Annotated in this window: 208 protein-coding genes, 3 rRNA genes, 1 other RNA gene and 12 pseudogenes (2 of these 224 cut by a window edge); 118 read left to right on the top strand and 106 right to left on the bottom strand. The window is 24.5% G+C overall.

Annotated features, from left to right (window positions below):
* The 7 genes from AACK94_RS06100 to AACK94_RS06070 form a co-directional block, all read right to left on the bottom strand.
* Nucleotides 1-37, bottom strand: the 5' portion of a protein-coding gene (locus AACK94_RS06100) for a hypothetical protein (protein WP_338975534.1). 587 nt of this gene lie to the left of the window's left edge; 37 of the gene's 624 nt are visible here — the first part of the coding sequence; its start codon is at nucleotides 35-37; the stop codon falls past the left edge of the window.
* A 141-nt stretch (nucleotides 38-178) separates the two neighbouring features.
* The gene (locus AACK94_RS06095) at nucleotides 179-598 is read right to left on the bottom strand and encodes a hypothetical protein (protein ID WP_338975533.1); all 420 of its coding nucleotides are present in this window, start codon (nucleotides 596-598) and stop codon (nucleotides 179-181) included.
* 207 nt (nucleotides 599-805) lie between these two features.
* Nucleotides 806-2,338 (bottom strand): ankyrin repeat domain-containing protein, encoded by a 1,533-nt coding sequence (locus AACK94_RS06090; RefSeq protein ID WP_338975531.1) that lies wholly within the window; start codon nucleotides 2,336-2,338, stop codon nucleotides 806-808.
* 147 nt (nucleotides 2,339-2,485) lie between these two features.
* Nucleotides 2,486-5,209 carry a magnesium-translocating P-type ATPase gene (mgtA, locus tag AACK94_RS06085; RefSeq protein WP_338975530.1) on the bottom strand — a complete coding sequence of 908 codons (2,724 nt, stop codon included), beginning with the start codon at nucleotides 5,207-5,209 and terminating at the stop codon, nucleotides 2,486-2,488.
* 647 nt (nucleotides 5,210-5,856) lie between these two features.
* Nucleotides 5,857-6,780 carry a hypothetical protein gene (locus AACK94_RS06080; protein WP_338975529.1) on the bottom strand — a complete coding sequence of 308 codons (924 nt, stop codon included), beginning with the start codon at nucleotides 6,778-6,780 and terminating at the stop codon, nucleotides 5,857-5,859.
* A gap of 11 nt (nucleotides 6,781-6,791) precedes the next feature.
* A complete protein-coding gene (locus AACK94_RS06075; RefSeq protein ID WP_338975528.1) occupies nucleotides 6,792-7,844 on the bottom strand; it encodes a hypothetical protein in 1,053 nt (350 codons plus the stop codon).
* Nucleotides 7,845-8,180: 336 nt separating this feature from the next.
* Nucleotides 8,181-9,298 (bottom strand): IS3 family transposase gene (locus AACK94_RS06070; RefSeq protein WP_338975527.1). Its coding sequence is split into 2 segments (ribosomal slippage): nucleotides 8,181-9,028 and nucleotides 9,028-9,298, totalling 1,119 coding nucleotides; the frame shifts between segments, so codons are not numbered across the junction.
* Nucleotides 9,299-9,718: 420 nt separating this feature from the next.
* Here AACK94_RS06070 and AACK94_RS06065 point away from each other — a divergent pair.
* Both AACK94_RS06065 and AACK94_RS06060 read left to right on the top strand, forming a co-directional pair.
* Nucleotides 9,719-10,827 (top strand): IS3 family transposase gene (locus tag AACK94_RS06065; protein ID WP_338975526.1). Its coding sequence is split into 2 segments (ribosomal slippage): nucleotides 9,719-9,989 and nucleotides 9,989-10,827, totalling 1,110 coding nucleotides; the frame shifts between segments, so codons are not numbered across the junction.
* 39 nt (nucleotides 10,828-10,866) lie between these two features.
* A protein-coding gene (locus AACK94_RS06060) for an IS3 family transposase (protein WP_338975525.1) occupies nucleotides 10,867-11,984 on the top strand; the annotation gives its coding sequence in 2 pieces (ribosomal slippage) (nucleotides 10,867-11,137 and nucleotides 11,137-11,984; 1,119 coding nt in all).
* 217 nt (nucleotides 11,985-12,201) lie between these two features.
* Here AACK94_RS06060 and AACK94_RS06055 read toward each other — a convergent pair.
* The 4 genes from AACK94_RS06055 to AACK94_RS06040 are packed head-to-tail and all read right to left on the bottom strand — an operon-like array spanning nucleotide 12,202 to nucleotide 17,140.
* A complete protein-coding gene (locus tag AACK94_RS06055) occupies nucleotides 12,202-13,116 on the bottom strand; it encodes an ABC transporter permease subunit (protein WP_338975524.1) in 915 nt (304 codons plus the stop codon).
* Nucleotides 13,117-13,118: 2 nt separating this feature from the next.
* Nucleotides 13,119-14,321: an ABC transporter permease gene (locus AACK94_RS06050; RefSeq protein WP_338975523.1), complete on the bottom strand. Its 1,203-nt coding sequence runs from the start codon at nucleotides 14,319-14,321 to the stop codon at nucleotides 13,119-13,121.
* 3 nt (nucleotides 14,322-14,324) lie between these two features.
* On the bottom strand, nucleotides 14,325-16,019 hold the full coding sequence (locus AACK94_RS06045) for an ATP-binding cassette domain-containing protein (protein WP_338975522.1): 1,695 nt from the start codon (nucleotides 16,017-16,019) through the stop codon (nucleotides 14,325-14,327).
* A 2-nt stretch (nucleotides 16,020-16,021) separates the two neighbouring features.
* The gene (locus AACK94_RS06040) at nucleotides 16,022-17,140 is read right to left on the bottom strand and encodes a hypothetical protein (protein ID WP_338975520.1); all 1,119 of its coding nucleotides are present in this window, start codon (nucleotides 17,138-17,140) and stop codon (nucleotides 16,022-16,024) included.
* A 520-nt stretch (nucleotides 17,141-17,660) separates the two neighbouring features.
* On the opposite strand from AACK94_RS06040, the gene AACK94_RS06035 reads away from it, so the two are divergent.
* The 4 genes from AACK94_RS06035 to AACK94_RS06020 all read left to right on the top strand — a co-directional run bounded on the left by AACK94_RS06035 (nucleotide 17,661) and on the right by AACK94_RS06020 (nucleotide 21,645).
* Nucleotides 17,661-17,822 (top strand): hypothetical protein, encoded by a 162-nt coding sequence (locus AACK94_RS06035; protein WP_338974482.1) that lies wholly within the window; start codon nucleotides 17,661-17,663, stop codon nucleotides 17,820-17,822.
* 760 nt (nucleotides 17,823-18,582) lie between these two features.
* Nucleotides 18,583-19,821, top strand: coding sequence for an IS256 family transposase (locus AACK94_RS06030; protein WP_338975518.1), 1,239 nt, complete (start codon nucleotides 18,583-18,585; stop codon nucleotides 19,819-19,821).
* 225 nt (nucleotides 19,822-20,046) lie between these two features.
* Entirely contained in the window at nucleotides 20,047-20,256 is a 210-nt protein-coding gene (gene rpmF, locus AACK94_RS06025; protein WP_281747878.1) for a 50S ribosomal protein L32, read from the top strand.
* Between the two features lie 150 nt (nucleotides 20,257-20,406).
* On the top strand, nucleotides 20,407-21,645 hold the full coding sequence (locus tag AACK94_RS06020) for an IS256 family transposase (protein WP_338975571.1): 1,239 nt from the start codon (nucleotides 20,407-20,409) through the stop codon (nucleotides 21,643-21,645).
* A gap of 39 nt (nucleotides 21,646-21,684) precedes the next feature.
* On the opposite strand, the pseudogene AACK94_RS07475 reads toward AACK94_RS06020, so the two are convergent.
* From AACK94_RS07475 to AACK94_RS06000, 3 genes and pseudogenes are all read right to left on the bottom strand, one after another.
* Nucleotides 21,685-21,981 (bottom strand): annotated as a pseudogene (locus AACK94_RS07475) (transposase); the annotation flags it as partial.
* An 82-nt stretch (nucleotides 21,982-22,063) separates the two neighbouring features.
* Nucleotides 22,064-23,485 carry a hypothetical protein gene (locus tag AACK94_RS06005; RefSeq protein WP_338975516.1) on the bottom strand — a complete coding sequence of 474 codons (1,422 nt, stop codon included), beginning with the start codon at nucleotides 23,483-23,485 and terminating at the stop codon, nucleotides 22,064-22,066.
* A gap of 259 nt (nucleotides 23,486-23,744) precedes the next feature.
* Nucleotides 23,745-24,302: a hypothetical protein gene (locus tag AACK94_RS06000; RefSeq protein ID WP_338975515.1), complete on the bottom strand. Its 558-nt coding sequence runs from the start codon at nucleotides 24,300-24,302 to the stop codon at nucleotides 23,745-23,747.
* Nucleotides 24,303-24,675: 373 nt separating this feature from the next.
* Between AACK94_RS06000 and rsmG the strand changes: the two genes are divergently transcribed.
* The 3 genes from rsmG to AACK94_RS05985 all read left to right on the top strand — a co-directional run bounded on the left by rsmG (nucleotide 24,676) and on the right by AACK94_RS05985 (nucleotide 27,094).
* Entirely contained in the window at nucleotides 24,676-25,371 is a 696-nt protein-coding gene (rsmG, locus tag AACK94_RS05995) for a 16S rRNA (guanine(527)-N(7))-methyltransferase RsmG (protein ID WP_338975514.1), read from the top strand.
* Nucleotides 25,372-25,449: 78 nt separating this feature from the next.
* Nucleotides 25,450-26,214 carry a ParA family protein gene (locus AACK94_RS05990; RefSeq protein ID WP_174480209.1) on the top strand — a complete coding sequence of 255 codons (765 nt, stop codon included), beginning with the start codon at nucleotides 25,450-25,452 and terminating at the stop codon, nucleotides 26,212-26,214.
* Nucleotides 26,207-27,094, top strand: coding sequence for a ParB/RepB/Spo0J family partition protein (locus AACK94_RS05985; protein WP_281749040.1), 888 nt, complete (start codon nucleotides 26,207-26,209; stop codon nucleotides 27,092-27,094). Before AACK94_RS05990 ends, AACK94_RS05985 begins: the two co-directional genes overlap by 8 nt.
* A gap of 62 nt (nucleotides 27,095-27,156) precedes the next feature.
* On the opposite strand, the gene AACK94_RS05980 is transcribed toward AACK94_RS05985, so the two are convergent.
* Entirely contained in the window at nucleotides 27,157-27,324 is a 168-nt protein-coding gene (locus tag AACK94_RS05980) for a hypothetical protein (protein ID WP_281749041.1), read from the bottom strand.
* Nucleotides 27,325-27,453: 129 nt separating this feature from the next.
* Between AACK94_RS05980 and AACK94_RS05975 the strand changes: the two genes are divergently transcribed.
* Nucleotides 27,454-27,657 carry a hypothetical protein gene (locus AACK94_RS05975; protein WP_338975513.1) on the top strand — a complete coding sequence of 68 codons (204 nt, stop codon included), beginning with the start codon at nucleotides 27,454-27,456 and terminating at the stop codon, nucleotides 27,655-27,657.
* A 272-nt stretch (nucleotides 27,658-27,929) separates the two neighbouring features.
* On the opposite strand, the gene AACK94_RS05970 is transcribed toward AACK94_RS05975, so the two are convergent.
* A protein-coding gene (locus tag AACK94_RS05970) for an IS3 family transposase (protein WP_338975281.1) occupies nucleotides 27,930-29,047 on the bottom strand; the annotation gives its coding sequence in 2 pieces (ribosomal slippage) (nucleotides 27,930-28,777 and nucleotides 28,777-29,047; 1,119 coding nt in all).
* A gap of 76 nt (nucleotides 29,048-29,123) precedes the next feature.
* Between AACK94_RS05970 and AACK94_RS05965 the strand changes: the two genes are divergently transcribed.
* From AACK94_RS05965 to AACK94_RS05945, 5 genes are all read left to right on the top strand, one after another.
* Nucleotides 29,124-30,896: a DEAD/DEAH box helicase gene (locus AACK94_RS05965; protein ID WP_338976369.1), complete on the top strand. Its 1,773-nt coding sequence runs from the start codon at nucleotides 29,124-29,126 to the stop codon at nucleotides 30,894-30,896.
* Nucleotides 30,897-31,141: 245 nt separating this feature from the next.
* Nucleotides 31,142-32,663: ribosomal RNA gene (locus tag AACK94_RS05960) — 16S ribosomal RNA — on the top strand.
* Nucleotides 32,664-32,854: 191 nt separating this feature from the next.
* A 23S ribosomal RNA gene (locus tag AACK94_RS05955) occupies nucleotides 32,855-35,792 on the top strand.
* An 82-nt stretch (nucleotides 35,793-35,874) separates the two neighbouring features.
* Nucleotides 35,875-35,981, top strand: a 5S ribosomal RNA gene (gene rrf / locus AACK94_RS05950).
* The 16S, 23S and 5S rRNA genes sit together here, the layout of an rRNA operon.
* Before the next feature lie 103 nt (nucleotides 35,982-36,084).
* Entirely contained in the window at nucleotides 36,085-36,573 is a 489-nt protein-coding gene (locus AACK94_RS05945; RefSeq protein ID WP_338975512.1) for a hypothetical protein, read from the top strand.
* A 62-nt stretch (nucleotides 36,574-36,635) separates the two neighbouring features.
* Here the strand turns inward: AACK94_RS05945 and AACK94_RS05940 are convergent, their stop codons facing one another.
* Nucleotides 36,636-37,433, bottom strand: coding sequence for a Pr6Pr family membrane protein (locus tag AACK94_RS05940; RefSeq protein WP_338975511.1), 798 nt, complete (start codon nucleotides 37,431-37,433; stop codon nucleotides 36,636-36,638).
* A gap of 414 nt (nucleotides 37,434-37,847) precedes the next feature.
* Between AACK94_RS05940 and AACK94_RS05935 the strand changes: the two genes are divergently transcribed.
* Nucleotides 37,848-39,473: a hypothetical protein gene (locus tag AACK94_RS05935; protein WP_338975510.1), complete on the top strand. Its 1,626-nt coding sequence runs from the start codon at nucleotides 37,848-37,850 to the stop codon at nucleotides 39,471-39,473.
* A 427-nt stretch (nucleotides 39,474-39,900) separates the two neighbouring features.
* Here the strand turns inward: AACK94_RS05935 and AACK94_RS05930 are convergent, their stop codons facing one another.
* A complete protein-coding gene (locus tag AACK94_RS05930; protein WP_338975509.1) occupies nucleotides 39,901-40,614 on the bottom strand; it encodes a hypothetical protein in 714 nt (237 codons plus the stop codon).
* Between the two features lie 212 nt (nucleotides 40,615-40,826).
* Here AACK94_RS05930 and tsaB point away from each other — a divergent pair, with 212 nt between their 5' ends.
* The 4 genes from tsaB to AACK94_RS05910 all read left to right on the top strand — a co-directional run bounded on the left by tsaB (nucleotide 40,827) and on the right by AACK94_RS05910 (nucleotide 45,470).
* On the top strand, nucleotides 40,827-41,408 hold the full coding sequence (gene tsaB / locus AACK94_RS05925; protein WP_338960461.1) for a tRNA (adenosine(37)-N6)-threonylcarbamoyltransferase complex dimerization subunit type 1 TsaB: 582 nt from the start codon (nucleotides 40,827-40,829) through the stop codon (nucleotides 41,406-41,408).
* A gap of 50 nt (nucleotides 41,409-41,458) precedes the next feature.
* Nucleotides 41,459-42,301, top strand: a complete 843-nt coding sequence (locus tag AACK94_RS05920) for a MurR/RpiR family transcriptional regulator (RefSeq protein WP_338975508.1) — start codon at nucleotides 41,459-41,461, stop codon at nucleotides 42,299-42,301.
* An 82-nt stretch (nucleotides 42,302-42,383) separates the two neighbouring features.
* Nucleotides 42,384-44,489, top strand: coding sequence for a fructose-specific PTS transporter subunit EIIC (locus AACK94_RS05915; protein ID WP_338975507.1), 2,106 nt, complete (start codon nucleotides 42,384-42,386; stop codon nucleotides 44,487-44,489).
* Between the two features lie 33 nt (nucleotides 44,490-44,522).
* Complete coding sequence (locus tag AACK94_RS05910; RefSeq protein WP_281749621.1) at nucleotides 44,523-45,470, top strand: type I phosphomannose isomerase catalytic subunit; 948 nt, start codon at nucleotides 44,523-44,525, stop codon at nucleotides 45,468-45,470.
* 30 nt (nucleotides 45,471-45,500) lie between these two features.
* Here AACK94_RS05910 and AACK94_RS05905 read toward each other — a convergent pair whose 3' ends face one another.
* Nucleotides 45,501-45,902 carry a PLP-dependent transferase gene (locus AACK94_RS05905; protein WP_338976368.1) on the bottom strand — a complete coding sequence of 134 codons (402 nt, stop codon included), beginning with the start codon at nucleotides 45,900-45,902 and terminating at the stop codon, nucleotides 45,501-45,503.
* Nucleotides 45,903-46,212: 310 nt separating this feature from the next.
* On the opposite strand from AACK94_RS05905, the gene AACK94_RS05900 reads away from it, so the two are divergent.
* Nucleotides 46,213-46,515, top strand: a complete 303-nt coding sequence (locus AACK94_RS05900; protein ID WP_338975506.1) for a transposase — start codon at nucleotides 46,213-46,215, stop codon at nucleotides 46,513-46,515.
* Here AACK94_RS05900 and AACK94_RS05895 read toward each other — a convergent pair.
* Nucleotides 46,502-47,619 (bottom strand): IS3 family transposase gene (locus AACK94_RS05895; RefSeq protein ID WP_338975505.1). Its coding sequence is split into 2 segments (ribosomal slippage): nucleotides 46,502-47,349 and nucleotides 47,349-47,619, totalling 1,119 coding nucleotides; the frame shifts between segments, so codons are not numbered across the junction. The genes AACK94_RS05900 and AACK94_RS05895 overlap by 14 nt on opposite strands.
* An 88-nt stretch (nucleotides 47,620-47,707) precedes the next feature.
* On the opposite strand from AACK94_RS05895, the pseudogene AACK94_RS05890 reads away from it, so the two are divergent.
* Both AACK94_RS05890 and AACK94_RS05885 read left to right on the top strand, forming a co-directional pair.
* Nucleotides 47,708-48,550 (top strand): annotated as a pseudogene (locus AACK94_RS05890) (IS3 family transposase); the annotation flags it as partial.
* A 167-nt stretch (nucleotides 48,551-48,717) separates the two neighbouring features.
* Nucleotides 48,718-50,418, top strand: a complete 1,701-nt coding sequence (locus AACK94_RS05885; protein WP_338975504.1) for a hypothetical protein — start codon at nucleotides 48,718-48,720, stop codon at nucleotides 50,416-50,418.
* Here AACK94_RS05885 and AACK94_RS05880 read toward each other — a convergent pair.
* Both AACK94_RS05880 and AACK94_RS05875 read right to left on the bottom strand, forming a co-directional pair.
* Nucleotides 50,407-51,273, bottom strand: a complete 867-nt coding sequence (locus AACK94_RS05880; protein ID WP_281748376.1) for a hypothetical protein — start codon at nucleotides 51,271-51,273, stop codon at nucleotides 50,407-50,409. The genes AACK94_RS05885 and AACK94_RS05880 overlap by 12 nt on opposite strands.
* Before the next feature lie 118 nt (nucleotides 51,274-51,391).
* Nucleotides 51,392-51,592 carry a hypothetical protein gene (locus tag AACK94_RS05875; protein ID WP_338975502.1) on the bottom strand — a complete coding sequence of 67 codons (201 nt, stop codon included), beginning with the start codon at nucleotides 51,590-51,592 and terminating at the stop codon, nucleotides 51,392-51,394.
* A gap of 345 nt (nucleotides 51,593-51,937) precedes the next feature.
* Between AACK94_RS05875 and AACK94_RS05870 the strand changes: the two genes are divergently transcribed.
* Together AACK94_RS05870 and AACK94_RS05865 are read left to right on the top strand one after the other, a co-directional pair.
* Nucleotides 51,938-53,055 (top strand): IS3 family transposase gene (locus AACK94_RS05870; RefSeq protein ID WP_338975221.1). Its coding sequence is split into 2 segments (ribosomal slippage): nucleotides 51,938-52,208 and nucleotides 52,208-53,055, totalling 1,119 coding nucleotides; the frame shifts between segments, so codons are not numbered across the junction.
* 12 nt (nucleotides 53,056-53,067) lie between these two features.
* The gene (locus AACK94_RS05865) at nucleotides 53,068-53,307 is read left to right on the top strand and encodes a hypothetical protein (RefSeq protein WP_338975501.1); all 240 of its coding nucleotides are present in this window, start codon (nucleotides 53,068-53,070) and stop codon (nucleotides 53,305-53,307) included.
* 255 nt (nucleotides 53,308-53,562) lie between these two features.
* Here AACK94_RS05865 and AACK94_RS07470 read toward each other — a convergent pair.
* Nucleotides 53,563-53,889, bottom strand: a pseudogene (locus tag AACK94_RS07470) (PLP-dependent transferase); the annotation flags it as partial.
* Between the two features lie 34 nt (nucleotides 53,890-53,923).
* On the opposite strand from AACK94_RS07470, the gene AACK94_RS05860 reads away from it, so the two are divergent.
* Nucleotides 53,924-55,162, top strand: coding sequence for an IS256 family transposase (locus AACK94_RS05860; RefSeq protein ID WP_338976366.1), 1,239 nt, complete (start codon nucleotides 53,924-53,926; stop codon nucleotides 55,160-55,162).
* Here the strand turns inward: AACK94_RS05860 and AACK94_RS05855 are convergent.
* Nucleotides 55,159-55,290 carry a hypothetical protein gene (locus AACK94_RS05855; RefSeq protein ID WP_338975500.1) on the bottom strand — a complete coding sequence of 44 codons (132 nt, stop codon included), beginning with the start codon at nucleotides 55,288-55,290 and terminating at the stop codon, nucleotides 55,159-55,161. The genes AACK94_RS05860 and AACK94_RS05855 overlap by 4 nt on opposite strands.
* A gap of 1,053 nt (nucleotides 55,291-56,343) precedes the next feature.
* A complete protein-coding gene (locus AACK94_RS05850; RefSeq protein WP_338975499.1) occupies nucleotides 56,344-56,724 on the bottom strand; it encodes a RidA family protein in 381 nt (126 codons plus the stop codon).
* A 518-nt stretch (nucleotides 56,725-57,242) separates the two neighbouring features.
* Here AACK94_RS05850 and AACK94_RS05845 point away from each other — a divergent pair.
* Nucleotides 57,243-57,557, top strand: a complete 315-nt coding sequence (locus AACK94_RS05845; RefSeq protein ID WP_281749389.1) for an HU family DNA-binding protein — start codon at nucleotides 57,243-57,245, stop codon at nucleotides 57,555-57,557.
* Here the strand turns inward: AACK94_RS05845 and AACK94_RS05840 are convergent.
* A complete protein-coding gene (locus tag AACK94_RS05840) occupies nucleotides 57,554-58,015 on the bottom strand; it encodes a Holliday junction resolvase RecU (protein ID WP_338975498.1) in 462 nt (153 codons plus the stop codon). The genes AACK94_RS05845 and AACK94_RS05840 overlap by 4 nt on opposite strands.
* A 76-nt stretch (nucleotides 58,016-58,091) precedes the next feature.
* On the opposite strand from AACK94_RS05840, the gene AACK94_RS05835 reads away from it, so the two are divergent.
* From AACK94_RS05835 to AACK94_RS05765, 15 genes are all read left to right on the top strand, one after another.
* Complete coding sequence (locus AACK94_RS05835) at nucleotides 58,092-58,409, top strand: DivIVA domain-containing protein (protein WP_281749393.1); 318 nt, start codon at nucleotides 58,092-58,094, stop codon at nucleotides 58,407-58,409.
* Nucleotides 58,410-58,438: 29 nt separating this feature from the next.
* An RNA gene (rnpB, locus tag AACK94_RS05830) (RNase P RNA component class B) lies at nucleotides 58,439-58,788 on the top strand.
* Nucleotides 58,789-58,836: 48 nt separating this feature from the next.
* A complete protein-coding gene (locus AACK94_RS05825; RefSeq protein WP_338959371.1) occupies nucleotides 58,837-59,298 on the top strand; it encodes a CinA family protein in 462 nt (153 codons plus the stop codon).
* A gap of 53 nt (nucleotides 59,299-59,351) precedes the next feature.
* Nucleotides 59,352-60,335 carry a recombinase RecA gene (recA, locus tag AACK94_RS05820; protein WP_338975497.1) on the top strand — a complete coding sequence of 328 codons (984 nt, stop codon included), beginning with the start codon at nucleotides 59,352-59,354 and terminating at the stop codon, nucleotides 60,333-60,335.
* 163 nt (nucleotides 60,336-60,498) lie between these two features.
* Nucleotides 60,499-62,073, top strand: coding sequence for a ribonuclease Y (gene rny, locus AACK94_RS05815; protein ID WP_338975496.1), 1,575 nt, complete (start codon nucleotides 60,499-60,501; stop codon nucleotides 62,071-62,073).
* Nucleotides 62,074-62,236: 163 nt separating this feature from the next.
* Nucleotides 62,237-63,592 (top strand): signal recognition particle protein, encoded by a 1,356-nt coding sequence (gene ffh, locus AACK94_RS05810; RefSeq protein ID WP_338975495.1) that lies wholly within the window; start codon nucleotides 62,237-62,239, stop codon nucleotides 63,590-63,592.
* Between the two features lie 331 nt (nucleotides 63,593-63,923).
* Nucleotides 63,924-64,175, top strand: coding sequence for a hypothetical protein (locus tag AACK94_RS05805; RefSeq protein ID WP_174480064.1), 252 nt, complete (start codon nucleotides 63,924-63,926; stop codon nucleotides 64,173-64,175).
* Nucleotides 64,156-66,843 carry an Mbov_0397 family ICE element conjugal transfer ATPase gene (locus AACK94_RS05800; RefSeq protein WP_338975493.1) on the top strand — a complete coding sequence of 896 codons (2,688 nt, stop codon included), beginning with the start codon at nucleotides 64,156-64,158 and terminating at the stop codon, nucleotides 66,841-66,843. The genes AACK94_RS05805 and AACK94_RS05800 overlap by 20 nt, the downstream gene beginning before the upstream one ends.
* A 365-nt stretch (nucleotides 66,844-67,208) precedes the next feature.
* On the top strand, nucleotides 67,209-67,511 hold the full coding sequence (locus AACK94_RS05795; protein WP_338975491.1) for a hypothetical protein: 303 nt from the start codon (nucleotides 67,209-67,211) through the stop codon (nucleotides 67,509-67,511).
* A gap of 54 nt (nucleotides 67,512-67,565) precedes the next feature.
* Nucleotides 67,566-68,924 (top strand): Mbov_0396 family ICE element transmembrane protein, encoded by a 1,359-nt coding sequence (locus AACK94_RS05790; protein ID WP_338975490.1) that lies wholly within the window; start codon nucleotides 67,566-67,568, stop codon nucleotides 68,922-68,924.
* 34 nt (nucleotides 68,925-68,958) lie between these two features.
* Nucleotides 68,959-69,087, top strand: a complete 129-nt coding sequence (locus AACK94_RS05785; RefSeq protein WP_255495888.1) for a hypothetical protein — start codon at nucleotides 68,959-68,961, stop codon at nucleotides 69,085-69,087.
* Nucleotides 69,088-69,132: 45 nt separating this feature from the next.
* Nucleotides 69,133-71,016 (top strand): VirD4-like conjugal transfer protein, CD1115 family, encoded by a 1,884-nt coding sequence (locus AACK94_RS05780; RefSeq protein ID WP_281749401.1) that lies wholly within the window; start codon nucleotides 69,133-69,135, stop codon nucleotides 71,014-71,016.
* Between the two features lie 210 nt (nucleotides 71,017-71,226).
* Nucleotides 71,227-71,868, top strand: coding sequence for a CDP-diacylglycerol--glycerol-3-phosphate 3-phosphatidyltransferase (gene pgsA, locus AACK94_RS05775; protein ID WP_338975488.1), 642 nt, complete (start codon nucleotides 71,227-71,229; stop codon nucleotides 71,866-71,868).
* A 23-nt stretch (nucleotides 71,869-71,891) separates the two neighbouring features.
* Nucleotides 71,892-72,698, top strand: a complete 807-nt coding sequence (locus AACK94_RS05770; protein WP_338975487.1) for an SDR family NAD(P)-dependent oxidoreductase — start codon at nucleotides 71,892-71,894, stop codon at nucleotides 72,696-72,698.
* 146 nt (nucleotides 72,699-72,844) lie between these two features.
* Nucleotides 72,845-73,396 (top strand): hypothetical protein, encoded by a 552-nt coding sequence (locus AACK94_RS05765; protein ID WP_338975486.1) that lies wholly within the window; start codon nucleotides 72,845-72,847, stop codon nucleotides 73,394-73,396.
* A gap of 474 nt (nucleotides 73,397-73,870) precedes the next feature.
* Here the strand turns inward: AACK94_RS05765 and AACK94_RS05760 are convergent.
* Nucleotides 73,871-74,988 (bottom strand): IS3 family transposase gene (locus AACK94_RS05760; protein WP_338975485.1). Its coding sequence is split into 2 segments (ribosomal slippage): nucleotides 73,871-74,718 and nucleotides 74,718-74,988, totalling 1,119 coding nucleotides; the frame shifts between segments, so codons are not numbered across the junction.
* A gap of 299 nt (nucleotides 74,989-75,287) precedes the next feature.
* Here AACK94_RS05760 and AACK94_RS05755 point away from each other — a divergent pair.
* Nucleotides 75,288-75,824, top strand: coding sequence for a hypothetical protein (locus AACK94_RS05755; RefSeq protein WP_338975484.1), 537 nt, complete (start codon nucleotides 75,288-75,290; stop codon nucleotides 75,822-75,824).
* Between the two features lie 136 nt (nucleotides 75,825-75,960).
* On the opposite strand, the gene AACK94_RS05750 is transcribed toward AACK94_RS05755, so the two are convergent.
* On the bottom strand, nucleotides 75,961-76,701 hold the full coding sequence (locus AACK94_RS05750) for an SDR family oxidoreductase (RefSeq protein ID WP_338975483.1): 741 nt from the start codon (nucleotides 76,699-76,701) through the stop codon (nucleotides 75,961-75,963).
* 206 nt (nucleotides 76,702-76,907) lie between these two features.
* Between AACK94_RS05750 and AACK94_RS05745 the strand changes: the two genes are divergently transcribed.
* On the top strand, nucleotides 76,908-77,249 hold the full coding sequence (locus AACK94_RS05745; RefSeq protein WP_338973668.1) for a hypothetical protein: 342 nt from the start codon (nucleotides 76,908-76,910) through the stop codon (nucleotides 77,247-77,249).
* A 71-nt stretch (nucleotides 77,250-77,320) separates the two neighbouring features.
* On the opposite strand, the gene AACK94_RS05740 is transcribed toward AACK94_RS05745, so the two are convergent.
* The 3 genes from AACK94_RS05740 to AACK94_RS05730 all read right to left on the bottom strand — a co-directional run bounded on the left by AACK94_RS05740 (nucleotide 77,321) and on the right by AACK94_RS05730 (nucleotide 78,627).
* Entirely contained in the window at nucleotides 77,321-77,611 is a 291-nt protein-coding gene (locus tag AACK94_RS05740; RefSeq protein ID WP_338975482.1) for a hypothetical protein, read from the bottom strand.
* Between the two features lie 11 nt (nucleotides 77,612-77,622).
* A complete protein-coding gene (locus AACK94_RS05735; protein ID WP_338975481.1) occupies nucleotides 77,623-77,949 on the bottom strand; it encodes a hypothetical protein in 327 nt (108 codons plus the stop codon).
* A 117-nt stretch (nucleotides 77,950-78,066) separates the two neighbouring features.
* The gene (locus tag AACK94_RS05730; RefSeq protein ID WP_338975480.1) at nucleotides 78,067-78,627 is read right to left on the bottom strand and encodes a hypothetical protein; all 561 of its coding nucleotides are present in this window, start codon (nucleotides 78,625-78,627) and stop codon (nucleotides 78,067-78,069) included.
* 456 nt (nucleotides 78,628-79,083) lie between these two features.
* Here AACK94_RS05730 and AACK94_RS05725 point away from each other — a divergent pair, with 456 nt between their 5' ends.
* The 7 genes from AACK94_RS05725 (at nucleotide 79,084) to AACK94_RS05695 (ending at nucleotide 86,140) form a co-directional block, all read left to right on the top strand.
* Nucleotides 79,084-79,731 (top strand): hypothetical protein, encoded by a 648-nt coding sequence (locus tag AACK94_RS05725; protein ID WP_338960413.1) that lies wholly within the window; start codon nucleotides 79,084-79,086, stop codon nucleotides 79,729-79,731.
* A 16-nt stretch (nucleotides 79,732-79,747) separates the two neighbouring features.
* Complete coding sequence (cmk, locus tag AACK94_RS05720) at nucleotides 79,748-80,419, top strand: (d)CMP kinase (RefSeq protein ID WP_338975479.1); 672 nt, start codon at nucleotides 79,748-79,750, stop codon at nucleotides 80,417-80,419.
* Nucleotides 80,420-80,446: 27 nt separating this feature from the next.
* Nucleotides 80,447-81,778 (top strand): ribosome biogenesis GTPase Der, encoded by a 1,332-nt coding sequence (gene der / locus AACK94_RS05715; RefSeq protein WP_338975478.1) that lies wholly within the window; start codon nucleotides 80,447-80,449, stop codon nucleotides 81,776-81,778.
* A gap of 438 nt (nucleotides 81,779-82,216) precedes the next feature.
* The gene (locus AACK94_RS05710) at nucleotides 82,217-84,028 is read left to right on the top strand and encodes a PTS transporter subunit EIIC (RefSeq protein ID WP_338975477.1); all 1,812 of its coding nucleotides are present in this window, start codon (nucleotides 82,217-82,219) and stop codon (nucleotides 84,026-84,028) included.
* Between the two features lie 105 nt (nucleotides 84,029-84,133).
* Nucleotides 84,134-84,304 carry a hypothetical protein gene (locus AACK94_RS05705; RefSeq protein WP_338975476.1) on the top strand — a complete coding sequence of 57 codons (171 nt, stop codon included), beginning with the start codon at nucleotides 84,134-84,136 and terminating at the stop codon, nucleotides 84,302-84,304.
* A gap of 84 nt (nucleotides 84,305-84,388) precedes the next feature.
* Entirely contained in the window at nucleotides 84,389-84,754 is a 366-nt protein-coding gene (locus AACK94_RS05700; protein WP_338975474.1) for a hypothetical protein, read from the top strand.
* A 21-nt stretch (nucleotides 84,755-84,775) separates the two neighbouring features.
* The gene (locus AACK94_RS05695; RefSeq protein ID WP_338975473.1) at nucleotides 84,776-86,140 is read left to right on the top strand and encodes a hypothetical protein; all 1,365 of its coding nucleotides are present in this window, start codon (nucleotides 84,776-84,778) and stop codon (nucleotides 86,138-86,140) included.
* A 131-nt stretch (nucleotides 86,141-86,271) separates the two neighbouring features.
* Here the strand turns inward: AACK94_RS05695 and AACK94_RS05690 are convergent, their stop codons facing one another.
* The 7 genes and pseudogenes from AACK94_RS05690 to AACK94_RS05660 form a co-directional block, all read right to left on the bottom strand.
* Nucleotides 86,272-87,510: an IS256 family transposase gene (locus AACK94_RS05690; RefSeq protein WP_338976364.1), complete on the bottom strand. Its 1,239-nt coding sequence runs from the start codon at nucleotides 87,508-87,510 to the stop codon at nucleotides 86,272-86,274.
* 56 nt (nucleotides 87,511-87,566) lie between these two features.
* Nucleotides 87,567-88,684 (bottom strand): annotated as a pseudogene (locus AACK94_RS05685) (IS3 family transposase).
* A 22-nt stretch (nucleotides 88,685-88,706) separates the two neighbouring features.
* The gene (locus AACK94_RS05680) at nucleotides 88,707-88,973 is read right to left on the bottom strand and encodes a hypothetical protein (protein ID WP_338975471.1); all 267 of its coding nucleotides are present in this window, start codon (nucleotides 88,971-88,973) and stop codon (nucleotides 88,707-88,709) included.
* A 535-nt stretch (nucleotides 88,974-89,508) separates the two neighbouring features.
* Nucleotides 89,509-90,204, bottom strand: coding sequence for an Abi family protein (locus AACK94_RS05675; protein ID WP_338975470.1), 696 nt, complete (start codon nucleotides 90,202-90,204; stop codon nucleotides 89,509-89,511).
* A gap of 21 nt (nucleotides 90,205-90,225) precedes the next feature.
* Nucleotides 90,226-92,139, bottom strand: a complete 1,914-nt coding sequence (locus AACK94_RS05670; RefSeq protein ID WP_338975469.1) for a hypothetical protein — start codon at nucleotides 92,137-92,139, stop codon at nucleotides 90,226-90,228.
* A 155-nt stretch (nucleotides 92,140-92,294) separates the two neighbouring features.
* On the bottom strand, nucleotides 92,295-93,224 hold the full coding sequence (locus AACK94_RS05665) for an RluA family pseudouridine synthase (RefSeq protein WP_338975468.1): 930 nt from the start codon (nucleotides 93,222-93,224) through the stop codon (nucleotides 92,295-92,297).
* An 11-nt stretch (nucleotides 93,225-93,235) separates the two neighbouring features.
* Complete coding sequence (locus tag AACK94_RS05660; protein WP_338975467.1) at nucleotides 93,236-94,312, bottom strand: type II CAAX endopeptidase family protein; 1,077 nt, start codon at nucleotides 94,310-94,312, stop codon at nucleotides 93,236-93,238.
* 185 nt (nucleotides 94,313-94,497) lie between these two features.
* Between AACK94_RS05660 and AACK94_RS05655 the strand changes: the two genes are divergently transcribed.
* Nucleotides 94,498-95,190, top strand: coding sequence for a superoxide dismutase (locus tag AACK94_RS05655; RefSeq protein ID WP_338975466.1), 693 nt, complete (start codon nucleotides 94,498-94,500; stop codon nucleotides 95,188-95,190).
* A gap of 62 nt (nucleotides 95,191-95,252) precedes the next feature.
* On the opposite strand, the gene AACK94_RS05650 is transcribed toward AACK94_RS05655, so the two are convergent.
* The gene (locus AACK94_RS05650) at nucleotides 95,253-95,489 is read right to left on the bottom strand and encodes a hypothetical protein (RefSeq protein ID WP_281748081.1); all 237 of its coding nucleotides are present in this window, start codon (nucleotides 95,487-95,489) and stop codon (nucleotides 95,253-95,255) included.
* A 345-nt stretch (nucleotides 95,490-95,834) separates the two neighbouring features.
* Here AACK94_RS05650 and ligA point away from each other — a divergent pair, with 345 nt between their 5' ends.
* Genes ligA through gatB form a run of 4 tightly spaced genes read left to right on the top strand, consistent with a single transcriptional unit; the run spans nucleotide 95,835 to nucleotide 101,048 of the window.
* On the top strand, nucleotides 95,835-97,847 hold the full coding sequence (ligA, locus tag AACK94_RS05645) for an NAD-dependent DNA ligase LigA (RefSeq protein ID WP_338975465.1): 2,013 nt from the start codon (nucleotides 95,835-95,837) through the stop codon (nucleotides 97,845-97,847).
* Nucleotides 97,840-98,154: an Asp-tRNA(Asn)/Glu-tRNA(Gln) amidotransferase subunit GatC gene (gene gatC, locus AACK94_RS05640; protein WP_286640705.1), complete on the top strand. Its 315-nt coding sequence runs from the start codon at nucleotides 97,840-97,842 to the stop codon at nucleotides 98,152-98,154. The genes ligA and gatC overlap by 8 nt, the downstream gene beginning before the upstream one ends.
* A complete protein-coding gene (locus tag AACK94_RS05635) occupies nucleotides 98,144-99,616 on the top strand; it encodes an amidase family protein (RefSeq protein WP_338975464.1) in 1,473 nt (490 codons plus the stop codon). The genes gatC and AACK94_RS05635 overlap by 11 nt, the downstream gene beginning before the upstream one ends.
* Nucleotides 99,609-101,048, top strand: a complete 1,440-nt coding sequence (gene gatB, locus AACK94_RS05630) for an Asp-tRNA(Asn)/Glu-tRNA(Gln) amidotransferase subunit GatB (protein ID WP_338975463.1) — start codon at nucleotides 99,609-99,611, stop codon at nucleotides 101,046-101,048. Before AACK94_RS05635 ends, gatB begins: the two co-directional genes overlap by 8 nt.
* Before the next feature lie 206 nt (nucleotides 101,049-101,254).
* Here the strand turns inward: gatB and AACK94_RS05625 are convergent, their stop codons facing one another.
* On the bottom strand, nucleotides 101,255-102,493 hold the full coding sequence (locus tag AACK94_RS05625; protein WP_338976362.1) for an IS256 family transposase: 1,239 nt from the start codon (nucleotides 102,491-102,493) through the stop codon (nucleotides 101,255-101,257).
* A 57-nt stretch (nucleotides 102,494-102,550) separates the two neighbouring features.
* Nucleotides 102,551-103,411 (bottom strand): ABC transporter ATP-binding protein, encoded by an 861-nt coding sequence (locus tag AACK94_RS05620; protein WP_338975462.1) that lies wholly within the window; start codon nucleotides 103,409-103,411, stop codon nucleotides 102,551-102,553.
* A 334-nt stretch (nucleotides 103,412-103,745) separates the two neighbouring features.
* On the opposite strand from AACK94_RS05620, the gene AACK94_RS05615 reads away from it, so the two are divergent.
* From AACK94_RS05615 to AACK94_RS05605, 3 genes are all read left to right on the top strand, one after another.
* Nucleotides 103,746-105,932, top strand: a complete 2,187-nt coding sequence (locus tag AACK94_RS05615) for a hypothetical protein (protein ID WP_338975460.1) — start codon at nucleotides 103,746-103,748, stop codon at nucleotides 105,930-105,932.
* Between the two features lie 142 nt (nucleotides 105,933-106,074).
* Nucleotides 106,075-106,617: an amino acid permease gene (locus AACK94_RS05610; RefSeq protein WP_338975452.1), complete on the top strand. Its 543-nt coding sequence runs from the start codon at nucleotides 106,075-106,077 to the stop codon at nucleotides 106,615-106,617.
* Nucleotides 106,584-107,648, top strand: coding sequence for a hypothetical protein (locus AACK94_RS05605; protein WP_338975459.1), 1,065 nt, complete (start codon nucleotides 106,584-106,586; stop codon nucleotides 107,646-107,648). The genes AACK94_RS05610 and AACK94_RS05605 overlap by 34 nt, the downstream gene beginning before the upstream one ends.
* 29 nt (nucleotides 107,649-107,677) lie before the next feature.
* Here AACK94_RS05605 and AACK94_RS05600 read toward each other — a convergent pair whose 3' ends face one another.
* From AACK94_RS05600 to AACK94_RS05590, 3 genes are all read right to left on the bottom strand, one after another.
* Entirely contained in the window at nucleotides 107,678-107,845 is a 168-nt protein-coding gene (locus tag AACK94_RS05600; RefSeq protein WP_338975458.1) for a hypothetical protein, read from the bottom strand.
* A gap of 128 nt (nucleotides 107,846-107,973) precedes the next feature.
* Nucleotides 107,974-108,879 carry an ABC transporter ATP-binding protein gene (locus AACK94_RS05595; protein ID WP_338975457.1) on the bottom strand — a complete coding sequence of 302 codons (906 nt, stop codon included), beginning with the start codon at nucleotides 108,877-108,879 and terminating at the stop codon, nucleotides 107,974-107,976.
* A gap of 13 nt (nucleotides 108,880-108,892) precedes the next feature.
* The gene (locus tag AACK94_RS05590; protein ID WP_338975456.1) at nucleotides 108,893-110,614 is read right to left on the bottom strand and encodes a hypothetical protein; all 1,722 of its coding nucleotides are present in this window, start codon (nucleotides 110,612-110,614) and stop codon (nucleotides 108,893-108,895) included.
* A gap of 355 nt (nucleotides 110,615-110,969) precedes the next feature.
* On the opposite strand from AACK94_RS05590, the gene AACK94_RS05585 reads away from it, so the two are divergent.
* Together AACK94_RS05585 and AACK94_RS05580 are read left to right on the top strand one after the other, a co-directional pair.
* Nucleotides 110,970-112,577, top strand: coding sequence for a hypothetical protein (locus AACK94_RS05585; protein WP_338975447.1), 1,608 nt, complete (start codon nucleotides 110,970-110,972; stop codon nucleotides 112,575-112,577).
* A gap of 458 nt (nucleotides 112,578-113,035) precedes the next feature.
* Complete coding sequence (locus tag AACK94_RS05580) at nucleotides 113,036-114,277, top strand: DEAD/DEAH box helicase (protein ID WP_338975454.1); 1,242 nt, start codon at nucleotides 113,036-113,038, stop codon at nucleotides 114,275-114,277.
* A 90-nt stretch (nucleotides 114,278-114,367) separates the two neighbouring features.
* Here the strand turns inward: AACK94_RS05580 and AACK94_RS05575 are convergent, their stop codons facing one another.
* Nucleotides 114,368-115,606: an IS256 family transposase gene (locus AACK94_RS05575; RefSeq protein WP_281749630.1), complete on the bottom strand. Its 1,239-nt coding sequence runs from the start codon at nucleotides 115,604-115,606 to the stop codon at nucleotides 114,368-114,370.
* 121 nt (nucleotides 115,607-115,727) lie between these two features.
* Here AACK94_RS05575 and AACK94_RS05570 point away from each other — a divergent pair, with 121 nt between their 5' ends.
* The 3 genes from AACK94_RS05570 (at nucleotide 115,728) to AACK94_RS05560 (ending at nucleotide 117,773) form a co-directional block, all read left to right on the top strand.
* A complete protein-coding gene (locus AACK94_RS05570) occupies nucleotides 115,728-116,057 on the top strand; it encodes a hypothetical protein (protein WP_338975453.1) in 330 nt (109 codons plus the stop codon).
* A 142-nt stretch (nucleotides 116,058-116,199) separates the two neighbouring features.
* On the top strand, nucleotides 116,200-116,742 hold the full coding sequence (locus AACK94_RS05565; protein WP_338975452.1) for an amino acid permease: 543 nt from the start codon (nucleotides 116,200-116,202) through the stop codon (nucleotides 116,740-116,742).
* Nucleotides 116,709-117,773, top strand: coding sequence for a hypothetical protein (locus AACK94_RS05560; protein ID WP_338975451.1), 1,065 nt, complete (start codon nucleotides 116,709-116,711; stop codon nucleotides 117,771-117,773). Before AACK94_RS05565 ends, AACK94_RS05560 begins: the two co-directional genes overlap by 34 nt.
* A gap of 29 nt (nucleotides 117,774-117,802) precedes the next feature.
* Here the strand turns inward: AACK94_RS05560 and AACK94_RS05555 are convergent, their stop codons facing one another.
* The 3 genes from AACK94_RS05555 to AACK94_RS05545 all read right to left on the bottom strand — a co-directional run bounded on the left by AACK94_RS05555 (nucleotide 117,803) and on the right by AACK94_RS05545 (nucleotide 120,514).
* A complete protein-coding gene (locus tag AACK94_RS05555) occupies nucleotides 117,803-117,970 on the bottom strand; it encodes a hypothetical protein (RefSeq protein WP_338973776.1) in 168 nt (55 codons plus the stop codon).
* A 128-nt stretch (nucleotides 117,971-118,098) separates the two neighbouring features.
* A complete protein-coding gene (locus AACK94_RS05550) occupies nucleotides 118,099-119,004 on the bottom strand; it encodes an ABC transporter ATP-binding protein (protein WP_338975450.1) in 906 nt (301 codons plus the stop codon).
* A gap of 13 nt (nucleotides 119,005-119,017) precedes the next feature.
* Nucleotides 119,018-120,514 carry a hypothetical protein gene (locus tag AACK94_RS05545; protein WP_338975449.1) on the bottom strand — a complete coding sequence of 499 codons (1,497 nt, stop codon included), beginning with the start codon at nucleotides 120,512-120,514 and terminating at the stop codon, nucleotides 119,018-119,020.
* Between the two features lie 581 nt (nucleotides 120,515-121,095).
* Here AACK94_RS05545 and AACK94_RS05540 point away from each other — a divergent pair.
* From AACK94_RS05540 to AACK94_RS05530, 3 genes are all read left to right on the top strand, one after another.
* The gene (locus AACK94_RS05540; protein WP_338975447.1) at nucleotides 121,096-122,703 is read left to right on the top strand and encodes a hypothetical protein; all 1,608 of its coding nucleotides are present in this window, start codon (nucleotides 121,096-121,098) and stop codon (nucleotides 122,701-122,703) included.
* A gap of 458 nt (nucleotides 122,704-123,161) precedes the next feature.
* Nucleotides 123,162-124,046: a DEAD/DEAH box helicase gene (locus AACK94_RS05535; protein WP_338975446.1), complete on the top strand. Its 885-nt coding sequence runs from the start codon at nucleotides 123,162-123,164 to the stop codon at nucleotides 124,044-124,046.
* On the top strand, nucleotides 124,001-124,402 hold the full coding sequence (locus tag AACK94_RS05530) for a helicase C-terminal domain-containing protein (RefSeq protein WP_338975445.1): 402 nt from the start codon (nucleotides 124,001-124,003) through the stop codon (nucleotides 124,400-124,402). Before AACK94_RS05535 ends, AACK94_RS05530 begins: the two co-directional genes overlap by 46 nt.
* 63 nt (nucleotides 124,403-124,465) lie before the next feature.
* Here the strand turns inward: AACK94_RS05530 and AACK94_RS05525 are convergent, their stop codons facing one another.
* From AACK94_RS05525 to AACK94_RS05510, 4 genes are all read right to left on the bottom strand, one after another.
* Complete coding sequence (locus tag AACK94_RS05525; protein ID WP_174479916.1) at nucleotides 124,466-124,621, bottom strand: hypothetical protein; 156 nt, start codon at nucleotides 124,619-124,621, stop codon at nucleotides 124,466-124,468.
* A gap of 158 nt (nucleotides 124,622-124,779) precedes the next feature.
* Complete coding sequence (locus AACK94_RS05520; protein ID WP_338975444.1) at nucleotides 124,780-126,093, bottom strand: hypothetical protein; 1,314 nt, start codon at nucleotides 126,091-126,093, stop codon at nucleotides 124,780-124,782.
* Between the two features lie 590 nt (nucleotides 126,094-126,683).
* Nucleotides 126,684-126,950 (bottom strand): hypothetical protein, encoded by a 267-nt coding sequence (locus tag AACK94_RS05515; protein ID WP_338975443.1) that lies wholly within the window; start codon nucleotides 126,948-126,950, stop codon nucleotides 126,684-126,686.
* A 168-nt stretch (nucleotides 126,951-127,118) separates the two neighbouring features.
* Nucleotides 127,119-127,979 (bottom strand): ribonuclease HIII, encoded by an 861-nt coding sequence (locus AACK94_RS05510; RefSeq protein WP_281748449.1) that lies wholly within the window; start codon nucleotides 127,977-127,979, stop codon nucleotides 127,119-127,121.
* 131 nt (nucleotides 127,980-128,110) lie between these two features.
* Here AACK94_RS05510 and acpS (AACK94_RS05505) point away from each other — a divergent pair, with 131 nt between their 5' ends.
* The 4 genes and pseudogenes from acpS (AACK94_RS05505) (at nucleotide 128,111) to AACK94_RS05490 (ending at nucleotide 131,912) form a co-directional block, all read left to right on the top strand.
* Nucleotides 128,111-128,431 (top strand): holo-ACP synthase, encoded by a 321-nt coding sequence (gene acpS, locus AACK94_RS05505; RefSeq protein ID WP_338973757.1) that lies wholly within the window; start codon nucleotides 128,111-128,113, stop codon nucleotides 128,429-128,431.
* Nucleotides 128,432-128,459: 28 nt separating this feature from the next.
* Nucleotides 128,460-129,767, top strand: a complete 1,308-nt coding sequence (locus AACK94_RS05500; protein WP_338975442.1) for a thymidine phosphorylase — start codon at nucleotides 128,460-128,462, stop codon at nucleotides 129,765-129,767.
* A 74-nt stretch (nucleotides 129,768-129,841) separates the two neighbouring features.
* Nucleotides 129,842-131,170: a hypothetical protein gene (locus AACK94_RS05495; RefSeq protein WP_338975441.1), complete on the top strand. Its 1,329-nt coding sequence runs from the start codon at nucleotides 129,842-129,844 to the stop codon at nucleotides 131,168-131,170.
* Between the two features lie 154 nt (nucleotides 131,171-131,324).
* A pseudogene (locus AACK94_RS05490) lies at nucleotides 131,325-131,912 on the top strand (segregation/condensation protein A).
* Here the strand turns inward: AACK94_RS05490 and AACK94_RS05485 are convergent.
* Together AACK94_RS05485 and AACK94_RS05480 are read right to left on the bottom strand one after the other, a co-directional pair.
* Entirely contained in the window at nucleotides 131,909-133,147 is a 1,239-nt protein-coding gene (locus tag AACK94_RS05485) for an IS256 family transposase (RefSeq protein ID WP_338975571.1), read from the bottom strand. The pseudogene AACK94_RS05490 and the gene AACK94_RS05485 sit on opposite strands and share 4 nt — an antisense overlap.
* 482 nt (nucleotides 133,148-133,629) lie before the next feature.
* The gene (locus tag AACK94_RS05480) at nucleotides 133,630-134,028 is read right to left on the bottom strand and encodes a hypothetical protein (RefSeq protein WP_338975440.1); all 399 of its coding nucleotides are present in this window, start codon (nucleotides 134,026-134,028) and stop codon (nucleotides 133,630-133,632) included.
* A gap of 85 nt (nucleotides 134,029-134,113) precedes the next feature.
* Here AACK94_RS05480 and AACK94_RS05475 point away from each other — a divergent pair.
* The 3 genes from AACK94_RS05475 (at nucleotide 134,114) to AACK94_RS05465 (ending at nucleotide 136,711) form a co-directional block, all read left to right on the top strand.
* Nucleotides 134,114-135,231, top strand: a protein-coding gene (locus AACK94_RS05475; protein WP_338975281.1) for an IS3 family transposase whose coding sequence is annotated in 2 segments (ribosomal slippage) — nucleotides 134,114-134,384 and nucleotides 134,384-135,231 — 1,119 coding nt in all. Because the reading frame shifts where the segments join, the coding sequence is not laid out codon by codon here.
* A gap of 12 nt (nucleotides 135,232-135,243) precedes the next feature.
* Nucleotides 135,244-135,657, top strand: coding sequence for a hypothetical protein (locus AACK94_RS05470; protein WP_338975438.1), 414 nt, complete (start codon nucleotides 135,244-135,246; stop codon nucleotides 135,655-135,657).
* 202 nt (nucleotides 135,658-135,859) lie between these two features.
* On the top strand, nucleotides 135,860-136,711 hold the full coding sequence (locus tag AACK94_RS05465; RefSeq protein WP_338975436.1) for a hypothetical protein: 852 nt from the start codon (nucleotides 135,860-135,862) through the stop codon (nucleotides 136,709-136,711).
* Between the two features lie 161 nt (nucleotides 136,712-136,872).
* Here the strand turns inward: AACK94_RS05465 and AACK94_RS05460 are convergent, their stop codons facing one another.
* The 3 genes from AACK94_RS05460 to AACK94_RS05450 form a co-directional block, all read right to left on the bottom strand.
* Nucleotides 136,873-137,367 carry a hypothetical protein gene (locus tag AACK94_RS05460; RefSeq protein WP_338973740.1) on the bottom strand — a complete coding sequence of 165 codons (495 nt, stop codon included), beginning with the start codon at nucleotides 137,365-137,367 and terminating at the stop codon, nucleotides 136,873-136,875.
* A gap of 253 nt (nucleotides 137,368-137,620) precedes the next feature.
* Nucleotides 137,621-139,555: a hypothetical protein gene (locus AACK94_RS05455; protein WP_338975435.1), complete on the bottom strand. Its 1,935-nt coding sequence runs from the start codon at nucleotides 139,553-139,555 to the stop codon at nucleotides 137,621-137,623.
* Nucleotides 139,556-139,680: 125 nt separating this feature from the next.
* Nucleotides 139,681-140,178 carry a hypothetical protein gene (locus tag AACK94_RS05450; protein WP_281748442.1) on the bottom strand — a complete coding sequence of 166 codons (498 nt, stop codon included), beginning with the start codon at nucleotides 140,176-140,178 and terminating at the stop codon, nucleotides 139,681-139,683.
* A 280-nt stretch (nucleotides 140,179-140,458) separates the two neighbouring features.
* Here AACK94_RS05450 and AACK94_RS05445 point away from each other — a divergent pair, with 280 nt between their 5' ends.
* A complete protein-coding gene (locus tag AACK94_RS05445) occupies nucleotides 140,459-141,007 on the top strand; it encodes a hypothetical protein (protein ID WP_338975434.1) in 549 nt (182 codons plus the stop codon).
* A gap of 82 nt (nucleotides 141,008-141,089) precedes the next feature.
* Nucleotides 141,090-141,320: a hypothetical protein gene (locus tag AACK94_RS05440; RefSeq protein WP_338975433.1), complete on the top strand. Its 231-nt coding sequence runs from the start codon at nucleotides 141,090-141,092 to the stop codon at nucleotides 141,318-141,320.
* Between the two features lie 72 nt (nucleotides 141,321-141,392).
* Here the strand turns inward: AACK94_RS05440 and AACK94_RS05435 are convergent, their stop codons facing one another.
* From AACK94_RS05435 to glpO, 4 genes are all read right to left on the bottom strand, one after another.
* A complete protein-coding gene (locus tag AACK94_RS05435) occupies nucleotides 141,393-142,631 on the bottom strand; it encodes an IS256 family transposase (RefSeq protein ID WP_338976315.1) in 1,239 nt (412 codons plus the stop codon).
* Between the two features lie 119 nt (nucleotides 142,632-142,750).
* Nucleotides 142,751-144,319, bottom strand: coding sequence for a glycerol kinase GlpK (gene glpK / locus AACK94_RS05430; RefSeq protein ID WP_338975430.1), 1,569 nt, complete (start codon nucleotides 144,317-144,319; stop codon nucleotides 142,751-142,753).
* Nucleotides 144,320-144,344: 25 nt separating this feature from the next.
* On the bottom strand, nucleotides 144,345-145,118 hold the full coding sequence (locus tag AACK94_RS05425; RefSeq protein WP_338975066.1) for an MIP/aquaporin family protein: 774 nt from the start codon (nucleotides 145,116-145,118) through the stop codon (nucleotides 144,345-144,347).
* Between the two features lie 18 nt (nucleotides 145,119-145,136).
* Nucleotides 145,137-146,249 carry a type 2 glycerol-3-phosphate oxidase gene (glpO, locus tag AACK94_RS05420; RefSeq protein ID WP_338975429.1) on the bottom strand — a complete coding sequence of 371 codons (1,113 nt, stop codon included), beginning with the start codon at nucleotides 146,247-146,249 and terminating at the stop codon, nucleotides 145,137-145,139.
* A gap of 268 nt (nucleotides 146,250-146,517) precedes the next feature.
* On the opposite strand from glpO, the gene AACK94_RS05415 reads away from it, so the two are divergent.
* Nucleotides 146,518-147,813 (top strand): hypothetical protein, encoded by a 1,296-nt coding sequence (locus tag AACK94_RS05415; protein ID WP_338975428.1) that lies wholly within the window; start codon nucleotides 146,518-146,520, stop codon nucleotides 147,811-147,813.
* A 162-nt stretch (nucleotides 147,814-147,975) separates the two neighbouring features.
* On the opposite strand, the gene AACK94_RS05410 is transcribed toward AACK94_RS05415, so the two are convergent.
* Both AACK94_RS05410 and trxA read right to left on the bottom strand, forming a co-directional pair.
* Nucleotides 147,976-148,800, bottom strand: a complete 825-nt coding sequence (locus tag AACK94_RS05410) for an HAD family hydrolase (protein ID WP_338975427.1) — start codon at nucleotides 148,798-148,800, stop codon at nucleotides 147,976-147,978.
* Nucleotides 148,801-148,810: 10 nt separating this feature from the next.
* Nucleotides 148,811-149,152, bottom strand: a complete 342-nt coding sequence (gene trxA, locus AACK94_RS05405; protein WP_338962978.1) for a thioredoxin — start codon at nucleotides 149,150-149,152, stop codon at nucleotides 148,811-148,813.
* A 522-nt stretch (nucleotides 149,153-149,674) separates the two neighbouring features.
* On the opposite strand from trxA, the gene AACK94_RS05400 reads away from it, so the two are divergent.
* Together AACK94_RS05400 and AACK94_RS05395 are read left to right on the top strand one after the other, a co-directional pair.
* On the top strand, nucleotides 149,675-151,057 hold the full coding sequence (locus tag AACK94_RS05400) for an MFS transporter (RefSeq protein WP_338975426.1): 1,383 nt from the start codon (nucleotides 149,675-149,677) through the stop codon (nucleotides 151,055-151,057).
* Between the two features lie 654 nt (nucleotides 151,058-151,711).
* A complete protein-coding gene (locus AACK94_RS05395; RefSeq protein WP_338975425.1) occupies nucleotides 151,712-151,849 on the top strand; it encodes a hypothetical protein in 138 nt (45 codons plus the stop codon).
* A 7-nt stretch (nucleotides 151,850-151,856) separates the two neighbouring features.
* Here the strand turns inward: AACK94_RS05395 and AACK94_RS05390 are convergent, their stop codons facing one another.
* On the bottom strand, nucleotides 151,857-152,066 hold the full coding sequence (locus AACK94_RS05390; RefSeq protein ID WP_338975424.1) for a hypothetical protein: 210 nt from the start codon (nucleotides 152,064-152,066) through the stop codon (nucleotides 151,857-151,859).
* 4 nt (nucleotides 152,067-152,070) lie between these two features.
* Between AACK94_RS05390 and AACK94_RS05385 the strand changes: the two genes are divergently transcribed.
* The 7 genes and pseudogenes from AACK94_RS05385 (at nucleotide 152,071) to AACK94_RS05355 (ending at nucleotide 158,989) form a co-directional block, all read left to right on the top strand.
* Nucleotides 152,071-152,217 carry a hypothetical protein gene (locus AACK94_RS05385; RefSeq protein WP_338975423.1) on the top strand — a complete coding sequence of 49 codons (147 nt, stop codon included), beginning with the start codon at nucleotides 152,071-152,073 and terminating at the stop codon, nucleotides 152,215-152,217.
* Entirely contained in the window at nucleotides 152,218-153,336 is a 1,119-nt protein-coding gene (locus AACK94_RS05380) for a hypothetical protein (protein WP_338975422.1), read from the top strand. It abuts the gene before it with no gap.
* 202 nt (nucleotides 153,337-153,538) lie between these two features.
* A complete protein-coding gene (gene ptsP / locus AACK94_RS05375) occupies nucleotides 153,539-155,263 on the top strand; it encodes a phosphoenolpyruvate--protein phosphotransferase (RefSeq protein WP_422397408.1) in 1,725 nt (574 codons plus the stop codon).
* 84 nt (nucleotides 155,264-155,347) lie between these two features.
* On the top strand, nucleotides 155,348-155,857 hold the full coding sequence (locus AACK94_RS05370; protein WP_338975419.1) for a PTS glucose transporter subunit IIA: 510 nt from the start codon (nucleotides 155,348-155,350) through the stop codon (nucleotides 155,855-155,857).
* A gap of 108 nt (nucleotides 155,858-155,965) precedes the next feature.
* Nucleotides 155,966-156,928, top strand: a complete 963-nt coding sequence (locus tag AACK94_RS05365; RefSeq protein ID WP_338975418.1) for an alpha/beta hydrolase — start codon at nucleotides 155,966-155,968, stop codon at nucleotides 156,926-156,928.
* A 351-nt stretch (nucleotides 156,929-157,279) separates the two neighbouring features.
* A pseudogene (locus AACK94_RS05360) lies at nucleotides 157,280-158,518 on the top strand (IS256 family transposase).
* A gap of 138 nt (nucleotides 158,519-158,656) precedes the next feature.
* Entirely contained in the window at nucleotides 158,657-158,989 is a 333-nt protein-coding gene (locus AACK94_RS05355; protein WP_338975417.1) for a hypothetical protein, read from the top strand.
* Nucleotides 158,990-159,035: 46 nt separating this feature from the next.
* On the opposite strand, the gene AACK94_RS05350 is transcribed toward AACK94_RS05355, so the two are convergent.
* From AACK94_RS05350 to AACK94_RS05340, 3 genes are all read right to left on the bottom strand, one after another.
* Nucleotides 159,036-160,343 (bottom strand): hypothetical protein, encoded by a 1,308-nt coding sequence (locus AACK94_RS05350; protein ID WP_338975415.1) that lies wholly within the window; start codon nucleotides 160,341-160,343, stop codon nucleotides 159,036-159,038.
* 139 nt (nucleotides 160,344-160,482) lie between these two features.
* Nucleotides 160,483-160,926, bottom strand: a complete 444-nt coding sequence (locus tag AACK94_RS05345) for a hypothetical protein (RefSeq protein ID WP_338975413.1) — start codon at nucleotides 160,924-160,926, stop codon at nucleotides 160,483-160,485.
* A gap of 30 nt (nucleotides 160,927-160,956) precedes the next feature.
* A complete protein-coding gene (locus AACK94_RS05340; protein WP_338975411.1) occupies nucleotides 160,957-161,448 on the bottom strand; it encodes a hypothetical protein in 492 nt (163 codons plus the stop codon).
* Nucleotides 161,449-161,598: 150 nt separating this feature from the next.
* Between AACK94_RS05340 and AACK94_RS05335 the strand changes: the two are divergent.
* Nucleotides 161,599-162,716, top strand: a pseudogene (locus AACK94_RS05335) (IS3 family transposase).
* A gap of 36 nt (nucleotides 162,717-162,752) precedes the next feature.
* Here the strand turns inward: AACK94_RS05335 and AACK94_RS05330 are convergent.
* The 4 genes from AACK94_RS05330 to AACK94_RS05315 all read right to left on the bottom strand — a co-directional run bounded on the left by AACK94_RS05330 (nucleotide 162,753) and on the right by AACK94_RS05315 (nucleotide 168,248).
* The gene (locus AACK94_RS05330) at nucleotides 162,753-164,588 is read right to left on the bottom strand and encodes an ABC transporter ATP-binding protein (protein ID WP_338975409.1); all 1,836 of its coding nucleotides are present in this window, start codon (nucleotides 164,586-164,588) and stop codon (nucleotides 162,753-162,755) included.
* Between the two features lie 333 nt (nucleotides 164,589-164,921).
* Nucleotides 164,922-165,971 carry a nicotinate-nucleotide adenylyltransferase gene (locus AACK94_RS05325; RefSeq protein ID WP_338975407.1) on the bottom strand — a complete coding sequence of 350 codons (1,050 nt, stop codon included), beginning with the start codon at nucleotides 165,969-165,971 and terminating at the stop codon, nucleotides 164,922-164,924.
* On the bottom strand, nucleotides 165,971-166,870 hold the full coding sequence (locus tag AACK94_RS05320) for a deoxyribonuclease IV (protein ID WP_338975406.1): 900 nt from the start codon (nucleotides 166,868-166,870) through the stop codon (nucleotides 165,971-165,973). Before AACK94_RS05320 ends, AACK94_RS05325 begins: the two co-directional genes overlap by 1 nt.
* 19 nt (nucleotides 166,871-166,889) lie before the next feature.
* Nucleotides 166,890-168,248, bottom strand: a complete 1,359-nt coding sequence (locus tag AACK94_RS05315) for a DEAD/DEAH box helicase (RefSeq protein ID WP_338975404.1) — start codon at nucleotides 168,246-168,248, stop codon at nucleotides 166,890-166,892.
* A 282-nt stretch (nucleotides 168,249-168,530) separates the two neighbouring features.
* On the opposite strand from AACK94_RS05315, the gene AACK94_RS05310 reads away from it, so the two are divergent.
* From AACK94_RS05310 to AACK94_RS05300, 3 genes are all read left to right on the top strand, one after another.
* On the top strand, nucleotides 168,531-169,025 hold the full coding sequence (locus AACK94_RS05310; protein ID WP_338975403.1) for a hypothetical protein: 495 nt from the start codon (nucleotides 168,531-168,533) through the stop codon (nucleotides 169,023-169,025).
* A 69-nt stretch (nucleotides 169,026-169,094) separates the two neighbouring features.
* The gene (locus tag AACK94_RS05305) at nucleotides 169,095-169,610 is read left to right on the top strand and encodes a hypothetical protein (protein ID WP_252320024.1); all 516 of its coding nucleotides are present in this window, start codon (nucleotides 169,095-169,097) and stop codon (nucleotides 169,608-169,610) included.
* Between the two features lie 192 nt (nucleotides 169,611-169,802).
* Nucleotides 169,803-170,183, top strand: a complete 381-nt coding sequence (locus AACK94_RS05300) for a hypothetical protein (RefSeq protein ID WP_338975402.1) — start codon at nucleotides 169,803-169,805, stop codon at nucleotides 170,181-170,183.
* 14 nt (nucleotides 170,184-170,197) lie between these two features.
* Here the strand turns inward: AACK94_RS05300 and AACK94_RS05295 are convergent, their stop codons facing one another.
* The 7 genes from AACK94_RS05295 to acpS (AACK94_RS05265) all read right to left on the bottom strand — a co-directional run bounded on the left by AACK94_RS05295 (nucleotide 170,198) and on the right by acpS (AACK94_RS05265) (nucleotide 175,467).
* Complete coding sequence (locus AACK94_RS05295; RefSeq protein ID WP_281748443.1) at nucleotides 170,198-170,935, bottom strand: pseudouridine synthase; 738 nt, start codon at nucleotides 170,933-170,935, stop codon at nucleotides 170,198-170,200.
* Entirely contained in the window at nucleotides 170,928-171,509 is a 582-nt protein-coding gene (gene scpB, locus AACK94_RS05290; protein ID WP_338975400.1) for an SMC-Scp complex subunit ScpB, read from the bottom strand. Before scpB ends, AACK94_RS05295 begins: the two co-directional genes overlap by 8 nt.
* Nucleotides 171,502-172,254 (bottom strand): segregation/condensation protein A, encoded by a 753-nt coding sequence (locus AACK94_RS05285; protein ID WP_338975399.1) that lies wholly within the window; start codon nucleotides 172,252-172,254, stop codon nucleotides 171,502-171,504. Before AACK94_RS05285 ends, scpB begins: the two co-directional genes overlap by 8 nt.
* Before the next feature lie 154 nt (nucleotides 172,255-172,408).
* Entirely contained in the window at nucleotides 172,409-173,737 is a 1,329-nt protein-coding gene (locus AACK94_RS05280) for a hypothetical protein (RefSeq protein WP_338975397.1), read from the bottom strand.
* 74 nt (nucleotides 173,738-173,811) lie between these two features.
* Nucleotides 173,812-174,549: a hypothetical protein gene (locus AACK94_RS05275; protein WP_338975396.1), complete on the bottom strand. Its 738-nt coding sequence runs from the start codon at nucleotides 174,547-174,549 to the stop codon at nucleotides 173,812-173,814.
* Between the two features lie 2 nt (nucleotides 174,550-174,551).
* Nucleotides 174,552-175,118 (bottom strand): thymidine phosphorylase, encoded by a 567-nt coding sequence (locus tag AACK94_RS05270; protein ID WP_338975395.1) that lies wholly within the window; start codon nucleotides 175,116-175,118, stop codon nucleotides 174,552-174,554.
* Between the two features lie 28 nt (nucleotides 175,119-175,146).
* Complete coding sequence (gene acpS / locus AACK94_RS05265) at nucleotides 175,147-175,467, bottom strand: holo-ACP synthase (RefSeq protein WP_338973757.1); 321 nt, start codon at nucleotides 175,465-175,467, stop codon at nucleotides 175,147-175,149.
* 131 nt (nucleotides 175,468-175,598) lie between these two features.
* Between acpS (AACK94_RS05265) and AACK94_RS05260 the strand changes: the two genes are divergently transcribed.
* The 4 genes from AACK94_RS05260 (at nucleotide 175,599) to AACK94_RS05245 (ending at nucleotide 180,466) form a co-directional block, all read left to right on the top strand.
* The gene (locus tag AACK94_RS05260; protein ID WP_338975394.1) at nucleotides 175,599-176,459 is read left to right on the top strand and encodes a ribonuclease HIII; all 861 of its coding nucleotides are present in this window, start codon (nucleotides 175,599-175,601) and stop codon (nucleotides 176,457-176,459) included.
* 168 nt (nucleotides 176,460-176,627) lie between these two features.
* On the top strand, nucleotides 176,628-178,796 hold the full coding sequence (locus AACK94_RS05255; RefSeq protein WP_338975393.1) for a hypothetical protein: 2,169 nt from the start codon (nucleotides 176,628-176,630) through the stop codon (nucleotides 178,794-178,796).
* Nucleotides 178,797-178,906: 110 nt separating this feature from the next.
* Nucleotides 178,907-179,119: a hypothetical protein gene (locus AACK94_RS05250; RefSeq protein ID WP_338975392.1), complete on the top strand. Its 213-nt coding sequence runs from the start codon at nucleotides 178,907-178,909 to the stop codon at nucleotides 179,117-179,119.
* Between the two features lie 108 nt (nucleotides 179,120-179,227).
* Nucleotides 179,228-180,466 (top strand): IS256 family transposase, encoded by a 1,239-nt coding sequence (locus AACK94_RS05245; RefSeq protein WP_338976361.1) that lies wholly within the window; start codon nucleotides 179,228-179,230, stop codon nucleotides 180,464-180,466.
* Nucleotides 180,467-180,507: 41 nt separating this feature from the next.
* Here AACK94_RS05245 and AACK94_RS05240 read toward each other — a convergent pair whose 3' ends face one another.
* A complete protein-coding gene (locus AACK94_RS05240) occupies nucleotides 180,508-181,746 on the bottom strand; it encodes a DEAD/DEAH box helicase (RefSeq protein ID WP_338975383.1) in 1,239 nt (412 codons plus the stop codon).
* A gap of 458 nt (nucleotides 181,747-182,204) precedes the next feature.
* Nucleotides 182,205-183,812: a hypothetical protein gene (locus tag AACK94_RS05235; RefSeq protein WP_338975384.1), complete on the bottom strand. Its 1,608-nt coding sequence runs from the start codon at nucleotides 183,810-183,812 to the stop codon at nucleotides 182,205-182,207.
* 356 nt (nucleotides 183,813-184,168) lie between these two features.
* On the opposite strand from AACK94_RS05235, the gene AACK94_RS05230 reads away from it, so the two are divergent.
* The 3 genes from AACK94_RS05230 (at nucleotide 184,169) to AACK94_RS05220 (ending at nucleotide 187,087) form a co-directional block, all read left to right on the top strand.
* Nucleotides 184,169-185,890, top strand: coding sequence for a hypothetical protein (locus tag AACK94_RS05230; protein ID WP_338975385.1), 1,722 nt, complete (start codon nucleotides 184,169-184,171; stop codon nucleotides 185,888-185,890).
* A 13-nt stretch (nucleotides 185,891-185,903) separates the two neighbouring features.
* Nucleotides 185,904-186,812, top strand: a complete 909-nt coding sequence (locus AACK94_RS05225) for an ABC transporter ATP-binding protein (RefSeq protein WP_338975391.1) — start codon at nucleotides 185,904-185,906, stop codon at nucleotides 186,810-186,812.
* 128 nt (nucleotides 186,813-186,940) lie between these two features.
* Nucleotides 186,941-187,087 (top strand): hypothetical protein, encoded by a 147-nt coding sequence (locus AACK94_RS05220; RefSeq protein WP_338975390.1) that lies wholly within the window; start codon nucleotides 186,941-186,943, stop codon nucleotides 187,085-187,087.
* Here AACK94_RS05220 and AACK94_RS05215 read toward each other — a convergent pair.
* A complete protein-coding gene (locus AACK94_RS05215; protein WP_338975388.1) occupies nucleotides 187,084-187,278 on the bottom strand; it encodes a hypothetical protein in 195 nt (64 codons plus the stop codon). The genes AACK94_RS05220 and AACK94_RS05215 overlap by 4 nt on opposite strands.
* Nucleotides 187,279-187,348: 70 nt before the next feature.
* Between AACK94_RS05215 and AACK94_RS05210 the strand changes: the two are divergent.
* Nucleotides 187,349-187,840: pseudogene (locus AACK94_RS05210) on the top strand (transposase); the annotation flags it as partial.
* A gap of 49 nt (nucleotides 187,841-187,889) precedes the next feature.
* On the opposite strand, the pseudogene AACK94_RS05205 reads toward AACK94_RS05210, so the two are convergent.
* A pseudogene (locus AACK94_RS05205) lies at nucleotides 187,890-188,831 on the bottom strand (IS256 family transposase); the annotation flags it as partial.
* A 94-nt stretch (nucleotides 188,832-188,925) separates the two neighbouring features.
* On the opposite strand from AACK94_RS05205, the gene AACK94_RS05200 reads away from it, so the two are divergent.
* The 3 genes from AACK94_RS05200 to AACK94_RS05190 all read left to right on the top strand — a co-directional run bounded on the left by AACK94_RS05200 (nucleotide 188,926) and on the right by AACK94_RS05190 (nucleotide 191,588).
* Nucleotides 188,926-189,120, top strand: a complete 195-nt coding sequence (locus tag AACK94_RS05200) for a hypothetical protein (protein WP_338975388.1) — start codon at nucleotides 188,926-188,928, stop codon at nucleotides 189,118-189,120.
* A gap of 47 nt (nucleotides 189,121-189,167) precedes the next feature.
* A protein-coding gene (locus AACK94_RS05195; protein WP_338975387.1) for an IS3 family transposase occupies nucleotides 189,168-190,285 on the top strand; the annotation gives its coding sequence in 2 pieces (ribosomal slippage) (nucleotides 189,168-189,438 and nucleotides 189,438-190,285; 1,119 coding nt in all).
* A 64-nt stretch (nucleotides 190,286-190,349) separates the two neighbouring features.
* The gene (locus AACK94_RS05190; protein WP_281749630.1) at nucleotides 190,350-191,588 is read left to right on the top strand and encodes an IS256 family transposase; all 1,239 of its coding nucleotides are present in this window, start codon (nucleotides 190,350-190,352) and stop codon (nucleotides 191,586-191,588) included.
* Nucleotides 191,589-191,677: 89 nt separating this feature from the next.
* On the opposite strand, the gene AACK94_RS05185 is transcribed toward AACK94_RS05190, so the two are convergent.
* The 4 genes from AACK94_RS05185 to AACK94_RS05170 form a co-directional block, all read right to left on the bottom strand.
* Complete coding sequence (locus AACK94_RS05185; RefSeq protein ID WP_338973776.1) at nucleotides 191,678-191,845, bottom strand: hypothetical protein; 168 nt, start codon at nucleotides 191,843-191,845, stop codon at nucleotides 191,678-191,680.
* Between the two features lie 128 nt (nucleotides 191,846-191,973).
* On the bottom strand, nucleotides 191,974-192,516 hold the full coding sequence (locus AACK94_RS05180) for an ATP-binding cassette domain-containing protein (RefSeq protein ID WP_422397407.1): 543 nt from the start codon (nucleotides 192,514-192,516) through the stop codon (nucleotides 191,974-191,976).
* Between the two features lie 62 nt (nucleotides 192,517-192,578).
* A complete protein-coding gene (locus AACK94_RS05175; RefSeq protein WP_338975386.1) occupies nucleotides 192,579-192,776 on the bottom strand; it encodes an ATP-binding cassette domain-containing protein in 198 nt (65 codons plus the stop codon).
* 13 nt (nucleotides 192,777-192,789) lie between these two features.
* Nucleotides 192,790-194,511: a hypothetical protein gene (locus AACK94_RS05170; protein ID WP_338975385.1), complete on the bottom strand. Its 1,722-nt coding sequence runs from the start codon at nucleotides 194,509-194,511 to the stop codon at nucleotides 192,790-192,792.
* Between the two features lie 356 nt (nucleotides 194,512-194,867).
* Between AACK94_RS05170 and AACK94_RS05165 the strand changes: the two genes are divergently transcribed.
* Nucleotides 194,868-196,475, top strand: a complete 1,608-nt coding sequence (locus AACK94_RS05165; protein WP_338975384.1) for a hypothetical protein — start codon at nucleotides 194,868-194,870, stop codon at nucleotides 196,473-196,475.
* Between the two features lie 458 nt (nucleotides 196,476-196,933).
* Complete coding sequence (locus tag AACK94_RS05160; RefSeq protein ID WP_338975383.1) at nucleotides 196,934-198,172, top strand: DEAD/DEAH box helicase; 1,239 nt, start codon at nucleotides 196,934-196,936, stop codon at nucleotides 198,170-198,172.
* A 41-nt stretch (nucleotides 198,173-198,213) separates the two neighbouring features.
* On the opposite strand, the gene AACK94_RS05155 is transcribed toward AACK94_RS05160, so the two are convergent.
* On the bottom strand, nucleotides 198,214-199,452 hold the full coding sequence (locus tag AACK94_RS05155) for an IS256 family transposase (protein ID WP_338976357.1): 1,239 nt from the start codon (nucleotides 199,450-199,452) through the stop codon (nucleotides 198,214-198,216).
* 136 nt (nucleotides 199,453-199,588) lie between these two features.
* Here AACK94_RS05155 and AACK94_RS05150 point away from each other — a divergent pair, with 136 nt between their 5' ends.
* Together AACK94_RS05150 and AACK94_RS05145 are read left to right on the top strand one after the other, a co-directional pair.
* Nucleotides 199,589-199,816, top strand: coding sequence for an IS3 family transposase (locus tag AACK94_RS05150; protein ID WP_338975382.1), 228 nt, complete (start codon nucleotides 199,589-199,591; stop codon nucleotides 199,814-199,816).
* 6 nt (nucleotides 199,817-199,822) lie between these two features.
* Complete coding sequence (locus AACK94_RS05145; protein ID WP_338976355.1) at nucleotides 199,823-200,386, top strand: IS3 family transposase; 564 nt, start codon at nucleotides 199,823-199,825, stop codon at nucleotides 200,384-200,386.
* On the opposite strand, the gene AACK94_RS05140 is transcribed toward AACK94_RS05145, so the two are convergent.
* The 3 genes from AACK94_RS05140 to AACK94_RS05130 all read right to left on the bottom strand — a co-directional run bounded on the left by AACK94_RS05140 (nucleotide 200,373) and on the right by AACK94_RS05130 (nucleotide 203,661).
* A complete protein-coding gene (locus tag AACK94_RS05140) occupies nucleotides 200,373-201,014 on the bottom strand; it encodes a hypothetical protein (protein ID WP_338975381.1) in 642 nt (213 codons plus the stop codon). The genes AACK94_RS05145 and AACK94_RS05140 overlap by 14 nt on opposite strands.
* Nucleotides 201,015-201,159: 145 nt before the next feature.
* Complete coding sequence (locus AACK94_RS05135; protein ID WP_338962903.1) at nucleotides 201,160-201,498, bottom strand: hypothetical protein; 339 nt, start codon at nucleotides 201,496-201,498, stop codon at nucleotides 201,160-201,162.
* 9 nt (nucleotides 201,499-201,507) lie between these two features.
* Nucleotides 201,508-203,661, bottom strand: coding sequence for a fructose-specific PTS transporter subunit EIIC (locus AACK94_RS05130; RefSeq protein ID WP_338975380.1), 2,154 nt, complete (start codon nucleotides 203,659-203,661; stop codon nucleotides 201,508-201,510).
* 297 nt (nucleotides 203,662-203,958) lie between these two features.
* On the opposite strand from AACK94_RS05130, the gene AACK94_RS05125 reads away from it, so the two are divergent.
* Entirely contained in the window at nucleotides 203,959-205,224 is a 1,266-nt protein-coding gene (locus AACK94_RS05125; RefSeq protein ID WP_338975379.1) for a rod shape-determining protein, read from the top strand.
* A 78-nt stretch (nucleotides 205,225-205,302) separates the two neighbouring features.
* Here AACK94_RS05125 and AACK94_RS05120 read toward each other — a convergent pair whose 3' ends face one another.
* The gene (locus AACK94_RS05120; protein WP_338975378.1) at nucleotides 205,303-205,830 is read right to left on the bottom strand and encodes a BspA family leucine-rich repeat surface protein; all 528 of its coding nucleotides are present in this window, start codon (nucleotides 205,828-205,830) and stop codon (nucleotides 205,303-205,305) included.
* Nucleotides 205,831-205,928: 98 nt separating this feature from the next.
* Nucleotides 205,929-206,591 (bottom strand): FMN-dependent NADH-azoreductase, encoded by a 663-nt coding sequence (locus tag AACK94_RS05115; RefSeq protein ID WP_338962913.1) that lies wholly within the window; start codon nucleotides 206,589-206,591, stop codon nucleotides 205,929-205,931.
* 337 nt (nucleotides 206,592-206,928) lie between these two features.
* On the opposite strand from AACK94_RS05115, the gene AACK94_RS05110 reads away from it, so the two are divergent.
* The gene (locus tag AACK94_RS05110) at nucleotides 206,929-207,183 is read left to right on the top strand and encodes a hypothetical protein (protein WP_338975377.1); all 255 of its coding nucleotides are present in this window, start codon (nucleotides 206,929-206,931) and stop codon (nucleotides 207,181-207,183) included.
* Nucleotides 207,184-207,227: 44 nt separating this feature from the next.
* Here the strand turns inward: AACK94_RS05110 and AACK94_RS05105 are convergent.
* Nucleotides 207,228-207,803: pseudogene (locus AACK94_RS05105) on the bottom strand (IS256 family transposase); the annotation flags it as partial.
* Between the two features lie 773 nt (nucleotides 207,804-208,576).
* On the opposite strand from AACK94_RS05105, the gene typA reads away from it, so the two are divergent.
* Nucleotides 208,577-210,421 carry a translational GTPase TypA gene (typA, locus tag AACK94_RS05095; protein WP_338956865.1) on the top strand — a complete coding sequence of 615 codons (1,845 nt, stop codon included), beginning with the start codon at nucleotides 208,577-208,579 and terminating at the stop codon, nucleotides 210,419-210,421.
* A 64-nt stretch (nucleotides 210,422-210,485) separates the two neighbouring features.
* Here typA and AACK94_RS05090 read toward each other — a convergent pair.
* Nucleotides 210,486-210,656, bottom strand: a pseudogene (locus tag AACK94_RS05090) (IS256 family transposase); the annotation flags it as partial.
* A gap of 131 nt (nucleotides 210,657-210,787) precedes the next feature.
* Here AACK94_RS05090 and AACK94_RS05085 point away from each other — a divergent pair.
* The 4 genes from AACK94_RS05085 (at nucleotide 210,788) to AACK94_RS05070 (ending at nucleotide 213,669) form a co-directional block, all read left to right on the top strand.
* Complete coding sequence (locus AACK94_RS05085) at nucleotides 210,788-211,510, top strand: RsmE family RNA methyltransferase (RefSeq protein ID WP_281747884.1); 723 nt, start codon at nucleotides 210,788-210,790, stop codon at nucleotides 211,508-211,510.
* A gap of 11 nt (nucleotides 211,511-211,521) precedes the next feature.
* Nucleotides 211,522-212,505 (top strand): Gfo/Idh/MocA family oxidoreductase, encoded by a 984-nt coding sequence (locus AACK94_RS05080; protein ID WP_338975373.1) that lies wholly within the window; start codon nucleotides 211,522-211,524, stop codon nucleotides 212,503-212,505.
* Nucleotides 212,495-213,172, top strand: a complete 678-nt coding sequence (deoC, locus tag AACK94_RS05075; RefSeq protein WP_338975372.1) for a deoxyribose-phosphate aldolase — start codon at nucleotides 212,495-212,497, stop codon at nucleotides 213,170-213,172. Before AACK94_RS05080 ends, deoC begins: the two co-directional genes overlap by 11 nt.
* 272 nt (nucleotides 213,173-213,444) lie before the next feature.
* Nucleotides 213,445-213,669 (top strand): DUF3800 domain-containing protein, encoded by a 225-nt coding sequence (locus AACK94_RS05070; RefSeq protein WP_338975371.1) that lies wholly within the window; start codon nucleotides 213,445-213,447, stop codon nucleotides 213,667-213,669.
* Nucleotides 213,670-213,824: 155 nt separating this feature from the next.
* On the opposite strand, the gene AACK94_RS05065 is transcribed toward AACK94_RS05070, so the two are convergent.
* The 5 genes and pseudogenes from AACK94_RS05065 to AACK94_RS05045 all read right to left on the bottom strand — a co-directional run bounded on the left by AACK94_RS05065 (nucleotide 213,825) and on the right by AACK94_RS05045 (nucleotide 219,126).
* Nucleotides 213,825-215,063, bottom strand: coding sequence for an IS256 family transposase (locus AACK94_RS05065; protein ID WP_338976353.1), 1,239 nt, complete (start codon nucleotides 215,061-215,063; stop codon nucleotides 213,825-213,827).
* 228 nt (nucleotides 215,064-215,291) lie between these two features.
* Nucleotides 215,292-215,828 (bottom strand): annotated as a pseudogene (locus AACK94_RS05060) (IS256 family transposase); the annotation flags it as partial.
* A 19-nt stretch (nucleotides 215,829-215,847) separates the two neighbouring features.
* Nucleotides 215,848-216,672 carry an IS3 family transposase gene (locus AACK94_RS05055; RefSeq protein WP_338976350.1) on the bottom strand — a complete coding sequence of 275 codons (825 nt, stop codon included), beginning with the start codon at nucleotides 216,670-216,672 and terminating at the stop codon, nucleotides 215,848-215,850.
* Between the two features lie 30 nt (nucleotides 216,673-216,702).
* Complete coding sequence (locus AACK94_RS05050; RefSeq protein WP_338976319.1) at nucleotides 216,703-217,941, bottom strand: IS256 family transposase; 1,239 nt, start codon at nucleotides 217,939-217,941, stop codon at nucleotides 216,703-216,705.
* A 666-nt stretch (nucleotides 217,942-218,607) separates the two neighbouring features.
* Complete coding sequence (locus tag AACK94_RS05045; protein WP_338975370.1) at nucleotides 218,608-219,126, bottom strand: hypothetical protein; 519 nt, start codon at nucleotides 219,124-219,126, stop codon at nucleotides 218,608-218,610.
* 679 nt (nucleotides 219,127-219,805) lie between these two features.
* On the opposite strand from AACK94_RS05045, the gene AACK94_RS05040 reads away from it, so the two are divergent.
* Nucleotides 219,806-219,997 (top strand): hypothetical protein, encoded by a 192-nt coding sequence (locus AACK94_RS05040; protein WP_338973909.1) that lies wholly within the window; start codon nucleotides 219,806-219,808, stop codon nucleotides 219,995-219,997.
* A gap of 146 nt (nucleotides 219,998-220,143) precedes the next feature.
* Here the strand turns inward: AACK94_RS05040 and lepA are convergent, their stop codons facing one another.
* Nucleotides 220,144-221,952, bottom strand: coding sequence for a translation elongation factor 4 (lepA, locus tag AACK94_RS05035; protein WP_422397406.1), 1,809 nt, complete (start codon nucleotides 221,950-221,952; stop codon nucleotides 220,144-220,146).
* Nucleotides 221,953-222,176: 224 nt separating this feature from the next.
* Here lepA and AACK94_RS05030 point away from each other — a divergent pair, with 224 nt between their 5' ends.
* Both AACK94_RS05030 and AACK94_RS05025 read left to right on the top strand, forming a co-directional pair.
* The gene (locus AACK94_RS05030) at nucleotides 222,177-222,794 is read left to right on the top strand and encodes a BspA family leucine-rich repeat surface protein (protein ID WP_338975368.1); all 618 of its coding nucleotides are present in this window, start codon (nucleotides 222,177-222,179) and stop codon (nucleotides 222,792-222,794) included.
* Between the two features lie 95 nt (nucleotides 222,795-222,889).
* Nucleotides 222,890-223,534, top strand: a complete 645-nt coding sequence (locus tag AACK94_RS05025) for a hypothetical protein (RefSeq protein WP_338975367.1) — start codon at nucleotides 222,890-222,892, stop codon at nucleotides 223,532-223,534.
* Between the two features lie 54 nt (nucleotides 223,535-223,588).
* Here the strand turns inward: AACK94_RS05025 and AACK94_RS05020 are convergent, their stop codons facing one another.
* Together AACK94_RS05020 and AACK94_RS05015 are read right to left on the bottom strand one after the other, a co-directional pair.
* On the bottom strand, nucleotides 223,589-223,954 hold the full coding sequence (locus AACK94_RS05020) for a hypothetical protein (protein ID WP_338975366.1): 366 nt from the start codon (nucleotides 223,952-223,954) through the stop codon (nucleotides 223,589-223,591).
* A 34-nt stretch (nucleotides 223,955-223,988) separates the two neighbouring features.
* A complete protein-coding gene (locus tag AACK94_RS05015) occupies nucleotides 223,989-224,579 on the bottom strand; it encodes a hypothetical protein (protein WP_338975365.1) in 591 nt (196 codons plus the stop codon).
* A gap of 320 nt (nucleotides 224,580-224,899) precedes the next feature.
* Here AACK94_RS05015 and AACK94_RS05010 point away from each other — a divergent pair, with 320 nt between their 5' ends.
* Together AACK94_RS05010 and AACK94_RS05005 are read left to right on the top strand one after the other, a co-directional pair.
* A complete protein-coding gene (locus AACK94_RS05010) occupies nucleotides 224,900-225,100 on the top strand; it encodes a hypothetical protein (RefSeq protein ID WP_338975364.1) in 201 nt (66 codons plus the stop codon).
* Nucleotides 225,101-225,408: 308 nt separating this feature from the next.
* Complete coding sequence (locus AACK94_RS05005) at nucleotides 225,409-225,774, top strand: hypothetical protein (protein WP_338975363.1); 366 nt, start codon at nucleotides 225,409-225,411, stop codon at nucleotides 225,772-225,774.
* 104 nt (nucleotides 225,775-225,878) lie between these two features.
* Here the strand turns inward: AACK94_RS05005 and AACK94_RS05000 are convergent, their stop codons facing one another.
* Nucleotides 225,879-227,498 (bottom strand): MATE family efflux transporter, encoded by a 1,620-nt coding sequence (locus AACK94_RS05000; RefSeq protein ID WP_338975362.1) that lies wholly within the window; start codon nucleotides 227,496-227,498, stop codon nucleotides 225,879-225,881.
* A 106-nt stretch (nucleotides 227,499-227,604) separates the two neighbouring features.
* Here AACK94_RS05000 and AACK94_RS04995 point away from each other — a divergent pair, with 106 nt between their 5' ends.
* Entirely contained in the window at nucleotides 227,605-228,843 is a 1,239-nt protein-coding gene (locus AACK94_RS04995) for an IS256 family transposase (protein WP_338976314.1), read from the top strand.
* Here AACK94_RS04995 and AACK94_RS04990 read toward each other — a convergent pair.
* The 3 genes from AACK94_RS04990 to AACK94_RS04980 all read right to left on the bottom strand — a co-directional run.
* Nucleotides 228,840-229,085: a hypothetical protein gene (locus AACK94_RS04990; protein WP_338975360.1), complete on the bottom strand. Its 246-nt coding sequence runs from the start codon at nucleotides 229,083-229,085 to the stop codon at nucleotides 228,840-228,842. The two genes, AACK94_RS04995 and AACK94_RS04990, sit on opposite strands and share 4 nt — an antisense overlap.
* A gap of 134 nt (nucleotides 229,086-229,219) precedes the next feature.
* Nucleotides 229,220-230,632 (bottom strand): ABC transporter permease, encoded by a 1,413-nt coding sequence (locus AACK94_RS04985; protein WP_338975359.1) that lies wholly within the window; start codon nucleotides 230,630-230,632, stop codon nucleotides 229,220-229,222.
* Nucleotides 230,632-230,686 carry the 3' portion of an ABC transporter ATP-binding protein gene (locus tag AACK94_RS04980; protein ID WP_338975358.1) on the bottom strand. Its footprint extends 1,034 nt past the window's final position, so the window shows 55 of its 1,089 coding nt (coding positions 1,035-1,089); its start codon lies off the right edge, out of view; the stop codon is at nucleotides 230,632-230,634. The genes AACK94_RS04985 and AACK94_RS04980 overlap by 1 nt, the downstream gene beginning before the upstream one ends.

Below are 230,686 nucleotides of genomic sequence, written 5' to 3'. Positions count from 1 at the left end.
CATTAAAAGGACCAATATTTTTTATTTTTAATTTCATTTATATCACCTATATATCATTTTAAACTATATAAATATAATAACATTTAACATTATTGAAATGTAGAAAAATAATAATAGTAAAAAATAATATATTATTGTTAGTATTGAAATATTAATAATAAATATAAATTATTAAATTTTAATGAATATAGTAATTGTTAATTATTTCACAATTTTTTATTGCATCTCAAAAATTATTATTTTTTAAATTTATTTTTAAACCAATAATTAAAAAAAATAAAGATATAGTTAGGAACATTAAAATTGGAGTTATAATTACACAAAAAATAATTCCAATTTGTAATTCTATTCAATTATAATAATTTCCAATATTTTGACTTATATAACATACGTATTTTGGTGAATATTCTAAAATATGATATATGCTAGTTATAGCTAATATTTGAAATCCATTTCTTTCTATATTTTCAAACTTTAACGTTGTTTGATTACGAATATGAGAATGATAATCACAAAAATCTATGAGAATTAAACCAGAAATTATAAATAAAATAGTTAAAATAAATAATAATATTGTTATTATTTGTATTTTTTTCATTTATTTTTGCTCCCTTAAATCTAATATAATAAAGAAAATTAATATATATTTTGAAAAATAAAAATATTTTTATTTATACAACGTAACAATATTAACAAATTTAATTAACTTTACAATAATGTTTATCTATTTTTATAAATAATATGGAAACTATTTATTATTATTTTACAGTTTTTTTTATTAAAATATTAATTTTTAAGAAAAGTTTTAGTAGTAGTTATCCAATTGATAACTTTCTTCTTTTGTTAATCATTCTTTTACTTTATTAAAATCTGTTTTCTTTTCTTCTGATCAATTTGTATCATCTTCATCTAATATTGCATCTAGGTATATCTTAAAAATTGCTTTTTCATTATCAGATAAATTTTGATCAGTTTGATATTTTTTGAAATTATGAAAAGCAGTTACTCGTTGTTCTAAAACATCTTTTTGTAATTCATTAAAATTAGGACAATTTGGAAGTTTTTTAATAAATGTTATAATTTTTGAATCAACATATGATAAATCATCTAACATACTATCTACTTCTTCTTTTATCTCATTATCAAGAAGATAATTTTTATTTTTAAAAGGATTACTATCTATTTTGTTAATATCAGTTAATACACTATTAACCAAATAATTAGTAACTTCTTTTAAGTTATATTTAATAGCTAAAGTTCATCAAGTTAATCCTTCTCTAGTTATATAATTATTATAATTACATTCATTTGTTATTAAAAAATCAATAATCATCATTTCAATTTGATTTTGATTTCTTGGTAATTGATGTAATCAATCAATTATCATATCTTCAAATTTAAAAGGTTTTTCATTATTTTTATTTTTAATATCAAAATTAATTTCTAAATCACCATTTTCATTTTTTAATAATAGTGTTCTTATAATTTTTTTATTATTACTTCTAATTGCTCTATGTAATATAGTGTTATTAAACTCATCAATAGGTGTATTAATATCAAAATATTTGCAATTTTCTATTATTTCTAACATATCAAAATTGTTGTTTAGGATTGCTATTTCATAAGGTATATTACCATTATCATCTATTTGATAAAAATTAGTTTTTTTAGTGATGGCAAAATTAATTCTAAAATCAGTTTTATTACCTTCTTTAGCAATAATATGTAAAAGATTTTGATTTTTAATATTAACACTATTAATATTAAAATGAGAATTATTTTGAAAATCATTAACTAATTCACGAATTTCTTTATTTGTCGGATATGCATCAGCTTTATTAATTTCTTGTATTAATAATTTGCAAAATGGAGTTTCATTTTGCAAATTTACTAAATTGGGATTAACTTGTGAATTATTAATTAGTTGCTTTGCTATATTTTTAAACTCTCCTCCAAGTTTTCAGTCTACAATATATTGTTTCATAATTGCTAAATGTAAAGGTGAATTTCCTTCAATATCTTGTTGATTTAAAAAATTTTTATCATTTTTTTTAAAATTTATTAATCAATTAATAAGTTTTATTTTATTAGTTGTAAATTCTATTAATTCACTTGAAGTTTCTCAACCTTCCTCGTGTGGATCATAGTTATATTCATCTTCTATTTCTGCTCCTTCATCTAAATCTAATAAAAAACTATTATGAAGGGCATTTCTATTATTATCTAAACCAATAACTTCCTCATCACTAATGTTTGGATTATTCATAAAATCTTCAATAATAGAAAATTGAATTTTTTTATTTTGAAATTGATCAATAAGGTAATTTAATGTTAGCATACTTTTATCTGTTCCTATCTATAATATGAAATTCCTGTTACTTTTAATAAAGTAACAGGAATACAAAAACTTTCTTTAGTTTTACACTTATTTATATCATAATTTTTAAAAAAATCGAATACATTTATCTTAAAATTAAAATTTAGTTTACAATCAGCGTTTATTAACCTTTATATATATCATTTTTAATAATTGACTAGCAATGAAATAAACAATGACAACGCCAGCTAAATAAGCATAAAAAATTAAAGGAATTGGTGTTAAACCAATAGTAGCTCCTAATTGTGTATATGGAATACTAATGCCAATAATAGTAATTATAATTGTTGTTAAAAATAGCTGATGAGATGGCATACTTTGAATAAAAGGTACCTTAGAAGTTCGTAATAATTGTACAATTAATGTTTGTGAAGTAACTCCTAAAATAAATCATCCAGTATGAAATAATGATTGTTGATATATGCCAGCAGCACTATTAGGATCTACATTAGCAAAGTTGGCAAATATATGTAAACCGTATCCTAAAAATAAAAAGGTGGTTATATCAAATATTGAACTTAGCGGTCCATTCCAGAATGCAAAAGGTAAAATGCTTTTTGCATTTCATTTTTGTGGTTTTTTAATAAAGTCTTCATCAACCCTATCTCAAGGAATTGCTAATTGAGAAATATCATATAATAAATTTTGTAGTAAAATTTGAATTGCCATCATTGGTAAAAAAGGTAATCAAATTGAAGCAATTAAAATACTTAATGAATTACCAAAATTAGAGGAAATAGTAATTTTAATATATTTTAAAATATTACCAAAAGTATTTCTACCACTGATCACTCCTTGCTCTAAAACATCTAAATCTTTTTCTAATAAAATAATATCAGATGCTTCTTTGGCAATATCAGTAGCACTATTAACAGATATTCCAACATCAGCGTGATGCAAAGCAACAGCATCATTAATACCATCACCTAAAAAGCCAACAGTGTGACCATTTAACTTTAAAATATCAATAATTCTTGATTTTTGTAATGGGTCCATTTTCGCAAAAATAGTAGTTTTATTTACTAATGCTTGTAAATGTTGATCATCCATATCTTCAATGTCACTACCTAATAAAGGAATTCCTGGTTCTAACCCCACCTTTTTACAAATTGCTTTAGTAACAATTTCATTATCACCAGTCAAAATTTTAACATCAATTCCGTGTTGATTAAGAGTTGTTATTGCTTTAATAGCACTAGGTTTAGGTACATCTAAAAAACCTATATATCCTAATAAAACTAAATTAGATTCATCTTCTATTTTAAAAATTGTTTTGTCACTAGCAAAGTCTTGATAACCAATTGCAATTACTCGTAAACCATCATTATTTAATTCCGTACTTAATTTTAAAACATTTTCTTTAATTTTATCAGTTAAGGCAATTACTTTCCCTCCAATTTCAAATTTAGTACAAATTTTTAATATTTCTTCTACTGCTCCTTTGCAAATTAAAGTATTATTAATTTTATCTTTTGAAACTACTATTGACATTCGTCTTCTTATAAAATCAAAAGGTATTTCATCAATTTTACGATAGGGCATTTCAACTATTTTATTATGATGAGCTTTAATGTGTTGGACAATTGTTTTATCAATATTATTTTTTAATCCAGTTTGTAAAGAACTATTTAAATATGCCATTCCTAAAACTTTGTTTGATTCAACACCTTCTGGATCTAAGTGTTTAACCAACTCAATTCTATCCTCAGTTAAAGTACCAGTTTTATCAGTGCATAAAACATCCATTGCACCAAAACTTTGAATACTAGTTAAATTTTTAACAATTACTTTTTTATGTGATAATCTAATTGCACCTTTTGCTAAGTTAGCACTAACAATCATTGGTAGCATTTCGGGGGTAATACCAACAGCAACTGATATTGAAAATATTAACGCTGTTAAAATATTATTTTTAGTAATTACATTAACAATAAATATTAATGGTACCATTACACACATAAAACCAATAAGAATGTAAGTAACTTTTTTAATACCTTTACTAAAACTAGTAATAGGACGTTTACTAGTTACTGCACTAGCAATTGATCCAAAATAAGTATTAACACCTGATGCAATAACAATAGCAATAGCACCACCTGAAACAATACTAGTACCCATAAAACATATGTTTTCTAATTCTAGGATACTACTTTTTTTATTATCATCTTTAGTATGAATAGCGTGTTTTTCAACAGGAAATGTTTCACCAGTTAGTGCCGATTGATTAATAAATAGATCGGTTGAAACTAAAATTCGAACGTCAGTAGGAATCATATCACCAGAAGATAAGAAAATAATATCACCTGGTACTAAATTTTCAATTAATACTTCTTTTGTAAAATTGGCAACACTATTTAAAGCATTAAAATCAATTTTTTTATTTTTATTACTAAATCTAAAAACACTGGCTGTTGTTTCAATTAATTGTCGTAATTTTTCTGAAGATTTATAGGAACGATAATCTTGAAAGTAAGATATAAAAACACTCAAAATAATCATTACTAAAACAATAATAGCACTGTACAAATCAACATTTTTATCAGTATTAGTATCAATAATACTGTAACTAATAAAATTATAGATAACTATTATCATTAAAACAATAATAAAAGGATTAAAAATATTGTGCATTAATTTTTTGTATCAAACAAATCGTTTATGAGAAAAAACATTTTTACCATATTTTTTAAGTCTGTCTTCTACTTCTTCCTTTTTTAATCCGTACATACTACCATCTAATTGTTGGATAACTTCTTCTTTCGATAGTTGCGAAAATTGTTTAAACATGGTTGTTGTTTTTTGTTCTATATGCTTCTTTTTAAAAAATTGCATTATCAACCAACCTTTCTTCAAACGTATAATTTAATTGTATACTAAAATCAAAAGAACTTTATTTTAGTGAATAAAGTTCTTAAAACTACCAAATATTTAAGAATAATATTCTTCTATTTTCAATAAAAATTTGTATTATTTTAAATACAAATTATTTATATCAAAAATAGGAGTAAACATCAATGATTTAAAAGGAGTTGAAATATAATTATAAATCTTCTAATCAATTTTCTATATTTATTAATCAAATATGATAGTATTTAGTTAAACTTGATATGAGTTTTTAAGCTATTATTTTTAAATAAGAATAATAGTTTTTTATTTAGAAAAATGAAAGGAAATATAAATTAATTATTTAAAAAATAATTAATTTATAAAAGGTAGTTAAAATGACTGAAAAACAGAAAATAGAAATTAATCAACTAAATTTAGAAATAAAAAAATATCATGAATCAATATGAATTCTTATCGACAAATTTAATGAATTAAATAATCTTTATAAACAACAAAAAATAAAAATATCAAATACTAAAAAAGAACAAGTATATAGGGGCGTTGCCCCTAGTTGCTTCGCAACTTACCCCAGTGGCGTAAACGCCACGGCCAACCAACCAAGGTTCTGGTTGGCTTCGACCAATAATATAGGTTTACTCTATTTTAACATCTTTCTTATTTTTCTTAGAATATTTATTTCTATAATAACAAGCACGGCATACATTATTTTCAGTTTCTTTCTTTTCAGTTTGTAATATATTATCCAACTTATCTAATCCTACTACTCTAATATCATCAACAGTAAAATCTAATGCTTGTGATTGTTCATAGTCTTTAACAGTACTTAATTCACTCTTTAAAGAATGAATATAATTTAAAGCACGACTATTATATATTTGTAAATAAGACCTAGGAAATCATAAACTAAAAGTCATAGTTTCACCACTATAACTTGGTGGTAAACCACCACGTTTAATTATTCGCTTTGTTTGTCTTTTAGATAATACAACTTTATTATAATCATCAATATTAGTGTAAATATTTAGTTTAAACTTAACTAAAAATAACAAAATACGCATTCTTTTAACTTGCACAATATATTCCACTTTTTCACGTGCTTGTTTTGGTATTCTATCGGGGTGTTGTTCAATCATATACATAATTCCATTAAAATTATGACCTATTAATTTACAAAACATTCCCAAACTTTCTTGTGTTTCTTTAAATTCGGGTGACAAATCATTACTATTAATTTTCAAACCTAACTCATCTAAAACAACCATATCACACTCTTTAAAAGCATAATTACTATTTAATTGATTAAATTTAAAAACATCATCATAAGAACAACGATAACTATATTCATTACGTACTTTAATAGGAATAGGACTTACTACTTTACCTTTATGTTTTTGTGCTAAACAACAAGCAAGAGCAGATTTACCAGTTCTTGGAGGTGCAGAAATAATATAACTACCTACACGTTGTAATATCTTTATATTTTTTCTAGTTATTAAAAATGGATACAATATTATTAATAATAAAAGTCCTAAAAGAACATAACCATATCAAGGCATTATTTCAACTCCTAACCAACTAAAAACCCAACTGCTTTTAAAAATACTCACAATGTTAAAACTTGTTCTAAACCACTAGTAAAATCAACATTTAAAACAGAACTAATAGTATCATCAAAAATACGTCTCAATAATCCGTCAAGTTTAGTAAAAAACTCTCTTAATGGTTCTACTGGTAAAACTTTACCAACAACGCCATAAAGTACTCACCTAAAAGAATTACGCAAATGACCAAAAACATCATATCAACTAACACGCTCATACTCAAGATTAAAAGGACTACTTGGTGGTACTGGGGTTACTTTCTCACTTGAAAAAATATTAATTTGACCAAAATTTAACCGTGGTGACATATGTGAAAATGAATCACCATGAACATCAAAAAATACTGTTAAATGTCTTAAATTTGGAACACGAATAGGCATAGTAACAAAATTATATAAATCTTGCTGATAAATATCATTATCAACCTTACCTTTAAAAACATACTTTGTATCACCAACATTATCTAAAAAACTAAAAACAAAATTAGCAGTAAAAGTTTTAAAATATTCATATTCAAAATAAAACATAAAACCTTGAATATAAAAACTTAAAGGTTTATCAATTTCAAAATTTAACTGTGTTTGAAAATTTATAACTCTCCTATCAGCATTAACAAAATTCAAACGATTAGTATTCTTTTCTGCAACATAATTATGATTAAACATAATACGTGAAAATTCATCCAATTGTTTTCTATTAAAAGTATAAACACCAGACCCCATATTTATCTCTTGTGACGGAACACCAACTGTATCACTATAATAAGAACATATATAAGTACCCTGATTACCAATAAATTCACCACTTACTAATTTTAAATCCGGTTGGTCAACATCAAAATAAGCAGAATTTCATGGAATTGTTGCTCAATCATCAAAACTATGGTATTTAACATGTTTAACCATTTCTTTTGTAATATCATAATTAACAATATTAGGGTCATTTGAAGCAATTAAACTAGTTGGTGCTTGAACAGAAGTATTTACAACAAAAAATAATTTTGCAAACTTAAATCACATAATTATTTACCAAATAAACATTTTAAAATTCACCATGAACCATAAAACAAAACAAATCCAATAAAAAACTGAGTTCCATAAATTACTAAATTTCATAAAATAGTAGTAAAATCATCAACTGGATTACCTATAAACATAGTTCAATAGTCAACTATACATTGATGTATTTTATTGTAAATTTCTAAAACACTCATACTTAACACCTACCCAAACAATGACCTAAAAACAAATTTAATAGCACGATAAATAAAATTAAAAAATACACCCAATACCAATCAAAAAGTCAAATTAAACAAAATATAAACTTCATTAGTGGAATGGCAACCCTTTTTAGGACTATTTTTTGGTAGACATTTGTTTTTGATAACTAACTGGAGTTAGGTATTTTAGAGTACTGTGAATTCTTATGTTGTTATATCAATTGATGTAATCAAATAATTCTAATTTTAATTGGATTAATGATGTAAAATTTTTATCATTAATAAATTCAATTTTGAAAGTTTTAAAAGTTGCTTCAGCAACAGCATTGTCATAAGGACATCCTTTTTTGCTTAAAGATCGAGTTATGTTGAAAGCTAATAAAAGTTTATCAATAGTTTTATTATTGAATTCATTACCGCGATCAGTATGAAATATTTCAATATCTTTTAAACAGTGATTTGATTGCATAAATGCTTGATATACTAATGATGCATCTTTTTTAACTCCAACACTATGTCCAATAATTTCGCGGTTAAATAGGTCGATTAATAGGCAAATATAGTTTCATTTACCATTAACTTGAACATAAGTTAAATCACTAACAATAACTTCATTTTTAATTCTATTATTAAAGTTTCTATTAACAAGATTGGTTATTTGACTATCATTGACTTTATTATGATAATTTTTGAATGATAATTTAGTGTATTTTGATATTAAATTATGCTTATTCATAATTTCTTTAATTTTTCTGCGTGATAAATAAATTTCTTGGTTTGCTAGTATGACTTTTAATCTTCTAGTACCATAAACTTCTTTATTTTCTTTAAAAGCACTAATAACAGCTTGTTCATAAATATTATTTTGAATTTTATTTTTTTTCTTTAAATTAAAATAATATGTTGATTTAGAGAGTTTTAAAAAATGACACATTGTGCGAATTTTATATTTAGATTTATTATTTGCAATAATCTCTACTTTCTGCCTATTATTAGTGCTGCTTGCTTTAAAATATCAATTTCCATTCGTAACTGTTTTAATTCTTTATTTGCTTGAATTAATTGTTTTTCTAAATCTGAAAGATTATCTTTAGTTTTAAAACTACCTGAATTAGTAAATTGCTTAATTCAATTGTAAGTAGCTGCTCTTGTAACATTGTATTCTTTAACAAGGCAAGATACTGATTTGCCACTTTGATATAAAGCTACTATTTGTTTTTTAAATTCATCTGAATATGAGTTAATAGTGACCATAATTATAATTCCTTTCTTTTAACTAATTTGTTCACTTGTCTATGTAATTAGTGTCCAATAAAGTGTAACCCATCCATTAGTAATATTTGGTTGATTTAAAAATATTTGAATATCTTTACTAGAAAATATAAAAATAAAATGCAATATACTAAAAACAAAATTAGACATAATTAATCACCAATACCAAAGTCACGAGTTGAACTACCAGTAAACTTGGAAATGTTTAGTAATCTGTGTAACTTACACAGATTACTAAACATTTCCTTAATAGAAATTTTATTAATTATTTTCTTCTCATTATTTTTAAATGTTTTTATTTTTTTAATATTTTTTTCTAAACTCTCTGGATGGGTTACACTTTATTGGACACTAATTACATAGACAAGTGAACAAATTAGTTAAAAGAAAGGAATTATAATTATGGTCACTATTAACTCATATTCAGATGAATTTAAAAAACAAATAGTAGCTTTATATCAAAGTGGCAAATCAGTATCTTGCCTTGTTAAAGAATACAATGTTACAAGAGCAGCTACTTACAATTGAATTAAGCAATTTACTAATTCAGGTAGTTTTAAAACTAAAGATAATCTTTCAGATTTAGAAAAACAATTAATTCAAGCAAATAAAGAATTAAAACAGTTACGAATGGAAATTGATATTTTAAAGCAAGCAGCACTAATAATAGGCAGAAAGTAGAGATTATTGCAAATAATAAATCTAAATATAAAATTCGCACAATGTGTCATTTTTTAAAACTCTCTAAATCAACATATTATTTTAATTTAAAGAAAAAAAATAAAATTCAAAATAATATTTATGAACAAGCTGTTATTAGTGCTTTTAAAGAAAATAAAGAAGTTTATGGTACTAGAAGATTAAAAGTCATACTAGCAAACCAAGAAATTTATTTATCACGCAGAAAAATTAAAGAAATTATGAATAAGCATAATTTAATATCAAAATACACTAAATTATCATTCAAAAATTATCATAATAAAGTCAATGATAGTCAAATAACCAATCTTGTTAATAGAAACTTTAATAATAGAATTAAAAATGAAGTTATTGTTAGTGATTTAACTTATGTTCAAGTTAATGGTAAATGAAACTATATTTGCCTATTAATCGACCTATTTAACCGCGAAATTATTGGACATAGTGTTGGAGTTAAAAAAGATGCATCATTAGTATATCAAGCATTTATGCAATCAAATCACTGTTTAAAAGATATTGAAATATTTCATACTGATCGCGGTAATGAATTCAATAATAAAACTATTGATAAACTTTTATTAGCTTTCAACATAACTCGATCTTTAAGCAAAAAAGGATGTCCTTATGACAATGCTGTTGCTGAAGCAACTTTTAAAACTTTCAAAATTGAATTTATTAATGATAAAAATTTTACATCATTAATCCAATTAAAATTAGAATTATTTGATTACATCAATTGATATAACAACATAAGAATTCACAGTACTCTAAACTATGGATGGGTTACACTTTATTGGACACTAATTACATAGACAAGTGAACAAATTAGTTAAAAGAAAGGAATTATAATTATGGTCACTATTAACTCATATTCAGATGAATTTAAAAAACAAATAGTAGCTTTATATCAAAGTGGCAAATCAGTATCTTGCCTTGTTAAAGAATACAATGTTACAAGAGCAGCTACTTACAATTGAATTAAGCAATTTACTAATTCAGGTAGTTTTAAAACTAAAGATAATCTTTCAGATTTAGAAAAACAATTAATTCAAGCAAATAAAGAATTAAAACACTTACGAATGGAAATTGATATTTTAAAGCAAGCAGCACTAATAATAGGCAGAAAGTAGAGATTATTGCAAATAATAAATCTAAATATAAAATTCGCACAATGTGTCATTTTTTAAAACTCTCTAAATCAACATATTATTTTAATTTAAAGAAAAAAAATAAAATTCAAAATAATATTTATGAACAAACTGTTATTATTGCTTTTAAAGAAAATAAAGAAGTTTATGGTACTAGAAGATTAAAAGTCATACTAGCAAACCAAGAAATTTATTTATCACGCAGAAAAATTAAAGAAATTATGAATAAGCATAATTTAATATCAAAATACACTAAATTATCATTCAAAAATTATCATAATAAAGTCAATGATAGTCAAATAACCAATCTTGTTAATAGAAACTTTAATAATAGAATTAAAAATGAAGTTATTGTTAGTGATTTAACTTATGTTCAAGTTAATGGTAAATGAAACTATATTTGCCTATTAATCGACCTATTTAACCGCGAAATTATTGGACATAGTGTTGGAGTTAAAAAAGATGCATCATTAGTATATCAAGCATTTATGCAATCAAATCACTGTTTAAAAGATATTGAAATATTTCATACTGATCGCGGTAATGAATTCAATAATAAAACTATTGATAAACTTTTATTAGCTTTCAACATAACTCGATCTTTAAGCAAAAAAGGATGTCCTTATGACAATGCTGTTGCTGAAGCAACTTTTAAAACTTTCAAAATTGAATTTATTAATGATAAAAATTTTACATCATTAATCCAATTAAAATTAGAATTATTTGATTACATCAATTGATATAACAACATAAGAATTCACAGTACTCTAAACTACCTAACTCCAATTAGTTATCAAAAACAAATGTCTACCAAAAAATAGTCCTAAAAAGGGTTGCCATTCCACTCATTGTTCTGTTCAGCCAATTTCTCAAAACTGTCATTTAAGTTTTTTACCATAATTTAAATTTCCCCTTTTTTCATTGTTTAATAAATTTATTATACACAATAAAAATAAAAACTTAATTTATTAAAAAACATTTAAAACATTATATTTATTAAACTTGATAAAGGTTTTAAAATATTGCTAGCATATAATTTTATTGTCATTTTCTACCTGCTTTAACATAAGGTTGCGCTCAACTTTTTACCAATTCTGTATTAGGACGAAAAATCATTAATGATACTAATGCTATTAAATATGGAAACATACCCCATAATCAACTTGGAATATTATTACTAATAACTATAAATGTTTGTGAAGCATTTATATACTGATATAAAAAAGAAAAAATAAAACAAATAATAGAAGTTAAAAAAAATCTACTGTGTGCCATCATTCATAAAGCAATTGCCAAAAAACCAATACCAGCAAAATTATTACTATAAATAAAAGTACTTGGAAGTACATAAACAAATAAAGCACCTGAAAAACAAGCTAAAGAACTAGAAAATAGCGAAATATAAAATCGAGAACGACGAACATGAATATAATTTAAAGCTACTGCGGTTGGATTCTCACCAATTCCTCTAATGTATAATCCAAGCTTAGTCAAAAATAAAATAGCTGCAAAAATATAAATTGCTAAAAAGGTTACCAAAATTGCAATTCAAGAAAATTGATAAATATAAATACTTGCTAATGAATAATTTATTTCTCCAGTAAATGTTAATGGTAAAATTACTGCTAATCCATAACCAAAGTAATTAATAACCATTGATACTAAAAATTGATTAGTTCTAAACAATAAGGTTGCTAAACTATGAATTAAGCCAAATACAATTCCAATGATAATAGTGATAAAAAATGCCAAAATTGCAACTCCACCACCCAAATTATTTTTTAATTGTGAAACAATTATACAATATGTGGCAGCACCAGTACACATAATACCATCAAAACCAAAATTAACAATTCCTGCTCTAGTATTTAAAATTCCACCTATACATAACAACAATAATGGACAAGCAAATAATAATGTATTAACTAAAATTGTTGAAAATGAGAGTAACATAATTATTTTTTTCTCCTTTTCCTTTTAAATATTTTATTTTTTTTAAAAATTTTTGAAGATTTTGATTCAACATTAACAATTTTAACATTTTGTTGTTCATCCTTAATTAATTCTTTTTTTCATATTAACTTCTTTTTTAGTCTTATTAAATATTCTTTAATAGCAATAGAATGAGTTAAGTAATGCCAAATAAAAGGATAAATACCAATAATGTAAATGGTTATTGATAATACTATTATTGCAATTTCTGGATTTTTCAAATACATAAAAGCATTATTTTCAATAGGACTAATAAATAAACTCATAAAAAATGATGAAAATAAAATAACTCCTGGCGTATATCCCGCTAAAGCAGCTACTACTACCCCATAAAATCCTTCTTGAATTGGAGCAGAAAGCGAAGGTAAATTATTATTAACTCCTAAAAAATAAAGATAACCAGCAATTCCTGCTATCGCTCCTGAAATTGGTAAAATTATTAAACCCTGATATTGGGGATTTAATCTGGCATATTTTGCAGCAACGGGGTTTTTAGCAATTGCATTTAATTTAAAACCAAGAGTGCGATTATTAAAAATAATAATTGCGATTAATAAGACAATAATAGCAATAATAATACAAGCAGAAAATAAATTACTAATGCTAAAAGGTCCACTAATTAATGAAAATCTAAGATTAGTAATTTGTGTTGGAATTTTTAAGTTATGATAAACATTACTGGCTATTAAACCTTTATATCCTTCTCAAGCAATAAAATTAAATAAAATAGTGCTAATAATTTCATGAATTTTAAAATAAGTTTTTAAAATTGCAATAATTAAACCAGCTAAAGCACCAATTAAAACTGCAATTAATAAAAGAAAAGGAGTAATTCATTGACTATAACCACCACTTTTATAAATAGCTACTGCCAATACATATGTTATCATAGCACTAAATAACATTTGACCACTAACTCCAAAGTTATAAATACGATACTTAAAAGTAATAGCTACTGCTAATCCTGTTAATATTAATACACTATATGTTTCAATTAAATTACTAAAACTTACTAAATTAGTTAAAGGATTAATAAAAATAGTTTTCCAAAATGATAATGGATTAACTTGTAAACATAACATTAATAAACTAACAAAAAATAGAGTTATTAGTAATAATAATGCACCCACTAATCAAAAATTTCATTTTTTAATATTTTCCAACATCTTTTAATCCAACCTTGACCTAATATTTTCCATTTTTTTATTAATTCAACTAGTAATTTTGACAAATGGTCTTTTCAAATAATTAATTGTTCTAATTATTTTTTTCTTTTTCAAACTTCACTTTGTTTGTGGCAATTGATACATTTTATCAGTTTTAACAATTATTTCATTTGTAATAGGATAATCATTCCATAGTGCTGGATTGTTCATTATTTCAACTTTAACATTTTTATTTTCCAATTTACAAACAAATTGTTTGTGATAAATAACTGCTACTCGTTGACACAATAATTGTAATAAGTACGGATCAGTATCAATAATTAAAATACTTGAACCACTTTCGCGTAACTCTATTATCTTTTTAATAATTAATAACGAAGAATTTTCATCTAAATCAGAAAATGGATTAGATAAAATTAATAATTGTGGTTGCTCTTCAATACTTCTTGCTAATACAAATTTCTGCATTTCTCCTTTTGATAATTTATTAATTTTAATAAAAATATTATTATCGTTAAATATTTGATATTTTTTAATAATTTCTCGTACCTTTTTATTAACAACGGCTGTTTTGACAACTCCGGATTTAGTTACATATTTTTCTTTATTATAATTTCAAAAGGTAAAATTTTCAAATAAAGTGGCATCAGGAATTATAGCAGTATTACTATAATGTCCAGATATTCAATCAATTCCTAAATTACTAATTTCTTGCGGTTTAAAATAAGTTACTTCTTGTTCTTGAAAAAAAATGCGTCCTGTTTGCGTTTTAATCATACGTACTATACTTTCAAGTAAAACCTCGCTATAAAGGTTTTCATAATCATAAATACCATATATTTCACCAGGGCGAATTGCAAATTCAATTTTATGAAAATTTGAAATATTGGGTTTATTCAAAGAAAGATTATCAATATAAAGCATTGGTACTGAATTTATCGATTTTGGTTTTTTATAATTAAAAATCTTACCTCAATAATTAGTTGTAAACAATTTAGTATTTTCTTCTAATTTCATTACTTTTGTTTTACCAATATTTAAGTTTTCAATTCAAGATACTCGGTTAGCAACCATTTTAGCAAATTCTTCATCTCTAGTTGTGAAAAGGACCGTTATTTCTTCATTACGAAATGTTTTAAAAATCATTCAAAACTCTACTTTTTGACTATCAGATAAACCAACAGTTGGTTCATCTAACAACAATATTTTAGGTTCTTTGAATAAAGCACGAAGTAAAGATAATTTTTTTAATTCTTCAATCGCAAGTGTTGATACTCTCTTATTTAAATTAAGCTTAATTTTATATTTTTCCATTAAATTATTAATTTTAAATTCAGCTTCTTTTCAATTAGGAAAAATTTTAGCAATAGTTGGTTCATTACCAAGTATAATATTTTGTTTAACAGTAAGATTGTCTAAGAAAAAATCATCTTGACCAGCATAAGCCATTCTAAAATAAAGCATTTCACTAGGATCACGAGGAAAATAACATCCTTTTCTTAAACTATTAATAACAATTTTTCCTTTAGAAGGTTGTTCAAAACCAGCAAGCATTCTAATTAATGTTGATTTACCAACGCTATTATTACCAACAATGGCATGAATTTCTTGTGTTATTTCTAAATTAACATTTTCAAATATAACACGAGTATCATAATATTTACTAATTTTTTGTAACTTCAATATTGTTTTTTCCATAATTATATATCTCCATACTGATTAGTAAAATCAATGTTATTAACACCATAAGTTTGGATTTTACTTTCTGAAGCACTAGGTATAATTTTAAAATTAGGATTAATCTCTTCTTTAAATGTTTCATCAATAATTTCCAAATCAGGCATAAAACCAAAAGCTAAATAATTAATATTATCATAAACATAGTCATTATTATTAATAATATTCGATCCAACAAAACTAATAGTTTTACTATAGGTTGGACGTGAAGATATTAACCTAGCAGTATAGGCAATAATACTGTTATATCAATAATTAGTATTAATAATAAAATTAACACCATGTTTCTCATATAATGATTGGGCAATCTGACCAACACCGGCAACACTATCAGCACTATAAATATTACTTGTTACAAAACTATCATGAGGATTAGCATAAATAATTTTATATGTAATTTTTGGATTATCAATACCATTAATTATCTCAGCAAATTGATTCAAAATAGTTTGATCATAATCAATGCCAATATTATTAATAATACCAATTCTAACTATCAATTTACCGTTGTCATCAACATCAAAGTTATATTTTTTATTTATTATTCCATCCTGAACATTTTCAACAAAATGTTCAGCAATTTTACTGCCATAATTTAAATGGCTACTAGTTACGTTATCAATATTATATCTAATATCATAAATATTATTAGTGACTTTAACCGTATCAGCAATAATATTATTAAAAAAATAAAATTTAACATTCTGAAATTGTTGTAATACTCTAATTAAGTTTTTAGTAGAATAACTACTAGTTTCACTATGATGTGGAATATACTTTTGAAAACTAGGATTTAAAATATAAACTTTTTTGATATTATATGTAGATAAAAAGTTTCTCAACATTAATGCATAATAATTATCATCTTGAGAACTAAACAATGTTACTACATGATCTTTACCATAAAAAGTTTGTAACTTTTGATAAACAAGTCGGTCATAAATGTTTTGATTTTGTGCTTGTTGATAACTTGTTATTAATAAAACTGTTGGTTGTAAATTTCAAGTACAAGCATAAATACTACTACTAATAGTAGTTATTGTTGGCAAAATTATAGTGAATAATAGAAAACGTCGAAACATAAAAACCACCTACTAATAATACTTATTTATAATTATACAAGAAATCTTAGTTTAATATCAAACAATCAATTTATTGCAAATTAATTAAACAGTTTATTAAAAAAATAATAAAGAATATAAATAAAAAGGATTTATGACAATTAATTTTATTAATAGTAATATTTGGTTTGTTATTATTTTCAAAGTTATTTTCTTTTGTTATTTCTAAAATGTAATGATGAGGAATTTTAATTTTATTTTTAGTCCCATTTACGTTCTTATTTATATCTTTTGCTAGATCATTCATTTGAAACTCTAATTTTTCAATGATTTTAAAAAACAAAAAAATAAATCATTTACTATTAACTTTAACTTATTTATATAAATTTTACATACTTTAAATTTATTTTTAATAAAAACTTAATTAATTGTAAAATACATAAAATTTGATAATATACAACCGTTATATAGTATATATAAATTTTAACCAATTACTTTTATAGGAAAGTAAATGGATTTTTTGTTAAAAGGAGGCATTAAAATGGCAGACAAAAATAAATCAGAAATATTTCAAAAAATAACAGCACAGCAAGACATTAAAGATATTTTAAACCAATCAAATTCTACATTTAAAAATAAAAAAGGAAGAAAAAAAGAAAGACATGGTGGCTTAACATTTAAATTCAGTAAAAAATGATACTAATAATCAATTAACAGATGTAATAATTAATGATAACCCATCAAAAAGTCATATAGAAAATTCAGAGACAGTTTCTATTATTTCAACAGATAGTGAAAATATACAAGAAACAAATAATGATATATGAACAGTATGAACAAAATTCAAAAATTATGTATCACCAGCATCAACTTCAATTTCAAATACAGAAGAAATATCACAAACACAAAATGATATTTTATTAATTGAAGAAATAAAAAAAGAATTAGAAAAAATTAAAAGTAAAATCGAGTCATTAAAACAAGAAAAAGAAAACAATATTAACTTCGACAATTTTAAATATAATGCTGTAACAATTTTAGATGAATATAAAGATATTTTATTTTGAAAAAATCAGCTTCAAGATCAAAAAAAAGAAAAACAAGAACTTGAACAACAACAAGAAAATATAAAAAAAGAAATTTTAAAAAAAAGAAAACTAATTGAAGAAAATGAAAAACTAAAAAATAATAGTCTAAAAGAAAATAAAAATATTACAAGAGAACAAATTAGAAAACAAAGTATTTGAGAAGAAGAAAAAATTCAATTAGAAGAAGAAATATACAAAAAAGAAAAACTGGATGGGTTACACTTTATTGGACACTAATTACATAGACAAGTGAACAAATTAGTTAAAAGAAAGGAATTATAGGAAATGTTTAGTAATCTGTGTAACTTACAAAAATAACTATGTTTAATTAATTCTAGCAAATATAATTAAATTACTAGAAAGAGTGAGTTACAGATGGCTAAAAAAGATAACTTTAATAATAATGATCCAATATCAAAAGCAGTAGATTTATTACTAGAAAATACTGAAGATTTAACAACAGTTTTTAAACCTGGCGGTTTATATAAAGAATTAACAAAAAGATTAGTTGAAAAAATGTTGAATTCTGAAATGCAAAATTATTTAGGATATGAAAAAAATCAACATAGTAATAGTGACAATGCTCGTAATGGTACAAGTTCAAAAAAATTAATAACTCAACAAGGTAAAATTGAAATTGATGTACCAAGAGATCGCAATAGTAATTTTACTCCTGTAATAGTTCCTAAAAGGCAAAGAAGATTTGATGGTTTTGATCAACAAGTTCTTTCCTTGTATGCAAAAGGAATGACATTATCTGACATTAGAATGCAGTTGCAAGAGTTATATCATGGTGCTGATATTAGTGAAAGTGTTATTAGTCAAATTACTGATGATGTTATTGATGATGTTAAAGCATGACAAAATCGACCATTAGAAAGTATTTATCCTATTGTTTATTTTGATTGTATAGTAGTTAAAGTACGACAAGATAAACGGATTATTAACAAATCAGTTTATATAGCATTAGGAGTTGATTTAGAAGGCAAAAAAGATGTTTTAGGATTATGAATTAGTGAAAATGAAGGTTCTAAGTTTTGATTATCTAATTTCACAGAAATGAAAAATCGTGGCTTAAATGATATTCTTATTGCTTGTAGTGATAATTTAACAGGCATGTCAGAAGCAATACAATCAGTTTATCCTAAAACAGAACATCAATTATGCATTGTTCATCAAATTAGAAATAGTTTAAAATATTTTTCATACAAACATCGAAAAGGTCTAGTTGCAGATTTAAAACCAATTTATAGTGCATGTAGTGAAGAACAAGCAATGCAAGCTTTAGAATCGTTTGAAAGTAAATGAAATAAACAATATCCTCAAATTACTAAATCTTGATATAAAAATTGAGATAATTTAATGGTTTTTATTAGTTATCCAGTAGAAATCAAAAGAGTGATTTATACTACAAATGCTATTGAATCTGTTAATAGTCAATTACGAAAAATCATCAGAAATAAAAAAGTTTTTCCTAATGATATGGCAGTTTTCAAAATATTTTACTTGGCAATTGAAAATATAACAAAAAAATGAACATTGCCTATTCAAAATTGAAATACAGCAATTGCTCATTTTATGATAAAATTTGAAGACAGAATTAATCTAAATTAGTAACTTTGTAAAACAAAGATACACAGATTATTAAAAAGCCTCGCAGTTTCTCATAATTACATTCTATTTTTAAATATTTCACCAATCTTTTTATCATTCCAAATAAAATATTTGATTTATTAGTATTTTATTTCCAAAAATTTGAAAAACTTATCAAAAAAAATAGATTTTTCTGATAAATCAATATATAATTTATGAGATACGAAAGTAAGGAGGCAACAGACTATGGCAGTACCAGCAAGAAGAACGTCAAAAATGCGTAAAAATACACGTCGTGCCCATGATAGTTTATCTGCAACAACTACAACTAACTGTTTAAATTGTGGAGCAATTACTAAACCACATCATGCCTGTATGAAATGCAAGACATACAAAGGTGTAAGTATTACTAATCCATTACAAGCAGAAAAAACATCATCAACAGAAAAAAAATAAAATATGAATATATCTTATCTTAGATTACCTTCCTCTTATTTATTTAAAATATTATTGGAAATGTTTAGTAATCTGTGTAACTTACAAAAATAACTATGTTTAATTAATTCTAGTAAATATAATTAAATGACTAGAAAGAGTGAGTTACAGATGGCTAAAAAAGATAACTTTAATAATAATGATCCAATATCAAAAGCAGTAGATTTATTACTAGAAAATACTGAAGATTTAACAACAGTTTTTAAACCTAGCGGTTTATATAAAGAATTAACAAAAAGATTAGTTGAAAAAATGTTGAATTCTGAAATGCAAAATTATTTAGGATATGAAAAAAATCAACATAGTACTACTGAAAATGCTCGTAATGGTACAAGTTCAAAAAAATTAATAACTCAACAAGGTAAAATTGAAATTGATGTACCAAGAGATCGCAATAGTAATTTTACTCCTGTAATAGTTCCTAAAAGGCAAAGAAGATTTGATGGTTTTGATCAACAAGTTCTTTCCTTGTATGCAAAAGGAATGACATTATCTGACATTAGAATGCAGTTGCAAGAGTTATATCATGGTGCTGATATTAGTGAAAGTGTTATTAGTCAAATTACTGATGATGTTATTGATGATGTTAAAGCATGACAAAATCGACCATTAGAAAGTATTTATCCTATTGTTTATTTTGATTGTATAGTAGTTAAAGTACGACAAGATAAACGGATTATTAACAAATCAGTTTATATAGCATTAGGAGTTGATTTAGAAGGCAAAAAAGATGTTTTAGGATTATGAATTAGTGAAAATGAAGGTTCTAAGTTTTGATTATCTAATTTCACAGAAATGAAAAATCGTGGCTTAAATGATATTCTTATTGCTTGTAGTGATAATTTAACAGGCATGTCAGAAGCAATACAATCAGTTTATCCTAAAACAGAACATCAATTATGCATTGTTCATCAAATTAGAAATAGTTTAAAATATGTTTCATACAAACATCGAAAAGGTCTAGTTGCAGATTTAAAACCAATTTATAGTGCATGTAGTGAAGAACAAGCAATGCAAGCTTTAGAATCGTTTGAAAGTAAATGAAATAAACAATATCCTCAAATTACTAAATCTTGATATAAAAATTGAGATAATTTAATGGTTTTTATTAGTTATCCAGTAGAAATCAAAAGAGTGATTTATACTACAAATGCTATTGAATCTGTTAATAGTCAATTACGAAAAATCATCAGAAATAAAAAAGTTTTTCCTAATGATATGGCAGTTTTCAAAATATTTTACTTGGCAATTGAAAATATAACAAAAAAATGAACATTGCCTATTCAAAATTGAAATACAGCAATTGCTCATTTTATGATAAAATTTGAAGACAGAATTAATCTAAATTAGTAACTTTGTAAAACAAAGATACACAGATTATTAAAAAGCCTCAAAATTACTATTGCGATCTCTTGGTACATCAATTTCAATTTTACCTTGTTGAGTTATTAATTTTTTTGAACTTGTACCATTACGAGCATTTTCAGTAGTACTATGTTGATTTTTTTCATATCCTAAATAATTTTGCATTTAAGAATTCAACATTTTTTCAACTAATCTTTTTGTTAATTCTTTATATAAACCGCCAGGTTTAAAAACTGTTGTTAAATCTTCAGTATTTTCTAGTAATAAATCTACTGCTTTTGATATTGGATCATTATTATTAAAGTTATCTTTTTTAGCCATCTGTAACTCACTCTTTCTAGTCATTTAATTATATTTACTAGAATTAATTAAACATAGTTATTTTTGTAAGTTACACAGATTACTAAACATTTCCAATAAATTGATTAGTTGTTATATTAAGATCTTGGTTTTCATATTTTGTTATTTCTTCATGCAAAGATTTTGATCATTTAATGTGTGAATTTAATGGTTTTACATTTTCTAATAATATAGATTCTTTATATTCTTGATTTGTACTGCTAATACTTTCTTTTTTTTCTGCTTCTTGTTGGTAAATTTTTTTTGTTAAATCTTTTTTAGATTTGCTTTTTTGTTCTTGATTTTGGTATTTATTAATTAATAATTTTAATATTTTTCTTTTTTCTAGACTTAATGCTCCCATTTTTCTTGGACTTAATGCGGGTATTTGTTCTTTTGTGAGTGCTTCTATTTGTTGATTTGTAAGTCAACTAATTTGTTCTCTTGTCAATGCTTCTATTTGTTCTGCTGTTAGTAATGGTATTTGTTGGGGTGTTAAAGCTGTTATTTGTTCGATTGTGAGTGCTTGTATTTGTTCAATTGTAAGAGCATATATTTTTTTTGAAATAATTAGTGCTGAGATTTGTTTTGTTGTGAAATATGGTATTTGTTCTATTCTGAATGCGGGTATTTGTTCTTTTGTAAAGGATTGAATTTGATTTTCTGTAAATACTCTATTTTGTTTTGGTGTTAGTGCTTGTATTTGCTCTATTGTAAATCAACTAATTTGTAAAATAGTCAATGAGGGTATTTGCTTTGGTGTTAGTGCTTGTATTTGCTCTATTGTAAATATTTGTATTTGTTCTTTGGTAAAATCTGGTATTTGTTCATAATCAATTCATTTTATTTGTTTTTCTGTGAGTGCTTGTATTTGTGAAACTTTGAATTTTTTAGTTCATTGTGAGGTAAACATTTTAACTTTATTGTAGTTAAGTGAACTTATTTGTTTAGTTGTCAATGCTTGTACTTGTGAGATTTTTAAATAATAAATTTGTGAATTTGTAAATCATTGAATTTGTTTAGTTGTGAATGCTTGTATTTGTCTTGATGTTAAGATAATAGTTTGCGAAGTTTTAAAATATGCTATTTGATTTTCGGTAAATGCTTGGATTTGTGAAACTGTAAATGCGGGTATTTGTTTTTCTGTGAGTGCTTTTATTTGTTTTTCTGTGAGTGCTTGTATTTGTTCTGGTATAAACATTTGTATTTGTATCGGTGTAAAAGTAGAAATTTGTTTTTCTGTTAGTACTTGTATTTGTTTATAATCAAATCATTTAATTTGATTTAGAGTTAATGCTTTCATTTGATTTTCTGTGAGTGCTTGTATTTGTTTTTCTGTTAGTGCGGGTATTTGTTCTGTAGTAAGTGCTTGTATTTGCTCTATTGTGAATGTTGCTATTTGTTCAGATAGAAATGCTGCTATTTGTTCTGCTGTAAATCAGGGTATTTGTTTTTTTGTAAATAAACTAATTTGTCATTCAGTCATTGCTTTAATTTGATGTGTTGTGAATGCGGGTATTTGTTCTATTGTGAATGCGGGTAGTTGTTTTTTCGTAAATCAAGAAATCTTATCTTTTGTGAATGTTGCTATATGTGTTTCTGTAAATTGTGGTATTTGTTTTTTGGTAAATCAAGTGATTTGTCAAACAGTAAGTGCTGCTGCTTGTTCGCTTGTGAGTGCTGGTATTTGTTTTTTGGTTAATGCTTTTATTTGTATTTCTGTAAATGCTGCTATTTGTTTTTTTCTAAGTCAAGTAATTTGTATTTTTGTGAATCATGATATTTGTTTTTTTGGTGAATCAAGAAATTTGTAAAGTAGTAAATGATTCTATTTGTTTTTCTGTCAATGATTGAATTTGTAATTTTGTCAATATTTGGATTTGTTCAATGGTGAATCAAGTCATTTGTCATTCTGTAAATGCTTGTATTTGTCTTGGTGTTAAAATTACTATTTCTTCAGTTGTCAATCTCTGTACTTCTTTTTTTGTGAGTATTTGAATTTCATGTGTAGTTAATTTATTTATATTTTGTAGATTTATATCTTTTTTTTCTTCATTTATTTTAATAAATAGTACTTCTCTTTTCATTTTATTTATGAAATGTGGTTTATATGTATTTATTGATTTATTAAATAAAACCTTTGATAATTCTTGTGATTTTAGAAAATTTTGATATATTTCTTCAAGTTTGTTTTTATGTTCTTGGATAGGATTTGTTCAATTATTAATTTCTATAATGGTGTTTAATGAACTATTATTAATAGATTTTGTTAGTTCCTTTGAAAAATTAAGTAAAATTTTCATTTTTTTATTTTTCCTTTCAATGGTATCAATTAAAACATAAAAACTCATTTACTTTAAATTAAGCAATGAGTTAAAAAACTTTTATAATTTGTTTAATAATTCTTATTATATGTGTTAATTATATTTGAGTTTAAAGAAAATACAACGAAAATGATATTTTAAGCATTTTAAATTATTTAATTAATAATTAATTAAAAATAACATTAAATTTTGAAGGATAGTAGTTATGTGATAAAATTTCAAGCATATACTAAAAAAACATTATAATTAAATATAAAATTATAATTAAATTATATTTAATTATTTAAAGCATTATATTTATAGTCTACTTTAAATAAAGTATTTTATTAAAAGATTGATTTAGGAGTAAGCAATGAATAAAGATTGAACTATAGGTTTAACTAATTTAACTTTAACACCAATAATGGAACAACAATTAAGTCGGTATTATAAAATTTTAATTGCTGAAAATAAAAAATATAACTTAACAACAATTATTGAAGAAGTAGAAGTTTATTATAAACATTTCTATGATGCTCTTTTAATTAGTAATAACATCACTTTGGATGATCAAAATATTTGTGATGTTGGTAGTGGTGCTGGTATACCAGGAATAATTTTAAAAATTTGTTTTCCCAAATTACAATTAACCATTATTGAATCAAATACAAAGAAATGTCAATTTCTAAAAACAGTAATTACTGAATTAAACTTAGAAAACGTTTATATAATTAATCAAAGAGCAGAAGCATTTGCTCATCAATATCATGAAACATTTGATATTGTAACAGCAAGAGCATTAGCACCGCTAAATATTTTAAGTGAATTATGTTTAGGATTAGTAAAAGTTGAAGGATTATTTATTGCCTATAAGGGTCTTAAAGTTGAAGAAGAACTTGCGTTGGCACAAAATAGTATTAACACAATGGGTGCAAAGTTAATTAATCAATTTACTGTTCAATTACCAAACAACTATGGTCAAAGAACAATCCTTCATTTTCAAAAATATAAATTATGTGCTTTAAAATATCCAAGACCTTATCAACAAATTAAAAGTAAACCTTTGTAAATAATATTAATTAAAATTAGTGTTAAACTTAATTAGTAGGATAAAATATTAGTCTATTAATTTAGAAAGGTAATTATTATGGGCAAAATTATTGCAATTGCTAATCAAAAAGGTGGAGTTGGAAAAACAACTACTGCTACTAATCTTGCTGCAGGTTTAGGTATAAAAAATAAAAAAGTGTTACTTATTGATTTGGATCCACAAGGTAGTGCTACTATTTCAATGGGTTTTGCTGCTGATAAAGTTGAACAAGATATATATGATGTTTTAGTACATGATGTTCCATTGGAAAAAGTCATTAAAACTGAAGTTTGTCAAGGAGTAGATTTATTACCATCGACCATTTCTTTGGCGGGAGCCGAAATATTTTTATTAGAGCAATCTCGTAATAAAAGAAATATTTTATTAGAAAAATTAGAACCCGTAAAGGAAGTATATGATTTTATTATTATTGACTGTCCGCCTAGTTTAGGATTAGTTAATCGTAATGCTTTAGCTTCAGCTAATTCAGTTATTATTCCGTTACAAGCTGAGTTTTATGCATTAGGTGGTTTGGTACAATTATTATCTACTATTCGTTTAGTACAACAATTATTTAATCCCAATTTAGAAATTGAAGGCATTTTATTAACTATGGTTAATATTAGAACAACTTCTTCTGTTGAAGTTATCAAAGAAATTCAAAAAAATTTTAGAGAAAAAGTTTATAAAAATTATATTCCAAGAAATGTAACCCTAAGTGAAGCACCAAGTCATGGTAAAAATATTTTTAGTTATCGGCCACGTTGCAGTGGTGCTATTGCTTATCAAAGTTTAGTGAACGAGGTGTTAAATAATGTCTAATGATAAAAAAAATCGTATTTCTGCTAAAGGTTTAGCATCAATTTTTGGTGAAGGTTTAAATGATTTGATAACTAACATTGAAAGTTCACCAGAAATTGCTAAAACTTTTTCACAAACTATTTCTCTTGCTAAAATTATTCCTAATCCATATCAACCACGTGTAGTATTTAATGAACAAGAAATTAAAGAACTAAGTGATTCAATTAAAATTCATGGTTTAATTCAACCAATTATTGTTAAAAAAACGATAACAGATGGTGTTTTTCAATTAGTTGCTGGTGAACGTAGAACTAAAGCTGCAAAATTAGCAGGTTTAACAGAGATCTCTGCAGTAACTATTGAAGTAACAGATCAACAATTAATGGAATTTGCTTTGATTGAAAATATTCAACGTGTTGATTTGAATGCTTTTGAAGAAGCACAGGCATATCAAACTTTAATTAGTAAAATGAAATGAACTCAAGAACAACTCTCACAAAAAGTTAATAAATCACGTAGTCACATTGCTAATACTTTACGAATTTTGCAATTGCCAGTAGAGATTTTACAAATGCTTCAACGCAATGAATTAACAATGGGTCATGTTAAACCATTATTAAGTTTAGGTACTAATCTTAATTTAATGGTAACTATTGCTAAAAGGGCATATAGTGAACAATGAAGTGTTCGTAAGGTTGAAGATGTTATTAAGATGCAACAATTAAGTTTAAATCAAAAACAAAATGTTAATAAAAAGTTAGATCTTCATTTAGTAGCATTAGAAAATACTTTATCAAGAACTTTAGATACTAAAGTAAAAATCAATAAAAAACAACTAATCATCAATTATAGTAATCACAAAGAATTAAATCGAATTTTAGAATTTTTAAAATTAATATAAATTTAAAATGAGTATAAATGTTTTAAAGCATTTATACTCATTTTTTATTTTGTAAATTTATTTTATGTTATTTCTCTAAAAGGAAATATTAATCCTGAATTAGTATAGATAATTAAGTTTGTAATAAAAACAAATAAGATAGACAAACCAATTGCAATTTTACTTATACCTAGTATGATTAATAATTTTTTTGATATATCATGAGGATAAGTTAAAAGTTTCTTTTCCATATTTTCCTCCTAAAAGTTATATTTATTTTTAAGCCTTACTTATTTATAATTATATACTATTGTAAAAGTTTTTATCATTATATTTGATGTTATAATGTTATTTAAAAAACATTGAAAGGAAAATTAAATATGCCAGAAAAAGATAAGAATACGTTATTTAAACGTATTATTTTTAGAAAATATAAAGATGAAATTAATTGAGTAAAAATGATTAATTATTTGTTTAAAGAAAGAAAAATTTTTGAAGAAGATGTAGCAATTTTAACCAAGTTATTTAATGAAAAAAATAATGATTGATTAAAAAAGTTGGGAGCGTACCGATGTTGTCAATAATATTCAAATTTGTCTTTAAATTATAAGTTTAGACGAGAATAATTTAGACTTCAATATGCAATTGTATGTTAATCTTAACACTTGAAAAATATTAGTCAACAATAATACTTACTTTTATAACTCAAAAATTCTTATTAAAGATGATTTAATAAGTTTTATTTTATTCTTGATTTTTTAAAAATTTTTAATTTTAATTTATAATAACTGGATTGCTGTATTTATTTGATAGAATTTAAAATTAACCATTTTTGGAATGGCAACCCTTTTTAGGACTATTTTTTGGTAGACATTTGTTTTTGATAACTAATTGGAGTTAGGTAGTTTAGAGTACTGTGAATTCTTATGTTGTTATATCAATTGATGTAATCAAATAATTCTAATTTTAATTGGATTAATGATGTAAAATTTTTATCATTAATAAATTCAATTTTGAAAGTTTTAAAAGTTGCTTCAGCAACAGCATTGTCATAAGGACATCCTTTTTTGCTTAAAGATCGAGTTATGTTGAAAGCTAATAAAAGTTTATCAATAGTTTTATTATTGAATTCATTACCGCGATCAGTATGAAATATTTCAATATCTTTTAAACAGTGATTTGATTGCATAAATGCTTGATATACTAATGATGCATCTTTTTTAACTCCAACACTATGTCCAATAATTTCGCGGTTAAATAGGTCGATTAATAGGCAAATATAGTTTCATTTACCATTAACTTGAACATAAGTTAAATCACTAACAATAACTTCATTTTTAATTCTATTATTAAAGTTTCTATTAACAAGATTGGTTATTTGACTATCATTGACTTTATTATGATAATTTTTGAATGATAATTTAGTGTATTTTGATATTAAATTATGCTTATTCATAATTTCTTTAATTTTTCTGCGTGATAAATAAATTTCTTGGTTTGCTAGTATGACTTTTAATCTTCTAGTACCATAAACTTCTTTATTTTCTTTAAAAGCACTAATAACAGCTTGTTCATAAATATTATTTTGAATTTTATTTTTTTTCTTTAAATTAAAATAATATGTTGATTTAGAGAGTTTTAAAAAATGACACATTGTGCGAATTTTATATTTAGATTTATTATTTGCAATAATCTCTACTTTCTGCCTATTATTAGTGCTGCTTGCTTTAAAATATCAATTTCCATTCGTAACTGTTTTAATTCTTTATTTGCTTGAATTAATTGTTTTTCTAAATCTGAAAGATTATCTTTAGTTTTAAAACTACCTGAATTAGTAAATTGCTTAATTCAATTGTAAGTAGCTGCTCTTGTAACATTGTATTCTTTAACAAGGCAAGATACTGATTTGCCACTTTGATATAAAGCTACTATTTGTTTTTTAAATTCATCTGAATATGAGTTAATAGTGACCATAATTATAATTCCTTTCTTTTAACTAATTTGTTCACTTGTCTATGTAATTAGTGTCCAATAAAGTGTAACCCATCCAATTATTATTTTTGATGAAGCTCATCATTTGGCTGCCAAAACTTTTCAGACAATTTTAAATTATTTTTATCCTAAACAAATTATTGGTTTAACAGCAACACCAGAACGAGAAGATAATAAAAACATTATTAATTATTTTGATAATGAGTTTGCACATGAATTACGATTGTGAGATGCAATTAATGAAAAACTTTTATCACCATTTGATTATTATTGTATTGATGACATTACTGCTGATTTAACTGGTATTGATTTAAATAATGATCAACAATTATTTAAAAAATTAAATACTGAAGCAAGAAATAAGTTATTATTAGATGTAATTAATGACTATATTGGATTTTATAGTAATCGGATTTGTTTAATTTTTTGTATTAACATTACTCATGCACAAATTGTTGCTAGATTTTTGCAAAATCAGGGCTTAAAAGCAGATTTTTTAACAAGTAAAAATCAAACTAATCGTAGTAAAATAATTAATGATTTTAAAAATAGAATTATTAATTATTTATGTGTAGTAAATATTTTTAATGAGGGAATTGATATTCCTGAAATTGATACTATTATTTTATTACGACCAACTAATTCAAAAACAGTATATTTACAGCAATTAGGAAGAGGATTGAGAAAAACAGAAACTAAACATTGTTTAGAGGTTTATGATTTAATTGCTAATATTGATAAAAAATATGACATAACCATTGGTATTAAAAATCTTTCGAACTCACATATTATAAATGTTAATAAACAATTAACTAATAGTTTTAATTTACCTTATGGATGTACTATTACTTTAGAACCAAGAAGTCAAAACGTCATTTTAACTAATTTAAAGCAATGATATCAATCACGAAAAAAAATTTATTTGGTAATTCAATCATATTATCAACTTTATAATGATAATGCTATTTTTAAAATATTAATTGATTATGATTTGACAATTCAAGAATTTTATAATTTTTTAAATGATTTTTATTTACGAATAGCAAAAAAAATAAAAAATTATCAAACCCATGATAATGATACTAATCGTAATCAAAATATCTTAAAACAATTCTTATTTTTAAATGATTATCAAATAGTTAATTATTTTTATTTAAGATTAAGTCAAGAATTAGATACTGAATTAATTAATTATCATTATGACAATTTATTAATAGCATCATTATTATATGAGGTTACAAGTAATAAAGTATTTAATCATATTTTTCCAAATTTTAATGAAATACCATGTTTAGTTACAAATTTCATTGAAAATAACAAATTGGTTGTTAATGAACTAAAAATTATTCTTAAATATAAACTAGATTATGAAACATTGTTACTTAATGAACATTTTAATCAAGATTATCCTTTATTATCTTATCATTCAACATTTACTGTGCATCAGGCACTATGTACAATTAATCGTGTTAATTTTAATAAAAAACTTGGACCTTTAAAAATTATTGCCTTTCAAGCGGGTCATTTGACATTTAATGAAAATAAATCAGTAATTTTTGCAGATATTGATGGAACAAATTATGGTAAATTAACTAGTTATAATAAATTAACAAAAGAATATTACTGATCAATACCAGAAAATAAAACGATTAATTCAAAATTAGTGAAAGATTTACAAAATAATAATATTGAAAAAATATTATTTTTAAATAATGATTGTAATAAAAAATTTAAAAATCTTGCTTTAAAGTTGTATGACTTTATTGGTATTGGTCAATATCAATTATCAATTAAGAGTGATTATATTACTATTAAATTTTTAGTAGAATAAATAATATTTTATTTTTTTAATTTTATAAAAAATTTTAATGATTTTAATTTTAAAAAAATAATGTTTTTTTATGATAATTAGGTTGACAATAATTATGGCATGTTGTACTATTGTTATTGTCCCAAAAATAAATGGGTTACAAACTAGAAAAAACGATCTTTGAAAACTAAATAGAACAAGAATTAATCCGTCAATTTTTTATTAAAAATTAAATAAGTCAGACATCATCTTTTAACAAAAACAATTTTATTGAGAGTTTGATCCTGGCTCAGGATTAACGCTGGCGGCATGCCTAATACATGCAAGTCGAACGAAAGTAGCAATACTTTAGTGGCGAACGGGTGAGTAACACGTATCTAACCTACCATTTAGTGGGGAATAACTGTTGGAAACGACAGCTAATACCGCATATGTTATTTATTTGCAATGATAAATAATGAAAGGAGCATTTGCTTCGCTAATTGATGGGGATGCGGCGCATTAACTAGTTGGTAAGGTAATGGCTTACCAAGGTAACGATGCGTAGCCGATCTGAGAGGATGAACGGCCACATTGGGACTGAGACACGGCCCAAACTTCTACGGAAGGCAGCAGTAGGGAATTTTTCACAATGGGCGAAAGCCTGATGGAGCAATGCCGCGTGACTGATGAAGGTCTTCGGATTGTAAAGGTCTGTTGTAAAGGAAGAAGTGCTAGAATAGGAAATGATTTTAGTATCGACCATACCTTACCAGAAAGCCACGGCTAACTATGTGCCAGCAGCCGCGGTAATACATAGGTGGCAAGCGTTATCCGGATTTATTGGGCGTAAAGCGTGCGTAGACGGTTTTGCAAGTCTGAGGTTAAATTTAGGGGCTCAACCCCTAACCGCCTTGGAAACTACATTACTAGAGTATAGGAGAGGTTAGTGGAATTTCATGTGTAGCGGTGGAATGCGTAGATATATGAAGGAACACCAGTGGCGAAGGCGGCTAACTGGCCTATTACTGACGTTGTGGCACGAAAGCGTGGGGAGCAAATAGGATTAGATACCCTAGTAGTCCACGCCGTAAACGATGAGTACTAAGTGTTGCCATGAGGCAGTGCTGTAGCTAACGCATTAAGTACTCCGCCTGAGTAGTATGCTCGCAAGAGTGAAACTCAAAGGAATTGACGGGGACCCGCACAAGCGGTGGAGCATGTGGTTTAATTCGAAGCAACGCGAAGAACCTTACCAGGTCTTGACATACCTTGCGAAGCTATAGAGATATAGTAGAGGTTAACAAGGATACAGGTGGTGCATGGTTGTCGTCAGTTCGTGTCGTGAGATGTTTGGTTAAGTTCAGCAACGAACGCAACCCTTGTCCTTAGTTGCCAGCATTAAGTTGGGGACTCTAAGGAGACTGCTAGTGTAAGCTAGAGGAAGGTGGGGACGACGTCAAATCATCATGCCCCTTATGACCTGGGCTACACACGTGCTACAATGGCTGATACAAAGAGTCGCTAAACCGCGAGGTCAAGCAAATCTCAAAAAGTCAGTCTCAGTCCGGATTGAAGTCTGCAACTCGACTTCATGAAGTCGGAATCGCTAGTAATCGCGAATCAGCAATGTCGCGGTGAATACGTTCTCGGGTCTTGTACACACCGCCCGTCAAACCACGAGAGTTGGCAATGCCAGAAGTCGGTGTCCTAACCGCAAGGAGGGAGCTGCCAAAGGCAGGGTTGATGATTGGGGTTAAGTCGTAACAAGGTATCCCTACCGGAAGGTGGGGATGGATCACCTCCTTTCTATGGAGTTTAGTTTCTAATAAGAAACCAAGACAACAAGAAAAATTAGATGGATGATTTATTGGATTACTTCTTTTGTTCTGTTTAGTTTTCAGGGATTGTTTTCTCTGAACAATTGTTCTTTAAAAACTGGATAATAGACATCTTTTAAAAAAATAAGATAATTTTTATCTTGCAATAGGATATTCTAAAAATAAATTATTAAGAGCGTATGGTGGATGCCTTGGAATTGGAAGACGATGAAGGACGCGATTACCTGCGATAAGCTTCGGGGAGCTGGAAATAAGCTTTGATCCGGAGATGTCCGAATGGGGAAACCCACTATCTTTAATCAGATAGTACTGTACAATGAATTCATAGTTGTGCAGAGTGATACCTAGAGAATTGAAACATCTTAGTACCTAGAGGAAAAGAAAGCGAATGCGATTCCCTTAGTAGCGGCGAGCGAAAAGGGAGCAGCCTAAACCAGTCGTCAGACTGGGGTTATAGGACTGTCTATTAGGTTCGACCTATGAAGAGTTACAAAATTTATATATAGCAGAAGTTGTTGGGAAGCAACGCCATAGATGGTGAAAGCCCAGTATGCGAAATGTATAAATCTCTTGACAGTATCCTGAGTAGGGCGAGGCACGTGGAACCTTGTCGGAATTTGCGCAGACCACTGCGTAAGGCTAAATACTAACCAATTACCGATAGTGAACCAGTACCGTGAGGGAAAGGTGAAAAGTACCCCGAGAGGGGAGTGAAATAGTTTCTGAAACCATATGCTTACAACAAGTCGGAGCCCGTTAATGGGTGACGGCGTGCCTTTTGTAGAATGAGCCGGCGAGTTACGATTACATGCAAGGTTAAGTTGAAAAGACGGAGCCGAAGTGAAAGCGAGCCTGAATAGGGCGTTTAGTATGTGGTCGTAGACCCGAAACCAGGTGATCTAGCCATGAGCAGGTTGAAGTTAATGTAACAGTTAATGGAGGACCGAACCAACGTTCGTTGAAAAGACCGTGGATGACTTGTGGCTAGCGGTGAAATTCCAATCGAACCTGGAGATAGCTGGTTCTCCCCGATATAGTTTTAGGACTAGCGTCAGAATTAGTGCAATGGAGGTAAAGCTCTGAATGTATGATGGCCCCACCTCGGGGTACTGAATGCAATTAAACTGCGAATGCCATTGTTACATATTTGGCAGTCAGTCTATGGGTGATAAGGTCCATGGACGTGAGGGAAACAGCCCAGATCATCAGCTAAGGTCCCCAAATCAATGCTAAGTGGAAAACGATGTGGAATTGTTCAGACAGCTAGGAGGTTGGCTTAGAAGCAGCCATCCTTTAAAGAGTGCGTAACAGCTCACTAGTCGAATGATTCTGCGCGGAAAATGTACCGGGGCTAAGCATTGTACCGAAGCTATGGGTCTATATATATGTTTACATATATTGTGGGCGGTAGGGGAGCGTTCTAATATGCGACGAAGTTAGACCGGAAGGACTAGTGGAGCGTTTAGAAGTGAGAATGCCGGCGTGAGTAACGATTGAAGGTGAGAATCCTTCATGCCGATTGACCAAGGTTTCCTGGGCTAGGTTCGTCCACCCAGGGTTAGTCAGGACCTAAGGCGAGGCCGAAAGGCGTAGTCGATGGATAACAGGTTGATATTCCTATACCACCATGGTGACTGATGGAATGACGGAGAAGGCTAAAATGTCCCAGTGGTTGGTAATGCTGGGCTAAGTACAAAGAGGGTTGTGTAGGCAAATCCGCACAGCGTTAACCTTGAAGTACGATGGGGAGTGAACGGTTCGCTTAGTAACGAAGCATTTGATGCCATACTTCCAAGAAAAGTTTCTAAAGACATCACCATGGTGCCTGTACCGAGAACGGACACACGTGGTCAAGGAGAATATCCTAAGGCAAGCGAGATAACTATAGCTAAGGAACTCTGCAAAATAACCCCGTAAGTTAGCGAGAAGGGGAGCTCATAGCAATATGAGTCGCAGTGAAGAGGTCCGGGCGACTGTTTAGCAAAAACACAGCTCTCTGCTAAGTCGTAAGACGATGTATAGGGGGTGACGCCTGCCCAGTGCTGGAAGGTTAAAGAGATTTGTTAGCGTAAGCGAAGCTTTGAACTGAAGCCCCAGTGAACGGCGGCCGTAACTATAACGGTCCTAAGGTAGCGAAATTCCTTGTCAGGTAAGTTCTGACCCGCACGAAAGGCGTAACGATCCGGACGCTGTCTCGGCTATAGACTCGGTGAAATCTTAGTACCTGTGAAGATGCAGGTTACCCGCGATTAGACGGAAAGACCCCGTGGAGCTTTACTACAACTTGATATTGAATTTTGGTGTAGTTTGTACAGCATAGGTGGGAGACGTTGATATGCAGACGCTAGTAGGCATGGAGTCACCATTGGGATACCACCCTTGCTATATTGAAATTCTAACTTGAGACCATAATCTGGTCTAAGGACAGTGTCTGGTGGGTAGTTTGACTGGGGCGGTCGCCTCCTAAAAAGTAACGGAGGCGCCCAAAGGTACCCTCAATATGAATGGAAATCATATGTAGAGCGCAAAGGTAAAAGGGTGCTTGACTGCGAGACATACAAGTCGAGCAGGAACGAAAGTTGGGCTTAGTGATCCGGCGGTGCTGTGTGGAAAGGCCGTCGCTCAACGGATAAAAGTTACCCCGGGGATAACAGGCTAATCTCTCCCAATAGTTCATATAGACGGGGAGGTTTGGCACCTCGATGTCGGCTCATCGCATCCTGGAGGTGTAGTCGCTTCCAAGGGTTGGGCTGTTCGCCCATTAAAGCGGTACGCGAGCTGGGTTCAGAACGTCGTGAGACAGTTTGGTCCCTATCTGTCGTGGGCGCAAGAAATTTGAGGAAAGCTGTTCCTAGTACGAGAGGACCGGAATGGACCTACCTCTGGTGCACCAGTTGTCACGCCAGTGGCACAGCTGGGTAGCTATGTAAGGCATGAATAAGCGCTGAAAGCATCTAAGCGCGAAGTCAGTTCCAAGATGAGATTTCTCATTCGAAAGAAGTAAGATCCCTTGAATACTACAAGGTTGATAGGTCAGGTGTGTAAGCATAGTGATATGTTCAGCTTACTGATACTAATAGATCGAGCATTTATTGAAGAATATATTCTCTATTGCAAATCAAAAGTAATCAAATTTAAAGATGTCTGTTTCTAGTTTTTAGGGAGCAATTGCTAAACTATTTGGTGTCCATGGCGGAGTGGTCACACCTGTTCCCATCTCGAACACAGCAGTTAAGCACTCCAGCGGCGAAAATACCAGCAATGGGAAAATAGCACGATGCCAAATTTTTTTGTTTGTGTTAGTATTTAATTTAAAATTTAAATTTTTTTTTATGTTAAGATTGAGAGTATTAAAATGTAAAAAAGATTTTAAGAAAAAAGGAGAAAAAATGGATAAGGTTGAAAAGAAATTAGATAAAAAATTATATATTGGAGCTAAAATTGGATTCATAACAAATATTATAAATATTATTTGAAGTGTAATTATTACAATTATTTTAGCAACAGCAAGTAGTGTCATTTTTAAAAGTTTTACAAAATATGATCACACTTCATTAACATCAGGAGTTAGTACAATATTTATTGTTGGATTGATTTTTGGACTTTTAATTACTATTGGATTTTCAATTGCAATAATTATTATGTGCAATAATATTTTAAAAGGAAATGCTAATAGTGGTTTAGCTGTTGGAATTGTAACTTTGGTTTTAGCAGGTTTTTCTTTAATAGTTATGTTTTCATCAAATTTTAATTTTATTAGTGGTATTAATATTATTTTTTTAGGACTTAATATTGCTTCAGGTGTATTATTAATTATTGGTAAATATCTTCCAGTTACTAATAAACCAGAAGAAGTAGTTTCTATGGTAAATGAATAATTAAAAATATTTAATAAATTGTATAAATAAGGCTTTAGAAATTAAAAGCCTTATTTTATTTTTTATAATTTAAAACCATAAGGATAAGTAATGATTGGAAAATTTGGTTTATCATCATCATGCTTTTTTTTATATTGTATGTTATTAATTCATAAATAAAGGTATTGTAAACCAATACTAATAATTAACAGAAAAATAATAGCAGTAACTAATACTCCTACACCATATTTTTGGTAGTTGAAAAAAAAGTAAGGATAACAAGTATTAATATTTTCTCCTTGTTTAACACGTAGTACACCACGAACCATTACCATTACTACATAAAAACAAGGATAAAATAAAATAAATCACATATAAAGTTTATGATGATTTTTTAGTGAATAAAAATCACGTCCACATGATAAAGCAAAATTTAAAATCATAACAATTGTCATAATTAGATTTAGAATTATTGTTTTAAATCATAAATAAATATCAGTTCCATATTTACTTCTTTCTTGGCTATTACTAATGATACCTATTCAAAATACTAACATTGTAATTGTAATATAAATAGTAATGCTTAATAAAATATAAAAACTTGGTTTTGAATTTTCTTTAAATTTACTTTCAAATAAAAAAGCAAATAAATAAATGAGTACTAAATAATTAGTTTGAGTTGTAAAATAAAAATAATAAATTGCTAATCTTTCAGTTGGTTTATCAACATTAGGAACAATGAAAGCATTGGGATAATTAATAGTAATTATTAAATCAAAAATTAAGAATAAAGAAATAATAAGTAGACCAAATAAACGTCAAATAAATTTAATAAGATTTCTTTTTTTTAATCGGTATTCACTACTATTTTTTCAATTCATATTTTTTCTCCTATTTATATTAGAATTAAATTTAATTTTTTATTATGATTGAATATGCTACTTATTTAGTATATCAAGTTTTTTCTTATCACTATTAATATTTACTAACTGATTATTTAAAACACTTAATAAGTTAAAAAAATTAACTTATTAATTATTTAATCTTGATTTTTTGGTAATAAAGTTTATTATTAATGTTAAGGATATAATTTTATCCTTATAATTTTAATGAATATATAAGTAATTATATAAGTATTAAAATTATATATGTTGATTTAACAAAAAGTTTAATAATTGATTATATATCCTTAGTTTTATTTTATTAAAACTAAGATTTTAAGTATTTAATTAAATATACTTAATTTAATATTATAATTATAAACACAAATAATAGGTAAAAAAGGAGTAATCATAATGACAAATTTCTTATCTTTTAGTTTTTTTCAAACTAAAAGTTTTAAAACAATAAGTTTGGCTTTGGCATTATCTCTTACTAGTAGTTTAATGATAGTTACTAATCATCAATCTAATATTAGTACTGTTAATGACAGTAACAAACTTTCTGGGTTTCATATTACTGTTAAGGAAAATAATAAAAATTTAATTAGTGAAGCCAATACTTGAAATTCAATTAATAATAAGTATGAAGATTTTATTAGATTGCATAAAGAAGTAATAACAGAACAATTTAATGATTGATCAGACCTTATTAATAAGGTTAATAATAATTCAAATGATGATATTAGTAAAGAAGTTAATAAGAAATTTAAGGAACAAATCGAAAACAAAGCTAATAATATCTTACCAGATAATGGTATTAAATATTTTACTGATAAAGTTATTGGTCGTAGTGTTGCTAAACAAAGTTTTAATGATATTGCTAGTTTTGGTTATGTTTATGTTGGTTACCATGATAATAGTTTACCAGCACAGATTAACAATGGTATTTTTGCAACGGTAAATCCTAGGGCAGATTTTAATAATTATTTTAGTATTCCTTATATGATTAAACCAAGCGATGATTTTTTAAATAGTCATAAAAGCGTTCAAGATCGGTTAGCAATTTTACCACTTAATAATGGTAATCCCAATGATACTAATCAACCAATGTTAGCTATTTTAGCAAAAAATAAAAATGATAAGAATGAACAATTATTAATAAATGATAAAAATGATGAAGTTTTTGATAATGGTTCAATTAGTTATGCAATATTAAATCATAAACCAGACGATCATTTAAAATCAACTAGTTTTAATGTTAGTGTTAAAGATAGTGGCTATAGTAAAACTATTAAGTTAACAAATAATAGTTCAAATATTCAATTTAGTACTATTAGTGATGAAAAAGTTAAAGAAAATCCTGTAATTACACCTCAATATTTAGTTCAAAATAATTCACAAGATAATAAAAATACATTAATAGTTATGAATAAAGCTATTGAGAAAGCTAAAGTAAATATTAGTGATTCACAACAACATTGACTAAAATGAAAAGTTGATTCACAAACTTTACAAAAAGCAAAAAATGATTCAGGAACACCTATTAAAGATGGTGATAATTTAACTCTTAATCAAGGAAGTAATTTTCAAGTTTATTGTATAGGTTTAGATACATCTGACTTACAACGTCAAGCTGCTTCTGAACAATATATTACTGTTTATAGAAGCAATACAAAAATACCTAATTTTCCAAATTGTACTGATTTTTTTGAAAAAACTAATAATTTATTAGCAGGTTTTCAACAATATTTAAATAGTACTACTAATAATAGTATTAAAATTGAAGATTTAAAAAATAATGCTGCTGGTGAGTTTTTATCATGATTTATTCAATATCAAGGTGATATTACTAAACAAAATTATGTTAATTATTTACAAAGTAATAATTCAGATCGTCCCTGAGATGTTAATATACCATTAACAACTAAAATGTTAGTTAATAATTGAAATATTATTATCATTTGTGGCTTCATTATTAGTTTTTTAACTATAATTCCAATAGTTGTTGTTATTATTCGTAAAAAGAAATATTTAAAATAAAGTTTATTATTTTTAAGTAGTACTTGTTAAAATGCAATATATTATATAAAAATATAAAATGATAAGTGTAAAAAATGTTATTACTTGTTTTTTCTTTTTAGTGAGTTACAATAAAAATGGCAGTTATAAATGTTTAGAAAATATTTAAGTAATGCCGGTTTTAATTTTATATTTGACTTTAAGTCCTTGTATGCTATATATGCTATACAAGGAGTTTTTATATAATTTTAAAATAAAATATATTAAGAAAAAGGAGGGAAAAAATAACAAAATAATATTTAAAAAAATAATACAATTTCAAATTTTACTTTTCACAAATATATATTCCTCCCTACAATTATTTTTCAATATTTTTTAAATAATAAATAATAGTAATAAAGTGTACTAGTTTATAAACTAGTACACTTTATTTATAAATTATTTTACATTAAAAATTTGTATCTCTTAAAGCTGCTATTGGTTTATTATTTTTCTTATAAAGAATATTATTATAAAGAGTAAAAAGTAACATCAAAATTATGTATAAGATTAAAATTGCAAAGATATAAATAAAGAAAGTAGTTAAACTTTTATGAAAATCTAAAAATGGATATGGAAATGAATAATCAATTTCTGTCGTTCCTTTTCTTAAAAAACCAACAAAATTTCCTTTAGCAAGTGCATAACCTAAATATGCAAACATGTAAATAGAAATAATTGGTATTCAAAGATATGTTTGTTTTCCGAGTTTTCAGTAGTATTTACCAGCAGAAAACATAAAATATAAAATCACTATCACTGGTACTATTAAATGTAATAAAAATGTATTTATAAAATTTAATATGCTAATACTATTACTACTATCTAAATTATTTATCATTGGTTTAAATAATACAGCAAAAAATACGATAAGAGTTACGGTAATATAAACAGTAATTGCTAATGACAATCGCCCAAAAACAAATTGTGCGCGATTGTCATGAAAACGATTTGTTAATACAAAACAAAACAAAAGAAAAACTAAAAAATTTGATTGAATAGTAAAGGTAGAAATCATTGTTCAAATACCAACTCATGGGCCATCTGGAGTTCATAAATTATGAGGATTAGGTGTTCCAACTGTTATTGGTTTATACTCAATTAAAACTATTGCAAATTGCATTATTAGACCTATAACAGCAATAATTAGCCCAGATCAAAGTAAAAAATCAGAAAATTTACTTTTAAATCCTATATTTTTTCTTATTCCCATATGGATCAACTCACAATTCTATATTTTTTCTATTTTAATTACATTATACATGATATTATAATAAGTATGTAAGATATTAGAAAATTATTAATAGCAACTAAATGAAATAATAAGGTGATGTTATGTATCAATTATATTTAGATACAACAAATAACAAATTAACAGTGGTGATTTTGCAAGGTAATAAAATTTTAGCAAGTTCATCATTTATTGCTTGACAAAAACAAACAGAATTGGCAATTCCAACTATTACTAATTTACTTGTAAAATGTAAAATAAAATTAAAAGATATTTCAAAAGTAGTTATTGCAAATGGTCCTGGCAGTTATACTGGAATTAGAGTAGCAATTACTTTTGTCAAAACACTTAAAGTTTTGAATAGTTTTTTAACGGTTTTTACTATTAATAGTTTATTATTACAGGCAGGATTAATAAAATCAATAAGTGTTTTGTCAGCATACAATAATAAAAGTTATTTGGCAGTATGTGATAATGGAAAAATAATTATTCAGCCGCAATTAGTAGATGAAAATGCTAAAATTGGTATTATTAGTGATTTACTAGATTATAAAATAATTGAAAATTTAGAAAAGTGTAATATTGTGGAAAATTTTCAAAAGTTGTCACCATATTTTATCGAAGTAAAAAACATGGAAGATTTGCAACCATATTATATTAATGATCCATTTTCATCACATAATTAAAAAATAATAATATTTAAATATTTTACATTAGTTTAAAAAGGAGTTTTTACATGCTTATCAATGATAATTTTTGATCTAGAGTATCAAAGGAAGAAAATAATTTCACAAAAAAAGAAAAAGTTCTTATTAACTATATTAATAAGAATAGTCAAAAAATGGATCAAGTTACTATTAGTTCTTTGGCTAAAGAAAATACTGTTGGTTATAGTGTTGTTTATAATTTAATTAAGAAGTTGGGATTTAAAGGTTATCGTGAATTTATCATTAGTTTAGCTGCGCAAGAAACTACTTTCAAAGCTTTAAATCGTGAGTTTTTTGATGATCGTAGTGTTTTAAAAGAACATTATAAAAAACTGATGGATTTAAATGATTCAACGATTAATTATGAGGAATTACAAAGATTTATTAATTGAATAGATGATAATCGTAAAGCTTGTATTTATTTAGCAGGCATTGGTCATTCTGGTTTAGGTGCGGAGGATTTATCAAATAAATTATATCGGTTTGGTTTACGATCAATCTGTTTAAATAAAGATGATGATAGTATTTTAATGCATGCTTCTTTAATTATTCCAGAAGATGTAATAATTCTTTTTTCATTATCAGGTAAAACCGCTACTATTGTTGAAGCAGCTAAACTTGCTAAAAAGAATAATGCTAAAATTGCAGTTGTTACATCACAAGATAAAACTGAATTAGTGACTTATGCTGATTGAACATTTAATATTGTTTCTTCAGGACTTTATGAAGCACAAGAAATATTTATTTCTCCATTATTTGCTATTACTTATTTTAATGATTTAGTAACAACATATTTATTAAAATCAAAGCATAAAGATTTATATTTAGAAAATAGAATTAAAACTAATAAAGTAATTAAAAAATTTAATTAATTTTTTAAATAAAAAAACTGTTTTTTTAAAAATAATAATTTAATATTATGTCATGAATATTTATTAAGTAAGGAGATGAAGTATGGTGTCTAAACAAGATGATATTTTGACAGTAGAACATGTTTTTCTTGAATCTGATTGTAAAACACAAGCAGAAGCTTTTCAAGAAATAGCAACTTCTGCTAAAAAATTAGGTTTTTTGAAAAAAAATATTAGTGAAAAATCACTAGTTAATAGTTTTCTACAAAGAGAAGGAGAAGGAACTACTGGTTTTGGTGATGGTGTTGCTGTGCCGCATGCCCGTAATGAAGATATTGTTAAATCAGGAATTTTTATTATGCGTTTTAAACAGCCAATTCCTTGGAAAGCACTAGATGAACAACCCGTTAAAGCAATTATTGCTTTAATTGTGCCACTAAAAAGTGCTGGTAATGAACACTTGGAAATTTTATCAAAAGTGGCACAAAGATTAACAAAACCGGAATTTCAATCAATATTATTTAATTCAAAAGATAAAAAAGCAATTATTCAATCACTAAATATTAATAATAAACCTAATGTTGAAACTAGTAGTAAAACTATTAGTGAAGATATGAAAGGTTCTTCAAAAAAAACTAAAAATATTATAGCAATTACTGCTTGTCCAGTTGGGGTAGCACATACTTATATTGCACAAGATAAATTAGAAATTGCTGCAAAAAATTTAGGCTATAATATTAAAGTTGAAACTCATGGTAGTATTGGTATTAAAGGTGCTTTTACAGCAACTGATATTGCCAATGCTGATTTAGTTATTATTGCAGTATCAGCCGGTGTTGCAGATTTAAAATTAGAACGTTTTAATAATAAACCATTATATAAAGTAGAAATTAGCAAAGTTATTAAAAATCCTGAAAGTATTGTTAATGATGCTTTTGCTAACGCAAAACCTTATGAAATAAACAAGTCAGAATCGGGACAAAAAGCGGAAAAAGAAAATAAATCAAATGATTTATTTACTACTGATAAACAAGGAATTATGAAACATATTATGGCTGGTGTTGGCTATATGGTTCCATTTGTTGTTTTTGGTGGAATTATGTTAGCATTATCAATTGGTATTGCTAAAGCAGTTTATGGTGCTGACTTTGATATTTCCAAGTTACCACACAATCATTTTCTTTATTTTATGAATCAAGCCGGAAGTATTGCTTTTACATTAATGATTCCAATTTTAGCTGGTTTTATCGCTAATTCAATTGCAGGACGTGCTGCCTTGGTTCCGGCAATGGTAAGTGCATATGTTGCTAATACAGCAGGATTAGTTTATCCAATTGCTGGTTTAGAGCCAAAGGTTTCTGCTGGATTTTTAGGAGCATTATTAATTGGTCCAAGTGTTGGATATTTAGTAAGATGAATTATTACTTGAAAAGTACCAAAGACTATTGCTCCAATTATGCCAATTTTCTTTATTCCTATTGTAGTAACATTTTTAATTAGTTTCACTTTTATTTATGCAATTGGAGCTCCAATTGGTTGAATAATGGAACAATTTCAAAATGGGTTAACCCACATGCCACGTGAAGCAATGGCAGCAATTGGAATGTTGCTAGGAGCAATGGTTGGATTTGATATGGGTGGTCCAATTAACAAAGTTGCTTTTTTAGCAGCTTCAACAACGATAACTGCTGATCCTAGTTCACAATTATTTATGGGAGCAGTAGCTGCAGCTATTCCTGTTGCACCACTTGGAATGGGTTTAACAACTTTGATTTTTCGTAAATTCTTTAATGAAAGTGAACGTACATTAGGTTTAACAGCTATGTTAATGGGGTGTATTGGTATTTCTGAAGGTGCGATTCCTTTTGCAGTAAGAGATCCAAAACGTGCTATTATTAGTAATATTATTGGTAGTGCTGTTGCTGGTAGTATTGCTGGTACTTTCTTATTAACTGATGCTGCGGGTCATGGTGGTCCTATTGTTGCTATCTTAGGTGCAGTTAGTTCAGTTAATTATGTGCTTTGGGTAAGTATTCTTTTATTCTTTTTAGCCATTATTGTTGGAAGTATTGTTACTTGTTTAGTATATGGTGGATTATTAATTATTCAATCACGTAATATTAAGGTTTTTAAATTAATGAATGAAAGAATCATGAAAATATTTAATAGTAAAAAATCTAAATCTAAAAATAGTAAAAATAAAGTTTAATTGAACAAATAATCAAAGTTTAGGAGAATGAATATGAATAATAGCACATCACAAATAATTTTTTTAAAACCTGCTTTTATTCGCAAATTATGAGGTAGTCAAAAATTAGCACACAAATTTAATTTTGATTTACCTAAAAATACACCAATTGGTGAAGCATGATTAGTTAGTGCTCATCCCAATGGAATGAGTTATGTTTTAAATGGCGAGTATAAGGGATTAAGTTTAGCAGAATTGTTTAAACAGCAACCCAGTTTATTTGCTAATCTTGATAGTTCAGGTAATGTGATTAATAAAGAATATCCGTTGTTAACAAAAATTTTAGACGCAAATGATAGTTTAAGCGTTCAAATTCACCCTGATGATAAATTCGCAGAAAAAAATCATCAATGTTTAGGAAAAACTGAATGTTGGTATATATTAGAATGTTTACCCAAAGGTAAAGTTATCTTGGGTCATAATGCTAAAACCAAAGATCAGTTTAATCAATGATTGGTAAAAGAACAATGACATAAACTATTAAAATATATTCCAATTAAAAAAGATCAATTTATTTATGTTCCTTCTCTAAAAATTCATGGCTTATTGGCACATACTATGGTTTTTGAACTACAACAATCATCAGATATTACATATCGTTTATATGATTATGGTCGTAAAGATGAACTTGGTAATTTACGAAATTTGCATTTGAAAGAAGCATCAACTATTGTTTTAGCTCCTGATTTAAATAGTAGTGAAGCTAATGGTCATGATAATTATTTAGTTGATAATAAGTTTTTTAAGTTAATTAAATTAATTAATGAGGGAATTAAGCATTATAGTTATCGTAATACTAGATGATTGCAAATCTCAGTATTGGATGGTAATGGTATAATTGATGATACTAGTATTAAAAAAGGTGACTCATTTATTTTACCAAATGGTTATACTGATTTTTGTTTAAGTGGAAACATGTTATTGATGGTTGCATATTGCTAATAAATTGTTTTATTTATATATAAATAATTATTATAGTTTTTTTAATGCTTGTTCCAAATCATTTCATAAATCTTCAACATATTCAATAGCAATTGAAAGACGAACAAGACCTTCTGAAATATTTGCATCTGCTAATTCTTGTGCATTATAAGTAGAATGTGTCATTGAAGCTGGATGTTCAATCAATGACTCAACTCCACCTAAAGAAACTGCCAAAATTATTAATTTTAAATTATTTAATAGTTTGATTCCTCCATCATATCCACATTTTAATTCGAAACTAATCATTGCTCCCGGTAATTTCATTTGTTGTTCATAAAGTACTTGTTCTGTTGCTGAATTAGTTAGTCCAGGATAAAATACTTTTTTAATCTTAGGATGTTCTTTTAATCTTGCTGCAATTATTCTTGCATTTTTGCAAGCTCTTCATAATGGGCGGTTGTCAAATTTACGAAATAATTAATTATTATATTAGTAACTTATTTCCAAAATTACCATTTAAAAATGATGATAGAAAAATTAAATTCTCTTTTACCCTTAAATTTATATTCGACGTATTTTAAAAAATATACATTTAAAAAAATTATTCTCAAAGGAAAAAGACAAGAAATAATCTTGTCTTTTTTTGTGTAATTGTAAAATTTTAAAATTTTTATTATTAACATCTGGATGGGTTACACTTTATTGGACACTAATTACATAGACAAGTGAACAAATTAGTTAAAAGAAAGGAATTATAATTATGGTCACTATTAACTCATATTCAGATGAATTTAAAAAACAAATAGTAGCTTTATATCAAAGTGGCAAATCAGTATCTTGCCTTGTTAAAGAATACAATGTTACAAGAGCAGCTACTTACAATTGAATTAAGCAATTTACTAATTCAGGTAGTTTTAAAACTAAAGATAATCTTTCAGATTTAGAAAAACAATTAATTCAAGCAAATAAAGAATTAAAACAGTTACGAATGGAAATTGATATTTTAAAGCAAGCAGCACTAATAATTGGAATGGCAACCCTTTTTAGGACTATTTTTTGGTAGACATTTGTTTTTGATAACTAACTGGAGTTAGGTAGTTTAGAGTACTGTGAATTCTTATGTTGTTATATCAATTGATGTAATCAAATAATTCTAATTTTAATTGGATTAATGATGTAAAATTTTTATCATTAATAAATTCAATTTTGAAAGTTTTAAAAGTTGCTTCAGCAACAGCATTGTCATAAGGACATCCTTTTTTGCTTAAAGATCGAGTTATGTTGAAAGCTAATAAAAGTTTATCAATAGTTTTATTATTAAATTCATTACCGCGATCAGTATGAAATATTTCAATATCTTTTAAACAGTGATTTGATTGCATAAATGCTTGATATACTAATGATGCATCTTTTTTAACTCCAACACTATGTCCAATAATTTCGCGGTTAAATAGGTCGATTAATAGGCAAATATAGTTTCATTTACCATTAACTTGAACATAAGTTAAATCACTAACAATAACTTCATTTTTAATTCTATTATTAAAGTTTCTATTAACAAGATTGGTTATTTGACTATCATTGACTTTATTATGATAATTTTTGAATGATAATTTAGTGTATTTTGATATTAAATTATGCTTATTCATAATTTCTTTAATTTTTCTGCGTGATAAATAAATTTCTTGGTTTGCTAGTATGACTTTTAATCTTCTAGTACCATAAACTTCTTTATTTTCTTTAAAAGCACTAATAACAGCTTGTTCATAAATATTATTTTGAATTTTATTTTTTTTCTTTAAATTAAAATAATATGTTGATTTAGAGAGTTTTAAAAAATGACACATTGTGCGAATTTTATATTTAGATTTATTATTTGCAATAATCTCTACTTTCTGCCTATTATTAGTGCTGCTTGCTTTAAAATATCAATTTCCATTCGTAACTGTTTTAATTCTTTATTTGCTTGAATTAATTGTTTTTCTAAATCTGAAAGATTATCTTTAGTTTTAAAACTACCTGAATTAGTAAATTGCTTAATTCAATTGTAAGTAGCTGCTCTTGTAACATTGTATTCTTTAGCAAGGCAAGATACTGATTTGCCACTTTGATATAAAGCTACTATTTGTTTTTTAAATTCATCTGAATATGAGTTAATAGTGACCATAATTATAATTCCTTTCTTTTAACTAATTTGTTCACTTGTCTATGTAATTAGTGTCCAATAAAGTGTAACCCATCCAAATAGGCAGAAAGTAGAGATTATTGCAAATAATAAATCTAAATATAAAATTCGCACAATGTGTCATTTTTTAAAACTCTCTAAATCAACATATTATTTTAATTTAAAGAAAAAAAATAAAATTCAAAATAATATTTATGAACAAGCTGTTATTAGTGCTTTTAAAGAAAATAAAGAAGTTTATGGTACTAGAAGATTAAAAGTCATACTAGCAAACCAAGAAATTTATTTATCACGCAGAAAAATTAAAGAAATTATGAATAAGCATAATTTAATATCAAAATACACTAAATTATCATTCAAAAATTATCATAATAAAGTCAATGATAGTCAAATAACCAATCTTGTTAATAGAAACTTTAATAATAGAATTAAAAATGAAGTTATTGTTAGTGATTTAACTTATGTTCAAGTTAATGGTAAATGAAACTATATTTGCCTATTAATCGACCTATTTAACCGCGAAATTATTGGACATAGTGTTGGAGTTAAAAAAGATGCATCATTAGTATATCAAGCATTTATGCAATCAAATCACTGTTTAAAAGATATTGAAATATTTCATACTGATCGCGGTAATGAATTTAATAATAAAACTATTGATAAACTTTTATTAGCTTTCAACATAACTCGATCTTTAAGCAAAAAAGGATGTCCTTATGACAATGCTGTTGCTGAAGCAACTTTTAAAACTTTCAAAATTGAATTTATTAATGATAAAAATTTTACATCATTAATCCAATTAAAATTAGAATTATTTGATTACATCAATTGATATAACAACATAAGAATTCACAGTACTCTAAACTACCTAACTCCAGTTAGTTATCAAAAACAAATGTCTACCAAAAAATAGTCCTAAAAAGGGTTGCCATTCCAACTTTATATATTTATGAAATTGAGCGTTTATTTAAAAATAATGAAAATAATAGTTTAAAATTTTCAGCAAATACTATTAAAATAGGTTTTATTGATATTGAAAAAGTATTAAAAACTACTGCTGTTGAAACATCAGACTTTACTATGCAATTAAATCAAAGAGCAAGTACTAATATTAATGATAATACAATTGAATATAGTATGACTGATATTAAAAATTTAATTTTTCAAGAAATAAATTTATTAAATCAATTTAAGTTATATGCAGTATCTATTAATGAACCATTAACTGAAAATAATATTGATAATTTATATATCATAAATAATTATTCACAACCTTATCAAAATCCAAAATCAAGAAGTACTAAAAGTATTACTATTATTAAAATTAAAGATTTTAAAACAAGAGATGGTTATCCCATTATTATTAAATTACAAAAACCATTAGATAAAGATACAAAAGTAACTGGTTTAAAAATTAAAGCCCCTAGAAGCATGATTTTTGGTAATATAAAAGTACTTGGTGAAGTTGACAATATGGAAGTATACCCTAAATTATTTGTTAAAGATAAAATAGCATTTCCGCTGTTATCAATGCCTATTGAAACTCAACCAAAAGTTAGAATATTACAACAATGATTTAGTGAACAAATATTACCATGAAATTTAGCAAAACAATTTATTGGACAAGAAAAATCAGTTTTAGACTTAATTAAAATTAGTAGTGGTTCTGTAACAAGAAGAGAAGTTATTAATAATGCAAGAATAACCCATTCTTGATTAGGATATGAGTTTAGTAATGTTTTAGGTGGTAAATGACCATTAAAAAGTCAAAAAGAATTAAAGGATAAAGAAGTTTGAGATTTTGTAGGTGAAAGTCAATTTTATCAATATGTTGCAACTAATAATAAATTTGATGATATTGAAATAGAAATTAAAGATGCACCAACTATTGATAGTTTACAAAAAGTATTATTAGATATGTTAACTTATACATATACTTATAATAGAAACTTTGATGGATTTCAACCTAATGATTTAACTTCTAAAATAGCAGAATTACGTTCAAAATTTGAAGGACAAAAACCAGAAGATGTAATTACTAATTTATTTAAACAATGAAAATTAGATTATCCAAATTATGTCAATTTACCACAAGTACAAATATTTAAACAAATAGTTATTATGTTATCAAACAATATTTATTCTAATATATCAATAAATAAAGGTTTAAATGATGATTATAAATTATTATTACCTTATTGTTTTGAATTAAAATCAAATCCTATACACACAGGTTCTAACGAAATTTGAGAATTTAAAGATGTAAAAGTAGTATTAAAATCCGATTATTTTGATTTTACGAATATGAATAATATTAAATTAAAAAATAATGATATCAGTCAAAATGAACTATTCAAACTAGATGACAATCAATTTAACTGATTATCTATTACAAATGAATTAGAAAGCAATAATATTCCGTCATTAATTCCAGCAGATTGAACATTAGGAAATGGCGAATATGGAAAATACTTTACAAGAGCAATGATTGATAAAAACAAAATTGAAAATGCTTTAAATTTATATGGTTCAAATAAATATCAATTATTTTCAAAACTAGAATTTTATAAAGAAATTTTAAAGATTGATAATGATAACAAATTTGAATTACTAATTGAAAATCCGATTAATAACTTAAATCGGATTGAAATTAGTGGTATATTTGGCGCTGGTAACTATGATTTAATTTTAATAACAGATAAACAAGAAATAAATTTAAATAGTATTAATTTATTTGATAAATATAACGAGAATATTTCATACATTAATTTAGAAATTTAACTTATTTTTTTGAATACCTTTTTCTGTTGGATATTCTCTTAAAGTTTCTTCTCATGGTTTAATTTTTTCTTTTAGATTATTAATCACTTTTGGTATTTGTGGTTTTTGTTGTTTATTTAAAGACAATGAATTACTTGAAGGTAAAGAATTTGTTGATGTAGATTTCGAATGAAATCCTTCATCACTACTGCTAGATAATAATTTATTTTCTAAATCACAAATTTTCTCATTAAGTTTAAATATTTCTGATTCATATTTTTCAATCGTTTGTTCATCAACTTTGATAATTACTTTTTGTTGTTTTTGATTTAATAAGTTAAATAATAAATTACTATTATTTTGTAATAATTTATTATTATGGTTCAATAATTTATTTATATTTTCAGTTATTTTATTAATATTAGTTATTAAATTTTTATGATTTTCTTTTTTTTCATTATAAGTTAAATTTAAAGTTTCAATTTTTTTCTGATTATTTAAATTTGTTTCTTTTAATAATTCACAATTTTTCTCTTCTTGTTGAATTAAATTATTAATATTTTGATTTATATTGATTTTTCCAAATGAAAAAATTTTAATAAAAAAATTTTTAAATATATTAATTTTTTGTTTTTTTAACTTTAAAATTTGATTTTTATAATTAATTATTTTTGTTTCTATTTTTTCCTTTTGTTCACTTCAAAAAATAATATTAGTTTTAAAATTTTTTATTGTAATTTCATTTATTGAAATTTCGTTTTGAAAATAATTTCTTTCTTTTTCTAAATTTTGAATTTGTTTTTCAATTTCTTCAATATTTTTTTGATTTTCTAATATTTGACCATTAATAAAATCTTGTTCTTTTTTTGTAATCATATTTTTTAAATCTCCTTAAAAATAAAAAACTCATTTACTTTAAAAATAAAGCAATGAGTTAAAAAAACTTTATTTAGTTCTTATTGAAATTATATATGTTTATATATAAATATCAATATTATTTGTTAAAATATCCATCGGGATATTTGCCATCTCATTTTATATCTCCTTGATGTCTTGATTTAATATCAAAATACAAAAATATTTTGTGTTGATTATTCATAGGTTGTGACCATATAATTGCTCCTTTACCACCAACAGTTTTTATACGGTCATAATTATAAAATGATAAATCTTTACTATTTTCGTGGGTAAGCACCCCCCATGATTAATCCTATTGTTCCGGTTGTAGCACCAGTTAGTGCTAATGCTAATGTTATTTTACTTAAATTTGTTTTTATTCATGTTTTCATCTTTAATTACTCCTTTTTTCCTTGATTTTACTTATAAATTGTACTATTTTTGATTATTTTTACAAGTATCCTTTTAAATGCAAAATATCGCCTAAATTAAAAGCGTTTATTTTGTGAGACCTATACTATTAATTATATGTAACTTGTTGATTATATTGAAAATATGAAAGTACTTTGGATGGGTTACACTTTATTGGACACTAATTACATAGACAAGTGAACAAATTAGTTAAAAGAAAGGAATTATAATTATGGTCACTATTAACTCATATTCAGATGAATTTAAAAAACAAATAGTAGCTTTATATCAAAGTGGCAAATCAGTATCTTGCCTTGTTAAAGAATACAATGTTACAAGAGCAGCTACTTACAATTGAATTAAGCAATTTACTAATTCAGGTAGTTTTAAAACTAAAGATAATCTTTCAGATTTAGAAAAACAATTAATTCAAGCAAATAAAGAATTAAAACAGTTACGAATGGAAATTGATATTTTAAAGCAAGCAGCACTAATAATAGGCAGAAAGTAGAGATTATTGCAAATAATAAATCTAAATATAAAATTCGCACAATGTGTCATTTTTTAAAACTCTCTAAATCAACATATTATTTTAATTTAAAGAAAAAAAATAAAATTCAAAATAATATTTATGAACAAGCTGTTATTAGTGCTTTTAAAGAAAATAAAGAAGTTTATGGTACTAGAAGATTAAAAGTCATACTAGCAAACCAAGAAATTTATTTATCACGCAGAAAAATTAAAGAAATTATGAATAAGCATAATTTAATATCAAAATACACTAAATTATCATTCAAAAATTATCATAATAAAGTCAATGATAGTCAAATAACCAATCTTGTTAATAGAAACTTTAATAATAGAATTAAAAATGAAGTTATTGTTAGTGATTTAACTTATGTTCAAGTTAATGGTAAATGAAACTATATTTGCCTATTAATCGACCTATTTAACCGCGAAATTATTGGACATAGTGTTGGAGTTAAAAAAGATGCATCATTAGTATATCAAGCATTTATGCAATCAAATCACTGTTTAAAAGATATTGAAATATTTCATACTGATCGCGGTAATGAATTCAATAATAAAACTATTGATAAACTTTTATTAGCTTTCAACATAACTCGATCTTTAAGCAAAAAAGGATGTCCTTATGACAATGCTGTTGCTGAAGCAACTTTTAAAACTTTCAAAATTGAATTTATTAATGATAAAAATTTTACATCATTAATCCAATTAAAATTAGAATTATTTGATTACATCAATTGATATAACAACATAAGAATTCACAGTACTCTAAACTATCTAACTCCAGTTAGTTATCAAAAACAAATGTCTACCAAAAAATAGTCCTAAAAAGGGTTGCCATTCCAATATAAAGAATTAGATAATCATAAAAAATTAAAGAAAAAATATTTTAAAAATAATAAACAAGGTATTGAAAATCAAAGTGCAAAGTGAAATATTGGTTGTTATACTGAAACTAATATTTGACATGTTTTAAAAGAAATGCTTGGTAATAGAACATATAATATTTTAATTTATATTAAAATGGTTATTTCTAAATGTAATAAAATAAATACAGAGATACAATTATTATAAATTAAAAATTTAGTTTTTTTTAAAAAAAACTAAAAATAAATTAAAACTTATTAAATGCACTTTAGTAAGAATTTTTGTTGTGTATAAATATTAAATTTATTTTAGTAATTTTTAAAATTAAGTATTTTAGTTGAAATATCTTTTAAAAAATAGTAAGATGAATGTACAATTTCATAAAAATCCAAATTATTTCTTGTCTAAAATATAATAAGACTATATAAGATTTAATTTATTCCGGATTTTTGACAATCTCCCAATTGTTTTTGATGATAATAAATGGTCAGTAGCATTCAATAATGTTCAAAAAGTAGATGCAATGGCCCCCATACCCGATGAGAAAGCAATTGCTTTTTCTGATCCTTCTAAATGTGCCATTCGTTTTTCTAAAACAGTTGTTGTTGGATTACCAATTCTTGTATAAACATATCCTTCTTCTTGTAAATTAAATATCCTACCACCTTGTTCGGCACTATCAAAAGCAAAAGTTGTTGATAGATAAATAGGAGGTAGAGCGGCTCCAAAGGAAATGTTTAGTAATCTGTGTAACTTACAAAAATAACTATGTTTAATTAATTCTAGTAAATATAATTAAATGACTAGAAAGAGTGAGTTACAGATGGCTAAAAAAGATAACTTTAATAATAATGATCCAATATCAAAAGCAGTAGATTTATTACTAGAAAATACTGAAGATTTAACAACAGTTTTTAAACCTGGCGGTTTATATAAAGAATTAACAAAAAGATTAGTTGAAAAAATGTTGAATTCTGAAATGCAAAATTATTTAGGATATGAAAAAAATCAACATAGTACTACTGAAAATGCTCGTAATGGTACAAGTTCAAAAAAATTAATAACTCAACAAGGTAAAATTGAAATTGATGTACCAAGAGATCGCAATAGTAATTTTACTCCTGTAATAGTTCCTAAAAGGCAAAGAAGATTTGATGGTTTTGATCAACAAGTTCTTTCCTTGTATGCAAAAGGAATGACATTATCTGACATTAGAATGCAGTTGCAAGAGTTATATCATGGTGCTGATATTAGTGAAAGTGTTATTAGTCAAATTACTGATGATGTTATTGATGATGTTAAAGCATGACAAAATCGACCATTAGAAAGTATTTATCCTATTGTTTATTTTGATTGTATAGTAGTTAAAGTACGACAAGATAAACGGATTATTAACAAATCAGTTTATATAGCATTAGGAGTTGATTTAGAAGGCAAAAAAGATGTTTTAGGATTATGAATTAGTGAAAATGAAGGTTCTAAGTTTTGATTATCTAATTTCACAGAAATGAAAAATCGTGGCTTAAATGATATTCTTATTGCTTGTAGTGATAATTTAACAGGCATGTCAGAAGCAATACAATCAGTTTATCCTAAAACAGAACATCAATTATGCATTGTTCATCAAATTAGAAATAGTTTAAAATATGTTTCATACAAACATCGAAAAGGTCTAGTTGCAGATTTAAAACCAATTTATAGTGCATGTAGTGAAGAACAAGCAATGCAAGCTTTAGAATCGTTTGAAAGTAAATGAAATAAACAATATCCTCAAATTACTAAATCTTGATATAAAAATTGAGATAATTTAATGGTTTTTATTAGTTATCCAGTAGAAATCAAAAGAGTGATTTATACTACAAATGCTATTGAATCTGTTAATAGTCAATTACGAAAAATCATCAGAAATAAAAAAGTTTTTCCTAATGATATGGCAGTTTTCAAAATATTTTACTTGGCAATTGAAAATATAACAAAAAAATGAACATTGCCTATTCAAAATTTAAATACAGCAATTGCTTATTTTATGATAAAATTTGAAGACAGAATTAATCTAAATTAGTAACTTTGTAAAACAAAGATACACAGATTATTAAAAAGCCTCGCTCCAAATTTATCATTATAATTACCACAATGAACTAATTTAGTTGCAATGTGGTAATTATTTTTATTTTTTTTAATTTTTGTCATAATTATCTCCTTATAGATATAAATTTATTTTATTTTTATGTTATTTCCATTTAATTTCTATTTTAAAACTACCTTTTATATAAAATAAAGGTAGCAAGTTTTATTAAAGTATATAAATATCTTAGATTAATGTTAACAATCTTGTTTTAAAAAAGTAGTTATAATCTAATATTCAATTTTTATATGAAAATACTATAATATCTTTTTGTTATTTTATAGTAAATGTTTTTTTTAATAAAAAAGGTTACCTTTTTACTAGTAATCTTTAAATTCATATTTTAAATTCAATACTTATTATAGTTTTTATTAATTAATATAATTTTAGTTTATTATTGATATTTTATATAGATTAAGATTTATTTAGAATGTATTTTATTATTGTTTTAAGTATAAAATATTTAGAATTTTGAGAAAAGTGTGAAATTGTAGTAAGAATATTAAATTGGAAAGTGTAGTAATGTATCATTAAAAATGATATTAATTTATTTTACAATATCATTATTATGTGAATAAAACTTTTTAAATTTTAAAGTACTTTTTCTAAATAAATCTTGATTTAATTTTATATTCAAAAGTTTACATATGCAATAAATATTTTTTTAATATAAAAATATTTATTATAATTAAAATCTATATTATATGTATTAAAATTTAATTATCAATTTGAATATAAAAAAGGTTACTTTTACTAGTAATCTTTAAATTTATATTTTAAATTCAATTATTATTTTATTTATACTTTAAGTAATGTTGAATATTATTTTTTGTTAATTTATAATTTATTTTTAAAGTTAAGATTTATTTAGAATGTATTTTATTATTGTTTTAAGTATAAAATATTTAGAATTTTGAGAAAAGTGTGAAATTGTAGTAAGAATATTAAATTGGAAAGTGTAGTAATGTATCATTAAAAATGATATTATTTCATTTTACTAATATCATTATTATATGAATAAAACTTTTTAAATTTTAAAGTACTTTTTCTAAATAAATCTTGATTTAATTTTATAGTTAAAAATTTATATATGCAATAAAAAAATAAAATTAGAAAAATTATTTTAAATAAGCAATTGCTTCAATTTCAATTAATGCATCTTTGGGAATTCTAGCAACTTGAACTGCTGCTCTTGCTGGAGCGTGTGCACCAAATATTTCTCCATAAACTTTATTCATTTCAACAAACTGATTTAAGTCTTTTAAGAAAATATTAACTTTTACAATATTATTTAAAGTAATATTAGCAGCTTCACAAATTGCTTTAATATTTAATAAACTTTGTTTAGTTTGTGAAGAAATGTCAGTGCCAATAAATTCACCTGTTTTACTATTAATTGGTAATTGCCCAGAAATATATAAAAAGTCACCTGCAATTATTGCTTGACTATATGGCCCAATGGCAGCAGGAGCATTAGGAGTATGAATAATATTTTTCATAGTTTATCACTCTTTCTAAAATTATTATGTTTTGCATCATTGAATATATTAGTAAAATGTAGCGTTATTTTTAAGTTATTTAGGTGATATTAAATAATTAATAGTAATATAAAATTAGCATCATTAATTATTAAAACTTGAACAACTATAAATATATTTTACATGATTTTCTTTTCTTTTTTTTAATTAATTATTTTTCACTTTAATAATTTTTTTCATTTTAATTTTAATAAAATATTTATTTAATATTTTATTATCAGTATTGAAAATTAAATTTTATTTTTATTTTTTAACCTTTATAAGTGTAAAAAAATATTATATATTATATATTATTAAAGTAATTTTATCATTTTTTTAGAAAAAAAATACATTTTATGGTTCACTTTATAAAATGTTACTATATAATTTGATTACAGACCAGTAACATTTTTAAATTGGTTTGAAGATAACGTAGTTATAATAATATCTATAATAGACATTATAATTATAATTCTTAAAACATTAGGAGGAAATCTTTTATGGCAAAAAGTAATTCTAAAACAAAGACAGAAATTATTAAGATAGTGGCGCAAAAGTCTGACGTCACAATTGCCTTAGCGACTAATATTATTGATTTATTTTTTGAAGAGATAAAAGTTGAAGTTGCAAATGGTGGTAAAATTAATATACCAAAATTTGGAATATTTGAAACTATTATTCGTGAAGCAAGAACAGGTCGTAATCCCCAAACTGGTGAATCTATTGTAATTAGTGCTTCTAAAGCACCTAAATTTAAAGCTAGTTCTGAATTTAAAAAACATACTAATCAACAAACAGAAACTTTAGTTTCTTAAATTAAAAATTTTAAAAAATCAAGATAAAATGGATATATAATTTCTAATTTATATCCATTTTGTTCTATTTTTTTATATGTCAGTGCTTTTTTTTGAACTTTTAAAAATTTTAATTTTTCTCAAAAAACTAAGAAAAAGGCATTATGTTGTGAAAAATAAATAATAACAAAACTAATAGCATTAAGATAAAAAGCATTTTCTAAGTATTCAAGTTGATATTTTTTAAAATTATTTCATGGTAATGTTAAAGACTTAGTACTTTTTGCTTCAAAACACAAATATTTACCATGATAAACTCCATGATAATCAACATTACTTTTTTCTTTAAAAATTTTATTGTTTTGATATAAACTTGGTGGATTTTGTTTAAAAATTAGTGCTTGTTTTTCATTATTTATAATTTCAATAGTATAATTAATTATAGTTTCAAGAAACATTCCGCGGTTAGCATAAAACATTATTTTAATTCCCCCTTACATATAGAATATTACTAACTTTGGAATAGTTTTCCTTTTAATTAAAGGAGGTATAAATATGAATATTTGTAAAAAGGATATTATAGATAAAGAATTTACTGTTGATTATAAAGGCTATGATTCTAAAGAAGTAGATTTATTTCTTGATTTAGTAGCTACTAATTATGAAATACTAGAAGAATTTGTAAATAAACTAAAAAAGCAAAATGCAATTTTAGAAAATAATAATTACAAGTTACTTAAAGAAATTGATATTTTAAAAACACAAATTTTAGTTTTAAAACAAGAAAAACAAAAATTAGAAGAAAAAGGTGTAGAAAATGTTGATATTATTACGAGATTAAGCAAATTAGAAAGTATTGTACATGAAGAATAAATATGTTATAATTTTCTTCTAAAAGAATAAAAAATGAGCTAATCGCTGCATTAGTATGTAGAGGAAAGTCCACGCTCGCACTTTCTGTGATGAAAGTAATGTTTGTGTTAGAGAAAACGATAACTCTAAGCAGTAATTCTGACGGCTGACAAAAACCTAAGTTTTTTATTAAATAAGGTTCTAGTCTATAAAAGTGTCATAGAGACGAGTTTTAAGGAAACTTAAAAGCTGGAACGAGATAAACCCCACAAGCGAGAAACCCAAATTTAGGTAGGGGCATTGGTTTATTAGAAATGAATAATAAACCGAACTATTGTTTACAATAGTAGATAAATGGTTAGCACTTGCAAGAAGCAAGAACAGAACGTGGCTTATGATTTTTTTATTCTTTTTTTGTATTGTAAATTATTTGATTGAAGGTTTGAAAATGACTGAACTTTTAGTTTTATTAGATAAATTTAATTTTAGAATTAGTTGTTGTGAAAGTATTACTGGTGGACTTTTTGCTCAAGAGATTACTAGTATTGCTGGTGCTTCTAAATATTTTAGTGGTGGTTTTATAACGTATACTAATGAATCAAAAATCAATATTGTTAAAATTAAAAAAACAACCATTGAAAAATATGGTGTAATAAGTAAACAATGTGCTATAGAAATGGCTTTAAATACACAAAAAATTTTAAAAACAAATATTGCTATTAGTTTTACTGGAAATGCAGGACCTAATGCTCTAGAAAATAAACCGGTTGGTTTAGTATATGTAGGTATTGTTATCAATGATAATGTTTGATGTGAAGTGTTAAATATTTCAGGTAATAGAAACGAAATTAGATCAACTATAGTAGCAAAAGCAGTAGTTATTTTAAAAAAAATTTTATTAAGTTTTTAAAATTTAAAAAGGAATTATCTTACAGAGTTATTAATATTTTGTAGGGTGATTTTATGGAAATAAAAATTAAAGAAAAAGAGCAATTATTAGAAAAGGCCATTAAGCAAATTGAAAAAGAATTTGGCAAAGGTGCTATTATGTTACTAAGTGATAGTGGTATTGGCGATATTGAAGTTATTAGTTCAGGAAGTATATTATTAGATGATATTTTAGGTGTTAAAGGTTTTCCAAAAGGTCGTATTATTGAAGTTTATGGACCAGAATCTGCAGGTAAAACTACATTAGCATTAATGGCTTTAGCAGAAGTTCAAAAACAAAATGGTAGAATAGCATTTATAGATGCTGAACATGCATTAGATCGTCAATATAGTCAAAAATTAGGTGTTGATATTAGTCGTTTATTAATTACACAACCAGATTCAGGAGAACAAGCATTAGAAATACTAGATATTCTTGTTAAATCAGAGGCTTTAGATATGATTGTTGTTGATTCAGTAGCTGCATTAGTTCCACAAATTGAACTTGATGGTGATATGAATGATCAAACAATTGGTGCTCAAGCGCGATTAATGTCTAAGGCATTACGAAAAATTAGTGGAAATATCGCAAAAACTAATTGTATTGTTTTATTTATTAATCAAATTCGAGAAAAAGTTGGTATTATATATGGTAATCCTGAAATAACACCCGGAGGAAAAGAATTACGTTTTTATAGTACAATTAGACTAGAAGTACGTAAAGGTGAACAATTAATCAAAAGTAATCAAATAATTGGTCATAAAATAAAAATAAAAGTTGTAAAAAATAAAGTAGCACCACCATTTAAAACAACAAGTCTTGATTTTTGTTTTGAAGAAGGATTTTCAAAAATTAGTGAAATCATTACAATTGCTGTTGAGAAAGAAGTTATTAATAAATCTGGTGGCTGATACACTTATGAAGATGTAAAATTAGGACAAGGAAAAATAAAAGCAAAAGAAAGTTTAGAAGCAAATACTTTTCTTTTAGAACAAATTAAGGAACGAATCATGTTTTAAATATTAATATTTAAAACATGCTAAAATTAATGTAGGATTATTATCCTACTTATTTGTGTGTAGATATTAAAGAAGAAAAATATAAAATTTTAATTTTATTTAAGTTTTTGAGTGTAATGATTCTTTTTCTTGTAGGTGTTTTACAGCAAGGAGAGAAATATAAATGGAAAAAAATATGTTAGCTATATTATCAAATATAAGTAGTCAACAGTTTGGAATGTGAGTAGGTATATCAATTTTTCTAGCAATGATAGTAGGGATAATTGCTGGATTTCTAATTAGAAAAATGTATTTAAAAATTAAAGAACAACAAAGTTTTACTAATATTTTAAAGAGAAAAAAAGAATCTCAAAAATTAATTCAATCCTCAAGAGCCGATGCAAAAATTGAAATAAGTAAAATGAAAAAAGATTTGTATTTAGAGATTGAATATCGTAAAGAACAAAATTTAGAATATGAGAAACTTTTAAATAAAAGAGAACGCAAATTAAGTGAACGTGAAGAAATAATTGAAACACAAACACAAAATCTTTATCATCAACGTGAAATTGTAAAAAATGTTAAATTAGAATATCATCAAAAAATTGATCAAATTATTATGGAATTAGAAAAAATTTCTGGTATGAGTCGAAATGAAGCAAAAGATGAATTGTTTAGTAAATTAAAAGAAAAATTATCATTAGAATTTAATAAAATTATTAAAAATCATGAATATAATATTAAACTTCAATCTAAAGAGTTAGCCAATAATATTGTTAGTGAAGCAATAGAACGTTATGCAAGTAATTTTATTGTTGATAAGTCAGTATCATACGTTAAGTTGCCTAATGAAGAAATGAAAGGCAGAATTATTGGTAAAGAGGGTAGAAATATTAAATCTTTTGAGTTAACAGCAGGTGTAGATATTATCATTGATGATACGCCAGAAACAATTCAAATTTCTTCATTTAATCCGATCAGAAGAGAAATTGCAACTAGAGCTTTAGAAGATTTAGTTAAAGATGGAAGAATTCATCCAATTAGAATTGAAGAAATCTTGAGATTTCATGAGCAGGAATTAAATGAAGGTTTTAAAGTTGATGGTAAAAAAATTATTGATGAGTTAAAATTAACTGGTTTTGAACCAGAGTTAGTATCTTATATCGGAAGATTAAAATATCGTACAAGTTATGGTCAAAATGTTTTATTGCATTCCTTTGAAGTTGCCAAACTTGCAGGAGCAATGGCAGCTGAATTGGGTTTAGATGTTAATATTGCAAAACGTGCTGGTTTATTACATGATATTGGTAAAGCCGCTGATTATGAATTAGAAGGTTCACATGTTTATAATGGTGTGATTTTAGCAAAAAAATATGGTGAAAGTGATATTATTATTAATGCTATTCATTCTCATCATGGTGATGTTGCAAAAGATAATGTTTATTCTTCTTTAGTTTCAGCTGCTGATACATTATCAGCAGCTAGACCTGGTTCAAGAAATAATTCATTAGAAGAATTTATAACTAGAATTAAAGAAATTGAAGATTTGTGTAAATCTGTTAAAGGCGTAGAAAAAGCATATGCTGTTCAGGCCGGAAGACAAATTAGAGTTATTGTTGATCCTAAAGTTATTAATGATTTTGATGCTCATATATTAGCAAGAAACTTAAAACAAAAATTAGAACAAATGATTACAATACCAGGCGATATTCATATTACTGTTATTCGTGAAGTAAGAGCAACAGAATTAATTAATTAAAAAATTAATTAATTGTTTTTTAGAGAACCCTTAGGTTCTCTTTTAACTTTATAAAATATATAATTTGTTAATTCAAATATTTATTTTTTATGCTTAATTTATTTTTTCATTATTATTTTAGTGTTAAAATAATATAGCCTTAAAAATAGAGGAGAATATAAATATGAGTTTTGCTGACATTATGTCAAAAAAAGTACAAAAAACATTAGAAAAAAATTTAAGTAAAAAAACTTTAACCATGGAAAATATGGAAGCAACAATTAAAGAATTCAGATTAATTTTGTTAGAGGCTGATGTTAATTTTAGGGTGGTTAAAACTTTAACTAATGAAATTATTAATAAAGCAAAAGGTGAATTTATTAAAGAAGGCTTAGATCAAAAAGAAATGTTAATTAAAATTATTCATGATGAATTAACAAAGATTATGGGTACTAAGAATGTTGAATTAGATTTATCTACTAATCCTACTGTTATTATGATAGTTGGTTTACAAGGTTCTGGTAAAACAACAACAATATCTAAACTAGCAAAGTTGTTAACAGATAAATATCAAAAAAAATGTTTACTAGTTGCAGGAGATATTTATCGTCCAGCTGCTGTTGAACAATTAAAAGTTTTAGGAAAACAATTGAATATTGAAGTTTTTTCCCAAAAAAATGAAACCCCTACTAATATTGTTAAAAATGCTCAAATATATGCTAATAAAAATAAGTTTGATGTAATATTAATTGATACAGCTGGAAGATTACACATTGATGAAAAATTAATGCAAGAACTAGCAGAAATAAGAAAAATTACTTCACCAAAAGAAGTTTTACTTGTTTGTGATGGTATGGCAGGACAAGATATAATTAATGTTGCTATTGAGTTTAATAATACTATTCCTATTACTGGAAGCATAATCACTAAATTAGATGGTACTGCTAAGGGTGGTTCAGCTCTTTCAATTTCTTATTTAACAAAGATTCCTGTTAAGTTCTTAGGAATGGGTGAAAAGGTAACTGATTTAGAGGTTTTTTATCCAGAAAGAATGGCAGAACGTATTTTAGGAATGGGTGATCTTACTACATTAATGGAGAAGGCCGAAAGTATAGTTTCAGCTCGTGATGTTGAAGAAACTATGAATAGAATGATGTTAGGTCAATTTGATTTGAATGACCTTGTTAATCAAATGAAGCAAATTCAAAAAATGGGTAAATTGGGATCACTTGTAAAAATGATTCCTGGTATGTCTGCTAAAATTAGTGATGCTAAAATTAGTGATGTTGAAACTGATTTAAAAATAGCAGAATATATTATTGCTTCAACAACTGCTCAAGAACGTGAAAAGCCACAAATTTTACGTTATCCAACTAGAAAAGCAAGAGTATTAAAAGGCTCAGGTCGTTCAGAAAAAGAATTAAATAAAGTTTTAAACCAATTTGAAAAAACTAAAAAAGTTATGGATCAAATTGCTGGTCAGATTAAAAAAGGAGAAATGCCAAATATTTCAGGATTAGATAAGTTAATAAAAAGTTAGAAAAATAAAAAAAATTTGTTATTTTTTGTTAATTTGTTAAAATTTATTTAACTCAAGAAATGTATAAAACTTTGATTTCTTGAGTTTTTATAGATATTATTTTATTAAAATTTTTTTAAATTTTCTTCTTTGTTTTTAAAAATTTAATTTATTTTTTAAAGTAAAACTAGATTTTAAAAAGAAAATAGTGTTTAAATAGTGGGTTATTTTAAATTAAAAATATAACAAAAATTTATTTTTTCTTTTTCAGTTGCTTAATAATATTTAGGGAACAAGATAACTTTGAATTGTGTTTAGTAAACAAATTAAATTCAGTTAGGAGACAATGATTATGAAAGATACGTATACATCTGTTCGATTAGCTCAAAAGCCACAAAATTCTTTTGCTTGCTATCGATGTGGTAGAGTAATTTTGATAGCTGATTACTTAGAAGGAATAAATATTCAAGTTAATTGCAGTCGTTGTGGCTTTAAGAAGCGTGTTAATAGTATAAAGATAGAGAAAATAAACAGTAAACCAAATTCAGCGCTAAATTCTAATGAAATTTCAAAAGAAAAGATAAATGAAATTTTTAATTCCTAAAACTATTAAATTTGTAAAATTACAAATTTGGAGAAGTGTTGGTTTAATTGATTTATTAATTATTTTAATGGTAGTTGGATTTGCTTCAATTATTATTTTATTGTTGCAAATTGATATTATTTTTAAAATATTAGCTGTTATTTTAGTTTTTTGTGCTACTATTCCGCTTACTTTTTATTGACAGCCAAGAAAAAAAGGATGAGAAATTATTTTATTATGATTTAAATTTCATAGTAAAAATCGTTATTATAAATCTGAAAAAAATTCACAAATATTAGTACCATTTAAAAAAATTATTAGTAAGAATGTGATGCAATTAAATGTGAAAAATACAAATTATACTAGAGCTTTATTATTGGAGGGTTTTAATATTACATTATTATCTAATGAAGAAGCCTCAAATAAAATTAAAGATTTAGCTGCAGCTTTTAAAATTATTAATATTTCTATGTCTTTAATAAAGATTGATATGCCTTTAGATATAACTGTACAAACTAATTTTTATAAAGAACAACTCGAAAAAATTGATTTAGAAAATATTAGTGAAAAAGCAAAATTAGCAAAAAAATTTCAAATGATATCAGCAATTAATGCTAATAATGAAATTCAAAATCAAAATGAAATGACGCAACCATTTTTTTACTTATTTTTTTATTCATCAAATCAAGAAAAATTAAAAGAAGAAGTAAATGCTTTTAAAAATTATATCAGTCGTAGTGGTGTTAAAGCTAGTGATATTAATTGTTTTGAAATGATGGTTGTTTATAGTAAATTAATAAATTCTAATGAAAATGCTTCCTTAGAAGAAATGTTTACTACAAAAAAAGAAGAAACTGTTAAAAGTAAAGATTTAACTAATGATTTGGCGATTAAAGAATTATTAGTTCATAAGAATAATTTAGAATTTGCTAATTGTTTTCAAACTGTTTATAACATATATGATTATCCATTTGAAGTTTCAGCAGTCTGATTAGCAAATTTAGTAAATATTCCTAATACTAGTTTAATCTTTACTTTTAATAGTATCAGTGAAGAAAGTGCTAAAAAACAATTGAATAAAGCTATGCAAAATTTAGCAACTTTAAATTTTATGACAAAATCATTATCAGAACGAAGAGATTATGATTATCATTATCAATCATTAAATGAATTATTAGATCAAATTGCTGGTGGTGGTGAAAAAATATTTAATACTAATATGTATTTGTTAATTAATGGTGCTGATCGTAAGCAACTTAAACAAAATATTAGTACTGCCGAATACGAAATAAAAAATAATAATATGAAGTTTGATAAATTATATTATTGTCAATTAGAAGCTTTTTTATCAGTAATGCCAGATAGTGCTGATTGATTTAAAGAAACAGGTCACGAAATGCCATGTTTAACAATAGGTGCTAGTTTTCCTTTTTTAAATCAAGAATTAAATGATAAACAAGGATTATTTCTTGGATTTAATGAAAGTGGTAATAAAGTATTTTTTGATCAAAGAACTAAAAGTAGTACTCGTAAAAATCATAATCAACTAATTATTGGTACTAGTGGTTCAGGAAAATCTTATACTTCTAAAAAAGAAGTAAATTATCAAATTATGCTTGGTCATAAAGTAATTGTTATTGATCCTGAACGTGAATATCGCGATTTATGTAATTATCATGATGGAAGTTGAATTGATGTTGGTGATGGTTCTTCTGGCAATATTAATCCATTTCAAATTACATTGGCACTGAGTGATGATAATACTAATGATAATAATACTCGTGATATTTTAGCACCACATATGCAATTCTTAGAACAATTTTTAAACGTTGCTACTGGTGGATTAACGAGAAATGAATCAAGTTTATTAATGATTTATGTAAATTTAATGTATGAAAAATTTGGTATTACTTCTCGAACAAAAATTCATTTATTAAAACCAAATCAATTTCCAATTTTTCAAGATTTATATGATATTATTGAATCTGATATGGTTAAAGAAGAAGAGATTAGAAGTAAAAATGAATTAAAAAATTTACTAATTATATTATCAAGATTTGCAACTGGTGGTACTGATGCTAATTTATGAAATGCTCATACTAATATTAATAGCAGTAGTTTATTACAAGTTTATGATTTATATACTTTAACGCAATCAGGGAATAAACGTTTAGTTAACGCTCAAATGTTTTTAATTTTGAAATATATTGAAAATGAAGTACGAAAGAATAAAAATGATAATGAAATTAATAATAAACAACAATGAATTTCAATTACTATTGATGAAGCCCATTTACTTATTGATAAAGAATTTCCAGCAGCATTATTATTTATGTATCAAATTGTTAAGAGAATTCGTAAATATACAGGTATGATAAATATTATTACACAAAATATTAACGATTTTCTTGGTTCTGAAGAAATTAAAAAATATACTACTGCTATTATTAACTCAAGTCAATATTTAAAAGTATTAAACTTACAACCTCATGATTTAACAGCATTAAATGAATTGTATTCTTCATATGGTGGCATTTCTGCTAATGAAACTGATTTTATTGCTCGTGCTAAAGTTGGTGAATGTCTTTTTGCTATTTCTAGTTTATATCGTATGTGTTTAAATATTAATGTTAGTGATGCTGAAAAACAAGCAATTAAAAATATAAAAAATAAAGAAATTGAAAATTAGTATATTTTTTATACATTATCGATTTCATCAATAATTGTTAATTTATTTTTAAATTAAATAAAGATACTTTCATATTAATAAAACTTATAAGTTTTATTAATATGATTTTATTTAAATAATAAATTTTATAAAATAATAAAAAATAAGTTGATAAAATTGAAAATTTTTATTTACTTTATTTTAAAACCAACTATAATTAATGTGTATCAACATTATTTATAACATATGAATTTGACTGTAAGTCCTAATTTATCTCTTTAAGGAGTAAAATAGGGCTTATTATATTATTAGATAAATTCATGCTTTATAAACAATTTTGATTAGTAAATAATTTTATTTTTTTATTATTTAAGGAGAAAAAACTTATGATTTTTAATTATCTATCAGATGGACCTGATATAAATAAAATCATTGATGTAGCAAAACCTTATGTTTCGGCACTTTCAGGATTGCTAATTGCTGCTTTAATTGCATTTAGTGCTTTTAAAATAATTATATTGGCAAAAGATTTAGCGGCTGCTGGTGATGATCCACAACGTAGAAGTGAGATTAAAAAAGCGTTTATGTATACATTAATTGCACCAATTATTGGTATTACTGCATCAGCAATAATAATTGCTCTTGTGCAAGCCTTTGGTGGTAATCCAAATATTCTTCCTACTAACTAAAGAAAGTTATATATTAACTTGATATTAAGTTATGAAGAGAAAAGAGATGAAAATATGGATTGACTAACAGATATTATACTAGGAGCTTTATTATTTATACCTTGACTTATTTTCATTCAAGGACCATTATATTTAATTGACATTTTATTGAGATCACCTAATCATGGTCATGGCGGCATATTTGATTATTTAACAACTGATGCGATAACTAATTTAGTTTTTGGAGATTTTACTAAAGACCCACTTAATAGTAAAAATTTACCAGTATTTTTTTCAGCATTAGCAATTGTTTCAATTGGCGTAATACTTATTATGTTTATTATGCAATTAATTATTATCCAATTTACTGAAACACATACAATTAGAGAAAAATTAGGTAAGGCTATAAAAAATACATTTTTAGCTTTTTTAGTAATTGTTTTCATTCCATTTTTTATGAGTACTATAAATTATTTAATAACAGGATTATTGGCAGTTTTACAAATTACAGCTTTAGGAAAAAATGCTAGTTTAGCTGATTTATTATGAGGTATTGGTGCACCCGATGCTAATGCTGCTCAGCATGATCTTGGTGTTTATTCAATGCCATCTATTTCTCAATTAAAACATTGAAACTTTATTCTTGAAATTATTGCGGTGTGATTTACTTTATATGTATTATTTGTTGCATCAATGACATTGGTTGAAAGAATTATTGATTTATTACTTTTATTTTCAATATCACCAATTGTTGCTTCTATGATGCCTGTTGATCAAGGAAAAAGATTGGGTGTTTGAAAAGAAATGGTAATAGGTAAGTTTATTATTGGTCCAGGAACGATGTTACCTATTTATATATTCCTTGAAATATTACCAAAAGCAATAGTAGATATTACTAATAATACTAATTTTAGTTGACTTGAAAAACAAGTTTTATATACATTATTTTGTACAGCCGGTGCTATTAGTTGTTTAAGAACTCAAAAAATTATTAATCACTTAGTAACACAAAACTTAGGTGTACAAAGTGCTATTGATTCTAATGGAGCAGCTATTGCTGGAAATATTATGGGTAAAGCTCGGACTTTTGCTAGCCTTGCAGCCGGTGGTGCTGGTGCATTAAAACTTGGAAAACAAATTGCATTTGGTGGTGCTAAAGATGGAAGAAATCCTGATGGTAGCGAAAAGAAAGCAAATGGACTATTAAAAAATGGTATCGCGGGTTATTTAGGTAAAGGTACTAAAGGAGTTGCTAAAGGAATTGGTAAATTTCAAAATTCTAATGATCATGGTACTAAATGACAAGATACAAAAAATAATTTAAAAAGTCCTTTCGTTGGATTAAAAAATATGGCTAATGCTGCTTTTAAGGAACCTGTTGTAAATTTAAATAATATTAGAAAGAATGCAAGAAGAGGAGATTCTGATGAATAAAAAAGTAAAATATTAAAATCTTGGAGAAATAATCATGAAATTTAAAAAAACAAAAAATGAATTTAAAAAGAAAAAAAGTTATCGTTGAAGACGTAATGTAACTATTGGTATTTTATTATTAATAATATCAGGTATTGCTGGTGTTATTTCCCAATATGGGTAAAATATAAATTATTATAAAATATATAAAAAATAAAGGAACATAAAAATGAAATTTATTCGTCAAAAAAAATGAGTACTACCAGCAGTAATTATAATTGTTATACCCTTTTTAGTATTAATAAATACTTTATTAGTTTATGCTTTAGTCTTTGTTCGTAACATGTTTTCTCATAGTGGGGATAATCAACAACCATTTACACTTAAATTTTTAATACAGGATGTTATTAATTATTGATTAATATTTTTAATTCTATTTCTTATTGAATTTTCAGTTTTATTATCTTACTTTATGATTCATAAATATAAAATTTATCGTGAAACTCATAATAAAAGTCGCTTTTTACGTGATTCAAAAAATAAAGTGTATGGATCTGCTGCTTGATTAACACCCACTGAAATTGCTAATACCTTTCCTTTATCAAAAACTGTTGAAAATGATTACGGTATTGTTGTTCAAACAACAAAGACTAAAATTGGTGGTGTCCAATTTAATATTAAGTCTGATGCTCATAATATTGTAATTGGGGGAACAGGAAGTGGTAAAACTCAAAAATTAGTTATTCCAACTATATATTTAAATGCCCAATCAAAAATTAAACCATCAATGGTTATTACTGACCCAAAAGGAGAATTATTTCAAAATCATTCTAAAATATTAAAAGATAATGGTTACGATGTTTATGTTATTAATTTACGTGATACATCAGTATCTAATTCATGAAATCCTTTTGTTAAAGTATATGATTTTTATGTAGAATCAATGCGTTTAAAAAAAGAAAATAATCCTTTAAATGAATCAATTACTTATGAATCAATGGCATTATCATGAATTAATGATATTGTTGAAGCCTTATTTCCTGAATCAGATCCAAAACAAAAATTTTGAAATCAATCAGCGATGCAAGTTGTTAAATCAATTATGTTATTTATGCTAGAACAACTTGAAGATCAACCTGATGTTCCGTTAAAATACTTTAGTATGTCAAATGCTGCTATTGTTGCTACTAATCGTCAACGATATGTTGAAATTCTAAAAAAAATGCCAACTCATAGTTTAGCTCGTCAAATTGGTTTAGGTGCTTTAGAAGGTGCTGAAGAAACTGCGGGATCAATTAGTCAAATGGTTGCTAATGGATTACGTTTATTTACTGATCCAGTGACACGAAATATTAGTTGTAGTAATGATATAAATTTAGATGAAATTGTAAAAAAACCAAGTGCTGTTTTCTTAGTTGTACCTGATGAAAGTAATGAACGTAATGCTTTTGTATCAATGTTTATTGCACAGTTATATAAAAATACAATTCGTTATGCAAGTACTTTGCCTGATATTAAATTACCACGTCCTTTATACTTTTTATTTGATGAGTTTGGTAATATACCAACGATTGCTAGTATGGCACAAATGATTACTGTTGCACGAAGTCGTAATATTTTTTTCATGATGATTATGCAAGATTTACAACAATTAACACAAAAATATGGTAAAGAAACAGCAGAAACTATTTTTAATAACTGTATTTTGCATACTTTTTTGCAAACTATGGATTTACAAACTGCTAATAAATATTCAGATATGTTCGGTGAAAAAACAATTATTAATTATAGCCATTCTGGTAATAAAGATAAAAAAGCTGATAATATTAATTCATCATTACAAGGTAAAAAATTAATTACAGGTAGTGAGTTAATGAAATTAGATTTTGATACTGCTGTTATTTTTTTAGCAAAACATAATCCAGCAAAAACACGTTTAATTCCGTTTTATGAATGAGGAAGTAAACCGGCAGGACAAGCAACTGTTACAAATGCTTCACGTTTAATTGATTTTAATAAAGATTATTATTTAAGTTATATTGGCTTATTCTATTATATTGAGAAAAGAAAAAATCCACAAGCTGCTGCCGAAAGAGAAAAATCAGAAAAATAAAAAACAAACAATAGTTAAGAAATTGTATATAAAAGAATATTTATTTTAATATATAAATGTATATTATTGATAGATATAGAAAATAACGATATACTTATTTCATGAATAGATCAAAAATATAAGTTTTACTTTTTATAAATTATGCTAAAAAAGGTAAGTACATAATAATGTTAAATATTATAAATAAACTTATATGAAAGGATTTTAAATATGAATGTTCCCAATATTATTTCTTTAATAAGATTAATATTAGTTCCAATTATTGTTAGTTTAATGATTATCGGTCCAATAGATAATGATAATTTTTATCATCTTTGAATAACAAGTATTAATATTAATAATTATAGTTTACCAATTAGTTGGTTAATAGCAGCAATTTTATTTATTATTGCTGCCATTAGTGATTTTATTGATGGATGATGAGCAAGAAAATTTAATCAGGTAACAACTTTTGGTAAATTTTTTGATTCAATTGCAGATAAAATTTTAACTAATGGTGTTTTAATTGTAATGGCATGTGGTACTATAATTCCGGTTTGAATGGTAGTTATTTTGGTATTACGTGATTTTATTATTGATGTAGTTCGTCAAATTTTGGCTACTAAAGGCACAGTAATGGCTGCTGATAAATATGGTAGAATAAAGGCAGCAGTACAAATGTTAGGAATTACAATTTTATTTTTTATTAATTGACGATTTTTTGATGGTGGTGTTAATGGTCATAGTAATAATGATCAATATGGTTTAATTAATCAATTAGTAATGATACCAATGTACGTTGCTACAGTATTAAGTATTTTTAGTGCTTATAATTATATTAGTTCAAATAGTAAAAAAATGTTTAATATCTAAAAATAAAAGGAGTATTAATATAAATGATAAATAAAGTAATTGTTTTGAATCAGTGAGCAGTAGTTACAGGAGCGTCTAAAGGATTGGGATATTATTACTGTCAAGCATTATTAGCACAAGGTTATCACGTATTAGGGGTATCACGTGATAGTAAAAAAATATTAGAATTAGCAGATAAGTATCCACACTTACAAGTTAAAAATTATGATTTAGATTTATCTGATTTAAAAAATATTTATAAATTATTTGAGTTATCAAAAGAATTAAATGTAACAGTAGTTATTAATAATGCTGGTTATGGTGTTTGAGGAACATTTGCAGATAGCATGTTAGAACAAGAATTAAATATGATTAATTTAAATATTTCTTGTTTACATATTTTAACAAAGTTATTTGTTCAACGTTTTAGTAAAAATAATTATGGTCGTGTTATTAATATTGGAAGTATGGCAGCTTTTAGTCCAGGGCCTGTTTTTGCTAGTTATTATGCTTCTAAATCATATGTTTGAAGTTTAGGTGTTGCAGTTAATTATGAATTAAAAAGAGCAAAAAGTAAAGTAAGATTAATTACAATTTGTCCAGGTCCATTAAAAACTGAATTTTGAAATCGTAGTAGTAATGGTAAAGGAAATAAAGAACATTATAGTTCATTATTACCAGTTTTAGATACTGAAATTTATGCTAAAAAGTCTTTACAAACAGCCTTAAAAACAAAAAGAAAAAGTTTTATTATTACAGGAATTTCTAATAAAATTACAAGAACTATTATTAGAATATTACCTTTAAAAACAGTACTTAAATTAGTATATAATTATCAAAAAAATCGCTAATAATGAATTTCATTTTTTATTTTAATCGTAAAAATTATTAAAAAACATTTATTATAAATGTTTTTTATTGTTTTTTTAAAAGAAAGGTTTATGATGTATCCAACTTCTTAAGATTTTAAGAAGTTATTAAAAAAGAGGTGTTATTTATGAAAAAATATTTATCAATGTTAACAACAGCAGCATTATCAGCAGCATCAATATTTTCAACTTCTTCGATATTAAATTCATATGTAAAAAATTCCAATTTAATAAATGTTGATAATTTACATGATGTAATACAACAAATTGATATTGTTGAATACCCTATTTTTGCTGATAATGGAGAAACTACAACTAAAACTTTTGAAAAAAATGTTATTGTTCTTTTTAGTGATCCTTCAAAATTAAAATATATAGAATTAACTGATATAAAAAGTCATGTCGATTTTCATATAAATGGAAAAGATTATTATAATGATCAAAGTAAGAATTCAGTTATTGTATCTAGTGATACAAAGTTTATTGATAATAGTATTTCACATGAAGGAAATATGAATAAAGTTCAACAAACAGTTAGTTACGATTATGATTGAAATCAAAAAGCATTTATTTTTAAATTTGTTAGTGTTGAAACAGTTACAGCAAATAATGAAAAAGATACTCAGTTTGTAAGAGGTTATTTTACTACTAGTTTAAAGTTAAATTTGCATGAATTTTAATTTATAGTTTAAAATATTATTTTTTTAACTTAATTAGAGAAATTATATTATAAAAGTAGTACTTAAGTATTACTTTTATTTATTTTTTTGTTTTTTAAAATAAAATAATTATAATAAAATAAATAATATTTATATTATAAAATTAATTAAAGCATTAATAATAATTTATAATAATGATTAATCAAAATATATTATATACAGTATGAGATTCTATTGTAATTTGGTTTAAATTTGTTATTATTATATTTGTCCTAAAACTTTAGGACAAAACATCAGTTTAATTAATTTAAAATTGTAAATTTGGCTTTATGCCCTTATATGAGTAATTTTCATGTAAGGGTTTTGTATTTTAATTTATTGATATGAGTCTTTAATTTAGTGGAATGGCAACCCTTTTTAGGACTATTTTTTGGTAGACATTTGTTTTTGATAACTAACTGGAGTTAGGTAGTGGAATGGCAACCCTTTTTAGGACTATTTTTTGGTAGACATTTGTTTTTGATAACTAATTGGAGTTAGGTAGTTTAGAGTACTGTGAATTCTTATGTTGTTATATCAATTGATGTAATCAAATAATTCTAATTTTAATTGGATTAATGATGTAAAATTTTTATCATTAATAAATTCAATTTTGAAAGTTTTAAAAGTTGCTTCAGCAACAGCATTGTCATAAGGACATCCTTTTTTGCTTAAAGATCGAGTTATGTTGAAAGCTAATAAAAGTTTATCAATAGTTTTATTATTGAATTCATTACCGCGATCAGTATGAAATATTTCAATATCTTTTAAACAGTGATTTGATTGCATAAATGCTTGATATACTAATGATGCATCTTTTTTAACTCCAACACTATGTCCAATAATTTCGCGGTTAAATAGGTCGATTAATAGGCAAATATAGTTTCATTTACCATTAACTTGAACATAAGTTAAATCACTAACAATAACTTCATTTTTAATTCTATTATTAAAGTTGCTATTAACAAGATTGGTTATTTGACTATCATTGACTTTATTATGATAATTTTTGAATGATAATTTAGTGTATTTTGATATTAAATTATGCTTATTCATAATTTCTTTAATTTTTCTGCGTGATAAATAAATTTCTTGGTTTGCTAGTATGACTTTTAATCTTCTAGTACCATAAACTTCTTTATTTTCTTTAAAAGCACTAATAACAGCTTGTTCATAAATATTATTTTGAATTTTATTTTTTTTCTTTAAATTAAAATAATATGTTGATTTAGAGAGTTTTAAAAAATGACACATTGTGCGAATTTTATATTTAGATTTATTATTTGCAATAATCTCTACTTTCTGCCTATTATTAGTGCTGCTTGCTTTAAAATATCAATTTCCATTCGTAACTGTTTTAATTCTTTATTTGCTTGAATTAATTGTTTTTCTAAATCTGAAAGATTATCTTTAGTTTTAAAACTACTTGAATTAGTAAATTGCTTAATTCAATTGTAAGTAGCTGCTCTTGTAACATTGTATTCTTTAACAAGGCAAGATACTGATTTGCCACTTTGATATAAAGCTACTATTTGTTTTTTAAATTCATCTGAATATGAGTTAATAGTGACCATAATTATAATTCCTTTCTTTTAACTAATTTGTTCACTTGTCTATGTAATTAGTGTCCAATAAAGTGTAACCCATCCATTAGTTTAAAAACTCAATTTAATATCTATTCCAATTTCATAAATTAATATTCCCACTTACCCTTAAACCAAAATTTATACAGACTAATAATTAAAAACATTTTAAAATTTATATCATTATAATTTAAAAGTATTAAGTTTAAGGTCAAATTTACTCTTTTATGGTAATTAAGTTTGTTTATAGTAAAAGTATTATTAAAACTTTAGAAAATGAGGTTTATTAAATGCATAATATTATAAATTGTGGCATTTATTTTGCCAATGTGCCATTAACAAAAACAACTAACGAAACTAGATGTGAAAATATAAATTGTAATTATCAATATTGTAATGGTTGCAAACTTGAAACGGTTATCATTTGAACACAAACTCCTGATCAAAAATGTTTAATAATTCCTATTATTAGAAATTCAATTGAACAACATGAGCAAAGCCTAGGCTTATTAGGTGATAACTTATCTATTATTAAATTGAAAAAATCTAATAATAATTCTATTTTAAGTTTAAGTTTTCGCGAGGAAGATATTAGTTATGCTGATCTTAATCGTGCAACTTGAATTAAAAACTTTAGAATTGGTGATGAATACTTAATCAATGGAGAACTTCGTGTCTTAAATGAAACTGAAATTCATGATTTATCTTTTAGAGTAAAAACATTACCAATATCAAGTATTAATACAATTGCCAATATTGGTATTAATAAAAATTTAAATTTAAATAATAAAATTGTAAGTTATAGTGACAATACTTTGAAAGAATAATTTCTTAAAACAATTAAAAATATAAAAATTCTTAATATTAAATTTCTCTCTCTTTTAAAATTAAAAAATAATAAAGAATTGTCTAAAGTATTTTAAAATTCAAAAATTAGATAAATATTCTTTATTTTTTTTATTTTTACATTATTTCATTGGTTGGTCTAATAATAATTTCATTTCAAGTAGCATCAGCAGGTAATTCAATTGCTTGTTTTATTGTTAGTGCTATTCGTTCGGCAGATATGCTATAAGTTTTATAATATTCTTTAAATTCAGAACTAAATTCTTTATCAGTTACTCTATTCAATAATTCAGTATTGATTGCTTCAGGTGAAATTACTGTAATTCTAATATTAGTTTTATCCTTTGCTACTTCTTCTCTTAATGATTCACTAATTGCTCTAACTGCTCATTTTGTTGCTGAGTAAACTGCTTCACCAGCATGAGCAAAATGACCAGCAATTGATGAAATATTAATGATATGACCTGAATTTTGTTGATACATTAATGGTAATGATGCAGCAATACCATAAAGTGTTCCTTTAATATTGACATCAATTGTTTCATCTCAGTCTTTAATGTTTTTTTGTTTTAAAGATGTTAGTATCATAATTCCTGCATTATTAATTCAAACATCAATTTTATTAAATGTTTTAATTGCAAATTGTGCTAGTTTTTCTACCTCATGATGTTTGGTGACATCAGTTACTAAATAATTTGCTTCACCATTTTTATTTTTAATACTAGTAACTAATGCCTTAAGTTTTTCTTCTCTTCTTGCAGCTAAAATTAATTTATGACCGGCGCTTGCTAATAACTTAGCTGTTTCCATACCAATACCACTAGAAGCCCCTGTGATTACGATAACTTTTGATTTCATGTGTATTCACCTCTAAACTATTGATCAACAATGATCATTTTTTTTATTTTTAATAATTAATGCAATTAAAATTGTTTTTAACAGAAATGTTTAATAAATGTATGTATAATTAATGAATATTAAATTAAAGAAAAAATAATGATTTACAAAACTAAGTAATTGTAAATTCTCTGCTTAAGAAAATAAAAAAGAAACGGGGGTAAAAAATGGTAAATTATAAAAAAATTAATTGATTTATTTTAGCAATTATTATTCTTGGGTTTTTATTTATGATAATTGGATTAAGTTTACTTACTAGCAAAGTGTTAATAGGAAGTCATACAGAATTAGTCACTAATGGTTTTGGATTAATCGCAGGAAAATATAAAGAGTATTCTCATTTAAATGGAATTTTAGATGTATTTAATAATAATTTAAATGATTGATTTAACATTTCAAATGTAAGATGTGGTGTTGTTTTTACAATATTTTTAACTCCTATATTTTTATCTATAAGTATAATTTGTTTTTTATATAATTATTATATTTTTAAATTTCCTAAAAAGTAAAATAACAATAACATTATTTTTGATAAATATTTATTAGAATTTATGTATTTTTATTTAGTTAATTAATGAATCTAATCATTATTATTAAAATCAGCAATTTTGACAGTATATTCAAAAGTTTCACTTGAAGTTACATCAACAACTTTGCCTTCAATCATTACCTTGATTGTTATTGGATAATTCATTTTGTAGTTTAAAAATTGATCACCTACTGAAATTGCTTCTATTCTGCATTTTTCTAAATGTTCTTTAAATGAATTTGTTAAATTTGGAATAGTAACATTGTTTAAATCATTAATGAATCATTCTCAGGTTTTATTAATACTGGCTTGGTTATAAGCTGATTGAAACAAATTACGCATATAATCTAATGTTACTTGTTCGGCGATAATGTTATATTTTTTTCTGTTGTTGTTTTTCTATCCCTTACTGCAAACATTCCACTTGGATAGTCATTATTTTTTAATAAGAATATTCTAGTGAGTGGTGATAAGTCTAAAAGTTGAGTAATATAAATAGTCATACTATTTAAGTTTTCTTTAATTTGATTAACATCATTAAAATCAAAAACAGGTACTTTATATCTTACCGTTTCATAATTATTATTAGTGTTATTTTTGTTTTCATTTTTTTCTTCGTTATTGGTTATTTTTGTTTTCATTATAATTTTAATTTTTTCATTGATATTTTTATTGTTCATTAGTACTTCTCCTTTTATTTAATAATATAACCTAGGTTATTTAGTAATACTAAATTGACCTAGGTACTAAGAAAATATAAAAAATATTATATTTTATGAATTACTAAAATTATTTAATTACGCTTTTTTAACTGCTTTAACAGTAAAGTGGAATTTAACTGATGAACTAGCAGTTACTTGTGGCGCATTAGGTACGGTTGCTACAACTTTATAAATGAAATCCATTTTATAATCTAGTTCATCTCCTGAAGCTATATATGCATTTAAACATTTTTTTGTATGTTCTTCAAATTGATTTTCTAAATCGTTAATAGAAACATCTGTTTGACTAGCAATTGATCATCCTCATTGTTGACCTTGTGCTAATATATATGCTTTTGGAGCTGTTTCTTGAAGTCTAGTAAGTAAATATTGTGGTACAATTGGTGTTATACCAGCACTTGTTACTAATACGAATGTTCCATTTGGATATTGTTCATCTTTTAAAAACGCAACTTTTTCTGTAGCTGGTAAAGCTTCTAATATTTGATTAATATATGGAACCATACTGTTTAAGTTAGCTTGCACACTAATAGGATCAACGTTATCTAGTACATTAATATTATTACTATCAGTATTTCCAGTAGTAGTTGTATGTTCAATTTTTAAATACCCTAAAATAAATGTAGTTTTTTGCATATTTTATTCTCCTTTGTTACTAAAATAAATTATTATTTTTAGTTTTAGTTTATTTTAAGATTAAGATTTACCTAATGTAATATTTTTTTATTTTTAATATCGATAATAGTAAGATATTTATAATAATGTGAAAGTGATATTAGATAAAAATATTTTTTGTAAATCTTAATTTAAGTCTATAATTGAAAAAATGAATATACAATAAAAAAATAATGCTTGCATAAAAATATAAATTTTGCTAATATTTTATTTTAATAATGTTTAATAATGTTTAAAACAAAACTAAGCAAAAACAATTATTTTTTAAAATATTATCAATATTATCAATAGTTAAATTTGTATATTATAATGATTTTATATATTTATGTTATAATCAAGAAAATTATTATTACTATTAAAAATAAATCAGTATTGGAATTTTTTAAATATTAATTTGTGGGTGCTTTAATGACAAGAATGGAAAAGTATAAAAGTTTACGTGAACAAATTACTAAAGAAATTAAAGAAAATAGTAAGCTTTGAGAACAAGAACAAAAAATAGAAAATTATTATCAGCAACTAATAAAAATTGATCAATCATATTTTGAGCCAATTTTTCAAAAATTAAATTCTGATTTAAATTTAGTTAATTTTGAAAATTATTTTATTAAAAATAATGAACAACATTTAGATGATAATGATAAATTAATATTGGAAAATATGTTAGAAAATATTAATAATATTTTAAAAAAATATAGTGAAAATATTGATTTTGAAATAGTTGATGTGCCATTAATAAGTACTAACTTGGAATATCAAACGTTAATTAATAGTATGCATAATAAAATAAATGAATTTCAAAAAGACTTAGAAAGTAAAATTCATGATGTCAAAAATTTTGTTAAAAATTTAGAATTTAAATATAAAAAGTATAAAATAAATAATAGTGATCTTAATAAAGGACTAAAAGAAATTAATCAAGAACATAATAATTTTCAAGATGAATTACAAAAAATTAAAATTAAGCATAATTATAAATGAAGTTTAACAGTATTTAGTATTATCATTATTTGTTTAATTTTAATAGTCGTGTTAGTATTATCATTAATATTATTTATTAAGTAGAGAATGGAGAAAAACAATGTACCCAAAGATTAATATTGCAATAGATGGTCCAGCAGCTAGTGGTAAATCAGCGGCAGCATATTTGCTTTCTAAAAAAATTGATTATCAATTTATGGATACAGGAATTATGTATCGTAGTTTTACTAATCATTGTTTAAAAAATAAAATTGCTTTTGAAAGTGAAGATTTAATACTTGCAGCACTACAACTTTTTGATATAAGATGAGTTAATGGTCATTTTTTATTTAATGATCAACCACCAACAGAAGAAATTTATGATAAAAATGTTACTAGTAAAGTACAAATAATTGCTTCGTTATCTGAAGTTAGAAAAGTTATGGTTGCTAGAATTCAAGAAATGGTTAGAAGTCAAGGCTTTATTGTCGTTGGCAGAGATATTAGTAGTGTTGTTTTACCTGATGCTCAATTAAAGATTTTTTTAACTTCTAGTTTACACGCTCGTAGTGAAAGAAGATATAAACAGTATATTAAAGATGGTATTAATATTACGCAAGAACAAGTATATAACGATATGGTAATTCGTGATAATGTTGATAAAACTCGTAGCACTGGCCAACTAGTAATTGTTGAAGATGCAGTTATTTTAGATAATAGTGATTATAATTTACAAACGACCGTTGATAAATTAAAAATTTTATATGATAATTACTTTAGTCATAAAAAATAATATTTTAAATATAAGGATTTGAATAAAATGAATAAGTTACCAAAAGTAGTAATTGTAGGACGCCCTAATGTTGGTAAATCTTCAATTTTTAATCGTATATTACAAAAAAAAGTAGCAATAATTGAAGATATGCCTGGAGCAACTAGAGATCGAATTTATGGCATTGGTGAATGATTAACACAAAATTTTGTGATTATTGATACGGGTGGTATTACTAAAACGATTACTAATTTTACTCAACAAATCAATCAACAAGTTAATATTGCTTTAGCTGAGGCTGATATTGTTTTATTTGTTTGTTCTTATCAAGAAGGTCTAACTCACGAAGATGAAGATATTGCCAAATTATTATACAGAACTAAGAAAGCGGTTATTATTATTGCAAATAAATATGATAATGTTCAAAAAGATAATGATAAAATTTATGATTATTTAAAAGTTGGCTTTGGCGAACCAATTTTAGTATCTGCTAGTCATGGTGTTGGTTTTGGTGATTTATTAGATATGATAATTACTAAGTTACCAAAAGAGGTTCATACAGAAAAAAAAGAAAATATTAATTTAGCAATTATTGGTCGTCCCAATGTTGGTAAATCAAGTTTAGTTAATACTATTCTTCAAGAGAATAGAGTTATTGTTTCACCAATAGCAGGAACAACAACTGATGCTATTGATAGTAATTTTGTTTATAATAAAAAACAATATTGTGTTATTGATACTGCGGGAATTCGTAGAAAAGGAAAAATTACTGAAGATTTAGAAAAATATAGTTTAATTAGAACTACTAATGCCATTGAACGTAGTGATATTGTTTTGTTTTTATTAGATGGTAGTGTTGAAATTCAAGAACAAGATTTAACAATAGCAGGAATGGCAAAAAATTTAGATAAGCCAGTTATTATTATTGTTAATAAATGAGATTTAGTTAAAAAAAATGAAAAAACAATGCAAGAGTTTACTAAAAAAATTAAAGAAAAATTTAAATATCTTGAGTATTCTTTTGTTGTATATTTATCTGCTTTAGAAAATACTAGAATTCATACTTTATTTGCTACTATTAATGAAGTATTAGTTAATATGAATTTAAGAATTAAAACAAGTATTCTTAATGAAATAATTAATAAAGCTCAATTAATTAATGAGCCGCCTTACTTTAAAGGTGGTAGATTAAAGATATATTACACAACACAGGTTGAAAAAAATCCGCCTACTTTTATTTTAATGGTAAATGATCCACAACGATGTCATTTTTCTTATGAACGTTTTTTAATTAATCAAATTCGTGAACGATTTGGTTTTCAGGGTGTACCAATTAAATTAAGATTTAGAATGCGTAAGTCATTGTATAATAAACAATAAAAAAGTGTAAAATTTTGTGATTATATTTATTTTAAAGAAAATTATTGTATAATAATATTTATTAAGATAAAAAACTAATGATTAGAAAGTGTAAATGATTATGCTAAATTTTTTAACATTAGAATCGCACAATAAAAGTTTATCAACATCGGCAATGTGAATAATGTTTATCATTGGTTTGATTTGTGTTGGTATTATTTTTCTTGTGTTTTTTTTATTTAAAAGAAAATTACGTAAAGAAAGGAGCCTGATTAACGAGCAATTTTTATTTAAACCAAAAAAAGTTACATATCAAGTTTTTCATTTTTGAAATAAAGCTCTTTATATATTTTTAATGTTTTGTGCAACAGTTGGTGCCATTGTGCTATTATCAGTTTCAATAAGTTCAATGTTTTAATTTTGAAAAATTAAGAAAAAGTTTTAGGAAGGGGTTAAAATATGGGTTTAGTTTTCTGAAAAAAACATAAAGAAAAAAATCAAACAAAAAATAGTAATATTGAATTAAAAACCTCAAAAGAAAAAAGTCCTTGAAATAATGTTTTAAAATTTTTACAAGACTTAGGTAAAGCATTACAGTTTCCAATCGCAGTATTACCATTCGCTGCTATTTTAAACAGATTTGGAGCATTAGGACTTACATTTACTACTACAACTGATGCTGGTGTTATGCATGTTACTAATGAAGTGGGTTATTGAATTTCATATATTATTCAACAACCAGGAAAAATAGTATTTGATAATTTACCATTATTATTTGCTTTGGGTTTAGCATTTGGTTTAGCTAAAGATCATCGTGGTGAAGCTGCATTAGTTGGAGCAGTATTTTATTTAGCAATAGCTGCAATGACGTCAATTGAACACTCATTACCAGAAATGTTATATAAAAATGTTTTAACTTTTACATCAAGTAAAGGTGAAAAATTTTCGTCATTATTTTATGTAGAAGAATTTGGAACAGATGGTAAAACTATTATCGGTGGTATTTATGTATTAAACATTGGTGTTTTTGGTGGAATTGTAGCGGGGTGTTTATCTGCAGTTTTATATAATAAATATAAAGAAATCAAACTTCCTCAAGCGTTATCATTCTTTGGTGGTAGAAGATTTGCACCAATGGTGGCTTTAGCAATAACTATTCCCACTGCTTTGGCATTTGCTATTGTTTGACCATGAATTCAATTGGTATTAATGAAATTTGGTCAATTAGTTGCTAATCCAAATAATCCAGCAGTTGCTATTCCAGGAACAGCTGTTTATGGAATATTAAATCGTTTATTATTACCTTTTGGATTACATCAAATCTTAAATACTTTTTTTTGATTTCAATTACCAATTAATGGTCAGATAATATCTCCAATTACAGGTGCTGCATCTGGAACAACAGAATGAGTAAATGGAGACATTAATGCTTTTACTAGAGGTATTGAAGGATCTGGATTTTTTCAATCAGGTTTCTTTCCTATTATGATGGGTGGTATTCCCGCTGCTGCCTTAGCTATGATTATGGCAGCTAAAAAAGAAAATAGAAAAATGGTATCAGGATTTTTAGGAGGAGTTGCTTTAGTTTCTTTTATTAGTGGAATCACTGAACCCATTGAATTTTCATTTGTATTTATTGCCCCATTATTATTGGTAATTCATGCCTTATTAACAGGGATATTTATTGCAATAACGACAGCATTGCATATCCAAGTTGGTTTTGGTTTTAGTGCTGGAATTATTGACTATTGCATTTCTTTTGCTCAATCATGAGGATTTGCTAATCATGCTACTGGTGCTTATCATATTACTTCAAATCCACTATGAGTATTATTATTAATTGTGGCTGCTGGTGGAGTTTATTTTATTGTATTTTATACATTAATTACTAAAATGAATATTGAAACACCAGGAAGAGAAGAAGATTTTGGTGTTGAAGAAAGTAAAGTAACAACAAAATCAGAGTTAAGCAATAAAAATCTTAAAAGTGATAAATATACACTAATGGCAACAAAATTAATTGAAGCAATTGGTGCAGATAATTTTGTTGAAATTGATAATTGTGCTACTAGGTTACGTTTGATTGTTAAAGATACATCACGTGTTAATTTGGCAAAAGTTAAGGCCGCAGGAGCATTTGGTACTAAAATTTTGAGTAAAGAAGCTTTGCAAATTGTTATTGGTACCGATGTTGAACATGTAGCCAATGCAATAAAGGCACAGTTACAAAATTCAGCAACTTTGAATATTAAAGCTAAAGTTAATCTATAATTGAAAGTGATTATTACAATATAATATTAAAGCTACTAGAGCTCATATAACTATTTAATAGCTATATGAGCTTTTAATTGATTAAAAAAGATAGGAGTAAAAATAATGTCAGTAGGTAAACATTTAATTACTAACATTTTACAAAAAATAAAATCACAAGTACCAACATTAACTAAAGAAGATATTATTACTGCACTTAATATTATTTATATAACTTGTGCAGAATATAATGCTATTGATAGTTCTATTAGTAATATTGCCAAATATTATCAATAGGAAGATGAAAAATTTGATAGTCAATTGTTTAGAAAAAATTTGCATAGTTCTTTGCAATATATTGATCAAGCCAATTTATACAGTTTGAAAAGTTTGATTTCAATTATTTTAATAATTAATGTTTTTAATCATCCTTTATTATTTAGTGATTTTAGTGATTTTATTAAAAAAGATATTACTAATATTGAATTTATGAAAACGAAAATAGAAATCCTGAAAAATGATAATATTTTTTTTATTAAAAAAATTAGTTCGTGTAAGGACTTAAATAAGCTAAATAAACTAAGAGAGCAATTAAATAATAATTTTGAAATATTAAAACATTTTAAATCAATTTGTGAAAATCATCAATTAGGTGTATTAAATATTTATAACTTTATTGCTAATCAATCAAAATATTTTGTTACTGATGAAGATTGCGATAATAAAATTAGTTTAACAAGCAATTAATATGAAAAAATTAAGGACATAATGTCAAGAGAAAATAAATTTAAGGATATTTTAGTTAAAGATAGTAATTCTGAAATTCCATATAAATTAAATATTGAAGAACTTGATAAAATTTTTAAAAAGGAAATTGTAAATTTATTCGATGAATATGAAAATAAAATTTATGATTTTAAAAATAATAAATCTAAAAAGAATGAATTGAAAATTAAGGGAATTAAATTAAAAATTCAAAATATTTTTGATTTGTCAAAAATTATTTTTGAAATGTTTCAAAAACCAGTTACTTCTCCATTGCCTTTAACGAAAATTGTAAATCAAATTTTTGATGAAAATGATTCAATGCAATATTTAAGCGAGATTGAAAAAAATATTGATAGTAATATTGAAATGATTAAAAAGTTAAAGCAAAAATTGCAAGAAGTTTTAAATGATAATGATGTTTCAAAAAAGGAAACGTTAATGCAAGTAGAAAGTTTTAATAATTCTCATAAAATAGAAACAAAGAAAACAAATGTTAAAAAAAGAAAAAATAAGAAAAAAGACAACAAAAAAAATGAACATTTAAAATTTATTAATACTAATGAAACAGATAATTCAGAATCATCTACAACAAGTAGTTTAACGACTTTACTTGAAAAAGATATTACTAAAATTGATGTTATTTTAGAAGAAAATGACATTAAAGAACAAAGTATAAAACAAGAAAATGATGCAAAAGAAGAAAAAACAGAAATTTTAAGTCAAGATCAAATTTTACAAGCAAAAATTAATGAATTAGAAGCACAATTAAAGCAAACACAAGAAGAATTGGATAAAACAAAAGTTAAATCTGCAGAAGAAACAGCAATATTAGAACAACAATTAATAGCAGAAAAGCAAAAAGTACAACTATTAATTGATGAAACTAAATTTTTAGTTTCTAAAGTTGCTACCTTAGAAAGAGAAAAAACAAAGTTAGAAAAAATTAAGCAACAAAATAGTGTAAAAATAAATCAAATAAGTAATAATTTAGAAAAAGTACAAAAAAAAGTGAGAAATATTCGTGATCAAAAAAATAAAAGTATTGAAAGATTAATAAAAAAAGAGTTCGCGTTAGCTTTAGAAAAAGAAAGATTAGAAAGTAGAAATTATAAAAATAACCAAGCTTTAGAAAAATTAAATCAAGAATTATCAAAAACACAACAAACATTAATAACAGTAGAAGATAAAAATCAAAAATTAGTTATGGAAGTTAATCAATTAAAGGAAGAAAAAATAAAACTAGAAACTATTCAACAAGAAAATGGCATGCAAATAAAAGAGAAAGAAAAAAATATTTCTTTACTAGAAGGTAAATTAACAAAAATTGGTAATCAAGCAACTGAAGAAGTTCAAAAAACTACTTAAAGAAAAAAAACGATTACTTTTAGAAAAAGAAAAGTTAGAAACTTTAAATAAAAAAATACAAATGTTATCACAGTACAATCAAAATTTAGGAGGCTTTTTAATAATCTGTGTATCTTTGTTTTACAAAGTTACTAATTTAGATTAATTCTGTCTTCAAATTTTATCATAAAATGAGCAATTGCTGTATTTCAATTTTGAATAGGCAATGTTCATTTTTTTGTTATATTTTCAATTGCCAAGTAAAATATTTTGAAAACTGCCATATCATTAGGAAAAACTTTTTTATTTCTGATGATTTTTCGTAATTGACTATTAACAGATTCAATAGCATTTGTAGTATAAATCACTCTTTTGATTTCTACTGGATAACTAATAAAAACCATTAAATTATCTCAATTTTTATATCAAGATTTAGTAATTTGAGGATATTGTTTATTTCATTTACTTTCAAACGATTCTAAAGCTTGCATTGCTTGTTCTTCACTACATGCACTATAAATTGGTTTTAAATCTGCAACTAGACCTTTTCGATGTTTGTATGAAACATATTTTAAACTATTTCTAATTTGATGAACAATGCATAATTGATGTTCTGTTTTAGGATAAACTGATTGTATTGCTTCTGACATGCCTGTTAAATTATCACTACAAGCAATAAGAATATCATTTAAGCCACGATTTTTCATTTCTGTGAAATTAGATAATCAAAACTTAGAACCTTCATTTTCACTAATTCATAATCCTAAAACATCTTTTTTGCCTTCTAAATCAACTCCTAATGCTATATAAACTGATTTGTTAATAATCCGTTTATCTTGTCGTACTTTAACTACTATACAATCAAAATAAACAATAGGATAAATACTTTCTAATGGTCGATTTTGTCATGCTTTAACATCATCAATAACATCATCAGTAATTTGACTAATAACACTTTCACTAATATCAGCACCATGATATAACTCTTGCAACTGCATTCTAATGTCAGATAATGTCATTCCTTTTGCATACAAGGAAAGAACTTGTTGATCAAAACCATCAAATCTTCTTTGCCTTTTAGGAACTATTACAGGAGTAAAATTACTATTGCGATCTCTTGGTACATCAATTTCAATTTTACCTTGTTGAGTTATTAATTTTTTTGAACTTGTACCATTACGAGCATTTTCAGTAGTACTATGTTGATTTTTTTCATATCCTAAATAATTTTGCATTTCAGAATTCAACATTTTTTCAACTAATCTTTTTGTTAATTCTTTATATAAACCGCTAGGTTTAAAAACTGTTGTTAAATCTTCAGTATTTTCTAGTAATAAATCTACTGCTTTTGATATTGGATCATTTTTATTAAAGTTATCTTTTTTAGCCATCTGTAACTCACTCTTTCTAGTCATTTAATTATATGGAATGGCAACCCTTTTTAGGACTATTTTTTGGTAGACATTTGTTTTTGATAACTAATTGGAGTTAGGTAGTTTAGAGTACTGTGAATTCTTATGTTGTTATATCAATTGATGTAATCAAATAATTCTAATTTTAATTGGATTAATGATGTAAAATTTTTATCATTAATAAATTCAATTTTGAAAGTTTTAAAAGTTGCTTCAGCAACAGCATTGTCATAAGGACATCCTTTTTTGCTTAAAGATCGAGTTATTTTGAAAGCTAATAAAAGTTTATCAATAGTTTTATTATTGAATTCATTACCGCGATCAGTATGAAATATTTCAATATCTTTTAAACAGTGATTTGATTGCATAAATGCTTGATATACTAATGATGCATCTTTTTTAACTCCAACACTATGTCCAATAATTTCGCGGTTAAATAGGTCGATTAATAGGCAAATATAGTTTCATTTATCATTAACTTGAACATAAGTTAAATCACTAACAATAACTTCATTTTTAATTCTATTATTAAAGTTTCTATTAACAAGATTGGTTATTTGACTATCATTGACTTTATTATGATAATTTTTGAATGATAATTTAGTGTATTTTGATATTAAATTATGCTTATTCATAATTTCTTTAATTTTTCTGCGTGATAAATAAATTTATTGGTTTGCTAGTATGACTTTTAATCTTCTAGTACCATAAACTTCTTTATTTTCTTTAAAAGCACTAATAACAGCTTGTTCATAAATATTATTTTGAATTTTATTTTTTTTCTTTAAATTAAAATAATATGTTGATTTAGAGAGTTTTAAAAAATGACACATTGTGCGAATTTTATATTTAGATTTATTATTTGCAATAATCTCTACTTTCTGCCTATTATTAGTGCTGCTTGCTTTAAAATATCAATTTCCATTCGTAACTGTTTTAATTCTTTATTTGCTTGAATTAATTGTTTTTCTAAATCTGAAAGATTATCTTTAGTTTTAAAACTACCTGAATTAGTAAATTGCTTAATTCAATTGTAAGTAGCTGCTCTTGTAACATTGTATTCTTTAACAAGGCAAGATACTGATTTGCCACTTTGATATAAAGCTACTATTTGTTTTTTAAATTCATCTGAATATGAGTTAATAGTGACCATAATTATAATTCCTTTCTTTTAACTAATTTGTTCACTTGTCTATGTAATTAGTGTCCAATAAAGTGTAACCCATCCAATATGGTTCTAATAATTTTGTTAATTCATCACCATTTAATTCTCTTTTAATATTTTCAGAATTAAAAACCCAATATGTGTAATTATTATCAACAATAAAAGAATTATTTTTAATCATTCATTTTGGAAGTGATAATTTATATTCAACATAATCAATAAGAATAGATTGTGGTTTATCTTTAACAATTTGTTCTTTTTTAAATTCTATTTGCATAATAATCCTTTCCTAATATGTCCTGTTGCTTCTAGCATAAAGGACATATATTTTGATTTTTAAATTATTAATAATACTATTATTAGTTTTATTCATTCCAGAAATTCTGGGCTCAAAAATTTTTCAAAAAAAATAAAAAATAAAACCAACACTTGCTCACTGGTGAGTGGCAAGGTTGGTTAAATAAAGAATAGAATTAATATAGTAGGTTCCCTAAGCAGGTCTATATATACTAGTTTCCAATCCGCTCCCACCCCAAGAATTACCATTAAATGGTTAGTATATTTTATTAGGTATCACTCCACTTTTTATTTATCCATGCAAGTCCACATGCTAGCTACTATTTTTAACAACTGTGTTGTAGTTCACTTTTTTAGTTCCCTAACACGTGTTGATAATAGCGTTAAAGAGGGTTCTTAAAAATTTTAAAATTTTACAATTACAAAAAAAGACAAGATTTTTATTCTCATCTTTTGTCATTTATTTTTAATTTAAGGATTTAAAAAAGAAAGGAGCTATTTTTAAAACTTTTTAGTTATCGACATCTTCGGTACGCTCCCAATAAATTTTCATAATCAACATTAAATGGCGCTAGTAATTGGTTTTTACTAGAAAAACGAGTAATTAATAAGTGCAAATAATGATGATCATTATTAGCATTTAAAGTTTGTTCATAATAAGCGAACCGTTCTTTATACTTAAATTGAATTGCTAATACTTTAAAATTATGTGATAAATAATTACGAACATCTTTAATATATTCTAACTGTTCTAATAAAATTTTACTATCATTAAATTCTTTGATACCAAAATAATGAGCAATCTTAGCGATACTTTTATCATTTAAAGTTTGTAATAATTTCATTGTTCATTCAAATGACATAACTTCTATTAAACTGCGTATTGTTCGTGATTTTAAAACACCACTTCTATTATATTTATTATAACCAGCACGAATCAAACGTAAAGCTGTTTTCATTTGAGCTAGGTGTTCTGGATTAAGAAAAGTAGCATTATCTAAATTTTGAACATTATCATTAAAAAGTTGATGTAATAAAGCATTTTTTAAAGAATTTTCAATCATTAAAATATGTTTTAAATACAATAAACGTAAATCAATGTTCAATAAAAATAAATCTTTAAGTTGATGTTGAGGATAATTACGCTTTAATAATTCTAAATATTTTTCTTCAACAATATTTTCTACAAATCATTCTTCATTTAATAACATGTAATTCACTCCTTAAATAAACTAACCTCTAATTTTATAAATACCAACGCGAATAGAATAATTTTCAGATTCTTTTGTTTCACTTTTAATATCTACTTCTTTTTTTCTTCGTAACAACTTTTGTTCAATAAAGTCATCAACGTTCATATTGGTACTTTGATAAGTAGCAGTTCAATCAAATGTTTTATTAGTAAAGTTATTTTTAGGTTTATTACTATCTTTAAAAAATTCTTGTACTTCTTGATTCATAAATGCTTTTTGCTTACGTTTACGTGAAAATAAATTAGTAAAAAATTTCTTAAAATTAAAAATTGATCAAAACTGACGAAAATTAATAGTCATTGCTAAACCAAAAATTAAAATTGATGAATACAATAATGAATAACCGATAACTCGTAATACAAAACTATAATCTGTGAAATTATATGTTGGTGGATATTTATCAAAGAAATAAAGACATCCAAATAATGTTACTGCTAAAATTGGAATAATTAACACTAAAGTATTTTGAATAATAAAACGTAAATCACTATTATACGTCAAATGTTTTCAAACATAAACTCAGATTGAAATTAAACGATAAACTCAACCAATACAACTTGATAAAAGAATCATATATAAACTTAATGATAAATATTGATAACTTTGATGTTTTCAACCTAAATTTGATAGTATTCAACCCAAAATAACACCTAAAACAAGATTGATTATTGATTGAATATATGAACCTCAAATTGTTTCTTTGTGTTTTACAGTAGCATTTACAATAACTTTTCCTGGTTCGGTTGCCACTTGAATTGTATTTTTTAAAGATAAAAGTAAAATAAATCATGGTTGTGACAAAAATAAATTAATAAAAAGATTTTTTGAAGAATCAAAATTACCATCAGAATTATTAATATTTGTAATACTTAAAGCAGACACTAAATATTGAGTAATAATAAATTGATTAATAAATAAAAAACCAGCAATCATATAAGCATATAACTCAAATTTAGTATAGACAGTTCATCTAATTCGTCCACTTTTGGCAATTCAATATCCAAAAACTTCGCGAAAAGAACTAATTAAAATTAAAGCAATTGAGCGCATCGTTGTAGCAATAATAATATAAATAGTGTAAATTGATGTTGTTGTCAGTGATAAAAATAAAGTAATTAAAATAATATCAATGTTAGAAATAATCATGTCAGGTAAACGATTCAGGGCTACTCATCACGATTGTTTTAGCATCCTTTTTTGTTGTGTTCATTTTTTATGTTGTAATCATGGATATTCAATTTTAATAACGATAAAAGTAACAAATGCTTTTAATACACCACAAACAAAATAAGCAAAAAAAGGAATATACATATCTATCGGTTTACCATCAGACTTTCTAATAACTAATAACGTCATTAGTAAAATATACATAATAATCTCTGAAAAAATAAAAATTAAACGATTTAAATAACCTTTTTGATCAGCTTGAATTAAATTTTGATAAGCACCACTAAAATAAAAAAAGATTAATTCACGTGATCCTAAAGAAATAATAATAAGTGCTACTTGTCAAAAAGGAATTTCCATATCTAAACCAATTTCTGGTAAATGAACACTAGCTAATCCTAAAATAAAACCAGCACTGACAAGAATAATTAAATATATTCTTCCTGAATGATGATAATTTTTTCTTGTCGTATTAATAATATCGTTGACGGTTTCATAATCATCATTTTGTAACGGACGATATAAAGAAAAAATGGTAATTAAACCAAGTCCTCCTTCTGTCAAACTAAGGTAAGTCAAAAAAGAAATAATAACACGAATTAAACCATTAATTTTTTCACCGTATGCTAAGCCAGTAACATAAAGAAAAGTTAACTGTAAAATAGAGATAACAATTGTCATGATAACACCAACAATTGTATTAAAAATACCTTTTTTAGTTGTCATTACTTCACCCAATCTATATAAATAAAACTAATTTTGTTTTTTATTTAAATATGTTAACAACCCAAAATTAAAAGTTCAATATTATTAATCACTATTAAAAATAAAAAATAGCAAAAAAATAAAAATGTAATCTATATATTAGTATAGATTACATTTTATCATTTTTCTTTTTTAATCTGTTTAATTAAATCTGTTTTTAAATCTTTTATTATAAAATTTTGATCATTCAAATAAGTAAATGGTTCTTCTAAATCATTAAATGACAAATAATAAGCAAATAATGCAATTTTATTAGGGGTAACTATTGTTGACCCATACTTAGTGTCACCAACAATTGGCAAATTTAAAAATTGTAAAGTACTACGAATTTGATGTTTTCTACCAGTAACTAATTGACACTCAACTAAAGTAAAGTCTTTAGTATTAAATATTGGTGTAAAGATGGTGCTACAACTTTTACTTTGTTCACTTGGTTCAATTGAAAATTTCATTTTCATTGTTAACTCATCATGAGTAATATAATCAGAAATATTTAAATTTTTAGTTAATTGGCCAGAACAAATAGCCAAATATTTTTTAATAATTTGACCATTTTTAGTAGCATTATGAAGTGCGTTTTGTGTCATTTTATTTTTTGGATAAATAATTAAACCCTTAGTTAGTTTATCTAAACGATACTGATGACTAATATTAAATGTTTGCTCACGTTTCTTCTTCGGGTATTTTTGTTGTAAATAATATTTTACCATGTTATCTAAGCAAGAACCATATGGTTGGTGGACAACAATATTATGATCTTTATTAACAATTAAAAAATTATCATCTTCATAAAACAATTCAATTGGTGCTTCTTTAGTAATTTTTTCTGGTTTATAGTTAACAACTAAATTACTTTCATAAATGACTACTAAATCATTTTCTTGTAAGCGATATTTAAAATCAGTAGTAGTTTTATTATTAACTCTGATTTTTTTTGTTCTAAATAAACGATAAATTTTTGACAGTGGTAGTGTTTTAAATACTTTTTTTAAATAATTAATTAAAGTTTGATCAGCATCATTGGCAGTAATTGTTAAGGTAGTCATAATTTCTCCTTTTAATTTTTATTAATAAAACCAGAAATAGTTGCAATTAGATTAGAAAAAGCATGTAAACCAATAGTATATGTAGTATTACCCCGTGTCATTATAAATAATAAGGGTAATATAATACTAAATCCTAAATAACCAATAATATTATTTCAATCACCACTATCCATAACATGCATTGATGGGAAATAAATTAATGAAGCTGCATATGCTAATCAACGATAACGAACAATGGTAAAAGTACCATGACGATATGATATTTCTTCATTAATTGGAGCAATAAAAATAGTACTAAGAACTAAAACAAAAATGCCATACGGACTATTCATTAATAAGTTTAAAACATCTTGATTTTTTGAAGTATTATTACTTGTTAACATATTAAATTCACTAAATTTAGGAATTATGTTGAAAATAATATTTAAAATAGTACCAATAACAGCAAAAATGGTAACTCAAGTTATTAAATCTAATTTTGCTTCTTTTAAAGTAGTAATAATTCTCTCACGTAATGATCTACAAAATACTAATACTAAAATTGATCCTAACAATTGAAATAACTGTTGAATTAAAAATGTAGTAGCAAGCGAAGTTACATCATCATCTTTACCACTAATAACTTTTGTTGCAATAAAAAATAAAAGAACAAATACTACACTAATAAAACCAAATACACTATGACTATAAGCAGCCCACCCGCCTTTTTTAATCATATCTTCTCAATCAATACCAAGTGAAACAACTAAGCCAAAAATTGGCAATAAACTAAAAATAAAAAGACTAAGAAATGAACTTTGACTAGTATCTTTTACAGCATAAGTTTTGATTAAACTATAAAGAATTGGAATTATAATAAAAGATATAAGATAAATTATTGTTAGAGTTCAACTGGCTGTTTTGAAATTAAAGTTATTGGTGTCATCACAACTAAGTGATTTTGAAGTAAATTTATCAATAAATGATTGTTTTTGTTCATTTTTTTCTAAATTATTACTATTAATGTTATCAGTTTGGTTTACATTAATTCTACGTATGATATCATTGTTGTGAGAAACATTAATTTGATTAGATTTTTTATTAAACATGTATAAGTACTGCACGAAAACTTTCACCCTTTGTTAGTAAAATTAGTATTTAATATTAATTTTTAGTATAACATATAGTGAGAAATCTTGTAATATAATAAACTTGTAATTTTACATTAATTTATTATAATGCAATGCAATATTTATATGTGAATAGTTTAAAAAGAAAAGGAGGATAGAAAAGAATGCCTAAATACAAGATTAATATTATCGATTTACCATATAATTATGATGCTTTAGAACCTTACATTTCACAAGAAACAATTAAACATCATTATGAAGAACTTCATAAGAAATATTTAACTTCTTTAAAATTAGTGATGGATAAACATCCGAAAGTTTTTTCTGATTATAATCTTGAAACTAAAGGGGAACTAAATCGTTTATTAAGTAATTATTGTAAATTAGAAGATATATGTGAGGATAAAGAAACTTGTAATGTAAAAAAATTACAAAGTAGCATTCGACAATTTGGTGGGGGAGTAATTAATCATAATCTTTTCTTTTCAATATTGGGGAAAAATAAAGGTTTTAATGAAAAATCAGCTATTGGTAAAGCAATCATTAATCGCTTTGAATCTTATGAAAAATTTGAAGCTGCTTTAACAAAAACTGCCATGGATATTTTTGGAAGTGGTTGAGCATGATTAGTAATTGATAATAATGGTACATTAAGACTATACAAAACTTTTAATCAAGACAATCCATGATTCTTGAACATGTACCCATTGATCGCTATTGATGTATGAGAACATGCACATTATCTACAATATAAAAATGAACAAGAGAAATACTTACAAGCATTATTAAAAGTTATCAATTGAGAACAAGTAAATAATAATTATCAAGAGTATTTAAATGAAAAAAATAAAAAATAAGTAAAAAAGAACTCAACTGAGTTCTTTTTTTTATAATATTATTAATATTAATCTAAGCTAAGTTATTTTTTAGAAGAATTTTTGGAAGAAATAGCAGCAATTCTAGTTTTTTTAATTTCTGATTTTTTTTCTATTTTGATTTTTTCAACATGTTTTTTAAAACCACATCGATTACAATTCAATTGAATATTTTTTGCTTCTAAAAATTCGGCAATTAAAATAACCCTACCACAACGATGACAAGCAAAAGCATTTTCTGGCTTTTGTGCTAAACGAACAGATGCATATGTATCTTTCATAACTTACTCCTAACTCATATAAAATTAAAGTAATTATCTTTAGTTTTAATACTATACTTAAAACTTATCAAAGGTTAATATTAAAAAATGTTTCTAGTTATATACAAAAAAACCTTTAAGTCAAATAAACTTAATAGGAGTTTAAAAAACCAAATACTTAATTAGCCATTATTTTTTAATACTAATTTTATTATAATCATTTTTTTAAAAAAATGTATATTATTATTTATTTATTTTATTTACATTACTAAATTATACTTTTATAAAACAATATTACAATTAAAGTAATAATTCATTTATAATTAATTATGTCTTATTAACAAACCAATTAGGGGAGAAAGTAATATGAGTAACAAAAATAATGATATTAAAATTGAAATAATACAATTAAGAAACCAAATTAAACAATGAAATTATGAATATCATGTTTTAGATGCACCTACTGTTCGTGATGAACTTTATGATAGCGCCTATCATAGATTAGTAAAATTAGAAGAACAATATCCCCGATTTAATAGTAATGATTCTCCAACTAAAACTGTTGGTAATAAACCAATTAATTCTTTAACAAAAATTTTTCACCAACAACCAATGCTAAGTTTGGGTAATGCCTTTAATTATGAAGATTTACTAAAATTTGATCAACAAATTAAAAAAACATTATCAGAAAATAACATTGAATATGTTTGTGAACTAAAAATTGATGGTCTATCAATTTCCATAACTTATGAAAAAGGAGAATTAAAAACTGCTGCTACCAGAGGTGATGGAATTGCTGGTGAAGACATTACCAATAATATTTTGACAATTAAAACAATACCAAAAATAATACCAATTAATTCTAAATTAGAAGTAAGAGGAGAAATATATTTAAGTAAAGAAGAATTTAATCGCATTAATGAAAAACAACAACAAAACTTACCACTCTTTGCTAATCCTCGCAATGCTGCAGCTGGTACTATTCGTCAACTTGATATTAATATTGTTAATTCAAGAAAATTAGATGGCTTTCTTTACTATTATATTAATGCTACTAATGATAATATTAAAACCCATGAACAAGCATTATTTACCTTACAAAAATATGGTTTCAAAATTAATGAACAATGACAGTTATGTAAAAATATTGAAGAAGTATGAATTTATATTCAGAAATATGAAAAGTTAAGAAATACATTACCATATGAAATTGATGGTATTGTCATTAAAATTAATGATCTAACCAGTTATGATATGTTAGGAAGAACTAATAAGGCACCAAAATGAGCAATAGCTTATAAATTTCCTGCTGTTACTAGTGTTACTAAACTTTTAGATATATTTCCAACTGTTGGTAGAACAGGAAAAATAACCTATAATGCTAGATTACAACCAGTGATAATTGCTGGTACTACCGTTACTTTTGCCACACTTCATAATGGTGATTATATTATTAATCGTGATTTACGTATTAATGATTTAGTAAGTGTTAAAAAAGCTGGTGATATTATTCCAGAAGTAATTGCACCAATTATTAGTAATCGTCAAATAAACAATATTATTTTTAAAAAAGCTATACATTGTCCGGTTTGTAAAACAAAATTAGAACAAGTTCCGCCAGAAGTTGATCAATTTTGCATTAATAGTGACTGTCCATCACGAATTCTTAAATCATTAATGCACTTCTGTTCAAGAAATGCTATGGATATTATTGGTTTAAATGAAAAAATATTATTACGTTTTTTAGATTTAAAATGAATTAAAACTATTAGTGATATTTACAATTTAGTTAATTTACGAAAAGAAATACTATCATTACCACGTTTTGGTGAAAAATCTTTCACTAATCTTGCTAATTCAATTATTCTATCAAAACAAAATTCCTTAGAAAGACTTTTATTCGGTTTGGGAATTCGCCATGTTGGTCAAAAAACAGCAATTATTCTTGCAAAAAAATATTTAACTTTAAATAACTTAATGGAAGCAACCTTTGATGATCTAGCTAATACTAATGAAATTGGTCCAATAATCGCTACTAGTGTTATTGATTATTTCCTTAATCCTACTAATCAACAACTAATTAATAACTTGCAAAACTTTAAACTTAACTTTAATTATTTACAAAAAAACCAATCACAAGTATTGAATGGTAAAACTTTTGTCTTAACAGGAACTTTAACTAAAAGTCGTAACGAATTCATTGAATTATTAAATAACTATGGTGCTAAAATTACCAATACTATTAGTAATAATACTTCTTATTTAATTGTTGGAGAAAATCCGGGAAATAAATTAGCACAAGCACGCAAACTTAATGTTAAAATTATTAATGAAGAGCAATTACAAAATTTATTGAAAGAGGTAGCTAAAAATGGATAAAATTGAAAAGAAAATGACAACAAAAATGCTACATGAATTTGCTAACGAACTTATGTTCAATTTAAGCGAAGAACAATGTGAAAATCTTTTACTAGAATTTAAAGCTATTGAAAAACAAATGGAAATTGTAACAAATATCAATACAAATGATATTGAACCTTTAAATTACCCATTTCCTATTATTAATAATTTATTACGTTCCGATAATGTTGGAGCTCATTTAACGTCTAAAAGTGTTTTAAATATTGCTCCAGAAGTTGAAAATAATTACATTAGTATTAATCAGGTGATTAATCATGAAAATTAATTACCACCAACTTTCAATTCGTCAACTTCATGAATTATTAAAAACAAAAATACTTACTCCAGATCAATTAACTAAATTAGTATACAAACGATTAGAACAATTCAAAAAATTAAATGCTGTTGTTACTTCACTAGAACAAAATGCCATTAAACAAACAAAATTAATTACTGAACAAGAAATTAATGATAATTTATTAGCAGCAATTCCATTTGTAATGAAAGATAATATTGCTACTATTAATTTCTTAACAACAGGTTCATCAAAAATTCTTGCTAATTTTATTCCTAATTATGACAGTACTGTTAATATGTTATTAACAAATAATAAAGCCATTAATATAGCTAAAACTGCTCTTGATGAACTAGGAATGGGTGGAGATGGTTTATATGCAGCTACTGGTCATGTCTTAAACCCTTGGAATTTAAAACATATCACTGGTGGTAGTTCTAGTGGCAGTGCAGCTTTAGTCGCTGCTGGAATTGTACCATTTGCTTTAGGAACAGATACTGGTGATTCAATACGTAAACCTGCCGCTTATTGTGGTATTGTTGGTTTTAAACCAACGTATGGTTTAATTTCACGAAATGGTGTTTTTCCTTATGCTCCAAGTTTAGACACAGTTGGTATATTTACTAATCATGTCGAAGATATTGCCATTGTCTTGGATAGTATTGCTTTATTTGATGAACAAGACTTTACTAGTGTTCAAAGTAAAGAAAAAAACTATACTAAAAACTTAAATCAAAATATAGAAGGTAAAAATATTGGTATTTTAAATTATAATGATTATCAGTGAAATGATATAGTTAAATCTAGTTTTGATGAAGCAATAAAGCATTTAACTGATGGTGGTGCAAAAGTTCAACAAATTGAATTTAATAAAGAATTATTACAATCTTTATTACCAGTCTACATGATTATTTCTTTTGCTGAAGCAACCAGTTGCCATGCAAATCTAACTGGTATTAATTTTGGTGTTCGTAAAAATGGTAAAAATTATCAAGAAGTTATGACAAATTCACGAACATTTGGTTTCGGTGATATGGTAAAACGCAGATACATTATTGGTGCATATGCTTTATCTGAAAATCATCAAGAAGAATTATTTAACAAAGCTAAAAAAGTAAGAAGATTAATTGTTGAACATTTAAATACTATCTTTAAAAAATATGATGCTTTCATTATTATGCCAAATATTAATCCAGCTCCAAAAATTAAAGATGTATTAGAACAAAAAAAAGTTATTAAAAGTGAACATGATTATTTAGAAGACTTACTACTACTTTCTAACTTAAATGGTGGACCAAGCATTAATATTCCGTTAACTACTGTTAATGGTTTACCGATTGGTTTTAATATTAATGGTGCACCTTTCAATGATCAAGTTATATTGAATATTGCTTCATTTTTAAGTAAAAAAATTAATTTTAATAATAAACTACTAGGTGATGATCATGAATAATAAATATGATGTTGTAATGGGTATTGAAATCCACTGTGAATTAAAAACTAAAACTAAATGTTTTTCCAACGCCGCCAATACTTTTAGTCAAAAACCAAATACTCAAATTAATGCCATTGATTGTGGCTATCCAGGAACATTACCAACAGTTAATCAAGCTGTTATTATAATGGCAATTCAAACATGTACTGCTTTAAAAATGAATATTGATCCACTATTACGTTTTGATCGAAAAAGTTATTTTTATCCCGATTTACCTAAAGGTTATCAAATCACACAATTTTTTCATCCAATTGGTACAAACGGTGAATTACCAATAGTTGTAAATAATGAAGAATTTATTGTTAGCTTTGAACGCTTACATATTGAAGAAGACACAGCAAAACAAATTCATAATAATAAAAAAACATTACTAGACTATAATCGAGCAGGAATTCCCTTATTAGAAATTGTTACTAAACCAATTTTTAACACAAGCGAACAAGTAGTAGCATATATTAATACTCTACGTCAATTATTAATTCATTTACAAGTTAGTGATGCTAAAATGAATGAAGGTTCATTACGATGCGATATTAATATATCGTTAAAACCACATGGTAGTGATACTTTAGGTACCAAAGTTGAAATTAAAAATTTAAATTCTACACATAATATTACTTTAGCAATAAATGATGAAATTAATCGTCAAACTAATATTTTAAATAAAAAACAAAAAATTAATCTTGAAACTAGAAGATTTGATGAAAAAACTAATAAAACCATTAGCATGCGTAGCAAAGAAAATAAAATTGATTATAAATACTTTCCTGAACCAAATATTTTTCCAATTCAACTAGACGAAAAATGAATCAAAATGATTGCTAAAAATCTTCCTGAATTGCCTAAACAAATAATGGAAAGATTAAAAAAACAATACAATTTACCAATAAAAGATATTAATTTATTAATTGACAAAGTAGAAATATTAACTATTTTTGAACAAACAGTTGCCATTAATAATTTAATATTACCTACGTTTAATTATTTAGTAGGTCCTGTGCAAGCTTATTGTAATATTAATAACACTACTATTAAAAACAGCGAACTTACTGCTAATAATCTATCACAATTAGTTAGTCTAGTTTATGAGCAAAAAATTAATGATAAACAAAGTAAACAGTTATTAAATGCAATTATGATTAATAGTGAAAAAAGCCCTACCGATCTTATTAGAACATTAGGTATTACTTTAGTAAGTGATAGTAATGATTTAGAAAAAATATTAATCACAATTTTAAAAGCAAATGAAAACATGATTACTATTTATAAAGTCAATCCAGAAAAAGCATTAAAATTTTTTATGGGTCAATTAATGAAACTAACTAAAGGACAAGCAAATCCACAAGTTTCTAAAGAAATATTAAAAAAATTGATTGAAAACTATAATTAGTTTCAATCAATTTTTAATTATGAATTTTTATATTATACTTTGAATATTTTTATTATAAATTATATACTAATATTTTATTTAAAATCTACATCTTCAATTAAATTTTCTTTAATTACTAAATCATCATTTGTCTTATTAATAATTAATGAATATTTTATTAAAATGAGGCTTTTTAATAATCTGTGTATCTTTGTTTTACAAAGTTACTAATTTAGATTAATTCTGTCTTCAAATTTTATCATAAAATGAGCAATTGCTGTATTTCAATTTTGAATAGGCAATGTTCATTTTTTTGTTATATTTTCAATTGCCAAGTAAAATATTTTGAAAACTGCCATATCATTAGGAAAAACTTTTTTATTTCTGATGATTTTTCGTAATTGACTATTAACAGATTCAATAGCATTTGTAGTATAAATCACTCTTTTGATTTCTACTGGATAACTAATAAAAACCATTAAATTATCTCAATTTTTATATCAAGATTTAGTAATTTGAGGATATTGTTTATTTCATTTACTTTCAAACGATTCTAAAGCTTGCATTGCTTGTTCTTCACTACATGCACTATAAATTGGTTTTAAATCTGCAACTAGACCTTTTCGATGTTTGTATGAAACATATTTTAAACTATTTCTAATTTGATGAACAATGCATAATTGATGTTCTGTTTTAGGATAAACTGATTGTATTGCTTCTGACATGCCTGTTAAATTATCACTACAAGCAATAAGAATATCATTTAAGCCACGATTTTTCATTTCTGTGAAATTAGATAATCAAAACTTAGAACCTTCATTTTCACTAATTCATAATCCTAAAACATCTTTTTTGCCTTCTAAATCAACTCCTAATGCTATATAAACTGATTTGTTAATAATCCGTTTATCTTGTCGTACTTTAACTACTATACAATCAAAATAAACAATAGGATAAATACTTTCTAATGGTCGATTTTGTCATGCTTTAACATCATCAATAACATCATCAGTAATTTGACTAATAAAACTTTCACTAATATCAGCACCATGATATAACTCTTGCAACTGCATTCTAATGTCAGATAATGTCATTCCTTTTGCATACAAGGAAAGAACTTGTTGATCAAAACCATCAAATCTTCTTTGCCTTTTAGGAACTATTACAGGAGTAAAATTACTATTGCGATCTCTTGGTACATCAATTTCAATTTTACCTTGTTGAGTTATTAATTTTTTTGAACTTGTACCATTACGAGCATTTTCAGTAGTACTATGTTGATTTTTTTCATATCCTAAATAATTTTGCATTTCAGAATTCAACATTTTTTCAACTAATCTTTTTGTTAATTCTTTATATAAACCGCCAGGTTTAAAAACTGTTGTTAAATCTTCAGTATTTTCTAGTAATAAATCTACTGCTTTTGATATTGGATCATTATTATTAAAGTTATCTTTTTTAGCCATCTGTAACTCACTCTTTCTAGTCATTTAATTATATTTACTAGAATTAATTAAACATAGTTATTTTTGTAAGTTACACAGATTACTAAACATTTCCACAATTTTGTTTGGATCTTGCTGACCTTTTTTCTTAGATAATGCTTCTTTTTCTGCAGCAATAGTAGGTTTTTTATATTTTTGGAATTGTTGAGATGTATAGTTATGAACTGAACCATATTCTTTAACAACCTCTTTAACAGTCCGTTTTTCAATAATGTCACCATCGTGCATATAAATGATACTTGTACAGAAATGTTCAATTTCACTCATGTTATGAGTAACTAAAATCATTGCTACATTTTTTTCAACAATATTTTTTTGTAAAAAATCAAATATTTCTTCCTTAACTTCAATATCTAAACCAGTTGATACTTCATCTAAAATAACCAAGTCAGGTTTATGAATAACGCTTAATAATATATTAAGTCGTTGTTGTTGACCACCAGATAGAAACATAATATTTTTATTTTTAGCAGCTGATAATTGATAGGTATTTAATAATTCATTTAATTGACCAACATTGATTTCGATATTAAATGTTTCTAAATAATAAGTAAGCATATCCATAACAGTAATCCCTGGTGGATATTTTGATTCTTGAAATTGGAAACCAATAACAATACCTTCTTTTTTTTCAATAACTCCTGAAGTTGCATGTCTAATACCAGCAATAATTTCTGTCAGTGTTGACTTACCACTACCATTTGCACCAATGATTCCAATTCGCTCACCAGCTTTAATTTTAATATTTAATTTATTTAAAACCGTTTTATCACCGTATACTTTAACAATGTCAGTAGCATTAATTAGAAAGTCACTATTTTTAATTCTTTTTTCATGTGTTGTTTCTGTTAAATTTGTTTTGGTTTCTTTTTCTAACATTTTTTATTTGCTCTCCTTTCAATTTAAACTACTATTTTCACTATCTAAATTTGGTTCTAATAAATCATTATATATCATCTTGCTGCTGTTAACAATTAAAATATGAGTAAATCATTTTTTATTTTTAGTTAAGTAATATTGTTAATACTTTTTAAATATGTTTTTAAAAGTTATCTTTTTTATAAAAATTTCAATTAATAGCATTATTTATAACACTATTTTAAAATAGTGTATTATTACGATAATATTAAAATAATATAAGTTTTTAACCCTTTACTTTATTTTTGAAAGTAAGTGGTTTTTTTATTTCTAAAAAGAAAGGATAGTATAAATTATGAAAATTTTTAATCCAAATTATTGATTTAAAGTATGAACGTTAACTGCTTTTAGTTTTGACCAACAAAATAAAAAAACACATGATCTATCAATAGCAATACCTATGACAAATAATGAAATGATAACAAGAAATCAATTGTTAATTGATAATAAAAATATTACAACGATATTAGATTTTAATTTAAATAGAATTAAAAGGGAAACTAATTCAATTGATAATATAAATATAATGAAAATTTATAAATTAAATTTATTACAAATTCAAGCATTAACAAAAGAACAAATTCAAAAAATTCAAGTATGAGATATTACAATAATTAGAGAAAAACAAATATCATGATTTAAACCAGAACAAATTTCATGATTCAAATCATGACAAATTTCAGAATTTACAGAAAAACAAATACAATCATTTACCAAAAAACAAATGAAATCGCTTGAACCATCTCAAATTCAAGCATTTACACCAATTCAAATTCCATGATTTAAACTAGAACAAATCCCATGATTTACTTCAGAACAAGTCCAGTATTTTACACAAAAACAGATTCAATCCTTTACAGAAGAACAAATTAACAAGTTTACACCAGAAAAAACTAAATTATTTTTATGAGAAGTTTTTTGATTAACACCGACACAATTTTCAGAAATAGCACCAGAGCAAATTTCAAAAATTTCTCTAGAACATTTTTTATTATTAACAATTTCTCAAATTAAAGCATTGACCCCAATACAAATTAAAGCATTAACAGAAGAACAAATTAAATCATTGATGCCTAAACAAATATCATGATTTAAACCAGAACAAATTTTATCATTATGAACATGACAAATTTCAGAATTTACAGAAGAACAAATTAAATCATTAACAAGAGAACAAATTGAAGTTTTTACAATACAACAAATTAAAGCATTGACCCCAATACAAATTAAATTTTTTAAACCAAAACAAATTTCAAAATTTACAGAAGAACAAATTTCAGAATTTACGGAAAAACAAATTCAAGAGTTTTTACCACTACAAATTAGATCATTGACCCCAGTACAAGTTAAATCATTGACGAAACAACAAGTAAGTTCATTTTATTTATGACAAATTTTAGAATTAAAACCAAGTCAATTAGTGCAACTATCACCATTGAAAAAACAATATTTTACATCAATTATAAATGGTAATAGTTTTAACATTAAAACATGAGATGGTAAAATTAAAAGTTGTATACATGAAGTAGGACATATTATGAATGATTTTAGTTCTGTTTTTTTTAAAGATTTTATTATTTCAATGGAAGTTTTTAATAGAGAACACGTTACAGGAATAACCAAACTTAATATTACTGGCAATATAACAGATGTTGAAAATATACAATATATATATTCTTGACTTAGATCTGTACTTGGTGGTGCTTCAGCTGAAATAGTTATGAAATATCCGTACCCTTATCGTCGTAATGGTCATGAAGTAGCGCCAAATATAAAAATAGTGCATGAAATGTTAGTAATAAAAAGAAGGCAAATTTCAAATTTAGATTTTCAAATTTTAATTGAACAATTAAAAAAGGATTCAATAAAAGTAATAGAAGATAATAAAATAGCATTTAGTAAAATAATCGAAATATGTAGTATTTTCAGTAAAGTTACTAAAGAAGAAATTGAATATATTTTTAAATATAAAAGTTTGCCAGTAATAGTCGAAAATATAAAAAGTCAAATTCAACAACGTATAGATAATATTGATTGAAATGAAATAAATTCATTTGATTTACAAAGTATAAAAAAAGTATTAGTAAATGCCAAAGATAATTTTGTTGGAAATGAATGATTATTATTTTTAGCCTGTGTTATTTTTGTTTCAATGGGGTTTGGTTTTGTTTATAATAAACCATTTTCTTTAAAATCACAAATCGATAAAACAATAGCAGAAAATAATTTAGAGAATTTAACAGAGTTAGTTACTATTGATCGACAATTTCATCAAACAGAACTAAATATGAAAACAGTATCTCTAATTAATAATGTAAGTAATGAAGATTTAGATCAACATCAAAAAGAAATTGAACAAGAAATAAAGCATCATAAAGGAGAAATAATTCCTTTATTACAAGATGAAATAATTTCAATAAATAATGTTGATTTTGCAAATCAACATTCAATAAGTGAACATAGTAGATTGTTATTTACTTAAATGGTTTTAATAATTATTATCATTAAAATTAGAATATATGTCATTAATTTAATTAATAACAAAATATTTAATGAAAAATATTTTGTTATTTTTCTTTTTAAATGTTACAATTAATTTTAAAAATATTAAGGAGGAAAAAATAATGAAGAGTGATGAATCTCATAAACGATTGTCATTAAAAGAATTTGTTTGATTAGGTTTTAATTATGCAGTAGGAATTGGTTTTATTGGTAATTTTGCAATATTATCTAATATCGGAAAACCTAATTCAATTGTAATTAATGCAATATGAGTGTATTTATTAATTGGTTTTGTGGCGGGTAATTGTGCATGAGCTTTTGCAAAATTATCTAGAATTCATAATTCTGATAATAATGGTGGTGCATATATCTATGTTAGGACAACTTTTGGTAGATTCTGAGGTTGATTAGTAGGTTTTATGCAATATGCTTGTTTACCATTTGTTGTGACAATTCAAGTAATGATGTTAATTAGAGGAACTTTTTCTCCAGAATTTATTAGTAATGGTCAACCACAATGGTATAGTGCTAATTGAGGACCATTTTCTGATTTATATTTAGATTTCATTGGAATTTTTATTTATATGATTTCAGCTTCTGTTATTTTTGCTGGGATTAAAATATATAAAAAATGGCACATACAACATCAATTATTAAGTGATTAACAGCCGGATTTTTAGTTATTGCTGGAATTAGTTTAGCAATAACTAATGGTTCATCAAATTGAAATTACTGAACTACTGAGAGTACATTTTCTTTTGCTGGATTTATGAATACTTTTACTTCATGTTTCTTTTTCTTTGCTGGTTTTGAAATTTTTTCAACAGCAGGTAAAAACGTTAATAATCCTGAAAAAAATATTGGTAAAGGTATTACTTTAATTATGATAATTATGACAATTTTTTATGTTGTTATTTCATTAATTTTCTTTTTAGGATATAGAGTCTTTGTTCAAAATATGAATATGGGTGCGTGAAGTCCTTTTACAAGCAAAATAATTATCTATGGTGGTCCAATTATAATGATTATTAGTGGGTTAGCTTTAAAAATTAATATCGCAATGCAAAACACTTTATATGGTGGTACCACATTACAGCCGCTTTCTAAAGAAGGATATATTTCTAATAAGTTATTTAATTTAAATAAAGATGGAATTCCTGTTAAAGCAGCAGTTATTAATTTAATAGTAACATCTGTTATGTTAATTTTATGATTAGTTATTCCTGATTTGATTAAAGGAATTTGGTTAGTTTCACATCCTGATCAACAATATTCATCAGCTTTTAATGTTGCTAATTTATCATCAGCTTTTTCTGTAATTACAATGTTTATTTATATCATGGTTTTAATTACAGTATTAAAATTAGCATTAGATAAAAAATTAAAACTAAATTGATATGAAAAAAATACTTTTCCATTTATTTTAGTAACTTTAGGTTTAATGTTTGTTTGACATTATTATTCTATTATTTATGATGCAGTTACAGCAACTGATTCAAGTGCAATAGTTGCTATGGTTATTGAATTAGTATTTATTTTAAGTAATGTGATTTTTGCAATAACTTGATACTTTGCTTATTACTATAAAAAATATAAAATTCGTTTAAAAACAAATCCTAATTTACAAGTAGAATTGAATAGTGAATTTACTTTTAATTTAGAACATCAAGCAAAATTAGCAAAATGTAATAGTTAATAAAAAAATAAGTTACTCTATAGAGTAACTTATTTTTTTATTAAATTAGTTTTTTTATATTTGTTGTTTATTTCTTCTTTTAAATTATTAATTATTTTGTATTCTTGTTCTCAATTTATTTTTATTTGATTTTTTTCTTCAAGTGTTTTCTTAAATTCATGTTGATGTTTATTTATTCATTCATTAAATTTTTGCATTTTTTCTCCTTATTAAAATGAAAAGGTATTTATTTAAAATAATTAAACTTATATTAAGTTTATAAATAATTATACTATAAGAAATTAAAAAGATTAGAAATTTTATAGTTAAATTTTTGTTTTTTATTTTATAAAAAATTTTTTAAATGTGATAAATCTATTTCTTTTTCATAAAGATTTTGAATACCAATTTTATATTTATTTAAAATTGAACTAAGATTATCAATTTTTTCTTGTGTATCTAAGCGAATTAAGATTTCATTTAAATCTTTAAGATATTTAAATTGATATTGATATTTTGTTAATATAGTGGCTGTTAATGGTAAATTGTTAGTAGTCAAAATAAAAATTTTGCCAACATCAAATTTTGCTATTGGTCCACTATAAAGCATTTTTCCCAAATCAATAATAGTACAATCATCAATAATATCTTTAACCTCGTTAATCATATGAGTTGTTAAGAAAATAGTTTTACCTTCTGCTTTTAATCTTTTTAATACATTTGTAAAATATTTTCGTGACTCTGAATCTAAGTTTGCACCAGGTTCATCAAGAATTACTAGTTCTGGATCATGTGCTAAGGCTTGAATTAGCATAATTCTATTTTTCATTCCTGAAGAGAAAGAATTTAAACCCTTATTACGATGTTCTCATAAATTAAAATTATTTAATAATTTTTGTAAATTAACTTCTAGAGCACTATCGGTAATAGTGGTTGTTTGTCCTAAATATTTTAGAAAATTATAAGCTGTTAAACCTTGTGGAAAGTTTTCTAAATTTAAGGAATAACCTAAACTTAATTTTGATTTTGCACTTCCTGCTTTGTAATCATTAACCTTAATTGTACCACTGTATCTGTTACTAGGCATTGCACCAATGATAGACTTTAATAAAACAGATTTTCCGCTACCAGATTGACCAACCAAAGCATGAATAGTTCCTTTAAATACAGTAAATATATTACTAATATTAAACTTTTTAAATTTTTTGTTATAGTTTCTGACACTAATCATAATGTCTTCTGTAGTTCCCATAATAAGTTTTCTCCTAACTAACAATTTTTCGATTATACATTAAATAAGAAAGTAAGAATAAAAAGATAGAAAATCCACAATATATTTCAAGAACTGATTGATTATTTTGAAAATAATCAATGTTATCAGTTTTTATTTTTTTATTATTTAGTGTTAGTTTAAAATCAGGATAACTAAATAAAGTATTTTTTTGTGTATCAAAATCGATACTAGATGTTGCATAAGGTTCAAATCAAAAATCACCATAGTAGTCCATAAAATAAGTTCAAATTTGATTTCAATGTTCAATAAAATTTATTGCATTGATAAATTGATAACTATTTGCAATACTAATGTAATTTTTATAATTTTTATCATTAGTAACAGAATTATTAGTAATCTGACGATAAGTATGAATTTGATTATAAATATATTCTTCGGTTGTTCTAACTAAAAAATAAACAGGATTATAAAAAATTTTATTAAATTCATTACGAAAATCAAATTTATATGCATATGTATCAATAAAAATATTTTTAATTTCCTTGGGTGATAGTGGAACGGGTTTTTCTAATATTGGACCTGTAATTTGTATATAAGTATTATTAATATCAGTATCGTATGTTAATAGTGAAGGTGCTTTACCACTTTGCAGATCCATAAATGAATCAATATTATACTTTTTATCATAATCATTAATTATATTAATTAAGTCTTCTGTAATTTGATTATTATCAACATTATTTTTTAATTCATCTAAGTTTTTAAAATAACTATTAAAAGTAATTTTCATAAATATATCTTTATTTTGAAATTCAATTGGTTTTCAAGTGGTTGTTTTACCACTAAGAGTTTTAACAGTAGGATTTGTTTTAATAAATCCTAATTTTTGATAAAAATCAATACGCTTATTAATAACATTATTTTTTTTAATATCCTTTAATTCTTGATCACTAAGATTAGAATAAAAATCAAAAATAGCTTTTGTTAAATTTGGATATTTAATTAATCCTTTTTCTAAATTTTGTTTAAATAAAATTGCTTCTTTGATTTCACTAACAGTATATTGGATATTATTTTCAAAATTAATTTTAATAATGTCACTATTTATTTTGGTTAATGAGTAAGGCAAACCACCTAATAAAAATAGACTACAGAAAATAACAAAAATTAAAAAAACTGTTTGTGATGGAGTAAAAACTAACATTGTTACTACACCAACAGTAACTAAAACAGCAAATAAAGAGCAAAAGCCAAAAAACTTTAGGATAGTTAATACGTAAAAAGCTAAATAAGAAACTTTTATAATAATTCCACAAATCCCGCCAAATATTAATAAAGCAATAATATTTATGAAAATAAAAGTTAAACTCATAAAAAATAAAGTAGCGTATTGAGTTAAAATAATAACATTTCTTGTATAAGGTTTAGTAAGTAATAATAAGAAAGAACTATCTTCAAATTGAGTACCAAAAATTTTTATAACATTTAATAAAATAAAAATAAATAAAAATATACTATAAAAAATCATAATATAATATTGTAAATCAATAATAAAATCTTCTATTGATAAATTTAAAAAAAACAAAACACTAATGCTCAATACCGAAATTACTATTGAAAATAAAAATAAAAATGCCGTAATAAAACTGTAACTAATTTTAATTATAATTAATCTAAATAACTTAAATCAACTTGCCTTTTTGGTTTTAGTTTTTTTTATAGTTTTCGTTGTGGTTTCTAGTAATCTGTCCATTATTTTTTCTCCTTTACATATTATCAATTATAATCAATTATTTTTTTTGTTTATAAAATATAATTTAATGAAAAAGAAAAATTATTTTTTATTAAACTGCATAAAAAAAGAAAAATTATTTAAACATTTTAATTATAAGTAATAAAATTTAACAAATTTTGATATAAAAGATAATCTAATAATTATGATTACAATGCTTATTTTTTAATTATTAAATTAAACTTGATTTTTATAAACTTATTAGTTTACTGAAATATTAAAGTTAATATATTCACAACATTTTAATTATAAATATTTTAGAATATACTAAAACTTTAATAAAATATATTAAAAGAAATTTTAGGAGGGTACTAGAGTGAAGGGAATATTAAAATTATTAGCAATTTTTGGATTAACAGCACCATTAGCAGTAAATGTAGTGGCATGTGGAAATGGTAATAGTTCTGATACTGATGATGAAGTATCGGAAAATGCTGATGTACAAGAATTATTAAAAAAAGCTAAAGAGCAAATTAGTTTAGGACTTGCAAATTTAATTAGTGAATATAAGAATTTAACTTTTGAAGATGAATTTGGTGAATCTGGAAAAGATATTACTAATAATTTAAATAGTTTACCTAAAGATAGTGACACTCTGGTTGATAGTAAAATAAAGGATATATTTTTAACTAGGCTTCAAAAAGATATTACAAATCTTATTATTGAGGATTATTTATTACAACCATCTGATTTAAAACCATTATTTAATAATATAACTACTAGTGAAATTTTAAAAATTGATTTTAATGGAACAAAAATGACAAATAAACAATTCAATTGAACTAAGGAAAAAGCTGATTTTGGTATTGAAAATTATGATCCAGCAACGTATAACATAACAATGTGATATAAACTTGCTGCAGACTTAAAATTAAAATTATCTTATAGAGATGAAAGTAACAAAAAGACAGAAATTGAAGTATCTAATATTTTTGATTTTAATTACGCTAATACTGGCGCTAATTTAAAGTCTTTAATTGAAGCTTCAACTGGTAATGTAACAAAAGTATTAAAAGATTTTATGATACAAATAGAAAGCACCACTACTGATAGTGGAAGTTTATTACAAAAAGCAAAAGAATTAATTACTAGAAAACTTAATAACAATAAAGTTAATATTACTAAAGTTGATATTAATGCTCAATCAGAAGTTCTTCAAAAAAATGATGTTTATGCTAGTGGTGATCATATGTATGAAGCGCTTACTAAATCTACAATTGATGAAGCAATTGATTCTTTGAAAAATTATTTATCACCAACAGCAACAACTTTTTCAGATGAGATTACTAAGTGACTTGTTGGAAAACAAGGAGTGCCTGAAGAAAGTAAAAATAAAATTAATGCTTTTGGAAAAATCACTATTAGTGATTGAAGCATTTCAGGATTAAGATTAACGCCAATGACTTTAGATTTTATTAATATTAGCCCTAATCAAACGCAAGGTGAATGAGCAGAGCAAACAGCAACAGCATTAGGTAAAATATTTTATACAAAAAGTGAATTTGCTAAAGGGCGTATTGATATCACTACTGATAATAATTTAACAATATATATGAATCCCGGAGATTTTGATAATTTTGTTCAAAATAATAAAACAATGAGTGATATTAGTGACTATATTAGTTCAAAAATAAGTTCTAAAGCTACAACCGAAAATCTTATTAAAGGTAATATTTCAGTTACTTTAAATGGTCTTTGAAAAGGAGCAAAAAATCCAACTTTAAGTGATAGAACTAGTGTGGAAAAAGTAGATGATAATACATTTAAAGTTAAAAGAAATGCGGGTGGTATGCATGGTTATAATTATTTAACTATTCGTTATGCAAACACTAATTTTTTAACTGGAATGATTAAGAATCATAAAAATAATCATATTTTATTTGATAATTGAATTATTAAAAAAGCAGATACTGATGTTTGATAATTTATATTATTTTTCAAAATTTTTTGTTATGATAAAAAATTTCTAATATAATTTAAATTTTTAATTTTAATAAATTTAAAAATTTGTATAGTATTTTAATTATTATTTTTATATTTTCATTTCTATAAATTTATCTTTACATTTAATTAAAAATAGTGTATTATATTTAAGTTATTGATTAATTCGCAATTTTCTTTTAAGATATGATTGATAAAAAAATATCAAAAAAGTTGTTAGTGATGTCAAAGAAATAAATAATATCATGAAATTATTTGACAACTTTTAATTTTAGAAAAATTAGATGAATTAATACTTTAAAATGTAAGTAAGTATATTATATATAAATAATAAATAAAACTAATCATTTTTTAAAATAATCCTCTTTTAGAGGTTATTTTTCAGGTTATAATTATCATTTTTTCTAAATTTATTCAAAATTTATTTTTAAGGAGAAATATATGAGTTTTACAGAACTAAATTTAAAACAAGAATTAACTGCTGCTATTGCTAAATGGGGTTATACTACCCCAACACCAATTCAAAAGAAGACAATTCCAGTTTCTTTACAAAAAAAAGATATTATTGGAAAAAGTCATACCGGAACCGGAAAAACTGCTGCCTTTGTCTTACCTATATTACATAATTTAGATATAAAATTATATCGTAATCAAGCCATTATTGTTTGTCCAACTAGAGAATTGGCAATCCAAGTTGCTAAACAAGTAAAAAAATATGCTTATTTTTTAAATGGCGTTAATGTTGCTTTATTATGCGGTGGTGTTAATATTAGAAATCAATTATATGATTTAAGAACTAGTAACATAGTTGTTGGAACACTAGGAAGAATTACTGATCATATTAATCGTGGCAGTTTAAGATTAAATTCAATTAAAACATTAGTTTTAGATGAAGCAGATGAAATGTTAAAAATGGGATTTAAAAAAGATATTGATTTCTTATTTGAAAATTCACCTCAAAATATTCAAACTGTTCTTTTTTCAGCGACAATGTCAAAACCAGTTTTAAAAATTGCTGATGATTATCAAAATAATCCAGTTAGTATTAGTGTTGAAGATGAAAGTCAAAAATTACAACAAGCAAATATTAAACAATATTATTTTGATTGTCGTAATATAACAAAAGAAACTGCATTAGTTGCTTTATATCAAAAATTACAACCACAATTAAGTATTGTTTTTTCAAATACAAAAGATTTTACTAACAAAATCGCACAATTATTAGAACAAAATAATATTAAATGTGCTGTTATTAACGGTGATAAAAGTCAAAGAGAACGTATGGAAGCAATGAGACAATTTAAAAATGGTAAGGTTAAAGTACTAATTGCTACTGATGTTGTTGCTAGAGGAATTGACATTAATGGTATTGATTATGTTTTTAATTATGATATTCCACGCGAATATGAGTACTATACTCATCGTATTGGTAGAACAGCTCGTGCTGGAGCACAAGGCACTGCTATTACTTTAGTAAGTAATAGAGTTCAATATAATGAAATTCAAGAAATTCAATATTATCAAAATCACGAAATTACTTTACTAGATACTACAGGTTGAGATTTACCTAAAAATGTTGTTAAAGTACCGACTAAATTAAATTTTTCATCTCATAACAATAGAAATGATTTTAAACGTAATGTTGATAATAATTCAAAATGAAAAAGAAAACCAAAATATTAAAATTATTCATTTTTATAAAAAAATCACTTAATAATTAAGTGATTTTTTGAGGCTTTTTAATAATCTGTGTATCTTTGTTTTACAAAGTTACTAATTTAGATTAATTCTGTCTTCAAATTTTATCATAAAATGAGCAATTGCTGTATTTCAATTTTGAATAGGCAATGTTCATTTTTTTGTTATATTTTCAATTGCCAAGTAAAATATTTTGAAAACTGCCATATCATTAGGAAAAACTTTTTTATTTCTGATGATTTTTCGTAATTGACTATTAACAGATTCAATAGCATTTGTAGTATAAATCACTCTTTTGATTTCTACTGGATAACTAATAAAAACCATTAAATTATCTCAATTTTTATATCAAGATTTAGTAATTTGAGGATATTGTTTATTTCATTTACTTTCAAACGATTCTAAAGCTTGCATTGCTTGTTCTTCACTACATGCACTATAAATTGGTTTTAAATCTGCAACTAGACCTTTTCGATGTTTGTATGAAACATATTTTAAACTATTTCTAATTTGATGAACAATGCATAATTGATGTTCTGTTTTAGGATAAACTGATTGTATTGCTTCTGACATGCCTGTTAAATTATCACTACAAGCAATAAGAATATCATTTAAGCCACGATTTTTCATTTCTGTGAAATTAGATAATCAAAACTTAGAACCTTCATTTTCACTAATTCATAATCCTAAAACATCTTTTTTGCCTTCTAAATCAACTCCTAATGCTATATAAACTGATTTGTTAATAATCCGTTTATCTTGTCGTACTTTAACTACTATACAATCAAAATAAACAATAGGATAAATACTTTCTAATGGTCGATTTTGTCATGCTTTAACATCATCAATAACATCATCAGTAATTTGACTAATAACACTTTCACTAATATCAGCACCATGATATAACTCTTGCAACTGCATTCTAATGTCAGATAATGTCATTCCTTTTGCATACAAGGAAAGAACTTGTTGATCAAAACCATCAAATCTTCTTTGCCTTTTAGGAACTATTACAGGAGTAAAATTACTATTGCGATCTCTTGGTACATCAATTTCAATTTTACCTTGTTGAGTTATTAATTTTTTTGAACTTGTACCATTACGAGCATTTTCAGTAGTACTATGTTGATTTTTTTCATATCCTAAATAATTTTGCATTTCAGAATTCAACATTTTTTCAACTAATCTTTTTGTTAATTCTTTATATAAACCGCCAGGTTTAAAAACTGTTGTTAAATCTTCAGTATTTTCTAGTAATAAATCTACTGCTTTTGATATTGGATCATTATTATTAAAGTTATCTTTTTTAGCCATCTGTAACTCACTCTTTCTAGTCATTTAATTATATTTACTAGAATTAATTAAACATAGTTATTTTTGTAAGTTACACAGATTACTAAACATTTCCTTTTTAGCCTGTGTTATTTTTGTTTCAATGGGGTTTGGTTTTGTTTATAATAAACCATTTTCTTTAAAATCACAAATCGATAAAACAATAGCAGAAAATAATTTAGAGAATTTAACAGAGTTAGTTACTATTGATCGACAATTTCATCAAACAGAACTAAATATGAAAACAGTATCTCTAATTAATAATGTAAGTAATGAAGATTTAGATCAACATCAAAAAGAAATTGAACAAGAAATAAAGCATCATAAAGGAGAAATAATTCCTTTATTACAAGATGAAATAATTTCAATAAATAATGTTGATTTTGCAAATCAACATTCAATAAGTGAACATAGTAGATTGTTATTTACTTAAATGGTTTTAATAATTATTATCATTAAAATTAGAATATATGTCATTAATTTAATTAATAACAAAATATTTAATGAAAAATATTTTGTTATTTTTCTTTTTAAATGTTACAATTAATTTTAAAAATATTAAGGAGGAAAAAATAATGAAGAGTGATGAATCTCATAAACGATTGTCATTAAAAGAATTTGTTTGATTAGGTTTTAATTATGCAGTAGGAATTGGTTTTATTGGTAATTTTGCAATATTATCTAATATCGGAAAACCTAATTCAATTGTAATTAATGCAATATGAGTGTATTTATTAATTGGTTTTGTGGCGGGTAATTGTGCATGAGCTTTTGCAAAATTATCTAGAATTCATAATTCTGATAATAATGGTGGTGCATATATCTATGTTAGGACAACTTTTGGTAGATTCTGAGGTTGATTAGTAGGTTTTATGCAATATGCTTGTTTACCATTTGTTGTGACAATTCAAGTAATGATGTTAATTAGAGGAACTTTTTCTCCAGAATTTATTAGTAATGGTCAACCACAATGGTATAGTGCTAATTGAGGACCATTTTCTGATTTATATTTAGATTTCATTGGAATTTTTATTTATATGATTTCAGCTTCTGTTATTTTTGCTGGGATTAAAATATATAAAAAATGGCACATACAACATCAATTATTAAGTGATTAACAGCCGGATTTTTAGTTATTGCTGGAATTAGTTTAGCAATAACTAATGGTTCATCAAATTGAAATTACTGAACTACTGAGAGTACATTTTCTTTTGCTGGATTTATGAATACTTTTACTTCATGTTTCTTTTTCTTTGCTGGTTTTGAAATTTTTTCAACAGCAGGTAAAAACGTTAATAATCCTGAAAAAAATATTGGTAAAGGTATTACTTTAATTATGATAATTATGACAATTTTTTATGTTGTTATTTCATTAATTTTCTTTTTAGGATATAGAGTCTTTGTTCAAAATATGAATATGGGTGCGTGAAGTCCTTTTACAAGCAAAATAATTATCTATGGTGGTCCAATTATAATTATTATTAGTGGATTAGCTTTAAAAATTAATATCGCAATGCAAAACGCTTTATATGGTGGTACCACATTACAGCCGCTTTCTAAAGAAGGATATATTTCTAATAAGTTATTTAATTTAAATAAAGATGGAATTCCTGTTAAAGCAGCAGTTATTAATTTAATAGTAACATCTGTTATGTTAATTTTATGATTAGTTATTCCTGATTTGATTAAAGGAATTTGGTTAGTTTCACATCCTGATCAACAATATTCATCAGCTTTTAATGTTGCTAATTTATCATCAGCTTTTTCTGTAATTACAATGTTTATTTATATCATGGTTTTAATTACAGTATTAAAATTAGCATTAGATAAAAAATTAAAACTAAATTGATATGAAAAAAATACTTTTCCATTTATTTTAGTAACTTTAGGTTTAATGTTTGTTTGACATTATTATTCTATTATTTATGATGCAGTTACAGCAACTGATTCAAGTGCAATAGTTGCTATGGTTATTGAATTAGTATTTATTTTAAGTAATGTGATTTTTGCAATAACTTGATACTTTGCTTATTACTATAAAAAATATAAAATTCGTTTAAAAACAAATCCTAATTTACAAGTAGAATTGAATAGTGAATTTACTTTTAATTTAGAACATCAAGCAAAATTAGCAAAATGTAATAGTTAATAAAAAAATAAGTTACTCTATAGAGTAACTTATTTTTTTATTAAATTAGTTTTTTTATATTTGTTGTTTATTTCTTCTTTTAAATTATTAATTATTTTGTATTCTTGTTCTCAATTTATTTTTATTTGATTTTTTTCTTCAAGTGTTTTCTTAAATTCATGTTGATGTTTATTTATTCATTCATTAACTTTTTGCATTTTTTCTCCTTATTAAAATGAAAAGGTATTTATTTAAAATAATTAAACTTATATTAAGTTTATAAATAATTATACTATAAGAAATTAAAAAGATTAGAAATTTTATAGTTAAATTTTTGTTTTTTATTTTATAAAAAATTTTTTAAATGTGATAAATCTATTTCTTTTTCATAAAGATTTTGAATACCAATTTTATATTTATTTAAAATTGAACTAAGATTATCAATTTTTTCTTGTGTATCTAAGCGAATTAAGATTTCATTTAAATCTTTAAGATATTTAAATTGATATTGATATTTTGTTAATATAGTGGCTGTTAATGGTAAATTGTTAGTAGTCAAAATAAAAATTTTGCCAACATCAAATTTTGCTATTGGTCCACTATAAAGCATTTTTCCCAAATCAATAATAGTACAATCATCAATAATATCTTTAACCTCGTTAATCATATGAGTTGTTAAGAAAATAGTTTTACCTTCTGCTTTTAATCTTTTTAATACATTTGTAAAATATTTTCGTGACTCTGAATCTAAGTTTGCACCATGTTCATCAAGAATTACTAGTTCTGGATCATGTGCTAAGGCTTGAATTAGCATAATTCTATTTTTCATTCCTGAAGAGAAAGAATTTAAACCCTTATTACGATGTTCTCATAAATTAAAATTATTTAATAATTTTTGTAAATTAACTTCTAGAGCACTATCGGTAATAGTGGTTGTTTGTCCTAAATATTTTAGAAAATTATAAGCTGTTAAACCTTGTGGAAAGTTTTCTAAATTTAAGGAATAACCTAAACTTAATTTTGATTTTGCACTTCCTGCTTTGTAATCATTAACCTTAATTGTACCACTGTATCTGTTACTAGGCATTGCACCAATGATAGACTTTAATAAAACAGATTTTCCGCTACCAGATTGACCAACCAAAGCATGAATAGTTCCTTTAAATACAGTAAATATATTACTAATATTAAACTTTTTAAATTTTTTGTTATAGTTTCTGACACTAATCATAATGTCTTCTGTAGTTCCCATAATAAGTTTTCTCCTAACTAACAATTTTTCGATTATACATTAAATAAGAAAGTAAGAATAAAAAGATAGAAAATCCACAATATATTTCAAGAACTGATTGATTATTTTGAAAATAATCAATGTTATCAGTTTTTATTTTTTTATTATTTAGTGTTAGTTTAAAATCAGGATAACTAAATAAAGTATTTTTTTGTGTATCAAAATCGATACTAGATGTTGCATAAGGTTCAAATCAAAAATCACCATAGTAGTCCATAAAATAAGTTCAAATTTGATTTCAATGTTCAATAAAATTTATTGCATTGATAAATTGATAACTATTTGCAATACTAATGTAATTTTTATAATTTTTATCATTAGTAACAGAATTATTAGTAATCTGACGATAAGTATGAATTTGATTATAAATATATTCTTCGGTTGTTCTAACTAAAAAATAAACAGGATTATAAAAAATTTTATTAAATTCATTACGAAAATCAAATTTATATGCATATGTATCAATAAAAATATTTTTAATTTCCTTGGGTGATAGTGGAACGGGTTTTTCTAATATTGGACCTGTAATTTGTATATAAGTATTATTAATATCAGTATCGTATGTTAATAGTGAAGGTGCTTTACCACTTTGCAGATCCATAAATGAATCAATATTATACTTTTTATCATAATCATTAATTATATTAATTAAGTCTTCTGTAATTTGATTATTATCAACATTATTTTTTAATTCATCTAAGTTTTTAAAATAACTATTAAAAGTAATTTTCATAAATATATCTTTATTTTGAAATTCAATTGGTTTTCAAGTGGTTGTTTTACCACTAAGAGTTTTAACAGTAGGATTTGTTTTAATAAATCCTAATTTTTGATAAAAATCAATACGCTTATTAATAACATTATTTTTTTTAATATCCTTTAATTCTTGATCACTAAGATTAGAATAAAAATCAAAAATAGCTTTTGTTAAATTTGGATATTTAATTAATCCTTTTTCTAAATTTTGTTTAAATAAAATTGCTTCTTTGATTTCACTAACAGTATATTGGATATTATTTTCAAAATTAATTTTAATAATGTCACTATTTATTTTGGTTAATGAGTAAGGCAAACCACCTAATAAAAATAGACTACAGAAAATAACAAAAATTAAAAAAACTGTTTGTGATGGAGTAAAAACTAACATTGTTACTACACCAACAGTAACTAAAACAGCAAATAAAGAGCAAAAGCCAAAAAACTTTAGGATAGTTAATACGTAAAAAGCTAAATAAGAAACTTTTATAATAATTCCACAAATCCCGCCAAATATTAATAAAGCAATAATATTTATGAAAATAAAAGTTAAACTCATAAAAAATAAAGTAGCGTATTGAGTTAAAATAATAACATTTCTTGTATAAGGTTTAGTAAGTAATAATAAGAAAGAACTATCTTCAAATTGAGTACCAAAAATTTTTATAACATTTAATAAAATAAAAATAAATAAAAATATACTATAAAAAATCATAATATAATATTGTAAATCAATAATAAAATCTTCTATTGATAAATTTAAAAAAAAACAAAACACTAATGCTCAATACCGAAATTACTATTGAAAATAAAAATAAAAATGCCGTAATAAAACTGTAACTAATTTTAATTATAATTAATCTAAATAACTTAAATCAACTTGCCTTTTTGGTTTTAGTTTTTTTTATAGTTTTCGTTGTGGTTTCTAGTAATCTGTCCATTATTTTTTCTCCTTTACATATTATCAATTATAATCAATTATTTTTTTTGTTTATAAAATATAATTTAATGAAAAAGAAAAATTATTTTTTATTAAACTGCATAAAAAAAGAAAAATTATTTAAATATTTTAATTATAAGTAATAAAATTTAACAAATTTTGATATAAAAGATAATCTAATAATTATGATTACAATGCTTATTTTTTAATTATTAAATTAAACTTGATTTTTATAAACTTATTAGTTTACTGAAATATTAAAGTTAATATATTCACAACATTTTAATTATAAATATTTTAGAATATACTAAAACTTTAATAAAATATATTAAAAGAAATTTTAGGAGGGTACTAGAGTGAAGGGAATATTAAAATTATTAGCAATTTTTGGATTAACAGCACCATTAGCAGTAAATGTAGTGGCATGTGGAAATGGTAATAGTTCTGATACTGATGATGAAGTATCGGAAAATGCTGATGTACAAGAATTATTAAAAAAAGCTAAAGAGCAAATTAGTTTAGGACTTGCAAATTTAATTAGTGAATATAAGAATTTAACTTTTGAAGATGAATTTGGTGAATCTGGAAAAGATATTACTAATAATTTAAATAGTTTACCTAAAGATAGTGACACTCTGGTTGATAGTAAAATAAAGGATATATTTTTAACTAGGCTTCAAAAAGATATTACAAATCTTATTATTGAGGATTATTTATTACAACCATCTGATTTAAAACCATTATTTAATAATATAACTACTAGTGAAATTTTAAAAATTGATTTTAATGGAACAAAAATGACAAATAAACAATTCAATTGAACTAAGGAAAAAGCTGATTTTGGTATTGAAAATTATGATCCAGCAACGTATAACATAACAATGTGATATAAACTTGCTGCAGACTTAAAATTAAAATTATCTTATAGAGATGAAAGTAACAAAAAGACAGAAATTGAAGTATCTAATATTTTTGATTTTAATTACGCTAATACTGGCGCTAATTTAAAGTCTTTAATTGAAGCTTCAACTGGTAATGTAACAAAAGTATTAAAAGATTTTATGATACAAATAGAAAGCACCACTACTGATAGTGGAAGTTTATTACAAAAAGCAAAAGAATTAATTACTAGAAAACTTAATAACAATAAAGTTAATATTACTAAAGTTGATATTAATGCTCAATCAGAAGTTCTTCAAAAAAATGATGTTTATGCTAGTGGTGATCATATGTATGAAGCGCTTACTAAATCTACAATTGATGAAGCAATTGATTCTTTGAAAAATTATTTATCACCAACAGCAACAACTTTTTCAGATGAGATTACTAAGTGACTTGTTGGAAAACAAGGAGTGCCTGAAGAAAGTAAAAATAAAATTAATGCTTTTGGAAAAATCACTATTAGTGATTGAAGCATTTCAGGATTAAGATTAACGCCAATGACTTTAGATTTTATTAATATTAGCCCTAATCAAACGCAAGGTGAATGAGCAGAGCAAACAGCAACAGCATTAGGTAAAATATTTTATACAAAAAGTGAATTTGCTAAAGGGCGTATTGATATCACTACTGATAATAATTTAACAATATATATGAATCCCGGAGATTTTGATAATTTTGTTCAAAATAATAAAACAATGAGTGATATTAGTGACTATATTAGTTCAAAAATAAGTTCTAAAGCTACAACCGAAAATCTTATTAAAGGTAATATTTCAGTTACTTTAAATGGTCTTTGAAAAGGAGCAAAAAATCCAACTTTAAGTGATAGAACTAGTGTGGAAAAAGTAGATGATAATACATTTAAAGTTAAAAGAAATGCGGGTGGTATGCATGGTTATAATTATTTAACTATTCGTTATGCAAACACTAATTTTTTAACTGGAATGATTAAGAATCATAAAAATAATCATATTTTATTTGATAATTGAATTATTAAAAAAGCAGATACTGATGTTTGATAATTTATATTATTTTTCAAAATTTTTTGTTATGATAAAAAATTTCTAATATAATTTAAATTTTTAATTTTAATAAATTTAAAAATTTGTATAGTATTTTAATTATTATTTTTATATTTTCATTTCTATAAATTTATCTTTACATTTAATTAAAAATAGTGTATTATATTTAAGTTATTGATTAATTCGCAATTTTCTTTTAAGATATGATTGATAAAAAAATATCAAAAAAGTTGTTAGTGATGTCAAAGAAATAAATAATATCATGAAATTATTTGACAACTTTTAATTTTAGAAAAATTAGATGAATTAATACTTTAAAATGTAAGTAAGTATATTATATATAAATAATAAATAAAACTAATCCTTTTTTAAAATAATCCTCTTTTAGAGGTTATTTTTCAGGTTATAATTATCATTTTTTCTAAATTTATTCAAAATTTATTTTTAAGGAGAAATATATGAGTTTTACAGAACTAAATTTAAAACAAGAATTAACTGCTGCTATTGCTAAATGGGGTTATACTACCCCAACACCAATTCAAAAGAAGACAATTCCAGTTTCTTTACAAAAAAAAGATATTATTGGAAAAAGTCATACCGGAACCGGAAAAACTGCTGCCTTTGTCTTACCTATATTACATAATTTAGATATAAAATTATATCGTAATCAAGCCATTATTGTTTGTCCAACTAGAGAATTGGCAATCCAAGTTGCTAAACAAGTAAAAAAATATGCTTATTTTTTAAATGGCGTTAATGTTGCTTTATTATGCGGTGGTGTTAATATTAGAAATCAATTATATGATTTAAGAACTAGTAACATAGTTGTTGGAACACCAGGAAGAATTACTGATCATATTAATCGTGGCAGTTTAAGATTAAATTCAATTAAAACATTAGTTTTAGATGAAGCAGATGAAATGTTAAAAATGGGATTTAAAAAAGATATTGATTTCTTATTTGAAAATTCACCTCAAAATATTCAAACTGTTCTTTTTTCAGCGACAATGTCAAAACCAGTTTTAAAAATTGCTGATGATTATCAAAATAATCCAGTTAGTATTAGTGTTGAAGATGAAAGTCAAAAATTACAACAAGCAAATATTAAACAATATTATTTTGATTGTCGTAATATAACAAAAGAAACTGCATTAGTTGCTTTATATCAAAAATTACAACCACAATTAAGTATTGTTTTTTCAAATACAAAAGATTTTACTAACAAAATCGCACAATTATTAGAACAAAATAATATTAAATGTGCTGTATTAACGGTGATAAAAGTCAAAGAGAACGTATGGAAGCAATGAGACAATTTAAAAATGGTAAGGTTAAAGTACTAATTGCTACTGATGTTGTTGCTAGAGGAATTGACATTAATGGTATTGATTATGTTTTTAATTATGATATTCCACGCGAATATGAGTACTATACTCATCGTATTGGTAGAACAGCTCGTGCTGGAGCACAAGGCACTGCTATTACTTTAGTAAGTAATAGAGTTCAATATAATGAAATTCAAGAAATTCAATATTATCAAAATCACGAAATTACTTTACTAGATACTACAGGTTGAGATTTACCTAAAAATGTTGTTAAAGTACCGACTAAATTAAATTTTTCATCTCATAACAATAGAAATGATTTTAAACGTAATGTTGATAATAATTCAAAATGAAAAAGAAAACCAAAATATTAAAATTATTCATTTTTATAAAAAAATCACTTAATAATTAAGTGATTTTTTCTTTAAATATTATTTTTATAAAGTTTTTTTATTTTCATTTTTTTTCTTATTTTCGATTTCTTGTTGTTGTCTTTCTTTTTCAGCTTTTTCGGATTCTTTTTTTAATTTATTAGCTGCAATTTTTTCTTTTATTCTTGCTATTTCTTTTTCTCTTTTATTTTTTTCATCCATAAAAATCCCTTTCTCACTATTTTTTTTGGCATATTTATTCTTATACATCTAAAATACCCAAAATCAGTGTACATTTTTTAGAAAAAAAATAAATATAAAATATTAAAAAAGTCACTCTTTTAAAAAGAGTGACTAAAAATTAAATTTAAATAGTGCTTTTAATTGAATGACATTGGATGGTATATTCCTGTACTTGTTGATGGTTGGTTATTTATATCATTTGCAAATTGATATGGATTGTCAATAGGAAATTCTTCTATTGATGTTTCGTCATCAGTTTCTTTTTCATTTGATGATTTTTCTGATTCTATTTGTTGTGATAAAACTTCTTCAATACCAGAATCTTCAAATTCTTCTTCCTGATATTTTTTAAACAATTCATCAAGAGTTGTGAATTTCCCATTGTTTTCTAATTTTTCTAAATGTTTTTCAAGAAAAACTGCTTCTTTTTTAGTAAATCCACAACAACTAGTTAATATTTCTGTGATTTTTTTTATAGTTATTGGTTGATTAAATACATCTTTATAAAAATCAGAAATAGCAAAAGCAATCATATCAATTGCTGTTACACCAATTGAAAATCCTAATGTTGTTCATCTAACAAATTTTTCATAAAATAATTTTGTGGCTTTTTGAAATCCATATTCAGTAACTAATGCAGCTTCTGTTTTAACAGCATTAACAGTACAAGTGACTGATAAAAATAAAGGGATTGCCATTAATATTTTTTTATATATAGTTTGTTTTTCAACTCATTTTGAAAGTTTTTCAGGACAAAGATTAGTTGGAATTCCTAAGTTTGTTAAACCCGATTTAAAAATATTATTAATTGGTCTCATAACGAAATAACGAGTTATATTTGCTGCTAAAGCACCTGTAGTAAAAATGTCTTTCGTGATTCAATCATGTAAATTAAAATCTTCTTTATAAGTATTTTCTGATGAACCAGTTAGAATAATATGACTACCTGCCCATGTTAGTGTTTCTAAAGTTAAATTAACTAAAAGATTACGTCCTCAATTAGTTACTAATGCTATTGGTTTATTATTTTGTTGTTCCATAGTTTTAATTGTTTTATTTGCTAAAGATATTACTTGTTTAATTTCAATATCATTATTAGCATTATTATTTTCTATTTGTGAATTAATAATTAGTTTTTTAATTCGTTCAATTTCTTTTTTAAAATTTGGATGATATTCAAATTCTGTTTCTACACAATTTTCAATTTGATTAAATTTCTGTATTAAATCATTAAGTATGGAAATATTTGAAAAATATTTCATTAATTTTTGATGGTCTTCTTCAAATAAAAGTGTTTCAAATATTTCTTTATATTTTTCAAAGTCACTGGTATTAAATTGGTTGATTTCAATGGGATTTGTTTTGTTTTTTTTATTAAAAAAAACATCTCGTGATCAACTTGAAGCTGCTGAAGTGAAAAATGTGCCAAGTGCAGTATCAAGTAATACCATAACATAATTTTGTCAATTTCAAAATATAGCATCAATATAATCTTGGGATGTGTGTTCTTTACCATCAATGGGAAAATTAGAAACTACTCTTTGTAAATTTTTACCAGTAAGTCCAATATAAATTTCTAATAATCCTAAAAATTTATATGCAATATTTCTTATTATTCCTGGTTTTGTTTGATCAATAAAATTTTGTATTATTGTTAAATATTTATATAATTTTAATAAAACATTTAAATCTCTATTATTAGAATTTTCTTTAAATAATTTTAATTGTTCATTAAGTGCGTTGGTATTTGTTATAAATTTATTAAGATTATTAATAGTTTTTATAGTAATACCTTCTAAGAATTGATTTTCGGGTGATAATTTTCTTTCTTTTTTTTGAAAAGTTTTTAAATCTAAATTATCATCAATATATTTATCAATATCATTGTATTATTTTTTATATATTTCTATTGTATTTCTATTAAAGTTTATTTTTAATAATTCTAAAATCACTATAATTACTGTTCCATTTTTTTCAACAAATGTTAGTTTTTGTCAGTATTGATTGTTATTGATGGTAATAGTGCTTTCATTAAAAAAAGTTAAACTATCAAAGTTATTTTTAATTTGGGTTTCATATTTTCAATTTCCATTATCATCGAGTTTTTTTGTGTTGTTCCTCCATAACGACTACTACAATTTATTCAATTATTTTCTTCACTATCTTCTATTTCGATAATTGTACTTGAACTATTAAGACTTTCAGTACTACTTGAATTACTATCATTTATAGAAGGTTGTTGATGAGTAACTCCATAATTACTATGTTTATTTTTTTCTAATAAAGGCTTTTTTTCTTCATTTGGCATTTTATTTTCTCCTTTAAGTATAAAAGTCCTATTTTGTTTTTATAAACAAAATAGGACTTAAAAATATATTTAAACATATATCTGATTTGGATTATATCATTTATTTAATAGTTTTTAAATAAAAAATATCTTTTTATATATAGTTAATAAAAATTAAGTTTTAATTATTTATTTAAAAAATTCAGTAAATGATTTTTTGCTATGACGTTCAAGAAATTTATTAAATTCAATTGTTTTTTCATTTTTAATTTTTTCTAAAAATACATTAACTTCTTTTCCAGTACCTAATGGAATTGTATTAGTGTCAATACCTTTTATTTTTTTAATTTCTTCTAAAAATAAATAACGACTAATAATAGTACTACAAGCGATAGCTAAATACTTACTTTCTGCATTAGTAACAAATTGAACTTTATCTTTAATAATTTTATTACGATTATCTTTCATATTTTCAATGTATTTGTAATATGTATCTTCATTAATATATTGATCAATAACTATAGTATCATATTGAATTCTATGTTGTAACATACGAACTAATGCTTGATTTTCTCCTCAAGTTTTAATAATATTGGGGCTATAACCCGCATCAATTCATTGATTATATTTACGATTGTTAATGATTACTGACTCAAAAATAATTGTTTTCATAATATCTTGTGCTAATTCAATAAATTTACTTTGTGATAAGTCTTTATAATCGCGAATGTTAAGTAAACGTAATTTTTCTAAATTACCTGAACCAATATAAGAACTAATAATAACAAGTGGACCAAAAAAATTATTAATACCAAATTCAGCATTGCCAATGACTGGTGATTGATTTTCATCAAGTTGATTTCAAATACTGCGATATTCTGCAATAATATCTTCTTTAGTACCTTTAAAAATAACTTTTTCTTGATAAATTTCAATTGTTATATTATGATATTGAAATAATTCATAACTACTATTTTTATTATCAACTTTATAGTTTTGGTAGTGTTCTTTAATTAATGATTTTTGTTTTTGATTTAAGTAAAATGTCATTAATATACCACCATCTTTTCAAAATTTATTTGATTTATTGAAATTAATATCACACTTTCTTTCATATTAATTATATAATAAAAACAAGGATTTTAGGGTTTTAACCTTTTATTTTATATAAGGAGTTAACAATGCGTAGTGTAGGTATAGATATTATTGAAGTAAATCGAATAGAAAATATTGAAGAACTTGCTAAAAGAATTTTAAGTAAAAAAGAAATTATACTTTTTAATCAATATTCTTTACAACGTCAACAGGAATTTTTGGCAGGAAGATGAGCATTAAAAGAAGCAATTTTTAAGGCATTACCACAAGAAAAGTTAACATTTAAAAATATTGATATTAGCTATAATCAATATAATCAACCAATAACTATTATTAAGAATTATCAATTACTTTTATCTTTATCACATAATGAAACTAATGCAATTGCAATTGCAATTGTTATTTAATAAAAAGAAAGTAAGGTGTTTTATTAAAATGTATATGATTGATTTAATTTCTAAAAAGAAATTAGGACAAAGTTTAAATAAAGAAGAACTAAAATTTTTAACAGAAGGTATTGCCAATGAAACAATACCAGACTATCAAATTAGTGCTTGAGCAATGGCTGTTTATTTTCAGGGAATGACTAATGATGAATTAGTAGAATATACAAAAGCTATTATTAATAGTGGTGAAACCATGGATTTATCACAAATTACTGGTTTTAGTATTGATAAACATTCAACTGGTGGTGTTGGTGATAAAACTAGTTTAGTATTTGGTCCAATAGCTGCTGCTTGTGGATTAAAGGTTGCAAAAATTTCTGGAAGAGGATTGGGTATTACTGGTGGTACTATTGATAAACTGGAAATAATTCCAAATTTTAAATGTGATTTAGCAATATCAGATTTTATTAAAGTTGTTAATAAAGTTGGTATGAGTATTATTAGTCAAACTAGTAATTTAGTGCCTGCTGATAAAAAATTATATGCATTACGTGATGTTTCAGGAACAGTTGATTCATTACCATTAATTGCTGCTAGTGTTATGTCTAAAAAAATAGCAATGGGTGCTGATTTAATTTTACTAGACATTAAATGCGGAAAAGGTGCCTTTGTTCAGGATATAGTAACTGCAAGAGAGTTAGCAAAATTAATGGTACATATTGGTAAAGCTTTTAATAAAAAAATTTATGCTATTATTAGTGATATGAATAAGCCTTTAGGACGAACAATTGGTAATGCACTAGAATTACAAGAAGTTATTTTAAGTTTAAAAAATAAAGGACCAGAAGATTTGAAGATCCTTGTTAGTAATTTAGTAGCTTTAGCCTTATTGGGAGCTAAAAAGGTAAAAACCTTAAAAGAGGGTATTGATAAAGTTAATGCTATTTTTACTAGTGAAAAACCACTACAAATTTTTTATGATTTTGTTAAAAGTCAAGGTGGAGATACTAAATATCTTGATAATATTGATAAATTACCACCAGCTAAATATATTATTAAAGTTAAGGCGCAATTATTGGGCTATTTAGATTTTACTAATAATTATGCTTTAGGTGAATTATCAGTAATATTAGGAGCAGGAAGAACTACGAAAACTGATATCATTGATCCGGTGGCAGGAATTTATTTAAAACAAATTCATGGTCAAAAAGTTGAAAAAAATAGTGTAATTATGGAACTCCATACTAATAAAGATCAACATTTCCATCAACAATTTTTAGATTTGGCAATTTCTACATTTCAGATTACTAATAAAAAATACGATATTAAACCAATAATTTTAGAAATAATAATGTAATTTAGTTTAAAATTGTTTATAATGTTACAGTATTTTAAAAATATTAATTAAATGAAATGATAAGGAGCGTTTTTGTGAAATCTTTATTAAAATTACTGGGCACACTTGCTTTAGCAACAACACCAATTGTAACAGTTGTTGCTTGTGGTAGTGAAAATAATCAAATGACTCCAAGGGATATTCTTAATTTTGCTGCCTCTTTTGTTACTGATAGTAGTGTGCAAATTAAGGCTGATCTTAATTTATCAGATGATACCAATATAGGAGAAATGAAAGGTAAAATTTTTAGCAAATTAGATACTTCTGTGCAAACAGCTATTGGTAACTTTTTCTCTAGTAAACTTAAAGAAAGTACCAATGAACATCCAACAAATTGATATCACCCTGATGCACATGTCAAAATTATGGACTATGTTCCAAAAAAAGATAATGATAATGATGAAAAAGAAAAACCTAAGTTTGTTTTACCAACTGGTAGTGAATTAGTCAATGGTTATTTATGAGTAAAAGCGGAAATCTCTTATTTAAATTTACCATCAGTTACTAAAGATATTAAAATTACAATTAATAATGATACAAGTCATACTAGTGATCAAAAAAAAGCTGATGCAATTAAAGATTTTATTGAGAAACTTATTAATGGAGAAATTAAAGATAATGTTTTAAATGTTAATGTTGAAAACTTACCAATTAGTGGAAAAATTGATGCACCTTCAAAAGAAGATATTGCTAGAACTCAGTTATCATATATTAAACAAAATTTAAATGTTGCCATTAAAGATAAAGTTCAATATTCTGGTTTAAGTTTAAGTTTTGAATTTTCAGATGATTTTTCAGATGATGCTAAATCAACTTTATTTAAAATGGCAGATCCAACGGTGACCAATAATGATGATAAATCAATTGTATTTAATGGTAATGTTAGTAATATTACTATTGATTTCTTAGTTGGTAATGATGGTAAATCTACTTTTAATACTGGTGATATTGAAAGTAAGTCTGCTATTCAGATTAACCAAACTTTTGTTGATGCAACAACACAAATTTCAAAAATATTTTCTGAATGAACAGTTGATGCAGTAAAGGAATTACCAAATGCTTCAGAAAGTTTTTCAGATTATAAGGAAATGAATAATATAAAAGAACAAGTTATAACAAAGGGTTATTTTGCTAATATTAATAAAATTTATAGTATTCTTGTTCCCAAATGAAATGATAGTGTAATAACTATTACTAATCCCGAAAGTGGATTTAATCTTAATCCTAACGAAAAAAATGGTTATTTTAATTTAAACTTTAAATTAAAATATGACCTAAGTAAAGACTTTCCAGATATAAAGACATCTTCAAAATTTGAAATAAATGTTGAAAATATTCATATTACGTTACGTGAAGTTAAATAATAATATTTAAATATATAATAACTTTTAAAACTTATTTTAATCATTAAAAAATTAAAAATAAGTTTTTTTATTTATTAAAGATTAATCAAGTACTATTAAATTAAGTTATAATTAATATTAATAAGTATAAAATGATATTGAGGGAACGAGAATAATGTTACAACCAGTAATTACAATTGAATCTTTTCAAGGACCAATGGATTTGCTTTTGCATTTAATTAAAGAAAAAAATATTGATATTTTAGATTTAAATCTAAATGATGTTACTAACCAATATGTTCATTTTATTAATGAAGAATTAATTAAAAACATTGATTTAGTAAGTGAATATTTACCGATTGCTGCTTATTTATTAGAATTGTAATCAAAACAATTATTACCAAAACAAGAACTAGTGGTAGATAGTGCTTATGAAAATGAAGTTAATCGTCAAAAATTAATTGCTCGTTTATTAGAATATAAAAAATTCAAAGAAATAAGTAATTATTTTAAAGAACAGGCTTTATATAGAACCCAATTATTAACAAAAACACCTAGTGATTTAAAAACATATTTAGTTGATGAAATTACACCAATTTTGGTAAAAAATAATATTAATAAATTAACACAAGCAATGTTAAACTTATTTAATAGACTACAAAATGAAAATAAATTACCAGTTAATTTAGCATTAAACTTAATTTCAGCTGAAGATCGGAGGCTTTTTAATAATCTGTGTATCTTTGTTTTACAAAGTTACTAATTTAGATTAATTCTGTCTTCAAATTTTATCATAAAATGAGCAATTGCTGTATTTCAATTTTGAATAGGCAATGTTCATTTTTTTGTTATATTTTCAATTGCCAAGTAAAATATTTTGAAAACTGCCATATCATTAGGAAAAACTTTTTTATTTCTGATGATTTTTCGTAATTGACTATTAACAGATTCAATAGCATTTGTAGTATAAATCACTCTTTTGATTTCTACTGGATAACTAATAAAAACCATTAAATTATCTCAATTTTTATATCAAGATTTAGTAATTTGAGGATATTGTTTATTTCATTTACTTTCAAACGATTCTAAAGCTTGCATTGCTTGTTCTTCACTACATGCACTATAAATTGGTTTTAAATCTGCAACTAGACCTTTTCGATGTTTGTATGAAACATATTTTAAACTATTTCTAATTTGATGAACAATGCATAATTGATGTTCTGTTTTAGGATAAACTGATTGTATTGCTTCTGACATGCCTGTTAAATTATCACTACAAGCAATAAGAATATCATTTAAGCCACGATTTTTCATTTCTGTGAAATTAGATAATCAAAACTTAGAACCTTCATTTTCACTAATTCATAATCCTAAAACATCTTTTTTGCCTTCTAAATCAACTCCTAATGCTATATAAACTGATTTGTTAATAATCCGTTTATCTTGTCGTACTTTAACTACTATACAATCAAAATAAACAATAGGATAAATACTTTCTAATGGTCGATTTTGTCATGCTTTAACATCATCAATAACATCATCAGTAATTTGACTAATAACACTTTCACTAATATCAGCACCATGATATAACTCTTGCAACTGCATTCTAATGTCAGATAATGTCATTCCTTTTGCATACAAGGAAAGAACTTGTTGATCAAAACCATCAAATCTTCTTTGCCTTTTAGGAACTATTACAGGAGTAAAATTACTATTGCGATCTCTTGGTACATCAATTTCAATTTTACCTTGTTGAGTTATTAATTTTTTTGAACTTGTACCATTACGAGCATTTTCAGTAGTACTATGTTGATTTTTTTCATATCCTAAATAATTTTGCATTTCAGAATTCAACATTTTTTCAACTAATCTTTTTGTTAATTCTTTATATAAACCGCTAGGTTTAAAAACTGTTGTTAAATCTTCAGTATTTTCTAATAATAAATCTACTGCTTTTGATATTGGATCATTATTATTAAAGTTATCTTTTTTAGCCATCTGTAACTCACTCTTTCTAGTCATTTAATTATATTTACTAGAATTAATTAAACATAGTTATTTTTGTAAGTTACACAGATTACTAAACATTACCTTTATTGTCAAAATTTCTTCATATATTTGTTCAACTTTTTTACCATTTTCAATTTTTTCTTGTTTAATTTCATTTTCTAATTTTAATATTTTATTTTCATATTTTAATTCTTTTTGTAAAATGTTAATTTTATTAAGTTTAATTTTTAGTTTTTTTATTTTTTTTTTATTTTTTGTTAATATTTTGGTTTTGTTCTTTTCGTCATTATTTAAAAATTGTTTAATATCATTTTTTAATTCATTTTGGATATTACTATTTATCTTTTGATATTCATTTAATTGTTCTTTTCTTTGTTTTAATTTCCTTAACCGAGTTGTTTTTTCTTTAATTTCATGTTCATATTTGGCTAATTCTCTTTTTCTTTTTTTAACGTTTTTTTACCAAATAATTAACCACTAACTATTGCATTTTTAATTTTTTCTAAATTTTCCTTTGCTTTTTTTAATTCAAATTCAATTTTTAAAGTTTCATCATTATTTTCTTTTTGTAAATTTAATATTCTATGTGCTCTTGCTTCTTCAATTATTATTTTCTTTGCTATTTGTTTATCAAGATCTAAAATTGTTACAGAATTATATCTATACTTTTGTGATCCATTTTCAATTATTTTAATTTGTGATATTTGACTTGAATTAAAAGAACTAGTAAATTCAGTATTATTTATATTTTTTTTATTTTTTTCAAATCTTATTGTTAAGCCGCCATGTCTTGCTTTTATAGCAATTTCTGACTTATTTAAAATATCATTTATTATTTGTTGTTTAATGATTTGATGAAATGTTTGCAAATTTGTTTTTGGATGGGTTACACTTTATTGGACACTAATTACATAGACAAGTGAACAAATTAGTTAAAAGAAAGGAATTATAATTATGGTCACTATTAACTCATATTCAGATGAATTTAAAAAACAAATAGTAGCTTTATATCAAAGTGGCAAATCAGTATCTTGCCTTGTTAAAGAATACAATGTTACAAGAGCAGCTACTTACAATTGAATTAAGCAATTTACTAATTCAGGTAGTTTTAAAACTAAAGATAATCTTTCAGATTTAGAAAAACAATTAATTCAAGCAAATAAAGAATTAAAACAGTTACGAATGGAAATTGATATTTTAAAGCAAGCAGCACTAATAATAGGCAGAAAGTAGAGATTATTGCAAATAATAAATCTAAATATAAAATTCGCACAATGTGTCATTTTTTAAAACTCTCTAAATCAACATATTATTTTAATTTAAAGAAAAAAAATAAAATTCAAAATAATATTTATGAACAAGCTGTTATTAGTGCTTTTAAAGAAAATAAAGAAGTTTATGGTACTAGAAGATTAAAAGTCATACTAGCAAACCAAGAAATTTATTTATCACGCAGAAAAATTAAAGAAATTATGAATAAGCATAATTTAATATCAAAATACACTAAATTATCATTCAAAAATTATCATAATAAAGTCAATGATAGTCAAATAACCAATCTTGTTAATAGAAACTTTAATAATAGAATTAAAAATGAAGTTATTGTTAGTGATTTAACTTATGTTCAAGTTAATGGTAAATGAAACTATATTTGCCTATTAATCGACCTATTTAACCGCGAAATTATTGGACATAGTGTTGGAGTTAAAAAAGATGCATCATTAGTATATCAAGCATTTATGCAATCAAATCACTGTTTAAAAGATATTGAAATATTTCATACTGATCGCGGTAATGAATTCAATAATAAAACTATTGATAAACTTTTATTAGCTTTCAACATAACTCGATCTTTAAGCAAAAAAGGATGTCCTTATGACAATGCTGTTGCTGAAGCAACTTTTAAAACTTTCAAAATTGAATTTATTAATGATAAAAATTTTACATCATTAATCCAATTAAAATTAGAATTATTTGATTACATCAATTGATATAACAACATAAGAATTCACAGTACTCTAAACTACCTAACTCCAATTAGTTATCAAAAACAAATGTCTACCAAAAAATAGTCCTAAAAAGGGTTGCCATTCCATAAGTTTAAACTAAATATTTATACTAATGTTGATGATTATAATAAAGTTGTATTATATAAAAGACAAACAAAGCGAATAATTAAACGTGGTGGATTACCACCTAGTTATAGTGGTGAAACTATGACTTTTAGTTTATGATTTCCTAGGTCTTATTTACAAAGATATAATAGTCGTGCTTTAAATTATATTCATTCTTTAAAGAGTGAATTAAGTACTGTTAAATACTATGAACAATCACAAGCATTAGATTTTACTGTTGATGATATTAGAGCAGTAGGATTAGATAAGTTGGATAATATATTACAAACTGAAAAGAAAGAAACTCAAAATACTGTATGTCGTACTTGTTATTATAGAAATAAATATTCTAAGAAAAATAAGAAAGATGTTAAAATAGAGTAAACCTATATTATTGGTCGAAGCCAACCAGAACCTTGGTTGGTTGGCCGTGGCGTTTACGCCACTGGGGTGAGTTGCGAAGCAACTAGGGGCAAAGCCCCTATATACTTGAATATTATTTTAATGATAATTATAAATCATTAAAAATAATTAATACTATTTATGGGGGTACAAATATGAGAAGTATAAAAATAACATTAAAATAATGAGTGTAATTACTTTAACTTCTATTAGCATAAGTTCAATTGTTGCTTGTGAGTATGATTCAATAAAAGTGCCTGATTTAAATTCTAGATATGCAAAATTATTAGGATGATATAATTCAGATAACTCAATAAGTTTAATCCAACAAAAATTGAGTTATGATAGTAATAACGAAAAATATTTAATTATTGCCGATGATTCATTAATTATACCTGATAATTTCTTTAAAAATAAATTATTAATTACAGGTTCTACTTCAAAAAAATATAAAGCAAGAAATGAGCATGCTGCTGCATTTTTACAAGAATTAGGATATACATCTGGTAATGAAAATCAGGATTATTCAAACTATGATGTTAATGAAATTAGTAATTTAATTGCAAAAGTTAGAAATAGTAATCCAGGCAAAATTACAGAAAATAATCAAAATGACTTTCGGGTTAGTGACGGTACTTGTCAAATTGATATTTTAACCAAAGATGAAAAAAATGAAAAACTTATTACTTCTTATACTATCAATACAAGCAAAAATAATGAATTAGGCATTAATAATATAATTATTACTAATATTATATTTAATAAAAGTACTTTAAAATTAACAACAGAAGAAGGTTTTAGACAAGGTAATCCAATTACTAGTTTTAAATTAAAATTTAAAAGTGATGATAAACAAAAGCAATTTGATGAATTAGTTAAATTACTAAATACAAAAATTTCTACACAATTTTTTAGTGATATTAATAATTGAACACCAGTAACAGGAAATTTTCCAAACTCAAAAGTTTTTTTAGAAATTCATTTTGGTAATGTAAGTATCCATAGAATTGATTGTGGAATAGCTCCTACAGAATAAATTAAATTCGATTTTCATTACTTTCAAAATTTTAAAAATCAACTTTCAATAGCCTTACTTAAATAAAATTCTTCAATAATATAAATAAACATACAAAAAGTTATCAGAAATGATAACTTTTTGTAAATAAATTAAATATAAATCTTATATAATTACTTCAATTATGTTAATTTACTATAACTTGTATTGGGTTTATTACTATCATTATACTTTTTTTCATGATTAACAATACTCTTAATGTTATTGAAATTATTTTTTTGTTGTTCTAAAATTCTAATTTTTTTATCTTTTTCTATCCTTAATAAATTCATTTCGGATTTTAAATTATTTTTTTCTTGTTCTTGATTTTTATTTAAAAATTCTAAGTTAATAATTTTTCCTTCAATATATTTAATATGTCTTCAATGAAATGTAATTCTTTCTCTCATTGCTCTATTTTCTTGACAATTTCCACTTTTTTCTAAACATGGTGAAGATAATAATTTTTTATGTTCTGAATCTTCTCTTTTAAGTTCTTCTAAAAAATTAGATACTTGTCTTTGATTATCACTTATATTTTTGATACAAGTTTCTAAATTACTTTTAATAATAGCCATTTTTTGTTCAATTAAATTTATTTCTACATTTAATATATTTATTTCTTGCTCTCTATTCATCTTTTTTTCCTTTCAATCTAAACTCATTTATTTTAAAATAAAAACTATATTAAGTTTATAATAATTATAAATTAATAATTTTTAATTTTAATTTTTTAACTTACTTTGTATATCCTTTTTTAATTATTTACTTAATTTATATAAAAAAATATTAAAAATGAGAGTATTATCTCTCATTTATCTTTTTAATAAAATTAATATTTCAAAATTATATGATTAACAGTAAAACTAAATAAATATAATCTGTTAAATTCTAACTAAAGGTTACACCTTGCAAGTTAATATTCCATACTCGATCACGGAAACATTTAACTGTATCAACGCTTCAATTAATGCTTACATAAACATTTTCTTCATCATGTCAAATATGAATATAACCATGTAATTCAAGAAAGGCTCCTCAAAATCCACCATCATAATAGTAACTAAGCTCAAATATATTTTTGTTTCTATCATTACTAATATCATTAGTACTAATACTTAATTGCGAACCTTTTAATTTTTGATCAGTATAAGTATTACAATAAAGACTAAAATACGAATTATCACCAAAACTTAATTTACTAAACTTATTAGAAAAACTATCTCAATCTGGTGCATAATTTGTTCAATTAGATAATAGAGGAATATCAGAGCTGGTTCAAGTACTTTTTAACGAACCAACACTATTAGTTTCATTATAATTATAATTTAGTTGATCATTATTAATACTACTACTATCAACAGTAAAATCAGCAACTATCTTTCCTTTATAAATAGTTTCATCACCACTAATAGTTACTTGTTGATTAGTAATATCATCTTCACTAAATTTAATTGCATCTAGCTTTACATTTGGATTACTTTTGCTAATCGCAGTTTTAATTTCTTCAATATTTGGTTTTGATAATCCATTAGTTTTAATTGTTCCTAAATTTAAATTTTTAAAAACATCACTTAAAAGCTCTGTTTTATCACAATCATAAGTAACAACAATACTATCATTGCTATAAAATTTACCATCACCATTAATAACTGCACTATTATCAGTAATTTTATCAACTATAATTTTGCTTACATCAAGATTATAGTTAGCGGTTTTAAGTGCTAAAATTAATTGCTCTTTACTTGGTGTATTTTGTCCAGGAATATTCAAAGTTGGTAATTTATTATTTAAAACACTATTTAAATCAATAAGTAAACTATTAATTACTACATCAGCACCAGTGTATACATATTGATTAATAGATTTAATAGTGGCACTATTATTTTGCAACGTTACTTGAATAGCATTCATATTTAACCTTGAATATTGTTTTTTCAATGCACTACTAACATCTTCTAAAGTTATTACTTTTCCTATAATAGCAATTTTATCTAATCCCTTATTAATAACGTCTTTAAGAGCAATTCTAATATCAAGATTTAAATTTAGTATTACTTTACCGGTATATTTTTTTTGATTTGTACTAGTAATAGTGGCACTATTAGTAGCAGTAATTTCTATCGCAATAAAAGAAGTATCTAACTTTTCTTGGTAAGTATCACGTAATGCTCTCATTACATCATTATTTGATGGTATATCATGACCATTAGTCTTAACCATTAAATCTTTTTTATTAATAATAGTACTTAAATCAACACTATCATTAGTACTAAATGTAACTGTTACCTTACCAGTATAAAGAGGAATAACATCAGCGCCCGTAATACCTGTAATAGTTGCTTCTTTATTAGAAATAACATCAATTTTAAGGCGATCCATTTCTAAATTATAATATTTTTCTTGAATACGACTGTAAACGGCTTCCACAGTAGGTTTTTGACCATTAGTACTAAAATTACCAATGGATGCTCCATCAACAATTATTGTTCTAATATCAATAGTTTGGATTTGATAAGTAATTTTAATTTTATCTTGATTATAAAAAATACCATCACCAACAACAAAAGCATAATTAGTTGTTTTATTAATAATTATAATATTATCAGTATGAAGTTCATGATTTAAAATAAATAGTTGTGATTTTAATTCATAATCTGTAGGTATTGTTCCTCGATGTTCCTCTAGTACAATTTTTAAATCTGTTTGTGTTAAATCTTTTTTTAAATCTTTTTTAAATATAGTTAGATTATTACATGCCGTTGTACTAGCAGTGACTGCACTTGATAATAATAATGCACCCATAAATAATAATGGTTTTTTCATATATATACCTCATTTAAATATTGTAAAAAATTAATAATTATTTTAAAGTGATTATATCATAATTTAAAAAAAATTAAATTCTAGATTTTTAAATGATTTTATTAAAAAATAGCGTTTTATATATTTTACATTTTTAATGTATGTACTTTTAATGAAGGAGTCGAAACGGAAATATTTTGTACATCTTTATTAATTTTATTAATAACAAAATTTGATATTTTATTATCATTTTCTAAGTTTTTCTTTATAAAAAATTGTTTTTTATAACATTCAAAATACTGTTCTTTTCAATATTTAACTATTTCTTTTTCTTTTTTATAAAGTTTAATAGAAAATTTATATCAGAATTTATTTATTGATAATTCTAACTCAAGATTATTAAATAAGAATTCATTATTTATATTTTTACTTAATAAAAAGTTTTGATGATCTAAAAGTTGAATTTTTATTTCTTGAAAATTATAATTTTTTTCTAAAATTGAATCTTTTATCATATCTATATTTTCTTCACAATAGTTATTTTTATTAAATATGATTTCATTTAAAATTTCATTATTACGTTTATATAATTCTTTTATATTTAATATTTTTTCATTTATCTCTTTTAAATCTTCTTCTCTCATTTTTTTTCCTTTCAAAAAAATTCATTTATTTTAATTTTTAAAATAAACTATAAATAATAATAATAAATGATTATCTAAAAAACATAAAAAATGCTTTTAACACTATTAAAGTTTTTATTATTACTTTTTTGAAATTTGACTTATTTTGAAATAATATAAGAGATTCTAAAGTTGACAAATTTTTTTTATTTTCTATACTGTATATAACTAAATATTAGTTTTTAACCCATTTACTTTTTATGAAAGTAAATGGGTTTTTATTTTGAAAGGAAAATTGAATATGCCAAAAAAATCAAATTTTGAAAAAAAAGATCGAAAAGAAAAAGAAAAATTTGATGAAGAAAAAATAATCTACTCAAGTATTTTTCATACAATAACAATTTTAGAAATTTTAAATGATAATCCTATAATATTTTTTAAAAAATTAAATCATATTATTAAAGAACTATATATAGAAACTATTTTATTAAAAATGCCAAATACATATGGTTCAAATGCTAACTCAGAGTTTTATTATATAAATCAAAAAGCACAATATGATTACTTTTCAATTACTGTAAATATTGAACAAAAAACGTTAAAATTATTTTTTTGTTCAAAAACTTTATACCTACAAGGATTTACTTTTGAAATAACTTATTATTATTTTGAAGATAGCACATTAATAAATCCTAATATGGAAAATATTATTTGCCAATCTTTACCTTTTGTAGGAAGTTATGTAGCAAGTAATGGACTCCAAGCACATAATAATTATTCTTGACAAACAATACATAATGATTTTTTATTGTTAACAAATTATAAAAAATTGAGATCGCGGAACACATAATGCTATTAATTATCTTTTAAATAATAAAGGTAGCTTAAATAAATATTTTCACCAAGAATTAAGTAATAATGGATTAAGAATAATGGTTTTTAGCACAAGCATGTATCATGCAATTAACAATTATCAAAATCCACCATTAATAACTTCAAATCAAAAATGAAAAATAAAAAAATTACAAAATTGAATAGATACCAGTATTAAAATCTGTGAAAAACAAAAATACACTATTGCTAAAGAAGCCAATAAATTTCAAAACTTAAATAATCTTATTGAAATACTGAAAAATTTTAAACAATGATATTATTACAAATAAAAAATTACAAGAGGAAATAAAAACAGCAAAGAGGCTTTTTAATAATCTGTGTATCTTTGTTTTACAAAGTTACTAATTTAGATTAATTCTGTCTTCAAATTTTATCATAAAATGAGCAATTGCTGTATTTCAATTTTGAATAGGCAATGTTCATTTTTTTGTTATATTTTCAATTGCCAAGTAAAATATTTTGAAAACTGCCATATCATTAGGAAAAACTTTTTTATTTCTGATGATTTTTCGTAATTGACTATTAACAGATTCAATAGCATTTGTAGTATAAATCACTCTTTTGATTTCTACTGGATAACTAATAAAAACCATTAAATTATCTCAATTTTTATATCAAGATTTAGTAATTTGAGGATATTGTTTATTTCATTTACTTTCAAACGATTCTAAAGCTTGCATTGCTTGTTCTTCACTACATGCACTATAAATTGGTTTTAAATCTGCAACTAGACATTTTCGATGTTTGTATGAAACATATTTTAAACTATTTCTAATTTGATGAACAATGCATAATTGATGTTCTGTTTTAGGATAAACTGATTGTATTGCTTCTGACATGCCTGTTAAATTATCACTACAAGCAATAAGAATATCATTTAAGCCACGATTTTTCATTTCTGTGAAATTAGATAATCAAAACTTAGAACCTTCATTTTCACTAATTCATAATCCTAAAACATCTTTTTTGCCTTCTAAATCAACTCCTAATGCTATATAAACTGATTTGTTAATAATCCGTTTATCTTGTCGTACTTTAACTACTATACAATCAAAATAAACAATAGGATAAATACTTTCTAATGGTCGATTTTGTCATGCTTTAACATCATCAATAACATCATCAGTAATTTGACTAATAACACTTTCACTAATATCAGCACCATGATATAACTCTTGCAACTGCATTCTAATGTCAGATAATGTCATTCCTTTTGCATACAAGGAAAGAACTTGTTGATCAAAACCATCAAATCTTCTTTGCCTTTTAGGAACTATTACAGGAGTAAAATTACTATTGCGATCTCTTGGTACATCAATTTCAATTTTACCTTGTTGAGTTATTAATTTTTTTGAACTTGTACCATTACGAGCATTTTCAGTAGTACTATGTTGATTTTTTTCATATCCTAAATAATTTTGCATTTCAGAATTCAACATTTTTTCAACTAATCTTTTTGTTAATTCTTTATATAAACCGCTAGGTTTAAAAACTGTTGTTAAATCTTCAGTATTTTCTAGTAATAAATCTACTGCTTTTGATATTGGATCATTATTATTAAAGTTATCTTTTTTAGCCATCTGTAACTCACTCTTTCTAGTCATTTAATTATATTTACTAGAATTAATTAAACATAGTTATTTTTGTAAGTTACACAGATTACTAAACATTTCCTTTTATACTGTCAATTCAGTTATTTTTATTTAATAGAAGTAGTTCAACCACGTGTTCTTTTAACTGCTTCTTGTCAACCCTTATAAAAAGTTTCTGCTTTTTTTTCTGTCATAATTGGTTTATATTCTTTTTCAATTTTATTTATTTTTTTAATATCATTAATATTTCAAAATCCAATTGCAAGTCCTGCTAAGTAAGCAGTACCCATTGCTGTAGTCTCAGTATTTTTAGGTTTAATTAAATTAGTACGACTAATGTCACTTTGGAATTGCATAATATATGAATTATTACTTGCTCCACCATCAACTTTAATCTTAATTTTTAAATCTTTTAAATCTTTATTTAATTTAACATCTGCTTGCATTGCCAGAATAACATCTTGTGACTGATAAGCTAATGATTCAATGGTACCTTTAACAATATGTTCACGTTTCGTACCACGTTCTAAACCAAATATAGCACCACGTGCTGTTGAATCTCAATAAGGGGCACCCAAACCAACAAAAGCAGGTACTACATAAATACGCTGTTCTTCTTTAGGATCAACAATTTGTGAATATCATAGACTTTCATCGGAACGATATAACATTCGTAATTGATCACGTAAAAACTGAACAGCAGCTCCTGCAATAAAAACTGAACCTTCTAAAGCAAAAACTGGTTCTTCGCCTGATATTTGATAAGCAATAGTGGTTAGTAAACCTTGTTTTGAAAAAAGAGGAGTATTTCCAATGTTCATTAAAATAAAACAACCAGTACCATAAGTATTTTTGATTTCACCAGGTGTTAAACATAATTGACCAAATAATGCAGCTTGTTGATCACCAATTGCAGCAGTAATAGGAATTTCTTGCTCATCATTTTGGAATAACATTCCTTTATAAGTAGTTCCAATTTTACCTGAACTGGGAACTACTTCTGGTAGCATATTTTTAGGAATATCAAATAATTCTAGTAATTCTTCATCTCATTTTTTAGTATTAATGTTGAATAACATTGTTCGTGAAGCATTTGTAATATCAATAACATGTTTAGTTTTTTCAACATTATTTTCAATACCATTTGTCATTTTATAAATTAATCAACTATCAATAGTACCAAAAGCTAGTTTTCCTTTTTTTGCTAATTCACGTGCATTTTTAACATTATCTAAAATTCATTTTATTTTAGTAGCAGAAAAATAAGAATCAATTAGTAAGCCGGTTTTTTTATGAATTTTTTCTTTTCATCCTTTTTTTGTTAACTCTTCACAGTAATCTGCTGTTCTGCGATCTTGTCAAACAATAGCGTTATAAATTGGTAAACCTGTATCACGATTTCATACTACTGTTGTTTCACGTTGATTAGTAATACCAATTGCTTCAATTTGATTAGATTTAATATTACTTTTATTTAAAGCTTGTTGCATTGTTGTTAATTGATTATTTCAAATTCCAAGTGCATCATGTTCAACTCAACCTGATTGAGGGGGGTAGTGCTGAGGTATATCAATTTGATGGATACCAGTAATTTTTCCTTCTTTATCAATAATTAAAGTACGACAACTAGATGTACCTTCATCTAATGCCATAATATATTTTTTTTCTTCTGACATATTATTTATCCTTTCTGTACTTTTATTAAAGTATTTCAATTACTTGAATTAAACCACCAGCAATAATTGCTCCTAAAATTGGTCCAATAACAGGCACTGGAGCATATTTTCAATCAGAACTTCCTTTATTTGCTATTGGTAAAATAGCATGAATAATTCTTGGTCCTAAATCTCGAGCTGGATTAATAGCAAAACCTGTTGGTCCACCAATAGCAAGTCCAATAACCATAACACCAATACCAACAGTCGCAGGTCCAGTAATAAATGCAGAACCACTATTAAATATTTTATAGTTAATAACTAAATTTTTAATACCAATAGTAGCACAAACAATCATAACTAGCATAAATGTTCCAATAATTTCTGTTATAGTATTTCAAATATAACTACGTTCGGCTGGGGCTGTTGCAAAAGTTGCTAAAATTTTATTATTATCTTCAGTAATGTTATATTGTTTAAAATATGCTAAGTAAACAACTAATTGTCCTAACATTGCACCTAAAAATTGAAATAAAATATAAAATGGAATATAAAGGAAGTTTTCCCCAATAAAAGCTGTTTTTTTATTAGCAACTCATAATCCAATAGTAACAGCTGGATTTAAATGTGCTCCTGAAATTCCACTTAACATTGCAGCAATAGCAACAGCAAATCCTCATCCAGTACAAATAACAAGCCAACCACTATTTTCTCCCTTTGTTTTTTTTAATAAAACGTTGGCAACAACACAATTTCCTAGTAAAATTAGGATAAATGTGCCAAATAGTTCACCAATAATTACTTGTGAGACTTCTGGCATAATATTTTCCTCCTTAAATTAAATATTTTTTATCATATTTGCTACTAGTAAAGCAATTGCTGGTGCTGAACTTAGACCTGGTGATTTAATACCAGCAACATTAATAAAGTTAGGATTATTACTAGCAAATTTTATGAAAAAATCATCAGTTTCAACACAAATTGCTCGTGAACCACTAATTACTTTACAAGTTTTATTAATATTTAAAGTTGGAATAATTTTTAGACCAATTTTATTAATAAGTTCAATATCTTCAATTGTAATTAATCTAGTATCACTTTTCGGTACATTTTCATGAGAAGTAGGACCCACCAAGATATGACCATCAAGCATTGGGGCAACTATTACTCCTTTACCATGAATAGTAGGTATCATAAATAGAATGTGATTATTTATAATATGATTTTCGGTTTTTTCAAGAATACAATACTGTCCTCTTCTAGTTTTTAAAGTGAAATCTTGACAATTTATTAACTTTGCAATATCATCAGCATAATGACCAGCAGCATTAATAATATATTTTGAAGTAAAAGTTACTTTTTTTTGATTATTTAAACAAGTAACTCGAAAACCTGAATTTAATGTTTCAATATTAATTACTTGATGATCAACTTTTAGTTGTCCTTTATTTTTAATCATGCGATTAATTAAAGATTGTGTTAATAATACTGGATCAACAGCATATGAAGCAGAACAAAGTAGTGCACTAGTAACTTTTGGATTAACATTAGGTTCTAATGAAATTACTTCTTCTCTTGTTAATATTGATAATTCTTTTTTAGCAAGACCATTAGTAATACCGCGTGCATATAATTTTTGTATTTCTGAGTTTTCTTCTTTGCTAAAAGCAAGTATTAAAGAATCAATTTTTTTTCATGGAAAATCTAAATTTTTAAATCAATCATTTTCATATAATTTTCTGCCCTCTAGATTTAATTTAGCATTTAGTTTTCTTGGTGTTGGATCAAATCCACCATGAATGACTCCAGAATTTCCTTCTGATGTTTCTTGGGCAATTCTTAAATTTTTTTCTAAAATAACTACTTTTAAGTTTCTTTTTGATAATTCATCACTAATAGCAGCACCAATAACACCAGCACCAATAGTAATAACATCAAAATCAAATTCCATTACTTTCACCTCTCTCTAAACATCATTAAGAACAAAAGTTCTATCTGTGTATAGTTTAATTATAATATATTTTTTGATTATTAACTTAATTCCAAATATTAGGTTAATTTTTAGACATTTTTAAATGAGATTTTATTAAAAAAAATAAGAAAAATTTGTGTTATATTATAAATAACGATATAAGTTCAATATCGTTATAATTTTAATGAGTATATATAAAAAGATATCTAATTATTAAAATTGTATTATTTAAAAGGTAGGTATATGAATGAAACAATTACTAATGACATTAAGTACATTAACAACATTAACTTTAACAAGTAATACTGTTATTAATAGTATTAATGATAATATTGTTAATAACAGTAGCTTAACAAATAAATCATCAATAAAGAATTCTACAAATTCATTATTTAATAATCAATGAAATGTTTTAGATACTAGTGATTGAATTACTAACCAATCAATAACTGATTATAAGTTTTACAGTTATGATACTTCAGCATTAAAAAATTATACTTTTGCCAATGCTCAAAATACTTTTTTAGTAGATACAACAGGTAATCTAGTTTATAATACCAAAGTCATTGTTCCTGATAAAGATAAATCAGATATTGAAAATACTAAACAAGAAATGAATAATACTAAAAAAGTAACTACTATTAAAGATACATATAATCCATATAGTAAAAGTAAATATAGTACTTCTTATTTTAGTGGTGATAATCAAGATTGAAAGTTAATTCAGCAAGGTGGAATTGAAAAACACATTGATATTTCACAACAAGCAGGTGCTGATAAAGTTGAACATAGTGATAATTTAAGTGAAACATTGGGTCTATATTATATTGCTAAAGCAACATTATCTAATAAAATTGATAGAACGATTGCTCAACAATTAGCTAATTATTTTATTAGTCAAAGTAGTTTAAAAGAACAAATTAATAATGAATTAGTTACTAAAATTATTGATTTAATTATTGATAATAAAGATATTTATAATTTTATTTATAATCTACCATTTAATATTATCGACAAAAACTATTCATTAAACTATATTTTTGATAAAGATAATAATTTAATTGAAATTTATTATAACAAATGAAATGCTGATCCAGTTACTAAAAATTTAAATTATAAATATAGTGATAGTTATAACGGTACTTCTTCTAATAATGGATATACAAGTGATACTAAAATTATATTTAATGATTGAACGAAGTATGCTAATAATTGAACTAATTTTACTAATATTTTTTCTACTATTACTTTTGATAATAATTCTTTTATTTCTGCAGTAACACCAGGAGGGACAGATAAAAAAAGTAATATGAGTGTTGCAACAAAAAATATTACGGAAACTATAACTATTCAATTTAAAGTTTATAGTCATGATAGTGTATTTTTATATTGGGCAACTTTAGCTATTTGAATTAATATTTGACATGATGATCATAATGTTTACTTAGATATACAAATAGAAGAAAGTGCTAGTGGAGGAACTAAAACTTTAACTTCTAATATAAATATAAACGATGTGTCTTTTATTTCTACAATGAAATAATTGATGTGTTTAACAGTTAAATAAATAAGTTTAATTAAGAAAAATTAAAAATAAAAATATTTAGTTAAGTATAAAGGATATTTAATTAAAAATGCTGGACAATTACCAGCATTTTTAAAGTTATATTTGATAATAAACTATATTAGAAAATTAAACTATTATTTATTCAAACTCTGATTTAGGAAATACATATTTATCGATAGCTTTTGCAACACCACCACAAGTATTTTTACTAGTAACATCATATGCTATTTCTTTTAAATTAGGATGAGCATTTTGCATTGCAATACCATATTTAGCCCACTTTATTAATTTATAATCATTCATACCATCACCACAAGCTAGTACTTGGTCAGGAGTAATATTTCATTTTTTGCATAAAAATTGTACAGCAGCAGCTTTATTAATACCAATTGGATTAATTTCGATAACACTATGAGAAGAAGTAGCAAGTTCTAAATCTTTTATAGTATTTAATTGTTCTAAAATTGGATTAACTTGTTTTTTCTTTTTACAAAATAATAAAATTTTATACATACCCTCATCGGTATTCTCATCAATTTGTTTAGTTGGTAGGTTATTAAAATTTTCCATAATTTTAACTTTTAGTGATCTGCGATTAATTAAGCCTGTTTTATTATCGGTACTATATCCTCACATTGCTAAATTATTTTTATTAGCAAATTTAACTATTGTTTGTATTTGCTCTTTTGTTAATGATTTTTCATATAATATATCTAATCTATTATCATTAGTAATATCAAGGATGTTACCACCATTATAACAAATAATATGACCGGTTTTTTCGTGCATTAAACATGCTTTTGCAATATCAATGGTTGAACTTGGTGCTCTTCCTGTTGCAATAATAACTTTAATATTTTTTTGATATGCTTTTTGAATTGCAATTAGATTTTTAGGATGAATTTTTCATCTACTTTTTAGTAAAGTTCCATCTAGATCAAGAACAATTAATTTAATAGCCATTATAAATACCTTATTTTCCCATTTCTTCGATAATATTAGTCATATCTTTTTCAGAAACTAAACCAAAAGTTTTTTTAACTTCTTTTCCTTCTTTATTAAAATAAATTAATGTTGGAATTGATTGGATTTCATACTCTTTTGCTAGTTCTTTAGCTTTGTCAACATCAACTTTAATAAAATTAATATTTTTGTGTTTTTCGTCATTAGCAACATTTTCAAATCTTGGCCCTAACATTTTACAAGGACCACATCATTCTGCTGAAAAATCAATTACTGTTATTTTTTTTGATTGTAAAAGTTGCTCAACTTCTTTTATAGAATTAATATGTTGTATTTTGCTTTCATTATGCATGTGTTAACTACCTTTTCTTTTAATTTATTTTATGGTTTAATTTTATCATTAGTTTTAATTTTTAAAACATTAAACGATAAAATATTTTTTTTAATTTTAGTTATTACTATATAAATATTTATAATTTTTTTAGAATAAATTTATAAGAAAATTGTAAATTATTTTGTTTAAAATTAAAGAAATATCTTTTCAATTTTAGAATATATCTGTTATAATCTGAAATATATAGGTTAGGACTAAACAATTTGAGAAGGGGATAAATAAATTATTAGTATATTTTATAAAACTGTTTAATAAATAGATGTAAATGAATTTTAAAAGGTGTAGAGTTAATATTTATTTATGGTATTTCAAAAAAATAGTTTGGTAGAGAGTTATTTTTTAATTTTTAATATTATTTATTTTTCCACAAAAACAAAAATTGTAAAAACCTATGTGTTAAAGTATGTTTATATTAAGTTTTTAAGAGCAGGTTATTTGGGTTACTATAATTTATGCATCCTTTTAGAAGGAGAGTAAAAAATGTCTGTTTTTAATAGACTTGCATGTGTTTTTAAGCCACCTGCAAAAAAAGAAATTTTTAGTGAAGACTTAAAGCAAGTTAATAAAAAATTTATTATTTTACGTAATCAAGTTTTTGGTTTTAGCATTTTATCATATATTCTTTACTACTTTACTCGTCAAGCGTATACAGTAGCGGGTTCTGCTTTAGAAAGCAATGGTAGCATAACTAAAATGGAGTATGCTTTAATGGGAACAATTTTTGCGGTTGTTTATGGTGGTGCTAAATTTATTGTTGGAAATGTCGCTGACCGTAGTTCAGGAAGAGTAATCATGATTGTTGGATTATTTGTTTCTTCTATTTTAAATATTATTATGGGTGGTGTAGTTGCTTTTGCTGGAACTAAAATTAGTGTTGGCCCATTTGTAATGATGTTGAGTTTGATTGCGATGTTGGCTGTTTTCCAAGGTATGGGTTGACCAGCTACAGCTAGACTATTTTCTCATTGATTTAATGATAAAGAACGTTCAGGACGTATTGGAATTTGAAACTCAGGACAAAATATTGGTGCTGCTTTATTACCAGTTGTTGTTATTTCTTTAGTAACAGTACTTGATCCGGGTGGAACAATTTATGGTTTATATTTTTGAATTCCTAGTATTTTTGCTTTAGCTATGATTCCATTATGTTTATGAGGATTACGTGATCGCCCCGAAGCAGAAGGGTTACCTACTGTTGAAAAATGAAAAGGTGTTCTAGAACATAAAGAAGAAAAAGCAGAACTTAATTGAAAAGAAATTTTTGTAAAGTATATTTTAAAAAATAAATTTTTATGAATATTAGCATTTGCTAATATTTGAGTATATGTTGTACGACAAGGACTGGCAGGATGAACATTAATTTTAATGAAAGATGTTCATGGTTTAGATTTAAAACATAGTAAATGATTTGCTGCCTCTTTTGAATTATCTGGTTTATTTGGTGGTATTTCTGCAGCATATTTTGCTAAGTGATTTTTTAATAATCGTAAAGCACCATTAATGATATTTGGATTATTAATTGCACTTTGTGGACTGGTTTTATTGCAAGTTGCTCCTCGTGGTAATATGCCTATGCTTATTACTGCTTTAATGATTGCTGGTTTTGGTGTTTATATGCCACAAGCAATGATTGGTGCTACTGCTATTGAACTAACAAATAAGAAAGCAGCTGCTACTGCTTCAGGATTTACAGGATTATCTGGTTATTTTCTTGGTGATGCTCTTTTTTCAAAAGTAGTAATTGCTGGTATTGGTAATGAAAACTGAGATTATGTATTTTATTACTTTTATGGTTGTATTGCTGCTGCTATTATTTCATTAGCTTTACTATGAACAAAAAATCAAGATAATAAAATATTATAAAAATATTATTAAATTAGCACCATAATAAGGGTGCTAATTTTATTGATTTTCAAAGTTGCGGTGTTATAATAAATTTAAGACACACAAAATTATTGGTTATTAGCCTACTAGTATTATTTTTTATTTTTACTAAGTAGTTTTTTTATGTTTTTTTGTAATGTCTTAAAGGAAAAATATATTGTTATTTTAAAATAAATCTAGTTATATATTCTTATTTTTTATTTAATGAAATTACAATATATTATTTATGGGGTTTTTCTTTTGCATATTGATAGAAAAAATGAAATTTAGTTGATTCAATTATTCTTTGTAAGTAAAACAATAATTTCTTATATATAAAAAATATATATTATGAACTTTTAGTTTTAATTTAAATAGTTCTCTTAAAAAGAGATATTGGAATAAAATCAAGAAATATAAGCAAATTGAATTAATATAGAAACATATAAATAGAACATTTAACATAAATATTAAAATTTCAAAATAAAACCTATATTTCTTTAAAAAGAAAATGAAAATATTATGTTAATTTTAAAATATGTTTAAAAAATCTTTGGAAACTTTTCTCAATCTTTATGCAATAAAATTTTAATTATACATAATAGAGAAAACGTGTTATTAATATAAGTTTAAAAAGGAAAGAAGCAAAGACAAATGTGTCCAATAAATGGTAATAGTGCCAGTATAAGAAATCAAAATATGGAATCTTTAGTGGTGGGAGTAGAAAATAATAATGAAATAGTGATGAACAAAAATATAAAAATAAAGCAAGAATATATTTTGATTATTTAGGAGAAATTTATGAAAATTTACCAAAATTTATTAAAAAAGAAAGTGAAATAAGTTCAAATAATTGTTGTTGAAAAACTATTGAATATTTATCTTCTCCAATTGTATTATTAACAGGTATTTCAATTAGAGTAGCACAAAGATATTTTTCAATAGCTGTAGTATCAGAAAAGTCTATAATAGGTAAAACTTTTATAGAACAATTAGAAATATTAGGCAAAGGAATGTGAGAATCATTAAAAATTCCTGAAAATTATGCTATGGCTGGTGTTGATACACTTACATCTTATTTTTTATCTTACTATCCATTTGGATTAAAAAGTATTATTGATTTATTACCTTCAAATCAATTAACACAAAAAAAGAATTAGATGAATATTTTACCATTCGAAATTATTATTAATAAATTAGAAAAACATTTAGAATTTAAAGAATATGAAAAATTAAATAAAATTAATTCGAACTTAGATAATTTGTGTACTAATTTGTCAACAATTATCAAAAAAAATGATGTAATAAATCATATTAAAGATGAATTAAAAAATATTGATTTTAATGATGAATTTACTTTTGAAAAATTTAATTCTTTAATTCGTGCAGAAATCAGTAATGATTTTTTAAAAGAACTTTTAAATGAATTAAGTAAATTATCAAAAACTGATTTAAAAAATGAAGACTATTCTATTAAAGAAATTATAAAAAATAGTTTATTCAATACTAACTTTTTTTTAACAACATTATTAATAAATCATTTAGTTATTACTGCTTCTTCTGCTTATACTGCTGAAACATTAACATGAGAATCTTATACAGAAGATATAGTATCAATTAATAATATTATTTCAACTATTGTTCGTGCTACAGTAATGAGATTTGTTAATGAATATTTTATTAAAAATGCATTAAATACAATTTTTGAACCAGTAAAAAATTATTTTTGCCCTCAAAATAATGATCATACATTGCTACAATCATTTAAAAATTGAGTTAAAAATCAAAATAAATTAAGTCAATTAGGAGTCTTTATCGTTAGTTTTCTTTTTATTAGCGCCATTACTAATGCTATTAAAACTTATGCAGCAGATGTTACACAAAATAAAGGAGATTGAAAAAAAGCTTGAATTCAATTTAAAGAAACATTTCCAAAATTAGGAATGGTATTATCAGCACTTGGTGTAACTAGTTCTGATTTATATAATTTAACAAATAAAATGAAACCAGCTTTTAAATTAAAATATAAACAAAAAGAACAACAAAAGATTATTGATGAAGTATTATCTGAATTACCAAATATAATAAATCAAGCAAATGGAAATACTGCTAGTGATGGAAGAAGTTTTCTTACTAGAAGAATAAATGGTCATATTAATAATATTAATGAATGAGATGAAAATGATGTGCAAGATATAAATAACTTAGATAGAGAATCTCTTATTCCTAATAATAATCATAATCATGATCGTTCTCTTATCCAATGCGTAACTATCTAATTATATTAATATAGTGAAAAGATTCCTACTTTTAATGAAATTAAAAGTAGGAATTAATATATGAAAAATATTTAAAAATATTAAAATCATTTTTATTTATAAAAAGTTTAAATTATAATAAATATTTTATACAATATTTCATTTTTTTTATTATAATTTAGTAGACTATTAATAAACATATTTTATAAGGAGTGAAATATATATAATGTTAAAAATGAAAGGTATTGGTGCTAGTAATGGCATTGCTCTAGCCAAAGCATTAATCTTAAAACATGAAACTATCAAAACTAATCCTAAAAAAATTAATGAAAAAGAAATAGAAGGAGAAGTTAAAAAGTTACATGATGCCTTAAAAATAGCAGGTGATGAAATTAAACAACTCATCCAAAATACAACAAAAACTTTGGGTGAAGAAAAAGCCGCTGTTTTTGAAGCTCATTTTTTAGTAACAACTGATCCAGTATTAATTGAAGATACTGAAAAGTTAATTAAAGAAGAAAAATATAATGCTGCTAATGCTTTAGAAAGTACTGCTAATAAAGCAATTGCAACATTGCAAGCAATGGATGATGATTATTTTCGTGAACGTGCTGCTGATGTTATTGATGTTCGTGATCGAATTTTACGTAAAATTTTAAATATTAAAACTATTGATTTAAGTGCAATTAAAGAAGAAACAATTATTGTTAGTCATGATCTAACACCTTCAGAAACAAGTCAATTGAATCCTAAGTTTGTTAAAGGATTTTTATGTGATATTGGTGGTAGAACTTCTCATGCAGCAATTATGGCTCGTAGTCTTGGTATTCCAGCAGTTCTTGGGTTAAAAAATGTTACTACAAAAGTAAAAAATAATCAATTTTGTGTATTAGATGGTAATACTGGTGAAATTGAAATTGATTTAAATAGTAGTGAAAAAAATAAATGAGTTGCTAAACAAAACGCATGAATTGAAGAACAAAAAGAATTATTAGTATTTAAAGGTAAATTAACTAAAACCAGTGATAATCATGAAGTAAAGTTAGAAGCAAATATTGGTTCACCTAAAGATATGATTAAAGCAATTGAATATGATGCACAAGGAGTAGGACTTTTTAGAAGTGAATTTCTTTATATGGAAAGTAGTGATTTTCCAAGTGAAGATATTCAATTTGAAGAATATAAAAAAGTATTGTCTGCTACTAAACATAAAGTTGTTATTAGAACTTTAGATATTGGTGGTGATAAAGAATTATCATATTTAGATTTACCAAAAGAAATGAATCCTTTCCTTGGTTATCGTGCCATTCGTTTGTGTTTAGATCGTAAAGATATTTTTAAAACTCAGTTACGTGCTTTAATTCGTGCTTCAGCTTTTGGTAAATTAGCTATTATGTTTCCAATGATTGCTACTGTTGAAGAATTTAAAGCAGCTAAATCATTATATGAAACTTGCAAAAAAGAATTAATTAAAGAAAAAGTTAAAGTTAGTGATGATATTCAAGTTGGAATGATGATTGAAATTCCAGCAGCAGCAGTTAATGCAGAAATATTTGCTAAATATGCGGATTTCTTTTCAATTGGAACTAATGATTTAATTCAATATAGTTTAGCCGCTGATCGTATGTCAGAAAAAGTGTCTTATTTATATCAACCATATCATCCATCAATTTTACGTTTGATTAAGATGACAATTGATGGTGGACATAAATATAATCGTCCTGTTGCCATGTGTGGTGAAATGGCTGGTGATAAAATTGCTGTTCCACTACTAGTTGGTCTAGGGCTAGATGAATTTTCAATGTCTGCATCTAGTGTTTTAGAAACTAGAAAAATTATTAGTACTTTAAATAAAAAGGATACAGAAATATTAGCATCAAAAGCATTACAATGTGAAACCAATGAAGAAGTTAAATCATTAGTAGAAAAATTTTTATCAAAAAAATAAAAATATTATTTATTTTTAAAGTTACATTATTTAATGTTAAAATTATAAACATCTAATTTACATAATTTTGAGGAGAATCGACATATGTTTTTCAAGAAAAAAAAACAATTACCTTTATTAATTTATGCACCAGTTACTGGTAAAGTTATTAACCTTAGTAAAGTTGAAGATCCAGTATTTGCTCAGGAAATGTTAGGGACTGGTTTTGCTATTATTCCTGAATATAAAGGTAAAGATGGAGTTGAATTTGTATCACCATTTGATGGAAAATTAGCAACAGTATTTAATACAGGACATGCTTATGGTATTAAAGATGTAAATACAGGTATTGAATGTTTAGTTCATATTGGTATTGATACTGTTGAATTAGCTGGTAAGGGCTTTGATATTAAAGTTGAACAAGGTAAACCAATTAAAAAATCAGAAGTAATGGTAGTTGCTAATTTACAAGAAGTTAAGAATAAAGGTAAAAAAGTAACAACACCAATTGTTTTCACTAATGAAACAATGGAAGGTTATGTTGTAAAGCAAGTAGTAAAAGATGATGAACAAGTAACGGTTGGTCAATTAATTGCTGAAGTCACTAAGAAATAAATATTTTTATTAAAACAAAACCATTTAAGGTTTTGTTTTAATAAAAATAAAATTAATTTGATAAAATATTAATAAGTATTTATATATTATTGGAGGGTATCATTTATTATGGATAATTTTTGGCAACATTATTGATGAGCAATACTTATCGTAGTTTTAGCTATGTTAATAATACTTTATATTTTATATAGAATTTATCAAATTTTCCATATTGATTATCACTGAGAACTGAATCGTCATTTTCCACAATGAAGTAACGAGGGAATCATCACTAGGGATAACTATTTTTTACATACTGAATTTAAATTTGTTGATAATAGTAAATATATTATTATTGGTATTCATGGTATGGGTGCCTCTTTAACAGACTTTAAAACAGCTGCTAAGTTTTTTACTAAACATGGTATTTCATTTTTAAGTTTTGATCAACGAGGTTGAGGAGAAAATGAAAAATGAAAATATCATACTTTAGGAACAACTATTAATGATATTAAAGATATTATAACGGTTTTGAATGAACGTTATCCTAATAAAAAAATTTTATTAATGGGTGAATCATTAGGTTCTGCATTAACAGCATTAGCAATTAAAAGATTACCAAAAATGATTGATGGTGCAATTTTAACTAATTTTGTTACTAAGAAACAAATATTTAAAATAAAACCTTCATTAGTTTGTCATGCAATTTGAGGATTTCTATTTTATAAACATCATCCATTACCTATTACTTTTGATATGGAAACAATTTCTATTAATTCTAATTATATTAAAAAAGGGAAAATTAGAGCAATGACTAATATGAAATTTACATTATTATTTTCCTTACAAGCACAAAAATTAAGTAAACAAGTACCAAAAAATCTTAATAGTGCTAAATGTCCGGTTTTGATTGTTCAATCTGCAAAAGATATATTTGCTGATTTTGATAAAATTGCAAAAAATAATAAACGTTGAAGACAAGGGATAACTTATAGTTTTTATGAAGAAGGTAATCATGCGATTTTAAATGAACCCAATATTAATATTATTTTAGAAGATATTTTAACTTGAATAGAAAAAGAACATATATAATGATTATTTATGATATTAGATCAAAAAATAATTAGAAAATTTAAAAATAATAAATAATAGTTGATTGCGTAATTTTTATTTTATAGTTATAATAGTATTTATAATTTAATAATTGTTCATACCTAGTATAGTAATTTAACTATACTAGGTTTTATTAAATTAAAATTATATGTGAAAAGGAAGATAAAAATTATGAATATTATTACAGATCAAAAAGAATTAATGAATGAAATTGAAGGTTTATTAGAAGAAATTGAGGAAATGTTTAGTAATCTGTGTAACTTACAAAAATAACTATGTTTAATTAATTCTAGTAAATATAATTAAATGACTAGAAAGAGTGAGTTACAGATGGCTAAAAAAGATAACTTTAATAATAATGATCCAATATCAAAAGCAGTAGATTTATTACTAGAAAATACTGAAGATTTAACAACAGTTTTTAAACCTGGCGGTTTATATAAAGAATTAACAAAAAGATTAGTTGAAAAAATGTTGAATTCTTAAATGCAAAATTATTTAGGATATGAAAAAAATCAACATAGTACTACTGAAAATGCTCGTAATGGTACAAGTTCAAAAAAATTAATAACTCAACAAGGTAAAATTGAAATTGATGTACCAAGAGATCGCAATAGTAATTTTACTCCTGTAATAGTTCCTAAAAGGCAAAGAAGATTTGATGGTTTTGATCAACAAGTTCTTTCCTTGTATGCAAAAGGAATGACATTATCTGACATTAGAATGCAGTTGCAAGAGTTATATCATGGTGCTGATATTAGTGAAAGTGTTATTAGTCAAATTACTGATGATGTTATTGATGATGTTAAAGCATGACAAAATCGACCATTAGAAAGTATTTATCCTATTGTTTATTTTGATTGTATAGTAGTTAAAGTACGACAAGATAAACGGATTATTAACAAATCAGTTTATATAGCATTAGGAGTTGATTTAGAAGGCAAAAAAGATGTTTTAGGATTATGAATTAGTGAAAATGAAGGTTCTAAGTTTTGATTATCTAATTTCACAGAAATGAAAAATCGTGGCTTAAATGATATTCTTATTGCTTGTAGTGATAATTTAACAGGCATGTCAGAAGCAATACAATCAGTTTATCCTAAAACAGAACATCAATTATGCATTGTTCATCAAATTAGAAATAGTTTAAAATATGTTTCATACAAACATCGAAAAGGTCTAGTTTCAGATTTAAAACCAATTTATAGTGCATGTAGTGAAGAACAAGCAATGCAAGCTTTAGAATCGTTTGAAAGTAAATGAAATAAACAATATCCTCAAATTACTAAATCTTGATATAAAAATTGAGATAATTTAATGGTTTTTATTAGTTATCCAGTAGAAATCAAAAGAGTGATTTATACTACAAATGCTATTGAATCTGTTAATAGTCAATTACGAAAAATCATCAGAAATAAAAAAGTTTTTCCTAATGATATGGCAGTTTTCAAAATATTTTACTTGGCAATTGAAAATATAACAAAAAAATGAACATTGCCTATTCAAAATTGAAATACAGCAATTGCTCATTTTATGATAAAATTTGAAGACAGAATTAATCTAAATTAGTAACTTTGTAAAACAAAGATACACAGATTATTAAAAAGCCTCGAAATTGAAAATAAAATTGAAGTAGAAAGAAGAATTGATAAAACTAAAAAAGAAATATTAGGTGATATTTCAGATTCTGTAGGAACTCTTGCCTATATGCAAACAGCTGGACTAGTACAATATATTAAACAACAATTAAACGAGGAGAAGTCAAAAACAAATCCTAATATTAAACAATTAATGTCAATTATGTCAGAACTTAATGAAGTAAAAGAAAAAATAGATGTCACAGGTCAAGATTATAATTGACGTAATGCTAGAAAATATAAAACATCTAATAATCCAGAATTTTTAAAAAGAATTGAAAACCTTAAAGTTGAGTGTTTAGAAATTCACGAAGAATATTTAATTAATAATTCTAATCAAATGGCAGAAAACCAACCATCAGCATCTAATCAAAGTAGTGTAAGACGACAACATTCATTGTAAAAATAATGCCTTAATTAAGGCATTATTTTTTATATATTAAATTTAATTATTTTTTAAATTGAAAACTAATATTATCTAAATCAATTGCTAAACTACAACCAGCAATTAAATTTGGTGATGAAGTAACACGTGCATTTCATTGATAATAAATATTATTATCATCATGGTATACATAAAGTTCAATAATTGGAAGTTGAATAATAAGATCAGAAATTGCTACAACATTATAAGGATTTTGTAGTTCATATTTAATATTTTTATTAGTAGTAATATTATTAGTATCACCAGTAAGATTATTATTTTCTTTATATGTACCCATATTATTAATTGATAGTTTAGAATTATTAAAATTAAATTTAGGATAAAGTTGTGAAAATTGTTCTCAATTTTTTGCATATTTAGTTCAATTTAAAATGATTTGTTGATCACTATTTTTTGATCAATCATTTTTATTAATATTGCTAAAGTCTTCTTTATAATGATAGTTAATACTTTTTTTTATATTTTGGACATTTCATTTTGTATAGTAAATTGCTACTAAGTTATTATCATTATCAAAAATAAAATTTAATGAATAATCTTTTATATTTAGGAAAAGGGGTGAATTTTTAATAAAGTTAAAGATGTTATTATTTTCAACAATTAAGTTAATAATATTATTTGTTAATTGGTTACTAATTAGTTTGTTTAAACTGCTTTTATTAATGAATTGTTGACTAATATTATAAGCTATTGCTAAAGAAATTTTATTATTAATAGCAGCATCAGCAATGTAATATAATCCTAAGTTCTCACTAAGATTGTTATTATTTTCAATTTTAGAAGCACCAGCAATGTTAGAAATATCAATATTTTGTTCAAGACCACCAAATTGTAAATATGTTCAATTATTGTCACCAATAAAATTATTTTGTTGATATTCACTAAAATTGTAAGCATCAGAATAATTAGGATTGCTTTTAAGTGATGTTACTTTTTTGTGGCTGTTCATTTCTTGTTTTGTATTTTCAATATTTAATTTATCTTCATTAGGAATAGTAACTTTGGTATTATAAACTAGGTTACCTGTTGTATCTACTAAGAAGACGTTTCTAGCATTGGTAAAAGTATAACTTTTTAATGCTGAAGTATCATAACTATAAAATTTATGATCGGTTGTTGATTGGTTAGTAATTCAGTCACTATTATTTAAATATTGATATTGATTATTAAATAATGATGTTTGATTAGTAGTGGCGTTTGCTTTTTGTAAATCATTTTTGCTACTATTAAAGTGATTCACACTAGTTAAAATAGTGGTACTTGTTGCTAGTGAAAAAATACCAACTGTTAAAATATTTATTGTTTTTCTCATATTTTATACCTTTAAAGTTAATATATAATTTTAATAAAGATATAAAGTTTATATCATCATTAAAATTATAACGATATTAAACTATCGTTATTTATATTATAGTACTTTTAGCGAAATTCTACAATTATGAGTTAAATATTTATTTAACTTTTCTCATAGATTCAAAAAAAGATTTAATTTGAAAATTTTCAGTACTTATTACTAGTCTAGGAGCTTTTAATTCTGTTAAAATTTGATTTAAAATTTTGCAAATTTCTTCTACAAATAATTTTAATGTTTTAATAACATTAAATCCAAAAATAAATATATAATTTTTTCTATTATCAATAAATTCATAATAATTATAATTAGTATCAACTCAAATTCATAAATAATTAGGATTTGAATTTATTTGATTGATTGAAATATATTTTTCCATTTTTTCTTCTTTAATAAGATTTAAAATTCATGTACTTCTTTCATTATCATTAACTATTTTAAAATAATGAATAAAACTATTAATAATTAAATTATCATAATCCATTTTTTTTAGTTGTTGATTAATAATTTTGTTTTTATTAAAAATCTGTTTTTCAGATAACATAATTAAATTATTTTTAACTGCAAAATTTAATTATGTTTTTAAATTTTCATATGATACTTGCTTTTTTTCTGAATTGTAACCTTGCATAAAAATACTATGTGTTAATAAATTACGCATAAATTTTAATCAAAAAATAATATTTAATTTCTCAAAATTATTTTTAATTTTATTTATTTTACTTTTATTTTTTTTAGTTAAATTTTTACTTTTATATATGTTTAAAATTTCAAAAGAAAAATAAACAAGTTCATACACATCATATAAATAATTTACTAAAGTTCTAATATTAGTGATAATACTACATTTAGATTTTTCTAATATAATTAAATCATTACTAATACTTGTAATATTAACTCTAGCATTTAGTAATTTTTGTATTTGTTTTTGATCATAAGATCACTTTTTTTCTTTAGAAGCCTCATTTAATAAAACTGAAGCAAAAAAATCTATATATTCAAATATATAACTTTCTAATTTAACTATTGCATTAAGTTTATCTTCATAGGAATTATTATTTTTCATATTATTATATTCCTTACTAAATTTGAAAATATTAATTTTATTTTTTAATTTAAATATGGGAATATTAATGGTTCTGGATGGGTTACACTTTATTGGACACTAATTACATAGACAAGTGAACAAATTAGTTAAAAGAAAGGAATTATAATTATGGTCACTATTAACTCATATTCAGATGAATTTAAAAAACAAATAGTAGCTTTATATCAAAGTGGCAAATCAGTATCTTGCCTTGTTAAAGAATACAATGTTACAAGAGCAGCTACTTACAATTGAATTAAGCAATTTACTAATTCAGGTAGTTTTAAAACTAAAGATAATCTTTCAGATTTAGAAAAACAATTAATTCAAGCAAATAAAGAATTAAAACAGTTACGAATGGAAATTGATATTTTAAAGCAAGCAGCACTAATAATAGGCAGAAAGTAGAGATTATTGCAAATAATAAATCTAAATATAAAATTCGCACAATGTGTCATTTTTTAAAACTCTCTAAATCAACATATTATTTTAATTTAAAGAAAAAAAATAAAATTCAAAATAATATTTATGAACAAGCTGTTATTAGTGCTTTTAAAGAAAATAAAGAAGTTTATGGTACTAGAAGATTAAAATTCATACTAGCAAACCAAGAAATTTATTTATCACGCAGAAAAATTAAAGAAATTATGAATAAGCATAATTTAATATCAAAATAAACTAAATTATCATTCAAAAATTATCATAATAAAGTCAATGATAGTCAAATAACCAATCTTGTTAATAGAAACTTTAATAATAGAATTAAAAATGAAGTTATTGTTAGTGATTTAACTTATGTTCAAGTTAATGGTAAATGAAACTATATTTGCCTATTAATCGACCTATTTAACCGCGAAATTATTGGACATAGTGTTGGAGTTAAAAAAGATGCATCATTAGTATATCAAGCATTTATGCAATCAAATCACTGTTTAAAAGATATTGAAATATTTCATACTGATCGCGGTAATGAATTCAATAATAAAACTATTGATAAACTTTTATTAGCTTTCAACATAACTCGATCTTTAAGCAAAAAAGGATGTCCTTATGACAATGCTGTTGCTGAAGCAACTTTTAAAACTTTCAAAATTGAATTTATTAATGATAAAAATTTTACATCATTAATCCAATTAAAATTAGAATTATTTGATTACATCAATTGATATAACAACATAAGAATTAACAGTACTCTAAACTACCTAACTCCAATTAGTTATCAAAAACAAATGTCTACCAAAAAATAGTCCTAAAAAGGGTTGCCATTCCATTCATTAAAAATTTTACCCCATAATTCCAGCTTCATATAAATGTTTAAAGTGACCTTCTTTAACTTTTAATTCATCAAAAGTACCAACTTGAACTAAACCTTTTTCTTTTTCTAAAACTAAAATCTTATCAACAGTTTTAATTGTTGATAAACGATGGGCAATAATAATACTAGTACGACCAATCATTAATTTATTAAATTGTGCTTGTATTTCCTTTTCGACAATATTATCTAAAGCACTAGTAGCTTCATCTAAAATTAATAGTTCTGGATTTTTTAAAAAGATACGAGCAATAGCTACTCTTTGTTTTTGACCACCAGATAAGTTAATCCCACGTTCACCTAAAATTGTATTATAACCATTAGGTAATTGTTCAATGTAATCATGTAAGTTAGCTTTACTTGCAGCAATTTTGATTTCTTCTAAAGTTGCTCCTTGCTTAGTATAACTAATGTTTTCGGCAAATGTGCCAAATAAAATTTGTGGATCTTGTTCAATATAGCCAATATGATGTAAGTATTGTGCTAAGTCAATATCACGTAAATCAGTATTATTATTAATTAAAATTCTTCCTTCAGCAAGGTCATAGTAACGTAGTAATAACTTAGAAATAGTAGTTTTTCCAACACCAGTTGCACCAACAATAGCATAACTTTTACCTTTTTCAAAAGTGAAAGAGAAGTTATTTAAAATTCAGTCTTCTTTTTCATCATAGCGGAAATTAACATTTTCAAAAATAATATCACTAGTAATTTGTTTTACTGGTAAGGCTTTTTCTTTATTAACTATTTTTGGTTTAATATTAAGAATTTCATTAACTCTTAAAATTGAAGTTGATGTTTTAGCTCAATTACCTAAGAATTGAATACTTTGAATAACTGGGAAAATTAAAGTGTTGACTGCTAACAGAAAAGCAATTAGTGTTGAAACACTAATGATGTGTTTACTTACAAACATGAAACCAGCAACTAAACCAACAATGTTAATTCCTGTTAGTAATGTAATTAGTAATGCTCTAGTAAAACTTTCAAAAGTAATAGTTTTTTTTGCTGCTTGATAATATTTAAGATGTTCATTAGAAAATCTTTTATTTTCACTTTTTTCTGTAGCATTACTTTTAATTAAAGTAATAGTATTTAGTCGATCAGTAATATCAGCATTAACTTCAGTGTAAACTTTTCTTCATTTATAGTTTAAATAACGAATAATTTGAACATTTAATACTGATATTATTAAAATTGATAAAACAATACCTAAAACAATTAATGATAATTGTCAATTTAAAGAAAAAATAACGTAAATTGAACCAAAAAAAGTCACAATTGAACTAAGCATAGTTAAAGTAATAGATTGCATATTTTCACCAATAACACTAGTATCACTAATTAGTTTTGTTAAAGTGTCACCAATTTTGCGATCTTCATAATATGACATATCTAAATCTAGTAAATGTTTTAAAACTTTATTTCGATATTCAATTTCAACTTTAACACCAATGATGCTTCCTGTTAAATTACGAAAGTACATAAATAATCCTGATGCAATTTGTAAACTAATTAAAATATAAGCTAAAGTAGTAATTTTTTCTCATTGAAAACCATCGGGGGTAGCTAAAAAATTATTAGTAATTTTAGGAATAATTACTGAAATTATTGAAGAAGCAATAGTGGTTAGTATTGCAATTAGATAAAGTAGTGGATATTTTTTAAAGTATTTAATAACTGCGCTTAAGAAACCACTTTTTTTTATTTTTAATTCATTATAATCAGTCACGCTTTTTTTTATTTTTGCTGTTGTATTTTCTTTTGTCGGCGAATCAGTAATTTTTGTTTTATTTTTTTTGGACATAATATTTGTTCTCCTTATTAATAATTTATTTTTATTTGTTATAGTGGTAAACCCAATTCTTTTAATGGAATATAATTAAAAAAATTACGACAATTACTATCTATTATATAATTTAAAGTATCTTTATATTCTGGTTTTTTAAATCAATCACTTAATAAATATCAGTATTCAATTTTGCAATCATTACTGAACAAATACATCTTCTGTTTTAAGTTATACTTCCCTTTTCTTTAATATTATATATTAAATAATTAATAAATAAGTATTTTACTATAGATACTATTTGTTAATTTTTATTACTTCACGCTTCATATATTGTTAAAAACTTATTATTTAATGGTTTTTTTGCTCTAGTAAATGCTTTTTTAAAATTTCTAGATAGTATTTAAAAGCAACAGTTAAATCTTGAAAGGCAAGTTTTCTTAATTCTTCAACATAATAATGGTTACGTTCAATTGATATTTTATCTGCTAATAATACTATTAATTCTAAAGTTTTCATTTCGTTTGCACCAGTAGTGTGTTTAGCAATTGCATGAAGAACTAAATCATCATGGTACTGATAATGATTTTTTAAATACAATGCTGCTACATAACCATGTCAAACTGGAAATGGTTCTTGTAAAATTTCTTTATTATATTTTGTTAAAAATTTAGTCATTTTATTTTTACTTCATTGTTTGCAAAGGTCATGATAAGTTCCAGCAATTAGGGCTTTATTAGCATCTTCGTTATAATGGATTGCTAATTTAGCAGCCATTTTACCAACATTAATACAATGTTCAGTTCTATTGTTATCCAAATTTGCTTTTAAACGCTCATAACTATATATTAAATTATTGTTAATATAATCATTAATTTTAATATCGATTTGATTAATAATTTCACCATTTCTAATTTTGGCAGAGCTAATATCACTGCTTGGTCGAACTACTAAATTTTGACATTTGTATTTTGACATTAGTTCTAATGTTTTACGATAATGAGGGCGATTAACAACAATAATTTTAACTAAATTAATTAACTGTTCAATTCCTTGTCATTTATTTAAGGTATATAAATTATCAGAACCAATAATAAAAAAGAATTTGTGATTTGGATAGTTTTCAATAAAGTAGTTAATAGTATTAATAGTATAACTAGGTTGCTTACTTGTTAGTTCATAATAATTTAATTTTATTCAAGAATAGTTTTTAATAACTAAATTAATCATATCGACTCTTTGTTGATCGCTGGCACTGACACTATCTTTTAACGGATTTTGTTTTGTTGGTAAAATTCAAACTTCATCAAGTGAAAGTTTATGATAAGCTGTATTTGCAATGTTTAAATGTTGATTATGAAATGGATCAAAAGTTCCACCAAAAATGCCAATTCTTTTCATTATTTGCTAGTTCCTAATGATTCTAAAATTTCTTTATTATATTTTTTTGTTCTTATCATTTTAATTTCATGTAAATAAGGTGGATGACCATTAATTCATGGCGTTTCTAAAATTTTTATTTTAGTAAGCAACAATGGATGATAAATAATGTTAATTAAAGTTTGAAAACCAAGATAACCCATTCCTAAGTTAGCATGACGATCTTTATGAGCATTGATTGGGTTTTTAGAATCATTAACATGAATAACTAATAATTTATCTAATCCAATAAGTTGATCAAATTTTTGTATTATTTGTTCTAAATTATTATTAAGATCATAACCAGCATCAGATAAGTGACAAGTATCTCAACAAACACCAATTAGTTCGGGTCTTTTTACATTATTAATAATATATTGAAGTTGTTCAAAAGTAGTTCCTACTTCACTACCTTTTCCTGACATTGTTTCCAAAGCAATTTTTACAGTTTGTTTTTCTAAACATGCTGCATTTAGTCCTTTAACAATTTGTTCTAAAGCAGTTTGTGGTAAAGAACCAACAGCGCTACCTGGATGTAAAACCAAAGTTTTAATGCCAATATCTTGACAGCGAATTATTTCTTGTCGTAAGAAATCTACTGATAATTGGTAAGTACTTTTGTTAATACTATTAGCCAGATTAATAATGTAAGGAGCATGAACAATAAGATTATTAATATCAATATTTTTTTCAATTAGTTTTTCTGTAAATTCTTTAATAAATAATGCTTTGGTTGGTTTACGAATTGTATTTTGTGGAGCACCTGTATAAAACATAAACGTATTGGCATTATAACTTAGAGCCTCTTCAAGAGCACCCAATAAATATTTTGGTGCTTTCATTGAAACATGAGATCCAATAATTAATTTGTCATTTTCCATCTTGCTTCCTCTTTCATTATTAATTTTCATCAAAAAGTTTTTTTCTTCTTGCAATTGCTTGTGTTTTTTTAATTTTCTTAATTGATGCTTTAATGTGTTGTTTTCTTGTTTCTTTTTTTATTGCTTCTAAATCTTTATTAAATTTTTTCTTATAACCAGGAGTTACATTTTTATTTTTTTTAAAGCGATTAATAACATATTGCTCTTCTTTATTTCTTTCTATTTTTCGTTTATGAGCAACGATGTTGTCATTACTAATTTCTGGTAGTAACTTATTATCTTTAATTTTATAGTATTCTATTGGAACATTTAAATTTTTTAACTTATGAATAGTAGAATTATCACTCTTATCATAAAATACATAAGAAATACCTGAATAGTTAGCTCGTCCTGTTCGCCCTGCTCGATGAAAATAATATTCTAGATTATTTGTCGGTAATTGTAAAGAGATAACATGAGATACCCCTTCAATATCAATACCACGTGCTGCGATATCTGAACAAACAACATATTGATATTCAAAATTTTTAATACGTTTAAAAGTTTGAGAACGTTCTCGTGCTGGTAATCCACCATGTAAGATTGCTACTTTTTTATTTTCTTCAATTAAGACGTTTGCAATTTCTTCAATATTTTCTTTGTTATTAACAAAAATTAAGCATAAATAAGGATCAAACATTGTTAATAATGATTGTAGTTGTTTTTTACTATCTTGATGATGACGATTAATAAAAATATGTTGAATTTTTTGAGATTTATTATCAATACTAATTGTAGTAGCGTTAGTAATATATTTTTTTAATCAAGTAACTAGTTGGGGTAATATTGTTGCTGAAAAAGTCATAATTTGAGTATTTTTATTCATTTTAGTAATTAAAAAATCTAAATCTTCCATGAATCCCATATCAAATAACATATCACATTCATCAATAACTAAAGTGTTAGTAGTAGTAATTGCTAACATATTAAGTTCATATAAACGTTTTAATCTAGTTGGAGTTCCAATTACAATTTGTGGTTGATTATTACTTAAATTATTACTTTGACGAATAATATCTTTGCCACCCACTAAACAAGCAATGCTAATATTTTGATCTTTGATTAAAGCTTTTAAAAAATTGAACGTTTGTTGAGCAAGTTCACGAGTAGGTGTAATAATAACTGCTTGTGTTACTTTTAAAGTAACATTACAATTATTTAAAATTGGAATTAAATAAGTATGAGTTTTACCACTACCAGTAGCACTTTTAATAATTAAGTTTTTATTAGTTAATGCTAAAGGAATAATTTCGGTTTGGACTGGTGTTGGATTAATTAGTTTTTCTTTTTTTAAATTTTCAATTAGTCATGGTTGTAAATTAAATTGTTGAAATGACATGCGTTCACCTTTTTCTTTAATGCAATATTAATATTTTATCTTATTTTTACTAAGTTCTTTAAAAAATAAGATAAAAAACTTTATTAAAAGTAATAATAATTACTATTTTAATGTTTAAGATTATTAATTTTCAAAAAATAAAAAAATACATCAGTAATTTATACAACTAATTGTTTATTTAAATTTCTACTCTAATAAAAGTAAAATGTTAATAGATTATTTTTAATCATGTAAAATTGACTTAGAAAAAAATTAAGGGCTTAGAAAAGAGGTTTGTAATTTATGTCAGAAGAAGATGAAGAAGAAAAGAAAAAGAAGAAGAAATCAACAAAAATTATTGCTGGTCTTATCGGCTCTGCAGCTTTAATTGGAGCCACCATTGCTGGTGGTATGACAGCTATTGCCGAAACAGAAGGAGAAAAAGAAGAAGAAGAGGAAGAAAAAAATAAAAAAAAATCAAATGATTCGATCTCTAAACAATCATCAATTAGTGATAATAAACAAACTTTAGCAGTAATTTTCAAAAACAAAACAAATCTGCAATTAAAACCTGAAGACAAATTGAAAATGACAAGTCCAGAAACTGTAAAGGAGGTTATTAAAGAGAGACTAATTGAAAGTAATCCACAATCAAATTTAATAAAAGAAAAAATTATTTTAGGTAATTTAAAATATAATAATATGAACATTAAACCAACTACTTTAACAGTTGAAATGACTTATGATGACCCTTTAGTTATTGGAAGTGTAATTTTAAATGTAATTTATCCAAAATAAAAGATAAGAAGAACTTGTTTATAAAATGACGCAAATTTATATATTAAGAAAATTTAGGAGGTTATTTATATGCAAAATAATTTAAATATAATGTTTTTAGTTAATTGATCAGATTTTTCAATAAAGGACTGAATAATCATAGGATTATCAATATTATTATTAATGCTAACTTTTATTTTTATTTTAGTTATTTTTCTTTTTAAAAGAAAAAGATTTAAGTTTAAAATAAATAATATTATAAGTGATAATTTAGTAAAAATAGGTAAAAATAATTATAAATTTTCAAGTAGAAATGCTTTTATACTCTTTAATGAAATTAAATCAATAATTTTAGATAAGCGTTATAAGTATTTTTATAAATTTAAAAAGAGATATAAAGATGGTAGTTTAAATAATGAACTTTTTGATATAGTTCAAAAATATTATTTAAAAAATGAAAAAGAATTAAAGAAAAAACCAAAACCTTTATTTGAAAATAAAAAAAATGATAAACCCAGTGATGCTGTTAATAAAAAAGATGATAAAAAAGTTAAATTTGTTTTTGATGATCAAGAAATGACAGTAAAAATTGAAGAAGATAAATAAAACTACTCAATTGAGTAGTTTTATTTATCTATAACTATTTTTTTATATTTTAAAAATATGTATAAAAATTTAACACCAAATATTCTAGATATTATGATATAATTTTTTAAACTTAATTTAAGTTTTCAACTCATTATTTTAATTTTTAAAGTATATGGGTTTTTTATTTTTTTGAAAGGAAGATAAAAAGATATGTATAGTAAAGTTAAAAAAATAAAAAGTATATATAAATTAATTACTGAAATTAAAGAAGAAATAAAACTTCCAGAAGGATTTGAAGAAAGAAAAATGTACCATGCTTGAATACAAGAACCACTTTGCAATGTTGTAGATACCACTTGATATTATGAAATTGATATAAAAATTCAAAATATTGAAAAAAGATTAAATAATAATATTAATAAAACTAGTTTAAAAGAAATCAAAATAGAATTGGAAAAAATAACAAAAGAAATTGATCAAAAAAATGGTTGAGATATAGAAAAAGATAATAATTTTATTGATGAAATAAATAAAATAAGTTTATCAATCCAACATAAAACTAAAATTAATAATAAATTTATAGCAAAATAAATTATTCTTTTATTTTAACTCTTTTGACTCAATTTCATCAATGTTGTTACTTCTTCTTCTGTCAAATAACGATATTCACCCATTGTTAAACCTTTTAAAGTAATATTAGCAACTTGTAAACGTTTTAAAGTAATTACTCTACTTCCTATTGCTTTAATCATACGTTTAACTTGTTGATTTTGTCCCTCATGAATGGTTAGATGTAGTAAAGTATTTTCTTTTTTTATATTTTTATAAATTATTTTAACAATAGCAGGAGAAGTTGTAAATGAAGTTGATAAAATAATACCGTCTTGTAGTTTTTTAATAGCATTTGATGACAAAATACCACTTGCCAATACTTCATATACCTTATCTATTTTATAACGAGGATGAATAATAGCATTAGTAAATTCACCATCATTAGTCATTAACAACAAACCTGAAGTATCAAAATCTAAACGACCGACTGGGTAAATTCTACTATTAATATTAGTAAAATAATTCATTACCGTTGGTCGATTTTTAGGATCACTGACTGTTGTTAAACAATTAGGTGGTTTATAAAATGCTAAATAAATATGATTAGATTGCTTAATAATTTGATTATTAACTTTAATAACATCACTACTTGTAACTTTAAAACCTAACGTTGTAATAATTTGCCCATTAACTGTTACTTGCCCATTAATAATTAGTAATTCTGCTTTTCGTCGTGAACATACTCCAGAATTAGCAATAGCTTTTTGCAAGCGTTCTAAATCATTATTCATTAGTAAAGTTGTAGATTTCTTGTTCATCATTTTGGTTATTAAATTGAGGCAAAGTTGGTAATTGAGTTAAAGATTCGATATTAAAATGATCCATAAATTCATCAGTTAAATCATATAAAATTGGTTTTCCTAGTAATTCACTACGACCAATCTCAGTAATTAAATTTAAACTTTTTAGTTTAAAAATAATAGAATCACAATTTACACCACGAATATCTTCAATTTGTGGTTTAGTAACTGGATGATTATAAGCAATAATAGCTAGTGTTTCTAAAGCTGCTTGTGATAAACGTATTAAAGGTTGTTGTTTTAATACTTGATAGCGATTATAATGAATAGGTTTTGTTGTTAATTTATAAATATTACCAACTTTAATTAAACTTAAACCACTGGTATCATCATCATTTAATTTCATTTGTAAAGACGCAATTAAATTTTCAACAGTCTTTGGTTTTTTTGTTAATTCTAAATATTCAGCAAGTGTTAATAAATCAAGGCCTTCATTGCCAGCAATAAATAATAAACCTTGTAAAACTGCTAATCTTTCGTTTGTTTTTCAATTGCTATTATTCATTTTTCTCACCTCGATAAATTACTGTAATTTCAGTAAAAGTATTAGTTTGTATAATATGTAAAATTTGATGATTTGCAAGATCTAAAATTGCAATAAAAGTAATAATAAAATAATGTAAAGTTAATGCTTTAGTAAAAAATAATTGTTCTAAAGTAAAGTGTTGCTTGGGGTTTTTCTTCAGTAACTGTTTAATTTCTTTAGCTCGATCTTCAGCTGAAATTAAGTTTAATGCTAAATTAACTGGTAATTTATTTTCATTTTGTAGTCTATTAAATAAGTTTAACATTGCTTGTGTTAATTTATTAATATTATTTTTTACCAAAATTGGTGTAATTTCATCAACTAAATATGTTTTTAAATCACTAGGTGTTTTTGTTAATAATTGGGTTCTATATAAAGCCTGTTCTTTAAAATAATTACTTATTTCTTTGAATTTTTTATATTCTAATAAACGAGCAATTAATTTTTGACGATTAACTTCATTTTCATAAGCACTATCTACCACTAGTTCTTGTTTTGGTAATAATTGTTTTGATTGCAATTCTAATAAATAAGCAGCAATCGGTAAATATTCACTTACTAAATCAATGTTTTTAATTAATTCTTCATTAATAAAATGAACATATTGGTTAGTAACATCATTTAGATTTAAATCTAAAATATCAATATTTTTTTCTTTAATTAAATGCAAAAGCAAATCCATTGGTCCTTGAAAAGATTCAATTGTAATTACTGGTTGTAACATTATTCTCGTTCCCTCAATATCATTTTATACTTATTAATATTAATTATAACTTAATTTAATAGTACTTGATTAATCTTTAATAAATAAAAAAACTTATTTTTAATTTTTTAATGATTAAAATAAGTTTTAAAAGTTATTATATATTTAAATATTATTATTTAACTTCACGTAACGTAATATGAATATTTTCAACATTTATTTCAAATTTTGAAGATGTCTTTATATCTGGAAAGTCTTTACTTAGGTCATATTTTAATTTAAAGTTTAAATTAAAATAACCATTTTTTTCGTTAGGATTAAGATTAAATCCACTTTCGGGATTAGTAATAGTTATTACACTATCATTTCATTTGGGAACAAGAATACTATAAATTTTATTAATATTAGCAAAATAACCCTTTGTTATAACTTGTTCTTTTATATTATTCATTTCCTTATAATCTGAAAAACTTTCTGAAGCATTTGGTAATTCCTTTACTGCATCAACTGTTCATTCAGAAAATATTTTTGAAATTTGTGTTGTTGCATCAACAAAAGTTTGGTTAATCTGAATAGCAGACTTACTTTCAATATCACCAGTATTAAAAGTAGATTTACCATCATTACCAACTAAGAAATCAATAGTAATATTACTAACATTACCATTAAATACAATTGATTTATCATCATTATTGGTCACCGTTGGATCTGCCATTTTAAATAAAGTTGATTTAGCATCATCTGAAAAATCATCTGAAAATTCAAAACTTAAACTTAAACCAGAATATTGAACTTTATCTTTAATGGCAACATTTAAATTTTGTTTAATATATGATAACTGAGTTCTAGCAATATCTTCTTTTGAAGGTGCATCAATTTTTCCACTAATTGGTAAGTTTTCAACATTAACATTTAAAACATTATCTTTAATTTCTCCATTAATAAGTTTCTCAATAAAATCTTTAATTGCATCAGCTTTTTTTTGATCACTAGTATGACTTGTATCATTATTAATTGTAATTTTAATATCTTTAGTAACTGATGGTAAATTTAAATAAGAGATTTCCGCTTTTACTCATAAATAACCATTGACTAATTCACTACCAGTTGGTAAAACAAACTTAGGTTTTTCTTTTTCATCATTATCATTATCTTTTTTTGGAACATAGTCCATAATTTTGACATGTGCATCAGGGTGATATCAATTTGTTGGATGTTCATTGGTACTTTCTTTAAGTTTACTAGAGAAAAAGTTACCAATAGCTGTTTGCACAGAAGTATCTAATTTGCTAAAAATTTTACCTTTCATTTCTCCTATATTGGTATCATCTGATAAATTAAGATCAGCCTTAATTTGCACACTACTATCAGTAACAAAAGAGGCAGCAAAATTAAGAATATCCCTTGGAGTCATTTGATTATTTTCACTACCACAAGCAACAACTGTTACAACTGGTGTTGTTGCTAAAGCAAGTGTGCCCAGTAATTTTAATAAAGATTTCACAAAAACGCTCCTTATCATTTCATTTAATTAATATTTTTAAAATACTGTAACATTATAAACAATTTTAAACTAAATTACATTATTATTTCTAAAATTATTGGTTTAATATCGTATTTTTTATTAGTAATCTGAAATGTAGAAATTGCCAAATCTAAAAATTGTTGATGGAAATGTTGATCTTTATTAGTATGGAGTTCCATAATTACACTATTTTTTTCAACTTTTTGACCATGAATTTGTTTTAAATAAATTCCTGCCACCGGATCAATGATATCAGTTTTCGTAGTTCTTCCTGCTCCTAATATTACTGATAATTCACCTAAAGCATAATTATTAGTAAAATCTAAATAGCCCAATAATTGCGCCTTAACTTTAATAATATATTTAGCTGGTGGTAATTTATCAATATTATCAAGATATTTAGTATCTCCACCTTGACTTTTAACAAAATCATAAAAAATTTGTAGTGGTTTTTCACTAGTAAACATAGCATTAACTTTATCAATACCCTCTTTTAAGGTTTTTACCTTTTTATCTCCCAATAAGGCTAAAGCTACTAAATTACTAACAAGGATCTTCAAATCTTCTGGTCCTTTATTTTTTAAACTTAAAATAACTTCTTGTAATTCTAGTGCATTACCAATTGTTCGTCCTAAAGGCTTATTCATATCACTAATAATAGCATAAATTTTTTTATTAAAAGCTTTACCAATATGTACCATTAATTTTGCTAACTCTCTTGCAGTTACTATATCCTGAACAAAGGCACCTTTTCCGCATTTAATGTCTAGTAAAATTAAATCAGCGCCCATTGCTATTTTTTAGACATAACACTAGCAGCAATTAATGGTAATGAATCAACTGTTCCTGAAACATCACGTAATGCATATAATTTTTTATCAGCAGGCACTAAATTACTAGTTTGACTAATAATACTCATACCAACTTTATTAACAACTTTAATAAAATCTGATATTGCTAAATCACATTTAAAATTTGGAATTATTTCCAGTTTATCAATAGTACCACCAGTAATACCCAATCCTCTTCCAGAAATTTTTGCAACCTTTAATCCACAAGCAGCAGCTATTGGACCAAATACTAAACTAGTTTTATCACCAACACCACCAGTTGAATGTTTATCAATACTAAAACCAGTAATTTGTGATAAATCCATGGTTTCACCACTATTAATAATAGCTTTTGTATATTCTACTAATTCATCATTAGTCATTCCCTGAAAATAAACAGCCATTGCTCAAGCACTAATTTGATAGTCTGGTATTGTTTCATTGGCAATACCTTCTGTTAAAAATTTTAGTTCTTCTTTATTTAAACTTTGTCCTAATTTCTTTTTAGAAATTAAATCAATCATATACATTTTAATAAAACACCTTACTTTCTTTTTATTAAATAACAATTGCAATTGCAATTGCATTAGTTTCATTATGTGATAAAGATAAAAGTAATTGATAATTCTTAATAATAGTTATTGGTTGATTATATTGATTATAGCTAATATCAATATTTTTAAATGTTAACTTTTCTTGTGGTAATGCCTTAAAAATTGCTTCTTTTAATGCTCATCTTCCTGCCAAAAATTCCTGTTGACGTTGTAAAGAATATTGATTAAAAAGTATAATTTCTTTTTTACTTAAAATTCTTTTAGCAAGTTCTTCAATATTTTCTATTCGATTTACTTCAATAATATCTATACCTACACTACGCATTGTTAACTCCTTATATAAAATAAAAGGTTAAAACCCTAAAATCCTTGTTTTTATTATATAATTAATATGAAAGAAAGTGTGATATTAATTTCAATAAATCAAATAAATTTTGAAAAGATGGTGGTATATTAATGACATTTTACTTAAATCAAAAACAAAAATCATTAATTAAAGAACACTACCAAAACTATAAAGTTGATAATAAAAATAGTAGTTATGAATTATTTCAATATCATAATATAACAATTGAAATTTATCAAGAAAAAGTTATTTTTAAAGGTACTAAAGAAGATATTATTGCAGAATATCGCAGTATTTGAAATCAACTTGATGAAAATCAATCACCAGTCATTGGCAATGCTGAATTTGGTATTAATAATTTTTTTGGTCCACTTGTTATTATTAGTTCTTATATTGGTTCAGGTAATTTAGAAAAATTACGTTTACTTAACATTCGCGATTATAAATACTTATCACAAAGTAAATTTATTGAATTAGCACAAGATATTATGAAAACAATTATTTTTGAGTCAGTAATCATTAACAATCGTAAATATAATCAATGAATTGATGCGGGTTATAGCCCCAATATTATTAAAACTTGAGGAGAAAATCAAGCATTAGTTCGTATGTTACAACATAGAATTCAATATGATACTATAGTTATTGATCAATATATTAATGAAGATACATATTACAAATACATTGAAAATATGAAAGATAATCGTAATAAAATTATTAAAGATAAAGTTCAATTTGTTACTAATGCAGAAAGTAAGTATTTAGCTATCGCTTGTAGTACTATTATTAGTCGTTATTTATTTTTAGAAGAAATTAAAAAAATAAAAGGTATTGACACTAATACAATTCCATTAGGTACTGGAAAAGAAGTTAATGTATTTTTAGAAAAAATTAAAAATGAAAAAACAATTGAATTTAATAAATTTCTTGAACGTCATAGCAAAAAATCATTTACTGAATTTTTTAAATAAATAATTAAAACTTAATTTTTATTAACTATATATAAAAAGATATTTTTTATTTAAAAACTATTAAATAAATGATATAATCCAAATCAGATATATGTTTAAATATATTTTTAAGTCCTATTTTGTTTTTATAAACAAAATAGGACTTTTATACTTAAAGGAGAAAATAAAATGCCAAATGAAAAAAAGCCTTTATTAGAAAAAAATAAACATAGTAATTATGAAGTTACTCATCAACAACCTTCTATAAATGATAGTAATTCAAGTAGTACTGAAAGTCTTAATAGTTCAAGTACAATTATCGAAATAGAAGATAGTGAAGAAAATAATTGAAGAAATTGTAGTAGTCGTTATGGAGGAACAACACAAAAAAAACTCGATGATAATGGAAATTGAAAATATGAAACCCAAATTAAAAATAACTTTGATAGTTTAACTTTTTTTAATGAAAGCACTATTACCATTAATAACAATCAATACTGACAAAAACTAACATTTGTTGAAAAAAATGGAACAGTAATTATAGTGATTTTAGAATTATTAAAAATAAACTTTAATAGAAATACAATAGAAATATATAAAAAAGAATACAATGATATTGATAAATATATTGATGATAATTTAGATTTAAAAACTTTTCAAAAAAAAGAAAGAAAATTATCACCCGAAAATCAATTCTTAGAAGGTATTACTATAAAAACTATTAATAATCTTAATAAATTTATAACAAATACCAACGCACTTAATGAACAATTAAAATTATTTAAAGAAAATTCTAATAATAGAGATTTAAATGTTTTATTAAAATTATATAAATATTTAACAATAATACAAAATTTTATTGATCAAACAAAACCAGGAATAATAAGAAATATTGCATATAAATTTTTAGGATTATTAGAAATTTATATTGGACTTACTGGTAAAAATTTACAAAGAGTAGTTTCTAATTTTCCCATTGATGGTAAAGAACACACATCCCAAGATTATATTGATGCTATATTTTGAAATTGACAAAATTATGTTATGGTATTACTTGATACTGCACTTGGCACATTTTTCACTTCAGCAGCTTCAAGTTGATCACGAGATGTTTTTTTTAATAAAAAAAACAAAACAAATCCCATTGAAATCAACCAATTTAATACCAGTGACTTTGAAAAATATAAAGAAATATTTGAAACACTTTTATTTGAAGAAGACCATCAAAAATTAATGAAATATTTTTCAAATATTTCCATACTTAATGATTTAATACAGAAATTTAATCAAATTGAAAATTGTGTAGAAACAGAATTTGAATATCATCCAAATTTTAAAAAAGAAATTGAACGAATTAAAAAACTAATTATTAATTCACAAATAGAAAATAATAATGCTAATAATGATATTGAAATTAAACAAGTAATATCTTTAGCAAATAAAACAATTAAAACTATGGAACAACAAAATAATAAACCAATAGCATTAGTAACTAATTGAGGACGTAATCTTTTAGTTAATTTAACTTTAGAAACACTAACATGGGCAGGTAGTCATATTATTCTAACTGGTTCATCAGAAAATACTTCTAAAGAAGATTTTAATTTACATGATTGAATCACGAAAGACATTTTTACTACAGGTGCTTTAGCAGCAAATATAACTCGTTATTTCGTTATGAGACCAATTAATAATATTTTTAAATCGGGTTTAACAAACTTAGGAATTCCAACTAATCTTTGTCTTGAAAAACTTTCAAAATGAGTTGAAAAACAAACTAGATATAAAAAAATATTAATGGCAATCCCTTTATTTTTATCAGTCACTTGTACTGTTAATGCTGTTAAAACAGAAGCTGCATTAGTTACTGAATATGGATTTCAAAAAGCCACAAAATTATTTTATGAAAAATTTGTTAGATGAACAACATTAGGATTTTCAATTGGTGTAACAGCAATTGATATGATTGCTTTTGCTATTTCTGATTTTTATAAAGATGTATTTAATCAACCAATAACTATAAAAAAAATCACAGAAATATTAACTAGTTGTTGTGGATTTACTAAAAAAGAAGCAGTTTTTCTTGAAAAACATTTAGAAAAATTAGAAAACAATGGGAAATTCACAACTCTTGATGAATTGTTTAAAAAATATCAGGAAGAAGAATTTGAATATTCTGGTATCGAAGAAGTTTTATCACAACAAATAGAATCAGAAAAATCATCAAATGAAAAAGAAACTGATGACGAAACATCAATAGAAGAATTTCCTATTGACAATCCATATCAATTTGCAAATGATATAAATAACCAACCATCAACAAGTACAGGAATATACCATCCAATGTCATTCAATTAAAAGCACTATTTAAATTTAATTTTTAGTCACTCTTTTAAAAAGAGTGACTTTTTTAATATTTTATATTTATTTTTTTTCTAAAAAATGTACACTGATTTTGGGTATTTTAGATGTATAAGAATAAATATGCCAAAAAAAATAGTGAGAAAGGGATTTTTATGGATGAAAAAAATAAAAGAGAAAAAGAAATAGCAAGAATAAAAGAAAAAATTGCAGCTAATAAATTAAAAAAAGAATCCGAAAAAGCTGAAAAAGAAAGACAACAACAAGAAATCGAAAATAAGAAAAAAATGAAAATAAAAAAACTTTATAAAAATGAATAATTTTAATATTTTGGGGAAATGTTTAGTAATCTGTGTAACTTACAAAAATAACTATGTTTAATTAATTCTAGTAAATATAATTAAATGACTAGAAAGAGTGAGTTACAGATGGCTAAAAAAGATAACTTTAATAATAATGATCCAATATCAAAAGCAGTAGATTTATTACTAGAAAATACTGAAGATTTAACAACAGTTTTTAAACCTGGCGGTTTATATAAAGAATTAACAAAAAGATTAGTTGAAAAAATGTTGAATTCTGAAATGCAAAATTATTTAGGATATGAAAAAAATCAACATAGTACTACTGAAAATGCTCGTAATGGTACAAGTTCAAAAAAATTAATAACTCAACAAGGTAAAATTGAAATTGATGTACCAAGAGATCGCAATAGTAATTTTACTCCTGTAATAGTTCCTAAAAGGCAAAGAAGATTTGATGGTTTTGATCAACAAGTTCTTTCCTTGTATGCAAAAGGAATGACATTATCTGACATTAGAATGCAGTTGCAAGAGTTATATCATGGTGCTGATATTAGTGAAAGTGTTATTAGTCAAATTACTGATGATGTTATTGATGATGTTAAAGCATGACAAAATCGACCATTAGAAAGTATTTATCCTATTGTTTATTTTGATTGTATAGTAGTTAAAGTACGACAAGATAAACGGATTATTAACAAATCAGTTTATATAGCATTAGGAGTTGATTTAGAAGGCAAAAAAGATGTTTTAGGATTATGAATTAGTGAAAATGAAGGTTCTAAGTTTTGATTATCTAATTTCACAGAAATGAAAAATCGTGGCTTAAATGATATTCTTATTGCTTGTAGTGATAATTTAACAGGCATGTCAGAAGCAATACAATCAGTTTATCCTAAAACAGAACATCAATTATGCATTGTTCATCAAATTAGAAATAGTTTAAAATATGTTTCATACAAACATCGAAAATGTCTAGTTGCAGATTTAAAACCAATTTATAGTGCATGTAGTGAAGAACAAGCAATGCAAGCTTTAGAATCGTTTGAAAGTAAATGAAATAAACAATATCCTCAAATTACTAAATCTTGATATAAAAATTGAGATAATTTAATGGTTTTTATTAGTTATCCAGTAGAAATCAAAAGAGTGATTTATACTACAAATGCTATTGAATCTGTTAATAGTCAATTACGAAAAATCATCAGAAATAAAAAAGTTTTTCCTAATGATATGGCAGTTTTCAAAATATTTTACTTGGCAATTGAAAATATAACAAAAAAATGAACATTTCCTATTCAAAATTGAAATACAGCAATTGCTCATTTTATGATAAAATTTGAAGACAGAATTAATCTAAATTAGTAACTTTGTAAAACAAAGATACACAGATTATTAAAAAGCCTCTATTTTGGTTTTCTTTTTCATTTTGAATTATTATCAACATTACGTTTAAAATCATTTCTATTGTTATGAGATGAAAAATTTAATTTAGTCGGTACTTTAACAACATTTTCAGGTAAATCTCAACCTGTAGTATCTAGTAAAGTAATTTCGTGATTTTGATAATATTGAATTTCTTGAATTTCATTATATTGAACTCTATTACTTACTAAAGTAATAGCAGTGCCTTGTGCTCCAGCACGAGCTGTTCTACCAATACGATGAGTATAGTACTCATATTCGCGTGGAATATCATAATTAAAAACATAATCAATACCATTAATGTCAATTCCTCTAGCAACAACATCAGTAGCAATTAGTACTTTAACCTTACCATTTTTAAATTGTCTCATTGCTTCCATACGTTCTCTTTGACTTTTATCACCGTTAATAACAGCACATTTAATATTATTTTGTTCTAATAATTGTGCGATTTTGTTAGTAAAATCTTTTGTATTTGAAAAAACAATACTTAATTGTGGTTGTAATTTTTGATATAAAGCAACTAATGCAGTTTCTTTTGTTATATTACGACAATCAAAATAATATTGTTTAATATTTGCTTGTTGTAATTTTTGACTTTCATCTTCAACACTAATACTAACTGGATTATTTTGATAATCATCAGCAATTTTTAAAACTGGTTTTGACATTGTCGCTGAAAAAAGAACAGTTTGAATATTTTGAGGTGAATTTTCAAATAAGAAATCAATATCTTTTTTAAATCCCATTTTTAACATTTCATCTGCTTCATCTAAAACTAATGTTTTAATTGAATTTAATCTTAAACTGCCACGATTAATATGATCAGTAATTCTTCCTGGTGTTCCAACAACTATGTTACTAGTTCTTAAATCATATAATTGATTTCTAATATTAACACCACCGCATAATAAAGCAACATTAACGCCATTTAAAAAATAAGCATATTTTTTTACTTGTTTAGCAACTTGGATTGCCAATTCTCTAGTTGGACAAACAATAATGGCTTGATTACGATATAATTTTATATCTAAATTATGTAATATAGGTAAGACAAAGGCAGCAGTTTTTCCGGTTCCGGTATGACTTTTTCCAATAATATCTTTTTTTTGTAAAGAAACTGGAATTGTCTTCTTTTGAATTGGTGTTGGGGTAGTATAACCCCATTTAGCAATAGCAGCAGTTAATTCTTGTTTTAAATTTAGTTCTGTAAAACTCATATATTTCTCCTTAAAAATAAATTTTGAATAAATTTAGAAAAAATGATAATTATAACCTGAAAAATAACCTCTAAAAGAGGATTATTTTAAAAAAGGATTAGTTTTATTTATTATTTATATATAATATACTTACTTACATTTTAAAGTATTAATTCATCTAATTTTTCTAAAATTAAAAGTTGTCAAATAATTTCATGATATTATTTATTTCTTTGACATCATTAACAACTTTTTTGATATTTTTTTATCAATCATATCTTAAAAGAAAATTGCGAATTAATCAACAACTTAAATATAATACACTATTTTTAATTAAATGTAAAGATAAATTTATAGAAATGAAAATATAAAAATAATAATTAAAATACTATACAAATTTTTAAATTTATTAAAATTAAAAATTTAAATTATATTAGAAATTTTTTATCATAACAAAAAATTTTGAAAAATAATATAAATTATCAAACATCAGTATCTGCTTTTTTAATAATTCAATTATCAAATAAAATATGATTATTTTTATGATTCTTAATCATTCCAGTTAAAAAATTAGTGTTTGCATAACGAATAGTTAAATAATTATAACCATGCATACCACCCGCATTTCTTTTAACTTTAAATGTATTATCATCTACTTTTTCCACACTAGTTCTATCACTTAAAGTTGGATTTTTTGCTCCTTTTCAAAGACCATTTAAAGTAACTGAAATATTACCTTTAATAAGATTTTCGGTTGTAGCTTTAGAACTTATTTTTGAACTAATATAGTCACTAATATCACTCATTGTTTTATTATTTTGAACAAAATTATCAAAATCTCCGGGATTCATATATATTGTTAAATTATTATCAGTAGTGATATCAATACGCCCTTTAGCAAATTCACTTTTTGTATAAAATATTTTACCTAATGCTGTTGCTGTTTGCTCTGCTCATTCACCTTGCGTTTGATTAGGGCTAATATTAATAAAATCTAAAGTCATTGGCGTTAATCTTAATCCTGAAATGCTTCAATCACTAATAGTGATTTTTCCAAAAGCATTAATTTTATTTTTACTTTCTTCAGGCACTCCTTGTTTTCCAACAAGTCACTTAGTAATCTCATCTGAAAAAGTTGTTGCTGTTGGTGATAAATAATTTTTCAAAGAATCAATTGCTTCATCAATTGTAGATTTAGTAAGCGCTTCATACATATGATCACCACTAGCATAAACATCATTTTTTTGAAGAACTTCTGATTGAGCATTAATATCAACTTTAGTAATATTAACTTTATTGTTATTAAGTTTTCTAGTAATTAATTCTTTTGCTTTTTGTAATAAACTTCCACTATCAGTAGTGGTGCTTTCTATTTGTATCATAAAATCTTTTAATACTTTTGTTACATTACCAGTTGAAGCTTCAATTAAAGACTTTAAATTAGCGCCAGTATTAGCGTAATTAAAATCAAAAATATTAGATACTTCAATTTCTGTCTTTTTGTTACTTTCATCTTTATAAGATAATTTTAATTTTAAGTCTGCAGCAAGTTTATATCACATTGTTATGTTATACGTTGCTGGATCATAATTTTCAATACCAAAATCAGCTTTTTCCTTAGTTCAATTGAATTGTTTATTTGTCATTTTTGTTCCATTAAAATCAATTTTTAAAATTTCACTAGTAGTTATATTATTAAATAATGGTTTTAAATCAGATGGTTGTAATAAATAATCCTCAATAATAAGATTTGTAATATCTTTTTGAAGCCTAGTTAAAAATATATCCTTTATTTTACTATCAACCAGAGTGTCACTATCTTTAGGTAAACTATTTAAATTATTAGTAATATCTTTTCCAGATTCACCAAATTCATCTTCAAAAGTTAAATTCTTATATTCACTAATTAAATTTGCAAGTCCTAAACTAATTTGCTCTTTAGCTTTTTTTAATAATTCTTGTACATCAGCATTTTCCGATACTTCATCATCAGTATCAGAACTATTACCATTTCCACATGCCACTACATTTACTGCTAATGGTGCTGTTAATCCAAAAATTGCTAATAATTTTAATATTCCCTTCACTCTAGTACCCTCCTAAAATTTCTTTTAATATATTTTATTAAATTTTTAGTATATTCTAAAATATTTATAATTAAAATGTTGTGAATATATTAACTTTAATATTTCAGTAAACTAATAAGTTTATAAAAAATCAAGTTTAATTTAATAATTAAAAAATAAGCATTGTAATCATAATTATTAGATTATCTTTTATATCAAAATTTGTTAAATTTTATTACTTATAATTAAAATGTTTAAATAATTTTTCTTTTTTTATGCAGTTTAATAAAAAATAATTTTTCTTTTTCATTAAATTATATTTTATAAACAAAAAAAATAATTGATTATAATTGATAATATGTAAAGGAGAAAAAATAATGGACAGATTACTAGAAACCACAACGAAAACTATAAAAAAAACTAAAACCAAAAAGGCAAGTTGATTTAAGTTATTTAGATTAATTATAATTAAAATTAGTTACAATTTTATTACGGCATTTTTATTTTTATTTTCAATAGTAATTTCGGTATTGAGCATTAGTGTTTTGTTTTTTTTAAATTTATCAATAGAAGATTTTATTATTGATTTACAATATTATATTATGATTTTTTATAGTATATTTTTATTTATTTTTATTTTATTAAATGTTATAAAAATTTTTGGTACTCAATTTGAAGATAGTTCTTTCTTATTATTACTTACTAAACCTTATACAAGAAATGTTATTATTTTAACTCAATACGCTACTTTATTTTTTATGAGTTTAACTTTTATTTTCATAAATATTATTGCTTTATTAATATTTGGCGGGATTTGTGGAATTATTATAAAAGTTTCTTATTTAGCTTTTTACATATTAACTATCCTAAAGTTTTTTGGCTTTTGCTCTTTATTTGCTGTTTTAGTTACTGTTGGTGTAGTAACAATGTTAGTTTTTACTCCATCACAAACAGTTTTTTTAATTTTTGTTATTTTCTGTAGTCTATTTTTATTAGGTGGTTTGCCTTACTCATTAACCAAAATAAATAGTGACATTATTAAAATTAATTTTGAAAATAATATCCAATATACTGTTAGTGAAATCAAAGAAGCAATTTTATTTAAACAAAATTTAGAAAAAGGATTAATTAAATATCCGAATTTAACAAAAGCTATTTTTGATTTTTATTCTAATCTTAGTGATCAAGAATTAAAGGATATTAAAAAAAATAATGTTATTAATAAGCGTATTGATTTTTATCAAAAATTAGGATTTATTAAAACAAATCCTACTGTTAAAACTCTTAGTGGTAAAACAACCACTTGAAAACCAATTGAATTTCAAAATAAAGATATATTTATGAAAATTACTTTTAATAGTTATTTTAAAAACTTAGATGAATTAAAAAATAATGTTGATAATAATCAAATTACAGAAGACTTAATTAATATAATTAATGATTATGATAAAAAGTATAATATTGATTCATTTATGGATCTGCAAAGTGGTAAAGCACCTTCACTATTAACATACGATACTGATATTAATAATACTTATATACAAATTACAGGTCCAATATTAGAAAAACCCGTTCCACTATCACCCAAGGAAATTAAAAATATTTTTATTGATACATATGCATATAAATTTGATTTTCGTAATGAATTTAATAAAATTTTTTATAATCCTGTTTATTTTTTAGTTAGAACAACCGAAGAATATATTTATAATCAAATTCATACTTATCGTCAGATTACTAATAATTCTGTTACTAATGATAAAAATTATAAAAATTACATTAGTATTGCAAATAGTTATCAATTTATCAATGCAATAAATTTTATTGAACATTGAAATCAAATTTGAACTTATTTTATGGACTACTATGGTGATTTTTGATTTGAACCTTATGCAACATCTAGTATCGATTTTGATACACAAAAAAATACTTTATTTAGTTATCCTGATTTTAAACTAACACTAAATAATAAAAAAATAAAAACTGATAACATTGATTATTTTGAAAATAATCAATCAGTTCTTGAAATATATTGTGGATTTTCTATCTTTTTATTCTTACTTTCTTATTTAATGTATAATCGAAAAATTGTTAGTTAGGAGAAAACTTATTATGGGAACTACAGAAGACATTATGATTAGTGTCAGAAACTATAACAAAAAATTTAAAAAGTTTAATATTAGTAATATAAATTTTACTGTATTTAAAGGAACTATTCATGCTTTGGTTGGTCAATCTGGTAGCGGAAAATCTGTTTTATTAAAGTCTATCATTGGTGCAATGCCTAGTAACAGATACAGTGGTACAATTAAGGTTAATGATTACAAAGCAGGAAGTGCAAAATCAAAATTAAGTTTAGGTTATTCCTTAAATTTAGAAAACTTTCCACAAGGTTTAACAGCTTATAATTTTCTAAAATATTTAGGACAAACAACCACTATTACCGATAGTGCTCTAGAAGTTAATTTACAAAAATTATTAAATAATTTTAATTTATGAGAACATCGTAATAAGGGTTTAAATTCTTTCTCTTCAGGAATGAAAAATAGAATTATGCTAATTCAAGCCTTAGCACATGATCCAGAACTAGTAATTCTTGATGAACCTGGTGCAAACTTAGATTCAGAGTCACGAAAATATTTTACAAATGTATTAAAAAGATTAAAAGCAGAAGGTAAAACTATTTTCTTAACAACTCATATGATTAACGAGGTTAAAGATATTATTGATGATTGTACTATTATTGATTTGGGAAAAATGCTTTATAGTGGAACAATAGCAAAATTTGATGTTGGCAAAATTTTTATTTTGACTACTAACAATTTACCATTAACAGCCATTATATTAACAAAATATCAATATCAATTTAAATATCTTAAATATTTAAATGAAATCTTAATTCGCTTAGATACACAAGAAAAAATTGATAATCTTAGTTCAATTTTAAATAAATATAAAATTGGTATTCAAAATCTTTATGAAAAAGAAATAGATTTATCACATTTAAAAAATTTTTTATAAAATAAAAAACAAAAATTTAACTATAAAATTTCTAATCTTTTTAATTTCTTATAGTATAATTATTTATAAACTTAATATAAGTTTAATTATTTTAAATAAATACCTTTTCATTTTAATAAGGAGAAAAAATGCAAAAAGTTAATGAATGAATAAATAAACATCAACATGAATTTAAGAAAACACTTGAAGAAAAAAATCAAATAAAAATAAATTGAGAACAAGAATACAAAATAATTAATAATTTAACTAATTTGTTCACTTGTCTATGTAATTAGTGTCCAATAAAGTGTAACCCATCCAATAAATCATTACCATTTAATCTTAGTTGTTGAGCAATTTGGTTATCTGTAATTAAACCTTTATTATTAGCCAAATAAACAATAGTATCATAAAGATTATTTGTAATAAAGAAACGACAATTTGCACTATTTCTTAATTGAAATAAAGTATTTCAAGCAGATAACATGGAAATGTTTAGTAATCTGTGTAACTTACAAAAATAACTATGTTTAATTAATTCTAGTAAATATAATTAAATGACTAGAAAGAGTGAGTTACAGATGGCTAAAAAAGATAACTTTAATAATAATGATCCAATATCAAAAGCAGTAGATTTATTATTAGAAAATACTGAAGATTTAACAAAAGTTTTTAAAGAGGGAGGGTTGTATAAAGAATTAACAAAAAGATTAGTAGAAAAAATGTTGAATTCTGAGATGCAAAATTATTTAGGATATGAAAAAAATCAACATAGTACTACTGAAAATGCTCGTAATGGTACAAGTTCAAAAAAATTAATAACTCAACAAGGTAAAATTGAAATTGATGTACCAAGAGATCGCAATAGTAATTTTACTCCTGTAATAGTTCCTAAAAGGCAAAGAAGATTTGATGGTTTTGATCAACAAGTTCTTTCCTTGTATGCAAAAGGAATGACATTATCTGACATTAGAATGCAGTTGCAAGAGTTATATCATGGTGCTGATATTAGTGAAAGTGTTATTAGTCAAATTACTGATGATGTTATTGATGATGTTAAAGCATGACAAAATCGACCATTAGAAAGTATTTATCCTATTGTTTATTTCATTTACTTTCAAACGATTCTAAAGCTTGCATTGCTTGTTCTTCACTACATGCACTATAAATTGGTTTTAAATCTGCAACTAGACCTTTTCGATGTTTGTATGAAACATATTTTAAACTATTTCTAATTTGATGAACAATGCATAATTGATGTTCTGTTTTAGGATAAACTGATTGTATTGCTTCTGACATGCCTGTTAAATTATCACTACAAGCAATAAGAATATCATTTAAGCCACGATTTTTCATTTCTGTGAAATTAGATAATCAAAACTTAGAACCTTCATTTTCACTAATTCATAATCCTAAAACATCTTTTTTGCCTTCTAAATCAACTCCTAATGCTATATAAACTGATTTGTTAATAATCTGTTTATCTTGTCGTACTTTAACTACTATACAATCAAAATAAACAATAGGATAAATAATTTCTAATGGTCGATTTTGTCATGCTTTAACATCATCAATAACATCATCAGTAATTTGACTAATAACACTTTCACTAATATCAGCACCATGATATAACTCTTGCAACTGCATTCTAATGTCAGATAATGTCATTCCTTTTGCATACAAGGAAAGAACTTGTTGATCAAAACCATCAAATCTTCTTTGCCTTTTAGGAACTATTACAGGAGTAAAATTACTATTGCGATCTCTTGGTACATCAATTTCAATTTTACCTTGTTGAGTTATTAATTTTTTTGAACTTGTACAATTACGAGCATTTTCAGTAGTACTATGTTGATTTTTTTCATATCCTAAATAATTTTGCATTTCAGAATTCAACATTTTTTCAACTAATCTTTTTGTTAATTCTTTATATAAACCGCCAGGTTTAAAAACTGTTGTTAAATCTTCAGTATTTTCTAGTAATAAATCTACTGCTTTTGATATTGGATCATTATTATTAAAGTTATCTTTTTTAGCCATCTGTAACTCACTCTTTCTAGTCATTTAATTATATTTACTAGAATTAATTAAACATAGTTATTTTTGTAAGTTACACAGATTACTAAACATTTCCATGTTATCTGCTTGAAATACTTTATTTCAATTAAGAAATAGTGCAAATTGTCGTTTCTTTATTACAAATAATCTTTATGATACTATTGTTTATTTGGCTAATAATAAAGGTTTAATTACAGATAACCAAATTGCTCAACAACTAAGATTAAATGGTAATGATTTATTGGATGGGTTACACTTTATTGGACACTAATTACATAGACAAGTGAACAAATTAGTTAAAAGAAAGGAATTATAATTATGGTCACTATTAACTCATATTCAGATGAATTTAAAAAACAAATAGTAGCTTTATATCAAAGTGGCAAATCAGTATCTTGCCTTGTTAAAGAATACAATGTTACAAGAGCAGCTACTTACAATTGAATTAAGCAATTTACTAATTCAGGTAGTTTTAAAACTAAAGATAATCTTTCAGATTTAGAAAAACAATTAATTCAAGCAAATAAAGAATTAAAACAGTTACGAATGGAAATTGATATTTTAAAGCAAGCAGCACTAATAATAGGCAGAAAGTAGAGATTATTGCAAATAATAAATCTAAATATAAAATTCGCACAATGTGTCATTTTTTAAAACTCTCTAAATCAACATATTATTTTAATTTAAAGAAAAAAAATAAAATTCAAAATAATATTTATGAACAAGCTGTTATTAGTGCTTTTAAAGAAAATAAAGAAGTTTATGGTACTAGAAGATTAAAAGTCATACTAGCAAACCAAGAAATTTATTTATCACGCAGAAAAATTAAAGAAATTATGAATAAGCATAATTTAATATCAAAATACACTAAATTATCATTCAAAAATTATCATAATAAAGTCAATGATAGTCAAATAACCAATCTTGTTAATAGAAACTTTAATAATAGAATTAAAAATGAAGTTATTGTTAGTGATTTAACTTATGTTCAAGTTAATGGTAAATGAGACTATATTTGCCTATTAATCGACCTATTTAACCGCGAAATTATTGGACATAGTGTTGGAGTTAAAAAAGATGCATCATTAGTATATCAAGCATTTATGCAATCAAATCACTGTTTAAAAGATATTGAAATATTTCATACTGATCGCGGTAATGAATTCAATAATAAAACTATTGATAAACTTTTATTAGCTTTCAACATAACTCGATCTTTAAGCAAAAAAGGATGTCCTTATGACAATGCTGTTGCTGAAGCAACTTTTAAAACTTTCAAAATTGAATTTATTAATGATAAAAATTTTACATCATTAATCCAATTAAAATTAGAATTATTTGATTACATCAATTGATATAACAACATAAGAATTCACAGTACTCTAAACTACCTAACTCCAATTAGTTATCAAAAACAAATGTCTACCAAAAAATAGTCCTAAAAAGGGTTGCCATTCCACTAGTAAATATAATTAAATGACTAGAAAGAGTGAGTTACAGATGGCTAAAAAAGATAACTTTAATAATAATGATCCAATATCAAAAGCAGTAGATTTATTACTAGAAAATACTGAAGATTTAACAACAGTTTTTAAACCTGGCGGTTTATATAAAGAATTAACAAAAAGATTAGTTGAAAAAATGTTGAATTCTGAAATGCAAAATTATTTAGGATATGAAAAAAATCAACATAGTACTACTGAAAATGCTCGTAATGGTACAAGTTCAAAAAAATTAATAACTCAACAAGGTAAAATTGAAATTGATGTACCAAGAGATCGCAATAGTAATTTTACTCCTGTAATAGTTCCTAAAAGGCAAAGAAGATTTGATGGTTTTGATCAACAAGTTCTTTCCTTGTATGCAAAAGGAATGACATTATCTGACATTAGAATGCAGTTGCAAGAGTTATATCATGGTGCTGATATTAGTGAAAGTGTTATTAGTCAAATTACTGATGATGTTATTGATGATGTTAAAGCATGACAAAATCGACCATTAGAAAGTATTTATCCTATTGTTTATTTTGATTGTATAGTAGTTAAAGTACGACAAGATAAACGGATTATTAACAAATCAGTTTATATAGCATTAGGAGTTGATTTAGAAGGCAAAAAAGATGTTTTAGGATTATGAATTAGTGAAAATGAAGGTTCTAAGTTTTGATTATCTAATTTCACAGAAATGAAAAATCGTGGCTTAAATGATATTCTTATTGCTTGTAGTGATAATTTAACAGGCATGTCAGAAGCAATACAATCAGTTTATCCTAAAACAGAACATCAATTATGCATTGTTCATCAAATTAGAAATAGTTTAAAATATGTTTCATACAAACATCGAAAAGGTCTAGTTGCAGATTTAAAACCAATTTATAGTGCATGTAGTGAAGAACAAGCAATGCAAGCTTTAGAATCGTTTGAAAGTAAATGAAATAAACAATATCCTCAAATTACTAAATCTTGATATAAAAATTGAGATAATTTAATGGTTTTTATTAGTTATCCAGTAGAAATCAAAAGAGTGATTTATACTACAAATGCTATTGAATCTGTTAATAGTCAATTACGAAAAATCATCAGAAATAAAAAAGTTTTTCCTAATGATATGGCAGTTTTCAAAATATTTTACTTGGCAATTGAAAATATAACAAAAAAATGAACATTGCCTATTCAAAATTGAAATACAGCAATTGCTCATTTTATGATAAAATTTGAAGACAGAATTAATCTAAATTAGTAACTTTGTAAAACAAAGATACACAGATTATTAAAAAGCCTCGCAAAATGTAATAGTTAATAAAAAAATAAGTTACTCTATAGAGTAACTTATTTTTTTATTAAATTAGTTTTTTTATATTTGTTGTTTATTTCTTCTTTTAAATTATTAATTATTTTGTATTCTTGTTCTCAATTTATTTTTATTTGATTTTTTTCTTCAAGTGTTTTCTTAAATTCATGTTGATGTTTATTTATTCATTCATTAACTTTTTGCATTTTTTCTCCTTATTAAAATGAAAAGGTATTTATTTAAAATAATTAAACTTATATTAAGTTTATAAATAATTATACTATAAGAAATTAAAAAGATTAGAAATTTTATAGTTAAATTTTTGTTTTTTATTTTATAAAAAATTTTTTAAATGTGATAAATCTATTTCTTTTTCATAAAGATTTTGAATACCAATTTTATATTTATTTAAAATTGAACTAAGATTATCAATTTTTTCTTGTGTATCTAAGCGAATTAAGATTTCATTTAAATCTTTAAGATATTTAAATTGATATTGATATTTTGTTAATATAATGGCTGTTAATGGTAAATTGTTAGTAGTCAAAATAAAAATTTTGCCAACATCAAATTTTGCTATTGTTCCACTATAAAGCATTTTTCCCAAATCAATAATAGTACAATCATCAATAATATCTTTAACCTCGTTAATCATATGAGTTGTTAAGAAAATAGTTTTACCTTCTGCTTTTAATCTTTTTAATACATTTGTAAAATATTTTCGTGACTCTGAATCTAAGTTTGCACCAGGTTCATCAAGAATTACTAGTTCTGGATCATGTGCTAAGGCTTGAATTAGCATAATTCTATTTTTCATTCCTGAAGAGAAAGAATTTAAACCCTTATTACGATGTTCTCATAAATTAAAATTATTTAATAATTTTTGTAAATTAACTTCTAGAGCACTATCGGTAATAGTGGTTGTTTGTCCTAAATATTTTATGTACCACTGTATCTGTTACTAGGCATTGCACCAATGATAGACTTTAATAAAACAGATTTTCCGCTACCAGATTGACCAACCAAAGCATGAATAGTTCCTTTAAATACAGTAAAATTTATATTACTAATATTAAACTTTTTAAATTTTTTGTTATAGTTTCTGACACTAATCATAATGTCTTCTGTAGTTCCCATAATAAGTTTTCTCCTAACTAACAATTTTTCGATTATACATTAAATAAGAAAGTAAGAATAAAAAGATAGAAAATCCACAATATATTTCAAGAACTGATTGATTATTTTCAAAATAATCAATGTTATCAGTTTTTATTTTTTTATTATTTAGTGTTAGTTTAAAATCAGGATAACTAAATAAAGTATTTTTTTGTGTATCAAAATCGATACTAGATGTTGCATAAGGTTCAAATCAAAAATCACCATAGTAGTCCATAAAATAAGTTCAAATTTGATTTCAATGTTCAATAAAATTTATTGCATTGATAAATTGATAACTATTTGCAATACTAATGTAATTTTTATAATTTTTATCATTAGTAACAGAATTATTAGTAATCTGACGATAAGTATGAATTTGATTATAAATATATTCTTCGGTTGTTCTAACTAAAAAATAAACAGGATTATAAAAAATTTTATTAAATTCATTACGAAAATCAAATTTATATGCATATGTATCAATAAAAATATTTTTAATTTCCTTGGGTGATAGTGGAACGGGTTTTTCTAATATTGGACCTGTAATTTGTATATAAGTATTATTAATATCAGTATCGTATGTTAATAGTGAAGGTGCTTTACCACTTTGCAGATCCATAAATGAATCAATATTATACTTTTTATCATAATCATTAATTATATTAATTAAGTCTTCTGTAATTTGATTATTATCAACATTATTTTTTAATTCATCTAAGTTTTTAAAATAACTATTAAAAGTAATTTTCATAAATATATCTTTATTTTGAAATTCAATTGGTTTTCAAGTGGTTGTTTTACCACTAAGAGTTTTAACAGTAGGATTTGTTTTAATAAATCCTAATTTTTGATAAAAATCAATACGCTTATTAATAACATTATTTTTTTTAATATCCTTTAATTCTTGATCACTAAGATTAGAATAAAAATCAAAAATAGCTTTTGTTAAATTCGGATATTTAATTAATCCTTTTTCTAAATTTTGTTTAAATAAAATTGCTTCTTTGATTTCACTAACAGTATATTGGATATTATTTTCAAAATTAATTTTAATAATGTCACTATTTATTTTGGTTAATGAGTAAGGCAAACCACCTAATAAAAATAGACTACAGAAAATAACAAAAATTAAAAAAACTGTTTGTGATGGAGTAAAAACTAACATTGTTACTACACCAACAGTAACTAAAACAGCAAATAAAGAGCAAAAGCCAAAAAACTTTAGGATAGTTAATATGTAAAAAGCTAAATAAGAAACTTTTATAATAATTCCACAAATCCCGCCAAATATTAATAAAGCAATAATATTTATGAAAATAAAAGTTAAACTCATAAAAAATAAAGTAGCGTATTGAGTTAAAATAATAACATTTCTTGTATAAGGTTTAGTAAGTAATAATAAGAAAGAACTATCTTCAAATTGAGTACCAAAAATTTTTATAACATTTAATAAAATAAAAATAAATAAAAATATACTATAAAAAATCATAATATAATATTGTAAATCAATAATAAAATCTTCTATTGATAAATTTAAAAAAAACAAAACACTAATGCTCAATACCGAAATTACTATTGAAAATAAAAATAAAAATGCCGTAATAAAATTGTAACTAATTTTAATTATAATTAATCTAAATAACTTAAATCAACTTGCCTTTTTGGTTTTAGTTTTTTTTATAGTTTTCGTTGTGGTTTCTAGTAATCTGTCCATTATTTTTTCTCCTTTACATATTATCAATTATAATCAATTATTTTTTTTGTTTATAAAATATAATTTAATGAAAAAGAAAAATTATTTTTTATTAAACTGCATAAAAAAAGAAAAATTATTTAAACATTTTAATTATAAGTAATAAAATTTAACAAATTTTGATATAAAAGATAATCTAATAATTATGATTACAATGCTTATTTTTTAATTATTAAATTAAACTTGATTTTTTATAAACTTATTAGTTTACTGAAATATTAAAGTTAATATATTCACAACATTTTAATTATAAATATTTTAGAATATACTAAAAATTTAATAAAATATATTAAAAGAAATTTTAGGAGGGTACTAGAGTGAAGGGAATATTAAAATTATTAGCAATTTTTGGATTAACAGCACCATTAGCAGTAAATGTAGTGGCATGTGGAAATGGTAATAGTTCTGATACTGATGATGAAGTATCGGAAAATGCTGATGTACAAGAATTATTAAAAAAAGCTAAAGAGCAAATTAGTTTAGGACTTGCAAATTTAATTAGTGAATATAAGAATTTAACTTTTGAAGATGAATTTGGTGAATCTGGAAAAGATATTACTAATAATTTAAATAGTTTACCTAAAGATAGTGACACTCTGGTTGATAGTAAAATAAAGGATATATTTTTAACTAGGCTTCAAAAAGATATTACAAATCTTATTATTGAGGATTATTTATTACAACCATCTGATTTAAAACCATTATTTAATAATATAACTACTAGTGAAATTTTAAAAATTGATTTTAATGGAACAAAAATGACAAATAAACAATTCAATTGAACTAAGGAAAAAGCTGATTTTGGTATTGAAAATTATGATCCAGCAACGTATAACATAACAATGTGATATAAACTTGCTGCAGACTTAAAATTAAAATTATCTTATAAAGATGAAAGTAACAAAAAGACAGAAATTGAAGTATCTAATATTTTTGATTTTAATTACGCTAATACTGGCGCTAATTTAAAGTCTTTAATTGAAGCTTCAACTGGTAATGTAACAAAAGTATTAAAAGATTTTATGATACAAATAGAAAGCACCACTACTGATAGTGGAAGTTTATTACAAAAAGCAAAAGAATTAATTACTAGAAAACTTAATAACAATAAAGTTAATATTACTAAAGTTGATATTAATGCTCAATCAGAAGTTCTTCAAAAAAATGATGTTTATGCTAGTGGTGATCATATGTATGAAGCGCTTACTAAATCTACAATTGATGAAGCAATTGATTCTTTGAAAAATTATTTATCACCAACAGCAACAACTTTTTCAGATGAGATTACTAAGTGACTTGTTGGAAAACAAGGAGTGCCTGAAGAAAGTAAAAATAAAATTAATGCTTTTGGAAAAATCACTATTAGTGATTGAAGCATTTCAGGATTAAGATTAACGCCAATGACTTTAGATTTTATTAATATTAGCCCTAATCAAACGCAAGGTGAATGAGCAGAGCAAACAGCAACAGCATTAGGTAAAATATTTTATACAAAAAGTGAATTTGCTAAAGGGCGTATTGATATCACTACTGATAATAATTTAACAATATATATGAATCCCGGAGATTTTGATAATTTTGTTCAAAATAATAAAACAATGAGTGATATTAGTGACTATATTAGTTCAAAAATAAGTTCTAAAGCTACAACCGAAAATCTTATTAAAGGTAATATTTCAGTTACTTTAAATGGTCTTTGAAAAGGAGCAAAAAATCCAACTTTAAGTGATAGAACTAGTGTGGAAAAAGTAGATGATAATACATTTAAAGTTAAAAGAAATGCGGGTGGTATGCATGGTTATAATTATTTAACTATTCGTTATGCAAACACTAATTTTTTAACTGGAATGATTAAGAATCATAAAAATAATCATATTTTATTTGATAATTGAATTATTAAAAAAGCAGATACTGATGTTTGATAATTTATATTATTTTTCAAAATTTTTTGTTATGATAAAAAATTTCTAATATAATTTAAATTTTTAATTTTAATAAATTTAAAAATTTGTATAGTATTTTAATTATTATTTTTATATTTTCATTTCTATAAATTTATCTTTACATTTAATTAAAAATAGTGTATTATATTTAAGTTGTTGATTAATTCGCAATTTTCTTTTAAGATATGATTGATAAAAAAATATCAAAAAAGTTGTTAATGATGTCAAAGAAATAAATAATATCATGAAATTATTTGACAACTTTTAATTTTAGAAAAATTAGATGAATTAATACTTTAAAATGTAAGTAAGTATATTATATATAAATAATAAATAAAACTAATCCTTTTTTAAAATAATCCTCTTTTAGAGGTTATTTTTCAGGTTATAATTATCATTTTTTCTAAATTTATTCAAAATTTATTTTTAAGGAGAAATATATGAGTTTTACAGAACTAAATTTAAAACAAGAATTAACTGCTGCTATTGCTAAATGGGGTTATACTACCCCAACACCAATTCAAAAGAAGACAATTCCAGTTTCTTTACAAAAAAAAGATATTATTGGAAAAAGTCATACCGGAACCGGAAAAACTGCTGCCTTTGTCTTACCTATATTACATAATTTAGATATAAAATTATATCGTAATCAAGCCATTATTGTTTGTCCAACTAGAGAATTGGCAATCCAAGTTGCTAAACAAGTAAAAAAATATGCTTATTTTTTAAATGGCGTTAATGTTGCTTTATTATGCGGTGGTGTTAATATTAGAAATCAATTATATGATTTAAGAACTAGTAACATAGTTGTTGGAACACCAGGAAGAATTACTGATCATATTAATCGTGGCAGTTTAAGATTAAATTCAATTAAAACATTAGTTTTAGATGAAGCAGATGAAATGTTAAAAATGGGATTTAAAAAAGATATTGATTTCTTATTTGAAAATTCACCTCAAAATATTCAAACTGTTCTTTTTTCAGCGACAATGTCAAAACCAGTTTTAAAAATTGCTGATGATTATCAAAATAATCCAGTTAGTATTAGTGTTGAAGATGAAAGTCAAAAATTACAACAAGCAAATATTAAACAATATTATTTTGATTGTCGTAATATAACAAAAGAAACTGCATTAGTTGCTTTATATCAAAAATTACAACCACAATTAAGTATTGTTTTTTCAAATACAAAAGATTTTACTAACAAAATCGCACAATTATTAGAACAAAATAATATTAAATGTGCTGTTATTAACGGTGATAAAAGTCAAAGAGAACGTATGGAAGCAATGAGACAATTTAAAAATGGTAAGGTTAAAGTACTAATTGCTACTGATGTTGTTGCTAGAGGAATTGACATTAATGGTATTGATTATGTTTTTAATTATGATATTCCACGCGAATATGAGTACTATACTCATCGTATTGGTAGAACAGCTCGTGCTGGAGCACAAGGCACTGCTATTACTTTAGTAAGTAATAGAGTTCAATATAATGAAATTCAAGAAATTCAATATTATCAAAATCACGAAATTACTTTACTAGATACTACAGGTTGAGATTTACCTGAAAATGTTGTTAAAGTACCGACTAAATTAAATTTTTCATCTCATAACAATAGAAATGATTTTAAACGTAATGTTGATAATAATTCAAAATGAAAAAGAAAACCAAAATAGAGGCTTTTTAATAATCTGTGTATCTTTGTTTTACAAAGTTACTAATTTAGATTAATTCTGTCTTCAAATTTTATCATAAAATGAGCAATTGCTGTATTTCAATTTTGAATAGGAAATGTTCATTTTTTTGTTATATTTTCAATTGCCAAGTAAAATATTTTGAAAACTGCCATATCATTAGGAAAAACTTTTTTATTTCTGATGATTTTTCGTAATTGACTATTAACAGATTCAATAGCATTTGTAGTATAAATCACTCTTTTGATTTCTACTGGATAACTAATAAAAACCATTAAATTATCTCAATTTTTATATCAAGATTTAGTAATTTGAGGATATTGTTTATTTCATTTACTTTCAAACGATTCTAAAGCTTGCATTGCTTGTTCTTCACTACATGCACTATAAATTGGTTTTAAATCTGCAACTAGACCTTTTCGATGTTTGTATGAAACATATTTTAAACTATTTCTAATTTGATGAACAATGCATAATTGATGTTCTGTTTTAGGATAAACTGATTGTATTGCTTCTGACATGCCTGTTAAATTATCACTACAAGCAATAAGAATATCATTTAAGCCACGATTTTTCATTTCTGTGAAATTAGATAATCAAAACTTAGAACCTTCATTTTCACTAATTCATAATCCTAAAACATCTTTTTTGCCTTCTAAATCAACTCCTAATGCTATATAAACTGATTTGTTAATAATCCGTTTATCTTGTCGTACTTTAACTACTATACAATCAAAATAAACAATAGGATAAATACTTTCTAATGGTCGATTTTGTCATGCTTTAACATCATCAATAACATCATCAGTAATTTGACTAATAACACTTTCACTAATATCAGCACCATGATATAACTCTTGCAACTGCATTCTAATGTCAGATAATGTCATTCCTTTTGCATACAAGGAAAGAACTTGTTGATCAAAACCATCAAATCTTCTTTGCCTTTTAGGAACTATTACAGGAGTAAAATTACTATTGCGATCTCTTGGTACATCAATTTCAATTTTACCTTGTTGAGTTATTAATTTTTTTGAACTTGTACCATTACGAGCATTTTCAGTAGTACTATGTTGATTTTTTTCATATCCTAAATAATTTTGCATTTCAGAATTCAACATTTTTTCTACTAATCTTTTTGTTAATTCTTTATACAACCCTCCCTCTTTAAAAACTTTTGTTAAATCTTCAGTATTTTCTAATAATAAATCTACTGCTTTTGATATTGGATCATTATTATTAAAGTTATCTTTTTTAGCCATCTGTAACTCACTCTTTCTAGTCATTTAATTATATTTACTAGAATTAATTAAACATAGTTATTTTTGTAAGTTACACAGATTACTAAACATTTCCGAGATTATTGCAAATAATAAATCTAAATATAAAATTCGCACAATGTGTCATTTTTTAAAACTCTCTAAATCAACATATTATTTTAATTTAAAGAAAAAAAATAAAATTCAAAATAATATTTATGAACAAGCTGTTATTAGTGCTTTTAAAGAAAATAAAGAAGTTTATGGTACTAGAAGATTAAAAGTCATACTAGCAAACCAAGAAATTTATTTATCACGCAGAAAAATTAAAGAAATTATGAATAAGCATAATTTAATATCAAAATAAACTAAATTATCATTCAAAAATTATCATAATAAAGTCAATGATAGTCAAATAACCAATCTTGTTAATAGAAACTTTAATAATAGAATTAAAAATGAAGTTATTGTTAGTGATTTAACTTATGTTCAAGTTAATGGTAAATGAAACTATATTTGCCTATTAATCGACCTATTTAACCGCGAAATTATTGGACATAGTGTTGGAGTTAAAAAAGATGCATCATTAGTATATCAAGCATTTATGCAATCAAATCACTGTTTAAAAGATATTGAAATATTTCATACTGATCGCGGTAATGAATTCAATAATAAAACTATTGATAAACTTTTATTAGCTTTCAACATAACTCGATCTTTAAGCAAAAAAGGATGTCCTTATGACAATGCTGTTGCTGAAGCAACTTTTAAAACTTTCAAAATTGAATTTATTAATGATAAAAATTTTACATCATTAATCCAATTAAAATTAGAATTATTTGATTACATCAATTGATATAACAACATAAGAATTCACAGTACTCTAAACTACCTAACTCCAGTTAGTTATCAAAAACAAATGTCTACCAAAAAATAGTCCTAAAAAGGGTTGCCATTCCATCTTTTGTAAGAATATCATCGACTGAATTATTTTGAATACTCAATTCTTTTAATTGTTGTTCTTGCTTTTGAAATTTTGCATCTAATTTCATGTTTCGTAATAAAAGTTCTCTCTTTTTTATTGCTTCTTCTTTTAATGCTAATTTTTTTTCAAAATCAGTATACAAACTATTTTCTTTGTTTTGTTCAAATTCTTGTTCAAATTCTTCTTCGGATTCTGAATCTGATGAATTATTTATATTTTCTAATAGCATGTTTTGTAATTTTTCTTGTCGTTTTGCTTTTTTTTCAGCAATATTAGCTTTGTAATTTTGTTTTACAACAGATCCTATTATTGCTCCACCAACAGCTGATGAAATTCCAACAGGCACATCAAAAATAGTATTAGGATTATTATCAGTAAGTCCTGCACCAAATCCACCTGCTAAAAACCCTATCGCACCACCTAATGTTGGTGCATGATTAGTAGCAATTTTTCCCGCTTTTTTTGCTGTACTTTTTGTTTTGGATATCATTTCTTCTTGTATTGCTTTTTGTTTTTTATAATTTTGAAAATTTTTATATTCTTTTTCTGTCATTTGTATATTTTGTATATTTTTAGGCATATCTTTTTATCTTCCTTTCAAATATTTTAATTTAATAAAAAACCTAATATAAAGAAATATCTATATTAGGATTGGACATCTATTAAATTATAATTAGAATTGTAATTTATTTTTCTTAATATGTCAATTAAAATGCTTTTTTAGTTTAAATAATTAAATTATCAATAATACTCTTAATTTCTTCTGCTTCTTTAAATTCATTTTTTCGTTTGAAGGCTATACATAAATTAGATAATAAAATTTCTTGATTATTAGTTTTTTCAATTTCATTTTTTAAAACAAAATAAAGGTACCCACACTGTCAAAAAGTTGGCTTTCTAAGAACTAAATAATTAATATTATTAATCATAATAGTATTTTTAGTTTGTTTTTTTAAACTAAAAGTTGTTAATCCTTTATGATAAATAGTTATTTTTTTATCATCAATAGTTATTGTACTTCGACTATATTGATTTTCAAATCATCAATTTTTTTTATTATTCATATATTAATATTATTTTCTTTTTTTATTTTTAGTTTTAATTCCAATTTTATTTAATAACGTTAAAATTGAAGATCTATATAATCCTTGCTTTTGCAATAAAAGTGAAGTATAAATAATAGATTGTACTACCGTACCAATAATAATAGCTACTGCATATCATAAAATACCAATATAACTACCATCAATATTAGTAACACCACCAAATAAAGCAATAATAAAAGAACCTCAAGCCCCAACATGACCAAGTACACCAAAACCAAATGCTAAAGCACCCGCAACAGCACTACCAATAACATTAGCAACTATTGTTCTTCATGTATCTCTCACTGCAAATGGAATAGCAGATTCAGAAATTCCCATAAACCCTAATAATCAGGCATTTCACCCTAATGATTGTTCTTGTTTTGTAAATAATTTACGACTAAATACTGTTGATGTTAATGCACAACCCAATGGTGCAATCGGAATCGCTGCTGCTACTGGTCCCATTAATCGACCACCATCTTGTACCATTAATGATGTTGCAACAAGAACAGCTGTTTTATTAATTGGACCACCCATATCAAATCCAACCATTGCTCCTAATAATAATCCAACTAAAAACCCTATATTTGGATGTAACCCCATTCAACTTAAACCATAATCCAATGCACCCATTACATATCCAAACGGTGCTGCTAAAAAGAAAGCTGTTGGAATTGCAATAATTGCTGTACAAAAAACAGGAATAATAATAATTGGCATAATTGGTAATAATCATTTTGGCACTTTTCATGAATTTACAAATCTAACTAAATAACCAGCCATTAGTCCTCCATAAAGAGCACCAAATAATGTTCATGAAACATTAGCATTACCCTGAAAAGGTTGACTTGCATCAATTTTAGAACTAGCAGTAAGATTAAACACTCCTCATCCAAATCACATTCCCGTACCAGGTGATACTAATAAAAATGTAATAATCATTGCTGGAGCAATACCAGGACGTCCTGCGATTGAATAAGCAATATAAGCACCCATGATTGGTATCATCAATGTAAAGCCAATACCAGCAATGTTATTGATAATCATTAATACATGCATTAGCGTTGTACCACCAATTAATCCAGAATTAACTCCCGGTGGATTTGTTTTTAATCAAGCAAGTTGTTCTTCTCATGAATTTTTAAATTCAAATCCATTACCAAAAGTGCCTTTTGCGATACCACCAACAATAGCAAAAATTAAACCAGCAAAAACAACAAATGGTATCATATATGATACTCCACTTAATAAATGTTTTAAAATTGCTGGTTTACCTTTCGAAGCATTTAAAATGAAATCACCACTATTTCCATTGGTTTCACCGTATATTTTTGCTTTTGTTAAACTTTCTTTAATAGTTTGTTTAGCATCTTTAACTACTGGTTTTGTACCACAAGTATATGTTTTTTTACCAATAAAACGTTCTAAGTCAATTGCAACATCTGTTGCTAAAATAACGACATCCGCTTCTTTAATTTCTTGTTCTGTTAGTACATATTCTGGTCCTTTTTGACCTTGACATTCAATATGTACTTGATAGCCTAGTTCTTTTCCTGCGGTTTCTAATAATTCTTTACACATGTAAGTATGAACTACTCCAGTTGTACAAGAAGAAACTCCAACAATTTTTTTTGTTTCCTTATTTTTCATTGTTTTTATTTCTTTTTTAGTACTATTTTTAACTGTTTCATCATTAATAAGCGATATTATTTCTTGTGAATTTGTTGCATTTTTTAATTTTTTACGAAAATCTTCATTTACAAGTTTGATTGCAAGTGTACTTAAAATATCTAAATGTAAATTTTCTGATTGTGTTTTAGGAATTATTAAAGCAATAATAAAAGTTGTTAATTGTCCATCTATTGCTTTTCAGTCAATACCATTATTATTACATAATATTAGAATTGCAGGTTTTTTAATTGATTTAATTCTAGCGTGTGGAATTGCAATTCCACCTTCAAAACCCGTTGATGATTCTTGCTCACGAGCAAGAAATGCTTTTAGTAATTCATCACGATTAGTAATATAACCTAATGAAAATGCCAAATCAGTAATTTTAGTTAGTGCTTCTATTTGATTTTTAATATTAGATTCAAAAATAATATGTGAGTTGTTTAATAAATCATTAGTTATTTTCAATTTTACCTTCCTTTCCAATGATTATTTTATCTCCTTTTTTTAATAAAAACCAGAGATTTTTTCAGATAATTAAAATATATTTTTAACTATTTATTCAATTAAATTTAATATTTATAAAATTAGATATATTAAATACTTCAAAGTTTTTGCTGTTTTTTAAACAAAATATAATAAATAAAAATTATCAACATTAATCCAATATTTCCTTATAAATTAATATAAATAACTTATTTATAAAATCATGTAAAATTAATTTAGATAAAATTTAAGTATTTAAAGAAAGGGAAAATTAGAGAAATGTTTAAAACAAGAAAAGAAAATTTAAATCAGAAAAATAACAAACTTAAATCAATAACTGATTATCAATGATTAGCTTTAGATATCGGAACAGAAAACTTTAAAGCTAGACATATTAATATAGGTCTTAGATATGATGCTCCAACCTATTTAGCTGAAGACTATGAAAAAAATAGAATTCTTTACGGTGAAGAGGCTAAGGCTTTAACTGAAAAAACAAATGAAAACGTTATTATTAAGCGTCCAGTTCGTGATGGTAATATTGCTGATCCAGATGCTTTACAACGTATTCTTACTAAAATTTTTCAAGATTTTAGACTTGAAATTAAAGATTTAAAACAAAGTAAAAACAATTCTATAAAAAAAGATGAAAAATTAGATAAAAATCGTAACTTGATTGTGTTGATGGCAACACCAAGTGAAATTAATTCAGTACAAAAAGAAGCTTTAGAAAATATTGTATATCGTTTAGGAGCACTCCGTGGATTTGTACAAGAAGAAGTAAAAATGGCAGCCTTAGGTTCAGGGCAAGATATTTTTGGAAGTGCAATTATGTGCATTGATATTGGTGGTGGCAGTACTGATGTTGCTATTATTAGTAATAATTCAATATTATATTCATATACAACACATTGTGCTGGTGACTATTTAATACAAAAAGTTCAAGAATATATTATAAAAAAACATGCCTTAAAAGTTGGAATAAAAGAAGCTGAAGATGTTATTAAAAATATTGGTTCACTTATGAAATATCAAGATGAAAAACCATACACAATTTCGGGTTTTTCATTACCTAGATTAAATTCTCAGCTAGGAGAAACAATGTCAATTTCTAAAACTATTGAAATTACACCAGAAGAAATTCGTGCAAATGTTATGCAAGTTCAATTCAAAGAACATATTATTCCAGCCATTCGTAGAGTACTAAGAACTGCTGGTGACAAGGCTGCTGGAAGTATTAGTGATTTAAAGAAAAAAGGTAAGGGAATCACAATTTGTGGTGGTGGAGCTTATATTAAAAAAGTTGATAAATTTATTGAAGAAGAATTAGCTAAAGAATATTATATTGAAGTTAAAACTGAAAAAGGTACAAAACCAATGCGTCAAAAATATGAAGGAGATCTTTTTGAAGTGCGGACCGCTCCAAATCCTTTAGATAATGTTATTGATGGTTGTGTAAAATATCGTGATACAATTTACAAACAATTAATAATTGAACAAAATCCTAGTCGTGAAATTCTAATAAAGGACGAAGATTTAGGATAAAAAACTATAAAAATCTTAAATCAATTTAAAAATAGTGCTAATTAGCACTATTTTTAAACTAACTAGTATTTTAAATTATTAAAAATTTTTTAAACTTTGGTAATTTTTTGAGTTATCAATTCCTGATTCAAAAGAAAAACATTCGTATTTCATAACATTAGATACATCTCAATTTGATATATTTTGATTAAAAGATATAGCACCATGAAACATTCAATTCATATTCGTAACATTTGAAGTATCTCAAGATGATAAATCTTGATTAAATGTTTCACAAAATATAAACATAAATTGTAAAGATGTAATTTCTGATGGTAATTGATTAGGTACTTTTTCAATTGTTCTTGGCATATTAACAACTTGAATTTCTCCCTGATCATTTTTATAAAAACCAATTTGAACAATTTCTTTACTATTTATATTTGATAAATCTCTTTCATTAGTTGTTATTTGTTTGCCATTTTTATCAATGTAAATTGTATCTTGTTGAGTTTTATTATTTAAAACATCATTTTTTTGTGAATTTGTGTTTAAAACAGTTACAGTTAAATTTCCTACAACCGATGCAAGTGTTAAAACACTTAATGCTGTCAATATTTTTTTCATTTTTTCATCCTTCTATGAAGTTAATTTTACTTTACTACTTTTTGAAGGTAAATTCACAAAAATTATATTTTTTGACTAAAAATTTTTATTTTTTAAAGTTAAAACTTTTTTGCTGCTTCTTTAATATACTGTTCAAATTTATCCATCGTTTTTTCTGGTCCTAATGCTGGTAAACCTCCACCTTTTGCTAATATTTTAGAACCAATAAGTAAATTAGCGTCATTTTGATGAAGTTCTTGAACCTTAGTACCACAAATAAGAATTGGTTCTACTACTTTAGCACCTACAAATTCTCATGTTCCTTTTAAATAAGTTGCATGATTACCTCATAAATATCAGCCATATGGTGCTCCTTGTGTCGCCAAAATTTGAACTTTTAAATGTGGTAATAATCCTCTAGCTTCACCTTGTTTGGTATATTTATAATCAAAAGTTTTACCAGCAACTAAGATGTGATCTAAATAATTTTTTGTCATGCTAGTAACATTAAAATTTGTCATTGGTGTTGTATATATAACTTTATTAACATTTTTTAGTTGATTAATATAATAATCAGAATCTTTTTCATTAAAATATGAAGTAAAGTTTTTTTGCGTAATAGTAATACTTGCCATTGGTATTTGATTTAAATCTAATTCAATTATTGAATCTTCTGGATGAAATTCACGATAATATTTAACAAAACGAGATACTAAACTTTCAGAATAAGATAGTTCTTTTTTAATCATAGAAGAACGAATTACTAATACTTTATTTGCCATTATTTTTGCCTCCGAAATATCTAAAATAACTTTGTAATTTTATTTTATCAGTTTTTATTTATTATTTTTTAAAAAATAATAAAAAATAATAAATAAAAATATAGTTTTATAAAAAAATGAAATATTTATTATAATTTTATCAATTTCTATAAAGTGTTATTATTAAAGTGTGTAAAACTTTTAAAAAAGTTTATAGAAAAATTTTAAATTAAATAGATATTAAATCTAAAAAATAGATATAAGTTAGTTATTATAGAGATTTTAGTACTTGTACACAAATTATAATTATTAAGAAATTTGAGATCAGACTATCAAAAAAATGGAAAGAGGTAAAAATATGAATGAAAGAAAACAAAAATTACTTGAATTGATGAATAGAAATTTAAAAATTAGTACTTTAATTAATTACAGATTTAAAATTTCTGAAATAACTAATGCAATTGCAAGTATCAATAATGATTTATATAAACAACAAAAATATTTTTTAGAATTAGAAAATAATAGAAAATATAGAAATAAAATTCAAAGAAAATTCAATAAAAACAAAAAGATAAAAAAGAAATTAAATAAAATTTTAAACGAGGCTTTTTAATAATCTGTGTATCTTTGTTTTACAAAGTTACTAATTTAGAGAGGCTTTTTAATAATCTGTGTATCTTGTCGTACTTTAACTACTATACAATCAAAATAAACAATAGGATAAATACTTTCTAATGGTCGATTTTGTCATGCTTTAACATCATCAATAACATCATCAGTAATTTGACTAATAACACTTTCACTAATATCAGCACCATGATATAACTCTTGCAACTGCATTCTAATGTCAGATAATGTCATTCCTTTTGCATACAAGGAAAGAACTTGTTGATCAAAACCATCAAATCTTCTTTGCCTTTTAGGAACTATTACAGGAGTGAAATTACTATTGCGATCTCTTGGTACATCAATTTCAATTTTACCTTGTTGAGTTATTAATTTTTTTGAACTTGTACCATTACGAGCATTTTCAGTAGTACTATGTTGATTTTTTTCATATCCTAAATAATTTTGCATTTAAGAATTCAACATTTTTTCAACTAATCTTTTTGTTAATTCTTTATATAAACCGCCAGGTTTAAAAACTGTTGTTAAATCTTCAGTATTTTCTAGTAATAAATCTACTGCTTTTGATATTGGATCATTATTATTAAAGTTATCTTTTTTAGCCATCTGTAACTCACTCTTTCTAGTCATTTAATTATATTTACTAGAATTAATTAAACATAGTTATTTTTGTAAGTTACACAGATTACTAAACATTTCCAACAAATATTTAGCACAAATAAAAAAATTTAGTTTTTTTATTAATAAATATAAAAAAGAACCTCAACAATTATTTGAAATATTAAGTGAATTAAATTTATTTGTAGGTGAATTAATAAATCAAGAAAACATAACAGATGAAGAATTACAATATTTATTTACAATATCTCATCAATTTTCAGAACAATTAAAAAATGAAAAACCATTAGATTTATCACTATCAAGTAAAAAACAAAGACTACAACAAGAACCATTAGATTTATCATTACCAAATAAAAATCAAATATGAAAATTAACAACAAAAATTAACACATCTTTAATTAATAAAAAACATTATACTAATACATTAGAAACACACACTAAAGACAGTTTATTTATTGAAATAAAAATATCAAAACCTAGTAGCAGTTTTATATATACAAATAATTTTAATGATATACAAACATATTTATTAACCCAACAAATACAACAAAATAATTTTTTAAATAATAATGATAAAAGTAAATATAGAAAAAAAACTGATGAAAATGAAAAAAAATCACAAATCATAAGATTTAGATAATTATTATATGTCAAAAAATCATTTTAAATAAATTATTTTTTTAATTATTTTACTAAATTTAAAAATATTGCGTATAATTTATATAATGTCAAAATTTAAGAATAACGGAGAATGAATAATGTCTGAACAAGAAAAAGTTTCTGCTGAACAAAAAATTATTAATATTGCAGTGATAGCACACGTCGATGTTGGAAAGTCAACATTAGTTGATGCTTTATTAAAGCAATCAAATATTTTTCATCAAAACCAAGTTATTGTTGAACAAATAATGGATAGTAATGATCAAGAACGTCAACGAGGAATTACTATTTATTCTAAAAATTGTTCAATCATGCATGGTAATACAAAAATTAATATTATTGATACACCTGGTCATGCTGACTTTTCCTCTGAAGTTGAAAGAATTATGAAAACAGTAGACTGTGTTATTTTACTAGTTGATAGTGTTGAAGGACCAATGCCACAAACTCGTTTTGTATTGCAAAAAGCACTAGAACATAACTTAAATCCAATTTTAATGATTAACAAAATTGATAAAAAGGACCAAAGAATTGAAGAAGTAAAAGATGAAGTATTAGAACTTTTTATGGAATTAAATGCTAATGATGAACAGTTAGACTTTCCAACACTTTATGGAATTACTAAACAAGGTATTGCCCAATATGAATTGAATCAACCAAGCGAAAATTTAGAACCATTATTTGAAACAATTATTAAACATGCTAAAATTTCTAAATTAGTAAAATATAATGAGCCTTTACAAATGCAAATTAGTTCATTAGATTATGATAGTTTTATTGGCAGAATTGGAATTGGTAGATTATTTCAAGGTACTATTTCTGAAGGACAAGAAATAATTGTTGTTGATGATTATGATTTAAAAAGAAAAGCAAAAGTAAAATATTTATTTGTTTATCAAGGATTAAAACGAGTAGCTGTTAAAAACGCTGTTGCTGGTGATATTGTTTGCATAGCGGGTATTGAAAATATAACAATTGGTAATACTATTTGTGATAAAGATAATGTTGTGCCAATGGAACCAATTACAATACAGGCTCCAACAATGTCAATGAATTTCCTTGTCAATAATTCACCATTTTCTGGAACTGAAGGTAAACTAGTAACTAGTAATAAAATTAAAGAACGTTTAACAAGAGAATTAGAAACTAATGTTGGTTTAAAAATAGAACAATTATCCGGAAGTAATGCTGATGGTTTTAAAGTTTTTGGTCGTGGTGAATTACATTTATCTGTTTTAATTGAAAATATGCGTCGCGAAGGCTTTGAATTAGGTATTTCTAAACCGGAAGTAGTATTTAAAAAAGATGAAAAAGGACACACCACTGAACCAGTCGAAGAAATTATTTTAAATCATCCTACTGAATATAGTAGTACTGTTATTAATAATTTAAATCTAAGAAAAGGTATTATGACTAATATGGATTCTGATAATGTTCGTGATAAAATTATTTTTCATATTCCAACAAGAGGATTAATTGGATTTGGTCGTCAATACGTTAATATTACTCGTGGAACGGGTGTTATGGTTCGTAGTTTCCTTACATATGAACCATTAAAAGGCGAAATTAATAATAATAGAAATGGCGTTCTAGTAAGTATGATTACAGGGACAACATTACCTTATGCTTTAAATTCTTTAGAAGAACGTGGTACTTTATTTGTTAAACCACAAACTAAAGTGTATGAAGGAATGATTATTGGTTTAAGTAATCGTGATAAAGATTTAGATGTTAATCCTTGCAAAGCAAAACAATTAACAAATACTAGAAGTTCAGGTAATGATGAAGCTGTTAGATTAACACCACCAACTATTTTTAGTTTAGAAGAATCTTTAGAATTTATTGCTAGCGATGAATTAGTTGAAGTAACACCACAAAATATTCGTATGCGTAAAAAATTCTTGACTGAAAATGAACGTAAACAAAATAGAAATCGTAAGTAATACTTACGATTTTTTGTTTAAAGATTAAAAGGATTATAATTTACACAGTTAACTGTAGATACTCTAAATAATTTTGCATCTCAGAATTCAACATTTTTTCTACTAATCTTTTTGTTAATTCTTTATACAACCCTCCCTCTTTAAAAACTGTTGTTAAATCTTCAGTATTTTCTAGTAATAAATCTACTGCTTTTGATATTGGATCATTATTATTAAAGTTATCTTTTTTAGCCATCTGTAACTCACTCTTTCTAGTCATTTAATTATATTTACTAGAATTAATTAAACATAGTTATTTTTGTAAGTTACACAGATTACTAAACATTACCTTTTACCCTTATGTTATAATCAAATTAGAGGTGGACTATGGAATGCTACTTTACTAACCATAAAACTAATAATATTTTAATATTGGATGAAGAAGATAGTAAACATCTAATTAAAGTATTACGTCATAAAATTAATGATGAAATAGTTATTATTCATCAAGAACAAAAATATTTAACAAAAATTATTGAAATTACATCAGTTATTAAATGCGAAATTATAAAAACAGTGCCAAATAGTAATTCAGAATTAAGATGTAAAATCACATTAGTAATATCTTTATTAAAAGAACAAAAATTTGATTTAGTCATTCAAAAAGCAGTAGAATTGGGAGTTTATCAAATTGTGCCATTGCAGTTAAAACGATGTGTTAGTGTTTTAACAAGAACAAAAGCAGAACAGAAAGTTTTACGTTGACAAAATATTGCAAAAGCTGCTGCCAAACAATCAAATCGCAATTTAATTCCGATTGTTACACCCGTTGTTTTTGATTTAAAACAATTAGAGCGATATCGGTCTCATCTTAATTTGGTTGCATATGAAAATTCATCAGAAACTAGTTGAATTAGTCAAATAAATAATAAATTATCATCAATAACAATTATAGTTGGACCCGAAGGAGGAATCACTAAAGAAGAAATTGCAACTTTAACACAACTTAATTTTAGTAATATTAGTTTAGGAAAATTAATTTTACGTGCTGAAACTGCACCTTTATTTTTAATGTCAATCATTAATTATGAAACAAGTTTAAAAAGTTAGAGGAGTACAAGATGATTAGAATTGGTATTATTGGAACTGGAAAAATTGTTCAAAGATTTATAAAGCAAGCGTTAACTAATAAAAAAGTTAAAATAACTTGTATATATTCAAGAAGTTTAGATAAAGCAGAAACATGAGCAAAAAAATATAATATTGCCCATAGTACTGATGATTTAAATAAAATGATAGAACATATTGATGCTATTTATATTGCTTCACCAAATGGTTTGCATTACAAACAAAGTAAATTATTTTTAAAAAATAATATTCATGTTTTGGTAGAAAAAACTATTACTTTTACAGTTGAAGAAGTTAAAAACCTAATTTCATTAGCAAGAAGTAAAAAAATAATTTTATTAGAAGCTTATGTTACTGTTCATTTACCTATTTTTTATAAATTAAAAAAATTAGTGCATGAAATAAATCCAGAAGTAGTTAACCTTAATTTTAATCGTATTTCTTCAAGAATGCCATCAGTTGAAAAAGGAATATATGATTCTGTTTTTGATAAAGATTTTGGTAAAGGTTCAACTTATGATAGTTTAGTATATCCATTACAATTAGTATTGTATTTATTAGGTAAAGTAAAAACAGTTAAAGCGATGGCAATTAAATTACCTAATGGTGTTAATTTAAGTAATCATGTTATTTTGAAGCATGAAAATGGAACTATTACTACTATTACTTGTAGTAAAGGAGTAACCTCTTATGCACAAAGTGAATTTATAGGTCATAATAGTAGTCTTGTTTTATCACAAGTTCATCCATTAAGTGGAATTAAGGTTTATACTAAAAAGGGAATAAAAGAAATCGCAGATAATACCAATGAAGAAAGTTTAATGACATATGAATTAAATGACTTTGTAAAAATGATTAAAAATAAAGATTATTTAAGTCGAGATTATTGATTAAATCATAGTTTAATGAATCTTGAAGTTATTGAAGCAATTATTAAAAGTGAAAATGAATTAGGAGTTGAAGTTTATGAAAAGTAATATTAATTTAAATGAATATATTGATCATACATTATTAAAACCAGAAGCAACATTATCAATGATTGATGCATTATGTAAAGAAGCTAAAACTTATTATTTTAAAGCAGTTTGTATTAATCCATTTTATGTTAATCGTGCTGTTACTTTATTAAAAAATAGTAATGTTAAAGTATGTACAGTGGTTGGTTTTCCATTGGGTGCCAATACTACACAAACTAAAGTAGCAGAAACAATTAATGCGATTAAAGATGGTGCTCAAGAAATTGACGTTGTTATTAACATTGGGGCACTAAAGAATAATGATCAAAAACTTGTATTGCAAGATCTACAAGCAGTTCGTAATGCATGTCCGTCAAATATTATTTTAAAAGTAATAATTGAGTGTAGTTTATTAACAACAGAACAAAAAATTATTGCTTGTCAGTTAGTAACTAAAGTAAAAGCAGATTTTATTAAAACTTCAACTGGTTTTGCTAATGGTGGTGCAACGGTTGCTGATATTAAATTAATGAAAGCAAATATTGGTCCTCATGTTGCAATTAAAGCTTCTGGTGGTATTAAAAATGAAGATGATGCAATGGCGATGATTAATGCTGGTGCTACTAGAATTGGTACTAGTAATGGTGGTGCTATTATTTCAGGGCATGAAGCTAAGGGTGGTTATTAAATAGATATATTGATAATTATAATAAATAAAAAAAAGAAATTAAGATATTTAAAAATATTAATTATATGTAAAAAATAAAAGTTACCTAGGTAACTTTTATTAATAAAAAATCCCTAATTAAAGGGATTTTGCCTAAGAAACCACGTACTTAACATACGCTTAGTAATCAAGTGGTATACGGTTTATCTTAAAGGACTTTATTATATTTTACTATACTTTTATATATGATTCAAGTATAATAAATTTGATAACTTATGAAAGTGTAGTATATAATGGTATTTATAATATTAGATGAATCCGGGACTTTATCAATAAATAATAGACATAAATATTTTGTCATAGCAGGCTATATATGTAAAGATATAAGAAAAGTAAAATTTATATATAACAAAGTAAAAAATAATTTAAAAGAAAGTTTAAAAAATAAAATTGAAATAAAAGCTACAGATTGAAATGTTACAGAAAAAGCAATTTTTATAAATCAATTATTAAGGTAATGTTTAGTAATCTGTGTAACTCACTCTTTCTAGTCATTTAATTATATTTACTAGAATTAATTAAACATAGTTATTTTTGTAAGTTACACAGATTACTAAACATTTCCGGCAGAGAGGCTTTTTAATAATCTGTGTATCTTTGTTTTACAAAGTTACTAATTTAGATTAATTCTGTCTTCAAATTTTATCATAAAATGAGCAATTGCTGTATTTCAATTTTGAATAGGCAATGTTCATTTTTTTGTTATATTTTCAATTGCCAAGTAAAATATTTTGAAAACTGCCATATCATTAGGAAAAACTTTTTTATTTCTGATGATTTTTCGTAATTGACTATTTACAGATTCAATAGCATTTGTAGTATAAATCACTCTTTTGATTTCTACTGGATAACTAATAAAAACCATTAAATTATCTCAATTTTTATATCAAGATTTAGTAATTTGAGGATATTGTTTATTTCATTTACTTTCAAACGATTCTAAAGCTTGCATTGCTTGTTCTTCACTACATGCACTATAAATTGGTTTTAAATCTGCAACTAGACCTTTTCGATGTTTGTATGAAACATATTTTAAAATATTTCTAATTTGATGAACAATGCATAATTGATGTTCTGTTTTAGGATAAACTGATTGTATTGCTTCTGACATGCCTGTTAAATTATCACTACAAGCAATAAGAATATCATTTAAGCCACGATTTTTCATTTCTGTGAAATTAGATAATCAAAACTTAGAACCTTCATTTTCACTAATTCATAATCCTAAAACATCTTTTTTGCCTTCTAAATCAACTCCTAATGCTATATAAACTGATTTGTTAATAATCCGTTTATCTTGTCGTACTTTAACTACTATACAATCAAAATAAACAATAGGATAAATACTTTCTAATGGTCGATTTTGTCATGCTTTAACATCATCAATAACATCATCAGTAATTTGACTAATAACACTTTCACTAATATCAGCACCATGATATAACTCTTGCAACTGCATTCTAATGTCAGATAATGTCATTCCTTTTGCATACAAGGAAAGAACTTGTTGATCAAAACCATCAAATCTTCTTTGCCTTTTAGGAACTATTACAGGAGTAAAATTACTATTGCGATCTCTTGGTACATCAATTTCAATTTTACCTTGTTGAGTTATTAATTTTTTTGAACTTGTACCATTACGAGCATTTTCAGTAGTACTATGTTGATTTTTTTCATATCCTAAATAATTTTGCATTTCAGAATTCAACATTTTTTCAACTAATCTTTTTGTTAATTCTTTATATAAACCGCCAGGTTTAAAAACTGTTGTTAAATCTTCAGTATTTTCTAGTAATAAATCTACTGCTTTTGATATTGGATCATTATTATTAAAGTTATCTTTTTTAGCCATCTGTAACTCAATCTTTCTAGTCATTTAATTATATTTACTAGAATTAATTAAACATAGTTATTTTTGTAAGTTACACAGATTACTAAACATTTCCGCTTGAAATACTTTATTTCAACTAAGAAATAGTAATAATTGTCGTTTTTTTATTACTAATAATCTTTATGATACTATTGTTTATTTAGCCAAGAGGCTTTTTAATAATCTGTGTATCTTTGTTTTACAAAGTTACTAATTTAGATTAATTCTGTCTTCAAATTTTATCATAAAATGAGCAATTGCTGTATTTCAATTTTGAATAGGCAATGTTCATTTTTTTGTTATATTTTCAATTGCCAAGTAAAATATTTTGAAAACTGCCATATCATTAGGAAAAACTTTTTTATTTCTGATGATTTTTCGTAATTGACTATTAACAGATTCAATAGCATTTGTAGTATAAATCACTCTTTTGATTTCTACTGGATAACTAATAAAAACCATTAAATTATCTCAATTTTTATATCAAGATTTAGTAATTTGAGGATATTGTTTATTTCATTTACTTTCAAACGATTCTAAAGCTTGCATTGCTTGTTCTTCACTACATGCACTATAAATTGGTTTTAAATCTGCAACTAGACCTTTTCGATGTTTGTATGAAACATATTTTAAACTATTTCTAATTTGATGAACAATGCATAATTGATGTTCTGTTTTAGGATAAACTGATTGTATTGCTTCTGACATGCCTGTTAAATTATCACTACAAGCAATAATAATATTGGAATGGCAACCCTTTTTAGGACTATTTTTTGGTAGACATTTGTTTTTGATAACTAACTGGAGTTAGGTATTTTAGAGTACTGTGAATTCTTATGTTGTTATATCAATTGATGTAATCAAATAATTCTAATTTTAATTGGATTAATGATGTAAAATTTTTATCATTAATAAATTCAATTTTGAAAGTTTTAAAAGTTGCTTCAGCAACAGCATTGTCATAAGGACATCCTTTTTTGCTTAAAGATCGAGTTATGTTGAAAGCTAATAAAAGTTTATCAATAGTTTTATTATTGAATTCATTACCGCGATCAGTATGAAATATTTCAATATCTTTTAAACAGTGATTTGATTGCATAAATGCTTGATATACTAATGATGCATCTTTTTTAACTCCAACACTATGTCCAATAATTTCGCGGTTAAATAGGTCGATTAATAGGCAAATATAGTTTCATTTACCATTAACTTGAACATAAGTTAAATCACTAACAATAACTTCATTTTTAATTCTATTATTAAAGTTTCTATTAACAAGATTGGTTATTTGACTATCATTGACTTTATTATGATAATTTTTGAATGATAATTTAGTGTATTTTGATATTAAATTATGCTTATTCATAATTTCTTTAATTTTTCTGCGTGATAAATAAATTTCTTGGTTTGCTAGTATGACTTTTAATCTTCTAGTATCATAAACTTCTTTATTTTCTTTAAAAGCACTAATAACAGCTTGTTCATAAATATTATTTTGAATTTTATTTTTTTTCTTTAAATTAAAATAATATGTTGATTTAGAGAGTTTTAAAAAATGACACATTGTGCGAATTTTATAGAGGCTTTTTAATAATCTGTGTATCTTTGTTTTACAAAGTTACTAATTTAGATTAATTCTGTCTTCAAATTTTATCATAAAATGAGCAATTGCTGTATTTCAATTTTGAATAGGCAATGTTCATTTTTTTGTTATATTTTCAATTGCCAAGTAAAATATTTTGAAAACTGCCATATCATTAGGAAAAACTTTTTTATTTCTGATGATTTTTCGTAATTGACTATTAACAGATTCAATAGCATTTGTAGTATAAATCACTCTTTTGATTTCTACTGGATAACTAATAAAAACCATTAAATTATCTCAATTTTTATATCAAGATTTAGTAATTTGAGGATATTGTTTATTTCATTTACTTTCAAACGATTCTAAAGCTTGCATTGCTTGTTCTTCACTACATGCACTATAAATTGGTTTTAAATCTGCAACTAGACATTTTCGATGTTTGTATGAAACATATTTTAAACTATTTCTAATTTGATGAACAATGCATAATTGATGTTCTGTTTTAGGATAAACTGATTGTATTGCTTCTGACATGCCTGTTAAATTATCACTACAAGCAATAAGAATATCATTTAAGCCACGATTTTTCATTTCTGTGAAATTAGATAATCAAAACTTAGAACCTTCATTTTCACTAATTCATAATCCTAAAACATCTTTTTTGCCTTCTAAATCAACTCCTAATGCTATATAAACTGATTTGTTAATAATCCGTTTATCTTGTCGTACTTTAACTACTATACAATCAAAATAAACAATAGGATAAATACTTTCTAATGGTCGATTTTGTCATGCTTTAACATCATCAATAACATCATCAGTAATTTGACTAATAACACTTTCACTAATATCAGCACCATGATATAACTCTTGCAACTGCATTCTAATGTCAGATAATGTCATTCCTTTTGCATACAAGGAAAGAACTTGTTGATCAAAACCATCAAATCTTCTTTGCCTTTTAGGAACTATTACAGGAGTAAAATTACTATTGCGATCTCTTGGTACATCAATTTCAATTTTACCTTGTTGAGTTATTAATTTTTTTGAACTTGTACCATTACGAGCATTTTCAGTAGTACTATGTTGATTTTTTTCATATCCTAAATAATTTTGCATTTCAGAATTCAACATTTTTTCAACTAATCTTTTTGTTAATTCTTTATATAAACCGCCAGATTTAAAAACTGTTGTTAAATCTTCAGTATTTTCTAGTAATAAATCTACTGCTTTTGATATTGGATCATTATTATTAAAGTTATCTTTTTTAGCCATCTGTAACTCACTCTTTCTAGTCATTTAATTATATTTACTAGAATTAATTAAACATAGTTATTTTTGTAAGTTACACAGATTACTAAACATTTCCTTTTTAAAAGTATTGGGGGTAATTCTTTTAATTTAGTTGAGCAACTAGAAGATGGTGGTATTACAAGCATTGCTGTTGATAATAAAGAAACAGTCTTTGTTACTAACAACAGTAAAAAAGTTTATTATAAACGTGTTACTATTGCTAATTTTTTATCATATAAGCAAACTTTAGAAACAATAAATACAACAGTAATAACTTTTGGAACAGGAGTTTTAGTTGGTGATAAAGATGGTAATATATGAAAAAGTTATAAAGAAAACAACTTTAATTTAATGAATGAAAATAAACTAAATTCAATTAACGAATTGATTTATAATTCTAATAATTTTACTATTTATGCAACAACTACTGATGGAATATATAAAAATAAATAATCTAATTTAAAATAACTAATTTTAAGTTAGTTCTTTTTTAAAAAAAATTGTAATACTTATTGAAAAATTTAATAGTAAAATTATAAATCATTTTAATTTTTTATAATTTTGTTTATTCATAAAACATCTCTAATATTTTATTAGAGATGTTTTTAAAAATACTTTAATTTATTATATTTTTACATATATTAAAACTTATATATTTGCTTGTAAATTTGATTTATATAAAAAACTATTACTATTTTTTAACTTTAATTTTATTTCATTAAAAAAATCAAATTTTTCTTTTTCTTTATAATCATTAGAAAATATTTCTAAAGTTTCAGCATCAGATTTTTCATAAAAATGATATATATTATTGAATACTTGCTCTTGTGTTTCTTCTTCTTCTTCTTTTATTACTCGATATATAAAATTAAGAACTGAACACATTTTTCGATATTTATTATCTTTTCTTAAAGCATTATTAAATTTTTCTTTTTGTTTAGTATTCATTTTGGATATTTTAGAACTATTTTTAACGTTTGTTATATCAATTTTTTCATCCACTAAATAAACTACTTGATCTAAAAAATTTAATACTAATTCATCTACATCTTTTGATTTATATTTTTTTAAGGTTTCTAAATAAGTATCTGCTAAATTAATTGCTAATAAATTTAAAAAATTATTTAAAACTTTTGTTTTTAAATTTTTATTGATATTTAAATCCATTATCAAAACTCCTTAAAATCACCTTCAATAGAGTGATTATATCAATTTTAACCTCATATTTTTGTAAATACAATATTACTTTATTTTTTTACCTTTAATTCGTTTTCTTTTAAGTTCTAATTCTAATTTAGGATTATTATCATGTTTTAAATAATAATTTTGTCTATTTATAATTAATTTATTTTCTAATATTAACCCTAATCTTTTAGTTTTTTCTTCAGCTAATTCTTTTTGTAATTTTCTGTCTTTTTCATTTTCAAGTGATTCATGTTTAAATCTAGAATCTTGTAAATCTTTTTCATGTTGTCTTTGCTTTTCTTTATCAATTAATTTTGCTTCAATCTTAGCTCTATTTTATATATACTTTTTAATACTTTTAAAAATAGAAATTGGGTTCAAACAATCAATTATTTTTAATAAAATTTTCACATAACCCCCTACTCCCCATTTAAGTAATTATTATTAATATACTTATTATAAATTAAAATTTTATCAATTTCTTAGGGAATTGTTTTTTTATTATATCATTTTATTTAAACTTGCTTTTAATTTATTTTTCTATGAATACTAGATTTATTATAGAAAATTATATCATTTTATTTATAATTTTTATAAATAAAATGATATAATCAAAAATATAAATAAATTATTTATAAAACTTTGAAATGGGGAATATAAAATGATTAATAACATAAAAAATATGATTAAAAATTACTCTAGAGAAATTGAGTGTCACGCAATAATTAAAAATAATTTAGAAAATAATCAGTCAAAAACTCAAGAAAATTTAATTAATATTGAAATGCAAAAAAATTACATCAAAATTAAAATGGAAATAATTGCAGAATTAAAAAAAATACTATATATTTAACATAAAATTGTGAGAAATCTGATTTTAATCTAAAAATATGATTTATAAAAATAAAAAAATAATTGTTCTATTTAAGTCAATTATTTTTTTATTTTCAAATAATTCAATTTAGAAAAATACAAATCAAATATATATATATATATATATTAATTTTCTTCATCTATTTTTAAAACAGCACGAAATGCTTCAGGTGGTAATTCAACATTACCAATCGATTTCATTTTTTTCTTTCCTTCTTTTTGTTTTTCTAAAAGTTTTCTTTTTCTTGTAATATCACCACCATAACATTTAGCAATAACATCTTTTCTAACTGCTTGCACAGTTTGACGAGTAATAATTTTATTATTAATAGCAGCCTGAATAGCAACTTCAAAATTTTGTTTCGGAATTAATTTTTTTAATTTTTCACATAAAACACGCCCACGATCATAAGCAAAATCCTTATGAACAATAACAGATAATGCATCAACAATATTACCTGCTAATAAAATATCCATTTTCACTAATTTACTTTCCTGATAACCAATTAACTCATAATCTAATGAAGCATAACCTTTTGATATTGATTTTAATTTATCAAAAAAATCAATGACAATTTCATTCAGTGGCATATTATAAATAAGAGTTCTTCGTAAATTATCAGCATATTTTAGATCTAAATAAGTTCCGCGTTTATCCTGACATAATTGCATCAATGCACCAACATATTGTTCTGGTGTCATTATTGTTACTTGTACAAATGGTTCTTCTACACTTTTAATTGTTTGCACAGTTGGTCATTTTGCTGGATTATCAATTATTAACTTTTCACCATTAGTTAAATTTACTTCATAAATTACAGAAGGAGCTGTTGAAATTAAAACTAAATTATATTCACGCTCTAAACGCTCTTGAATAACATCCATATGTAATAACCCTAAAAAACCACAACGAAAACCAAAACCTAATGCTTGTGATGTTTCAGCAGTAAAAATTAATGAGGCATCCGATAATTGAATTTTATATAATGCATCCTTTAATTCTTGATATTTATTAGTATCAATTGGATATAAACCACAATAAACCATTGGTTTTAAAGTTTTATAACCTAGTAATGGTGCATCAGCAGGATTAATAACACTAGTAATCGTATCACCAACATGAATATCACTAATTATTTTAATTGCACCACTAATTCAACCAACTTCACCAGCTGTTAACATTTCTCTCTTTTCTTCTTTTGGTGTGCGTACTCCTAATTCAGTAATTTCATATTCAGCACCAGTTGACATCATTCTTACTTTATCACCAACTTTAATTACACCAGTTTTGATTCTAATAAATGCCATCACTCCACGATATTTATCATATAATGAATCAAAAATTAAAGCACGTAATGGTTCATTATCGTCAGCATCAATTGGATAAGGAATATATTTAATAACTGCTTCTAAAACATCGCGAATATTAATACCTGTTTTTGCAGAAATTAAAGGCGCATAATCAGCAGGTAAACCCAATACTTTTTCAATTTCTTCTTTAACTTTTTCTGGTTCAGCACTTGGTAAATCTATTTTATTAATAACAGGAATAATTTCTAAGTCATTATCTAATGCTAAATATACATTTGCTAAAGTTTGTGCTTCAATACCCTGAGCAGCATCAACTACTAAAATGGCACCCTCACATGCTGCTAAACTACGCGATACTTCATAAGTAAAGTCAACATGACCTGGAGTATCAATTAAGTGAAGCAAATAAGTATGACCATCTAATGATTGATATTTAAGCTGTACACTATTTAGTTTAATTGTAATGCCACGTTCACGTTCTAAATCCAGTGAATCTAACAATTGATTTTTCATTTCCCTTTTTGAAACGGCATTAGTTAATTCTAAAATACGATCAGCCAAAGTTGATTTACCATGATCAATATGAGCAATAATTGAAAAATTTCTAATGTATTTTTTATCGATACTCATAATATTATTTATTCACCTATCTTTTGCTTATAAACTATTTACTATGTTTTAGTATATCAAAGTTTAAATAAAATTAAATCGAAAGTTGCAGATAATCTTATAAATATAATTAAACTATCACTTAACAATATATGAAAAGATATATACATAAATAACTAGTTTTTAAAATCATGTAAAATTATAATAACAAAAAATAAAGGAGGGAGGGTGTTAGTAATATGAAAAAAATATTAACAACATTAAGTATTTTAGCAATTACAATTACTGTTGGAAATGTAAATAATGTTAATTTAAATAGTAGTTCGCAACAAAATGCACATATAATTAATAAAACTCAACAAGACACAATTTACATTGACAAAGATGGAGAACAAATAACAACTAATGAAACAGATTTATCAAATATAAATAGCAAAGAAATTGTTCAAATTGGATTTTATAAAAACATCATTAATCAAATTCAAGTGGTTAAAATGCCAAAAACAATTCAAAAAGTGCCAGATCAATTACCACCAGAAATAACTTCTTTAAAACACATGTTTTGAGATGCTATTGTCTTCAATCAAGATATTTCAAAGTGAGACATTTCAAAAGTAACAGATTTAAGTCTTATCTTTCAAAATGCTATTGCATTTAATCAAAGTCTTGCAGATTGAAATACATCAAATGTAATAAATATGAATTCAATGTTTGCTGATGCTTTAACATTTAATCAAAATATTTCAAATTGAAATACTTCTAATGTAACAAATATGAATAAAATGTTTTTTAATGCAAGATCATTCAATCAAAACCTTTCAAAATGAAATGTAAAAAAAAATAATAGAACACAGTAATTTTGCTACTGGCTCAAAAATTGATAATCCCAATAAATTACCAAAATTTAAACAATAAAAAAAATAATAAGAAAAAAATAAGGTGGTAAATAATTATGAGAAAACTGCCAAGATTTATATTATCTTTAATGGTTGCAACACCAACAAGTATTAGTTTAGTTGCTTGTGGAGGAACAGTATATCCTGTACATAAAAAAGATTTAAAAGGTTTATCTGATAACTTAGACATTACAACACTTGATAATAATGTAAAAGTTTTTAAAGTTGAATTAATTAATAAATTAAGAAAAAAAACATTTTCAAATTTACAACTAAGCGATGTAAAAATTAGTAAAAATAATAATACACCTCTACAAGATGCTGATATTAAAAATAGAAAATTAATTATAAAAATAATTGCATTAAGTACTTCTATAAACTTTATAGGTGAAAAAACGATAAATATAAATATTACAACCACACAAGAGAAAAAAGACTTAAATTTACTTATAGCAAATCAAAATCTAGGATTTATTAAAATTTTAGCAAAAAATTTAATTCCAACCAAAGAGGAACTTTTAATTGGTATCAAAAGCATAAATTATGATGCTAGTATTTTAACTATTAATGATTTTAATATTAAAGGATCTATTAATAGTACAAGTGCTATAATTGAAGGAACTGGCGACTATAAAGGTGAAATTACTTTAAGTTATAGACAAGAATTTGATTTTAATATATGAAATTTTCTAGTCATTTAATTATATTTACTAGAATTAATTAAACATAGTTATTTTTGTAAGTTACACAGATTACTAAACATTTCCCTGTCTTTCAAATTTTATCATAAAATGAGCAATTGCTGTATTTCAATTTTGAATAGGCAATGTTCATTTTTTTGTTATATTTTCAATTGCCAAGTAAAATATTTTGATATTTTTTCTTCTTTTTCTTTCTGCTCAAATTGAAAGTGTATTACCAATTATTACACTTCCAGAAAAAATAGATATTGGTACTAACCCAACACCACTTACAAACAAGCCAGTAATAGCAGCAGTACTTATAACAGCTTGAATACCAGTTTTTCAATAAAATTTTTTATTTTCTTTATCTAAAGTTTTTTTTGCAATAACAACAGTTTCATTATTACAATTATTTAAATTTTGTAATTGCGTTTCCATATCTTTTATCCTTTTCAATTGTTTATTTACATTTTTATATATATGTACTTATTTTTTTATGAATTGATAATGAACAATTATTACTTGTTTCTACATTTACTACTTTTGTTAAATTAAATTCTTGAGGGATCGGTGATGAAGTAATATTTAAACTAGTTATGTTATTAAGTTTTGCTAATTCTTCTCTTACTTTAACTAATTCAAGTTCAACTTTAGTTCTTTCTAATTGTTTTTTAACAATTTTTGCTCTTACTGTTTCTAATTGTAATTCTTCTAATTTTCTCTGAAGAATACTTGATTTTTCATTATTCTCATCTTCTAGTTCTACTTTCTCTTGTTTATTTTGTTTAATCGTAGCTTTAATAACTGCACCCATCATAGCACCAGATGTGCCTGCACTAGCTGCTATTCCTAAATCAGAACATTGAAAGCCATCAATTCCACCAGCCGCTAATGTTACTACTGTAGCAGTACCGGCAGCTATTATAGGTAAATTTTTTACAAAATTTTTTTTAAATTTTTTTCGAAAACTTTTTTTTCTTGATAATGAAGGTTTAACAATTTCCACTACATAATTATTTTCATCTTGCATTGAAGAAGCAAATGAAGATTTACTAATATCCATTTTTATTTCTCTCTTTCTAATCTATGAAAAATATCCTTCTGATTAATATAATTTAATAAAAAACTAATATAAATAAAAAATACTTATATTAGTAATGAACATATATTAAATTATTAATAATAATATCACAAATATTGATTTTAATAAAATTTAATATTTCATTTTATTACTAAAATAATTTATTATAATAAATATTAAAAATAAAGTAATTTTTCGTTTATAAAAAAATATTAGATATAATACTTGTAATCTAAAATATAGTTTTTGACCTATTGTTTTATTTTTTAACAAATAGGTTTTTATTTTAAAAGAGGGACAAAATGAAAACAATTAAAAAAGAGCAATTATTTACTAACAAAACTTATTTAATAAATTATGAAACTATAGAAAAAATTAAAAAACAACTACTAAATTTAAAAGCAGAAAAAATAAAACTTATTGAAAAAACTGAGAAAATTGAAAAAAAATTAATAATTATCAAAAAACTATTCAATTTTGAATTAAACAAAATAAATAAATAGAAGATAAAGTATTTCAATTTAATATTCAAATCTATAAATTAAAGGAACAAAAAATTAACAAAATTAAAAATTTTTTTATTAATCTTTTTTCATTTGGAAAAATAAATAAAAATAAAAGTATTAATAATTTAATTGAAACAGAAGAAATAAATTGTGAATTATTTAAAAAAACAAAATTAAATAATCAACAAAAAATTAATATTTTAAATTCAAATTATATTGAAAAACAAACAGAATATGCAAATTTAATAACTAATATTAATCAAATAACTGAACATGAAAACAAATTATTAGAAGATAAAAATAATTTGTTAAATAATAACAATAATTTATTAATTGATTTATTAAATCAAAAAGAACAGCAAGAAAAAGAAACAATTGTCGAAGTCAATGAACAAATGGTTGAACAATTTGAATCAGAAATATTTCAACTTAGTGAAAAAATTTGTGATTTGGAAAATCAATTATTATCTAACAGTAGTGATGAAAGTTTTAATTCAAAATCCACATCAACAGATTCTTTAAATTCAGATATTTCAGTACCTCTAAAATGCAACCAAAACTACAAATATCTAACCCCATTAATAAACAAAAAGAAAAGGACATCCCTTGAGAACAAACACTACGTAAATATGAAAATGATATTCCAACAAAAAATTATAAGCAAAGAATAAAGCCAAGTAATTCAAGAATAGTAAAATTTTAAAAATTAAACATATTTAAATAAACGCCATAAAAGGCGTTTATTTAAATTATATATTAATGAAATTTTCAATCTTTAGAAATTAGCAATATCAACTTTATCTTTTGCTTTTGGTATATCAATTACTGGTGGAGATTCTGGATATACTTTATTCATACTACTTGCTAAATTTCTTACTCATTTACCACGATGATAAATAAATAAAGAAATAATCATCTTAAGAACATCACAAGAACGCATAATAGCATAAATATAAACAATATCTAAAGGACTATAATGTACCTCAATAAATAAAATTAATATTGAAAAACACCAAGTAAAACAACTATCAACAAGTAAAACAGTAATTGCTAAGCCACCAGCACGAAATGCATAAATACAAGTATACAAAATAGTATAAGCACTAAAAACTATAGCATCAACACGCATCATTCAACTAGAAATTCGTAAGGCTTCTGTTGTTGCATTAAATAATAATTGTGGTAAAAAAAATGAAGATAAAACTAATAAGCCAGCAAAAAATAATGATACAAAAAAGCCTAACCTAATTAAATGTTTAGCATTATATTTAGCACCAATCAAATCATCGGCACCTAAACGATTGGCAATTAACACCGAAGAAGCAATACCAAATCCAATATATAAAGTATAGAACATGGTATTAATCGTGGAAGCAATTGCCGAACCACTTAATGCTTCAAAGCTTCATTGCGAAATTAATCTAATAATCATTGTCGTAGCAACTGCAAATAATAAATCATTTAACATTAATGGCCATGTTTTAATTATAATTTTTTTAAATAAATCACCCCTAATCTTAAACATTTTCAAAACTTTTGGTTGAAATTCATATTTCTTTCATATAATAAAACCACTAATTAATGCCAACTGAGCAATTCTCGCTGTTAAAGTAGCAACTGCTGAACCTCGTGCTCCAATTCCTGTAACTGCACCAATACCATTAATTAATAATAAATTTAATAAAAAGTTAATAAATACTGAAACAAAAGTTAATATTAATGAAATATAACCACGTTTTGTTTCGCGAAATACTGAAACAAAAGCAAAGCTTATTCCTAACAATGGATAAGAAAAAACAATTCATTGATTATAATCAATACCTTGTGCTGTTGCTAAAGATGCTGAATGAAATTCATAATAACGTAAAATAATTTGTACAAATTGGGGATCATTTTTATCAATATTATGAATATTCATAAAATCAATAAGTGAATTTTCACTAAAAGGATGATTATAATTTAAAATGTCCTTTAACTCATTAATATCATTAAGAGTTAATCCTTTAGCAGCACATAATTGATTAAATTTATCCAATGCACTACTAGGACTAGTAGTATAAGAAATTAAATATTCACCTACTGTATAAGATAAAATAATAACTATTACTCCAATTAAAAATCCAAAAATAATTCTAATTCTTACTGTTTGTCTTAAAGAACCATATCTTCCAGCTCCATAAAATTGAGCACCAAAAATACTAACACCGTTGATAAAACCTCCCATAACGGCATAAATAATAACAAAAATTTGATTAGAAGCAGTAACTCCCGAAACAGCAATTTGTCCTGCTGAATATTGCAAATGATAAAAATGTTCTAAACCATTATCTTTTCATCAACTTCGATTATCTCAAAGTCCTAATGAAGTAAAAATATCCCTAATATGATTATTCATTGGCTTTAAATCGGAAATGTTTAGTAATCTGTGTAACTTACAAAAATAACTATGTTTAATTAATTCTAGTAAATATAATTAAATGACTAGAAAGAGTGAGTTACAGATGGCTAAAAAAGATAACTTTAATAATAATGATCCAATATCAAAAGCAGTAGATTTATTACTAGAAAATACTGAAGATTTAACAACAGTTTTTAAACCTGGCGGTTTATATAAAGAATTAACAAAAAGATTAGTTGAAAAAATGTTGAATTCTGAAATGCAAAATTATTTAGGATATGAAAAAAATCAACATAGTACTACTGAAAATGCTCGTAATGGTACAAGTTCAAAAAAATTAATAACTCAACAAGGTAAAATTGAAATTGATGTACCAAGAGATCGCAATAGTAATTTTACTCCTGTAATAGTTCCTAAAAGGCAAAGAAGATTTGATGGTTTTGATCAACAAGTTCTTTCCTTGTATGCAAAAGGAATGACATTATCTGACATTAGAATGCAATTACAAGAGTTATATCATGGTGCTGATATTAGTGAAAGTGTTATTAGTCAAATTACTGATGATGTTATTGATGATGTTAAAGCATGACAAAATCGACCATTAGAAAGTATTTATCCTATTGTTTATTTTGATTGTATAGTAGTTAAAGTACGACAAGATAAACGGATTATTAACAAATCAGTTTATATAGCATTAGGAGTTGATTTAGAAGGCAAAAAAGATGTTTTAGGATTATGAATTAGTGAAAATGAAGGTTCTAAGTTTTGATTATCTAATTTCACAGAAATGAAAAATCGTGGCTTAAATGATATTCTTATTGCTTGTAGTGATAATTTAACAGGCATGTCAGAAGCAATACAATCAGTTTATCCTAAAACAGAACATCAATTATGCATTGTTCATCAAATTAGAAATAGTTTAAAATATGTTTCATACAAACATCGAAAATGTCTAGTTGCAGATTTAAAACCAATTTATAGTGCATGTAGTGAAGAACAAGCAATGCAAGCTTTAGAATCGTTTGAAAGTAAATGAAATAAACAATATCCTCAAATTACTAAATCTTGATATAAAAATTGAGATAATTTAATGGTTTTTATTAGTTATCCAGTAGAAATCAAAAGAGTGATTTATACTACAAATGCTATTGAATCTGTTAATAGTCAATTACGAAAAATCATCAGAAATAAAAAAGTTTTTCCTAATGATATGGCAGTTTTCAAAATATTTTACTTGGCAATTGAAAATATAACAAAAAAATGAACATTGCCTATTCAAAATTGAAATACAGCAATTGCTCATTTTATGATAAAATTTGAAGACAGAATTAATCTAAATTAGTAACTTTGTAAAACAAAGATACACAGATTATTAAAAAGCCTCTTTAAATCACTAATAAAACTATCCTTTAATTCTCCAACCATAATATTATCTAGTAAATTCATTGATGCTGATAATATTTGTTGCAATACTGCTGGAATAATAATCATTAATGCTAATAAATATCATTTTTTAGTAGCAAAAAAATTACTAATTTTATGTGGATTTGCTCTATTATTAATTTTAAATCCACTAATTTTCATAATTTCACCCTTATCATTAATTTGCTCTATATTATAATAATAATTTTACATCATTTAAATAATGAGGTTTGAAATTTAATATATAAAAAATCAACATCAAAGATGTTGATTTTTTATAAAAGATACTTAAACTACTAAGTAAAATCTCTACGATTAAATACTAATCATGAAGAACAAAATAAACCAATACCAAGCAAAACATAGACAGTCAATAAAACTGGAAAATTAAGAATTTTACTATTAGTTGCTTTATTGGTATCAACTTCATAATTTGTGTTAACTTTATTAAAACTAACTAAATAAGGATCTGCTGTCATAGCATACTCCCCTGGATAAGAAAAGATTGAACCTTGTTTAGTCGATATTCCATCTCAAATATATTTTAATTGATAAAAAATATTTAAATAACGCATTGCTTTAACTTGTGAGGTCTTAGTATTAAGAGCATCATATTGTGATTGAGAAAGAGATGTATTTAAACCCGTAATCATAAGATTTACTGAATAATCAACATCATTGCTACCAACACCATTTGATCTTTTGGGACCAAGGTTATCAAGTCCAACTTTTTTACCTGTCATTAATTCTTCAAAACTTTGTTCTTTTCATTGACGAAAAGCATTACTAATATTGTAAATATGAGTAACTAAGTCTTTAGGAGCATCAGTAGTTGGTGGAGTAATAGTACTACCATTCTTAATTGCTAATACTATTGTTTGTTCTTTTTGATAATCATAATTATTTGGATACTTAACTTCTTTAATATATGTATCGTAAATACTAAACATAGCCTTTTGAATAGATTCAATAGTAGTTGTTGGGTTTTTTCTATATACATCATTAATTCAATCAATATCAGTTTTATCTAATTTAGCTTTTACATTATTATAAACTGCTAATGACTGTGAAACAACATAATATGTAGGATCAAATGTTACTAAACCATTAATTAATGTCGCAAAAATATTGAATAAAGCAGCCATTCCAATCATAATTGCAACTAAAGCCTTAGCATTTAAAATTAATGAAAATAAAATAGCAATTGAAGAAATAATTAAATCAAAAATAATAGCAACACCAAATAAAATTCATAAATAAGGAAATACCGCACTATAAATAGTTGAACTACCAATGCCAGGAATAGTAATGACAAAACTAGCAATAAAAATAGATAAAAATAAATATAAAATAATTACCACTTGTAAAGATAATAACTTTTCAGTCCAAATTCTAGTTCTACTAACTGGTTTTGATACTAAAATCAATAAAGTACCATCATCAATTTCATCACGAAAAACTTGTGTTGCTTTAACTGAAATAAATACAAAAATCATAATTGATAAAAGTACCGAGAATGATAATACTTTTCATTGTGGTACATAAAAATTTAATGCTTGATCATAAGTTAATTGTTTTATTGCTTCAGAACCCACAAATAACGAAATTAAAGACCAAGATAAGGCAAGAAAAATTAAAGTTATAATAAAAATAATTCAAGTTGAAGGAGTAGCAATCATCTTTTTAAAAGTATAACAAAATATTGGCATTATTTTTCTCCCTTCTTATTTTTATCATTGGCTTCCATAACAATTCGTTCATAC

Origin of the sequence: Spiroplasma endosymbiont of Monopis laevigella, from assembly GCF_964019975.1 — a bacterium.
Classification (GTDB): Bacteria; Bacillota_I; Bacilli_A; order Mycoplasmatales; family VBWQ01; genus Spiroplasma_E; species Spiroplasma_E ixodetis_A.
This window is presented reverse-complemented; position numbering and strand designations above follow the sequence as displayed.